The organism is Rhizobium sp. CFBP 8762 (genome assembly GCF_014841565.1).
GTDB lineage: Bacteria > Pseudomonadota > Alphaproteobacteria > Rhizobiales > Rhizobiaceae > CFBP-8762.
In genome coordinates this window covers 803877-1030373 of sequence record NZ_JACYUD010000001.1, presented here as the reverse complement: position 1 = coordinate 1030373, position 226497 = coordinate 803877, and the positions used below count along the sequence as shown (strand labels likewise).

The following is a 226497-nucleotide window of genomic DNA, read 5'->3' as shown; positions in this document are numbered from 1 at the left end:
CTCGTCGTGCCGCCCTCGGACATCAACCGCACCAAGCCGCTGATCCGTCTCATCCTCAATCAGGTCGGCCGCCGGCTGACCGAGGACCTGCAGGCGAAGGGCAACCGCCACCGGCTGCTCCTCATGCTGGACGAGTTTCCAGCCCTCGGTCGTCTCGACTTCTTCGAGAGCGCTCTCGCCTTCATGGCGGGCTACGGCCTCAAGGCCTTTCTCATCACCCAGTCGTTGAACCAGATCGAGAAGGCCTACGGCCCGAACAACTCGATCCTCGATAACTGCCATGTCCGGGTTAGCTTCGCCACCAATGACGAACGGACCGCCAAGCGCGTCTCGGACGCGCTTGGCACTGCGACCGAGATGCGCGCGATGAAGAACTATGCCGGTCATCGCCTGTCGCCATGGCTCGGCCACATGATGGTCTCGCGCTCGGAAACGGCCAGGCAACTGATGACACCCGGCGAGATCATGCAGCTCCCGCCGGCCGACGAGATCGTCATGGTCGCCGGCACCCCGCCGATCCGCGCGAAGAAGGCGCGATACTATGAGGATCGCCGGTTTCAGGAGCGCATTCTGACGCCGCCGACCTTAGTGAAACCGACAACCGCCCGGCCGGATGATTGGAGCACGCTCCCTCTTCCGGCGACGCCAGCGGTCGCGATGGCCACCAGCGGCGCCGAATCGGAGGACGAGGATACGACCGACTCCGAGCGCCGGCACCAGCCGGAGCTGAGCCGCTCGAAACCCGTCGAGCGTAAGACGCCCATCGAAAACGAGTTCGAGATCGATCCCCGTGACGACGCCGATGAGGACGCTACACGCCTCTCGCGCATGAACCGGACCATGCGCCAGGTGGCACGCCAAGCGTCGCTCGATCCCGGCGACGGCATCGAGCTTTAGGAAGCAAAATGACGAAGCCTCGCAAAAAGCAGCGACTGTCGGTGTATCTCGAACCAGACGTCATGAAGGCGCTCGCCGCGCATGCCGCTCGGCGCGACCAATCCCTCTCGCTGATCGCGGAAGCCGGAATTGCCTCCTTCCTGTCACCTGACGCCGCCGAACGGCAGGAAGCCGTCACGACAAAGCGACTTGATCAGCTCGACCGGCGCATTGCCCGCATGGAACGCGACCTTGGCATAGCCGTCGAGACGCTGGCCGTGTTCATCCGGTTCTGGGTGACCACGACGCCGGCGCTGCCCGAGCCCGCCGCTCAGGCCGCGCGGGCCAAGGCCGGCGAGCGCTATGAGGCGTTCGTCAACGCGCTCGGCCGCCGGCTCGCTCAGGGGCCGAAGCTGCGCCAGGAGATTTCCGAGGACATTGAGGCCGTCGATGACCAACGGTGACGCCGCATCGTGATATCGCGGCTCAACCAGCCGCCATTTCCTGTGCTTCCTTCCGCAACACGTCGAAGGCTTCCGCATAACTATCCGCTGCACTCATCCACGCCGGCGGGTTCGATGCGATATGGCGCCAAATCGCGAGATCGTCTGCCGTCCTAATGCCGTGCCGCACATTCTGCAGAAAGTACCTTTCGTAGCCACCGTCCTGTTTCATCCATGCCTCGGCAACAGACTCCGACGCAGGCTGACTGGTCTCGGGATCGGTGGCAGTGGCCAACAACATATCGAGTTCGATCGGCTTCCCGTCCAAATCGTTCGGCCACGGAATATCAAACTCGCCATCGGCGGTGACGACCGACAGCGCTTTACCGCCACTACCTTTGAAGCGCTCGCTCCAATCCGACGCCAGCCGCTCGCGCGCGATGGCATTTCCAAACAAAACACCAACGCTTCCCCACCTAGCAGCAATTGCGCCTGGCTTTGCGGCTGGAGCCTCCGCCTTCCAAAGCGCGCGCGCCTCGTCTACCAAATCATCGATGCCTTCGACGTCGCACTTGCAAGGCACTAGGCGGGCGAAACCTGACGGCTCTTCCTGACGAAACGTCATCGTGAACGTATCGCCGCGTTTTACTGATTTTCGTCCATAATATATCGGGGCCCGGACCAAACCGGACATTTCCATTGCAAGGTGATCACGTCGCCACTCAGCTCGCCCGGCGGTGTCGGCGTCCCAAAACAATGACCCAATGATCAGAACCCCACACTTCATCGACACCCCCGCTACCGTTAGCAATTATTGCATTGAGCGAGCTTCGATGCATACCAAATAAGCTGCGCTCAGATAAGCACGGCGCAGCAAGTATTCCGCTGCACCCGAGCTTCGTCTAGCCACGGCCTCAGGGAACAACTCCGCCGTTTCCCTGTCTTTGTACGCCACAGTACGACGGCCACATGATGGTTGTTGTCAGGCCATGATTTCTGCCTCTTCTACTCATCCCCGATCCAGGGCCGCATGTCGCGGTCCCGCAAGAGAACGGGGACGACGTGGCGGCAACTCACCAGAAATCGGAGGCGATCCTTCGCGGCGCGCGCATGCTGCGCACGGCCCTCGGGCCGGCGATCGCCCGGTTTCTGGAAGACCCCGCGATCGTCGAGGTGATGCTCAACCCCGATGGGCGGCTCTGGGTCGACCGGCTTTCCGAAGGACTTTCCAACACGGGTGAACTGCTGTCGCCGTCAGACGGCGAGCGGATCATCCGCCTCGTCGCCCATCATGTCGGTGCGGAGGTTCATCCCGGCGCCCCGCGCGTCTCGGCCGAGCTGCCCGAGACGGGAGAGCGGTTCGAGGGGCTGTTGCCTCCCGTGGTGTCCGCGCCGGCCTTCGCGATCCGCAAGCCCGCCGTCGCTGTCTTCACGCTCGACGATTACGTCGCCGCCGGGATCATGGCGGCCGATCAGGCCGAGACGCTGCGCCAGGCCGTCGCCGATCGCCGCAACATCCTAGTCGCCGGCGGCACGTCGACCGGCAAGACCACCCTCACCAACGCGCTGCTCGCCGAGGTGTCCAAGACCTCGGACCGCGTCGTCCTGATCGAGGACACGCGCGAGCTGCAATGTGCCGCGCCCAATCTGGTCGCGATGCGGACGAAGGACGGCGTCGCCTCGCTCTCCGATCTGGTTCGCTCTTCGCTTCGCCTGCGCCCCGACCGCATCCCCATTGGAGAGGTGCGCGGCGCCGAGGCCCTCGATCTGTTGAAGGCATGGGGCACCGGCCACCCCGGCGGCGTCGGAACGATCCACGCCGGCACCGCCATCGGCGCCCTGCTTCGCATGGAGCAGCTCATCCAGGAAGCCGTCGTCACCGTCCCGCGCGCGCTGATCGCCGAGACGATCGATCTCGTCGCCGTGCTCTCCGGCCGCGGCGCCTCGCGCCGGCTCGCCGAACTCGCCCGCATCGAGGGTCTCGGCCCCGACGGCGACTACCGCGTCACCCCCGCAAGCCAGCCCCTCACAGGAGACCCGTCATGATCCAGCATGCTTTGCGCATCCGCCGCCATATCGCCACGGCGGTGTCCGTCAGTTTTCTCACGCTGGCGCTCGCGCCGGCCGCCCACGCCTCCGGCTCGTCGATGCCCTGGGAGGCACCCCTGCAATCGATCCTCGAATCGATCGAGGGGCCGGTCGCCAAGATAATCGCTGTGATGATCATCATCATCACCGGCCTGACGCTGGCCTTCGGCGACACCTCGGGCGGCGCGCGTAAGCTGATCCAGATCGTCTTCGGCCTGTCGATCGCCTTCGCCGCGTCCAGCTTCTTCCTGTCCTTCTTCTCGTTCGGCGGCGGGGCGCTCGTCTGATGGCGGATGGCGTCGACCATGGCGGCGAGCTGCCGGGCTTCTCGGTCCCGGTCCATCGGGCGCTGACCGAGCACATCCTGCTCGGCGGCGCGCCGCGCTCGCTCGCCATCCTCAACGGCACGCTGGCGGCCGCGCTCGGTCTCGGCCTTCGCCTGTGGCTGGTCGGTCTGGGCCTTTGGGCTGTCGGGCATTCCGCGGCCGTCTGGGCGGCCAAGCGCGATCCGCAGTTCGTCGACGTCGTACGCAGGCATCTGCGCATCCCTGGCCACCTGTCGGTTTGAGGAGCGACGCCGATGATGAACCTTGCCGAATATCGCAACCGCAATACCCGGCTCGCTGACTTCCTGCCCTGGGTCGCGCTGGTCGGCGAAGGGATCGTGCTCAACAAGGACGGCAGCCTGCAGCGCACCGCACGATTCCGCGGCCCCGACCTCGACAGCGCGGTGCCGGCCGAGCTGGTCGCCGTGGCAGGCCGTCTCAACAACGCCTTCCGTCGCCTGGGCTCCGGCTGGGCGATCTTCGTCGAGGCGCAGCGCCATGGCGCCGCCACCTATCCGGCCAGTATGTTCGCCGACAGCGCCTCCGCCCTGGTCGACGCCGAACGCAAGGCCGACTTCGAGGAAGCCGGCAGCCATTTCGAGTCCAGCTACTTCCTGACCTTCCTCTATCTCCCGCCGGCCGAAGACGCCGCGCGGGCCGAGACCTGGCTCTATGAGGGCCGCGATCATGCCGGCGTCGACGCGCACGAGATCCTACGCGGTTTCGCCGACCGCACCGATCGCATCCTCCAGCTTATCGACGCCTTCATGCCGGAATGCGCCTGGCTCGATGACGGCGAGACGCTGACCTATCTGCACTCGACCGTCTCAACGAAGCGGCATCGCGTCCGCGTCCCCGAGACGCCGATGTATCTCGATGCGCTGCTCGCCGATCAGCCGCTGGCCGGCGGGCTCGAACCCCGGCTCGGCGACGCGCATGTCCGCATCCTCACCATAGTCGGCTTTCCGACCGCGACCACGCCCGGCATCCTCGACGAGCTGAACCGGCTGGCCTTTCCCTATCGCTGGTCGACGCGGGCGGTCCTGCTCGACAAGACTGACGCCACCAAGCTGCTGACCAAGATCCGGCGGCAATGGTTCGCCAAGCGCAAATCGATCGCCGCCATCCTGAAGGAGGTAATGACCAACGAGACCTCCGCCCTCGTGGACACCGATGCGTCCAACAAGGCGGCCGATGCAGACATGGCGTTGCAGGAGCTGGGCGCGGACTACGCCGGCCAGGCCTATGTGACCGCGACGATCACTGTCTGGGACGATGATCCGCGCATCGCCGCCGAGAAGCTGCGGATGGTCGAGAAAGTCATCCAGGGCCGCGACTTCAACGCGATGCCCGAGACGATCAACGCCGTGGACGCTTGGCTCGGCTCGCTGCCCGGCCATGTCTACGCCAATGTCCGCCAGCCCCCGATCAACACACTGAATCTCGCCCACATGATTCCGCTGTCGGCGGTGTGGGCGGGACCGGAACGGGACGAGCACTTCGATGCACCCCCACTGCTTTACGGCAGAACCGAAGGCTCGACCCCGTTCCGGCTTTCCATCCATGTCGGCGACGTCGGCCATACGCTGATCGTCGGCCCCACGGGCGCCGGCAAGTCGGTGCTGCTGGCGCTGATGGCGTTGCAGTTCCGGCGCTATCCGCAAAGCCAAGTCTTCGCCTTCGACTTCGGCGGCTCGATCCGCGCCGCAGCGCTCGCCATGCGCGGCGACTGGCATGATCTCGGCGGTGGCCTCACGGAGGGCGCAGACGACGGCGTGTCGCTTCAGCCGCTCGCGCGCATCGACGATGTCGCCGAGCGCGCCTGGGCCTCCGATTGGCTGGTAGCGATCCTGACGCGCGAGAGCGTGCCCGTCACGCCCGAGGTGAAGGAACATCTCTGGTCGGCGCTGTCTTCTCTGGCCACCGCGCCTACCAGCGAGCGGACGCTAACGGGCTTGTCGGTCCTGCTCCAGTCCAACGACCTGAAACAGGCGCTGCGACCCTATTGCGTCGGCGGCCCTTATGGACGTCTGCTCGACGCAGAGGCCGAGCATCTGGGCGAAGCCCATGTTCAGGTTTTCGAGACCGAAGGGCTGATCGGCACCGGGGCCGCCGCCGCCGTGCTCGCCTATCTCTTCCATCGCATCGAGGATCGCCTAAACGGACGGCCGACGCTGCTGATCGTGGATGAAGGCTGGCTGGCGCTAGACGACGAGGGCTTCGCCGGTCAGCTCCGCGAGTGGCTGAAGACGCTGCGCAAGAAGAACGCGAGCGTCATCTTCGCTACGCAGTCGCTGTCGGACATCGACGGGTCGGCGATCGCGCCGGCCATTATCGAAAGCTGCCAGACCCGCATCCTGCTCCCGAACGAGCGCGCCATCGAGCCGCAGATCACCGCCATCTATCGCCGCTTCGGGCTCAACGATCGCCAGATCGAGATCCTCGCGCGGGCGATGCCCAAGCGCGACTATTACTGCCAGTCCCGGCGCGGCAACCGGCTGTTCGAGCTGGGCCTGTCGGACGTGGCGCTGGCGCTCTGCGCCGCCTCATCGAAGCAGCACCAGGCGCTGATCGCCGAGGTTCACGCCCGCAGCGGCACCGACGGTTTCCTTGCCGAATGGCTTGCCGAGAACCGGCTCGCCTGGGCCGCCGACCTCATCGCCGACCTCACCAATGTCACCCCCCAAACCGATCCGGAGGCATGCTCATGACCCGTTCCGTTCGTTCCCGCTCGCGCGCGCTGCGCATCAGCGCCGCACTCCTCGCCGCGCCGCTCGCGCTGTCGCCAATCTTCGCGCCGCCCGCGGCCGCGCAGTGGATCGTCTACGATCCGACAAACTACGCGCAGAACGTGCTGACGGCCGCGCGCACGCTCCAGCAGGTCAATCAGCAGATCACCCAGCTCCAGAACGAAGCCACCATGCTGATCAACCAGGCGCGCAATCTGGCGAGCCTGCCATATTCCTCGCTCCAGCAGCTTCAGCAGTCGGTGCAGCGCACGCAGCAGCTCCTGCAAGAGGCGCAGGGCATCGCCCTCAACGTCCAGCAAATCGACCGAGCGTTTCAGACCACCTATGGCAACGCGTCGATGTCGGCCACGGATCAGCAACTCGTCGCCGGTGCGCGCGAGCGCTGGCAGAACACTGTCGGCGGGCTGCAGGACGCCATGCGCGTTCAGGCCGGCGTGGTCGGCAACATCGATACCAACCGGACCGAAATGTCGTCACTGGTCGGCCAGAGTCAGGGCGCAACCGGCGCTTTGCAGGCGACGCAGGCCGGCAACCAGCTTCTGGCGCTCCAGGCTCAGCAGCTCGCAGATCTGACCGCCGTCGTTGCCGCCAACGGCCGCGCTCAGAGCCTGTCGGAGGCTGAACGCGCTGCCGCGGCCGAACAGGGGCGCGAGCAGCGCCGCCGGTTTCTGACGCCGGGCACCGGCTACCAGCCCGGCAACGCCCGCATGTTCCCGAACGGCAACTGAGGGTGCTGGCCATGGACGGCAAGATGCTCGCCCGGCTCGGCGCCGTCGTCTTCGTCGCGGTTGCGATCACCGCGACCGCGATCGAGATGAGCCGGAAGGAGGAAGCCCCGGCCGCGTGGCCGTCCGGTCGCGCCACTCAGGCACAAGTGGACCCGCTTCGCGATGAACTGATCCGCTGCCAGTCGCTTGGCGAAGCCGGACCCCGCGATCCGGCCTGCCTGCGCGCATGGGCCGAGAACCGAAACCGCTTCCTGGCGCCTGGCGCCCGGCCGATGGAGCGGCTTCCCGAACCGCCGACGCCGAACGCCGGTTCGCGAGAAATCCCGGACAACCCCATCCGCCGCGAGAACGCGCCCCAACTCGACGAAGCGAGATAGCATCATGGGCGGCACCGGCGTTATCGACCATTTCCTCGAGGTCTTCACCCGCTACATCGACAGCGGATTCGGCTTGCTCAGCGGCGAAGTCGCCTTCATCGCCACCTCGCTCATCGTCATCGACGTGACTCTGGCGGCGCTGTTCTGGAGCTGGGGCGCCGACGACGACATCATGGCGCGGCTGGTAAAGAAGACGCTGTTCGTTGGTGTCTTCGCCTACATCATCGGCAATTGGAACAACCTCGCTCGCATCATCTTCGAGAGCTTCGCCGGCCTCGGCCTGAAGGCCAGCGGCACCGGCTTCACGACCGCCGATCTTCTACGCCCTGGCAAGGTCGCTCAGACCGGGCTCGACGCCGGACGGCCGCTGCTAGACTCGATTTCCAGCCTCATGGGCTATTGGTCGTTCTTCGAGAATTTCATCCAGATCGCCTGCATGTTCCTCGCCTGGGCGCTGGTGCTGCTCGCATTCTTCATCCTCGCCATTCAGCTCTTCGTCACGCTCATCGAATTCAAACTGACGACGCTGGCCGGTTTCGTGCTGATCCCGTTCGGCCTCTTCGGAAAATCCGCCTTCATGGCCGAGCGCGTGCTCGGCAATGTCATCTCCTCCGGCATCAAGGTGCTGGTGCTGGCCGTCATCATCGGCATCGGCTCGACCCTCTTCTCCGAGTTCACGTCCGGCTTCGGTGGCCAGAATCCTTCGATCGATGAAGCCATGGCGATCGTGCTCGCCGCGCTGTCGCTGCTCGGCCTCGGCATCTTCGGCCCCGGTATCGCGAGCGGCATCGTCTCCGGCGGTCCCCAGCTTAGCGCCGGCGCGGCGGTCGGCACGGGCTTGGCCGCAGGCGGCATGGTCGCGCTGGCCGGCCGCGCGGTTGGCGCCGCAGCGTCGGGTGGCGCCGCGCTGGCCGGTGGCGCTGCCGCCACCGCCCGTGGCGGCGCGGCAATGGCTGGCGGTGCATCCACCGCCTACAGCCTCGGCGCTGCCGGTCAGTCCGGCGCCGCAGGCGTTGCATCCGGGCTCGGCGGCGTTGTCCGCGCTGGCGGAAGCGCCGCCGTCTCACCACTGCGCCGCGCCGCCTCGCGCGCCGCCGAAAGCATGCGATCCAGCTTCAACGCAGGCGGCAAGGCCGCCTTCGAGGCGACGGGCGGCACGTCCACCGCGGGCTCGATCGGCGGTGACGCGGCCGGTGACGGCCCCGCTGCCGCCAGCTCCGCGAACGCCGGCGGTCCCCCTGCCTGGGCACAGCGGATGCGCCGCTCGCAGCACATGACCCATGCCGTCCAGGCCACCGCGCACGCCGTCCGCTCCGGCGACGCCCATGGCGGCGGCTCCTCCGTCAATCTTTCCGAAGGCGATCGCTGATGTTCAAACGACCCTCCACCCACTATGGCAAAGCCCCCGAGCCGGAAACGCCCTATCAGCGCGCCGCCCAGGTCTGGGATGAACGCATCGGCGCCTCGCGTGTGCAGGCCAAGAACTGGCGAACGATGGCGTTCGGTTCGCTGATCCTGTCGGCCGGCTTCGCCACTGCACTCGTCGTGCAGTCGGCGCGGGGAACGATCGTGCCATGGGTGGTGCAGGTCGATCGGCTCGGCCAGGCGCAGGCCGTGGCGCCTGCCGAGGCCGACTACCGTCCGACCGATCCCCAGATCGCCTTCCACCTCGCGCGTTTCATCGAGCAGGTCCGGAGCATTCCGGCCGACGCCATCATCGTCCGCCAAAATTGGCTGCGCGCCTACGACTTCACGACCGATCGCGGCGCCATGGCGCTCAATGACTATGCCCGCGCCAACGACCCGTTCACGCGCGTCGGCCGCCAGCAGGTCGCCGTCGACGTCTCCAGCGTGATCCGCGCATCGCCCGACAGCTTCCGCGTCGCCTGGGTCGAGCGCCGCTACGAGAACGGCCAGCTCGCCGAGACCACGCGCTGGACCGCAATCCTGACGATCGTCGTGCAGATCCCCCGAAATGCCGACCGGCTCAGAGCGAACCCGCTCGGTATCTACGTCAACGCCATCAACTGGTCACGGGAGCTTGGGCAATGAAGCCGTCTTTCCGTAAAGCCGGAAATCCGGCTTCACACATCGTCCTATTTCCGTCTCTCCGCAGAGCCGCCATCCCGATGGTCCTGCTGGCGACGACCGCGCTCGCCGGATGCGCCACCACCAATCCGCCGCCCGAAATCTCCTACGACAATGCGGCCCCGGCCGTGCAGACCGTCGATCCGCCTGCGCCCGTCACCGTGGTCGAGCTGCCGCGCCCTCTGCCGCTGCCCGGCCAGTTGCAGCGCGTGGAGCCTTCACGGCGCGCGCCCGAGCCGACAGATCCGACCGCGCGGGTGAACCAGGCCAATGCCGCAGCCCGCATCCAGCCGGTGCGCGACGGCTTCATCAACTCGATGCAGGTTTACCCCTTCACGCAAGGAGCGCTCTATCAGGTCTACACTGCCGTCGGGCAAATCACCGACATCGCGTTGCAGCCCGGCGAGCAGCTCGTCGGCTCCGGACCGGTCGCCGCCGGCGATACGGTTCGCTGGATCATCGGCGACACCGAGAGCGGATCGGGGGCGACACGGCAGATCCATATCCTGGTCAAGCCAACGCGGCCCGACCTGATGACGAACCTCGTCATCAACACCAACCTGCGCACCTACCATATGGAGCTTCGCTCGACCGAGCGGACCTATATGGCCTCGGTGTCCTGGCAGTATCCGCAGGACCAGCTCATCGCGCTGCGCCGCCAGAACCAACAAGCTGAAGCCGCGCAGCCGATCGCATCCGGCGTCGACCTCGCCAACGTCAACTTCCGCTATGCGATCGAAGGCGACCGAGCGCCATGGCGGCCGCTGCGCGCCTTTGATGATGGCCGCCAGGTCTTCATCGAATTCCCGCGCGGCATAGGCCAGGGCGAGATGCCGCCGCTCTTCGTTGTCGGCCCGGAGGGCAATACCTCCGAACTGGTGAACTACCGCGTTCGCGGCCACCACATGATCGTCGACCGGCTCTTCGCGGCGGCCGAGCTGCGCTTCGGCTCCGGCGACCGGCAACGGCGCGTCAGAATCACCCGCACCGATGGGAGGCCGGCCTCGTGAGCGAGAACCCGCCCCGGAATGAGGAAGTGCCGGACGACGATGCGCAGCCGCTGGCCAGCGAGCCCGCCGGTCCAGCGCCGATGCGGCTGCGGGCCGAGCCGCCGCGCGTGACGCGGCTGTCTCGGAAGGTTCTGGCAGGACTCGGCCTGGTCGCCAGCGTCGGTCTCGGCGGAGCCCTGATCTACGCGCTCCAGACCCGCGATAGCGGCCGGCCCAACGAGGAAATTTATTCAACCGAGAACCGCTCGACAGCGGACGGCCTTGCTGGGCTCCCGCGAGATTACAGTGGCGTGCCGCAGCTCGGGCCGCCACTTCCCGGCGATCTCGGCCGACCGATCCTCCGTACCCAGGATCGTGGGCAGCCGATGCCCACCCCCGGCATCGCCACGCCCAATCCCGGTATCAGCGCGGAAGAGCAGCGCCGCCTTCAGGAGATCGAGACCGCGCGGACCAGCCGTCTCTTCTCCGGATCGGAAAGCCGGGGCGCTCCCGCCGCGGCGGAAACTTCCCCAGCACTCCCGCCCGCGCCGGATTTGGCGAGCCTTGGCCTCGCGCCACCGCCGGCCACACCCTCAGCGCAGGACCGCCAGAACGCATTTCTGAACGCGGCGGCCGATCGCAGGACGATCGCGCCCGATCGCGTTGCTGCGCCAGCGTCGCCGAACATCCTCCAGGCAGGCGCGGTGATATCCGCCGCACTGATCACCGGCATCCGGTCGGACCTACCGGGCCAGATCACCGCCCAGGTCACCGAGAACATCTACGACAGCCCGACCGGACGTATCCTTCTCGTGCCGCAAGGCACGCGCGTTATCGGCCAGTACGACAACAACGTACAGTTCGGCCAAAGTCGCGTGTTGCTCGTCTGGAACCGACTGATCTTCCCGAACGGACGCTCGATTATTCTCGAGCGTCAGCCAGGCGCGGACGCGGAAGGGTTTGCCGGTCTACAGGACGGTGTTGATTACCACTGGTGGGATCTCGCCAAGGCGGCAGGCCTTTCGACGCTGCTGAGCGTCGGCGCCGAACTCGCCGTCGACAATGATGATCGCCTGATCCAGGCAATCCGCAATGGCGGGCAAGATACCATCAATGACGCCGGACAAGAAATTGTGCGGCGTCAGCTCAACATCGCGCCGACCCTGACGATCCGGCCGGGCTTCCCCGTGAGGGTGATCGTTACGCGCGACTTAGTCCTCGAACCTTATGGAGAGTGAACGTATGGTAACGCTGAAACTGAGTATCCTTCCGAATGACAAGCCGCTAAAAGTCACGGTCGAACTCCCTGCTGCCGTACACCGCGACTTGGTCGCCTATGCGGAGCTATTAGAGAAGCAATCGGACCAGCGTATTCCGGATCCCAGCAAACTAATTGCGCCGATGGTACAGCGTTTCATGGCGACAGACAGGGGATTTGCGCGGGCCAAACGGACACAACTGGTTTCCACGGCGTAACGCTCGATCCTGCGGGGGATATACAAGCTGCTCTGCCCGAGCAGGCAGGTGCTGTAAGCCTGGATTGGTGTTGGCTGCCTGCCAGCGCCCGGTGGCTCGAAGTACATGGCCTCTCCGGCCACCGGAAGGAATAAGCCGTCTTTGGTTTGCAGGAGGCTCCACCTCTTGAGATGGTGAAATGTGTATGAGCAAGACGACGAGCAAGTTCGCCCGCCCGATATCGGCGAGCGTACCATACGGATGATGTCACGCCAGGGGTGAATTATTTCAAGGATGCTGAAGGGAGCCAGCCGGCTAAGCGATTCCCCTTGGCCCAACTGGTTGGATGCCGCCGCAGTAAACTGTTCAGGTTTGATAATTTTCCGAGAACTGCCGTGCCGCCATCAGCACAGGTATGAGATCGTTCCCTTTAGCCGTGAGACGATATTCCACATGCGGCGGCTGCTCCCCGAGGTCCCTTCTGTCGATAAGGCAGTCTTGCTCGAGTTCTCGGAGGTGTTGCGTCAGCATTTTATGCGAAATCCCGGGAATATCCCGAAGTAATTGCGAACTTCGCATGGCGGTCTTATCGTAAAGGCGAAAAAGGATCGGCAGCTTCCAGCGCCCGCCGATCATGCGCAAGGTCTGGGTTACAAGGGCCACAGCCCCATTGGGGCCAAGGCATTCCGCTTTATCGAGGATTTGGACAGGCACCTTTTGGTGCGTTATTGCGATATCTATTGCGTGCCTCCTACATCCGAACCCAGTGAATATAAGGACGCGGATCATGGATTTACAGTTGGATGGGAGGGTCGCCCTCGTCACCGGCAGCAGCAAAGGCATCGGCGAGGCCGTCGCCAAGGGCTTGGCGCTGGAAGGCGTCATCGTTGTTGTTCATGGCCGTGACAGGACGCAGGCCGAGCGCGTGGAACAGCAGATCATCGCCTCGGGTGGTCGGGCCCATATCGTGACCGGCGACCTGACAGTCGACGAAGCGGTACATGCCTTGGTCACCGATGCACGCGCATTTGCTGGCCGCATTGACATAGTCGTCAACAATGCGGGCGGTTCGGGGGGCGGCGAGGATTGGCGCATCACGTCTCCCGGCTCATGGGCATCGGCATATGACCGAAACGTGCTCGCGGCGGTTCGTGTCACGACCGCACTGCTGCCGCAAATGCGGTCTGCGAAATGGGGCCGCATCATCAACATATCGAGCCTTGCAGGAATGATGCCGCCCGCCGCAAACCCGGCTTATTCAGCTGCGAAGGCCGCGATGATCGCCATGACCGCCTCATTGGCAAAGGCGGTCGCAGCGGAGGGAGTAACCGTCAACACCGTCTCCCCCGGTACGGTCCACAGCGCCAAACTGGACATGAAGTTCCGCGAGACCGCCGCGGAAAGGGGGATAGCTCGCGATGCGCCCTGGGAAGAGGTGGAGCGGGCCGTGCTGCCGCTCTTTGCCCAGGTTCCGGCAGGCCGCGTCGGAACCCTGGAGGAAATCGCGGATGCCATTTGCTTCCTTGCGAGTCCTCGGGCGGCCTACATAACGGGATCAAACATCCGCCTGGATGGCGGAATGCTTCCGACAGCCTAGATCGAGGACAACGCGGCAAGGCATGTACGTGCACTGCGGGCACCATCAGCGGCGCAGACCAGCAGAGCGTCTGTCGTCAACTCGAACTTGCCCTGCACTCGCGATCCGGCCTGGGTTCCCGGTCCGCGTGATCTAACGTGAGACGCTACGCTTGGACTTATGGAGGATTATGATGACGAAGCTGCGCTCGGCGCAATCGCTGACGACAGCCGCTTACGGGCCCAGCAAACCCATTGCGGCTATCCTGCACCCGTCTCATCGGCACCGATTTTGGTTTCGTCCGAACTCGGCGACCGAGGCCTACCGCCAAGAACATGACTGACTGCGTAACCCCGCGGTTGCCGTTATTCGAACCAAGCAGATCCCGCAGTCTCGTTTCGTTGGAGATATTCAGCCACCGCCACTAGGTGGGGCACCGCAGGATTAGCGTTGTCTTGGCGCCATAAGGCGGAAGTTGTTAGCGCCTCAGCCTCTCCCTCCAGAGGTCGGCTAACGACTCCTGCGCTATCTTTAACGAGATACGAGGCACTTGCGATGGTAATTCCGTAGTTCATTCTGACCATGTCAACCAGGCTGGTGTGTGAGACGTCGTGGATTTCGACGCGAGGCCGAATGCATTGTCGGAAGGTTCTGGAGAGCAATAATTCCTGAATGTCAGCACCAGGTCCACGGCGCCCCACGAGAAAGGTCTCATCATCTAACGAAGCCCAGCTAACATTGTTGCACTCAGCCAGTCGATGCTTGACCGGCAAAACCACGGCTATTGGTTCGATCCAGAGTGCTTGCGAATGGCAGGCTGGCAGATCGAGATCGCCCAACACGAAACCGATATCGAGTTTGCCTATGGTCACAGCGTCACGGATCTCACGAAGAGATCCTTCGGTAAAAAAAGCGCTCACGCCCGGATGCTGCTCCTTGAATACCCTCAACACCCGCCGCAGTCGTTCACCCGCTAGCAAGGGAACGATTCCGACACGAACTTCGCTAGAGCCACCTCGGTGGATCACCGAAGCACGCCGAGCAGCAAAATCAAGATGCTCGGCGCCCGGGATAGCATTCTCCAGAAAGGTTGCGCCCGCCCGCGTCAACATAACCCCTGTTCTACGTCGTTCAAACAAGGGAAATCCGAGGCGGTGCTCAAGCAACTGTATTCTTCTGCTTAGCGAAGATTGAGGAAGTCCAAGAGACTCTGCGGCACGCCGAAAGCTACCCAACTGAGAGGCATAGAGAGCGCACCTTAAATAGCGCAAATCTAGTAGCAAATTCGGCATGAAACTCCGCTGCACGCGTTCTGAACCCGCCGGGCAGGCGCAATATGTTGAGCCGGTATGTCAGCGTATACGCTTGAGGCTTCAGCGCTCACCGGCTCAGACCGGCCCGGAAATTAAACAGCCAAGCCAGCACGTCAGCGAGGGCAAGCGCAGCCCCATGCATGCTTGACTAAGCATAGAAACCCATATGGTCGCGGACAAACGAGCGGCTGAAGCTCTGCCCGGACATAACGAGATCTCGGGCGGCCTTGAGCCGCTTTCCCTCATAGCGGCCGAGCGCATCCTTCACGCCCCTCACTAACATGTCACGTTCAAGTGCCTCAGCGAGCGCAAGTGCGTCTTGGGCCGACGCGGCGAAACCTCTGCCGGTCATGGGCGAAGGTACGTGGGCGGCATCGCCAACCAGACATACACGCCCGCGAGCTAGCCTCTCTGGCATATATTCTGCGACCGGCGTACCGATCACCTCGCGCCGTTCAACGCAGTGAAGGATGGCTTCGCGCCAGGGGTCAGGCCAAATCTTCCGCGCTTCAGCGGCCAATCGATCGAATGTCGATCCTGGAACCTTATCCGGCCGCAGTGTGCGCTTGACAATATTGCCTACAAGGCAGCCGGTTCCACGCAGAAGGTCATTTTGTCCCGCGTCGTACCAACCCCAGCCAATCCGCCGCTTTCCAGCGCCGAGGGCGCCGCCCGCTCCAGGTAGATAGTACGCGTTGAGGCAATAGTTTCTTTCGTACAGGATCGCGAGGTTGGATGGCCACGGTCTCGACCTTATCGGATGCTCATCCACAAGGCCGAGCCAGATCAGGTAGCCGGCAAATTTGGCATAGGGACGCTCTGGCGCGACATGACGACGGACGACGCTGGCGTGACCATCGGCGCCCACGACGATGTCGCCGCCGACGACTTGGCCATTCTCCGCTACCACCCATGCGCCCCGTTCATCCTGATCCACGAGCGCCACGCGAACCGGTGATCGAATGCAGATATTGGGATCAGCCTCGGCCGCAGCGCGCAGACCGGCATGGACGTCGCTCCAAGCTTGCGCACCTGACGGAAGAGTATCTGTGCCGACATTCCCATGTCGGCCGATCAGGCGTTCGAGGAGCCCCTCGCTGACCTCCAGGGCGGCGCCCGTGCGCGACTTCCGATCCGAGCGCTCCAGCATCGTCACATGCAGGCCGAGCCTGGACAATGCTAGGGCGCTCATCAGTCCGGCAAGCGAAGCACCTACGACGACAACTGTGGTACGAGCAGTGTCGCGTTTACTGTTTGACTTGGACGATAAAAGATCGTCGCTGGTACCTTGCCTCATCGTGTGGTTGGATTGTTCGATCATGCGCTAGCTCCTCAAACGCTGGCACGAGGCAAACCAAATCAAAATTCGGTCAGCGGCACGGTTTGTGTCGGAGTTCGTTGCGGGCGAAGAAGAAGAGCGAGGACCGCGCCCACGAGAGCCGCACAAGCTGCTGCCGCAATCGCGTAACGAATGCCTAGAATCATCGCCTCGGCCCCGGTTGTGCCAGGATGAACGAAGAACGACGAAACCGCGATCAGCAGCGCCAAGCCAACTGCACCGCCGACTTGGAATGTTGTCGATGCCATAGCCGAGGCAACGCCCTGCTCCTCATCGGCGATATCGGACCCGACCGCTATCCAGATAGGTCCCCATGCAATTCCTTGCCCGAGGCTGCCGATGAGCAAGCCGACGATGAGATCGACATAACCGGCGCCAGGAACAAGCCATGCCGCGATGAGGGCCGTCCCCGCGGCACCAATTACGAATCCCACAATGATCGTCGGCTTCACACCGAGCCTGTTGGTCATGCGCGTGCCGATCTGCGTTCCGGCGGCTTGGACAATGCATGGCAACAGAAACGCGAGCCCGGTCTGCATGGGCGAATAGCCGAATGCATCCTGGAACAGCAGCGTCTCGAAATACGGCAACGCGAAGAAGGTGCCCATGTAGAGCGCCGTCAGCGCCATTCCGACGCACAGGTTGCGACTTTTCAGGAAGCGCAACGGCATCAGTGGGTCGCGACCGCGCGCTTCTATACGCACGAAGGCAAGGAGCGCGAACACCGCCAGGAGTGCCAGAACAGCCGTCGATGGCGTGGCCCAACCGGCCTGGCCGGCATGGACGATCGTGTAGACGAGAAGCGTCGCGCCCACCGTCGCGGTCAGGGCTCCCGGCAGATCAAAACTGCGCTGGGCATGCGAGGGTCGATCGACAGGTATCGCAAGAAGGGCGCCTGCAGCCGTCAGGAGGCAAAGGGGAACATTCACCAGGAAAACTGAGGGCCAGCCGAACAGACTTACAAGCACGCCTCCGATCAGCGACCCGAGTGTCAGGCCGCATGAGCCGAACAAGGCCCATATTCCTAGCGCACGTACGCGTTCCGGCCCCTCTGCAAACAGCACGTTTACAAGCGCTACAGTGGACGGGAAGAGCAGCGCCGCTCCCAATCCCTGGACGGCCCGCGCCAAGACAATCAACGTTGGTGACGTCGCGAGGCCACCCAGCAATGACGCGGCCGCAAAGAGGACAAGCGCGCCGATGAACACGCGCCTGCGCCCGAGAAGATCGGAAGCCCGTCCACCCAGGAGCAGGAAACCTCCGAACACGACCGTGTACCCATGCATGACCCATTGCAGGCCGTTCTCGGAGAAGCCGAGGTCAATTCCGATCTGAGGCAACGCGACATAGACGATGGTGAAGTCAATCGCCATGATCAGATGGGCAAAGGCGATGAGGAAAAGGCCGAAACCACGCCTGCCGAGTACGAGACGATCTTCAACCATGGTGCTTCTCCCCAGCTCCGAGATCGCTGTTCACGAAGTCGAGTACGAGCCGGGCGATCTCCTCTGGTCGTTCCATTGTTGCGAGATGGCCGGTCTCGACCTCCAGATAGCGGGCGTCGGGAATCATATCCACGAGGCCACGTGCATGGGCCGGTGGGACCATCTGATCATGCGTGCATCCGATAACGAATGCGGGTTTTGTGATGCGCTGCGCCTGGTCGCGTACGTCAAGCGACAGGTTCAGCTCCACCTGTCGCGCCATGCCCTCCCAGTTGTTTTTTGCGACGATCTCCTCAACGATTTGAAGCGTTGTGTTTAGGTCCATTCGAGAGAGGAAGTCAGGGCTGAACCCGGTAAGCAAAAGCAGTCGCGCCATTACCCGCCGATCCGTGCGGATCAAATCCCGCCACAGCTCCATCTCAAGCCTGTGCCGAGGATCTGCGCTGTCGGCAAACCCGGCGATCAAAGTTACAGAGCGCACGAGATCGGGATATTCAGCTGTTATGTAGATTGCGATCGCCGCTCCTAGCGAGTAGCCGACGAGGTCGAAGGGAGTTGCGCCGACCCCCTCTGCAGCTGCGACGGTTTGGGCGGCCAGCATCGGAATGGTCAGCGGACTGCCGTCATCCACAGTCTCGCCCGATCCGGAATAGTCCGGACGAATGACCGTGCGGGTCTCGGCCAGACCAGCGACCAGGGACCCCCAGTTGCTCTCGGAATTGCCGCCGGTGCCGTGCACCAACAGCAAACCTGGTCCAGTTCCATCGACCCGAAAGGCCACTTTTGACTGCTCAACTTCGACGAATGACATCTATTGCTCCTGGTCTCCGCGACGTCCTCCAGCTGGCGCGAGACAACGGCCATCGATCTCGATGAACGGCAGCACTCTCAACTGAGGGGTTGGCATCTTGCCGGCGCCACCGTATCTTAAACGAAAGGATGACTACGCTTATATACGTAGGGTCCCTACGTTTATCAAGCGAAATCGGCGGACATGCACCAAGAGCCTCATTCCACTTCGACACGACGGCCACGGGCGGACGGAGAACGCAATCGGGCGCGCCTCATCGCAGCCGCCAAAGCCGCCTTCGCAGAACGCGGCGCAGCCGCCAGTCTGGAGGGAATTGCAAGCGAGGCGAACGTCAGCATCGCCTCGCTCTACCGCCACTTTCCGACCCGAGACGCGCTGATCGAGGCGGTGTATCGGCAGGAGACCGACACGCTCATCGACGCCGCAGCGAAGCTGATGGCAGAGAGGGAGCCCATAACGGCGCTGCGCGAATGGTTGCTCCTGTTCGTAGAATTCCTCGATGCCAAGCATGGAATGTCGGAGGCGCTGAACACTTTGATCGGCGGACCAAATACGCTTTACAGCGGGACACCGGGCCGGCTCGCCCCTCCCATAACGACATTAGTCGACCGTGCGACTGAGACTGGCGGCAATCGGATCGAGGTGGAGCCGATAGACCTGCTGCGCGCCATAGCGGGCGTGGCAAACCATACCGCTAACACCGAGTGGAAGCAGTCCGCGATCCGAATGGTGGATCTGCTGCTCAAGGGGTTGCAAGACAAAGAATACCGACCAGAGACACCTGAAACCTCTGGCGACACGGTCAAGCCATAGGGTCAAACCGCCAATAACGGGCGTTCAGAGGGTGAACTCTATCGTACAATTTGGAGGGATCAGGATCCACTGCTTCGTAGTCTTCATACGCTAGACACTTAGTTGTCGCGTGAGGCGTAGGGCACGGTGTTGATCGATGGGCGTCGTGCGCCAAGGCCAACTTCTATCCCCCCGCTTCTCCAACTGAGGATCACGTTGAGACGTCTCAGCCCTCGGATGCCGAACAGCTTATAAAGTAGCATCTGCACCGCCTCGAGCGTTGCGCCTGACGGCAGCGTGGCGCCCGCGCTCGGCGTCGCCCTTCATGAGCGTCGCCGCGATCTGAAGGCTTGAGACTGCAGTTTTGAGGCTTAGCTAGTCATTCCGCGCGAGAGCCGTCCGAAGGTGCCGCTCCGGAAATCGGCGTAGGCCTGTTTAATCTCGGCTTCGGTATTCATGACGAAGGGGCCTTGCGCGACAACAGGCTCTCCGATCACGTCGCCATGGGCAAAAAGAACAAAGGCATCCTCGTCAACGGTCAGCTCGATGATCTCCCCTTCGTCTTCGAACCGAACCAGGTCGCCCTCGTTCACGCTCTTGTCGGCCACCGTAAGACGTCCCTTGATCACATAGAACAAGACTCGTCGCCTTGCCGGCGTCGGAAGGGACACCAACGCGCGAGCGGTAAGAGACAGGGTCGAGGCGAATACGCCGGTCAGCGAATCCGCCGGACCGGTCTTCCCGCCAAATCGCCCCGAGATCAGGTTTAGCTCGCCGGCATTGTTCGGCAACGGGACAGCGACGATATCGTTCGGCTGAATGTTTTCGAGGCGCGGGGCCGTCATCTTGAGTTGCGACGGCAGGTTGACCCAAAGCTGGAGGACCTCAAGCTCGCCGCCCCGCGACCAGAAATCGTTCGGCGACTTCTCGCTGTGCACCACACCGGATCCCGCCGTCATCCATTGCACACCGCCGGCGTGGGTTATGACCTCCCGCCCTTCAGAGTCCTGATGGATAGAATCGCCTGCCAGCAGGAAAGTGACCGTCTCGAAACCACGATGCGGATGGGGACCGAACTCGGGCATGGAACTGCCCGGGGGGAAAGTCTGCGGTCCATGATGGGCAAGCAACAGGAAGGGGTCAAGCTCATCGGAGACCGAGAAGACAGCTCGCGTGTACAGGTTACCGATGTCCTGCCGGGAGGCGGATCGAACGGATTGAATCCGCCGCTCGATGGTCATCTTTGTGATCCTTGCTTGTTGTCAAGAACGCGGCAACGGACAGCCCTAGACGGCTAACGCCGCGACGGCCTGTTCGGCATTATCGATGGCGGCATCCCGAGCTTCGGGGCCGATCAGCATGCCTTCGGCGATGACGAATTCCGGCGAGACGCCGATGAAGCCGAAGACGACGCGGAGATATGTTTCGAGATGTTCCGCCGGCGCTGACGGCGTACCCACGCCATAGCGATCCCCGCGCGAGACCGCGATAATAATCCTCTTTTCGGGGACGAGACCGACCGGTCCGGTTTCGGAATAGCGAAAGGTTTTACCTGCCACGAGGATCCGGTCGATCCAGGCCTTGAGCTGCGTCGACAGCGTGAAGTTGTACATCGGTGCCCCGATCACCACCACGTCCGCCGCCAGAAACTGATCGAGCACGGCCGTGCTCTCGCCGGGGGCGGGCATGTCCGCCAGTGTGAGATGATCGAGCGGTTCCGCCGCAAGGTCCCGATACCAAACCTCGATGTCCGGATGAGCTTGCCGAAGACGTGAGGTGACGTCGGCAGTCAGTCGGCGACTGACGGAAGACTCACCGGTGATCGCGGAATCAATATGCAGAAGTTTCATTCTGTAACCCACTCTCATTTTGTGTCTGCTATAAAGATGAGCTAGGGAAGAACTGGTCGCAAGGCGGCACATCCGCGTAACCGAAGGCACATCCAAGTGACTGACAACTCAGAGATCCATACCGTCGACGATTGCATGAAGGTCAGCGAGGTGCTGGCGCGGGTCGGAGACAAATGGAGCATTCTGGTCATCGCGGCGCTCGGAGAGCGACCCCACCGCTTCAATGAGCTGAAGCGCGTCATCGTCGGCGTCTCCCAGAGAATGTTGACTCTGACCGTGCGCGGTCTGGAGCGCGACGGATTCATCACCCGGACGGTGACGCCATCCATCCCACCGCGCGTCGACTACGCCCTGACGGAGCTCGGCCAGTCGGTTCTCCTGCCCGCCCGCGCGATGGGAGAATGGGCTTTGGAGAACAGGGCAACCGTGGATGCTGCGAGGCAGGCGTTCGACGCGGCGCTGGCAGGGCAGAATAAGATCTAGGCCAAGAAGCCGGGGCTTTGCCGCGTCAGCCTGAAGTCTCTTGGCCAAGCACGCGGCGCGCCACACCTTCTCACGTCCGCCGCGGGTAGACCGCGGCGGGTTTAGTAGTCGGCATTACGGTCGCGGTCCTTGACTCCGTCGCCGTCGACAAGGCACCCCATGTCGATCAGGGTAGCTCGTACCGCTTCTTCGAGCGGAGTATGAGGTTCCTCGCCAATCGCCGCCACCAGCCGATGGTTGGTCATGCGCACCGGCTGCTTCCACAGATAGCGCATCTCCAGCAGTTCACGCGGGGTAGAGGCAAACAGAGCGGCGATCCTGAGTGCCCACCACGGAAGTCGTTTTACGGGAACTGTAGGATCGCCGAGCATACGCACGATCATATCGGTGATGTGCGTCCCATCCGCGTCCCAATGGCCGTCCATATGGAAGGAGGCAAAACGATCCAGCTCTCCACGCTCGATTAGGCGTACCATTGTCTCGGCGACGTCGGGCAGATAGGCCCATTGATGCCCGATGCCCCGTTTGCCGGGGTTGTGGATCGCCTGAGGGCGCCTGCCCGGCTTGACCAAGCCCTGGCTGAACCAGTTATTGCCGGCGTTCGGCCCAAAATAATCGCCGGCGCGCACGACCAGCGCCGATATCTCGCCCGCCTCCGCCGCGGCGCGCAGCCGCCGCTCCATCTCCACCCGAATCGCGCCCTTGCGGGTCTGAGGGTGCTGCGGCGCGGTCTCGTCGATCGTCGGAAAGGCGTCTTTTCCATAATTGTACACCGTCCCCGGCAACAGGATGCGCCCGCCGCTCGCTCGCGCCGCCACGATCGTGTTGTCGATCATCGGCAGCACAAGATTGTCCCAGTCGCGGTAGCCCGGTGGATTGACGGCATGGACGATCAGTTCAGTCCCGACGGCCGCGCAGGCAACCTGCTCCGCGTTCAGCGCGTCTCCGACCACGGCCTGCACGCCATTTGGCAGCCGGCCGATGCTGTCAGGCCGGGCGAGCGCCCTCACCGTCCATCCCGACACGAGCAGCCGCCGCGCCACCGCGCCACCGATCCCGCCTGTCGCGCCGAGCACCAGAGCAATCCGTTCCATTCCTATTTCCTCGTTGAATGGCGGCATTGTGCCATGGTCACGATCCATCGAAAATTGACTATTTCCGATGGTCCTCTATATGGAAATAGATGAACTCTGAACCGAGCTGGGACCTCTACCGCACCTTTGCTGCCGTGCTCCGCGAGGGGTCGATGTCAGGTGCTGCGCGCGTGCTCGGCCTCACCCAACCTAGCGTCGCGCGCCATGTCGAAGCTCTAGAGCGGGCTGTGGGTGGCGCCCTGTTCGTTCGCTCCCAACGCGGCCTATCACCGACCGATCGTGCCCTCGCGCTACGCCCATACGCGGACGACCTAGTCGCTACCTCGGCCGCGCTGTTTCGCACGGCGTCCGCCGACCCTGGCGAGATCGCGGGGACGGTCAGGGTGACGGCGAGCGAAGTCGTCGCCGTCGAGCACCTGCCCCCCATCCTGACGGCGCTCCGGCAGCGCCACCCGAAGCTAGCGATCGAGCTCATCTCCTCGGACGCAGTTGACGACCTGCTACAACGCCGCGCCGATATCGCCATCCGCATGGTGGAGCCGACGCAGCAGGCGCTGGTAGCCCGCAAGGTGGGCAAGGTGACGCTAGGCCTCCACGCCCACCGCACCTACCTGGAACGGCGCGGCATGCCGTCGTCGATCATGGACCTGCAGACCCATGACATTATTGGCATGGACGCCGACTCGGCGACCTCCCGTGCGGTCTTGCGGGCAATTCCCGGCCTCGGCCGCAACTCTTTTGCGCTTCGGGCGGACAGCACGCTCGCTCAAAGTGCCGCCATACGCGCAGGCCTTGGCATCGGCGTCTGCCAGGTCGGGATCGCCGGCCGTGATCCGGCACTATGCCGGGTGCTGGCAGAGAAGTTCGCGATCGATCTGCCGGTGTGGATTGTGATGCACGAGGACTTGCGTACCAGCAGCCGATGCCGAGCGGTCTTCGACGCTCTTGGAAACGGCTTCACCGAACAGGAAGTCTGACCGCTTTCGACGACGCCCGGGAAATTGGCCTTGTTGTCATCGGCATGCCGGGTGTTGAAACGCATGGCACGATAACCCCCGGCTCTTCATCCAGGTTGTCTTTGCCCATGATACCGCCCCTGGCAGGATCAGGAACTGACATTCGTGCTGACGCGGAACCGGCGCGACCTCGGCTTGTCGCCTGGACTATGCGGACTTCACCGACGCACAAGTATGAAACTCTGATGGTCGGTCACCTGAATGTGCCTGCGGTTACCAGACTGTGCCGTCTTGCGGCAAACCAATCTCTACCGCACTTGCAATACAAGAAAAGAATATAGGCGGGTCACACAATGCGATTTTTCACGTCGACAGTGCCGTCACCGGGCCCCGCCGTCAGCCACAAGCTTGAAGACACCTTTCGTAGTCCCGGACAACGGGGCTGTTCGTCGCTGCACCCCACACCGATCGGTTTTGCCGAGCGCGCGACGTTGCTGCCTCTAGGAAAACGCCAGCCTGCTCAGTTACATGCACATGATGAACACTGAAAAACGCGTGCAGGACCATTTTTGGCGAGCCGGGGGCCCGGTCCCTATCGTGCCGACAGACGAACCTAACGTACGAGGATAAAGGAATCCATATGCTGCAAACTCGCCGCCAGATCGTTTTAGTTACCGGGGCAAGCGGAGGTATGGGAAGAGCCATCGCCCGCCGCTTGGGCGCCACTATGAATCTGATACTGACTGACATCGCATCCGAACCATTGGAGCAACTCTCCGCCGGGTTGACGAATGAAGGATATACCGTACTCGCGACCGAGGCCGGAGATCTTGCCGATGCGGCGCTCCTGTCCCGGCTAACCGACACCGTGAGGGATGGGGAAGGACTAGACGCGCTCGTCCATACCGCCGGGCTGTCGCCGGCACAGGCCGGCTGGCGCAAGATCATCAGCGTCAACAGCCTTGCGACGCAGCGGCTGGTGACTGCTGTCGAGACGGTGATGCGTCCCGGCGCGGCAGCCATCCTCATCGCGTCGATGGCGGGGCATAGCGATCCCGGCATGGCAGGCGCCGACAGACTGCTCGACCAGCCCCTCGATGACGCGGTGCTAAACAGCCTTGAACCCTTCCTGTTTGACGCGGTCAAGAGCGGCGAAGAGGCTGAGGCGATCGCATCGCAGATCGCCTATGTGCTGTCGAAGCGTGCCGTCATCCGGCTGGCCGAGCAGCAGGCCCCCGCGTGGGGCAAGCGTGGCGCCCGGATCGTGTCCGTCTCCCCGGGTCTGATCTACACGCCGATGGGGGTCCGAGAAGCTGAAACCAGCCCCCAGACAAAGGCTCTGCTCGACGCGCAGCCAGTGAGCCGCTGGGGAACCCCGATGGACATCGCTAACGTGGTCGAATTCCTGATTGGGCCGAATGCCAGCTTCATCACTGGCTGCGACCTGCGCGTCGATGGTGGTGGGAGCCTGCTGGCGAAGGCACAGGTATAAGAGGGAAACAGGGCGATCTGTATTGCCCCCACCGCTACATCAACCTAATGAGCGCGTGCCGTGGCGGGTAAATCTCTCTTGCGTGAAATACCCAGCCGAAAGCGAGCACTCTTACGCTAATTGCTAAAAACCAAAAGCACGTTGCGCAAGTTCTAGTTCATTGGCAGCCTGCAATCGCCCCGCCTCGGCAGCAGGTTGCCGTGTAGCCGGATCGAGCGGCCCCGGCGCCATAGCGTTTAGCGAGGTATCATCGGCAGCGATGACCGCGACCTTAGACCCCCGCTCTTCGAGGCGCTTGATATCAAATTGTAATCCTACATTCCTGCTCAACTCTCCGCCGTTGATGCGACCTGTAGGCGCCAGGATAAGCACACTGTCCGAACCTTCCGCCAAGTGCGCGTTCTCTGCCGTACGCCAAAAGCCGCCATCGATAAATTTGCGATCGGCTATCCGCGTGGGGGGCCACACACCGGGAACGGCACAACTTGCCGAAACAGCGTCAACAAGCGAGACGCCGCTGTTCGCATCGAAGACCTGCAAATCGAGCGTCCGCATGTCGGTCGCTGTAATCAACAGCCCCTTCTTCGGCCAAGCGTCATCAACGAGGCCGAGTCGTGCAACGATATCTTGGCGGCGCTGCTCAGTACTGATGGTGTTTGCGTCGTCGGCCAGTTTGCAGACCGCTCGAAGGCGGTCCTCGTCATTGTCCCACGGACGTTGAACAACTTCCATCATGGACTCGAGGCGTCCCGCTGTGGGCGCCCGTTCATAAGGCTGTTTGGACACTTGTGTCTGACGAATGAAAAGGTCGTCGGTTGAAATGCTGCTCGTCATCTGCACGCCCACAACGGACCCGGCCGAGGTTCCCACGAACATACTGGCTGATCGTATGTCCACGCCATGATCGGCAAGCCCCTTCGCGAGGCCCGTCATCCAAGCAATCCCCCAGAGGCCGCCGCCACCACAAACCAACGTCACAGGATATTTCTTGGTCATTCAGCGAGAACCTCATTAAGCGTAGATAGCCTTCGTTTAGCATAGGACGGGGATGGTCGGAAGACACCCATCCTACGGCAGTGACGGCATCATCCCAGACGAGGGTGGCGTCGATCGCCCGGTCGCGCTGCTGTTGGGCCGGCCGCGCCCCCACACGACGCTGTCGATAGGAATACGTTGGGAGCCATCGCGATAACGTAGGCCGTCCTATCTGCCAATCGAGCGTTCGAGGGGTGGCACGCAGATCGGGCCAATCACGTCAGCGGAAGAACCCGCCGACGCCGTACGTCGCGTCATCAGCGACCAGCGCTCGCCCCTGCCACACATGCCAGTCGGCACAGATGCGTATGGCCAGCGATTTGACCAGGGAGCCTGGCAGCGGTTGGCTCGACAACCTCGTCATGCTCAGAACGCGCCGTCGAAAGCGCGCATGGCGCCGGTTACAAACTCTACTCCGGGACCGCCGAGCCGAGCCTGACGCCAACGCGTTGCCAAAGCGACCGTATAAAGGAGTTGGTGCGGGTGGTCGGAATCGAACCGACACTCCTTTCGGAACCGGATTTTGAAGGGAGTCGCGTCTACTGAATGCGTCCCCTCGTAGCGGGCCCCTCGCGTTTCGACCTTGTCCAATAGCGCCTGTTCGCCCCTATGCTGCACCTAGCAGTCAGGAAGAACCCGCCGATGTGTACGCTATAGCCCGAAAACACCGCAAGGCGCTTCGAATGGGCTTCCAGTATCAGCATCTATCATTCTCAATCGCCTCAGCAATGCAGGAGATTGAGCATGGCGAAGATCGAAACTACGCAAATTCGGAGAACAATCCGGCGGCAACAGTTGCGGGAGATGGTGCCGATGGCCGACAGCACTATTTATGAGATGGAGCAACGTGGCGAGTTTCCTCGCCGGTTTGCGCTCTCGCCACGTTGTATTGTGTGGGACCTGGCAGAGGTCGAGGCTTGGCTGATGGCAAGGCGGGCTGCCCCGATTCGACGAGCCCAGCACCCTGACGTCACCAAGCGCAGAACCCGCCCCGTCAAAGGGCGGGATCAAGCTCCATCAGGGGCATAGCTTGCGGCAAAAGCGTGGGGGCATATTTCCGGCCGTCGATCCAGGCATCCACGGTATCCGCCCACTGCTGCATCATGTGCCGGCGCTGCACCTCATACTCGGCCTTGTTATAGACGCCGCGGGATGAACGCCCGTCTTCGTGCGCCAGGCACTTTTCGATCCAGTCGCTGTTAAATCCTAGCTCGTTTAACAGCGTCGAGCCCGTTCGCCGCAAATCATGGACGGTGAAAGGCTCCAGCGGCAGCCCCTCCTTCTTGGCTCGCTCGACGACGGCGTAGGTGATCCGATTGAAGGTCGCGCGAGACATTGGCGCGTCCGCGTCGTACCGGGACGGCAACAGATATCGGGAGTTGCCGGAGCAGGTCTTGAGCGCGATCATGATGTCTAATGTCTGTCGGCACAGGTAGACGTTGTGTGGCTTCGACCGCTTCATGCGCTCCTTCGGAATGGTCCAGACGGCGTTATCGAAATCGATCTCGTCCCAAACTGCATCCTGCAATTCGCTCTTACGGACCATGGTGAGGAGGAAAAGTTTCATGCCAAGGCGGATCGTCGGCAACGTCGCGACATGCTCGAGTTGTCTAAACATGATGCGGATCTCGGTGGGCGAAAGCGCACGGTCCTTTGGCGTAAAGGTGGCGATCGAGGCAGGACCGACGTCATCGGCCGGGTTGGCGACCTTCTCGCCGTGCAGAATGGCATAGCCGTAGATCTGCTTCAGGATATCCCGAACATGGATGGCGGTCGCAGGCGCGCCCCGTTCGACGATCTTGCCGCAGTGAGCGCGCAGGTCGTCGGGTGTGATTTCTGTCAGGAGACGGTTCCGCCAGACAGGCATGAGTTCGCGCTCGAAGATAGAGCGGCGCATCGCTCGCGTGCTGTCGGCCATGGTCGCATTGGTCAGCCACTTCTCGCCGAATTCGCCGAAGCTCTTTGCTTCCTTGATCCGGCGCTTCTCCCGCTGCTTTTCGATGGCAGGGGACCGCCCCTCGGCGATCGCCCGACGGGCGTCGATGCATAGCTCGCGAGCCCTGGCGAGCGATATTCCGTCACGGGCATATCTGCCGAGATAGACAGTCTCCCGCCTGCCGTTCAGCCGATAGTCGAGCCTGAACGAGATGGCACCCGACGGCGCGACGCGCACATACATGCCGTCACGATCGGATACCTTGTAAATTTTGGCTTTTGGTTTCAAGCACTTGAGTGCTGCATCGGTCAACATTTCGGGCCTCCTTGCGGAAAAGTACCGTCACGCGGTTTTTGGAGGCCGATGGCGTCGAAAATGCTTGTATTTCAGCGCATTGGTTCGAAAAAAGTACCGTCATTGGCCTCGTTTGACCTGACGGTACTTTCGTTTTTCTGGTTGATCAATGGGGGGGAGGCCCGTCAGCGAGGCCGCCGAACGCCACCTATGCCCACCGATAGATATCGATAGGCATAGGATGATTTTATTTTTGTTTTCAGTGTGTTAGATCGTATCGCAGCGCAAATTCGGCGGCGTTTGGATGGGCCTAAATCATTCCCACTCAATCGTACCAGGTGGCTTCGAGGTCACATCATAGACCACGCGGTTTATGCCGCGGACTTCGTTGATGATGCGGGTGGCTGTGCGGCCCAGGAAGTCCATGTTGTATGGATAGAAATCTGCCGTCATGCCGTCCACAGAGGTTACAGCGCGAAGTGCGCAAACGAAATCGTAGGTGCGGTAATCGCCCATAACGCCAACAGTCTGCACTGGCAGGAGGACAGCAAAGGCCTGCCAGATCGTGTCGTACAGACCGGCCTTGCGGATCTCATCGAGGTAGATCGCATCTGCTTTGCGCAAAATGTCGAGCTTTTCGCGGGTGACGCCGCCGGGGCACCGAATGGCGAGGCCGGGGCCGGGGAAGGGATGGCGGCCGATAAAGCGGTCAGGCAGGCCGAGCTCCTTACCGAGAACGCGGACTTCATCCTTGAAGAGTTCCCGCAGAGGCTCAACAAGCTGCATATTCATGCGCGCTGGCAGACCGCCCACATTATGGTGTGATTTGATCGTCACCGAAGGACCACCGGTGAAGGACACACTTTCGATCACGTCAGGGTACAAGGTCCCTTGTGCAAGGAATGCAGGAGCACCCTTGCCATCCTCGGCAATCTTCTTGGCTTCGGCATCGAAGACATCAATGAACAGGCGGCCGATTGTCTTGCGCTTGACCTCGGGGTCGCTGACGCCTGCAAGTTCCGTTAGGAACAGGTCGGATGCATCGACGTGGACCAGCGGAATATTGTAGTGATCGCGGAACATGGTGACCACTTCTTCTGCTTCGTTCTGGCGCAGAAGACCATGGTCAACGAAAACACAGGTGAGTTGATCGCCAATGGCTTCGTGAATCAACATTGCCGCAACGGACGAATCCACGCCGCCGGACAGGCCGCAGAGAACCCGGCCAGTGCCAACCTGTTCGCGTATCTTGCGGATCATTTCCGCACGGTAAGCAGCCATCGTCCAGTCGGATTTCAGGCCCACGATACGGTGAACAAAGTTGGAAAGTAGCTTGGCACCATCCGGCGTGTGTACCACTTCAGGATGGAACATGGTGGTGTAGTAGCGGCGCTCCTCATTGACAGCGATCGCAAAGGGCGCGTTTTCGGATGTTGCCGCAACGACAAAGCCCTCAGGCAGTTCCGTTACGCGGTCGCCGTGGCTCATCCAGACAGGATAGGATTTTCCCGTTTCCCAGAAGCCTTCAAACAGCGGGCTGGCGGTTTTGATCTCGATATCCGCACGGCCGAATTCAGCCGCATGACCACCCTCAACCACGCCGCCAAGCTGCGTGCACAGCGTCTGCTGGCCGTAGCAGATGGCGAGAATAGGAACGCCGGACTCAAACACCGACTGCGGCGCGCGCGGGCTTCCTTCATCCGCCACCGAGGCAGGGCCACCGGAGAAGATCACACCCTTTGGCGCCAGACGCTCGAACGCGGTTTGCGCCGAGTTAAAGGGGTGAATTTCGCAATAGACCCCGGCCTCACGAACGCGGCGGGCAATGAGCTGCGTTACCTGGCTGCCGAAATCGATGATGAGGATGCTATCAGGATGTGCTATCTGGGTCATGGCGAGGCATTAGAGAAAATTAAGCGTTCGTGCAACTGTTATTGGTCAAAACCGCCAGTCTGAAGGCGATGATTACAGGGTGATCATGCCGTCCAGCAGGCCTTCTTCCAATTGATCGACCACGGCGGCCATCTTCTCGTCGATCAGGTGAAGGTACTGCGTCCAGTCCGTCACGTGCTGAAGCTCCTCACGACCATCGGAAATTCCGCGCAAGCCCAAAAGCTGGACGTCAAACGTCTGACAGGCCCGCAAGATGGCATAGGTTTCCATCTCCATCATATCTGCGTCAATGTCATCATAGGCCGCGCCAGAAATAATGTTGGCGCCCGTGGACATGGTGGCGGTGGGTATGCCGGGAATACGCAGCGGGAGTTCGAGCACCGCTGGCAACATCAAAAAGGGTGTTACGCCTTTTTCAAAACCGAGCGGAGTAGCATCCATATCGCGATAAGAGATGGACGTTGCCTGATAAATCCCGGTCTGCTCCAAAGTGGCAGACCCTGCGGAACCAAGGGATACGATTAAATCGGGCAACATGCCAATGGCCCGCAAATCACTTAAAACCCGTGTGATGGAGATAGCAGCTTCTACCGGGCCAATTCCAGTAATCAGCGGCTTGAAGCGTTTTTTCAAGTGCGTGCCATATTCCACCTCTGCGGCCATGGCGTATAGCAGCCTGTAATCACCAACGGTTTTCAGCTCGAATGTCATCCGGCGATTTCCTCCCGTCCGCGCACAACCATCATGGTGCCTGTCATGGAGGCAATCAGTTTTGCAGGGCCATCGCTGATGGCATAGGCTCGCCCGTCGGCGACGATGATGGTGGAGCCGGGCTTTGTCACATCACCACGAAACAGGAACCGCTCCCCGCGACCGGGGGACATCAGGTTGACCTTGAATTCGATTGTCAGAATGGAAACATCGGGGTCGATGACCGTGTAGGCCGCATAGCCGCAGGCTGAATCCAGAGCGGCCGATATGACACCTGCATGCAGGATCCCGTGCTGCTGCGTCAGCTTTTCATCGAAGGCGCATTCAATTTCCACTGTGCCATGGGCAACGCGGGTCAGCTCTGCGCCAATCAGGCGCATGGCGCCCTGCTTGGCAAAACTGGTTTGAATACGCTCCCGAAAGTCGGGTGGAGGAATGGTGGTCATGAAAACATTTCGCACAGATACGGATGCCAACAAGGTGACATGCGCCATTGCCCCGAACAAGCACTAATTTAAGAGAAGGATTGACCCATTCAAAAGGCTGGCGAAGGCGACCCATGCGAGGTAGGGCAAAAACAGGGCGGCAGATAGTGCATCCTGCTTTCGGCTGGTTGCGATAAAGCCGACAACACACACCAGCAGCCCGACAATGACAGCAAGGCCGAGCGCGATGTGATGGAATCCGAAGAACGTGGGCGACCACGCGAAATTCAGAACCATCTGGACAAACCAGAAGGTCATGGCCGGTGTGCTGCGATGGTGGATAAAGGTGCGGGCACCAACAAAGCCAATGATGATGTAAAGAATGGTCCAGACCGGCGGAAACAGCCAGTTGGGCGGGTTGAAGGACGGCTTGGTCAGCGCCTGATACCACTCTCCGGGAGGATTGCTGACACCGATATAGAGGCCTATACCCACGACGATGGCGATAAACACACCATAAACAAACAGATTTCTCATACGTTCACCCGGTCCTGTCATTTCTAAATCTGCACAATATGCTGGTCCCATGCAACAGCACTCAGCGTTTTGCCGAGCGTCCCCTCGTTGGATGAGGTGATAAAGCCACGCGGCGCGGCGGAGAGGCCGCAAACCTGCGCAAGCTGCTGGGTCTCTCTCACAGTGCCTGTTGCAATATCGATAATGACGCTGACGCCGCCTTTGGGCGAGGAGGCGGCAACGAGATTTTCCCGCCTGTTAACAGCGATGGCACCGCAATAGTTGGCCATGGCATCGGCGGTGGTCTCCGGGAGGGTTATGAAGGTCAGCGGATCGCCGTGGCCAAATGAGCCGATGAGCGGCGGGCGGTCATTGCGCGGCCCTTCATACTGACAGGCGAACCAGATGCGGCCTTTTGCATCCATATCGACATGGCGGGTGGAAAGCTGGCGCAAATGGTCCGGCATGGCGTGTTTTTCAATCAAAGCGCCACTGTCGGTGTCAACCAGGGTCAGGGATGGCTGCATCTGGCTGAGATTGAGCTTGGTGCGGCCGAAATCCGGATGGGTCTCGATGCCGCCATTGGCGATGACAAGCATTCGCCCGTCATTCAGCAGTGTCATATCATGCGGGCCGATGCCGTAGGTGGGAAACTCACCCTTGCGTGAGAAACCGTCGGTGGCATCGTAGATGCCGATCATGCCGCGATTGGCCGCAAAATCGTTCTCGGTGGCGTAGAGCAGCTTGCCATCGCGTGAAAAACAGCCGTGACCGAAAAAATGTCGCTCCGGCGGGGTCGTGAGCACGATGGGGGCCGCGCTTCTATCGGGCGAAAAGATCATGGCATAGGTGCCGGGCCTGCGGGCAAATGCCACGGCCTGACCCGTCACAGAGCAAACGCTCATGCCATGGCTGCGCGCGGGCAAAGGGGCGGAATTGATCAATTCTCCCGCCTCTGTCACCGTCGCTACGAAAAAGTCACCGGATCGGGACTGATACGCCGTGGCAAACACCGCATCCGCTTTGGCAAGCGCGAAGCGTGCGCCGGACGCAAGGGTCGCTGCCCAGGCGGCACCCGCCATTTTCAAAAAGGCTCTGCGGTCTGTTAGCTCAGGGGAGCGCATCAATCGCCATCCGAAAACGAGAAGCCGGCCCCCAGACCAATCGCCTTGCCGTAATCCTCGTTCAAACGGGTCAGCACATCGCGGGTATTCAGCAGCAGAAAATCGAGCTTCCCGCGCCCATCTTCCGTGGCAAGGACAGATTCTATCGGATCTTTGATGGCAGAGCCCACGCGGATCAGCGAGGTGAAAACGAAATTGATCGAGTCGGCGACGGACTGGCTGTCGGAATCCAGCATGCTGCCCATATCGGCACCATTCCAGAGTTTTTGCAGTCCTTCAAAATTTGCGGTGATAGAAGCAACCGTGTTGTTGGAGCGCCAGTAGATCGCCGATTTCGGCTTTCCCGCATCGGCTTTTTCATCCACCGTTCCATGGTAGAAGGGCTGCATCCGCTGGTCCTTGGTGGCCTCAACGGCATGAACAAGAATGCCCAGTAGTCCCGTCATCGCCTCCTGATGGGTGCGGTAGACGGGATTGTCCGGCCCCGGATGCTTCCACGCATCCTGAACCCCGCCGGGCCGTTCCCATTCTTCCCGTAGCTCGGTGGCAATGGCTTGCAGGTTTTGCGTGATCGCCAGTCCGTAACGGCAGCGATAGCTGTCAGCCTCTTTCAAAAGCGTATCCGAGCCTGTGCCGTAGAGGACAAATTCCAGTGCGGTCAAACCCTGTACTGCAACCGATTTGCCTTGCAGACCGGTGAGCGTCGTGGCGGTTTCGTCGGCCTTTGCCAGCACGGCCTGAACCTGACGCAGGCCGAGACCCTTGCGGTCAGGGAAAAACAGGAAGCGCTCATAGCGATTGCCGTCAATGACGGGGCCAACGCGCACGATCTCGATCATCGACCATTGACGCACCACGGCATTGAAGGCTGTTTCTGTGTCAGCGCGGGTCGCTTGCGACGGTGTTGCACACAAGGCAGCGGTGGCTTGGCCCAGCGTGCTGGTGGCCTTCGCCAGATCACGATAGCCGGGGCGGATGACATCATCCACGGCCTTTTGCAGCACGGCTGGAACAGCCGCTTCGTTCAACGCCAGAGCGGGTGTGGCGAACGCAAGGAGTGCTGGAATGGCAACGGCGAAGCAGACTCTCAAAAGCATCAAAGCGACTCCAGAAATGAGATCAGGGCCTCGCGGTCCTCTTTGGTAAGGTTTGTAAACGTGGTTTTGGCGCGAGTGGCTTCGCCGCCATGCCACAGAATGGCTTCTGTCAGGGAGCGCGCCCGGCCATCATGCAGGTAGAAACCGTTGCCGTTGACGTGTTTGGTCAGACCGATGCCCCAGAGCGGCGGGGTGCGCCATTCCAGCCCTGTCGCCACGCCCACGCTTTGCCCATCTGCCAGTTCAGGCCCCATATCGTGCAGCAGCAGGTCCGTATAGGGCCAGATCAGCTGAAATGACAAAGAAGGGTCACTTGTATCGCGGCGGGTTACAAATTTCGGCGTATGGCAGGTGGTACAGCCGGTCTGGTAAAACACCTGCTTGCCCTGCAACACCGTGCGGCGGCCGCTGTTGCGACGGGCAGGCACGGCCAGATGGCGGGCGTAGAAGGTTACGAGATCCAGCACGGGGTCTGGCGCTTCGGTGGTGCCAAGGCGCGGCTGTACACCATCAGGCGCGGCCAGACAGTCGGCTTGCCTGGGCGTGCAGTCCCCATGGCTGTTGGGCAGCGCGGGTGTGGAAATGCCGATATCATTGGCAAAAGCTTCTGCGTTCTGCTGATGAACCGTCGGGTTCTGCGCCTTCCAGCCAAAACGGCCCAAAACGGTTTGGCCCGTCTGATGATCGCGAACAAGCGCGGCACGACCGCTGATGCCATCTCCATCCCGATCATCCGGGTCGGCGCGTGCCAGAATGTCGGTCTCGTGAATGGCTTCGATCAGACCAAGGCCAATCAATTGCGGCGCCATGCGCGGGGATAGTGTGGTGGCAGCATCAAGCGCACCTTGTGACAGGCCGGTAACACCGTAGGTCGGCACTCGCAGCGAGATAACCTCACCGTCTGCCAGCGTCACGGCCCGCTCCGTATAGCCGATGGTCAGCTTTCCCTCTACTGGCAGTCCCGGCACGGCCATGGCCTGCAATTGGCGACCATACACAGGATCGGGGAGGTTCAGGGCTAGATGGTCGGTGATGGCCTGCTGTTCGACACGTGTCTCAGCCGGTCGGGCTAGGCGGGCAAACAGGGAAAGGCTGCTGCCATCGTCCTCCTGCGGGCGTCCGCGTCCGGCCTTGATGTGGCAGCTTTCACAGGAACGGGCGTTGAACAGAGGACCCAGACCATCGGACGCCTGTGTCGACGAGGGCGCAGATACCCACAGCTTGCCGAACAGTGCACCGCCAAGGACGAAGTTCTGCCGATCCTCAAACGGCACATTGGTGGAGAGGTGACCGAAGGCCTTTGCATCGGCCTTGCCGGTAAAGGTTGCCGCCCCACCGGAAAGTGTCTCGAATGGCTCGATTTTCGAAAAATCCGTTGGCCCTTGTGTAATTGCGAGGACCCGTTCGCGGTCTGCTACTGTCAGATCATCGCGGACCAGCGGCGGCGGGCCTTGGGTTGAGGCGCTCAGGCACACGAGCAGCACAAGGAAAGCAGGTCCGGCAACCGGGATAACCGTTCGCCGGACAGAACGATGTGGCAAGGACGCAGAGCGCCGATCTGATGCCATCAAACCGGTAAGCGCTCTGTCCACCGCGCCCTACTTGAAGACTGCGGAAGGATTGTCCAGACTATCGGACCCTTCCAGTTCAAGCTTGCCAAGGTCAAGCGCTGCAATGACGCGCTCAATTGTCTGGGTCTGCGCGATCAGGCCGTCGATGGCCTTCTGCACAGTGGCATTGCCCTCGGCATTGTTCTCGCCAATCATCTGGTCATAGGCTTCCACCGTTTCGGCGCGTTTTGCCATGGCGTTCATGGCGTCCACTGTGGCGGCAAGCTTTGTCTTCATTTCCGTGTCGAGCGCCGGATCTTTCGCCGCAACCAGCTCGGACAGCGACGGGCCGGTCAGCTTCGTTCCGTCCGCGCGGGTATACTCGCCCGTGTAGGCGGACTGAATGCCGATCGCGTCGTTCAGGTGCGAATTGTGCGTGTTGTCGGAGAAGCAGTCATGCTCTTCTTCCGGGTCGTGCAGCAGCAGGCCAAGCTTCATGCGTTCGCCCGCCAGTTCACCGTAGGAGAGCGACCCCATGCCGGTGAGGATGGCTGAAACGCCCTTGCCCGCATCATCCGTCGCGGCCTTGGCCGCCTCGCCATCCGGTGCCCATTTGTCGACCATGTCCTGCAAATCGGTAACAAGCAGCGTGGACGCGGCTTTTAGATAGGCAGCACGGCGGTCGCAGTTGCCATTGGTGCAGGCCTTGGTATCGTAGTCCGTATAGGGGCGGTTTCCAGCACCGGCTCCCGTGCCGTTCAGATCCTGTCCCCACAGCAAAAACTCAATAGCGTGATAGCCGGTCGCCACATTGGCTTCCACATCGCCAGCCTCATGCAGGGATTCCAGAAGAGCGGGGGTAATCGCGCTGGCATCAATCTCTTCACCACCAAGCTTGACCTTGGGATTGGCAATCACATTGGCCGTAAACAGCGCGTTCTCATCGCTTTCGGCGCCATAGCTTGGATCGACATAGTCAATCAGGCCCTCGTCCAGCGGCCAAGCGTTGACCTTGCCTTCCCACTCATCCACCACTGGATTGCCAAAACGATAGGCCTCCGTCTGCTGGTATGGCACGCGCGCCTTGATCCACGCCTCACGCGCGGCTTTCAGCGTTGCTTCGCTCGGTGTGGCAATCAGTGTGTCGATGGCAGCATCCAGCGCTTTGGCGGTGGTCAGGCTGTCTTCAAACTTGGCGCGGCCAAGCTCTGCATAGTGCTTCACCACAGCCGCCTGATCCGTTGCTGCAAAAGCCGGTTGCAGGGCAAAAACAGAGGTTGCAGTGGCCAGCGCGATCAAAGCGCTGCGAAGGAACGATGTGGTCATGACCTCTCCTGAAACATAAGCCGGGCAAAGTGGCAGCGCTATCGCGTTGCCGCTCCCCGCAGATGAGAAGTCATGGCCCAAATCAAAACTGGTGTCAAAGGGTATAGTTTAGAACGATTTGAAACTGAAATCCGGTTTCGCAGAGCCATGATTCCATGGTTTCAAGCGGACTTTTGCAGAATGCTCAGGAAGAAACCATCCGTATCTGTTCTGGCGGGGGTCAACGTGATGCTTTTGCCATCGTGAGACCAAGGCTTGACGGTTGCTGCGGCAAACTGGCTCTCCCAGCTCTCCACCGCAGACGCTTGTTTGAAATCGGGGTTGGCGGCGAGGAACTGCGCCACCTGCTCCTCGTTTTCCTGCGGCAAAATGGAACAGGTCACGTAGATTAGCACGCCGCCGTCACGCACATAGCGGCTGGCTGCTTCCAGAGCTTCGCGCTGCTGGTGCAGGCGTTCGTCCAGATTTTTCTCGTTCAGCCGCCACTTCGTTTCCGGGCGGCGACGCCACGTGCCGGTGCCGGTGCAAGGCGCGTCCACCAGCACACGGTCAAATTTCCCGGCCAGCGGGGTCAGCGAGTTGATATTGTCGTGCACCTGCACATTGCGGGTGCCGGCCCGTTTCAGCCGTTCGATAATGGGAGCCAGGCGCTTACGGTCGGTATCGAAGGCGTGGACCTGCCCCTTGTTGTTCATGGCGGCGGACATGGCGAGCGTCTTGCCGCCACCTCCAGCGCAATAGTCCAGAATTTGCTCGCCCTCACGCGCGCCCGTCAACTGGGCAACAATCTGCGAGCCTTCGTCCTGAACTTCAAACCAGCCCTTTTCGAAAGACACTTCCGCTGTCACATTGGGAAGGCGTGAAGCGGCCTCTCCGGCAGGCACGCGCATACCGTTGGGCGCAATGTTGGCCGCCACCACATGGGCACGGTCCAGCGCTCTCAACACCTTGTCGCGCGGTGCCTTCAGCGTATTGGCGCGCAGATCAAGCGCCGGACGTCCGGCCAGTGCTTGCGCCTCCGCCAGCCACTGCTCACCAAAACTTTTTTCAAACGATGTCTGCACCCACCGTGGAATATCGCCCTGCACATGCGGCTCGGCGTCATCCAGAGACCGGGTGTTGAAACTGCCAAGGTCCGGCGTCTCCGGCGCAAACCGGTCCCCTTCCAACTCTGCTGCCAAAGCCTCCGGTGTTATGCCCCACTGGCGAAACAACACGGCATGGGCCAGTGCCGAAGGGCTGTCACTGTCCATCAGGTAAGCGTGGGACAGCTTCATGCGCAGCGCGTCGTAGACGATGTTGCCAATGGCAGCCCGGTCGCCCGAGCCGGCGAAACGGTGGCCAAGGCCCCAGTCTTTCAGCGCATCCGCAACAGGGCGCTTGCGGGCCTCGATATCAGCCAATACTTCAATAGCTCCAGCGAGCCGTCCACCCAAACGCATGTCTTACTCCGGTATATTTGACTGCGTGGTAACGGTGTAAGCCATCAAGTGCAACCTGAATCGGCGTTTCGACCCTTTAACGTGTTTCGCATGTCGTCCCACAAACCGCTGCACACTTTTGCGCAACATGCTTTAGCTGATGACCCTGTAACAGATATTTCCGGTGCCCGATTGTACCATGCCGATATGCGAGGCTGCGGCCTTAGACAGGTCGATTACACGGCCTCGAATGAAAGGCCCGCGATCATTGATGCGGACGACAACAGTTTTGCCATTGCGCTTGTTGGTGACTTCCACTTTTGTGCCGAACCCGAGAGACCTGTGGGCGGCTGTCAATTTGGCGGCGTTCATACGCTCGCCCGATGCGGTTTTGGAACCCAGCGCGTACCAGGAGGCACCGCCACATCCTTGAGGAGCTGCTTGCGCAACCGAAGACGATGTAGCTGCTACGGACAGTGTGAATATTGCTGCGCCCGCAACAGTACAGAGTTTCGATACTTTCAATGCTACGACCCTTAACTCAAATTTTCGGAACTAAATCCAGACAGGGGCGTTTAATCGGGGTCAAAAAAGGCGAAAAAGTGCCTCAACCGGACTCTAGCGAGACTCCGGTTGTTCTGTTACGCATGTAGTAAGCGTCTGGCGTTGCTTGGCTCGGCGCGATGCGATTGTGAAAAAATGCTTTAGATTCAATCCGTCAGTAATAGGACACGCGCCGATTGTGCTTGCAAAAGCTTGCACTCGTCCACAGGCTAAAAAAGTTGAATCAAAACAGCTAAAACGCCGGCAATTTTATGCTTAACCAATCGTAAATAACACTTTTAAGTTGAAATGTGGCAGAATAAGGCAGCTTTTAACGCTGCCATGCCCCATTCCGCCAGAGGTTTTCAAGAGATACTCTGTAGTTAGGAAACTGGAAACCGAAGCCCAGCTCGCAAATTCGGCGGTTTCGCACACGCTTGTTCTCGCCATAAAACGAGCGCGCCATGGGGGATAATTCCGCCGTTTCAAAGTCCAGTTCTGGAGGTGGTTCCACGCCCATCAGACGTGCAGCCTCGGTCACGACATCCTGCGGCGGAGCCGGTTCGTCATCGGTAATATTGTAGATGCCTGCGTGGTTTCCTGTTGCCAGAAATGCTGTCGCCGCACCGATATCCTCCACCCGGATCCGGTTAAAAACCTGGCCCGGTTTGACCAGCCTGCGTGCTGTACCTTCCGCCAGATTGCAGAAGGTATTTCGACCCGGACCGTAAATGCCCGATAGCCGCAAAACCGAAACGGGAATACCGCTGGCCTTGCCGTAGTTCACCCAGTTGTTTTCCGCCGTCACGCGCTCGATAGAGCGGGAAGACACAGGCCGGCACGGGCTATCCTCATCCACCCATTCGCCCTGATGGTCACCATAGACGCCGATGGTGGAAAGGTAGCCAATCCATTGCAGGTGCGGAAACAGTGTTTGAAGCGACTCCGCCCCCTTGTGAAACAGCGGATCACCCTCATGCGCGGGGGAAATGGACTGAACCAGATGCGTGGTGTTGCGCATGGCGTTGGTCAGCTCGTCTGAAATCGTGACGCCATCATAAATCAGCGGCGTGATCCCGATGGTGCGCAAGGCTTCCATCTTGTGTTCGCTGCGTGTTGTTCCGACAATTGTGCCGCCCAGCGCGGCCAATGCCTGCCCAATCGCCTTGCCGGAATAACCTGCCCCCAGGATTAAAACCTGCATATGCCCGTCTCCACTTTCAAGCTTGAGCATTTCCAGTCAAAGTGCGCAGCGGTTTGACGTCCGGAAATGCGTAAAAGAAATACTTACGATGAGGCACGCGCCCATTCATCCAGCACGTCGCCATCGTCTTCATCTACGCTGCGCGAACGAACGCTCGCAAATTCCATCTCCGTCATCAACCGCGATAAAGCCCACACGGCCATGGCGCGCACCTGTGGCGCTTGGTCGCCCAAACGCTCCAGACAGAGCGGTATCAACGACCGGTCCGCCGAATTTCCCGCTGCAATCAACAGGTTGCGCATGAACCGATCGCGTCCGATGCGCTTGACCGGCGAGCCGGAAAAGATCGTGCGGAAGGTAGAATCGTCAAGTCCCAATAAAAAGATAAGGTCCGGTTCTCTAAGATCGTCACGCGGTTGCAGCTTCATTTCGGAGGCGGCCTGCGCAAATTTATTCCATGGGCAGGCCGACAGACAGTCGTCGCAGCCATAAATGCGATTGCCGATCAGCGGGCGAAATTCAGGCGCTATCGGTCCCTTGTGCTCAATGGTGAGATACGAAATACACCGGCGCGCATCAATCCGGTAGGGCGCGGGAAACGCATTGGTGGGGCAGGCATCCAGACATGCCCGGCAGGAGCCGCACCGGTCGCGCTCCGGCGCGTCGATCAACAGATCGGCTGTGGTAAACAGGCTGCCCAGAAACAACCATGAGCCAAATTCACGGCTAACGAGATTGGTGTGCTTGCCCTGCCAGCCAAGACCGGCCTGTTCGGCCAGCGGCTTTTCCATCACCGGTGCCGTATCGACAAACACTTTTACGTCTTCGCCAGCACGGGCGGCAAAGCGGGTAGCAACCTCTTTCAGTCTGCCTTTGATAATATCGTGGTAATCGCGATTGCGCGCGTAGACGGAGATATGGCCTTTATCGGGTTTGCCCTGCAGAGTGCGCGGGTCCTCGTCCGGGCCGTAATTCATGCCGAACATCACGACAGAGCGCACATCGCTCCACAGTGCCTCGGGGCTTGCGCGCCGCTCCGCCGTTTCGGCCATCCACTCCATGGTGCCGTGGTGACCATCGGCCAGAAATGTTGTCAGACGCCCACCCGCAAGCGGGATGGAGCCGGGCAGCGTGACCCGGCAGACATCGAAACCCTTGGCGCTGGCCTCGTCTTTCAGAAAGCGCGTCAGCTTCTCGCGGTGGATTGACGCGCGCTCTGCCGCCCGCGACGGCGCTACGGTCGATGAAGATGGCGGGGGCGGGGGGTTAGAAATCGAGGTCCGCATAATGCGATACCGGGGTTACGCCACGCACACGCTCGGCCAGAAGCGGGCGGAAGGAGGGGCGTGATTTGATGCGCTGATACCAGTCCTTGGCCGTGGGCGCCTCTGCCCAGTTGATTTCACCGAGATAATCGAGCACGGAAACCGATGCGGCGGCGGCAAGGTCGGCGTAGGACATGCGCTCACCGGCCAGCCACTGGCGCGACCCCGCCAGCCAGGACAGGTATTTCATATGCTGGCGAATATTGGCGCGGGACGTGCGTAGCACCTTGGAATCCGGCGCACCACCGCCGTGTTCCGGGCGCATCTGAAGCTTGTAGATGCGTTCGCGCACCAGCGGGCGGGTCACATCCTGTTCCATCTTCTGCATGAACCACTCCGTCAGGCGGCGAATTTCCGCGCGCTGAAAGGGGTCTTCCGCCAGCAGGCGGCGGTCGCGCTTCAGCACGCCATTGGTCTCATCCAGATACTCCGAAATCACCGTCGCTCCACAGAGCGCACGCATACTATCGTCAACATAGACGGGTAGTGTGCCCGCAGGGTTGAGCGCTAGAAAGTCCCGCCGCTTTTCCCATGGCTGCTCTTCGGCAAACTCCGTCTGGTAGCCGTATTCGGCCAGAATCAGCCGGACGAAACGCGAAGCGGAGGACATGGGGTGATGGTAGAGTGTCGGCATGGGGTATCGGACTTTGCAAACTCAAGACAGGGAGAGCGGAACGTGGTGCTGGATGTGAAAGACAACGGCTCTAGCCAGCCTCTCGGGTAAAAAGCTATAGAAGTTTGGTTGCTGCAACACAAGCGACTCGCACCATGGCGCGTAACATTGAATTGAAGGACACTGAATGGCTGACCAGTCAATTATCAGCGCGCTTATACTGGGTCTGATCGAGGGGTTGACGGAGTTCATCCCGGTGTCTTCCACCGCGCATGTTCTGCTGGCCGGACATTTTCTGGGCTTTGAATCCCCCGGCAATACCTTTGCCGTGCTCATCCAGCTTGGGGCGATTCTGGCGATTTTGCTGGTCTACTTCAAGCGCCTGCTGGCTATTGCCACCACGCTGCCAACCAGCCCGCGCTCGCGCCACTTTGTGCTCAGCGTTCTACTGGCCTTTCTGCCTGCGGCCCTGATTGGTGCGGTGGCGCACGGCTTCATCAAATCGGTGCTGTTTGAGACGCCAATACTCATCTGTATCGTGCTGATTGTGGGCGGTATCATTCTTTATGTCATCGACCGTCTGCCGCTCACGCCCAAATACACGGATGTGATGGATTACCCGCCGTCGCTGGCGTTCCGGATCGGCCTGTTTCAATGCTTGGCGATGATACCGGGCACATCCCGCTCCGGCGCGACGATTGTCGGCGCTTTGCTGATGGGCACGGACAAACGCTCTGCGGCGGAGTTTTCTTTCTTTCTGGCCATGCCGACAATGCTGGGCGCGTTCACGCTCGATCTCTACAAGAACCGCAACGCGCTGAGTTTCGATGACGTCAGCATGATTGCAATTGGCTTTGTCGCAGCCTTTGTTTCAGGGCTGTTCGTCGTGCGCTCTTTGCTGGATTACGTCTCGCGCCGGGGGTTTGCGGTGTTCGCAGTCTGGCGGATTGTCGTCGGCGTTGCCGGTTTGCTAGGGCTTTGGCTGTTCGGATAACGCGGGCGGCATACATGAAAATGACCGGCAAGCCGGTCATCTTTTATTCTACAGAGGCTGCTGTCAATGCGCTGGTGGCAGCGCAGGGGTCAATGCCGTAGGCAGGGGCACATCCTTCGTGGCTGCCAGCAACAGTGTGCGGCGCGGCAAATGAGCCTGCCAGAATAATCAGTGCGGCACACGCAAAAAACATTGCGATTGACTTGCCCATGGAAGTGCCTCTCAAAAATACGTTGGCGTCTGCGGTTCACGACGCGGGCGGTGTGTATGCCTGCCACCCGCAAACATCAATAAGGATTTTGTTTGAAGAGCACGTAAACGCGTTTGGTTTTTCAACTGCGGCAGAAGTGCAACTTTCATCCCCGCAACAACAACGAAAAAGCCGCAGCAGGGTTCCCGCAGCGGCTTCCGATTTCGTGGATTCAGGCAAATTTGTGTCAGGCTGCCTTGCCGGACCGGGTATATTGGCCCTGCGGGCGGTAGCGCACCAGATAGGTCGGCAGAATCACCTCGGCCATCGTCGGGGTGATTCCCATGCCTTCCAACGTCCGCTTCTCGGCTTCCGCCTGGGGCGAAACGATGGTGTCCTTCTTCAACAATGTCACCTGATCGGATGTCAGGGGCGGCGTGATCAGCGGCACCATCGAGGCAACACTGCCCATCAGTGAAGCAACGCCGAAGGGCAGGGATACCAGCGGCCGCTTCCGGTCAATGGTTTTCAGCATCAGCTCAAGACATTGGCGGAAGGTCATCACTTCCGGCCCACCCAGTTCATAGACGGTGCCGCGTGCAATGCTGCCTTCAACGGACTTTACCACAGCCTCGGCGACATCACCGACATAGACAGGCTGGAACTTTGTATGACCGCCACCGATCAGCGGCAGAGCGGGGGCAAAACGCGACATTTCTGCAAATTTGTTGAAGAAATTGTCTTCCGGTCCAAAAATAATGGACGGGCGCAGGATGATCGCATCCGGCACGATGGAGCGGACCGCATCTTCCGCACGGCCCTTGGTGCGGCCATAGGTACTGTCGGATTGCGCGTCAGCGCCGATGGCAGAAATATGGGTGAGCGTCGCACCGGCGGCGCGGGCTGCTTCAGCAACGGCGCGGGCACCGAACTCCTGCACGGAATCAAATGTATTGCGTCCGCTTTCAAACAGAATGCCGACGCAGTTGACCACATAATCGGCACCCTCGACTGCACGGTCGATGGACTTGCGGAAGCGCAGATTGGCCTGCACGGCAACAATCTGGCCGACATTGCCGAGCGGCTGCAAATGCCCGGCCAGATCCGGGCGACGCACCGCAACGCGCACACGAAAGCCGCGTTGCGCCAGCGCGCGCACGACATGGCGACCGACAAAGCCCGAACCGCCAAACACGGTGACCAGCGGGGGAAGGTTGGACAGGCTCATCGCAGTAAACACTCCCGTAAAACCAGCCGCATCGGAAACACCCGACACCGGCTGCCTGTAAAGATTTCAAAGCAGCAAGCGCGCCAGACCTTATCCGCGCACCGCCAACTGTGCGCTACATAGCGGAATTTACAGCCAAGGTGAAGCAGGGACAGCAACCAACCCTGCGTCTAAACGTCCGTAACACCTATCCTCGGTACAACGGCGCTTATGCCCCTTCAACGATCACCATATCTGCGTCTGCCACCTCCTGGCGGATACGGGCCGCTTCCTGATATTCCGGGCTGTTATAGCAGTCCGTCGCAGCCTGCATGGATGGGAACTCAATGATCACATTGCGCCCCCGCGACGTTCCTTCCAATGGCTCGAATGGGCCACCCCGCGCCAGAAAAACCGCGCCAAAACGCTCAAAAGCAGGCTTTGCCGTGGCGACATAATTCTTATAACGCTCTGCGTCGCGCACATCCACATGGGCTATCCAATAGGCTTTCGGCATCATGATCTCCTTTATCTCTGCCCTGCCTAATCAGCGAGCATTGATGACATAGAGCGCACGGCCTGCAAAAATACCTGCCAGCGCGCCGGCTACGGCTGCAAATAGCAGTCCAAACATAGCGCTTGCGTGCAGTGCAGGCGCGATAGCCCGAGCCATTCCGTTCGCATAGTTCAATGCGAAGATCGCCAGAAGGCAGAAGAGCGTAAACCACTCGCCTGCAAGGATAAGGGTAAAGCCGCGCTTTTCGATCAACCACCGTCTTTGCATTCGCCAGCCCAGCGCAGCACCGATACCGTACAACATCAAGAAGCCGGCCCAGACCAGAGCTTGCGGTGAGAGTTGAAAGAGGCTTCTCACCACGATCAAGCCCGCCAACGGCAGTAGCAGAACAAGCACCATGGAGGTTTCACGGCGTTTGCTGGCGCGAAAGCCCAGCGCCACCAAAATGGCAAGCACTGGCCAAACCCAGATCGGCGCACCGGAGACCATCTGCATCACCTATTCGCTCCATCAATAAGATGGTTCGAATATACAAAAGGACAAGAGCTGAGTCCACAGACGATCGCGTTACTAACCGAGAACGGTTTCCATCTCAGCCAAAATGGCGCGGGCCGCTTCTCTGGGGTCGGCAGCTCTAACGATAGGCCGCGCAACCACCAGGTGGCTGGCACCGGCGGCCAGCGCATCGGCGGGTGTCATCACGCGCTTCTGGTCGCCGTTATCGGAACCGCTCGGCCGAATGCCGGGTGTCACCACCGCCATGTCGCTGCCGACAATGGCGCGCACCGCGGCTGCTTCTTCGGCGGAGCAGACGATGCCACCCATGCCAGCATCGCGTGCCTGTGCGGCTCGTTTCAGTACCAACGTTTGCGGGTCGTCATGATAGCCAGCTTCAAGCAAGTCGGCCTGATCCATGCTGGTCAGCACGGTTACGCCGAGAAGGCATAGGCCGGAACCCTTGGCCGCTGCCACCGCTGCGCGCATGGCCTTGGGATAGGCGTGCAGCGTCAACATTGTCATGCCCATTTTGGCAATATTTTCCACGCCACTGGCCACGGTGTTATCAATATCCAGCAGCTTCATATCGAGAAAGATGCGCTTGCCGCTTCGCGTGAGATCACGCGCCAGTTCCAGCCCGCCGACGAAGGCAAGCTGATGGCCGATCTTGTAGAACGAACCATCATCACCGAGCTTCGCCACAATGTCCTCGGCTTGGACAATAGTCGGTACATCTAGCCCGATAATCAGCTTGTCTTTAGCGCTTGATGTCATGACGGCTCCTTAGATTTGGTTCAGGCTTCCTCGCACAGGCGGTCGGCCCTCGCAACCAACAGAGCGAGATTTCAAGATTCGGGGCGCCGGTAAATCCACAATTGCGCGGGCGGAATATTGCGCACAATAAAGTCCAGATGCTCGATCCGGTAGCTCTCCGGCTTTGCCACCAGTGGAGAGACCGGCGAGTATGTAATCTGCACTACGGGGCGATCGGGTGGAAGGCGGGACAGCAGATCCTCAATGAAGGCAATGCGCTTTTCCATGGGGAAGGCCAAAAGCGGTACAGCGGAAATCACACAGTCAAACTGTTCACCCGCTTTAGCGCCCAGCGTCTTGTCGAGATTGAACGCATCACCATTAATGAAATGAACGCCGGGGTAATCCTTTAAAAGCTGATTGTAGAAATCGGTGGAATATTCGACGGAAACGACATTGGCGGGCGCAATGCCACGGCCAAGGATGGCCTTGGTGATGACGCCTGTACCCGGCCCCAGTTCCAGCACGGGTAGACGAGAGTTAAGGTCGATGACGCTCGCCATGCGTTTGGCGGTGACCGAAGAGGTGGGCAAAACCGCACCCACGGCCTTGGTGTTGTTCATCCAACCTTTGAAAAACCGGATTTCCTCGTCGAATTTCTTGCTCAAATGCGCTTTCAGTCGAAAATTCATGCAGTCCTCCAAAAACCAGAGCATGTGCTGTGAGGTACGAATCACTGTGCCGCTGCACCACTCATCAGTTCAAAGTTATATGCGCCAAAAATAAGCCTGTCTGCGCCATTTGCGACTTTCTATAAAATCCACCTACAAAAAAGCCGTCCTGACTTTCATCGGAACGGCTCACAGATCAACAATCGAAGGTGATGCTAAACGCGCATGGGCATCAGGACATACAGGGCGTCATCGCCCGCCATGTCGCGCACAAGGGTCGGCGAACCCGAATCAGCCAAAAGGAACACGGCTTCCGAGCCGGAGAGCTGCGCAGTGATATCCAGCAGATACTTGGCATTGAAGCCGATTTCCAGCGCATCGCTTTCGTAACCAACGGCCAGCTCTTCGGTCGCGCTGCCGGAATCCGGGTTGTTGACGGTCAGCGTCAACTGGCCGTCGTTCAATGCCAGCTTCACTGCCCGTCCACGCTCGGACGAAATGGTCGAAACGCGATCCACGGCCTTGGCGAAGGATTCGCAGTCGATTTTCAATTCCTTGTCATTGTTGGCCGGAATAACGCGCTGATAATCCGGGAAGGTGCCGTCGATCAGCTTCGAGGTCATGACAATGGAGCCGATGGTAAAGCGGATTTTGGCATCCGACACTTCCACGGTCACGATCAGGTCGGGGTTATCGACCAGCTTCTGCAACTCGCCCACGGTCTTGCGCGGAATGATAATGCCAGGCATACCTTCCGAGCCGGACGGGGCTTCCACATCGGCGCGCGCCAGCCGGTGACCATCGGTCGCCACGGCGCGCAGCTTCAATTGCCCCTTGCTTTCAATCGTGTGGATAAAAATACCGTTGAGGTAGTAGCGGGTTTCCTCGGTCGAAATCGCGAACTGCGTGCGATCGATCAGCATTTTGAGGTCGGTCGCCTTGAGCTTGAACGTATGGGTGAATGTCCCGGCAGTCAGATCGGGAAAGTCGGCCTCTGGCAGGCATTGCAGCGAGAACTTGGAGCGACCGGAGGTCACGGTCATTGTGCCGCCATCGGGGTTGGTGGCCAGCGCCACTTCCGAGCCGTCCGAAAGCTTGCGCACGATATCGTAGAGCAAATGTGCAGGAACCGTTGTTGCGCCTGCCTGTCCCACGGAAGCCGGTGTAGCTTCGGTGATTTCCAGATCGAGGTCGGTTGCCTTCATGGCCAGCGTTTCGCCATCGGCGCGCAGCAGCACGTTGGAGAGAATGGGAATTGTATTGCGTCGTTCCACCACGCGATGAACATGGTTCAACGACTTCAGGAGATTGGATCGCTCAAGAGTAATACGCATGGGACGCTACCGCTTTCAACCAGTGCCCGGCGGCAAACACCGCCCGGCATCGTTTTCGGCCCGAAAAACGGACCGCATAGATATGGACCGGCAAAATGACAGAAAGGACAGGGCAAAATCAAGCGATAACGTATGCACAGCCTGGATAACCCACCGCGTAGATGCCTTGCCCATTGGCGCTGTGTCCATCATAAGACTGGACCAAAGCATTTCCGGTAAAAGCGACAGAGCTTTTACGTCCGGACAATGCGTCAGAATAGACAAAGCCGCATATCGGACAGGAATAAGGTGTTGCATGGACGAGTTTGAAAGCGACGCGATACCCACGGGAACCCGCACCTATCGCCTTCACAACCATCAGGTTGCTGCCAGACCGCTGGAGGTGGCGCTCTATCTGGTTGCCACACCCATCGGTAACCTGTCGGATATTACACTCAGGGCCTTGGAAACACTGGCCGGTGCCGATGTGCTGGCCTGTGAGGATACCCGTGTGACCCGGGTACTCTTGGACCGTTATGGTATCGTCAACCGGCCCTATGCCTATCACGAACACAACGCCAATGAGGTCGGCCCGCGCTTGATTGCGGCACTGGACGCCGGAAAATCCGTGGCACTGGTGTCAGATGCGGGAACGCCTCTGGTGTCGGACCCCGGCTTTCGTCTGGGACAGTTGGCGATTGAGGCAGGGCACCGGGTGGTGCCCATCCCCGGCGCATCGGCGCCGCTTGCGGCGTTGGTTGCCTCCGGTCTGCCCAATGACGCCTTCATGTTTGCCGGTTTTTTGCCGGGTAAGGAAAAAGCCAAGCGCGACCGTTTCAGCGCGCTTGCCGACATTCCTGCGACGCTCATGTTTTTTGAGTCACCGCATCGCATCGCAGCCACGCTGATCACGGCACGCGATACGCTGGGCGAAAACCGCCGGGGCGCCGTCTGCCGTGAACTGACGAAAACATTTGAGGAAATCCGACGTGGCCCTTTGAGTGAGCTTGCCGACTATTTCAATGATGGCCATACAATTAAAGGCGAAATCGTGCTGGTCATCGGTCCGCCGGATGCTCCGGAGCCGCCGGAAGAGGCTGATGTGGATGCGCTTCTGCAGACATTGGCCCAGACGATGCCAACCGCCAAAGCAGCCACGGAGGCCGCCCGCCAGACCGGCCTTGCCCGCAAGGACCTGTATCAGCGTCTGCTGGACCTGAAAGCGCAATGAGGCAAAGCCGAGACCGGCGCAAAGCCTTCCGGCGTGGCCATGTGGCAGAGTATGTGGCCGCCGTGTGGTTGATGTTAAAGGGCTACCGCATTCTGGCTCTGCGCTACAAAACACCACTGGGTGAAATCGACATTATTGCCCGCAAAGGGAACCTCATTGTCTGTGTTGAGGTAAAGGCGCGGAAAAGCTTTGAGCAGGCTGTTTTTGCTGTGTCGCCTTCTGCCCAGAATCGTATTCGTGCGGCGAGCGAACTCTGGCTGTCGCGTCAGTGTGAGGGGGCTCGCCTCTCCCTGCGCTACGACATTATCGCCATCGTACCGCTTCGCCTGCCGCGCCACGTCGCAGGTGCATTCTGATCGGCCTTGCCACCTCTCGCTTGGCACCATACATGGAAAAGGCTTGAGGCGCACGAAGGGTTAAGTCATGACGAAGATTGTAAATGTGGCGGTCCAGATGGACCATGTATCGACCATCAATATTGCAGGTGATTCCACCTTCGCCATGAGCCTTGAGGCACAGTCCCGCGGCTACCGCCTGTTTCACTATACCCCGGAACGCCTGAGCCTGCGCGATGGAAAGGTGATTGCCACCGTTGAGCCGATGAACCTGCGTGATGAGGTGGGCAATCACTTCTCCCTGGGGGAGCCGGAGCGGATCGATTTATCGACCATGGATGTGGTGCTGCTGCGTCAGGATCCACCTTTTGATATGGCCTATATCACCTCCACACATCTGCTGGAGCGCATCCACCCCAAAACGCTGGTGGTCAATGATCCCGCGTGGGTGCGCAATTCGCCGGAAAAGATTTTCGTCACCGAATTCGCCGATCTGATGCCGGAAACGCTGATCACCCGGGACGCAGCCGAGATTCGCCGTTTCCGCGATGAGATGGGCGATATCATTATCAAGCCGCTCTATGGGAATGGCGGCGCAGGCGTGTTCCATTCCGCGCGCGATGACCGCAACCTGTCATCGCTTCTGGAAATGTTCGGCCAGATGTTCCGCGAGCCCTTCATCGCGCAGAAATATCTGCCAGCGGTGCGCGCCGGTGACAAGCGCATCATTCTGGTGGATGGCGAGCCGGTTGGTGCCATCAACCGCGTTCCCGCCGAGCACGACAGCCGCTCCAACATGCATGTCGGCGGACGTGCGGAAGCCACTGAACTCACGGCGCGGGAAAAGGACATCTGCGCCCGCATTGGACCCTCGCTGCGTGAACGCGGCTTTCTGCTGGTCGGTATTGATGTGATTGGCGATTACATGACGGAAATCAACGTCACGTCGCCCACAGGTATTCGTGAAGTCAAAAAATTCGGCGGTGCCGATATTGCAGCCCTTCTGTGGGATGCCATTGAGCGCAAACGCGCTTAAGACATTCCTAATGATTATGCTTGTTTATGAGAGTGTCGTGTTTTAATGCCAGTGCTTAAGGCCGCAACCGGAGCGGGTTGCCACAAGGCGGAGCACGGCATTGGTCGCACGGGTAAGTACAGTCGCATTTCAGGGCATTGAAGGCGTGCCGGTCGACGTTCAGGTGATGGTGGCACCGGGCAAAGTCGGCATTCAAATTGTCGGCCTGCCCGACAAGGCCGTTGCGGAAAGCCGGGAGCGGGTGCAAGCAGCGCTTCACGCCTCCGGGCTGGCCTTGCCGCCCAAGAAAATTACGATCAACCTTGCCCCGGCTGACTTGCCCAAAGAAGGCAGCCACTTCGATTTGCCGATCGCGCTTGGTCTTATGGCAGCGCTGGAGGCAATCCCGGCGCAGGCCCTTGCCAATTACGTGGTGATCGGGGAACTCAATCTCGATGGTACACTCGCTTTTGTTGCTGGCGCTCTTCCCGCCGCCATTGGCGCAAATACGCAAGGCAAAGGCCTGATTTGCCCGGAAGACAGCGGCGCTGAAGCCGCGTGGGCCGGTGCGAATATTGATATTCTGGCCCCTCGCAGCCTAATTGCGCTCGTCAACCATTTTCGTGGTACCCAGATTTTGACACGGCCCGAACCGGCCATGCGTGTTGCGCCCGAAAACATGCCGGATCTCGCTGATATCAAAGGACAGGAAAGTGCCAAACGCGCGCTGGAGGTGGCAGCGGCAGGCGGACACAATTTGCTCATGGTCGGTCCGCCCGGTTCCGGCAAGTCTATGCTGGCCGCGCGACTGCCATCCATTCTGCCGCCGTTGATGCCAGCCGAGCTTTTGGAAGTGTCCATGATCCACTCGATCGCCGGGCAGTTGTCTGGCGGAAAATTGTCGGATCGGCGTCCGTTTCGCACACCCCATCATTCGGCTACCATGGCCGCGTTGACCGGTGGCGGTCTTCGCGCCAAGCCGGGTGAGGCCTCGCTTGCCCATAATGGCGTGCTGTTTCTCGATGAATTCCCGGAGTTCTCGCCGCAGGCTCTGGATGCGCTGCGTCAGCCGTTGGAATCCGGCGAATGTATTATCGCACGCGCCAACCATCGCATTACGTATCCGGCCAATATTCAATTGATCGCTGCCATGAACCCGTGTCGTTGCGGCATGGCGGGGGAGCCGGGACATGTCTGCGCCCGTGGTTTGCGCTGCGTCACCGACTATCAGGCCCGTGTTTCTGGCCCGCTACTGGATCGGATCGACATCCGCATCGATGTGCCTGCGGTCTCCGCCAGTGATCTGATCCGGCCCTCACAGTCTGAAAGCAGCGCTGTGGTCGCCCGCCGGGTTGCCCGCGCCCGCGCTATTCAGCGCATGCGGTTTATGGGTCTCGGGTCTTCCCCAAGCCTCACCAACGCCAAATGCTCGACCAGCCAGATCGAGCAGATTGCAGCACCGGACCGAGAGGGAATGGCATTGTTGCAGGATGCGGCGGATAAAATGCGCTTTTCTGCGCGTGGCTATCACCGTGTTTTGAAAGTTGCGCGCACGCTGGCTGATCTGGATGGCGCGGAGACCGTCGGGCGCATTCATCTGGCAGAAGCGATTTCCTACCGCGTTGCGGGCGAGCGAATGCCCGCGGCGTCGTGACCCTTACAGCGCCGCGCGTCAAACGTGACGCGCAAAGGTCGCTGTAACAACTTAAATTACTGCACAATTCCTCAAGTCGATTCCGACTTAAGGAATTGTGGGGTACGCACTGATGCCACGCAGCGGCAAACGGATGACAATTTCGGCACCATGGGGGGCGTAGTTCGTTTCTGCTGTTCCGCCCAGCGTGCCGCTGATTCGTTTGATCAATGTAGAGCCGAACCCGTTGATGCCGGATGGTGCAGGTGCGGGACCACCTTTTTCTGACCAGTTGATACACACCGTCGGACACCCGTCGATGTCGCGGATGTCCCACAGCACGGAAAGCGTTCCCGCCGGCGCGGACAATGCGCCGTATTTGGCCGCATTGGTTCCCAACTCATGGAAGATCAGGCTGAGAACGACAATGGCTTGTCCAGAAACCGGTATAGCAGCGCCATGGGCAATCAGCCGTCCCGAATCCTGCACGCCGAAAGGGGCCAGGGCTTTGGAGAGAACGGCGGGCAGGGTCGCATCGTCCTTGCCAGCAAGCCCGCGCAGCAGCAGGTTGGAGCGACCCATGGCATCCAGTCGTTCCCGCAGCTTTGCGCCAAGTTCTTCCGGTGTTTTGGCATGGCGCTGCGACATGGAGATCACGGCATTCATGGTGGCGAAGATGTTCTTGATACGATGATCAAGTTCATTCACCATCACGTCCTGATAGTCGACAATCCGCTCCTTGTCCGCCTTGGCCCGTGCCTCTGCCTTGTAGGCCTTAGTCATGAGATGAATAAGGCCAAGGTCCACGAGAATGATGAACACGAAAAAACAGATGGCAATGGTTTTGCCGCTGTTCAACGCAAACGAATGGAACGGTGGAATAAAATAATACCACGCACTCAGGCCGCTCAAGGTTGCAACCAGACCCCCAAGCGGTACGCCGAACAGAAAGCCGGTAATGATGACTGCCGGAAAAAACGTGAGATAGGGAAAGCCCACGGGCAAATAGGGGTCCAGCAGAAACCGCGCGGCAAGAGCAATGGCAAAAATCAGCAGGGCAATGCTGATATGGACCGCCCGCTTTTGCGCCGGTACGGGCTGCTCCGATGCCTGGAAGGCAGGGAGTGCTGTAAACCACTTGGTGGCCAGGGTCATAAAGGACTCGTTAAAGAAATGCGCGCCGATGGTTTCGACGCGCTTTAATAGCACGTGATCGACTCCTACTGTAAATTGAGAGCAACGAAAAGAGTGCAAATCCCACGATTTATACGTGTGAGCAGGCAATCGTAGTTTGGCGTTACAAAACCGTAATTGGTGACCCAAGAATGCTCATAACCCGCCAACCAAAACCGACGGGCAGGTATAAGAAGTTATGCCAGCCCGTCGAAAAGGGCGGTGGACAAATACCGCTCAGCGAAGGACGGAATGATGACCAATATCGTTTTCCCGGCACTGTCTTCGCGCTGCCCCAGTTCTATGGCTGCCGCCAGTGCTGCACCCGAGGAGATGCCCACCGGCACACCTTCCAGACGTGCCACATGGCGGGCAGTTTCAATTGCGGTGTCATTTCCGACGGTAATAACCTCGTCATAAATGCCAGTATCGAGAATCTTGGGCGCGAAGCCCGCGCCAATGCCCTGAATCTTGTGGGGACCGGGGTTGCCGCCCGACAGGACCGGGGAATCTGCCGGTTCCACCGCAATGATTTGCAAATCCGGTTTCAGGCCTTTCAACACCTGACCCACACCCGTAATCGTGCCGCCAGTACCAATGCCGGCCACCAGAAAATCGATTCGGCCTTCCGTGTCGTTCCAGATTTCCTGTGCCGTGGTCTTGCGGTGAATTTCCGGATTGGCAGCATTTTCAAACTGTTGCGGAATAACGGCGTCGGGCAGGGTGGCAGCCAGTTCCTCGGCTTTGGCAATGGCGCCCTTCATGCCCTTTGGCGCTTCCGTCAGCACCAGTTCCGCGCCCAGCAGCGCCAGCATCTTGCGGCGCTCAATGGACATGCTTTCCGGCATGGTCAGAATCAACTTGTATCCCTTGGCTGCTGCTGCAAACGCCAATGCAATACCGGTATTGCCAGAGGTAGGCTCAATCAGCGTCGTTTTGCCGGGCGTGATTTTGCCATCGGCTTCCAGCGCCTCGATCATCGCCACACCAATGCGATCCTTGACCGACGAGATCGGATTGAAAAATTCAAGCTTTGCCAGCAGGGTGCCCTTCACGCCTTTGTCTCTGGCCAGCTTGTCCAGACGGACAATCGGCGTGTTGCCGATGGTTTCGGTAATCGACGAATAGATTCGGCCCCGGCCGGGCTTGGCGGTCTTAGACATACGGGTTTCCTTAGGCACACTAAAGTCTTTGTTCTATCGCATTGTCCTTGCGCTAAAAGCGCATGCGCTTTAGCTGGAAATGCTTCGAATATGCGCCCCACAGTGCATTTTACCACAGCAAATTAAAGCAAATTCATTTCCAAGCCGCTTGGATTGCCGGAAATTCCGTTCAATGCGCCCGCAGTGCAATGGAAATGGCGGTTGCTCCCAGAATGCTTGCCGCAAGCCGATTGAGCAACCGCAGCGTTCTTCCCTGTTTGACGACACCGCGCAAGCGGGAGGCAAGTGCGATATACGGCACGAACACCGCAGTTAAAATCGTCGCTGTCGCGAAGACGAGCAGCGTGTAATCCGCTGGTGTCAGTTGTTCGAGATCCAGAAGCGTAGGAAGCAGGGCCACGTAAAACAAAATGGTCTTGGGGTTGCCGAGTGTCAGCAGAAAGCCGCTGAGAAACGTTGCCCAGATGCGCATCGGCGGCTTAGCTTTGATGGTGTCCGGTGCAATGCCCTGCGACCACAATTTGTAGGCGATCCAAACCAGATACAGCGCACCCAGATATTTGATGATTAGAAAAACGGTGCCAAATGTCTGCGCAATAAAGGCCAGACCCAGAATGGCGGCAGTCAGGTAGAAGATGTCACCCAGAATGATACCAACCATCATCGGCAGCGTCGCAGCAAAACCTGATCCCAATGCGCGTGCCACCAGCGCCGTGATGCCGGGACCGGGTATGGCCGCTGCGATAAACAATGCTCCGCTATAAAGCAAAAGCCCCGCCAGACCCATGTCACCCCTCCTGCGCTCGGTGCAATATTGATGTCCTCTTATAAGCCAGTGGAGCCAAATCCGCCAGCGCCGCGCGCGCTGATGGAAACGCTCGTTTCTTCCAGCAGGCTCACACGATGGACAGGCGCAATCACCATTTGTGCAATCCGCATACCGCGCTCGATCACAAACGGTACATCTCCGTGATTAATGAGCAGCACCTGTACCTCTCCGCGATAATCACTGTCGATGGTGCCCGGCGTGTTGAGGCAGGTGATCCCGAATTTCAGCGCCAGACCGGATCGGGGGCGAACCTGTCCCTCAAACCCCTGCGGTATCTCGAAAATGAAACCCGTCGGAACCAGAGCACGATGTCCCGGCGGCAAGGTCAGCGGCTGATCAGCCGCGACGGCGGCCGTGAGATCGAAGCCGGCGGCACCAGCGGTGCCGTAAGCAGGCAGCGGCAGGTCAGCGCCATGGGGCAGACGGATAAGGGCGATTGAGGACGGTGATAGGGTCATGGTCTCGTCGTTTCCTCAATTGCGCTGCTCGTCAATTGCATCTGTCTCTGCGAACAGTTAGAAGACCGTCCATCAACAGGAATTTCTGATATCATGGCCGAAAGTCTCGCAGAGGCGGTATCCCGCCGTCGCACATTCGCGATTATCGCCCACCCCGATGCGGGTAAAACCACGCTGACTGAAAAGCTGCTGCTGTTTGGCGGCGCCATCCAGCTTGCCGGTGAGGTCAAAGCCAAGAAAGACCGCATCCAGACGCGGTCCGACTGGATGAAGATAGAGCGGGAGCGCGGCATCTCGGTTGTCACCTCCGTCATGACCTTCGAGTATAATGACGTGGTGTTCAACCTTCTGGATACGCCCGGTCACGAAGACTTCGCCGACGATACCTATCGTACACTGACAGCCGTGGATGCCGCTGTGATGGTGATCGATGCCGCCAAGGGTATTGAGCCGCGGACACTGAAACTGTTCGAAGTGTGCCGCCTGCGCGATATTCCCATTATCACTTTCGTCAACAAGATGGACCGCGAAAGCCGCGACATCTTCGAGATTCTGGACGAGGTGGAAGAAAAACTGGCGCTGGACACAGCACCGATCAACTGGCCGATCGGCCGCTCGCGCTCGTTCTGCGGCACGTATAATCTGAAACGCAACGAAGTGCGCGGCTCCGATAAGGAAGACCCTGTCGCAGTCAACGGGCCGCAGGCGGACGCCGCTGCCGGTCGTTTGCCGGAAAATGAACGTTCCGCCTTCATTGACGAGGTAGAACTGGCCCGCGAAGCCTGCCGCCCGTTCAACAAGCAGGCCTTTCTGGAAGGGCATATGACGCCGGTGTTCTTCGGCTCCGCGCTAAAGAATTTCGGCGTGCGGGATCTCATCAATGCTCTTGGGGATGTTGCGCCACCGCCGCGCGCGCAGGTCGCCGACGTGCGTACGGTGCAGGCCACAGACGAAAAAATGACGGCGTTTGTCTTCAAAATTCAGGCCAATATGGACCCCAACCACCGGGACCGCATTGCGTTTGTTCGCGTCTGCTCCGGCACACTGGAGCGCGGCATGAAGGCGCGCCTGTCGCGTACGGGCAAGCAGATGGGCCTCACCGCACCACAGTTCTTTTTTGCATCGCAGCGCCAGCTGGCGGACACGGCCTATGCGGGCGATGTGGTGGGCATTCCCAACCACGGCACCTTGCGCATCGGGGATACGCTGACAGAGGGGGAAAACCTTGTTTTCCACGGGGTGCCAAACTTCGCACCGGAAATTCTGCGCCGTGTTCGGCTGGAAGATGCGATGAAAGCCAAGAAGCTGAAAGAAGCTTTGCAGCAAATGGCCGAGGAAGGCGTGGTGCAACTGTTTTCGCCCGAAGATGGTTCGCCGGCTATCGTTGGTGTCGTGGGCGCGTTGCAGCTCGATGTTCTGAAAGAGCGGCTACAGGCCGAATACGGTCTTCCGGTCTCGTTTGAAATGTCGCGCTTTTCCATCTGCCGCTGGGTCTCATCGGACCAGCCCGGCGAACTCGAAAAGTTCGTGACCGCCAAGCGCGGGGATATTGCCCGCGATCTGGATGGCGATCCGGTGTTTCTGGCGCAGGACGGGTTCTCGCTCAATTACGAATCTGAGCGCTGGAAAGCGATCAAGATGATTGCAATCAAGGAATATCACGTCGCCAAGGCGGCGTGATATTGACATAGTCAGTCAATTATCCGGCGCGTGTGGCAAGTCCTTGATATCAAGGCTCCATGCCAGGGCCGAGCCGCACCATTTCTGCATTTTTGGCGACAGTTGCTGGCGCTGATTGATGGTGCCAACGCGGATGCCAATTCGTGCCGCCGCCTCGCCGGGTCCCGTCGCATACAGCGGCGAACCACAGTCTCCGCAAAACATTTGCAGGCGTATAGCACCCGATGAACCGGTCTTGTGGTAGGCTTTGGGCGTGCCGCGCACAATCGTAAACTGCTCCCGTCCGGTCAGTGCCGTCACGCGATAGGCGGTGCCCGTCAGGGCCTGACAGTCGGTGCAGTGGCAAATGGAGATTATCTCCGGGTCAATGTCGGCCTCATAGGCGATGGCACCGCAATGACACCCTCCGTCAATTCTCATGGTCGTGTCCTCGTTAACGCAATGTTACAGTTTTCATCCAATTATGGTTAATCAAGTGTAACTGATGGCAGACAGGATTTCGCATGTGTCGTTGGGCAGCCTATAAGGGGCAGCCGATCTTTCTGGAGGAACTGGTGTCATCACCAGCTCATTCGCTGATCGAGCAATCGCATTGTGCCACCCGTGCCAAAACGGCAACCAATGGAGATGGTTTCGGCATTGCGTGGTATGGCGAGCGCGAGGAGCCGGGCCGTTACCGCGATATTCTGCCAGCCTGGTCCGATTGTAATCTGAAAAGCATCGCCCGCCAGATTCGCTCACCCCTGTTTCTGGCCCATGTGCGCGCCGCAACCGGCGGCGGCACACGACGGGATAATTGCCATCCCTTTGTTCACGGTCGCTGGTCGTTCATGCACAATGGGCAGATTGCCGGTTTCGAGCATTTGCGCCGTCCGCTTGAAAATATGCTGGATGACGATCTCTACCGAGCGCGCACCGGCACCACAGATTCGGAGCTGATCTTTCTGCTGGCCTGTCAGTTTGGTCTGGATCGCGATCCGCTGGCCGCGATTTCGGAAACGCTGTCCTTCATTGAAAGACTGGCGCTTCATCTCGGTCGCGAAGCCCTGGTCAAGTTCACCGCGGCCTTTTCAAATGGGCAAACGCTGTACGCTGTGCGTTACGCCACAGACTGGAATGCACCGACCCTTTATGCGGCACCGGTAGGCCAAGGCAGCGGTTACTGCCTCGTCTCCGAGCCGTTGAACGATGAAGACAGCACGTGGCTGGAAATCCCCGATGGCTCTGCGGTTATCATCGGAGATAACGGCATCGACGTGAAGCTGTTTTCAACGGACACGGAGCATCCACGCACCATCAGCAAACGCGCTTAGAGCGCCGTTCTGATTGAATCAGAACGGCGCTCTTAACTCTTTATTCTGAAAGCATAATCTTTCTCGATCCTCGCTTCACTCCGGTCGGACTATGCTCTAAGCCCACTCTCCCTTGCGCATAACGGGAATCCGGCTTCCATCCGGTTTGAATCCATCCACATCGACCTTGCCGGAGCCAATCATCCAGTCGATATGAATCAGGCTGGAATTGCCGCCTTGCGCGGTAATTTGCTCTTGGGTCAACTCTGCGCCGCCCACGAAGCATTTGGAATAGCACTGCCCCAGCGCAATGTGGCTGGCGGCATTCTCATCAAACAGGGTGTTGAAAAACAACAGGCCGCTTTTTGAAATCGGTGATGAGTGCGGCACCAGTGCCACTTCGCCCAGACGGCTGGCACCCTCGTCGGTTTCCAGAACGCGTTTCAGCAAGTCCTCGCCCTTGCTGGCTTTGGCTTCGACAATGCGACCCTTTTCAAACCGCACGGAAATATTGTCGATCAACGTTCCCTGATGAGACAAAGGCTTGGTGCTGGTGACCGTTCCATCGACGCGACGGGCATGAGGGGTGGTAAAGACCTCTTCGGTCGGGATATTGGGATTGCAGACAATACCGTTCTTCGCCATGGAGGCGCCCCCGTGCCACTCATGCCCGTCGGCCAGTCCAATGGTGAGGTCGGTTCCGGGGCCAGTAAAGTGGAGGGACTGGAAGGCGTGCGCATTCAACCAGGCGGTGCGCTTGCCCAAAGCTGCATTGTGCTCTTCCCACGCGGCAATCGGGTCATCCTGATCGACACGAGAGGCCGCGAAAATTGCATTGGCAAGCTTCTCGACAGCAACCGCCTCTTCATCGCCGGGAAACATCTGGCGCGCCCAGGCCGGGTTGGGATAGGCAGTGATGTTCCAGTTGATATCGAAATTGGAGATTTTTTCGAGTGCCGGTTTGTAGGCAATGGAGTTGGCGCGATTGGCGCGCGCTACCTTTGCCGGGTCCTGTGCGGCCAGCAGCATGGGGTTGTCTCCGGCAATTGCCAGACGTGCTGCACCGTTGGCATAGGCTTTCGCCATGCCCTCATACAACCAGTCGGCCGCACGGTCGAAGCTCTCCTCTGGCGCATGGTGGTAACGGGCAAGCGTTGCTTCCTCGTCGGCGTAAAATGTGGTCACCAGCCCGGCTCCGGCGCGGTAGGCATGGGCTGTCACCGCCCGCACCAGTGGCAGCGCCACGATGGGCGCGGTGATCACCAGATCCTGCCCCCGTTTCAGCCGCAGGCCAACTTTGACGGCCACCTCCGCCAGACGATCAAGTTTGACGGGATCAACGGGGGTGGAGGAAGAAAGCGTCATGGGGGCCTGCCTGTTGCTGTTGGAGCGGATTTTTTACCATCAACCGGAAAGCAACGCAAAACATCTCCTCTTCGAACTTTAATTGCAATGTTAGGGCTTTCTTTATCGCTTTATGCAACTATTAAGAGAACTATTATGAGATATGTCCGTATATAGTGCATTGGTGTCGAGTAGGGGATGCGCATTGACCGTCAGAAAGGGTGACCTCCACAACCAGAATTGGGATGAAGCCGCACGTCTGGCCGCTCTCAATGCCTATGCCATACTGGATAGCGAGCAGGATGGCCCGTTCAAGAACATAACCACTATTGCTGCCAAACTGTTTTCCGTACCCACTGCATTTATCAGTCTGGTTGATGCCGATACGATACGGTTTCGTGCCGCCCACGGTATGGCACTGGCCGATACGGCGAGGGTTCCGGGCTTTTGCGGATCGGCTGTTCTGCAGGACAAGCCCTGGCTGGTCGTCAATGCCAGCGCCGATCAACGCGCGGCCGCCAATCCCCTGGTGACGGGCGCGCCGGGACTACAATTTTATCTCGGCATTCCGCTGATCACGCCCGAGGGCCACGCCATCGGCGTTCTCGGTGTTGCCGATCTGGTGCCGCGACGGCCAACCCGCAAGCAGATCGAACATCTGAAACACCTTGCCGCCGCCGTCATCGGACAGATGGAACTGCGCATGACCGCCCGCCAGGCCATTGCCGAGGCGACGCGCATGGTGGAAGAGAAGAATGCCGAACTCAGCCAAAGCAGGCTTCTCGCCCGCGAGATCGACCATCGTGTCATGAACAGCCTGCAACTCGTGTCGTCCATGCTGATGCTGCAGAGCCGTTCAGCAGAAAGCGCGGACACAGCGGAACAGCTTGCGGTTGCTTCCGGCCGTATCTCTGCGGTTGCCCGTTCCCACCAGCATATTTATCTCGCCGCCGATGCCGGTGCAGTGCGCGAAAACTGCCAGGCGTATTTACAGCGTCTTTGCCTGACCATTTCAGAGATTCTGCACTTCGCCGAGGGACGGCTGAACGTCGAAGGCGAGGCGCTGGATTTGCCGAGCGACAAGCTGGTGCCCATCGGCCTGATCGTCAACGAGCTGATCACCAATGCGGCCAAGCAGGGCGCAACCAACATCCGGGTCACCATCCAGCTTTCGGGAGAAAACCAGATCATGCTGCGTGTCAGTGACGATGGGCCCGGCTTGCCGACACATTTCAGCCTTGAGAACAGCAAAGGCCTCGGTATGAAGGTTATCAGCTCGCTCGCCCGTCAATTAAACGGCACATTGTCGGCTGAACGCTGCGATTGGTCTGATGGTGCCGCGTTTACGGTCGTCTTCACGGCACCGCAAAACGAGGATTTTACGCCGATCATCGCTTGATGCTCGTCCAGTGTGTTTTGCGCATTGTCATGACGTAAACCGCTGCACACTTTTGCTGTGCATACCCTAGCTGATGAGTGACACCGCTTTTGCGTTCAATGCCCGTTGCGCATCCGTGGGCAGTAGCCGCACTTGAAGGCCGCGCTGCCCGCCATTGATATAGACATAGGGATGGTCCAGGGCGGCAATTTCGATTGCGGTCGGCACGGTCTTTTTTTGGCCGAAGGGGCTGATGCCACCGACATGATAGCCGGTCAGCCGTTCTGCATCGGCAGGCTTCATCATATGAGCGGATTTGGCATTAAATGCACTGGCAAGCTTCTTCATGCTTACCTCGCAATCGGACGGTACGATCACGCAAACCGGTTTGCCATCGGCCTCTGCCATCAAGGTCTTCAAAACACAGGCCGGGTCTTCGCCCAGAGCCTCAGCCGCTTGCAGGCCGATGCGTTCAGCATTGCCGTCATAGGCATAGCTGACGGGGGTAAAGGATACACCCGCGTTGGTCAGCGCAAGAGTCGCGCGCGTGCTTTTTGACATTGCTCAGCTCGGTAATGTTCTATCCGATGTGTGAAAACAGGCTTTCATATTCCGTGGGCTTGAAACCGATCCGGGTCTCACCGTTCGCCTCCAGAACCGGCCGTTTAATCATGGACGGCTGGGCCATCATCAACGCAATGGCCTTTGCTTCATCCAGATCCTGCCGATCGGCTTCCGGTACTTTGCGAAACGTGGTGCCGGCGCGGTTCAGCACAGTTTCCCACCCAGCCGTCGCGCACCAGCGCTTCAAGGTTGCTTCGTCAATGCCAGCGGTCTTGTAATCGTGAAACGCATAGGCGACGCCCTGGCCATCCAGCCAGGCACGCGCCTTTTTCATGGTATCGCAGGCTTTGATCCCATAGATCGTCGCGGTCATGCTTATGGGCATGGGACAAGCCTATTCGTTGATCAGGCGCTTCAGAAGCTCAATTTCGTGCGACAGCTTGCTGTCACCAGAAATCAGCTCTTCGATCTTGCGCACCGCATGCAACACCGTGGTGTGATCGCGACCACCGAATCGGCGACCGATTTCCGGGAAAGAACGCGGCGTCAGTGCCTTGGCCAGATACATGGCGATCTGGCGTGGCTTGACGATGACGCGGGTGCGGCGGTTCGACACCAGTTCCTGACGTGAAACGTTGTAGTGCTTGGCGACAACGCGCTGAATGTCTTCGATTCGCACACGCTTCGGCTCTCCGGCGCTGACCAGATGGCCAAGCAGTTCGTCCACACGCTCCAGGCTCAGGGTCGGCTCGAACGAGCGGCGGAACAGCAACTGGTTGAAAGCGCCTTCCAGTTCACGGCCACTGGCTGTGATGTTGCGGGCAACGTGGCTGAGGATCTCAACCGGAATATCCAGAGAGCCATCTTCCATCTGCGCAACTTCAAGGCGACGCTTGAGAATCTCAAGACGCATCTCGTAATCCGGGCCTTCCATCTCGATGGCAACGCCACCCTGCAGGCGCGAACGCACGCGCGGGTCCAGCGATTCCAGTTCCCAAGGCGCACGGTCGGCTGCAACCACGACCTGCTTGGCCGAATCGAGCAGCATGTTCAACAGGTGGCAGAATTCGTGCTGAATGGACTTGCCCTGCAGGAACTGCATGTCGTCAATGATCAGAAGATCGATATTGCGCAGGGTTTCTTTCAGCGAAAGGGCATCATTGTCGCGGATGGCGGTGGCAAAGCGCCACATGAAATATTCGGCTGTCAGATAGACCACACGCGGTGCGCGCGGGCTCTGGATCGCGGCACTGGCGATGGCTTGCAACAGGTGGGTTTTGCCGAGCCCAACGCTTGAATGAATGAACAGGGGATTGAAGCGCACAGCACCCGCACCGGCTTCCGCAATGGTTTTGGCGGCTGCCATCGCAACGCGGTTGGAAGATCCTTCGACAAAACTATCGAAGGTGTAGCGCGGATCGAGCGGTGAGCCGAACAGGGGACCGGCAACCGGCGCGCGGCCCGGAGAAGACAGCGGCGCCGTCGTTGCCATGGAAATGGACTGGACAGTGTTGCGGCGCGGGCTTGCGTTTGCGGGCGCTTCGATGGCAGGCATGACCGCGTCTTCGCTGACGATCGGGCGGGCACCTCGGGCAGCGGTGCGCACCAGAATTTCCACCTTCAGGATCTCGCCATCCTCTTCCTGAAACAGGGCGGTGATGATGTCGAGATAGCGGTTGTTGATCCAAGATTTCAGGAAGGTTGTCGGCACCGACAGGCGCACGACGCTCTTGGACACCGAATGAAGCTTCAGGCGACCGAACCAGCTTGCAAAAACATCGGGACCAACTTGAGCTTTCAGCCGCGCACTTACCCGTTCAAATAGTGCGTCCTGCTGTGTCACGCCTGTTCCCCCTATTGTTTCTTGTTTCGAAACCGCAGTTCCGTCGTTCGCAAAAGCATCCGCCGCCATTACATTCATTCGCATAGTGCCGCCTTCCAATACCAGTCTCGTGTGGTGTGCCACCACCACGCTTTATCGAACGTGCAGCCTGATCTGAACCAGCACGTCTTTCACGCTTCAGATATGCCCGGTGCTACCTGCCGCAAACCGCAAAACCGCAACGCGGCTCATCGGTCAGTGGTCGTTTTGTCTTTGGCTGGTACAACCCGGTTATCCGCATGGAATCGGTACTCCTGTTACTCTTTACGCAAACGCCGACCGGTCAGGGTCAGCGCCTCTACTCATACACAACTGTGCAGCCATCCTGAATTCAGGCCGCAAGAAGCCTCGTCCAAACAGTTGCCCGTTTGGGTGAAGCCTCACACTCAAATGATGAAACGAGATGGACACACCCCGTTACACAGGTCGATCACAGCGGGTAACCGCTCTGCCGGACAGCTTGAACTGTCACTCACGCCGCCCATCCACAAACGGCGTCGTCAGACGTATCCGTGGTGGGCCGCGCCCTGTGAAATGTATTTAGTCAGGATCAGGGGGTGAGATCAATCGTGATTTTTGGCGACAATCTGAGGCCGGGCGTTGACTCTTAAACTGCGTCCTGCATGGCCCAAGGGGCATTGAAGAAGAATCGCTTATGAATCAATGGCTTTGAAATTTTCAGCAATGAGCAGGGGAGAAAATCGGCCAAAAATAAAAATTCGCTTGACTCTGTTTTCGCCGCAATGTGCTGGCCGCACCGGCACGGGATCATGACCTTCTCGGACAAGTCGTTGTTTTTGATCAAAAATTCCTGTCACGGAATTGTCGTCATATCAGCCCTGAAATGGTCTTAACCGTTAACCATAACGCTGACGTATGCCCAGAATCGGAAAAGCCCGATCAAAGATCGGGCTGGCATATTCCGTCAGTTTTAGCAGGTTAAGCAGAGATTGCTTTAACCCGGCTGGCAAGGCGCGAAATCTTGCGCGACGCTGTGTTGAAGTGCACAACGCCCTTGGAAGCAGCGCGCATCAACTCTGGCTGGCATGCACGCAGGGCTTCCTGCGCGACAGCCTGGTCGCCGGTCAGGATTGCCTCTTCAACCTTACGGATGAAACCACGAACGCGCGAGCGACGGGCTTTGTTAACTTCAGTACGGCGGGCGATTTTACGAGTCGCCTTTTTCGCCGAAGATGTATTGGCCATGGATGCCTCTCCGAAAATTCTGCCACAACTCCCACCATGCCGCGTCTGGTCATCATGACCTGCCGTTCCAAGCACAAGGGGAGAATTACGAAAAGCCGGATTGGCTTTTCAAACCGTGGGCGGCGTATAGCCTGTAAGCGGCCACCAGTCAACGCGCATTTTTACGGCATCGCGCCAAAGTTGACCGCCCAAACGCCTTATGTCTGGCAGGTCGGGCAGTAAAAGGTCGAGCGGCCAGTCTGCACAATGCGTGTAACCGTACCACCGCAGCCTGCACGGCGGCAAGGCTTGCCCTCCTGATCATACACAGAGAAGGTGTGCTGGAAGTAGCCCAGAGACCCATCCGTCTGGATATGGTCGCGCAGCGACGAGCCACCGGCGGCAATGGCATCGGCAATCACATCCCGGATGGACTGGGTGAGAACGGCCAGCGCCGGTTTGGCCTTGCCCTTCGTGTCCACCAACGCGCCGGCTGGTGTGAGCGGCGAGAGTGCTGCCCGCCACAGGGCCTCGCACACATAGATATTGCCAAGGCCCGCAATGTTTTTCTGGTCCAGAAGGGCGGCTTTCAAGGGCTGGCTTTTGCCGGCAAAGCGCGTGGCCAGAATCGTTTCATCCAGCAGGTTGCCGGTCGGCTCCGCGCCCATGCCGCGAAAAAAGGCGTGACCGGAGAGATCAGCGTGGCGGGCAATATCCATGAAGCCGAAGCGGCGCGGGTCATTATAGACCACCCGTCCGCGTCCAGCCGGACTTTGAAGATGAAACACGACATGATCGTGCTTCTCATCCTTGCCGCGCGGCATGTGGAAAATGCCCGGCGTCTCTGCTTCCGCTGCATCCATTTCCACGCGAAACGAGCCGGACATGCCGAGATGGGCGATGATATCGTCACCATTCTCCAGCTCGATCAGCAGATATTTGGCTCGGCGCGACAACGCGACGATCCGTTGACCGGTGATTCTATCCACGAAATCCGGCGGGAAGGGAAAGCGCAGGTCTGCCCGGCGCAGTTCCGCCTTGGTCAGCACAGCGCCTTCCATGGCTGGTGCCAGCCCCCGGCGTACGGTTTCCACTTCCGGCAATTCCGGCATATCGGTCACTCCAGCTTATTCGTTAGAATTGCCAAAACGGCTTTCGCCTTTTTAAAGGGTTTGGCGTATAACCCGCGACAACCTGCGGCATTGAAGAGGTAGGTATTGGTCTCCATATCCGCTATAGCCAAGCGTATATGAGCGTTTAAACGGAGTGTCAAAATGACTGGGCAGCGCATTTCAGCCGATGGTGGTATGGAAACATCCTATGGCTTTCGCCAGGTCAACGAAGGTGAGAAACAAACCCTCGTCAATGACGTCTTCCACAAGGTGGCCAAGCGCTACGATATCATGAACGATGTCATGTCGATGGGGATGCACCGGGTCTGGAAGGACTCCATGATTGCCGCGCTCAACCCGCGCAAATCCAGCGATTATCGCGTGCTTGATGTGGCCGGTGGCACCGGTGATATTGCGTTTCGTATCGTTGAGGCTTCTGATCGCCAAGCCCACGCAACGGTGCTGGATATCAATGGCTCCATGCTCGCGGTGGGTGCCGAGCGCGCGGGTAAAAAGGGTCTTTCGGACAACCTCACCTTTGTCGAGGCCAATGCCGAAGACCTGCCGTTTGAGAACAATTCATTTGATGCCTACACGATAGCTTTCGGCATTCGCAATGTGCCGCGTATCGATGTGGCGCTGAGTGAGGCGTACCGCGTGTTGAAGCGCGGCGGGCGTCTGCTGGTGCTGGAGTTTTCCGAGGTCGATCTGCCGTTGCTCGATACGGTCTACGATACGTGGTCGTTCAACGCGATTCCCAAATTCGGCCAGATGATCACCGGCGATGCGGAGCCCTACCAGTATCTGGTGGAATCGATCCGCAAATTCCCCAATCAGAAAGACTTTGCCGCGATGATCACCAAGGCCGGGTTCTCCCGCGTGCAGTTCACCAACTATACCGGCGGTATTGCGGCGTTGCACTCCGGCTGGAAACTCTAGGCGTATGAGCACATTTGGCGCATATGCGCGATTGATCCGCATTGGCTGGGTGCTGGCGCGAGAAGGTGTTATAACCGCGCTGCCATCCGAAAATCTCCCCGCACTCGCGCGGCTGGGCCAATCGGCTGCCGGGTTGCTGGCCAAGCCCCGCGCCAAAAAGCAGGAGAGAAGCGACCGGCTGGCCCGCGCCGTTGGTCGTCTCGGCCCGTCCTACGTCAAGATCGGCCAGTTTCTGGCGACCCGGCCCGATGTGGTGGGTGCCGATTTTGCTGCCGATCTGGCGTTTCTGCAAGACAGCATGGCAACCTTCCCGATGGCGGATGCGGTGGCGACCATTGAGGGTGCCCTTGGCCGCCCGGTCGGTGAACTCTATACCCGGCTTGACCCGCCGATTGCGGCAGCATCCATGGCGCAGGTTCATCCGGCGTTCGTGCTGCGCGATGGCCGCGAGGAAAAGGTGGCCGTCAAGGTCATTCGCCCCGGCGTGCGCCAGCGTTTCGCCAATGATCTGGAAGCCATGTATGCCGTCTCGCATTTGCAGGAGCGTTTTGTGCCCCATTCCCGGCGTCTGCGCCCGGTCGAGGTCACGCGCACGCTGGAGCAGACCACCAAGGTGGAGATGGATTTGCGGCTGGAAGCTGCAGCCCTGTCGGAACTCGGTGAAAATACCGCCGACGATCCCGGCTTCCGTGTGCCCAAGGTCGATTGGGAACGCACGGGCCGCGATGTCGTGACGATGGAATGGATCGACGGCGTGAAGATGTCGGATGTCGAGGGGCTGAAACGCGCCGGACACGATCTGAACAGGCTTGCCGATACACTGATCCAGTCTTTTCTGCGCCATACGCTGCGCGATGGATTTTTCCATGCCGATATGCATCAGGGCAATCTGTTTGTGGACCCGACCGGCGTTATCGTCGCGGTCGATCTTGGCATCGCTGGGCGGTTGGGCCCGAAGGAGCGGCGGTTTCTGGCGGAAATTCTCTACGGCTTTATCACCCGCGATTATCGCCGTGTGGCGGATGTGCATTTTGAAGCGGGCTATGTGCCGGGGCATCATAATGTCGCGAGCTTTGCGCAGGCGATCCGCGCCATCGGCGAGCCGATCCACGGCCAGCCCGCCGAAACCATCTCCATGGCCAAACTGCTGACACTTCTGTTTGAAGTGACGGAACTGTTCGATATGGAAACCCGCACCGAACTGGTGATGCTGCAAAAAACCATGGTGGTGGTGGAAGGCGTTGCCCGCTCGCTCAACCCGCGTTTTAACATGTGGAAAGCCTCCGAGCCGGTGGTCGGACAATGGATTGCCGACAATCTCGGGCCCAAGCGCATCATCACCGATCTCAAGGCCAGCCTCCACGCCGCCGTGCGGCTCGCCGAAGCTGCCCCCGAAATTGCCGCCAAGACCGAAGCCTTTTCGCGCGAGGTCACCCTCATGGCGGAGCACGGCTTGCGGTTCGATCCGCTGACGGCGCAGGCTATCGGCAAGGCCGAGGCGCGCCACACACGCTCGGGCCGTGTAGCCTTGTGGGTGATTGCGGGTCTGTTGGCCTATATTGCTTACCTGATATCGTGACCTGCCATGGACTATACCGTTCACACGCTGGTTGACGCGCCTCACTATAAGTCTGTTATCGCAGAGCGCGTCTGGCAAGCTTGGTGGCGGGACGATGGCTACCGGCTTGACGAGGTTGCAGACCTGGTTGAGGGCACTGCGACCAACGATCCATTTCCTTTGACCTTGGTCGCTGTGAATGAAAGCGGTACCTACCTTGGCAGCGTCAGCGGTATTGAATCGGATTTCGAGTTGCGACCACAATATACGCCCTGGCTTGCGGCGCTTTGGGTTGAGCCGCAACACCGGCGCATCGGTGTTGCGCGAACGTTGATTTCGGACTTGCTTCGCCGGCTGTTTGCCCTCGGTCATGATCAGGTTTATCTGTATGCAAAACCGGATATTTCCGACTACTATATGCGGCAAGGCTGGAAAATGCTGGAGCGAGACGTGGACGGAATGGACGTCCTTATCTTTTCGAGAGAAAGCCGGGTAGAGCGCTGATGACACTGGCTGGCAAACGCATCGTGTTGATCATCGCTGGCGGTATCGCCGCCTATAAAAGCCTTGATCTGATCCGCCGGTTGCGGGAGCGCGGCGCAGCCGTGCGGCCGATCATGACGGAAGGCGCGCAGGCGTTCATCACGCCGTTGGCGGTGGGCGCTCTGGCGGCGGATCATGTTTATACGGACCTGTTCTCTCGTGAGGACGAACAGGATGTCGGCCATATCCGACTGGCGCGCGACTGTGATCTCATCGTAGTGGCTCCTGCCACTGCCGATCTGATGGCAAAAATGGCACATGGCCTTGCCAATGATCTGGCCTCGACCGTGCTGCTTGCCACCCATCGCCCGGTTCTGATCGCCCCTGCCATGAACCCCGCCATGTGGGCGCATTCGGCAACACAGCGCAACACCCAGACACTGAAAGCCGATGGCATTCATTTTATCGGTCCGGAAAAAGGCGAAATGGCGGAAAGCGGCGAGGCAGGGCTGGGCCGGATGGCCGAGCCTCTGGCCATCGTCGCGGCAGCCGAAGCGCTGCTTGCGCCGCAGTACACGCCACTCGCCGGGCGAACGGCTATTGTCACCTCCGGCCCGACCCATGAGCCGATTGATCCGGTTCGCTACATCGCCAACCGCTCGTCCGGCAAGCAGGGCCACGCGATTGCGGCAGCACTGGCAAAGCTTGGAGCCTCCGTCACGCTGGTGTCCGGCCCGGTTTCCATACCTGATCCAGCCGGTGTGACGACGATTCACGTCGAGCGCGCTCAGGAGATGCATGATGCCGTCATGGCTCATCTGCCTGCCGACATCGCCGTTATGGTGGCCGCTGTGGCCGACTGGCGTGTGCAAGGTGATTCGCAGCAGAAACTGAAGAAGACCGCAGACGCAACGCCGCCCACCTTCATTCTTTCGGAAAATCCGGATATTTTGAACACTGTCGGCCATCACGCCCAACGCCCGCGCCTTGTCATCGGCTTTGCGGCGGAAACCCAGAATGTTGAGGCCAACGGTCTTGCCAAGCTCCAGCGCAAGGGTGCCGATTACATTCTAGCCAATGACGTATCACCCGCCACAGGCATCATGGGCGGAGATCGAAACAGTATCTTGCTGATTGGCCACGACGGTACACAAAGATGGCCGGAAATGACAAAGACCGAAGTGTCCGAGCAATTGGCGGAGCGGATTGCAGGCTGGCTGCCCGCCCGTTGAACTCAGAGCGCGGTCTGTCTCGGCGATAAAGACATGGATAATCTGGAACTGACCTTGCCAACAGAGGATCTATTTCGCCCGTTGGCTTTGGAGGCATAAAGCGCGCTGTCCGCCGCCTCTATGATATGTTTGGCTGTCACCGTGTTGAGCACTCCGCGCGCAGCACCGATACTGACGGTGACAACGCGGTGGGTTGAGCTTGCCATATGCGGTATAGCTTCTTCCATAATGGCCAAACGTATCCGTTCAGCGGTCAGAAGCAGCGCATGGTCGTCATTTGTGTCCAGCAAAACAATAAATTCTTCACCGCCATAGCGGTACGCCCGATCCTGTCCCGCCCGTAGGGTTCGCCTTAGCACCGCACTAACGGCAATAAGACACTGATCTCCGGCCTGATGGCCGAATTTATCATTGAATTGTTTGAAATGGTCGATATCGAGAACCAGAACGCCCAAATCATACGACTGGCTCACATCGCTCGCTGCAAGAGTCTCAAGTCGCAACAATTCCTCATCCAGAGACCTTCGATTGTTTAATCCGGTCAATGCGTCCAGCAGGCTGACGGTTTTCAATTCAGCGTTTTTCAGTGCCTGCAATCGTGAGAACAGAAAATTCAGCCGAGTCTCGCGTTCCAGCATGTAGCTGCCATACAAAAGAAAAGCGCTGGCAATCATATAAACAAAACAATAGGTGGCGTCCCGAAACATCATGTCCCGATAGGTGCCGGAAAACGTGAACAGGAATCCTGCAAAGAGAAAAATGGAACCGTAAACGGCACATCGAAACCGCACACGAACCACCATGGCTGCAAAAATCAAAAGCACGATAAATGTACTTCGATAAGCGTCGCTTGCATTGGTGTCGCTGATAGCAATGACCGCAGCTATAATCAGGGATGCGACGGCCATGGACGCGACAAACATGAGATCGACAATCCACTGGATTGTTTTTCGGTAAACCATGATTGCTGCAATAATGAGACAGGGAGTGATTGTTGTCAGGCGGAGCTTCAGCGCTACCCAGAAGACCGCCGGATCCATATAGTAGTCAGTCAGCAGAAAAATGTTGAAAATGACGCTGCCGGTCAGAATCAACAGCGCCTGTTTGCGCGCGTTCCGGTCACTGGAGTCTTTTTCAAACGACCGCTCAATATCAGCGGGGAATGTCAATCGCCAGCGATTGGAGGCCAGCAAGTCTTCTATGATGCCGATATTGGTAAGGATATCGCCACGCTCTAATCCGTGTGCAGGCATCTATGATTCCAGAATACTATTTTAGTATCTTATAACACTCTCGCAATTGGAGTGTATAGAGGGTCGTGTCCCAAAAGCATCAACATCCTCGGCTTTTGTTTCATGCTCTCGCTTTGGAGCATTTCCAGTCAAAGTGCGCAGCGGTTTTACCTCCGGATATACGTAAAAGCAGAGAGGCTCTAGAAAAGAGAGCCTTGTTTTTTCAAGACATCCGCGCGACCTGTGCCCTTCGCACCCCGTTTTTTGGCAGATGTTACCGCTGCCGGTTGGGCGGTTAGCGTATCGCTGGTCAGCGCACCGACCTGACCGTCCGCAAACTCAATAATCACAAGCGTTGCTGCTATCAACTCCGCCGCCGCTTTCACCGGATGACCATCCGCATCGCGCACCAAGGCATAGCCCCGGCTCAACACATTTTTGTAGGATAGAGAATCGAGCATCCGTCCATGGCTGAGGTATGATGCCTTCTTAGCCCGGACGTCGTTCAGAATTGCGCTATCGGTACGACGGCCAAGCCCGGCAACCCGGTCCTGCGCGCGGTGCACCTGTCCGCTCAATCGTGCCGGTAAGGCCCGCAAAGCCGCATCGGCCCCGGTGATGGCATGACGATGGCGGGCCAGCATTCGCTCCACGGCCCGCTCACGCCGCAGGGCATTTTCGGTCAGCTTCTGGCGGCGGTCCGTCAGCCGGTTTACCAGCATATCCGGGCGCAGGCGGCCTGCCATCTGCTCCAGCGTGCGCCGCTTGTTCACGGTGTTCATCTGCAATCCGCGGGCAAGACCCGTGGCAACGTCATCAAACCGGCGGCGGGGCAGGGCCAAAAGCTGGTCCAGCGATGGCAACGCCCGGGCAAGGGCACGCACCTCCTGGGCATGGTCACTCATGCGCCGGTTGACCGCTGCCTTCAGCCGCGCCGTGAGCGCTGACAGTTGTGCTTCGAGATCGGCCTTCACCGGCACTGCCATTTCAGCCGCCCCGGTTGGCGTCGGCGCGCGGCGGTCTGCCGCGTAGTCAATTAACGTCCAATCGGTCTCATGGCCGACAGCCGAAATCAGGGGAATGACAGAGCCCGCTGCCGCCCGCACCACGGCTTCATCGTTGAAGCACCAAAGGTCTTCCAGACTGCCGCCACCCCGTGCCACGATTAGAACATCCGGTCGCGGCAAAGGGCCATCGTGTGTGAGGCTATTGAAACCGGTGATCGCCGCGGCCACCTCATTGCCCGCGCCATCACCTTGCACCCGCACGGGCCAGACGATGACATGGACGGGAAACCGGTCCGATATCCGGTGCAGAATATCGCGAATAACGGCGCCGGTCGGTGATGTCACCACGCCAATCACGCTTGGCATGAAGGGCAACGCTTTCTTCACGCTCTGTTCAAACAGACCTTCGGCGGCAAACTTGCGCTTGCGCTCTTCCAGCAGCGCCATCAGCGCCCCGGCTCCCGCTGGCTCCAGTGATTCGATGACGATCTGATATTTTGAAGAGCCGGGGAATGTGGTGATCTTGCCGGTGGCGATTACTTCCATCCCTTCCTCGGGACGGAATTTTAACCGCGCCATCGTGGTTTTCCAGATCACCGCTTCAATGCGTGCGCGGTCGTCTTTCAGGGAGAAATAGGCATGGCCGGAGGAGTGGGGACCGCGATAGCCCGAAATTTCGCCGCGCACCCGCACCTGATCGAACGCCTGCTCAACCGTGCGCTTGATGGAACCGGAAAGCTCCGAAACGGAATATTCAACGAGATTGCTGGCGGTATCAGTATCAAAAAGGCTCATAATGCTATTTTGCCTGACAGACCGAGGTTTGAACAGGGCAGCTTTGCCCTGTTCAAACTGAATTGCTCAAACCGGATTTCAGTTGCCGACCGAACCGACCAGCACTTCTGCGCCGTTTTCGATGGAAACCCACTTACCCGTGTTGAACGAGGCCTGACGCTTGAGGTAGCGATAAGGTGTGTCCGTCCAAGGCTTTACGGCATCTTCGAGATTGTCCAGAATAAAGTCACCGGCGGAGGTGCGCAGCGTCAGCACCGCATGGCCTTCACCATCGGGCTTGCGCACCACAGTTACCAGCAGGTCGGCAGGCGAAAAGCCGCGCTCCATTAGCTTTTTACGTTTCAGCAGCACGAAGTCCTCGCAGTCACCAGCCGTTACCGGATAGGCCCAGACCTCATCCTTGCCGTAGAGCTCCAGATCGGTGACCGGCTTGATGGTTAGGTTCACGGCGGTATTGATATCGCGGATCACCTGCCATCCGGCATCCGTCACATGGGGCGGGGCAGCGGGGCGTGTGCGGATGTTGCATTCGCTCTTGTAGGTGCGGCAAAATTCATAGTGGCCAATGGGCTGCGAGGTAACAGCACCAACCTTCATAAAGCTTTGCGTGCGCATTTCTGCGGGAACAGCGATAGGGGCTGAGAGAAACAACGCCAGCAGCGCTGCGGTAAGCCCGGAAATCCACGCGTATTGCACCATTGCACGTCCCTCAGACGAAACTCGAGGGAGTGTTTGTTCCCGCCCTCAATCGTTAACAAAGAGTTAAGATTGTTGTGAGCGTTAAGTCAACGTTCAGAATTGCGTCATGCGCAAAGATGGTTAATTTCCGTTCATCATTTTGGCGTACTGATACCGGCATTCGGCGCATGTGCGCAAACGGCGGCAATGGCCTCCTTCATCTTCTCGATATCTTGCGGGCGGGACAGCCTGTGATCACCATCGCGGATAAGCGTCATCACCACATCGTCACAGACCAGATGCTCCATCAGCGTAATGGCGTGCATATAGGGCACATCGGGGTCTTCCATCCCTTGCAGGATATGCACGGGGCAGTCGGTTTCTATCATGCCGGTCAGCACCAGATTTTGCCGTCCGTCATCCAGCAGCGCTTTGGTAAACACATTGGCATCCGGGCCATAGGGGGTTGGCTCTTCAAAGTAACCGCGTTCGTTCAGGGATAGCTGCTGTGCTTCCGTCAGTTGTGGTTCAATCAATGCCGCAGTAAAATCGGGTGCAGGCGCAATCAGCACCAATCCGGCAATGCGATGGCCTTCGCCCCGGCGGCGCAGTTCCTCAACCAGCCGCAGCGCAATCCAGCCACCCATGGAGGAGCCCACCAGCACCATGCGGGGGCCACCGGCATGGGCGATGACGGCCAGCGCATCTTCCAGCCAGAGCGAAATGGTGCCATCGGTAAACCGTCCACTGGATGCGCCATGGCCGGAATAATCAAAGCGCAGGCACGCGGCCCCTGTGGCAGCGGCATGGGCTTCTAGTTCCACGGCCTTGGTGCCGGTCATATCGGAGCGGTAGCCACCGAGCCAAACGAGTTGCGGCAGGCTGTTGCCGTCCTGAGCGTCCAGAATACGCAGCGCAAGCGTTCGGGCGAACGCGCCCTCGCCAAGGGTCAGGGTGTCGGTGCGCTGGGCAGGCATGGGTAAACTCCTTGAGACTTGCAATTTGCCGAGAACGGATAGGACAAAACGTTACGGCCATGGTGATTTTTGTGTGGCGCTATGCTATATACATTTCCGTAGCAGTCCTAACCTGCCGCGTGTTGCGCTTTTTGCGGGACTGACTTACAGCACATATCTGAAATTATTCGAGGAGAATACGACCATTCGCAGACCGTTCAAAGCGGACGCCCCCACAAAAGACGGGCCGCGCGCCAACAAGGAAATCCGGATTCCCCGGGTTCAGCTCATTGATGCCGAGGGCAATAACCAAGGTATCGTCCCCACCGATCAGGCAATGGCAATGGCTGAAGAGGCCGGTCTCGATCTGGTGGAAATCTCGCCGAATGCAGAGCCGCCGGTCTGTAAAATCCTCGATCTGGGCAAGTTGAAATACTCCTCCCAGAAGAAGGCAGCCGAAGCGCGCAAGAAGCAGAAGATTGTCGAAGTCAAAGAAATTAAAATGCGTCCCAACATCGACACCCATGATTATGAGGTGAAGATGAAGGCCATGAATCGTTTCTTCGACGAAGGCGACAAGGTGAAGGTGACGCTGAAATTCCGCGGTCGTGAAATGGCGCACCAGGAGCTTGGCATGAAATTGCTGCTTCAGGTAAAGGAAGACACAACCACCATCGCCAAGGTCGAAGCTGAGCCAAAGCTCGAAGGCCGTCAAATGATGATGGTTCTGGCACCGAAGTAACTTTTCAAATCGGTGGCGAGCGCGGCTGCGGCCGCGCACCCACACAGAGAACATCTCCGATAAAAGCGGCCTCTCTTTTGCGACTGGACACTCAGTCAGAGCAACCGCTTGGCGCCAATGGTGCCCTCACCAATCCTCCATATCATGACCGATGAAACGACAGGCTTTCGGCTCTGTCTCATGCAAACGGCTGCTTGATCAACGCCTGCAATCTGCTTATGCCTGATTGTTACCCAAGCTTGTTCAGAGATCCGCGCCCATGACCTTTTCGATTCGCAATGCCACTAGCCTTGATCTGGACGCTATCACTGCCATTTACGCCGAATCGGTCCTGAACGGCGTTGCGACTTATGAAATCGATCCGCCCTCGGTGGCGGAAATGACGGGCCGCTTCGAATCGATCACCAATTTGGGATACCCCTACCTTGTTGCTATTGATGACGACGGCGTTGTTCTTGGTTACGCCTACGCATCTGCATTCCGCACACGGTCGGCCTACCGGTTCATGGTGGAGGATTCCATTTATCTGGCGCCGCAGTCACGCGGCCAGGGCGTGGGCAAAGCCTTGCTGCAGGAACTGGTTTTTCGATGTGCGAGCCTTGGGTTCCGGCAAATGGTTGCCGTTATCGGTGGCGCGCATCCGGCCTCTATTGGCGTGCATCGCTCGGCGGGCTTTGAAGATGGTGGCGTTATGAAAGCCTCAGGGCTGAAACATGGCCGCTGGCTGGATACCACCATCATGCAACTGGCCTTGGGGGAGGGTGCGCAGTCGCTTCCGCAGGAAGGCGTGTACCCGGAAACGCTCTATAAAAGTTGACAGGCGTTCCTGCGCCAGCTTTTGTTTTGAGGCATGGTCCAGACGTAGAAGGAATTGCGCTTAGCGGGAAATCAGCGGTCTACCAGCTTCAGCGCCTTGTCAAAGACTTTGAGCACTTGCGCAAGCTCGTGCCCCCGCTTCAAGATGGTGCCGTGCACATTGACCACGCTATAGGCCCCCTGTTTGGCTGCAAGCTTCGGATTTTTCTCAATCTGAAACAGCGGTGCTTCACCGGAGCGCTTGAAAACGGAAAACACGGCTTTCTCTACACCGTGATCAATGGCGTAATCTTTCCATTCGCCATCGCCCACCATGCGGCCATAAATGCGCAGAATAAGATCCAGTTCGCGGCGATGAAACGTAACAGGAAGCGCGTCCCGGGATTTTCGGTAGGTTTGCAGATCAACGATACCATCGGTCGTTGTTGCGCTGGCGTGTGTCCGTAAATCCGGTTGATCACTCATCGTTCATCAGCCTCTTCTGTTACAGATATATGTCAGTGTGCCTGACACCCATCGAAATGCAAGAGAGCTTATTTGGTTCTTCCGGAACGAAATTGCGAGGCTTGTACGCCAGCGTCAGTAATAGAAATCCATCACAGCACGAACGCCGCCGACGGCAGCAACAACAATCAACACCGCACCGGCCACATTGCTCCGGAACCGTTCCGGCACCTTTATCATTGCAAACAGCACTTCAATCACCAGCCAAGTCGCGCCCATTGCGATCAAAAACGAAGACGAAGGGCTGACCAGTTCCAGAAATTGCGAAAACAGGGCGATGAAGAACAGGAGATCCAGCAAATTGGCCTTAATAGCCCCTGCCACTCCGGTCCCGTCCACGTTCTGGCGTATGGCGCTGATATTGCCTTTCAGCATGGTTACGCCGAGATAGCCGAGGTAATAGGCACCGGCAAACAGCACGTAATTGATGACGATGGGCCGGATGGTCAGAAGCTTGACGAAGAGCAGGGCAGCGATCACCATGAGCAGCGTTGCAATGATCGGCGCGGTCTTTCGGTTGTTCGGATGATGGCGATGCGCGGCCATGACCACAGCCACTGCGGCGACAACGAACAAAAGCATATACACAGCATTCATGGTCAACTATCCGCTAGAGCATTTCCAGGACAAGTGGAATCACTTGTCCGCCCGGACAATGCGACAAACAAGAGGATAGAGCACTTCCGGCGAACACGTGTTCGCTGGAAGTGCTCTATCGGAACTTCAATGGCTCTCTATAACCGTCAAGAGGTTTAGAGAAAACTGAAAAATCCTGACGGGAAACGGCCAGATTGACGCAGTTACTGTTATGGTTGGGGTGCCATGATCACCGTTGCGCCGAGAATGGCGGCGGGCACATTTCCGTTTTTCACCCGTTGCAGCAGCACCGCAGCGCCGTCGTTCTTCTGGCTTTTCAGCACCGTGGCGGGAATCACGTAGCGCTTGGTCATGCCGTCCCACATGCCGACGGTCTGGATGGTGCTGACCGCGTGCCAGTAGTCCACCGTCTGGCCGGTGTTCTCACCCTTTTCCAACGCTACCGTTTGCTGGCGGGTGAAATAGACCACCACAACATTGGCCTTGCCCGTCTGTCCGGGGACACCGCCGACATCAATAGTAATTTCCTCGCCATTCACCGCTGCGTGCACCGGCGTGGTCAGCCCCTTGGCGGTGCTTTGCAGCTGCTTCAGCCGTGTATTGATGCCGTTCAAATCAGCGCCATTGGTATGCTCGCGGCCATTCAAAATAGCCTGCGGCGTATAGACCCCGTGGCGTCCCAGCATTTTGGCATAGGCATATTGGCGGCTGGTGTTTTCCTTGGAGCCCAGCGTATCCACCCACCCCAGATAGTTCCAGTAGTCCACATGGTAGGCCAGCGCCACCACATCGCCCTGTTGCGCCAGCTTGGCAAACGCCGCATCGGCGGGGGGACAGGATACACAGCCTTGACTGGTGAACAGTTCCACGACGCCCCTTGGAGCAGCCATATCACTTGCCTGTGCGCCGGACACCATCCACGCCGACATGACACAACACAGAACTGACAGGCATGAATGCATACGGGTGGATTCCATGAGGAGGACTGTCAGTGTTCTAGCGTTCATCTTGCTTCAACGGAAAGTCAATTTGCAGTGAGCACGCAAAAACGCCGGGAGCAGATTGCCCCCGGCGTTTTGATATTGGAAAGAAATTACGCAGCGAGATCGCGCAGAACCGTCTGCAAAATACCGCCATTGTTGACGTAGGTCACTTCGTCCAGCGTATCGATCCGGCAGATCAGCGGCACGTTTTTCACCGTGCCATCGGCATAGGTGATGACAGCGGTGCGCTTTTCACGCGGCTGCACGTTTTCCAGATCCTCGATGGTGACGACTTCGTCACCCTTGAGATCCAGCGTGTGCCATGTGGTGCCATCTTCGAACACGAACGGAATAACGCCCATGCCCACGAGGTTGGAGCGGTGGATACGCTCGAACGACTGTGCGATAACGGCTTTTACACCGAGGAGATTGGTGCCCTTGGCTGCCCAGTCACGCGATGAGCCGTTGCCGTATTCCACACCGGCGAAGATGACGAGCGGAACGCCCTCGGCCTTGTACTGCATGGCCGCATCGTAGATCGACATCTCTTCCTTGGATGGATAGTGGATGGTGTAGCCACCTTCCTTGCCGTTCGGTCCGAGCATGTGGTTGCGAATACGGATGTTGGCGAACGTGCCGCGCATCATCACTTCATGGTTGCCGCGCCGTGTGCCGTACTGGTTGAAGTCGGCCACGCCAACGCCGTGGTCCATCAAATAGCTACCGGCAGGCGATGCCGCCTTGATGGAGCCCGCAGGCGAAATATGGTCGGTGGTGATCTTGTCACCAAACAGGCCCAGCACCCGCGCACCCCGAATGTTGGAAATGCCCGCACCGGATTTGCCCATGCCCACGAAGTAGGGCGGGTTCTGCACATAGGTCGAGTTGTCGTCCCATGCGTAAGTCTGGCCCGCTGGCACCTGCACGGCCTGCCAGTTTTCATCACCCTTGAACACATCGGCGTATTTGGCCGAATACAGCTCACGCGTCACGAATTTCAGAATGAACTCCTGAATCTCGTGCGAGGTCGGCCAGATGTCCCGCAGGTAAACCGGGTTGCCATCCTGATCGTTGCCGATCGGGTCAACCGTCAGGTCCTTCTGCACCGTACCGGCCAGCGCGTAGGCCACGACCAGCGGCGGAGAGGCCAGATAGTTCGCCTGAACGTCCGGTGAAATACGGCCTTCAAAGTTGCGGTTGCCGGACAGAACGCCCGATACGATCAGGCCCTTCTCGTTGATGGTCTTGGAGATGGGCGCTGGCAGCGGACCGGAGTTGCCGATGCAGGTGGTGCAGCCGAAACCGACGAGGTTGAAGCCGATCTTGTCCAGATAGACCTGCAAACCGGCCTTTTCCAGATATTCACCAACCACCTGGCTTCCCGGTGCCAGCGACGTCTTCACCCATGGTTTGCTGGTCAGGCCCTTTGCGACCGCATTGCGGGCCAGAAGACCGGCAGCAATCAGCACGGATGGGTTGGACGTGTTGGTGCACGACGTGATGGCGGCAATCGCCACATCGCCATGGCCGAGATCGAAATCCGTGCCTTCGACGGCATACCGGTCATGCAACTGGCCGGGCTTGCGATAGTCGCCTTCCAGCGATGACGTAAAGCCCGACGAGATGAGTTCCAGCGGAATGCGGCCTTCCGGGCGCTTCGGGCCAGCCATGGCGGGCACAACTTCGCCGAGGTCCAGTTCCAGTGTGTCGGTAAAGATCAGGTTTTCGCCGTCTCCTTCGCGCCACATGCCCTGGGCCTTGGAATAGGCTTCCACCAGTGCAATGCGGTCCTCTTCGCGGCCGGACATGGTGAGGTAGTTAATGGTTTCGCCATCGACCGGGAAAAAGCCGCAGGTCGCGCCATATTCCGGGCCCATATTGCCGATGGTGGCGCGGTCGGCCAGCGTCATATTGTCCAGACCGGGGCCGTAAAACTCGACAAACTTCGACACGACGCCTTTCTTGCGCAGCATCTGCACGACCATCAGCACGAGGTCGGTTGCGGTCACGCCTTCCTTCAGGCGGCCCGTCAGCTTGAAGCCAATGACTTCCGGCAGCAGCATGGAAACCGGCTGGCCCAGCATGGCAGCTTCCGCCTCAATGCCGCCCACGCCCCAGCCCAGAACGCCAAGGCCGTTGATCATGGTGGTGTGGCTGTCGGTGCCCACGCAGGTATCGGGGTAGGCGATGGTTTCGCCGTCTTCATCCTTGGTCCATACGGTCTGGCCCAGATATTCCAGATTGACCTGATGACAGATTCCGGTGCCGGGCGGCACAACGCGAAAGTTTTTGAACGCCTGCTGGCCCCATTTCAGGAAGCGGTAGCGCTCGCCATTGCGCTCATATTCCAGCTCCACATTGCGGGCGAAAGCGCTTGGCGTGCCGAATTCGTCAACGATCACGGAGTGGTCTATCACCAGATCGACGGGAACGAGCGGATTGATCTTCTCCGGGTCGCCACCCAGCGCCACCATGGCATCGCGCATGGCGGCCAGATCGACCACGGCGGGAACGCCGGTAAAGTCCTGCATCAGCACCCGGGCGGGGCGATAGGCAATTTCAGCCTCGGCTTTACCCTTGTTGGTCAACCAGGCTGCAATGGCCAGAATGTCCTGCTTCTTGACAGAGCGGTCATCTTCGTTGCGCAGCAGGTTTTCCAACAGCACCTTCATGGAATAGGGCAGGTTGGAAACACCGGCAAGGCCGTTCTGCTCAGCCTTGATCAGGCTGTAGTAAACGTATTCCTTACCGTTCACTTCAAGGGTTGAACGACAATTGAAACTGTCAATCGACTTGGACACTGGATTACCCCGTTCCGTCTGATCGCCAAAATTTGACGTGCGAACGCCCGTAGCGCGTTGAGCGCGAATGGGATGCGGGTACGGCCATTTCCGCTGTCCGCACGCGGAAAGTTTTTCCGAGTTCGGCGCTTGGATGATCTTCACGCCGACCGCTGGCGTGTTGATGTGCATATAGATAATTTCTTTCAAACGTGCCAGACCAATCTGACTGAAAATCAAGAATTTTTAGCCTTTGCGATGATGACATGAGGAAAACGCGAACAGATGCGGCTGCAAGCGGAACGGTTAAGCGCCCGGCGCGGCGAGGATCTGATTTTTAACGATATTTCTTTCACGCTTGAAAGCGGCGAGGCGCTGGTGGTGACAGGTCGCAACGGTGCGGGAAAATCTACGCTCCTGCGCGCGCTGGCAGGTCTGCTGCCGCTGGAAAGCGGGCAGGTTTGGCTCACGGAAACGCGTGATGAACCGCGCAGCTTTGCCAGTGCCTGTCATTATCTCGGCCATCGCAATGCGATGAAGCGGGAACTGACCTTGCTTGAAAATCTCATCTTCTGGCAGCGCTTCATGGCGGCTGATTCGGCCGACCTGCGATCGAGCGCGGCGCAAGCGTCGGAGCGTGTGGGTCTCAGCGATATTCTGCATCTGCCATTCGGCACCCTTAGTCAGGGCCAACAGCGCCGTGCCGCCATGGCCAAGCTGCTTCTGGTCCACCGGCCCGTCTGGCTGCTGGATGAGCCGACAGCCGCTTTGGATACCAGCGCTGAAACCATGTTTGCCGATTTGATGAACGACCACACACAGGAGGGCGGCATTCTGATTGCGGCCACCCATCAAGCGCTGGGGATTGCCAACGCGACCCAACTCGTCATGACCGGCTTTTCGGGCGTAGAGGATGCAGCATGATCGCCCTGTTTGTGCGGGACGTGAAGCTGGCTGTGCGGGGCGGTGGCGGCGCACTCATCGGCGTTCTGTTTTTCATGACGGTCGTGGCCGTCATTCCCTTCGGCGTCGGTCCGGACCTCAACCTGTTATCGCGCATCGGACCGGCAATCCTGTGGATCGGCGCGCTTCTGGCTTCTCTCTTGGGGCTCGACCGCCTGTTTCAGGCCGAACGCGATGATGGAGCGCTGGACCTGATGCTGATGCAGGAGACGCCGCTGACACTGATCGTTCTCGTGAAATGTCTGGCGCACTGGGTCGCAACCGGCCTGCCACTGGTGCTGGCGGCGCCTTTTCTGGGGTTGTTCATGAACATGGAGGCCCGTGCCATTGGCGCAACGCTGTTGACCCTTCTGGTCGGCACACCCGCCATCACCTTCATTGGTGCCGTAGGTGCGGCTGTGGCCGTGGCTTTGCCACGGGGCGGGCTGCTGGTCTCCATTCTGGTGTTGCCGCTGGCAATTCCTGTGCTGATTTTCGGGGTCAGCGCTGTCACGGCGGCGGTGGAGGACCCGGCACCGTTTCTGCCGCCCTTTTTGATCCTCACAGCCATCACCCTGTTTTTTGCCGTCATCGGTCCTGTTTCTGCCGCTTTGGCACTGAAACATGGAGCCGACTGACTTGACGCGGATCAATTGCAGCGCGGGTTCAACCGCGCTAGAAACCATATCATGAGCGATAACAGCCTGAGCATTCGTAAAGTCAGCGATCTGGCAAACCCGACACGGTTTCTGGCCTTGGCCAAGGCTGTTCTGCCGTGGATGGCCGGGCTGACTGTCCTTGCCTTCGCCATCGGCCTGTATTTCAGCTTCTCCAGCGCGGGCGATTATCAGCAGGGCGAGACGGTGCGCATCATGTATGTGCATGTGCCAGCCGCTTGGCTGGCGATGATGTGCTATTGTGTCATGGCGGCGTCCGCGCTTGGAACGCTGGTCTGGCGGCATCCGCTGGCGGACGTGTCGGCCAAGGCGGCAGCGCCGCTCGGCGCGGCCTTTACCTTCCTCGCCCTTGTGACCGGCTCTCTCTGGGGCAAGCCCATGTGGGGCACGTGGTGGGTCTGGGATGCAAGGCTGACCTCCTTTTTCGTGCTGTTCCTGATGTATCTCGGCCTGATTGCATTCAGCCGCGCCATGGATGACCCGAGCCGCGCTGCCCGGGTTTCGGCGGTTCTGATTCTGGTTGGCTTCGTCAATATTCCTATCATCAAATTTTCCGTGGAATGGTGGAACACGCTGCACCAGCCAGCCAGTGTTATACGCATGGGCGGCTCAGCGATTGACGGTGAATTTCTAACGCCCCTTCTGGTGATGGCTGCGGCTTTCAGCCTGCTGTTTTTCACGCTGCACATCATGGCCATGCGCAACGAAATCTGGCGGCGTCGCGTTAGCGCCATGCGGCGCAAGGCAGCCCGCAGTGCCGCTAGCGTTTATCAGGGAAAACTGGGAACCGTTTTTCCTGAAAAGACAAACGAAACAAAAGACCCTAAGGGCGCGGGGAGCATAGTATGACCCACACGACCTATGTTTTGCTCTGTTATCTCAGCGCTGCCGTGACCGTCGCAGCGTTGATTGTCTGGGTCGTGATTGATGGCATCAACCGGCGACAAGAGTTGAAGACGCTGGAGGCTGCGGGCATCCGCCGCGCGTCTCGACAACAGGACCCGACATGAGCGGGGAATCGCCAGAAAAAGGTGCGGGCCTTCGCGTTGCTTTGGCCCTTTTGCCGCTCATTCTGTTTCTAGGCCTGGCGGGTGTGTTCGGCAGCCAGCTTCTGGCGGATAAGGACAGCAGCATTATTCCCTCCGCTTTGATCGGGGAGCGCGCACCCGCGCTCGCTTTGCAGCCGCTTGAAGGGTCCGGTGTGCCGACACTGGACAAGGCAGCCTTTGCGGGCAAGCTGACCCTCGTCAATGTCTGGGCCTCGTGGTGCGTTCCCTGCCGCCACGAGCATCCGCTGATCCTGCGGTTGTCGAAAGACACCCGCCTCAATGTAGTCGGGCTGAACTATAAGGATAAACCGGAGAACGCCCTGCGGTTTCTGGGCGAACTCGGCAATCCCTTTGCAGCCATTGGCGTAGACCCCAACGGCAAGGCCGCCATCGACTGGGGTGTCTATGGCATTCCGGAATCCTACCTTGTCAGCGCCGATGGCACGATTCTCTATAAGAAGGTCGGGCCGTTCGATGACAAAGCCGTGCGCGAGGAACTTATGCCTGCTATCGAAAAGGCCCTTACGCCCCAGCCTGCCAGGTCTTGATTGCCTCGACAGGCGACACCAGCATCAGCACGTTCAGCGTCAGATTATCGCGGATCACGATGCCGACGATCAGTTCCATGGCGAGTGCGAGGCCTACTGTGACCAGCACCGGCAGACGCCACGCCAGCAGGAAACCGACCGTCATGAATACCGTATCCATCACCGAGTTCAGAATACTGTCACCGTAGTAGTTCAGTGACATGGTGTTGGCGCGGTAGTGCTCGATAATCATGGGGGTGTTTTCCAGAATTTCCCACGAAATTTCGATGAACAACGCCAGAAATAGTCGTGCGGCCAGCGGCTTGCGCCGCAAGACGAGATGCGCCAGCCCGTAGAACAGAAAGCCGTGAATGATGTGCGACGGCGTGTACCAGTCGCTCAGGTGCTGGGAGTTGCCGCTGGAATTGACCACGCCCTCCCACAGCTTCACCGTGCCACAGGTGCAGATCGGCACGCGGCCCATAGCAAATAAAACCACAGCTTGCACGACAATGATCGCCAGACATGCGACAATCCAAGGGTTGATGGTGCGCTGCGGCGCGACAGGAAATGCAGATGTCATGGCTTGGTTTCTGGTACGGAATGCTTGAGGATGAGCGGCATCTGCGACAGGGTGAAGGCGATGGTGATGGGCATAGTGCCCCAGACCTTGAACGCCACCCAGAAATCCGTCGAGAACGCACGCCAGACAACCTCGTTCAGAACCGCCAGAAACAGGAAGAACACGCCCCAGCGAACCGTCAGCTTGCGCCAGCCTTCTGCATCGAGTTGAAAGGCCGAGTTGAAGACGTAGCCCAGCAGCGATTTACCGAAATACAACCCGCCGAGCAGGATGACGCCGAACAGCGTGTTGACGATTGTCGGCTTCATTTTGATGAAGGTATCATTTTGCAGATAGAGCGTCAGCGCACCGAACACAAAAACGACGATGCCTGAAATGAGCGGCATGATCGGCAGCTTGTGCGTCAGCACCCATGACACGGCAAGCGCTACTGCGGTCGCAATCATGAACAGGCCGGTGGCGATGAAGATCGGCTTGCCGAGGTCTGCCAGAAAGGGAAAGCGCGTCGCCAGCCATTCGCCGCGCGAATTGGCGAAGAAGAAGACCAGAAGCGGCCCAAGTTCCAGGGCCATCTTGAGAAGCGGGCCGATTTCTTTGCGGGGCTGGCGGCCCTCGAAAATGGACATATGATAGTCTCCGGTTCGTCGCTGTATGTGACTGCGGTGTGCTCTAATGCTGGCTTTGCGGCAATCCTGAGATGGCTTGCGCAAATTCTTCCGCCTCAAAAGGTTCAAGATCGTCGATGCCCTCGCCAACGCCAATGAAATAGACCGGCAATTTGTGCTTGGCGGCAATGGCCACCAGAATGCCGCCGCGCGCGGTGCCGTCCAGCTTGGTCATGATCAGGCCGTTGACACCCGCCACATTGCGGAAAATCTCCACCTGTTGCAGGGCGTTCTGGCCGGTGGTGGCGTCCAGCGTCTGCAGAACGGTGTGGGGGGCATCGGGATCAAGCTTGGTCAGCACACGCACGATTTTTTCCAGCTCCGCCATCAATTCGGTCTTGTTTTGCAGGCGACCGGCCGTGTCGATGATCAGCACGTCGCTCTGCTTCAGTCGCGCCTGTTCAAAAGCCTCGTAGGCCAGCCCCGCCGCATCGGCACCAAGCTTGGAAGACACGATGTCGGAGCCGGTGCGGTCCGCCCAGATTTTGAGCTGCTCGATCGCGGCCGCGCGAAACGTATCGCCCGCCGCCAGCATCACTTTCAGCCCTGCGCCGGACAGTTTTGCAGCCAGCTTGCCGATGGTGGTGGTTTTGCCCGTGCCGTTGACGCCGACAACCAGAATGACATGAGGCTTGTGCGTGAGGTCCAGCGCCAGCGGCTTTGCCACAGGCGTCAGCACTTTGACGATCTCGCGTGCCATGATGCGGTTGACCTCTTCACCGGTCACATCCTTGCCGTAGCGCTCGGACGCCAGCGTATCGGTGATGCGCAGGGCCGTCTCCACGCCGAGATCGGCCTGCAACAGCAGATCTTCCAGATCTTCCAGCGTCTGGTCGTCCAGCTTGCGCTTGGTAAACAGGCTGGCAATCTGCCCGGTCAACTGTGAGGAGGTGCGCGACAGGCCTTGGCGCAGCCGCTGATACCAACTAAGGCGCGGGCCATCCGGCGCAGGCTCTTCCCCCACAACGGGGGCGGCGGTCACAAAGCCTTGCGGCAAGGTGGGGAGCGTGGCTGGGGCCGGTTCTGCCACAAGCGGTTCTGGTAGGAGCGGCTCTAGCAGGCTGGGCACAGGCTCAATATCGGGAAGCGGAAGCGGTTCAACTTCATCATCAAACAGAAGTTCGGTCGGCTCGATAAAGTTGACAGGTGTCAACTCACCCGAAATCCCCGCATTTTCCCGCTCTGCTTCCGGCTCAGGCGGCAGGTCCACAGGCATTGGCTCGCTGGAAACGGGCTCCTGTGTCTGCGCCGGTCCTTCAACACTCTGAACGTCCTCAATGACCTCTTCATTTCCGAAGGTAATGACCTCCTCATTTCCGACGGTAATGACCTCGTCCTTGCCGAAGGAGAATACTTTTTTGATAAAGCCAAGGGCCATTGGTCAATCCGGTCTATCAGGCCGCAGCCGTCTGTTGATGCTGAAAGGTCAGGTGCCTGCCATTGTGGCCGGTGATGACGACGGAAACAAGGTCGCGGGGGCGCAAGCCCGTTGCATCCACCAGCGTGAAGTTTTCCGTATGCGCCAGTCCGTTGTTTTCGACAAGCAGGGTCACGGACTTTCCCACCATGGACGTGAGGTGCGCCCGATGCAGCGTGTCACCACGCGCGCGCAAATGGGCGGCCCGCTCCTTGATCAGCGCGCGGTCCAGCTGCGGCATACGGGCGGCGGGCGTTCCCTGCCGGGGACTGTAGGGAAAAACGTGCAAATGCGCGATGCCGCACGCTTCCGCCAGCGTTGCAGCGTTCTCGAACATCTCCTCCGTCTCCGTCGGGAAACCGGCAATCATATCCGCGCCGAAGCTGATATCAGGCCGCAAGCGACGCACATCCTGACAGAAGGCCAGCGCATCGGCGCGCGAATGGCGGCGCTTCATGCGTTTGAGAATCATGTCGTCGCCATGTTGCAGCGACAAATGCAGGTGCGGCATGAAGCGCGGCTCATCGGCAATCAGGTTCAAAAGGTGTCTGTCCGCCTCGATACTGTCGATGGAGGATAGCCGCAGACGGGCAATGTCCGGCACCTGTTTCAACAGCGTCTTTGCCAGCAGGCCAAGCGTGGGCTGGCCGGGCAGGTCCGCGCCGTAGCTGGTGGCATCCACCCCTGTCAGCACGATTTCGCAGTAACCGCTTTCCGTCAGCTTTCGCGCCTGCTCCACCACCGCGCCCATGGGCACGGAGCGGGAATTGCCGCGACCAAAGGGAATAATGCAAAAGGTACAGCGATGGTCGCAGCCATTTTGCACCTGAATGAAGGCGCGCACATGCCCGTCAATCAGCTTCACCATCTGCGGCGCGGTTTGCCTCACGCTCATAATGTCGTTGACGCGCAGCTTTTCTTCCGCCGAAACGCCGAAATCCGGCAGCTTGCGATAGGAAGCGCTTTTCAGCTTTTCCTCATTGCCCAGCACCGCATCAACCTCGGTCATATCGGCAAAGGTGTGCTTTTCCGTCTGCGCTGCGCAGCCGGTGACGATGATGCGGGCGTGGGGATTGTCGCGCCGTGCACGGCGGATGGCCTGGCGCGCCTGTCGCACCGCCTCGCTGGTCACTGCACAGGTGTTGACGAGAATGGCGTTGTTCAGCCCCGCCTTTTCAGCTTCTGCCCGCATAACCTCGGATTCGTAGGTATTGAGGCGACAGCCGAAGGTTATGACTTCGACACCGCTCAAAACGCCAGCGCCTCGGTGTCACGCGCGAAAATGCCGGTTGCCGGATCGACCGTGCCGGAAAACTCCCATTCTGCCGGTCCGGTCATGATGACGTGATCATCCTCGCGCCACAGAATGTGAATGCGTCCGCCGGGCAGGTTCAGCCAGACATCGCGGCCTGTGCGCCCGGTGCGGGCCGCACTGACTGCGGTGGCACAGGCGGCAGAACCGCAGGCAAGCGTCAGCCCCGCGCCGCGCTCCCATGTGAGCATATCGATCTCGGTGGGCGAAAGCACCCGCGCCAGCGTGATATTGGCGCGCTCGGGAAACATGGGGTGGTTTTCCAGAAGCGGACCGAAGCGCCTGATATCGTAGGTATCGATGGGCTGATCCACCCAGAAAATCGCATGCGGATTGCCCATGGAAGCGACCGAGGGAGAATGCAGCACCGGCGCATCGATAGGGCCGATTTGCAGCTCGATGGAGCGCGTATCGGCAAATTCTTCCGACAGCGGTATCTTGTCCCAGGCAAATTCCGGCCTGCCCATGTCCACCGAAATCGTGCCATCCTCATGCTCATCCGCGTTCAGAATGCCCGCCACGGTGTGAAACACGAAGTGCTTGCGGCCACTCTCCGCCGAGAGCGCCTGCACCACGCAACGCGTGCCGTTGCCACAGGCCTGCGATTTGGTGCCATCGGAGTTGAGAATATCAATGAACGCGTCCGTGCCCTCGGCCTTCGGATCATGGATCGCCATGATCTGGTCGAACGCGGTTGCCGGATCGGCATTCAGCGCAATGGCCGCCTGCGGTGTCACCCGGTCTGTGCGCCCACGCATATCCACCACCAGGATTATGTTTCCCAGTCCGTTCATACGGGCAAAAGGTACAGTCTGTTGCATGGTCAGTACTCATTATTTTGCCCGTATATGAAGGAATTTCCCGGCGATTGCTAGATTATCCCAATGGAATATCGAATACCTCGCCGGGGTGCATGGCGCGAAAGCGCGTTGGCTCGATGCTGCGCTTGGTCAGCGCGGCGGTCAGCGCCGTTGGCGGGTCTTCCCGCCCTTCGTCTGTCAATTGAAACGCGCCCCAATGGTGGCCAAGCGCATAGGCTGCATTGCACAACAGCATGCCTTCCACCGCTTCCTCCGGGTTCTGATGCTGGCTTTTCATAAACCAGCGCGGCTCATAGGCGCCAATCGGCAAGGTGGCGAGACGAAAACCGCCATAGGCTTCAGCCGCCGCGCGGTAATTGATACCATCGTGAAAACCGGTATCGCCGATATGGTAGAGATTGCCCGAGGGTGTGGTGATAACGAAGGCGCACCACAGCGCCATGCGCCGGTCGTTCATGCCGCGTGCCGACCAGTGGTGGCACGGCGTGGCATAGACCGCCATACCTTCGGAAATATTAATGCCGTCGCCCCAGTCCAGCACGGCCATGCGTGCGCCCGGCGCCGCATCCTCGACAATCGTATCGTTGCCCAGCGGCATCACCAGCAGGGGGTGATGGCGGAGATTCAGCGCCTTCAGCGTGTCGAGGTCCAGATGATCGTAGTGATTGTGCGTGATCAGCACCACATCAATCGGCGGCAAGGCAGAAAACGCGATGCCCGGCAGGCTGGTGCGCTTCGGCCCGATGAAGGAGAACGGGCTCACACGGTTGGACCACACCGGGTCCGTCAATATATTGATACCGGCGGTCTGGATCAGCAAAGAGGCATGGCCGACCATGGTCACACGCAGGGCGTCGCCCTCAATCTTGCTGTCCGGCACGGCGGGCGGAAATTTATTCTCGTAATGTTTGTCCCACTTGATACGGCCCTTGCTGAATTGCCAGCGCAGGAGATCACCAAAGCCACCTGGCTCAATGCCATTGGGATTGAAGAACCGCGTCCCATCGAAATGGTCGGTCGGCCGACCCGTATAATAAGGATTGCTCACTGCACGAATCTCCACTTTGACGCGAATATAAGCACCATTCCTTGCGCAATGCTTGACTTTTTGAGCGTGTTCCTGTTTATCCCGCGCATCTGCCGCTAAAGTTTCAACACTTGCAGCCGCCGACCGGGGCAGTTCTTTGAACCAGATCCCGGAGGTCAACATCCGACAGCGCGTTGCGCCCTCGGGTGCTTTATGGCTTTGCGTCTTGCATTCTGGCGCGGCGATACCGACGTTTTCGCACACACAGCGTTTGCGAAACACAAAGGACGTGAGTTTGATGTTTGAAAACCTCCAGGATCGCCTTGGTTCCATTCTGAATGGATTGACGGGCCGTGGCGCGCTCTCGGAAGCCGATGTATCAGCAGCGCTGCGCGAAGTGCGCCGCGCGCTGCTGGAGGCCGACGTGGCATTGGATGTCGTGCGCGGCTTTATCGAGCGCGTGCGTGAAAAGGCAGTCGGCGCGGAAATTCTCAAAGCCATCAAGCCCGGCCAGATGGTCGTCAAGATCGTTCATGACGAGCTGGTCGAAATGCTCGGCTCGGAAGGCGTGGGCATTGATTTGAATGCGCCCGCCCCGGTCGTCATCATGATGGTGGGCTTGCAGGGCTCAGGCAAGACGACGACAACCGGCAAGATCGCCAACCGTCTTTCCACCCGCGACAAGAAAAAAGTGCTGATGGCGTCGCTGGATACACGCCGCCCCGCCGCGCAGGAGCAGTTGCGCCAACTGGGTGCGCAGACCAGCATTGACACGCTGGCGATCATCCCCGGCCAATCGCCCACCGATATCGCCAGCCGCGCGGTTCAGGCGGCTCGTTTGGGCGGCCATGATGTCGTGATTCTTGATACGGCCGGTCGTACACATATCGACGAGCCGTTGATGATCGAGATGGCGGAGATCAAGCGTCGCGCCAATCCTCATGAAATTCTGCTGGTGGCCGATGCGCTGACCGGTCAGGACGCTGTCAATCTTGCACGCAACTTCGATGAGCGCGTCGGCATTACCGGCCTTGTGCTGACCCGCATGGACGGCGATGGCCGTGGCGGTGCCGCGCTATCCATGCGCGCCGTCACCGGCAAGCCGATCAAGCTGATTGGTGTTGGCGAAAAGATGAGCGAGCTGGAGGAATTTCACCCCCGGCGCGTGGCGGACCGCATTCTGGGCATGGGCGATATCGTCAGCCTGGTGGAGCGCGCTGCCGAAAACATCGATGCGGAAAAAGCCGCTGCCATGGCCGCCAAGATGCGGACTGGCAAATTCGACCTGAACGATCTGGCCGACCAGTTGCGCCAGATGCAGAAGATGGGCGGTATGGGCGGTATTATGGGCATGATGCCCGGCATGGGCAAGCTCAAGGACAAGGTGGCTGCATCGGGTCTGGATGAAAGCGTATTCAACCGTCAGCTTGCCATTATCGGCTCCATGACCAAGGCCGAGCGCGCCAATCCTGATATGCTGAAACATTCGCGCAAGAAGCGCATCGCGGCCGGTTCGGGTACGGATGCCGCTGATATCAACAAGCTTTTGAAAATGCACCGCCAGATGGCCGACATGATGAAAATGATGGGCGGCAAGGGCAAGGGCGGCATGATGAAGCAGATGATGGGTGGTATGGCAGCCAAGATGGGACTTGGCGGCGGTATGGGTGGTTTGGGCGGTATGGGCGGTATGCCCGATCTGTCCAAGATGGACCCCAAGCAGCTCGAAGCACTTCAAAAGCAGGCGGAAGCCGCAGGCCTGACAAAAGGCTTGGGGGGCCTTGGCGGAATGGGCGGTCTTGGCGGCGGTTTGCCGGGCCTCGGTGGCCCCAAACTACCGGGTATGGGCAGTCTTCCCGGTCTACCGAAGAAAAAGTGAGCCAGTTATGACGGATCAGGTCAAAGAACAGTTATCAAAATACCGCCAGTCCATCGACAATATCGATGCGGCGCTGGTGCATATGCTGGCGGAGCGTTTTGCCTGTACGCAGGCGGTTGGCATTTTGAAGGCCACCCATGAATTGCCGCCTGCCGATCCGGCACGCGAGGAATACCAGATCGACCGCCTTCGCCGTCTGGCGAAGGATGCCAATCTGGACCCGGATTTCGCGGAGAAGTTTCTCAACTTCATCATCCGCGAGGTTATCCGACATCACGAAGCAATTGCCGCTGATCTCAGCGGTGCAAACGAAAAATCCGCCTGAGGCGGACATTCATCTATCAGGAGAAATAAAATGGCATTGAAAATTCGTCTTGCACGCGGTGGTTCCAAAAAGCGTCCTTACTACCAGGTCGTCGTTGCCGACGCGCGTAGCCCACGCGATGGCCGCTTTCTGGAAAAGGTTGGTTCCTGGAACCCGATGCTTGCCAAGGGCGACGAAAAGCGCGTTGAACTGAACGGCGAGCGCCTTCAGTACTGGGTTTCCAACGGCGCCATCCCGACAGACCGTGTTCTGCGCTTCATGGCAGAAGCCGGCCTTGCCGAGCGCGCCACCCGCGCCAACCCAACCAAGGGCCAGCCTGGCAAAAAGGCACAGGAACGCGCCGCCGAAGCCGCCCAGAAGGCCGCTGACGCAGCCGCTGCTGCCGCTGAATAAGCAATCAGTCAAAGCAATAAAAAGCGGCGGGCAACTGCCGCTTTTTTGTTTCAGGGCTGCTCGATTTTAGCCAATACGTCTGACAGCATCGCAAGCAACGCGTCGCGGGCGCGAAAGCCGGGCGAGACCTCCTGTTTTGCTGCATCCTGTATCTGGTGGACAAACACAATCGTGCGCTTTCCCTTGGTCGCCCAGCCGACGAACCAGCCATAGGGGCGGTCTTCTGCCAGCGAGCCATCGGCATTGCGGGGTGCCGCAGCACCGGTTTTGCCATGCACCTCCCAGCCGCTGATTGACGAATCGAGTTTGGTGATTTTGCTGGTCATGTCATAGGCGTGATCCGAGACCGCCAACTCTCGTTTGACGATGTGGGTCAGAAACGCCATCTGCTCCATCGGCGAAATCTGGAGCGAGGAACTGAGCCATGCGCGCTTCAGTCCGTTGTTTTTACCCTTATCGCCGGATGCATCAGCATTGCCGTAGTTAAAGGCTTTCAGGTAGGCGGCAAACTTATCTGCGCCGATGCGCGGGGTAATCTCCTGCGAATACCAGACAACCGATTCCTTCATCCAGTAGGCGGGATCGGTGGTATGCTTCCAGCTTGGCCGCCAGGCAGAGTAGCCTTCCTTGAATGGCAGAGCGGGACTGTGCTCGTCCTTCAGAACGCCGCTGTCAAACCCCATCAGGCTGATGGCTATTTTAAAGGTGGAAGCAGGCGTGATGCGCTGTTCGCAGCCCGCACCTTCGTGTTTCAGCAGAGTGCCGGTTGCAGCATCCGCGATGGCGAGGCACTGGGTTTGTGCTGTTGCCAGACTTGGCAAGGCAGCCATGAAAACAAGGCTAAGCAGGGATAGGGAAACGTGTTTTACAGCGAACAAATCCGGGTCTCCTTAAGGTTGACCGCAAAGAGCCAGCCTATCGTGGCATAAAGTTGGCTGCCAGCACAGTTTCCAACAGAGCTGTTTTCCGTTATGGCAGGGCCAGATTGGTTAAGGCAGGCGGTTGCGACGATGGTAAAACTGGAAAATCCGGTTCTGGTGGGCACAATTGGTGCAGCACAGGGCCTGCGGGGTGAGGTGCGGGTTAAAACCTATACCGGCGATCCCCTGGCCTTCGGCGCCTATGGTCATTTGCATACCAGAGATGGCCGTATCTTTGAGGTTCTGGATATCCGGGAAGCAAAAACCGTTGCCATCGTGCGCTTTCGCGGCGTGAACGACCGGAACGCGGCTGAAGCACTGAACGGAACGGAACTGTTCATCGAGCGCGACAGCCTGCCCGACGATGAACTGGACGATGACGAGTTTTTCTATGCTGATCTGGAAGGGCTGGAAGCCGTGGATGTAAACGGCCTGAGTTTCGGCACTGTCAGCGGCGTCTATGATTTTGGCGCGGGCGATCTTCTGGAACTGCGCGGGCCCGCCAAGCGCCCTGTGCTGATTCCCTTTACGGAATGGTCGGTGCTGGAAATTGATCTTAACGGCGGTAAGCTGGTCATCGATCCGCTGGCGGCGGGCCTTGTCGACAGTGACGAAGACAAGCCCGGCAATCCGTTTCTGCCAGACGGCAAATAACCTATGACGTTTCGTGCAACCATCCTAACGCTGTATCCGGAGATGTTTCCAGGGCATCTGGGCCATTCGTTGGCAGGCCGCGCGCTGGAGCGGGGGCAGTGGGCACTGGATGCGGTGCAGATCCGCGATTTTACCACCGACCGTCACCGCACCGTGGACGACACACCGGCTGGTGGTGGGGCCGGAATGGTTCTGAAACCGGATGTGCTGGCCCGCGCAATCGACAGTGTTAGCGGTGATGGAACGGTCCCCCGGCTGTTGATGAGCCCGAGAGGCAAGCCGCTGACGCAGACACGGGTGCGCGAACTGGCCGCAGGGCCGGGCGCAATCATCGTCTGCGGGCGGTTTGAGGGCGTTGACCAGAGGATAATCGATTCGCGTGACCTCGAAGAGGTGTCGATTGGTGACTACATTCTGTCGGGTGGTGAGCCTGCGGCGCTGACGCTGCTGGATGCGGTCGTGCGTATCCTGCCCGGCGTCATGGGCAATGCGCTGTCTGGCGTGCATGAAAGCTTTGAGGGCGGGCTGCTGGAGCATCCGCACTACACCCGCCCACAGGAGTTTGAAGGTGTGGAGATACCTGCTGTGCTCTCGTCCGGGCATCACGGCGAGATTCAGCGCTGGCGCGAGGAGGAAGCCCGCAAATTGACGGCCCTTCGGCGTCCTGATCTTTTGACAAAAGACTGAAACCGGTATATGAGCGCCCCCAACCGGCCATGTCCGGTTAAAAACCAAATTAAAGAATGGCGAATTCCGCTCCCGCCCCACAAGGCGTAAGGCACCGAGGTTGAACCAAAGGCCGAACCGTTGAGCGCTCTGGCTGTTTCAGAAGAACGTAAAGAAGGTTTAGACCGATGAACATTATTCAGCAGCTGGAAGCCGAACAGGCCGAAAAGATTGCCGCAAAGCGCACCCTTCCTGACTTTTCCGCCGGTGACACCGTTCGTGTCAACGTGCGCGTGACAGAAGGCACCCGTACCCGCGTACAGGCTTACGAAGGCGTTTGCATTGCCCGTTCCGGCGGCGGCATCAACGAGAGCTTCACGGTTCGCAAGATTTCCTACGGCGAAGGCGTTGAGCGCGTATTCCCCGTTTACTCGCCGCTGGTTGAAGGCGTTGAAGTCGTTCGCCGCGGTAAGGTCCGTCGCGCCAAGCTGTACTACCTGCGCGATCGTCGCGGCAAGTCGGCGCGTATCATTGAAAACACCAACACACGCGCCCGCAAGCTGAACGACGCCGAGCGTCAGGCAGTTGTGCAGGAACGCGCCCGTCTGGAAGCCGAAAAGGTAGCCGCAGCCCAGGCACTGGCCGCCGAAAAGGCAGCAGCCGAAGCCGCAGCAGCGCAGGAAGCCGCAGCAGCAGAAGCAGCGACCGCTTCCGAATAAGCAGACGCTGCATCAAAGATTTGGAAAAAGCCGCCGGCATTGTTCGGCGGCTTTTTTTGTGATTACTCACCAGCCTGTTGTTGAGGTGGTGGAAGCAGGGGACGCTATGGTCGAGAAGACGCCTTCAACGTGGACATCCTCGAAATTTGCGCCGCTGGGTGCCGTCGGGGTTGCAATGCTGTCGATCACCATTGGCGCGTCCATCGCCAAACAGCTGTTCCCCGTCATTGGACCTGCCGGTACAACGACGCTGCGGCTGGCGCTGGCTGCGCTGATTCTGGTGTTCGTTTTTCGGCTCTGGAAATTCAATTTCAGGACGAGTGCCTTGATATCGGCCATCCCCTACGGAATGTCGTTGGGGCTGATGAATCTGCTGTTTTACATGGCCATCCAGCGGATTCCGCTGGGCGTTGCGCTGGCAATCGAATTCACCGGCCCGCTCACCGTTGCGCTTGCGTATTCGCGCCGTCGCTCAGACCTCTTCTGGGTTGCGCTGACACTTCTCGGCCTGTCGTTCCTTTTACCCCTGCATCAGGATTACAGTACCATTGACCTGCGGGGTGTTGGCTATGCGTTTGCGGCCGGAATCTGTTGGGGCATCTACATCGTTTCCGGGAAGCGGGCAGGCTCGGTACTGGGGGCGCAAGCGCCCGCTTTGGGCATGATTCTTGCGGCAGTGGTGGTATTGCCGTTTGGTTTGGTGGAGGCGGGCACGGTGCTCCTGAGGTTTGATGTGCTGACGCTGGCATTGCTGGTCGCGGTGCTGTCGAGCGCTATTCCGTACTCGCTGGAAATGTTCGCCTTGCAACGCCTTCCGGCCAAAAGCTTCGGGGTGCTTACAAGCGGCGAACCTGCCATGGGTGCCATCGTGGGAATGGTGGTGCTGGGGGAAGTTTTGTCCCTTACGGAAATGGCTGGCATAGCAGCCATTGTTATTGCTTCCGTCGGCGTCATACAGTCAGCGCGATGAGGTCAACAATACTGCTGGGCAAAGGCAACCAAGATGCATGCTGATTTCTCTTTTGAGCCTGCTTACGCACCCCGTCGTTTCACGACCCATGCGCATTGGGCGTTAGCATCGTCGCGTTTTAAGGTTCATCTCATCAGCGCGGATTGCAGCGTGCCGCCTCTGGCGGGCAGAGATGACATTGTTGCCGCCGCACAACTTTATTGTACGTCGCTGACATCGGCTATGGAGGCAGAGGGGCAGCATTTTGGGCTGGGATTTGCTGTGCTGCACGAGGGTGAAGCAAAAGCCAATTACTGGCTGTTGTTCAACTGGTGGATTGCAGGTGGCATCCAGTGTCAGTTGCTATCGCGCGCCATGGGAGAGGAACCAACCCGCTTTGCGCAGGTGACAAGGCCGTATTCGGCGTGTGTGTGGGAAAGCGTAAGCATTGCCCACGAGCGAGATGCGTGGGTGCGGACTGTCCTGAACGGGCAGATGAATGCTGAAGCGTATCTCAACGACAGACTGGCGGACGGACTCTATTAAAATCCTGAATGTGGCCCGAACGTTTCTGGGATTAAAGCCGCTTGCGTTGCAGCAGGATTTTGTGACAATGGGCATCCTCAATTCTTCGGAGCCTCACCGATGCTGTCTCGTCGTTTTTTCGTGTCCGTCCTTGCCGCCCTTATGCTGACACCGGCCGTATCCTATGCGCAGTCTCTGCCTGATCTCGGTGGGCGCACCGTGGTGGTGGTGACGGAAAACGCCTACCCGCCGCTCCAGTTCGTGGACCCCAAGAGTGGCAAAGCCATCGGCTGGGAATACGATGCAATGAACGAAATCGCCAAGCGCCTCAATTTCAAGGTGGAATACCAGACATCCAGCTGGGACGCGATGATCGAGGCCGTCGCGGGCGGTCAGTACAATATTGGCATGACAGGCATTACCATCAAGGAAGAGCGCAAGCAGAAGGTGGATTTCTCCGATCCCTATATGCGCTCTGAACTGTTCATGCTGGTGCGCAGTGACGAGACGCGCTTTACCGATGCAAAGAGCTTCGCCGCGTTGCCCGATGCACTTGCGGCGGCACAGCCGGGTACGACGCCGTTCTACACCACCGTGTATGAGGTGCTGGACGGCAATGAGCAGAACCCGCGCATCAAGCTGTTTGAAACCTTTGGCGCAACGGTGCAGGCATTAAAGACCGGTGATGTCGATATGGTGCTGACGGATGGCACGGCAGGCAAGGGCTACGTGGATGCTTCCAATGGATCGCTGAAACTGGTTGGCAATGCGCTCGGTACGGAAGATTTCGGCTTCATCTTTGCCAAGGGGTCCGATCTGGTCGCGCCCGTTAACGCTGCAATCAAGGCGCTGAAAGAGGACGGTACACTGGACCGCCTCAACAAGACGTGGTTCGTGGATTACAAGCTCGGCGGTTGATTGCAGTCCATGCGCGACGCAAAAGTCAGGGACCGGCGTAATGGCCCCCAGGATTTTCCATGGTGGCTGGTGGCGCTGGGGGGCATTGGCCTCGCGCTTGCCGTGCTGATCGGCACAAACAGCCAGTATTCCGAAATCTTTCAGATCATTTTGAAAGGGCTGGGCGTCACAATCGGGGTAACGCTGGCAGCCTTTTCGCTTGCCACGCTTTTGGGGCTCGGCGTGGCGCTGATGGGCTTTTCGCGCTTTCTGGTTCTGCGCCAGCTTGCCCGTTTTTATATCGAGGCTCTGCGCGGCATACCCATGCTGGTGCTGTTGTTTTACATCGCCTTTGTCGGTGCGCCAGCGCTGGTTATGCTGGTGAATATCGCTCTCACGCCGCTGATCAAAGCCGGGTATGCCGAGCCGTTGATGGTGCGCGATATCTCGCTCTTGTGGCGCGCCGTTATGGCGCTTGCCATCGGCTACTCGGCGTTTTTGGCAGAAGTGTTTCGCGCAGGTATTGAATCGGTGGACCGAGGGCAGATCGAGGCGGCCGAGGCCTTGGGGCTGACCCGGGCACAGCGCTTCCGGCTGGTGGTTTCACCGCAGGCCGCGCGTGTGATCCTGCCGCCTTTCGGCAATGATTTCGTGGCGATGGTCAAGGATTCCTCGCTCGTGTCCGTGCTGGGCGTGGCCGATATCACGCAGATGGGCAAGGTTTACGCCTCCGGCTCCTTCCTGTTTTTCGAGACCTATTCCATCGTCGCCTATGTCTATCTGGTGCTGACCATCACCGTGTCGCTGGCGCTGCGCCGGTTTGAGCGGCATATGAGCCGCGTTCCCGTTGCGAAACGCTGAAAATCTTGGTATAGAGCAGGCATGGAATCCAAGTTCAGTTGCAACGAGCAGAGAATTTTCGTGCTGCAAGACCATAAGCGTCTTCCGGCCCGCTTCTTTGCATGCGTGCAGGGCGCGCTTAGCAGCCGACTACCGTAGGCACGGTTTGGGCCTTCGCCCGCTTTTTCTGGTTGCTGTAATTTACCGACATAATGGATTGAAGCCATGAGCGCACCGCGCACCCTTTACGATAAGATCTGGGACGATCACGTTGTCAGCACGCAGGATGACGGAACCTGTCTGCTCTATATCGACCGCCATCTCGTCCATGAAGTGACGAGCCCGCAGGCGTTCGAGGGATTGCGTATGGCGGGCCGGAAGGTGCGCGCACCGCACAAGACGCTTGCCGTGGTGGACCACAATGTGCCGACCTCGCCAGACCGGGCTCTGGGCATCAAGAACGAGGAAAGCCGCATTCAGGTGGAAGCGCTGGCGCGCAATGCTGCGGATTTCGGCGTGGAATATTACTCGCAGACCGATAAGCGCCAAGGCATCGTGCATATTGTCGGGCCGGAGCAGGGCTTTACCCTGCCGGGCATGACGATTGTGTGCGGCGACAGCCATACCTCCACCCATGGAGCCTTCGGCGCACTGGCGCACGGCATTGGTACCTCCGAGGTGGAGCATGTGCTGGCAACGCAGACGCTGATTCAGAAAAAAGCCAAGAACATGCTGGTGCGTGTCGATGGCAAGCTGCCAGCGGGCGTTACCGCCAAGGATATCATTCTGGCGATCATTGGCGAAATCGGTACGGCGGGCGGCACGGGACACGTCATTGAATTTGCGGGCGAAGCCATTCGCTCGCTGTCAATGGAAGGCCGCATGACGGTCTGCAACATGACCATTGAGGGCGGGGCCCGCGCGGGCCTGATTGCGCCGGACGAAACGACCTTCAACTACATCAAGGGCAAGCCCCGCGCGCCGACCGGTGACAATCTGGACAAGGCTATTGCCTACTGGAAAACGCTGCATACGGACGAGGGTGCCTATTACGACCGCGTGGTGGTGCTGAACGCCGAGGAACTGCCACCCATCGTTTCCTGGGGGTCGTCACCGGAGGATGTGGTATCGGTGCAGGGGGTTGTGCCAAACCCGGACGAGATTGAGGACGAAAACAAGCGCCTCTCCAAGTGGCGGGCGCTGGACTATATGGGCCTGAAGCCCGGCACGAAAATGACCGATATCGCCATTGACCGTGTGTTCATCGGTTCCTGCACCAATGGCCGTATCGAGGATTTGCGCGCGGTTGCCAAAGTGGTGGAGGGGCGCACCGTAGCGCCGACCGTATCGGCCATGATCGTGCCCGGTTCCGGCCTTGTGAAATTGCAGGCGGAGGCTGAAGGACTGGATCTCATCTTCAAGGCAGCAGGCTTTGACTGGCGTGAGCCCGGCTGCTCCATGTGCCTGGCGATGAATGATGACCGTCTGGCCCCCGGCGAGCGCTGCGCCTCGACCTCGAACCGCAATTTCGAAGGACGTCAGGGCCTGAAAAGCCGCACCCATCTGGTGTCGCCCGCTATGGCGGCGGCGGCGGCGGTGGCAGGGCATTTCGTGGATATCCGCGAATGGGACTATGCCCCGAAGATGGATGCCTAAAGAGCTGGGCTTTCTATCGCCTGCGCTATTTGCCCGTCATCCCTGTGCTCGGTCCACAGGGATCCATCTAGCCCAAGTCATTGGGCTAAAAAAGCTATTCGCCGCGCAGACGCGCGTCGGCTGGATTCCTGTGACCAGCACAGGAATGAGGGATGAGGGTCAGGGGACGCCTTACCCAACAACCCGCACAATCGTGCCCGTTTCCATCAAGGGCAGCAGGCGGCGCATGGTCTGGGGGCTGACGGCGATGCAGCCCTCCGTCGGCTCGTAATGCCCACGAATCAGGTGGAAGAAAATCGCCGAGCCGCCATTGCGCTTTCGGCTGGTGATGTTCCAGTTCATAACAAGACAGACATTGTAGAGACCATCGTCGCGCATCATTTTTTCGTGGCTGGCAGCGAAAGGTGCACGGACAAGCCGGTTGTAACTGGCATGGCCGGGAGCATCGCACCACAGCATATCGCTTCGCGTCGATATCAGAGGCAACCGCGTTGCGGGCGGGGTGGAGCGCGTAAAGCCGCTGATGAGCCGCATCATGCTGAGCGGCGTTGCGCCATCCCCCTCGCGCTTACGGCTGCTGATGCCACTGCGGCCAAGCGCTGCGGGAAAAACCAGTGGGCCGATGGAAACAAGGCCCCGTCTGCGATCGCCCGGAGCGGCTCGTACGGTTATGATTTTTGGCTTTCTCACCTGTTTTTCGCGTTTCTGTCGCATTGCGTGTTCCGATTTCCATCTTGTCGCTTTATGGGCTAAAACGCAGTTTGATGACAATGCGCATTTCAGGAGCCAAAGTATGATACGCACCATTCTGCTGGTCGATGACGATGATGATCTGCGCGAAACCTTGATCGAGCAACTCTCGCTCTACAATGAGTTTACCATTCTGCAGGAAGCAACGGCCACCAAGGGCATGCAGACGGCGTTGGCCGAGCAAATCAACCTCATGATCATGGATGTCGGCCTGCCGGATATGGATGGGCGCGAAGCGGTCAAGCTGCTGCGCAGACAAGGCTTTAAGCCGCCGATCATTCTGTTGACGGGCCATGATACCGATTCGGATACGATTCTGGGTCTGGAAGCCGGTGCCAATGACTACGTTACCAAGCCTTTTCGGTTTGCGGTGCTTTTGGCGCGCATCCGCGCACAGCTTCGCCAGCACGAAAGCAGCGAAGACGCGACGTTCATCGTCGGTCCCTATACCTTCAAGCCCAGCCAGAAATTGCTGACATTGGAAAACGGCGACAAAATCCGCCTGACAGAGAAGGAAGCGGCCATTATCCGCTATCTCTACCGGGCCGAGCAAAAGGTGGTGACGCGCGATGTGCTGCTGGAAGAGGTCTGGGGCTACAACTCCGGAGTGACCACCCATACGCTGGAAACGCATGTCTATCGCCTGCGGCAAAAGATCGAGCGCGACCCGTCCAATGCCGAAATTCTGGTAACGGAAAACGGCGGCTACAAACTCGTACCGTGAGAGAAACCCTGTGTCGCTGAATGATGATATCGCGCTTCTGTCCACCGTACCTTTGTTCAATGAAATCAGTGATGACAAGCTACGGCTGATTGCCTTTGGTGCCGAGCGCCGGAGCCTGTCTGCGGGACAGGAGCTGTTTCGCGAAGGAACCATGGCCGATTGCGCCTATGTGGTGGCGGGCGGTGAACTGACACTGACGGCCAAGGGCCGCGACGGCAAGCCGCGCCTTGTGGATACAGTCGGGCGCGGCACGCTGCTATCTGAACTGGCGCTGATCTCAGCCGTGGAGCGAAAATTTACCGCCAAAGCGGAAACCGGCAGCGAGGTCATGCGCATCAATCGGCAGCTCTTTCACCGCATGCTGGAAGAATATCCCGAAATCGGCGCGCTGATGGAAACGCGGCTGACGCAGAATTTCCAGAGCATGGTGGCGCGGCTGGAAGCGTTGCAGGGCAAGTTTGCCTAAGCCTTAGGCGAGCGGTTTGCCAGCGCCACTCCGGCACTGATCGTCAAAATGCCAAGGATTGCGGGCAGCGCCAGCGTTTCGCTGAGCAGCGGCACGGCCATGATCGCCGCCAGCACCGGTGCCAGTGCGCCGATTGTGGTACAGCGTTGAGCGCCGAGGCACTGCGTTGCCAGCGCATAGACCACTGTGGATACGATGCCGACACCCACTCCCTGCACGGCTGCAAAATACAGAATGTCCTGCACATTGGCGTTGGCAAGGTTGCTGGAAAGCATTCCCGTTATCATCAGAACACCGATAACGGGTACGGATGGGAGAGTAACCAGCATGGCGCAGCCCACGGGATCGACCCCCACGCGCCGCAGGCCAATGGAGTAGATGGCCCAGCAGAGGCTTGCGGTCAGCAGCAGCATGATTCCGCTGATCTGGGACAGATCCACCGAACCTTGGGCTGCAACCAGCGCAATGACTCCGGCAATGATAACCAGCAGCCCGAAGCCCCGCGCGCGGCTGATGCCCTGACGCAGGAAGGCGCGCGATAACAGTGCCACGAACAGCGGTGCCGTGCCCGCAATCAACGCGCTGACATAGGCTGCCGAAGACAGGCGTGCGCCTGCCGATGCCAGCAGAAAGAACGGCAGGCCTGCCCCGGCTGTGACCATCAATCCATCCTGCAGGCGCAACGTGCGAAGTGCAGCCCATCGCGATGGCAACAGGGGCAGCAACAGCAACGCGGGAACGAGAAAGCGAATAAGCGCAACATCGGCAGAGGTCAGACCGGACTGGTGAATGGCGCGCATGGATACGGCAAACCCCGCCCAAATCGTCACCACTAGCGCAATGGCTAAATATCCGAGCAGCCGCTTGGATGAGACCGCTGTGATGGGGAGGGCTGTGTTTGAGCTGATGATAGACATGTCTGGTTTGCACCTGTTGTCGAATATACGACAAGATTAGCGCAATATGACTGGCAGTTTCGTGCGAAGTCCGCTAGCGATCAAATGATTATTAGCAGAAAATGCCAAGGATTTCCCATGGATGATAAAGACCGTCAAATTCTGTCTGCGCTCCAGAAAGACGGGCGTTTGTCAAATCAGGACCTGTCGGAAAAGGTCAACCTGTCGCCATCGCCCTGTCTTCGCCGATTGAGGATGCTGGAAGAGAGCAATATCATTCGCGGCTATACCGCCATTGTCGATGAGGAAGCCTACGGCCTGCCTGTGACTGCTTTTGTACGGGTACGGCTGGAGCGACACGGACGGGAGCAGGTGGCTGCGTTCGAAGATGCAATCAAGGGCGTGGATGCCATTCTGGATTGCTACGTGATGACCGGTAGTGCCGATTACCTGCTGAGAGTGCTGGTCGCAAGCCTGCGCGATTATGAGCATTTCGTACGCGAGCAACTCCACCCAATTCCGGGGATTGCGTCAATCGACACCAGCTTTGCTTATGGAATGGTGAAGCGCTCTACCGTTTACCCGGCACTGCCGCGCGAAACCCTTTAGAGATCGAAATACGCAATCACCGGAACGTGGTCGGAGGGGCGTTCCCAGCTTCTGGCTTCGCGCAGGATCTCCACGCGGCTCAAATGGGTGGCAAGGTCGGCGGAGGACCAGATGTGGTCCAGGCGGCGGCCCCGGTCGGCAACGGTCCAGTCCTTGGCGCGGTAGCTCCACCAGGTAAAGAGTTTTTCAGGCGCTGGCATATGCTGGCGCATCAGGTCCACCCAGGCGCCATTGGTCATGACGGAGGTCAGACCTTCGGTCTCGATGGGCGTGTGGCTGACTATTTTCAGCAGTTGTTTGTGCGACCAGACATCGTGCTCCAGCGGCGCAATGTTGAGATCGCCCACCAGAATGGCGGAAATTCCGGCTTCCGCTTCGGCATGCAGCAGCTTCATTTCCTCAACGAAATCAAGCTTATGGCCGAATTTTGCGTTAATAGTGCGGTCCGGCTCGTCGCCACCGGCGGGAACGTAAAAATTGTGCAGCCGCACTGTCTTGCCCCCACGCTCGAATAGGATCGACAGATGGCGCGCGTCGCCAACGCCGCAATAATCGCGCCTGTCCGGCAGATCAATGGGAATGCGGGAAATGGTGGCCACGCCATGGTAGCCCTTCTGCCCGTGCATGGCGATGTGTTCGTAGCCAAGCGCCTTCAGAGGCTTGGATGGAAACTGGTCGTTCTGACACTTGGTTTCCTGCAGGCAGAGGATGTCCGGCTGCCACGTTTTCAAGAAGTGCTCAACCAGCGGCATTCTGAGACGCACGGAGTTAATGTTCCAGGTGGCAACCGAGAAGGTCATGAAAATCCCTTGGCGTAAAACGGTCAATCATGCTGCCATAACAGAGAACAAAGCCGCGGACAGGGTTGCCGGCGGCTTCTCCACAAGCTGTCATACATAATCAGCGGTTTTTGTTGCCGCGCACTTCGTCATAAGGAATGGCGAAGATGCCATCGTTCAGCGCCACGCCTGCGCGCACATTGAAAATCATCACGGATGTATCCTTGCCCTGCGCATCGCGAATGGTCCACTGGCGCAAATCATAAGTCTTCGGATCGAACATCATGGTGATGGTGGAGTCGCCGAAAATGGTCTTGTCGCCAAGAACAATAGTCGTGAGGTCAGGCTCTTCCTTTACATCGCGCACCATTTTGGCGGAGAGATCGATGGTGTCGCCCAGAAGCAGGTTGAGTGGCGTCTTGCTCAGCGGGTACAGATCCCAGGTTTTCAACTGTCTGTTGCCGATGACGACGGAGCGCCCATCGGAAATGACACGCATGGGGGACGGGGCATCGTAATTGAAGCGGATCTTGCCGGGGCGGGAGATGAAGAACTTGCCACCCGTCTGCTGGCCGGACGGGCTGAACTGCATGAATTCGCCCGACATGGTTTTCACACTGGCGAAATGATTGGCGATGCGCTGGGCAGCACTTCCGGCCTGTGCCATAGCAGGCGCTGGCAACATGCCGGCCAAGCCCACCACGACACACGCGGCAAGCCCACCCACCAACAGGGACCGGCGGGTCAGCGCGCCGGGAGCAAAGGTGGGAACTGCGGGCTTGTCAAGTTTCGTCATGAATGTCTCCAGAAGCATGTCCGATCAAAAGCAACGACGCTTTCAATCTGCCGAATGCGCATATCAGGTTCAGGCCCCAGATGTGGATACCAAGTGCGGCATCGTCAAGGCGTTTGAGCACACTGTATGGTCAAAGGCCGGTTATCTCGTCTTCGGTTGGCACCAGAATTTCGCGTTTTCCGGCGTGGTTGGCAGGGCTGATGATACCCTCCTGCTCCATGCGTTCGATTAACGAGGCCGCGCGGTTATAGCCAATGCCCAGACGGCGCTGGATGTAGGAGGTGGATGCCTTGCCATCACGCAGCACCACGGCAACAGCCTGATCGTAAGGGTCGTCCGAGTCGGCCAGATTGCCGCTGCCGACCGGTCCGCCGCCATCGGCCTCATCCTCATCTTCCTCGGTAATGGCATCGAGGTATTGCGGGGAGCCTTGTGTCTTGAGGTAGGCCACGACCTCTTCCACCTCGGAATCGGAGACGAAAGGACCGTGCACGCGCTGAATGCGGCCGCCACCGGCCATATAGAGCATGTCGCCCATGCCCAGCAGTTGTTCGGCACCCTGCTCGCCCAGAATGGTGCGGCTGTCGATCTTGGAGGTCACCTGAAACGAAATGCGGGTGGGGAAGTTGGCCTTGATGGTGCCGGTGATCACATCCACGGACGGGCGCTGCGTCGCCATGATGACATGGATGCCAGCGGCACGCGCCATCTGTGCCAAGCGCTGTACCGCACCTTCAATATCCTTGCCCGCCACCATCATCAGGTCGGCCATTTCATCGATCACGACAACAATATAGGGCAGCGCTTTGAGGTCGAACTCTTCCGTTTCATACACGGCCTCGCCGGTCTGGCGGTCAAAGCCCGTCTGCACCGTACGTGAAATCGCTTCGCCCTTGGCCAGTGCCTGCTCCACGCGGCTGTTGAAGCCATCAATGTTGCGCACGCCAATCTTGGACATTTTTTTGTAGCGCTCTTCCATCTCCCGCACGGTCCATTTCAGCGCTACCACGGCCTTTTTCGGATCGGTCACAACAGGCGAAAGCAGATGCGGAATACCGTCATAGACGGAAAGTTCCAGCATTTTCGGGTCGATCATGATCAGGCGGCACTGGTCCGGCGTCATGCGGTACAGGATCGACAGGATCATGGTGTTGATGGCAACGGATTTACCCGAGCCTGTGGTGCCTGCTACCAGAAGGTGCGGCATCTTGGCGATGTCTGTGATCACCGGTTCGCCACCAATGGTCTTGCCGAGCGCCATGGCAAGACGCGCCTTGCTGGATTCGAAATCACGCGAGCCGATGAGTTCACGCAGGTACACGGTCTCACGGCGCTGGTTGGGCAGCTCAATGCCGATGGCGTTGCGGCCCGGCACGACCGCCACGCGGGCGGCAATGGCGCTCATGGAGCGCGCAATATCATCGGCCAGACCGATCACACGCGAAGATTTGATGCCAGGAGCCGGTTCCAGCTCATAGAGGGTGACGACCGGCCCGGGACGGACGTGAATGATTTCACCCTTCACACCAAAATCTTCCAGAACGCCTTCGAGAAGACGGGCGTTCTGCTCCAGCGCATCGGCGGACAGCGTTGCATCGCGTTGCACATTTTTCGGCTCTGCCAGAAACTGCAGCGGTGGCAGGGTAAACGTGCCGTTGGACTGGGGAGGCCGTGGGGTGGCGACTTTGGCGGCAGCCTTGCGCGGTGCCAGATAGGGTGCCTCATCATCCACAATCACGCCGCGCGGCGGTGCGATATCGAACGGGGCGTCGTCATTCTCATCGTCATTGGTATCGTCATCGAACCCCATCGGCGGGGCCGCGACGACGCGGCGTTCCGAGCGATCCAGCGACGGCTCGACGCGCTGACCGGGTTGAACACTGGTCTTGCCCTTGGCGCGGACCGGCTCGTTCAGGGTGCCGAATTCGTCATTGTTGAAATCATAGGGCTCATCGTAATCGCGCTGGGCAGCCTTTCGCCCCGTCAAGCCGAAAATACGGCGGATACGGGCCTGGCCGGTAAACCACACATGGGTCAGCGCGCCGAAGGCCAGCGTCAATGGTCCCTCGCGCTCGTCCTGGCCGTCTTGGATGCTGATGGCTTTGGATGGCGTCTGTGACACGTCCTGCTCGTCCGGTTCCGGCGCATCGCTGACGCCGATGAGACCGGCGCTGTAGACCAGCAACCAGAGTGCGGGCACGGCAAACACCACCGCCAGAATGGTGGCGAACGTGCCGGTGGGGTAGGTGCCGATAAACAGAGCCGGAAAGCGCAGGATCATATCGCCGAATACGCCGCCGAGCCCGCTTGGCAGCGGCCATGTGACGGGCGGGGCGATACAGCTGAGCGTTGCTGACGCCAGAACCGAACCGCCAAACCACGCCGCCAAACGCCGCGGAATGCGATCAAACCGCTTGGCGCGGATCAGCACACGCGCCCAGGCAAGGGCAGGCAGCAGCGCCATGACGCTGGCAAGGCCAAAGAACTGCATGAATAGATCGGCAAACGCCGCACCGCCCGTGCCCAGAATGTTCGTCGGTTCCGCACCGGTGGCAAAGGAGAAGCTGGGATCGGCAACATTCCAGGTGGAGAGCGCAGCCACAGCCAGCCCCAAAAGCGCCAATAGCGCAAACCCGGCGAGCGCGGCAACCTGCCGCCATACGAAGGTGGTCAGCACGAACCGTTCGGATTGGCTGTCAAACACTGCTGGATTGCTTCTGCTCATCTTGCCTGCTTGCCCGTTCTGGTATCACGTCCGGGCAGTGCCCGAACGGAGTGTGCCTGCCGCGCACACGCGGTTACCCCTTGAAGAGCGGCCAGAGTAGAACCCGACAGTTAATGTGACATTAACCATGGGTGGTTGTGCTGCGAAAACCCAACTCTACCAACAAAAAAGCCCGGATCTGAGACAGATCCGGGCAAGTTGGCACGCTCTTTGAGTTGTTTTTAGCTGTGGTAGGCCGCTTCACCATGCGAGGAGAGGTCAAGGCCTTCCCGCTCGGCTTCAACAGGCACACGCAGGCCGACGATGGCATCTACAATCTTGTAGAGGATGAAGGACACCACGCCGCACCAGACAATGGTGATGAGAACGGCAGTGGCCTGTGTGACCAGCTGACCGGCAATCGAGAAGTCCGCACCGCCTGTGCCGCCCAGCGATGGGGCTGTGAAGATGCCGGTGCCGAGAGCACCGATGATGCCACCAACGCCGTGAATGCCGAACACGTCTGCCGTGTCGTCATAGCCGAACTTGTTTTTGACTGTTGCGACGAAGAAGTAGCAGATCGGCGAAACGATGAGACCGAGAACGATAGCGCCCATCGGCCCAACCGAACCGGCAGCAGGGGTGATGGCAACGAGGCCAGCAACCATGCCGGAAACGCCGCCGAGCATGGAAGCCTTGCCGCGTGCAAAGTTTTCAACCAGCGACCACGAAACGATAGCAGCAGCAGTGGCAACGAAGGTGTTGATGGTGCCGAGCAGCGCGCCGCCACCAACTTCGAGGTTGGAACCGGCGTTAAAGCCGAACCAGCCCACCCACAGCATGGCAGCGCCGACCATGGTCAGTGTCATGGAATGGGGTGCCATCATGTCCTTGCCGAAGCCTGTACGCTGGCCGATGACGATGGCACCGACGAGGCCTGCAATGCCGGCGTTGATATGCACAACCGTGCCGCCAGCAAAATCAAGCGCGCCCATCTTGAAAATGTAGCCGTTTGCATCCCAGACCATGTGTGCAACGGGGAAGTAAACGAATGTTGCCCAGAGAATCGTGAACAGGATAACGGCGGAAAAGCGAATACGCTCGGCAAAAGCACCGATGATCAGCGCCGGTGTAATGCAGGCAAATGTCATCTGGAAGCAGATGAAGATGTATTCGGGAATGACAACGCCCTCGCTGAAGGTGGCAGACGTGCTGTCAACGGTAACGCCACTAAGGAAAAGCTTGCCGAAGCCCCCGAAGAACGCGCTGGTGGACCCGCCGAATGCGAAGGAATAGCCGTAGGTTACCCATACCAGCATCATCACAGCCGCAATCATGGTGGTCTGCATCAGTACGGACAGCATGTTCTTGGCGCGCACAAGGCCACCATAGAACAGGGCCAGACCCGGAACGACCATGAAGAGAACGAGGATGGTGGCGATATACATAAAGGCCGTATCGGCCTTTTCGGGCAAAGGCGCGGCTGCGGCAACTTCTGCCGCCGGTGCGACGGCCTCCTGCGCAAACGCGACCAGCGGTGCAAGTGTCGCGACCGTCGCTGCGCCCACACCGGCCAGAAGAGTTGAAATCTTGAATGAAGACATGGACTTGGTGCTCCCCTGAACAGTCACTTACAGCGCTTCGCTATTGGTTTCGCCGGTGCGGATACGCACGGCATGATCGATCGAATAAACGAAAATCTTGCCGTCGCCGATCTGGCCGGTCTTGGCGGCGGATGCGATGGCTTCAACGGCCCTGTCGGCAATTTCGGACGCGACCGCGATCTCGATCTTGAGTTTTGGCAGAAAGCTGACGGCGTATTCCGTGCCACGGTAGATTTCCGTGTGCCCCTTCTGGCGGCCGTAACCTTTGACTTCCGTGACCGTCAGGCCCTGAATGCCGACAGCGGTCAGCGCTTCGCGCACCTCATCGAGTTTGAACGGCTTGATAATGGCCATCACAATTTTCATCTGGCTTCCCCATTCGTTTCCGGCTGCCCCAGGCGCAAAAAAGACGCGGGGCCTGCTATTACCATTCAAGGGCCGTGCCAGATTCGAAGGCATGTTATAAGTAATTGAAATATATGAAAGAAATAGAAAAGCAGCGCAGAGATTAGGCTGCGCTGCCGAAATGAACGATTGCGGTTGATTAAAAAGTAATCATTATTGAAAAATTGGCGCTGATTTAGGCGTTTGCCTTTTTCCGAATCAAACCTTCCTGCGCAACTGACGCAATCAACTGCCCTTGCCGGTTGAACAGGCTGCCGCGGTTCATGCCCCGGCTACCTGAGGCGCTTGGGCTATCCTGCGTGTACAGCAGCCAGTCATCGAAGGAAAAAGGCCGATGAAACCACATGGCATGGTCGATACTGGCGACTTGCAGGCTAGGATCGAAAATTGACGTGCCGTGGGCGTGGAGCGAGGTGTCCAGCAGTGTCATGTCGGACAGGTAAGCCAGCACAACGGCCTGCATATGGCGATCATTCGGGACAGGGCCGGTGGCACGCACCCACACATCCTGTACGGGCTCCAGCGCATCGCGGGCAAAGTAGCGTTTCAGCAGAACGGGGCGAATCTCAATCGGGCGTGGTTGCTGCCAGTAGCGTCTTATGCCTGCCGGCGCATGTTTCAAAACCGAGTCGCGAATCTCCTGCTCGCCCGGCAGTGTATCGGGCATCGGTACATCGGGCATTTCGATCTGATGCTCGAAGCCGTCTTCGTCGAACTGGAATGAGGCCGAGAGGGCAAAGATGGCCTGACCATGCTGACTGGCCACCACGCGCCGTGTGGCAAAGCTGCGGCCATCGCGCATCCGTTCTGCTTCATAGTCGATGGGAACGGAGGGGTCGCCGGGGCGCATGAAGTAGGCGTGAAGCGAATGCACATGGCGGTCGGCCTCAACGGTCCGGCATGCCGCCATCAGCGCCTGCGCGATGACTTGCCCGCCGAACACACGCTGCCAGCCCACTTGCGGACTGACGCCCTGAAAGCGATCCTCACCGGTTTGTGTCAGGTCCAGCGTGGCCAGCAGGCCTTCCATGGCGCTAGGTGTTTCAGTTGGTGCTTCGGGCGGGCGCGACATTTGGGCCATTCTCCAGAGGTATGAAATCAGGTCAGCATGCTCTATATACAACGGCATAGGCTGGGATCACAGGAGAATGCAATGATCGATGTACTGATTGCTGGCGGCGGCTATGTCGGCCTGTCGCTCGCCGTATCGATCCGCAAGGCAGCGCCGCATCTGGCGGTCACCGTCATCGACGGTGCGCCGGAAGGCGTTTGGCAACGCGACGAGCGGGCATCCGCCATCGCCGCTGCCGCCTCCAACATGCTGGATGTGCTGGGCGTGTGGGACGAGATTGCCCCGCAGGCCGAGCCCATCCGCCGCATGGTGATTACCGACTCGAAAACCGCCGATCCGGTGCGGCCTGTCTTTCTGACATTCGATGGTGTGACCGATGACGGCACGCCCTTTGCCCATATGGTGCCCAATGTTGCCATGGTCGGCGCGCTGCGCAAGGCGTGCGACACCCTCGGCATCGAGATTCGCCAGTCAACCATGGCGCAATCCTTCAAGACGGGCGACCATAGTGTTGTTGTCACGCTGCAAAACGGCGAGACACTCGAAGCTCGCCTGCTGGTGGCCTGCGATGGCGTCAAATCACGGCTGCGCGATGCAGCTGGTATCAAGACCGTGAGCTGGAATTACGGTCAGTCCGGCATCGTCACCACGGTTGAGCATGAGCGCCCGCATGATGGCACGGCGGAGGAGCATTTCCTGCCCGCTGGTCCGTTTGCTGTGTTGCCGCTGGCCAACAACCGTTCGTCACTGGTGTGGACCGAGCGTACGGAAGATGCCAACCGATTGATCGAGAGCGATGATCTGATTTTTGAGGATGAGCTGGAGCGCCGGTTCGGCCACAAGCTGGGCGCGCTGAAGGTGGTCGGCAAGAAGCAGGCGTTCCCGTTGGGGCTGACGCTTGCCCGCCAGTTCGTGGCCCCGCGTTTTGCGCTGGCTGGCGACGCTGCCCATGGCATTCACCCGATTTCCGGACAGGGTCTGAACCTTGGGTTCAAGGACGTCGCAGCTTTGGCCGAAACGGTGGTGGAGGCCGACCGGCTGGGACTGGATATCGGCTCACTGACGATTCTGGAGCGTTACCAGACCTGGCGGCGGTTCGATACGTTCCGCATGGGGGTAACGACCGACGTGCTGAACCGGCTGTTTTCCAACGATTCAACACCGATTCGTGTTGCCCGCGATATCGGGCTTGGTCTGGTGGAACGAATGCCATCGCTGAAATCGTTCTTCATCGGACAGGCTTCGGGAACGACAGGACAGCGCAATCCGCGTTTGCTCGCGGGGCAGCCAATCTAAAGCGACGGCCTTTGACTCTCCGAATGCGACAAAACAAGAGGTTTAGACCTCAAGCTTGCGCGCTTCTGAAATCAACATGATCGGAATCCCGTCCCGGATCGGGTAGGCCAAACTTGCCTTTTTGGAAATCAGCTCATTGGCTTGCGAGTCATAATTCAGCGTGGTTTTCGTCAGCGGGCAAACGAGCAGTTCCAGAAGCTTCGGGTCAACCTTGCTGGTATTTACATCCATGACGCACCTATTGCAGAACGCTGTCGAAATCGCCGGATGAGCGCGCCAGTACCATTTCGGTAATGGCAATCAGCGTTTCTGCCCGGGTTTTCAAATCCGGTGCTTCCAGCAAGGCCTGCTTTTCAGCCGGGCTGAAGGGCGACATCATCGACATGGAGTTGACGAGCGTCGTGTTGTTGGCTCTCTCCACGCTGTCCCAGTCCGCTTCCAGCTTGTTGGCCTTCAGATATGCCTTGAAAGCGCTGAGAAGGGCAGGGCGGTTGACCTGGCTGTCATCCTCGCTGGTGGTCAGATCGGCGGCGAAGGGCGCGATCTTGAACTGGCGGTAGACCTTGTTGCTCGAAGCCTCTTCAAACAAACGAAACCGGCAAATGCCGGTTAGTGATATGACATAGCGCCCATCACCGGTCTCGGCAAACGATGTCAGCCGACCGAGGCCACCAATCGGGCTCAAAGGCGCTTGCGGCGCAACCGGGCTTTCCTCCTGTGTCATGGCGGTGAGCGCAGGCTGGATAATACCAATCAGGCGTTTTCCAGCCAGGGCATCATCCACCATAGACAGATAGCGTGGCTCGAATATGTTAAGGGGTAATTGTGCGCCGGGAAGCAGCAGGCCGCCGGTCAATGGAAACACCGGTACAATCTCAGGAACGTCCTCCGGTTTCAGATATCGTGCGTTTCCCACCTGCATGGCATTTTTCCCGTTCGTCTCAATGCGTGTTACGACACGCTTTAAATGGGGCGCGGCGGCATGAATCTCAACCGCTACCCCATGATATATTAAGAAAACAGAATGGACGATAGCTTGCGCCGCGCGGCCAACGTGGCCGGGTCCGTGGGCCCCCACACATCAAAAAACGCCAGAAGCTGGCGACGCGCGCCATCGTCATCGAAGGTCCGGTCGCGTTTCATGACAGTCAGCAGATGGTCGGCGGCAACGCCGCGCTCCCCCTCGACATTTCTGATTTTGGCAAGGTTGATACGGGCTGCATGGTCATCGGGATTGGCCACAAGGATCTGCTCCAGTGCCTGCGGATCTCCCAGCTTGCGGGCTTCCTCGATCTGATCGAGTTTTTTCACAGCCGCCTGAACGGCACTGTCGCCCGCAAGGGCTTCAGGCAATTCGGCAAGCAGCGTCCGGGCTTGCGCCAGCTGGCCGGTGGAAATCAGGCAATTGGCCATGCCCGCCAGCGCGGCTGCGCTTTCCGGGTCGGCCTGGAGCACCGCGTCATAGAGCTGGCCGGCACTGTGAACATCCCCATCGGCGAACAGTTGGGCCGCTTCGGCAAGCACGGATTCGATCTCCGCTTTCGCATCGTCGGTCGCAGGACCGGCAACGCGCTCGATAAACTCGCGGATCTGACTTTCCGGGATCGCACCCATAAATCCATCGGCAGGGCGGCCGTTGACGAACGCGACCACCGCCGGAATCGACTGGATGCCCATCTGGCCGGGAATGGCGGGATGCTCGTCAATGTTCAGCTTGACCAGTTTGACCCGGCAATTGCTCTCGCCAACCACCTTTTCAATGATTGGCTGAAGCTGTTTGCACGGTCCGCACCACGGTGCCCAGAAATCCACCAGAACAGGCTGGTTGCGAGATTCTTCGATCACATCCCGGGCAAAGGTTGCGGTGGTGGTATCCTTGATAGCGCCTGTGGCTGCTGCTGGCTTCTGACCAGTGCCGAGGTTGGCCGCGCCACTGAGCTGGTAACTGTGCGCGCTTGCATATGGATTGCCGGTGCCGCTCATCATTCCCCCTACAGGAAGGGCAATTGCCCTTCATCCTATCTAAGTTCGCTATTAGATCGTATTTCAGGACGATACTTTCAAGACAAGTGGCGTATGTCCCGTCGCTTCCAGAAACCGGATGAGGTCGCTGGCGGCAATCGATGTTGTCGCGTCATTGGAAAGGGGATGCGCGTTGATAACCTCTTCGCGCATCAGGTCCTCGTCCAGAACAATGGTAACGGCCTTATCCGTATCGTTAATGGCTCCAAACGCTGTCACGGCACCGGGAATAACACCGAGATACTCCATCAACTTTTCCGGCTTCCCGAAGGAAACCTTGCTGGCGGCCCCGATAACGGTGTGCACGGTTTTGAGGTCCACGACGGCATGTTCCTCCACCGTCAGCAGAAAGAAATTGTCCTTCTTGTCTTTGACGAACAGGTTCTTGGTGTGACCGCCGGGAATTTCATCGCGCAGCGAAACCGATTCCGCCACGGTGAAAACCGGGGGGTGATGCTTGGTCGTGTGCTTGATTCCAAGATCATCGAGAAAAGCGAACAAATCAGCGGCTGTTTTGACGGATTTTTCCAAGGCGATTCGTCCTTTGATCAGGCAAGGCTATGGTTCTGTTGATAAAGTCCCTGGTGTTTGGACGCAAGCGCGAACCTGGTTTCAAGCATTTGCAGGGCTTTGCAGAGGGTGGTTCAAAAAAAATCAGGCGGACGCATTTTCCCTGTTGCAATTCTGAAATGGCTGGGGCATACACCGCCCGTCGCCGCAGGAAACTTAGACAGTAAACTGCAAGCGACGCCACGGTCACCAGTTACCCCGGACCTGTGGATTTGAGCGGGTGTAGCTCAGGGGTAGAGCACAACCTTGCCAAGGTTGGGGTCGAGCGTTCGAATCGCTTCACCCGCTCCAGTTTTTCTGGATTAAATTTCCTTTGCCACTGCTGTGATGTAAAACCGGGTTCAACCGGTCATTGTCAGATTTCGGGTGCAGGGCTGCTAAAGCCCGTCCCGCCCGCGAAAACGCCGCTGATAGCCCGCGTCATACAACGCACTTTCGCGGAAATCCTCGCTCTCAAGACCCTTGCCCACGAAAATCAGTGCCGTGCGCTCAATCGGATCAGCGGCAACTTTGGCAGCAATGGTGGATAATGTGCCGCGCACGATGCGCTCGTCCGCCCAGGATGCTTTCACCACGATGGCCACCGGGCAATCCGGTCCGTAAAGCGGGGTCAGTTCGTCCACCACCCGGGTGAGCGCGTGGATGGCGAGGTGGATGGCAAGCGTTGCACCCGTGGCGCCGAAATTGGCCAACGTTTCCCCATCCGGCATCGGCGAGGCGCGGCCCGAAACACGGGTGAGCACGAGGCTCTGGGCGACGGCGGGAATGGTCAGTTCGCGGCCGAGGGCTGCTGCCGCAGCGGCAAAGGAGGGAACACCGGGGGTGAGCGTGTAGGCGATGCCGAGGGCATCCAGACGCCGCATCTGCTCGGCCACAGCACTCCACACGGACAGATCGCCCGAATGAAGGCGGGCAATGTCGTGACCGGCGGCCTCGGCTGCGATGTATTCCGCCTCGATGTCATCCAGCGACAAGGGTGCAGTATCCACGATACGCGCATCGGGCGGGCAATAGGTCAATAATTCTGGCGAGACGATGGAGCCTGCATACAGGCACACGGGGCAGCGGGCGATAAGATCACGACCGCGCACGGTGATAAGGTCGGCGGCACCGGGGCCCGCGCCGATGAAATGAACGGTCATGCCGTCTCTCCCTCTGTATCTTTTTTTGGATAGGCCCCTTTTGTCCAAGCCCATTGGGTTACAGGCATGGCCGGTCGCCAGCCGGTGAGGTGCCCCACGGGGCTGGCGCGGGAAATATCCAGCCGGGTCAGGCTACCGCCATGGCGCGCCTGCGCGGCCAGAAGCACGGCTTCCATTTCCAGTGTTACGGCGTTGGCAACCAGCCGTCCGCCGGGCTTTAATGCCGCCATTGTGGCCTCCAGCACACCCTCGCCACTGCCGCCACCACCGATAAAAATAGCGTCGGGCGCGTCAAGGCCTGCAAGTGCCTGCGGTGCTTTCCCTTCCACAACGCTCAAAGCCGGAACGCCACAGGTTTGTGCGTTGCGGCGTATGCGCTCCACGCGCTCGGGTACCGGTTCAATGGCGATTGCGCGGAGCGATGGATGCGCCAGCATCCACTCTATGCTGATGGAACCGGACCCGCCGCCGATATCCCACAGCAACTGCCCGCGACGCGGCGACAGGGCCGACAGGGTTACCGCGCGAATTTCCCGCTTGGTGATCTGGCCATCATTCTCAAACAGCGCATCATCCAGCCCGAAGCCGAGCGGCAGAATGCGGGCATCAATGCGGGCGTCGCTGTGCGCCTTGACGTCGATAGCCACCACGTTCAGCGGGTTCACGGTTGGCAGCGCAAAGCGGTCAGCCTGATGGTGGCTGATACGCTCCTGGTTGCCTCCCAAAGCTTCCAGCACAGTGAAAGCCGAACTGCCAAACCCGGCCTCGGTTAAAAGCGCCGCGAGGTCTGCGGGGCCGGTCTCATCAGAGGTCAGCGCAAGGATGCGGCAACCCGGATGCAGCAAAGGGCGGATCAGATCGATGGGTCTGCCGTGCAGCGAAACGGTTTCCACATCCTGCAAGGGCCAGCCAAGGCGGGCTGCTGCCAGTGAAAAGGCCGAGGGGGCTGGAAACACAGTCATTTCGTTAGCCGAAACCAGCCGCGATAGCGTTGCACCAACGCCGTAGAGAAAGGGATCGCCGGATGCCAGCACCACGATCGGCGTGCCCCGGCGTGACATGATATCGTCAATGGACTGCGAAAATGGACTAAGCCAGACATGGCGTGTGCCGGAGATCAGGGTATCGGCCAGCTCTAGATGGCGTTTGCCACCATAAACGACAGCGGCGCGGCCAAGTGTGGCCTTGGCGGCATCGCCCAGACCCGCTAGACCATCCTCGCCAATGCCAATGATCGACAACCACGGGGCAACAACAGGTTCAGCCATGCGCAGCCACCATTTGCTGATATTGGGCGGCACGACCGAGGCCCGGCTGCTGGCGCAAAAGCTGGCGGCGCGGTTTGGGGTCACTGTCACGCTGTCGCTGGCCGGGCGAACGGAGCAGCCCTTGTATCAAGCCGTTCCGGTCCGCAGCGGCGGGTTTGGTGGTGCGGAGGGTCTGGCGCACTGGTTGCGGGAAAAGGGTGTCGATCTCTTGATAGATGCTACCCATCCCTTTGCCAGCCGCATTTCGGCCAATGCGCAAAGCGCAGCAATGGCTACGGGCATAGGCTTGATTACATTGCGCCGTCCGCAATGGGTGCAGCAGCCGGGTGATCGCTGGCACGAGGTGGACAGCGTTGCTGCTGCAGTGCCCCTGCTCGGAGAAAAACGCACCCGCGTCTTTCTCGCTATCGGGCGGCAGGAAGCGCATATGTTCGAGGCTGCACCGCAGCATGATTATCTGGTGCGCAGTGTCGATCCGGTGGTGCCGCCTTTGGCGCTGCCGCACGTGCGCACCGTGCTGGCACGCGGTCCCTTTGCGCTTGAGGATGAAATCGCGCTTTTGCAACAGCATCATATCGATTGCATCGTCGCCAAGAACAGCGGCGGAAGCGCGACCTATGGAAAGATCGAGGCCGCGCGGCAACTGGGCATTGAGGTCATTATGGTGGCGCGCAAGGGTATCACAGGCGGCAAGGTTGCCGGAACGGTGGACGAAGCGCTGGCGATGATTGATCACGCCTTTTCTCCGTAAAAGCGCGGACTGTAGACAAGATCAGGCAAGCCCGGACGGACAACCGTGCGTGTCTCAGCCGTGCCGATGATGACGCAGGTCGCCATGTCGGCGCGGTTGGCATCGGCGGCACCAAGGGGCATGGTGTCGATGCGCTCATCCGGCCGTCCGGCGGCGCGGCCGAAAATCACGGGCACGGTTGCTGGCAAAAGTGCGCGCAGCACATCAAATGCTTTTCCAAGCTGCCAGGGGCGCGCTTTGCTGATCGGGTTGTACAGCGCAATGACGAGACCGGCGGACGCGACAGCTTTCAGCCGTGCCTCGATCACATCCCAGGGCTTAAGATTATCAGACAGCGAGATGGCGCAAAAATCATGGCCCAGCGGCGCACCGATGCGCGCGGCCACGGCCAGCATGGCGGTAACACCGGGGGTTATCTGCAAATCGATGCTGCGCCATTCGTCCGGCCCATGGTCGATAGCCTCGCAAATGGCAGCGGCCATGGCAAAGACGCCCGGGTCTCCGCCGGACACGACACAAACATGTTGACCGCTGGCAGCGCGGGTCAGCGCGGCCTTGGCGCGGTGCAGCTCTTCCCGGTTGTCGGAGGCAATCCGCTTCTGGTGGGGTGCCAGAGAGAGCCGGTCGAGATAGGGACCGTAGCCGAAAAACTCCGTTGCGCTGGCCGCAGCGTTCAGCGCTTCCGGCGTCATCTGGTGTGCGCCGCCGGGGCCGGTACCAATCACGGATAAAGTGCCGATAATTGATAAAGTGCCGCTCATTGCGCGGCCTCATCCAGCCCCTGCAAACGCTCCGTCCAGCCGGGAACCAGCACAAGCGAAAAATAGGGCGAGGCATTGTCCAGCTTGTGGGTCAGCGCCGACATGGAGGCATTGGCCATGGTGCCACGTTCCACGTAGACGGCACCCTCCAGCTTGCCGCAAGCGGCCAAGGCGCGTCGAATTTTACCAAGGTGGCGGCCAACCTTCATGATCACGGCGGCATCGGCCTCCGCCACGCGCCGCGTCAGTTCCTCCTCCGGCATGGTGCCGGGCAGAACCGACAGCACATCGTCCCCCTGCACCAGCGGCAGACCGGCGGCGGACCAACAGCCCGACATGGCCGTGATGCCGGGCACGACCTCGGTGTCAAACAGGGCGGACAGCCGCACATGCAGGTGCATGTAGGAGCCGTAAAACAGCGGGTCCCCCTCGCTCAACACCGCAACGGTGCGCCCAGCGGTCAGATGTGCGGCGACATCGCGCGCGGAGCGGTCATAAAAGGCGGTGATCTGGCTGCGGTAGTCGTCGTGGTCCTTGTCGATTTCCGTGGTCACGGGATAGTAAAGCGGAAGTTCGACAATGCCGGGTTTTAACAGGCCATCGACAATGGTGCGGCCATTGCCGCGCCGTCCAAGCTTGGCGAAATAGGCCACCACATCCGCCTCATCCAGCGCACGCACCGCTTTGAGCGTCAACAGTTCCGGGTCGCCAGGGCCAGTGCCGACACCGATCAGGCGTCCGTGTCTGGTGCTGCTCATAGGGGCACTGCTCATAGGCCGGGCCTCGCTAGCGCGTTGATGGCCGCTGCGGTCATGGCACTGCCCCCCATCCGGCCACGCACGATGGCATAGGGAATGCCGTGGGCGTCGGCTGCCAGCGCATCCTTGGACTCAGCCGCTCCGACAAAGCCCACAGGCATGCCGATGATGGCGGCAGGGCGGGGTGCGCCATTACGCAGCATGTCCAGAAGAAAGAACAGGGCTGTGGGCGCATTGCCGATGGCAACAACTGCGCCTGCCATATGCTCCACCCACAGTTTCAGTGCCGCGGCAGAGCGGGTATTGCCGATCTCTGCGGCCAAGGTCACAGTGCGCGGATCGCGCAGGGTACAGATCACGGCATTGTTGGCGGGCAGTCTGGCATGGGTTACGCCCCGTGCCACCATTTCCGCATCACACAGAATAGGCGCGCCGTGTTGCAAGGCGTTTCGTGCGCCTGCAGCAAACCCGGGCGAAAACTCAAAATACTGTGCTGCGTCCACCACGCCGCAGGCGTGAATCATCCGCACGGCAATATCGGCCTCAGCCTCGTCAAAGCGCGCCAAATCCGCTTCTGCGCGGATGATCGCGAAGGAGCGCTCATAAATCGCGTTTCCATCGCGGATATAATCATAGTCGGACATGTCGGCACTTCCAGAAGCGGGATTGCTGCGCATACGATTGCAGGCGTGTGAAAGCAATGGGTTTCGTCAAGACTGCCATCGGGACCGTCATCGAGCGGCAAACCGCGCCAGATGCTGCCGCGCTGTTTCATGCGCCGGTTTTGCCCGCATGGCGGATGAAAAAGACTGCACATCAAACCGGGCCTCTGCGGCATGTGCGGCACCATCCAGCACATAGCCGATGCCACCGGCAACGGGCGCGAGCGTCAGCCCTGCGGGAGCGGGGTGGGCGCAGCCCTTGGCGCAGCCGGAAATATGCACATCCACCGAACCATCGAACAGGCCCGGCACTGTCGCGATAAGACTGGCGGCCACGTCTTTGGTATCAATGCCTGCCGACGCGCAAGCCGGTGCACCGGCGCAGGCGGAAATAAAATTGCCGGGTGCATCGGCTTGCGTAATGAAGCCCAGCGCGTGGGCTTGGGCTTGCAGGGCAGCCAGCCGGTCGGCCTCCACACCGGTCAGCAATAGAGCATGGCCGGGGGCCAGGCGCACATCGGCAATATCAGCGTTTCCAGCGGCAACCATCAGCCGCATCAGCGTGGAGGCCGATACCTGACCGAAGGCAAGCGCAACGCCCAAAACCGTCTGGCCCGTATCGAAGGAATGAACACCCGACGGAGCAATGTCCGGCTGATCGGGCCCATCCCCGGGCATATCGCCCGGCAGATGGATCGACTCTGGAGCGATATCCCGCCCCCTTGTTTTCGGGCCACGCTCATGGAGGCTGCGAAGGATGGTCAGAACAGAAGCCACGGCATTTTCAGCGCTGACCACATCAATTCCACGCGCCGTTTTGGCGGTGCCGCCAACGGCCACGCGCCAAAGCGGCGGTGATCCGGACACGGCATCCAGCCGAATATCGGCAGAGGCAGCTCCCAGATGCAGCCGACCGCCGCCGTTGAGGGTGATGGCCAGTTTTGGAGCCAGCCGGTAGGCGGCATGGGTAATGGCTGTGCGCAGAGCCTCGGCCAGCGGTCGGGGGTCAAGAATTTCCGTTGGGTCCAGCCCCGCCAATGGTGGTATCTCGATGGCGGGTGCGCCTGCGGGATCAATCTTCAGCGCGTTGACGTCTTCTGCCAGCAGGCAGGCGCTTGTCTCCGTCAGCCCGCGAATTTGCAGGTTTCCACGGGCCGTAATTTCCAGAATGCCGTTGCCGTGGCGCTGTCCGAGGTCAGCCAGCGCGGACAGCGTATCGGGTGGCAACCCCAATGCCGCCGGTTTCAGCCGTACCAACAGGCCATCACCCGTCTGCATGGGGGCAGACAGGGACGGGCAGGCGCCGCGCGCGTGCGCGTTACCCAATATATTGGCGGGGGAATCGGCAACACCATTCATGCCGCTTTATACGTCAAAATCCTTGGCAGTGCGAATCAGATAGGTATCCATAATCCACCCATTGGCGGCGCGGGCCTCTGCGCGGGCTTTGGTGATCGTGTCCGCCACCTCTGCCAGATTGCCCGCCACTGTAATTTCCTGAGCGCTGCCCAGATAGGCCCCCCAGTAGATCGTGGCATCATGCTCATGCAGCCGGTTAAATGCCTGCTCGCCATCCAGCATGACCACGGCGGATGCGCCGTTGCTAAAATCCTCTGTGCTGGCAGCGCGTCCGGTGGTGATGTGAACCGGTTTTCCAATGAGATTGAGGGGAATACGGTGACTGGCGCACAGCGCCTGAATGCTGGTGATGCCGGGAATAACGTCATAATCAAACGCCACCTGACCCATGTCCTTCACCCGCTCCAGAATGCGAATGGTGCTGTCGTAGAGGCTTGGATCACCCCAGACCAGAAAGGCGGCTGTTTGCGTCTCCGTGAGGGTGGCGATCAGGTCAGCATAGGTTTGCGCAATGGCGGCATGCCATGCATTCACAGTCTCGGTGTAGTCCGCATCGCTGCGCCGCACAGGCACCGCAAATTCTTGTGTGTGTACGTCTCTCGTCAGAAAGCGCGTGCAAATGTCACGCCGCGCCTGCGCCAAGGCTGCCTTTTCCGCACCCTTGGTGGGTATGAACAGCACGTCGGCACTGTTCAGCGCGGTGATTGCCTGCACGGTCATATGTTCGGGATTGCCCGCTCCAATGCCGATGACACGCACATGTCGCATGAAACTCACTCTCGTTGTTGTCCTCGCATACGCATTTCCGCGCAAAAAGTCGATTCGGAACCAATCCTGGCCGCTCGGGTTATGGGAGTCTTATCGCGTCCAGTGAAGGCAGACTGCTTTCACGTCCGGATAATGCGACATTAAGAGTACATCTGATCAGGAGAGATGACATGGCGACCAAGACATTGAACGACCTGTTCTACGAAACGCTCAAGGACATTTATTATGCCGAGCGCAAAATTGTAAAAGCCCTGCCGAAAATGCAGCGGGCTGCACAATCGCCAGAGTTGAAAGCCGCTTTCGAGAAGCACAAGGAAGAAACCGAAGGGCAGATCGAGCGTCTTCAGCAGTGTTTTGAACTGTTCGGCAAGCGTGCCGTTGGAAAAACCTGTGCTGCCATTGAAGGCATTCTGGAGGAAGGCGAGGAAATCATGGATGATTTCAAAGATTCGCCAGCGCTCGATGCCGGTCTGCTGGCTGCTGCACAGGCCGTGGAACATTACGAAATTACCCGTTACGGCACATTGAAGACCTGGGCGACGGAACTTGGCCACGACGACATTGCCAAGTTGCTGGAAGAAACGCTCAGCGAAGAATCAGCCACCGACGAGGCGCTGTCGCAGCTCGCAGAATCGGCCGTTAACGCCGCTGCGCAGCAAGCTGCATAATCGTTTCGCCGTTTGCCTGAAAACCGACCCTGCAAATCCCTATGGTTTGCGGGGTTTTTTCTTGAAAAAGACCCATATATAAAATACTCCTTCAAATAAGAATATTTGGAGGAATATGGACATGGTGCAAACATCGCCTGTGGCAGGGCCTTTGGAGGGGCTGCTGGTACTGGATATGAGCCAGTTTTTATCTGGCCCCTATGCATCCCTGCGGCTGATGGATCTCGGTGCGCGGGTTATCAAGATAGAGCGACCGGATGGTGGCGACCTTTCCCGGCGGCTGTATCTCAGCGATACCGAAATCGGCGGTGATTCCACGATTTTTCACGCGATCAATCGCGGCAAGGAAAGCCTTTCGATCGATATGAAGAACCCTGCTGATATGGCAGCGTTGAAAACACTGATCGCCAAGGCCGATGTGGTCATCCAGAATTTTCGCCCCGGTGTCATCCAGCGGCTCGGGTTGGATTACGAAGCGGTCAAGGCCATCAATCGACAAGTCGTTTACGCCGGTATCAGCGGCTACGGCGAGGAGGGACCATGGGTTAAACGCCCGGGACAGGACCTGCTTGCCCAGGCTCGTGCGGGTTTGATGTGGCTGAACGGTGATGAGCATCAGGGCCCGGTGCCGTTCGGGCTGGCCGTGGGCGACATGCTGGCCGGTGCTGCAGTTGTGCAGGGCATTCTGGCGGCTTTGGTCCGGCGCGGCATTTCCGGTGAAGGCAGCCATGTGGAAACCAGCCTTCTGGAATCGCTGGTGGATTTCCAGTTTGAAGTCCTGACCACGTATTTGAACGATGGGCGGCGTTTGCCCAAGCGCTCGGACTTTCGCAGCGCCCACGCTTATCTGTCCGCGCCTTACGGCGTGTATGCGACCAGCGACAGCTATCTGGCGATTGCCATGACGCCGATTTCCAAACTGGCTGGTCTGCTGGAACTTGAAGAGCTGACGGACTATGCAACGCGTCCGGCCTCTTGGTTCACCAGCCGGGATGATATTAAGCGCATCATCGCCGAACGGATCTCGACACAAACCACCGCGCACTGGCTGTCGGTGCTGGAACCGGCCGATATTTGGTGTTCGGCTGTGCTGAACTGGGATCAACTCTTATCCAGCGAAGGATTTGAGGTGCTCGACATGCTGCAAACGGTCACGCGTGACGACGCTGTGTCCATCACCACAACGCGCTCCCCTCTGCGCATCAACGGTGTTCGTCCGCTCAGCCAGCGTGCCGCACCGCGCATCGGCGAACACAGCGCTGCCATCCGTAAGGAATTCGGTCTATGATCACATTGAAAGGCATGACGTGGAGCCATCCGCGTGGCTACGATCCGCTGGTCGCGTGCTCGGCGCGCTGGCAGGCGGAAACCGGCATTACTGTCGAGTGGGACAAACGCTCTCTGCAGGACTTTGAAAGTTTCCCCGTGGAGGAACTGGCGCGGGCCTACGACCTGATCGTGATCGACCATCCGCATGTGGGGCAGATCACCAAGGAAGGTTGCCTGCATCCGCTGGATGGCGCAGGTCGGGAGACTGAACTGGACGCGCTTGCGGCAGGCAGTGTCGGTCAGTCCTTTCCCAGCTACTTTTACCAGGGGCATCAATGGGCCTTCCCCATCGATGCTGCAACACAGGTGCAGGCAACCCGTCCAGACCGCCTGGTGACCGCCCCCCGGACGTGGGATGAGATCAAGGCACTTGCGCAGGCAGGCAGGATACTCCTGCCGCTGCGTCCGCCCCACTCGCTGATGAGCTTTTTCACGCTGGCTGGCAACATCGGCGTTGCCTGCAACAATCAGCCAGAGGGCGATCTCATAAGCGTTGAGGACGGTACGCGCGTCTACACTCTGCTTGCCGATGTAGCCCGACTGGTTGATCCGGCCTGTTACGACATGGACCCGATTGCCGCGTTTGAAGTGCTGGCGGAAGGCGACAACGCTTACGCCTGTGTTCCGCTGGCTTACGGGTACATCAACTATGCCCAGCCCGGCTTTCGCAAGAATGTCCTTGCCTTCAGCGATATCCCGGCTGCGGGAAGCTTGAGGTCCATCGGATCTGCCCTTGGCGGAACAGGCATTGCAGTGTCTGCCTTTGGCACCAACGTGGCAGAGGCAGTCAAATTCGCCTATTGGATAGCAAGCGGTGAGGTGCAAAAAGGCTTGTATGGCCATTCCAACGGGCAGGCAGGCCATGCGCAAGCGTGGGAAGATGACACGCTCAACGCCGCATCCGGCGATTTCTACCGCGCCACACGTGCCACGCTGGAATCGGCATGGCTCCGCCCGCGGCACGATGGCTATATGGACTTTCAACAGGCGGCATCGGACCGCTTGAACGCAGGTCTGAAGGGAAACGAGGACGCGCAAGGCGTCATACGTGACCTGAATAGCCTGTATCATGAAAGCTTTGCTGGCTAACGCATTTCCAGCAAAAGTCCGTAGCGGTTTTGCGCAGGACAATGCGTGAAACAAACCTTCTGTGCGGACAGCGTCAAAGGCCCCAGATCCGTCTGGCATTGGCGCTGTAAACCTTCTCGCGCTCCTGCGCACTGCATCCGGCAAACAGGGCGTGGGTGGCGGCAACCCATGTGGACAGGCCGCCGCCGAGTGTGCAGACCGGCCAGTCGCTGCCCCAGACAAGACGATCGAAGCCGAAGGTCTGGGCAACGTGCTCCACATAGGGGCGCAGCGTCTCCACGTCCCAGCTTGCCGCATCGGCATAGGCCACGATGCCGGAAATTTTCGCCATGACATTGGGGCGAGTGGCCATCTCGGTTATCTGCTGACGCCACACAGTCGCCTCACCGGACGCAATGGCGGGCACGCCACAGTGGTCGAGAATGAATGTGGTGTCCGGGGCCAGATCGACCAGCTTTGCGGCCTTCTCCAATTGACGGGGCACAACGCAGAGATCGAACGTCAGCCGGCTTCCATTCAGGCGGCGCATATTGCTGTGCACGGTCTGGTTATCCAGAAGCGCGTCCGGCATGACATGCAGGACACGGCGAAATCCCTTGATGAACGGATTACCTTCCTGCCGCTCCAGATAGCTGGGGAAACTGTCATCCTCAGGCCGACAGGCGGCAATCGCTCCCCGAATCAGACTGCCGGGCTCACCCGCCAGCGACTGAATCATCCGGGATTCGGCCTCCATCTGCGAGGGGGCCACGTCCACTTCCATGTGCAGCGTCGCCTCGATGCCCACGCGTCTGGCCTGCAGGGCGTAGTCGGCGTAGAGAAAATCAGCATTCAGTACTGTTTCACCCGCCAGCCACGGATAGCGAAGGTGTTTACGGTCGATCAGATGCAGGTGCGTATCGATGAACATGGGTCTCCTCCCCAAGAAATTAAGTCTATGAAATCAGACCAGATTGGAGCCGGCAAGCTTTGACAGGGCTTCGGCGGTTTCCACCACGAGCAGAGCAGCCTGCTCCATGGCGGGCGCATCCGGCCGGTTGACGAGGCTGATGAAAGGGCAGGTCAAGGCCGCAATGGCGCGCCCGTCCGGTCCCAGAATCGGGGCTGACAGGTTCTGCACACCCGCCGTCTGTGCACTCATCATCACCTCATAGCCGCGTGCGCGGATTTGGTCGAGGCGTGACAGGAGTTCCGGCGGCGCATCGCCTTCGCCCGCGATACGGCGATTCTCGGCAATCATCATGTTGCGCTCCTGCTCGGAGCGGAAAGCCAGCAGCACATGGCCGGAACCGGTGTTGAACAGGCTGATATGGGAGCCGACGCGGATGGAAATGCCCCAGTAATCCGGTGCCTCCTGCTGCGCGATGACCACCACCGAGCCACGGTCAAACACGCAGAGCTGGTTGGCCTGTTTGGTCGCCTGAGCCAGATCTCGCATCAGCGGCGTAGCATAGGAGGCCAGCCTGCGGGTGGGCGCATGCAACTGCGCCAGACCAAACAGTTTCAGCGTCAGCGAGTAGCGGTCCCCGTCCAGACGCGTCACATAGCCACGCCGCACCAGCCGGTCCAGCATCCGGTAAAATTCGTTGGGGGTGCGGCCCAGTTGCTTGGCAATTTCGGCCTGTGTCAGCCCGCCATCGATACCGGCCAGAAGCTCCAGTATATCCAGCCCCTTGTCCAGCGCCGGTGCGCGATAGCGATCGTCTTCCTCGTTCAAGCCTGTACTCTCCTTCACGCCGATGCGTTGACTCAATATTCAGCGCGACCTTTTGGAGGCCGGGCGCTCTAACAACCAATTTTCATATACGAAAATATCCTTCAGAGCGAAAGCGTGATGCTTGACACCCAGGGCTTATGGTGTTTGTATATGAATGAAGCTCTCATATGTGAGGGTTGATGTAAAGCGGATGCTTCGGGAGAGTGTTCGATCAAGTCTTGGGAAACTCGAGACCAACGGGAGGAAAATCATGTTGAGATTGCTTTCCAGCGTTGCCGCTGGCGTCATTGTGGTGGCGCTGTCGCCGCTATCTGTTTTTGCTGCCGAACTGCCCGGCAAGTTCGAGGGCGTCACCATCGATGCCAAGCTGATCGGCGGGCAGCAGTATGAAAAGCTCTATGAGCGTATTCCCGAATGGGAAAAATTGACGGGTGCAAAGGTCAATATCCTGTCCAAGAAGAATCACTTCGAACTGGACAAGGAAATCAAGTCGGACATCGCATCCGGTGGCACGAAATGGTGCGTTGGCTCCAACCATTCGTCGTTCGCGCCGCAATATCCGGATATTTACACCGATCTGAAACCGCTTATCCCTGAGACGGAACTGGCTGCGTTCGTGCCGTCGGTCATCAAGGCCTCCACGCTGGATGGTAAGCTGGTGATGCTGCCGCGTGCGCAATTCGACGTATCGGCGCTCTACTACCAGAAGAGCCTCTATACGGACGAGGCCAAGAAGGCCGCGTTCAAGGAAAAATATGGGTACGACCTGACGCCGCCCGATACCTGGGCGCAGGTGACGGATCAGGCAGAATTCTTTGCGGCGCCTCCCAATTTTTACGGCACCCAGTTTGCCGGCAAGGAAGAGGCCATCAACGGTCGCTTCTATGAAATGCTGGTGGCCGAGGGTGGCGAGTATATCGATGCCGAGGGCAAGCCTGCGTTCAATTCCGAGGCCGGTGTGCGCGCGCTCGACTGGTTCGTAAAGCTCTACAAGGACAAGGCCGTACCGGCGGGCACCACAAACTATCTGTGGGATGATCTGGGCCAAGGCTTTGCGTCGGGTTCCGTCGCACTCAATCTCGACTGGCCGGGCTGGGCAACCTTCTTTAACGATCCGAAATCGTCCAAGGTTGCTGGCAATGTCGGCGTCAAGGTTCAGCCTGCCGGTTCCAGTGGCAAGCGCACGGGCTGGTCCGGTCATCATGGGTTCTCAGTGACGCAAGCCTGCGCCAACAAGGAGGCCGCTGCCTCGCTGGTCTGGTTCCTGACGAACGAAGACAGCCAGAAGCTGGAATCGGAAGCCGGTCCGCTGCCGACCCGCAGCGCGGTGTGGGAATACAACATCAATGCCGCCAAGGGCGACGCCTACAAGACCGAAGTGCTGAACGCCTTCCAGGAAGCTGCCAAAAACGCGTTCCCTGTGCCGCCATTGGCAGAGTGGATCGAGATTTCCAACAGCGTTTACCCGGAACTTCAGGCTGCCATTCTGGGAGACAAGACATCCAAGGAAGCGCTGGACGAAGCGGCTGAAAAGGCCACGACCGTACTTCAGGACTCCGGCAAACTGTAAGCCGCGAAACATCATGACGGGCGGTGACAAGCCGCCCGTTGCATTTTCAAGTTTCAGGGCATGAGATGAAGAATTTTAAACTGTCAGCACCGACCTTGCTTCTTCTTCCGGCAATCGTGGTGCTTGCCGCAGTCATCGTACTGCCGCTTCTGTTTTCCTTTTATTCAAGCTTTACGCCCTTTCGCCTGACAAAGCCGGATACGCTGTGGCTGTTCGTAGGCTTTCGCAACTACATCACAGCACTGACCAGCGTTGATTTCTGGATTGCGTTCGGGCGCACCGTCCTGCTGTTGACCATTGCGCTCAATGCCGAAATGCTGCTGGGACTTGGCCTTGCCATGCTCGTCAACAAGGCAACCATGGGCCAGCGTGTGCTGCGTACGCTGATGCTGTTTCCCATGATGTTTTCGCCGGTGCTGGTGGGTTTCCAGTTCAAGTTCATGTTCAATGACAATGTCGGCTTCGTCAACAATGCCCTGCAATCCCTGGGCATTACCGACCGCGCCATTCCGTGGTTGATCGATGGCAATCTGGCGCTTTTTTCCATCATTGTCGCGGAGATCTGGTCGTCCACATCGGTCTTTGCCATTCTTATTCTGGCCGGCCTGCTGGCCATGCCGAAAGACCCGGTGGAAGCCGCCCATGTGGATGGTTGCACCCCGTGGCAGACGTTTCGCTATGTGACATGGCCCTATCTCATGCCGTTTGCCTATATCGCCATGACTATCCGGTCGCTGGACGTGGCCCGCGCCTATGATATCGTGAAGATCATGACCGATGGCGGACCGGCCAAGCGCACGGAGCTGTTGTGGACCCTGATTGGCCGCACCGCCTACAGCGATGCGCGCATGGGGCTGGCCAACGCCATGGCCTATATCGCCATTCTTCTCTCCATTCTCTTCACCGTCTATTTCTTCCGAAAATTGGCGGCAGCACGGCAACAAATCGGCGCGGAGTGGTAATCATGAGCAGTGTCACCTCTCACCGTCTTCGCCGCCGCCTGCTGAAAGTCGGCCATGTCATCGGTCTGTTCATCGCCATGGCCATCATTTGCCTGCCCGGGTTCTGGATCGTGCTGTCCTCGCTCAGGCCAACGGTGGAAATCATGGCCAAGCCTCCGGTCTGGGTGCCGGAGAGCCTGTCTCTGGATGCCTACCGCGCCATGTTCTCCGGTGTAGGGCAGGGCGGCATTCCGGTCTGGGATTATTTCCGCAATTCATTGATCATCTCGATCACCTCCACAGTGATCGCGCTGATGATCGGCATGTCCGGCGGGTATGCGTTTGCACGCTATCGCTTCAAGGGCAAATCGGCCATCTTTTTGGGCTTCATGCTGACCCGCGCGGTGCCCGGCATTGCCCTGTCGCTGCCGCTGTTTATGATCTATGCGCGCACCGGCATTATCGACACGCATTTCTCCATGATTCTCACCTATGTGGCGCTCAACGTGCCGTTTACGATCTGGCTGATTGACGGTTTCTTCCGGCAGGTGCCGAAGGACCTGGCGGAAGCGGCGCAGATCGATGGTTGCACCCGCTGGCAGGCGTTCTGGCAGGTGGAGTTTCCGCTGGCGGGCCCAGGTATTGCGTCGGCTGGCATTTTTGCCTTTCTCACCTCGTGGAACGAGTATGCGCTGGCTTCGCAGATTACGCGCTCGGTCAACTCCAAGACACTGCCGGTCGGGCTTCTCGATTACACCGCCGAATTCACCATCGACTGGCGCGGCATGTGCGCGCTGGCCGTGGTGATGATCGTTCCGGCGCTCACACTCACCTTCATCATTCAAAAGCACCTCGTTTCCGGTCTCACCTTCGGCGCGGTGAAAGGGTAATTCGCATGGCTCCCGTTACATTGAGAAAACTCGTCAAGCGGTACGGTGCGCTGGAAGTGGTGCATGGTATTGATCTTGAGGTGAAGGACCGCGAGTTCATCGCGCTTGTTGGTCCCTCCGGCTGCGGAAAATCCACCACGCTGCGCATGATTGCCGGTTTGGAGGACATCAGCGGCGGCGAGATTGAAATCGGCGACCGGGTGGTGAACGACCTGCCGCCGCGCGCGCGCAACATTTCCATGGTGTTTCAATCCTACGCCCTTTACCCGCATATGACGGTTGCGGAAAACATGGGCTTCTCGCTGAAGATTGCAGGCCAGAGCGCCGACGAAATCCGCAAACGGGTGGTTGAGGCCGCAGCCATTCTGGACCTTGGCCCCCTGTTGGAGCGCCGTCCGTCGCAACTGTCGGGCGGGCAGCGCCAGCGCGTAGCGATGGGTCGCGCGATCGTGCGCAACCCGGATGTGTTTCTGTTCGATGAGCCACTGTCCAATCTGGATGCCAAGCTTCGCACGCAGGTGCGCACCGAAATCAAGCGCCTGCACGCCAAGGTTAAATCCACCATGATCTATGTGACGCATGATCAGGTGGAGGCCATGACGCTGTCTGACCGTATCGTCATCATGCGGGATGGTTACATCGAGCAGATCGGCACGCCGGAGGAAGTGTTCCAGCGTCCTGCAAGCAAGTTCGTTGCCGGCTTTATCGGCTCGCCGCCCATGAATCTGGAGGATGCTGTGGTGGACAATGGCCGCCTGATGTTTGCTGGCGGGCAAAGTCTGCCCGTACCACCACGGTTTCTGGAAAAAGTGACCACGGGGCAGAAGGTTACGTTCGGTATTCGCCCGGATGATGTCTATCCGACTGGTCACGGACTGCACTCCGGCGATGCCTCGGCGGTTCACGCCATGGCGCTTCCGGTCGTGATTACCGAGCCGCTCGGCAATGAAACGCTGGTGTTCATCACCTTCACGGGTCGCGACTGGGTATCGCGCATGCTGAACCCGCGTCCGCTCAAAACCGGGGAAACGGTTGAGATGAGCTTTGACCTGTCGCAGGCCCATCTGTTCGATGCGGCCACCGGCGTCAGTCTGAGGTAGGCCTATGCAGAGGATGGGCCAGAGAATGGGCCGAAGAATGGGAATGTTGATCGGTGTAAAGCCGGAGACGATTGCGCAGTACAAGGCGCTGCACGCTGCCGTGTGGCCCGAGGTGCTGGCCCTGATCTCCGCCTGCAACATTCGCAACTACACGATTTTTCTACGTGAGCCGGAAAATCTGTTGTTCGGCACGTGGGAGTATCACGGCACCGATTTTCAGGCTGACATGGCAAAAATGGCGGCAGACCAGAAAAATCAGGAATGGTGGTCAGTGTGCATGCCCTGTCAAACACCGCTCGACAGCCGCGCAGATGGGGAATGGTGGGCGATGATGGAAGAGGTGTTTCACCATGACTGATGCCCTGTTTGACCCCGCTGCCTTGCGCCAGCATTGGGAAAAGCCTGCCGCGCCGCGCCCCATCGTCGTCTTTGGCGCAGGCAGCATTGTCGGTGACGCGCATTTCCCGGCCTACCAAAAAGCCGGATTTCCCGTCGCCGGTCTGTATGATCCTGATCATGCGAAAGCTAAAAAGCTGGCACAGACGTGGGGTGTGCGGGCCTTTGCATCGGTAGAAGAGGCTGTGGCCGTTGAGGGTGCGATCTTCGATCTGGCCACGCCGCCATCGCGCCATGCGGGCGTGCTAGAGCAACTGCCGGACGGGGCATTCGCGCTGATCCAGAAGCCGATGGGCAGCAATCTCGGCGAGGCAACGGACATCCTTGATCTCTGCCGGGCCCGCTCTCTGCACACGGCGGTCAACTTCCAGCTTCGCTTTGCACCCATGATGCTGGCGTTGAAGGATGCCGTCGATCAGGGATGGCTGGGCGAGGTCGTTGACTTTGATGCGTGGCTGGCACTGGATACGCCGTGGTCGCTCTGGCCGTTTCTGAACGGGTTGCCGCGCATCGAAATTGCCATGCACTCCATTCATTATCTGGACTTTATTCGTGATCTTCTGGGCAACCCGCTTGGCGTCCATGCCAAGACGCTGGGCCACCCCGCCCATAGCATGGCGCAAACCCGCACCTCCGCCATTCTGGACTATGGGGAAACGGTGCGCTGCGCGCTGTCGGTCAACCACGATCACCGTTTCGGGCGGAAATATCAGGCCTGCGAATTCCGCATTTGCGGCACCGAGGGGGCTGCCTATCTCAAGCTGGGTGTGAATCTGGATTACCCGCGCGGCGAGCCGGATATTCTGGAAATTTTCCCCAAGGGCGGCAGCGATTGGGTACCGGTGCCGCTGACCGGCGCATGGTTCCCGGATGCCTTCGCATCGCGCATGGCCAATGTGCAGCGCTTTGCCAGCGGTGAGGACCGCGTGCTGGTCAGTTCCGTGGAAGACGCATGGCACACCATGGCGCTGGTAGAGGCAGCCTATGCCTCATCGGCTGCGCCTGCCACACCACTCGCACACAAGTGAGGATATTCATTTGGCAGAACAAACCATCTATTTCGAAGATTACAGAACGGGCGATGTGCGGCTGACGACCGGGCGCACCATCACGGAAACGGATTTTGTCGTTCACGCCGGGCACACCGGCGATTTTTTCCCGCACCATATGGATGCGGAATTTGCAAAGACGACGCCGTTCGGCCAGCGTGTGGCCCATGGCACGATGGTGTTTTCCATCGGCGTGGGATTGACGGCTGGCCTTATCAATCCGGTTGCGTTTTCCTATGGGTATGACCGGCTGCGCTTCGTCAAACCTGTGTTTATCGGCGATACGATCCGCACGCGCATTACCATCGGTGACAAGCAGGACGACCCCAAACGTGCCAATTGTGGCCGCGTGGTGGAGCGCTGTGAAGTGCTGAACCAGCGAGACGAAGTGGTGCTGGCCGCCGACCATATTCTGATTGTTGAGCGCAACCCAGAGGGTAACACATGACCGATCTTTCCGGCAAAACAGTTCTGATCACCGCTGCGGGCCAAGGCATTGGCCGGGCAAGCGCTTTGGCATTCGCCGCCGCAGGCGCAACAGTGTACGCAACCGACATCAATGCCGATGCGCTGGCCGAACTGGTGCATGAGCGGATCTCTACGCACACACTGAACGTCCTAGACGATGCGGCCGTAGCCGCTGTCGTATCCGACATCGGCCATGTGGATGTGCTCTTCAATTGTGCGGGGATCGTTCATCCCGGCTCGATCCTGGACATGAAGGACGAGGACCTCGATTTTGCTTTCAATCTCAACGTCCGCGCCATGGTGCGCACCATCCGTGCCGTTCTGCCGGGGATGCTGGAAAAGGGCAATGGATCCATCATCAACATGGCCTCGGTTGCGGGCAGCGTTAAGGGCGTGCCCAACCGCTTTGCCTATGGGGTAACCAAGGCTGCCGTTGTCGGCCTCACCAAGGCGGTTGCTGCCGATTATGTGGCGCAGGGCATTCGTTGCAACGCCATCTGCCCCGGCACGGTGGAAAGCCCCTCACTGGAAGGACGTATGCGCGCTCAAGGCGACTATGAAACAGCGCGCGCCGCGTTCATCGCCCGCCAGCCCATGGGCCGTCTCGGCACGCCGGAGGAGATTGCCGATCTCGCCGTGTATCTTGCCGGTGCCACCTACACGTCGGGTCAAGCCTACGCCATCGACGGCGGCTGGACCATTTGAAGTTTCAAATTGCACTGAATTCCTGCCAACGAGGCTGTCATGACCCGCATTACCGATCTCCGCGTCTTCGATCTTCGCTTTCCCACCTCGCTCAGCCTTGATGGCTCCGATGCGATGAATCCGGACCCGGATTATTCGGCGGCCTACGTCATTCTGGACACCGATGCCGGTCTGTCCGGCCATGGATTAACCTTCACCATCGGGCGCGGCAACGACATTTGCTGCATGGCCATCCATGCCATGCGTCATCTGGTGGTGGGCGAGGAACTGGAATCGATCCTCGATAATCCCGGCCGGTTCTGGCGGCACCTGACGAGTGATAGCCAGCTGCGCTGGATCGGCCCGGAAAAAGGCGCCATTCATCTGGCGACTGGTGCCGTGGTCAACGCCGTCTGGGACCTGTTGGCCAAGCAGGCGGGTAAGCCCGTCTGGCAACTGGTGGCCGATATGACGCCGGAGCAGATCGCCGATATCGTCGACTATCGCTACATGACCGACGTGCTCACCCGCGACGAGGCCATCGCCATTCTCAAACGGGCAGAGCCGGGTAAGGCAGAGCGCGTGGCAACCCTGAACCGCGAAGGCTATGCCTGCTACACCACCTCTGCCGGTTGGCTTGGCTATGGCGATGAAAAGCTGCGGCGTTTGTGTCAGGAAGCCATCGATGAGGGCTTCAACCACGTGAAAATGAAAGTGGGCCGTGATCTGGAAGACGACATTCGTCGCCTGACCATCGCCCGCGAGGTCATCGGCCCGGATCGCTATCTGATGATCGACGCCAATCAGGTCTGGGAGGTGAATCAGGCCATTGAATGGGTCAACAAGCTGGCCTTCGCCAAGCCCTTTTTCATCGAGGAGCCGACAAGCCCCGATGATATTGCGGGCCATCGCAAGATTCGCGAAGCAATTGGAACGGTCAAGGTTGCCACCGGGGAAATGTGCCAGAACCGCATCATGTTCAAGCAGTTCATTGCCGAAGGTGCCATTGATATCGTGCAGATCGACAGTTGCCGCATGGGCGGGCTGAACGAGGTACTGGCCGTGTTGCTGGTGGCGGCCAAGTACAATCTGCCGGTCTGGCCCCATGCGGGCGGCGTGGGTCTGTGCGAATATGTGCAGCACCTGTCGATGATCGACTATATCGCCGTGTCCGGCACCAAGGACGGCCGCGTGATCGAATATGTCGATCATCTGCACGAGCATTTTCTGGAGCCCTGCATCATTCGCGACGCCGCCTATATGCCACCGCAGGCCCCCGGATTTTCCATCGAGATGAAGCCGGAATCGATTGCGCAATACACTTTTCAGGCGCAATAAACCTGATAAAAGAGCCTACCACAGTGGGGATCGTCCATGAAAAATGCGCTGACTATTCATGATTTGAAAGATGTGGCGCGCCGTCGCGTGCCGAAAATGTTTTTCGATTATGCTGATTCCGGTGCGTGGACCGAAGGCACATACCGGGCCAATGAGGCGGATTTTTCCAGAATCAAGCTGCGCCAGCGCGTGCTGGTGGATATGACCGATCGGTCGTTGGCAACGACCATGATCGGCCAGCCGGTATCCATGCCAGTCGCCCTCTCCCCGACAGGCCTGACAGGGATGCAACATGCCGATGGAGAAATGCTGGCAGCGCAGGCGGCGGAAGAAGCAGGCGTTCCCTTCACGCTGTCCACCATGAGCATTTGCTCGATTGAGGACGTGGCGTCGGTGACGAAAAAGCCGTTCTGGTTTCAGCTCTATGTGATGAAAGACCGCGATTTTGTCTTCAATCTCATTGACAGGGCCAAGGCCGCCAAATGCTCGGCGTTGGTGCTGACGCTCGACTTGCAGATTCTGGGACAGCGCCACAAGGATCTGCGCAACGGCCTGTCCGCGCCACCGAAGTTTACGCCCAAGCACATCTGGCAGATGGCGACCCGGCCGCAATGGTGCCTGGACATGCTGCAAACCAAGCGCCGCTCCTTCGGCAATATCGTCGGCCATGCCAAGGGCGTGTCCGACCTGTCGTCTCTATCATCCTGGACGGCGGAGCAATTCGACCCCAAACTGTCATGGGAGGATGTGGCGTGGATCAAGGAGCGCTGGGGCGGGCCCTTGATTCTGAAAGGCATTCTGGATCCTGAGGATGCGAAAATGGCAGCGGAGACCGGCGCGGATGCCATTATCGTTTCCAACCATGGTGGCCGCCAGCTGGATGGCGCCATGTCCTCCATCGCCATGCTGCCGCGTATCGTGGATGCGGTGGGAGATCGCATAGAAGTGCATTTCGACGGGGGCATTCGCTCCGGTCAGGACGTGCTAAAAGCAGTGTGCCTCGGTGCCAAGGGCACCTATATCGGTCGTCCGTTCCTGTACGGTCTGGGCGCGGGCGGCAAGGCAGGCGTGACCAAGGTGCTGGATATCATTCGCCGCGAAATGGACGTGACGCTGGCGCTGTGCGGCAAGCGTACCATCAGCGAGGCAGGACCGGATTTGCTGGTGGACAAGCCCAACGAAATTTTTTGAGCAAGATTCGATCTTTCTGAAGTTGACGAATGATCCAAGGCACTTAGTTTCCCAGTACACAGCTAGATTTTGCGCGAGGGGATAATGTCATGGCTTCCAAGAGATTTTTAAGTGCAGCACTTGCGGCCACGCTGTTTGCGGGCACTGCATGGGCAGACGTCGTGGTTTCCTCCAAGATCGACACCGAAGGTGGCGTTCTCGGCAATATCATTCTGTCCGTGCTGAATGCCAATGGCATTGCAACGAAGGACCGCATCCAGTTGGGGGCCACACCCATCGTGCGACAGGCGATTACCGCCGGCGAAATTGATATCTACCCGGAATATACTGGCAATGCGGCTTTCTTCTTTGAAAAAGCTGAAGATCCCGCGTGGAAGAATGCCGAGCAGGCTTATGAGCAGGCCAAGAAGCTTGATTATGATGCCAACAAGATCGTCTGGCTGACGCCATCGCCAGCCAACAACACCTGGGCCATTGCGTTACGCAAGGATGTGGCGGACAAGAACAAGCTCTCGACCCTGACCGAGTTTGGCAAATATGTCGCCGATGGCGGCGAGGCCAAGCTGGCGGCATCATCCGAATTCGTCAACTCTGCGGCGGCACTGCCTGCGTTCCAGACTACCTATGCCTTTACGCTGAAACCGGATCAGCTTATCACCCTTTCGGGCGGTGATACGGCAGCGACGATTGCAGCGGCTGCAAACCAGACCAACGGCGCAAACGCGGCGATGGTCTATGGCACCGATGGCGGGATTGCACCCTCCGGCCTCGTGGTGCTGACCGATGACAAGGGCGTGCAGCCTGTCTACCAGCCAGCGCCGATCATCCGTGAAGCGGTGTTGAAGGATAATCCGAAGATCGCCGAACTTCTGAAGCCCGTCTTCGAGAAGCTTGATCTGGTAACCTTGCAGGATCTGAATGGCCGGGTTCAGGTGGGTGGCGAAGCTGCCAAGGCCGTTGCTGATGATTTCCTGAAAAAGAATGGCTTCCTGAAATAGGTTTATGCCAGCGGGCAGGGGAGTGCGGGTGGATAAGCTCGGCGTCGTGATAACGGCGCTGGCAGCTTATGCGCTGTTGATCTCTCCGTTCGCAACGTTCCGGGCCAATCGTATCGTGCCCGGTGATCCCGTGGGCCTTCTCAATGCTGTCGCTACTCCGGTGAATGGGCTGGTATTGGCATTGCTGATCGCAATCGCTCTTCTGGCGCTGGTGAAAACCAGCGTTATTGCGCGTCTGGTGGCCAGTGTTGTCGCAATCGTCGCGCTCTGTCTTGCCATTGGTCTGGCGGCTCAGCATTTAACGCCAGAAGGAAACAGCTATGCGCGGGTTGCGCCAGCCTCCGGGTTCTGGCTGCTTCTGTTTGCCTTCGCGCTGATGGCGACAGACGCGCTGACCCGGCTGCAACCGCCGCCCGGCGTTCGCATACTGGCGCTGCTTGTGACCGCACTTGGCATAGCGGCACTGCTGAAATCCGGCAGTTGGGATGGTCTTTCCATTCTGAAAGAATATTCCACACGCGCTGCCAGCTTCTGGCGGGAGGTGGGGACGCATGTTACGCTGGCGCTCGGTTCACTGGCTGCCGCGACGGTCATCGGCCTTCCCTTGGGGCTGCTCTGTCATCGCATTCGCCCGCTACGCGCTGCGGTTCTCAACAGCCTCAACATAATTCAAACCATTCCGTCGATTGCGCTGTTTGGCCTGTTGATTGCGCCGCTCGGATGGATTGCAACCCATGTTCCCGGCGCGTCAGCAGTGGGAATTGCAGGCATTGGCGCGGCACCGGCCTTTGTTGCCCTGTTTCTGTACTCGCTGCTGCCGGTTGTTGCCAATACGGTAACAGGGCTCGCGGGTGTGCCACAGGCGGCGGTGGATGCCGCGCGCGGCGTAGGCATGACGCTGTGGCAACGGCTGACGAAAATCGAACTGCCACTGGCGTTTCCGGTCATCCTGACCGGCATCCGCATTGTGCTGGTGCAAAATATCGGGCTTGCCACCATTGCCGCTCTCATTGGTGGCGGCGGGCTTGGCGTGTTCGTGTTTCAGGGCGTGGGGCAAACGGCCATGGATCTGGTGCTACTGGGGGCCGTGCCGACAGTTGCCATGGCCTTTGCGGCGGCGGTGCTACTGGATGCCATCATAGACAAGGTGAGGATGCAGGCATGATCGAGATCGACACCCTCTGCAAATCCTACGACGGCGTTGAGGTGGTGCGCGATGTTACGCTGACCATCCAGCCGCGCACCATCACCGTGATCGTCGGCACCTCCGGTTCTGGCAAAACCACGCTTTTGCGCATGATCAACCGGCTGGTAGAGCCCACCTCCGGCACAATCAAGCTGGACGGCGAGGACAACCGGTCCTTGCCCGGCTATGAACTGCGCCGCCGTATCGGCTACGCCATTCAGGGCCACGGCTTGTTTCCCCATCGCACGGTAGGGCAGAATATCGCGACGGTGCCATCTCTTCTTGGCTGGAGCAAAGCCCGGATCACGGCCCGTGTCAATGAATTGCTGACTCTGTTTCAACTGGACCCCGCAGCGTTCGCTCCGCGTTTTCCGCATGAACTGTCTGGCGGGCAGCAGCAACGTGTCGGCGTGGCGCGGGCGCTGGCTGCCGAACCCAATGTGCTGCTGATGGACGAGCCGTTTGGCGCACTCGATCCGATCATTCGCGCCAAGGCGCAGGATGATCTGAAGGCAATCCAGAAGCATTTCGGCACCACCATTCTGCTCGTCACCCATGATATGGAAGAGGCGATCCGGCTGGCGGACATGATTGCAGTCATGGACAAGGGCTGCGTGGTTCAGTTCGCGCCGCCGTCCGAGATTTTGACAAAGCCCGCCACGGATTTTGTCGCCACTTTGATTGGCACCAGCGACCGGCCTTTCCGCCTGATGTCGCTGGCGAAAGTCGGTGATGCGGTGGAGCCGGGAAGCGCCAATGGGTTAGCCATTGCCGCCTCCATGAACCAGCGCGACGCCTTGGCTGAACTGCTCTGGTCCGGCAGGCAGGCTTTGCCGGTTACGGCTGCGGACGGGCGTGTTCTGGGACGCATCACGCTGGAAGGGTTAACGGCCCGAGCGGGACATAGCTCAGGGCACCCGGCATGAAACTGTGGTGGTCGTTAGGGCTGCGCATTATCGTCTTCGGTCTGCTGCTTGCCTTCCTTTTGCAGCCCTATTGGTTTGCACCGCTGCTCAAACCACTGACCCAGAACAACGCACCGGCAATCTACAATCAGGGCAGCCTGCTGTCGCTCACGCTTTCGCACCTCCAGATTGTGCTGATCGCCACGGTCGCGGCAACTGTTCTTGGCGTTACACTCGCCATTCTGGTCACGCGGAAATTCGGCGCGGAGTTCTTAGCCCTGTCACGCAGTCTGGTGAATATCGGTCAGACGTTCCCGCCGGTCGCAGTGCTGGCGCTCGCCGTGCCTGCCGTTGGCTTTGGCGAAAAACCAACGCTGATTGCGCTGTTTCTTTACGGCCTGCTGCCAATCTTCGAGAATACGCTGACAGGGCTGACGACACTGCAACCGTCCGTCATTGAGGCAGCACGGGGCGCAGGCATGACCGGCTGGCAGCGTTTGTTGAAGGTGGAACTGCCCTTGGCGTTTCCGGTCATCCTCGGCGGTATCCGGCTGTCCATGGTCATCAGCCTCGCCACGGCTACCATCGGCTCCACGGTAGCGGCAAAAACGCTGGGCGAGGTGATCATTGCCGGGCTTTTGTCCAACAATCTGGCGTTTGTGCTGCAAGGCGGCTTGATCGTCGCCGTGCTGGCCGTGCTGATTTACGACAGCCTATCAGCTTTGGAGCGGTTGATGGCCCGGCGCATGGGTGCCTAGAGCATTTCCAGTAAAAGCGGAATCGCTTTTACGTCTGGACAATGCGTCAAAACTCTAGCTCTGAGATAACCGTACCGGAACCGACTTTGCCGCAGGCACCTTGCTTTTGCGCGCGTGCTGGGCAAGCGGAATCAGGCCGTTGCATTCCGGATAATAAGCACCCACGCAGCCGCGCGGAATGTTGTAGGGAATGATTTGCAGCCCGGAAAAGGTGCGTTCGATATTATCCTCCGTCACCGCAGTCAGCGTTACGTTGCGATCATGGTCGAGGTTGAAGCGCGCAATATCTTCCTCGTTCATGAAGATAACCATGCGGGTGCCCTCAACACCGCGAAAGCGATCATTGTAGCCGTAAATCGTCGTGTTGAACTGGTCATTGCTGCGCATGGTGATCAGGCGCACCACGCTCGGGTCACGGCCCGTATCAAAGCTGGCATTGATCTCATCGAACGTCTTGAAATGCGCCTTGCCGCTCTCCGTCTCCCACTTGCGCTCGCGCGCGGGAACGGGGCGCAGAAAGCCGCCGGGCATATCCTTGCGCCGGTTATAGTCGCCAAATTGCTCCGGATAAGTTTTCTCGATTGCTTCGCGCACGGTCGCATAATCGGCCACCCACTCGTCCCAGTTCAGATGGGGATTGGGGGGAAGCGTTGCCTTGGCAATTTCGGCCACGATCTTCATCTCCGAGAGAAGATGATGGCTGGCTGGACGGCGGCGACCCCGGGAGCGGTGAATTTTTGTCGTTGTGTCTTCGATCGTTACGGTCTGCGGGCCGCTGGCTTGCCGGTCGATTTCCAGCCGTCCGAGACAGGGCAGCACATAGGTATCTCCACCGGTGATCAGATGGCTGCGGTTGAGTTTCGTAGCGATATGAACAGTAAGAGACAGTTCTTTCCACGCCTCCTCGACCCGGGGACTATCCGGCACAGCACGCAAAAAGTTGCCACCCAGACTAATAAAAGCATGGATACGACCAGCCAGAATGGCCTCGCAGCTCTCCACCGTATTCAGGCCCTTTTCCCGTGGTGGTACGAAGCCATATTGTTCGGCCAGCTTGTCGAGTGGCACAAGTTTCGGGTCGTCAGCTATTCCTACGGTGCGCTGGCCCTGTACGTTGGAGTGGCCGCGCACGGGACAGATGCCCGCGCCGGGCTTGCCGATATTGCCGCGCAGCAGGGCCAGGTTCACCAGCATCTGCACGTTCTCGACCCCGAACTTATGCTGGGTCAACCCCATGCCATAGACGAGAATAACCTTCTTGCAGGCCGCGTAGGTGCGGGCCGCCGTTTCCAGATCGGCGCGCTCCAGCCCGCTTTCGCGCTCCAGTTCGTCCCACGAGGCATGGCGGACAGCATCTGCAAATTCGTCAAAACCATCGGTGTGCTCGGCAATGAAGGCGTGGTCCAGAAGCGGTTCTCCACCTGCCACCTTCGCACGGTCGTCTTCTTCCACCAAATATTTGCACATGGCTTTCATGGCGGCGATATCGCCCCCGGCCCGCACCTGCAAATATTGCGATTCCAACCGGGTTTCTGCACCCGTCAGCATTTCCACGGGGCTTTGTGGGTTTGTAAAGCGCTCAAGACCCCGCTCGCGCAGGGGATTGAACACGACGATCGGCGCGCCACGCTTGGCCGCTTCCTGCAATTCGTGCAGCATACGCGGGCTGTTGGAGCCCGGATTCTGCCCGAAGAAGAACAGACAGTCCGTTTCCTTGAAGTCCTCGAACTTGACCGTGCCGACCGCCGAGCCAATGCTTTCTTTCAAGCCAATGGATGTGCTTTCGTGGCACATGTTGGAACTATCGGGCAGGTTGTTGTTGCCATACATCCGGGCAAAGAGCGCATAGGCATAGGAAGTTTCCAGCGAGGCGCGACCGGAGGCGTAGAAGATCGCCGTTTTGGGATCATACTGCCGAATACGGGCCAGTTGCAGACCAATGGCACGAAACGCCTCTTCCCAGGCAACCGGTACATGTTTGTCGGTTGCGGAATCGTAGCGTAGCGGATGGGTCAGGCGACCATGGTTTTCGAGATCGAAGTCCGTCCAGGACTTAAGGTCGGTCACCGTGTGATCGCGGAAGAAATCCGGAGTGGTGCGCTTCGGAGTCAGTTCCCAGAAGGTTGCTTTCGCGCCGTTCTCGCAAAACTCCGCCACCTTCGGCTTGGAGGGCTTGACCCAGGCGCAGCTGACGCAGGAAAACCCCTTGGGTTTGTTCTGGCGTAACAAAACGCCCGGTCCACTGAGGATAACGCCTTGCTGAAACAACGCCCGACTGACGGATTTCAGCGACCCCCAGCCACCGGCTGGTCCATCGTAATGCGTGATCTTGACGGGACGCGTTTGCAGGCTTGTCATGAGAGCGATCCTTCGAAGTGTGAATGCGGTTAAGCATACAGGCGAAGGATTGTTCCCCATTTTTAAGGCGAGACTTTATTTCGGGTGTGTTGGGGCAAAATGCGCCACCAGTGCGTGGCGATCTCCGGGGTATGTCAGCCGGACATGGGTAACATAGTCTCCGCCACTCCATGTGCGCCGCTCCACCACCAGACAAGCAGTGCCAATGGATAAATCCAGCGCCGCCGCTACTGCACGATCAGCGGAAACGGACCGGATGGTATGCTCGGCAGCACTCCAGGGCACCTGATCCAGCAGCCAGGGCCCTGGCGCAATATCGGTAAAATCAGCCGTGGCAGCGTCGGGCACAGCGGTCAGGTTGATCAACCGTTCCTCAAAGCAAAAAGGCAGGGCCCCAGCAAAGTGACGGCTGGCAATATCCAGAATCTGGCTATCGGCTGGTACATCCAGCCGCTTGCGATCGGCAGGCGTTGCCCTGTGGCTTTTTCGTGCCAGCAGTTCATAGGCATAAGGCACGCCCAGAGACTGTACCTCCTGCCGGATATCGCGAATTTCCAGCACCGCCGATTGGGCGTGAGGCTGGGTTACGTAGCTGCCGGACTTGCGCCGCCGCTCGATCAGCCCCGTTTTGGCAAGCTGCGTCAGCGCCTTGTTCACCGTCATACGGGAGCAGCCATAGTGCGCGGCCAGATCAACTTCAAAGGGAATGCGGTGCCCCGGTGGCCAGTGTCCCGAAAGAATCTGGCCCTCTATATCTGCAAGGATACGGGCGTGAAGCGATGGCTCGGCTGTGGCTTTGATCATGATGTTGGTGTAAAACCCGTTAAACCTAATGGCAATGGGCTCAACCGACGAGATCACGCATGGTGCGCGCGAAGCGCTCGGAGATCGCCTTACGGGCGTGGTGGCGTCCACCCTCCACCTGTTTTACGCCGTCCACCCACACGCAATCGGGTGCCGCCCCCTTGGCAAACAGCCAGCTATCCAGAATGCGGTCGCCGTCCAGCGGTATGTCGTCACGCGGTTTCAGCGACAGAAAGCTGGCAGGCTTGTCTATGCTTAAGCCGGTTTCCACGGCCAGACTCTGGCCACCGCCGCTCATCGCACGCTCAAGCAACATGCGTCCGGTCGAGCCGCCAGCTTGAGCAATCACATTGCGGGCGCGGTGCAGCAAGCGCTGCGAATACTCAAGCTGTCGCAATTCGTCATCAATGCCGATCAGGATGTTGGAATCCGAACCGATGCCGAAAGCGCCGCCCGCTTCTAAGAACCGTTCCGCGGGGAAGGTGCCGTCGCCGAGATTGGCTTCGGTAATGGGGCATAGGCCTGCAACAGCTTTCGCCCTTGCAACACCATCGGTTTCCGTGAGTGTCATATGGGTCGCGTGAATCAGGCACCATGTGTGGTCAATGGCGGTGTTGTTTAAAAGCCATTCCACAGGCCGTGCACCGGACCACGCAACGCAGTCCTCCACCTCTTTCACCTGCTCGGCCACATGAATGTGGAACGGGTTGCCATTGGCCATGGCATGCAGGGCTTCCAGTTGCGGTGGCGTGACAGCGCGGAGTGAATGCGGCGCGATGCCGACATTCACACCGGGGCGCGTTGCCGCGATGGCGTCACACCGATCCATCAGGCGGGAAAAACTGTCGAGCGTATTGATAAAGCGTCGCTGGTCCGTGCCGGGTGCCGCGCCCCCAAAGGTGGAATGTGCGTAGAATACCGGCAGCAGCGTCAGGCCAATTCCGGTTTCCTGTGCCGCCGCATCGATGGACACTGCCATTTCGGCAATATCGGCATAAGCGTGGCCGTCATGGTCATGGTGCAGATAATGGAATTCTCCAACGCGGGAAAAGCCGCTTTCCAGCATCTCCATATAGAGTTGGGCAGCAACGGCATGAACCTGATCCGGCGTCATAGACAGGGCAAAACGATACATGGTCGTGCGCCAGCTCCAGAAGCTGTCGGCGGTTGCGCCGCGCACCTCCGCCAGCCCCGCCATGCCACGCTGAAAAGCATGGCTGTGCACGTTGGGCATGGCAGGCACAAGCGTGTCGTGCCGTTCGTCGCCGGGTTCGGCTGCGCAATCCGGCTGCATCGTTGCGATGCGTCCATTGGCGATTGTCAGGCGCACATTGCTGCGCCAGCCGTCTGGCGTCAGTGCCTGCTTTGCGTGGATGCCGTTCATGTCCGTGCTTTTCAAGATGGCCTCTCCAAAAAATGCGCTCTGATAAAAACTGACTTGCCAGATCTTTTGTTATGTATATACATATTAGCAGAATTCGATTGCGAAGCAACGGGCAGGCGGGGAAAATTACCATGGACAGCGTATTGCAGCCGATGGGGGAGCAGAGAGGGGACCGCATCCGCATTTATACCAATGTGCGCCTTGCCACGATGGCCGCAGGCATGCTGGGCCTCGGCATTGTGGAGGACGGTGCGGTGGCTGTTGAGCACGGCCGTATTGCCTATGCTGGTCCGGCGTCCGATCTGCCGCAGGCGCTGATCGCTAAAGCCGAAACTGTAGATTGTGAAGGGCGCTGGATGACACCGGGCCTGATTGATTGCCACACCCATATTGTTCATGCGGGCAACCGCGCCCACGAGTTTGAACTGCGCCTGTCCGGCGCCACCTATGAGGAAATCGCACTGGCTGGCGGGGGCATCGTCTCGTCCGTGTCATCGCTGCGCGCTGCCAGCGAAGATGCGTTGCTCGCCCAAAGCCTGCCGCGTCTCGATGCGCTGATGGCCGAAGGCGTCACGACAGTCGAGGTGAAATCCGGCTACGGACTGGATGTGGACAACGAAATCAAGTCGCTTCGCGCTGCCCGCCGTTTGGCGGAGACACGCAAGGTAACGGTATCCACCACTTTTCTGGGCGCGCATGCACTGCCACCGGAAGCAACAAGCAAATCCGCCTATATTGATTATGTCATTCAGGCCATGTTGCCAGCCATCGCCGCGCAAGGTCTGGCCGATGCGGTGGACGGCTTCTGCGAAGGCATAGCCTTTTCCACCGATGAGATGCGGCGGGTGTTTGAAGCGGCAAAGAGCCACGGTTTGCCCGTTAAACTTCACGCAGACCAGTTGTCCAATCTCCATGGCGCAGCACTTGCAGCAGAGTTTGGTGCCCTGTCGGCGGACCATTTGGAATATACCGATGGGGACGGTGCCCGCGCCATGGCGGCATCCGGCACCGTGGCGGTTGTTCTGCCCGGCGCCTATTATTTCATTCGCGAGACGAAGAAGCCGCCAATCGACCTTTTTCGGGAGGCAGGTGTTGCCATGGCCGTGGCCACTGATTGCAACCCCGGCACATCCCCGCTGACCTCGCTGCTGCTAACGATGAACATGGGGGCCACGCTGTTTGGTATGACGGTGGAGGAGTGCCTGATCGGTGTCACCCGCAACGCCGCAACGGCGCTGGGTTTGCAGGCTGAAACCGGTACGCTGGAGGCTGGCAAATGGGCTGATCTGGCCCTCTGGAACATCGAACGCCCCGCAGAACTTGTCTATCGCATGGGCTTCAACCCCCTTCACCTGCGCATCTGGCACGGCCTATAACTTTTGAGGAGACCCCATCATGACCATAACGCTCTCCCCCGGCTCCGTTCCCCTCTCCACGCTGGAGACCATCTACTGGACTGGCGTAGCCTCCAAACTGGATACGGCATTTTATCCCGGCATCGAAAAAGCTGCCGCCCGTATCGCCGAAATTGCCAATGGCGATGCGCCGGTCTACGGCATCAATACCGGGTTCGGCAAGCTTGCCTCCATTCGTATTGCCGCCGATGATGTCGCGACCTTGCAGCGCAATCTCATCCTGTCGCACTGCTGTGGCGTGGGTGCGCCGCTGCCGGATAATATCGTGCGGCTGATCATGGCGCTCAAGCTGATTTCGCTAGGGCGTGGGGCGTCCGGCGTACGGCTGGACCTGATCACGCTGCTGGAGGGCATGCTGGATAAAGGCGTAACGCCGCTTATCCCCGAAAAGGGTTCGGTCGGTGCTTCCGGTGACTTGGCTCCGTTGGCCCATATGGCTGCCGTCATGATGGGCGAAGGCGAGGCGTTCTATGAAGGCCAGCAAATGAGTGGGCGCGACGCTTTGGCAAAAGCGGGCCTTGCGCCAGTTGTACTGGCAGCAAAGGAAGGGCTGGCGCTGATCAATGGCACGCAGGCCTCCACCGCACTGGCGCTGGCAGGTCTGTTTCGCGCCCACCGTGCCGCGCAGGCAGCGTTGATTACCGGTGCGCTGTCCACGGATGCGGCGATGGGCTCGTCCGCTCCGTTCCATCCCGATATTCACACGCTGCGCGGCCATAAGGGACAGATCGACACCGCCACCGCCTTACGCGCCCTGCTTGCCGGTTCTGTCATCCGCGAAAGCCATATCGACGGCGATGAGCGCGTGCAGGACCCCTATTGCATTCGCTGCCAGCCGCAGGTGGATGGTGCTTGCCTTGATCTGCTGCGTTCTGTTGGCCGTACACTGGAAATCGAAGCCAATGCGGTGACCGATAATCCACTCGTGCTTTCGGATAACACCGTGGTTTCCGGCGGCAATTTCCACGCCGAGCCGGTGGCCTTTGCCGCCGACCAGACGGCGATTGCGATTTGTGAAATCGGCGCGATTGCACAGCGCCGCATCGCGCTGCTGGTGGACCCGGCGCTTAGCTATGGCCTGCCCGCCTTTCTGGCAAAGAAACCTGGTCTCAACTCTGGCCTGATGATTGCCGAAGTGACATCTGCCGCGCTGATGAGCGAGAACAAGCAGATGTCTCACCCGGCTTCAGTGGACTCCACGCCAACATCGGCCAATCAGGAAGACCATGTGTCCATGGCCTGCCACGGCGCGCGCCGCCTGTTGCAGATGACAGACAACCTGTTTGCCATCATCGGCATTGAAGCGCTGACGGCGGCCCAAGGTGTCGATTTCCGTGCCCCGCTTGCCACCAGCCCGGAACTGCAAAAGGCAATGTCTGCGCTACGCGCTGTCGTGCCTTCGCTGGAAGAGGATCGTTATATGGCGCCTGATCTGAAGTCGGCTACCGATCTCGTTGCCAGTGGCGCGCTGAATGCCTCCGTATCCGCTGGCATTCTGCCCGCACTGGAGGCTTGATATGGCTGTTTACGAGGTCCATCAAGGATCGTCTCCGATCATTCTGGCCTTTCCCCATACGGGGACGGACGTACCTGACGACATTGCAGCCCGTTTGAACGACACGGGCCAAATTCTGGCCGATACGGACTGGCACATCCATCACCTCTATGATGGTCTGCTGGACGGTGCCACCACGGTTTGTGCCACGTTCCACCGCTACTGCATCGATGCGAACCGTGATCCCGAGGGAACAAGCCTCTATCCCGGACAAAACACGACAGGCCTCATTCCCACCACCGATTTTGATGGGTTGCCGATCTGGCGTGACGGTTTTGAGCCCACCGAGGAGGATGTGACGGATCGCCTCGCCCGTTTTCACACGCCGTATCATACTGCGTTGCAAGGGGAGATCGACCGGGTGAAGGCGCTGCATGGCGTGGCGATCCTTTATGATTGCCACTCAATCCGCGCGCATATTCCCTTTCTGTTTGACGGAAAACTTCCAGACTTCAATATCGGCACAGACAATGGCTGGACTTGCGACCCTGCCATTGAACAGGCCGTTGTTGATGTGGCGTCACATGCTGACGGCTACACCTTTGTCCTGAATGGACGCTTCAAAGGTGGCTGGACCACGCGTTACTACGGCAAGCCTCAAGCGGGCGTTCACGCCATTCAGATGGAGCTTGCCCAATGCACCCATTTGGCCACCGAGGCACCGCCCTTTGCGTACGATCCAGGCAAGGCCGAGCCTTTGCGTGCGCATTTAAAAACCATTCTGACCCGTATTGAAGCAATAGCACTTTCACTGAAGGACACACACAAATGAGCAATCCGCGTCACAATATCAGAGAAATTCGCGCAAGCCGCGGCACGGAGCTTTCCGCCAAATCCTGGCTGACGGAAGCACCGCTGCGCATGTTGATGAACAATCTGGACCCGGACGTCGCCGAAAACCCCAATGAACTGGTGGTCTACGGCGGTATCGGCCGCGCTGCCCGCACCTGGGACGATTTCGACCGGATCGTTGCGACACTCAAGGATCTGAACGAGGATGAAACCTTGATGGTGCAGTCCGGCAAGCCCGTGGGCGTGTTCCGCACCCACAAGGATGCGCCGCGCGTGCTGATCGCCAACTCCAATCTGGTTCCGCACTGGGCCACATGGGACCATTTTAATGAGCTGGATAGACGAGGTCTTGCCATGTATGGGCAGATGACCGCCGGTTCATGGATTTACATCGGCACACAAGGCATCGTGCAGGGTACCTATGAGACCTTTATGGAAGCCGGTCGCCAGCACTATGATGGCAATCTGAAGGGCAAATGGATTCTGACCGGCGGCCTTGGCGGCATGGGCGGAGCGCAGCCTCTGGCCGCCGTCATGGCGGGCGCGTGCTGCCTGGCCATCGAGTGCAACCCGGACAGTATCGATTTCCGCCTGCGTACCCGCTATGTCGATGCAAAGGCTGAAACGCTGGACGAAGCGCTGGCGATGATTGACGGCTGGACCAAGGCGGGCGAGGCCAAGTCCGTCGCACTGCTCGGTAACGCTGCCGAAATCCTGCCCGAAATGGTCAAGCGCGGCATCCGCCCGGATATCGTGACCGATCAGACCTCGGCCCATGACCCGATCAACGGCTACCTGCCCAAGGGCTGGACCATGGCGGAGTGGAAGGCAAAGCGTGAGACGGACCCAAAGGCCGTAGAGGTCGCTTCGCGCGCCTCCATGCGCGACCATGTGGAAGCCATGATTGCCTTCTGGAACGCTGGCGTACCCACGCTCGACTACGGCAACAACATTCGTCAGGTTGCGCTGGAAGAAGGTCTGGAGAATGCCTTCGCATTCCCCGGCTTCGTCCCGGCCTACATCCGCCCGCTGTTTTGCCGTGGCATTGGCCCGTTCCGCTGGGCGGCGCTGTCGGGTGATCCGGAAGATATCTACAAGACCGATGCGAAGGTGAAGGAACTGACGCCCGGCAACACCCATCTGCACAACTGGCTGGATATGGCGCGCGAGCGTATTGCGTTTCAGGGTCTGCCAGCGCGCATTTGCTGGGTGGGGCTGGGTGACCGCCATCGTCTTGGCCTTGCCTTCAACGAAATGGTTCGCAATGGCGAACTAAAAGCACCGCTGGTGATTGGACGCGACCATCTGGACTCCGGCTCCGTCGCCTCACCCAACCGCGAGACGGAAGCGATGAAGGACGGCTCGGATGCCGTGTCCGACTGGCCGCTGTTGAACGCGCTGCTCAACACCGCTTCGGGTGCCACCTGGGTATCTCTGCACCATGGCGGCGGGGTTGGCATGGGCTTCAGCCAGCATTCCGGCATGGTGGTTTGCTGCGATGGGACCGAGGATGCCGACCGCCGCATTGAGCGTGTGTTGTGGAACGACCCGGCAACCGGCGTGATGCGCCACGCGGATGCCGGCTACGACATCGCTCTCGACTGCGCAAAGGAAAAGGGCCTTCGTTTGCCGGGTATTCTCGGGAACTAGAGCATAATCCGACCGGAGCGAAGCGAGGATCGATAAGATTATGCTTCGAATTAAAGACTTAGAGCGCCGTTCTGATATGATCAGAACGACAAGCGCTCTAAACCCAGCGGGCGGGCATTCGTTCGTTCGACGTGTCCGCCCCCGAACCAGAAAGTTGACCATGCAGATTTTGCGCGCGCAGGATTACCGCCGTATGCCGTGGAAAAACGGCGCCGGTGAAACCACCGAAATCGCCGTTTTTCCTGCCGGGGCGGATATATCAGCGTTTGACTGGCGCATCAGCATGGCAACAGTGTCCGAGGATGGGCTGTTTTCCATTTTTCCGGGCATCGACCGCACCTTGAGCATTCTGGACGGCGAAGGCATGGCGCTGGACATTGACGGCAAGCACAAGGCGATGCTGACCCGAGACAGTGCCCCTCTCGCCTTTGCCGCTGACATGCCGGTGGAGGCCCGGTTGACGGCTGGGCCGATACTGGACCTCAATGTTATGACCCGCAGGGGACGCTTTTCCCATACGGTGGAGCGCCACGATATTGATGCTGATTTGCAGATCACGCCCCGGCAGGAGACTTGCATCGTTCTGCCGCTCGGCCCCGCAACGGCTGTTTATCACGGCAAGCAATACGCGTTGTCAGCACGCGACAGCATTGTTCTGAACGATGCCGCAACTTTGAGGGTAGCTGAGCAGACCGGTGTGTTTCTTATTCGGATAAAACAATAGCGTTTCTGGTGGCTGCATCGGCAATCAACCGCGTATGTTCAGTGCGCAGGTGAGGTTGCATAAGGGCTCTCAGCCCAAGGCCGCGCAACTCGTCAATAAACGCGCTCACATCCGCGTCGTCAGGCGCTCTTCCAACGCGCATTGCAATGGATGCGCAGAGGTTCTGGGCATGAGCTTTGAGGATGGCTTGAAGCTCCGGGTCATCGCCCACCTCCAGAATGATCGACAGGAGAAAGCGCATCCGCTCAGGATCAAAAAAGAGCGACGCCAAAGATTCTGCAACTGTCATGCCGGTGGTGCTAGCACCCTGTTGAGCGCGCTGATGCGACGCTTCGAGCAGGGCGATATACAGGTCCGCCTTGCGAGGAAAATAATATGTAAGATGGGATTGGCGGATGCCGGAAAGCTTCGAAAGCCTCGGCTGCGTCAATGCCTTGATTCCATTACTCTCGATTATGTCGAGGGCGGTATCGAGTATCAGCTGGCGCTTGTTTGGCTGTGGTGCTGTCATGTCAGGCTCTCACGGTGACCTCTTGAATATGTATATTTATCGCGTTCTCAGATAAAAACGGCAGCACCTCCTCAAGAGACATGATTTCATCAAGGTGGTGAACACCTGATGGTATCGGCCTGTTTGAAGCGGCATTAACGACAAAGGCTGCGACAAGCGCAGTTATCTCCGCCTCTTTCCGACCCTCCATCGTCGCCCGCACGGTTGTCGGCTGGCCTTGCCGCACGCCTTCAACCTCGACGGATAGTGCGGTGCGGTCCGAACCAAAGCGCAAATATGGCATGAGTTTGCGCACCCATCGGCTGAACGGCCGTGACCTCTGCAAAACGGGGATCAGCGCAAAGATCGCGCGCGCCATCATGGCTGGCACAAGGCTGAGATAGGTCGCTGTATCCGGTATATTCTGCCTGCGCCGGATGACATGCTGATCGGCAAAATCAAACGGTATCATCGGAAAGGCCGTTGGAGGATGTCCGAAGGCGAACATGTTGATGGAATGGGGCAAAGGGGGAGACGACAGCAGATTCTGGAACGTCCAGTCAATGGCCGCACGTCCATGGTCATCGCCAAGCCCCAGCATAATGCCGATCCGAACTCGGTTTGCCTGATCCAGTCTGTCAGTGCAAGCCTTGACCAGCAGATTGGTCAGGCCGGGAGCTAGACCGACAGACAGGATTGCCCGGCCTTCATGCGCACGCGCTGTGTGCTGCAATGCCTCTATCTGTTGAAACAAGGCATCGCTTGCGGTGATATCTACATAGGTTTTACCGCTTTTCAGCACTTGGGCCGCAAATGACGCGTCTTTCTGGTCCATGCAGACAATGACGATGTCGGCGTCGTTCAACACATCATCCCAGTTTTGGCTGTTTTCCAAGTCCAAGAGGGTAGCTTTGCAGTGAAGATGTGCGGCAAGACGCTGTGCCTTATCGAGGCTGCGTCCCGCAATAGTAACGGTGCCTGTTTGGAATTCAATCAGCCGCCTGGCCAACCGGTTACCGACATGGCCGTAGCCTCCGACAATCAAAATTCGTTTTGCAACGCTCGTCACTAAGTAAGCCTCATAAGTTGGTAACCAACCAACATATATAAGACTATCCTGTAAAGCGCAACAGCCTTAACGCGGAATAGAGTTTTAAGCCTTGCTTATCAGGCCAGATCGGCCACAACGGCATCTAAAATCAACATCCCCTGCGGCGTGCAGCGAAGACGGGAGTTTCCAAGGCGCTCGATAAAGCCGAGGCTGATGAGGAAATCTTCCTTGTCCGGGTCCGGGTCTCGTCCTGAAAGCATCTGCCAGCGCGCAAGGTCCACGCCTTCTTTCAAACGAAGGCCCATGAGCAGCAGCTCGTCGGCCTGTTCGCCGATGTTGAGCGTGTCCTGAACGGTCATGCCATGGCCGCGTGTTTCCACAAGGCGAAGCCATTCTTCCGGCTTGCGTTCAGTCTCCGTTGCCAGCTTGGCGCGCCCATTGCTGAGACGTCCATGCGCGCCGGGACCAATGCCAGCGTAATCGCCGTAGCGCCAATAAGTGAGATTATGACGGCTTTCCGCGCCGGGGCGCGCATGGTTGGAAACCTCGTAGGCGGGCATGCCTTCGCGCGCGGTAATCTCCTGCGTCGCTTCGTAGAGATCGGCGGACGCCTCGCCATCCGGTACAATCAGCTTGCCCATCTTGTGCAGATTGTAAAAGGTCGTGCCTTCCTCAATGGTCAACTGATAGAGCGACAGGTGATCGACCGCGTAGGAGATCGCCTGTTGCAGTTCCAGATCCCATTCGGCCACCGTCTGGTTCGGGCGTGCATAAATCAGGTCGAACGACATGCGCGGAAAAATTTCACGCGCCAGACGGATCGCTTTCAATGCGTCTTCGACATTGTGCAGGCGACCGAGAAATTTCAGGTCGCGGTCGTTCAGCGCCTGTACGCCGAGCGACACACGGTTGACACCGGCTGCACGGTAGCCGCGAAAACGGGTGGCTTCCACGCTGGAGGGGTTGGCCTCCATGGTAATTTCGATGCCATCGGGCATATGCCAGTTGCGCGCAATGCCATCCAGCACGGCAGCCACGGTTTCCGGGTCCATCAGCGAAGGCGTGCCGCCGCCTAAAAACACGCTCGTCACGGTGCGCGGGCCGGACAGCCGCCGTGCAGTTTCCATCTCTTTCAGAAACGCAGCGACATAGCGGTTCTGGTCCACAGGTTCGCGGCGAACATGGCTGTTGAAGTCACAATACGGACACTTGGCCGCGCAAAACGGCCAATGCACATACACCCCGAAACCGGGGTCGCCATTATCGGGCAAGAGAATGGGTGAGACCGAAGCCATGAACGTCATCAGGCCCCAAGACAGGTTTCGGCAAACAGCTTGAAGGCGCGGGCGCGGTGAGACAGGGCTTGCGCATCCCCCGGCTTCCAGCCGTGCTTTTCCTCGGCGCTCATTTCGCCAAATGTTGCGTCATACCCCAGTGGCTGGAAAATTGGATCATAACCAAACCCCTGTGTGCCGCGCGGTGGCCAGACGATATGCCCTTCCACTTCGCCGCGAAACAGCTCCGTATGTCCATCGGGGAAGGCAAGGCAGAGCACGCTGACGAAGCGGGCCGTGCGTTGCACGGGTTCGGTTGCGCCCTTGTCCGCCAGTGCTTTTTCCACCTTCGCCATGGCCATGTCGAAATCCCGGCTGCCATCGAAGGTTTCTGCCCAATTGGCCGTGTAAACGCCCGGTGCGCCATCCAGCGCGTCGATGCAAATGCCGGAATCATCCGAAAGTGCTGGCAACCCGGAGGCCTGCGCCGAGGCAAGCGCCTTGATCGTCGCATTCTCTTCGAAGGTCGTGCCGGTTTCATCCGGCTCGATAAAGTCGAGATCGGCAGCCGATTGGGCGGTAAAGCCCAAAGGTCCGATCAAATCCCGGATTTCGCGAATCTTGCCGGCATTGTGACTGGCAACGACAATCGTTTTTGTGTCCAGCGTCCGCATCACGCAATCGCCTGTTTCTGCATCGCCACAAGGTCGGCAATGCCCGTCTTGGCAAGGCCGAGAAGCGTGGCAAATTCCGCTTCCGAAAAAGGCGCGCCTTCGGCAGTGCCCTGAATTTCGACAATGCCGCCGGCACCGGTCATGACGAAATTGGCATCGGTTTCGGCAGACGAATCCTCAAGGTAATCCAGATCGATTACCGGCTGGTTGGCGAAAATGCCGCAGGAGATCGCAGCGACATGGTCTTTCAAAACCTTCTCCACCTTGACCATATTGCGGTTTTCCATCCACTTCAGGCAATCGTGCAGGGCAACCCATGCGCCGGTAATGGCGGCGGTGCGGGTGCCACCGTCTGCCTGCAGCACATCACAATCGATGGAAATCTGACGTTCGCCGAGGGCAGGCAGGTCAACAATGGCGCGCAGCGAGCGACCAATCAGCCGCTGAATTTCCTGCGTGCGACCGCTCTGTTTGCCGCTGGCGGCCTCGCGCTTCATACGCTCGCCGGTCGCGCGCGGCAGCATGCCGTATTCGGCTGTAACCCAGCCTTTTCCACCGTTGCGCAGCCAGCCCGGTACGCGCTCTTCAAGGCTCGCAGTGCACAGCACATGCGTATCACCAAAACGGACCAGACAGGAGCCTTCCGCATGCTTGGAAAAATTGCGCTCGAATGAAACCTTGCGCATTTGGTCTGTCTGTCTGCCGGATGGCCGCATAGGAATGCTCCCCACTGTCGTCTCTTCATGAAATTGAAGCCCTTCTACTGCATTCCCGCTCAAATCAAAATCGCTTTATGGATAATTCTGCGCTGCAGCGGAGGTGGACGTTTTCCCCTTTTGCAGAAGCACGCAAAGCACTATATTTAAGGGGATAGAAGCAATGCAGGGATCAGCGTAAACATGGTGCTCGGACATTCCGTTATTGCGGAAACGGCTGCTGCTCTCGATGAGCGCTCTGGTGAGATTTTCCGGCGTATCGTGGAAAGCTATCTGGAAAGCGGCGAACCGCTGGGCTCGCGCAGCCTGTCGCGGCTGTTGCCCATGTCGCTATCACCCGCTTCGGTGCGCAATGTCATGAGCGATCTCGAAGGGTTGGGCCTGATCTACTCGCCGCATATCAGTGCCGGGCGTTTGCCCACACAGCTTGGCCTGCGGTTCTTTGTGGATGCTTTCATGCAGGTGGGCGACTTGTCGCAGGAAGACCGAGCCTCCATCGACCGGCATGTGCGCCGCTCGGAACGGGCAGAGCCGCTGGAAACCCTGATGGCCGATGCCAGCCAGATGCTATCTGGCATGTCGCGCGGCGCGGGGCTGGTGATCACGGCAAAGAACGATCCGATCCTCAAACATGTCGAGTTCATTCGCGTGGCCCCCACCAAGGCGCTGGCCGTGCTCGTGGGTGATCATGATCAGGTGGAAAACCGGATCATCGAGCTTCCAGCCGGCGTGACGAGTTCGCAACTGACGGAAGCGGCCAATTTCTTGAATGCGCATTTGGCGGGCCAGACACTGGCCGAAGTGCGCGGGCAACTGGAAACGCTGAAAGAGAATGTACGCCGGGAACTGGATACCCTTTCGCAGGACCTTGTGGAGCGCGGTCTGGCGATCTGGTCCGGTGCAACGGACGATGACAAGCCGACGCGGCTGATCGTGCGCGGACGCGCCAATCTTCTGGAAGGCATGGCGGGTGGTGAAGACCTCGACCGGTTGCGGATGCTGTTCGACGATCTGGAAAAGAAAGACAGCCTGATCGAGATTCTCGAACTGGCGGAAACCGGTTCCGGCGTGCGCATATTCATCGGCTCGGAAAACAAGCTGTTTTCGCTGTCCGGTTCGTCCTTGATCGTTGCGCCCTACAAGGATGGCGATGACAAGATCGTCGGTGCGGTTGGTGTGATCGGACCGACGCGACTCAACTACTCCCGAATCGTGCCCATGGTGGATTATACAGCGCAACTTATGTCGCGCCTGTCGCGATCTTAAGAGGATAGAGCCCGCATTTTGCTCTCACATCGCCTGATAGGGCCCTCTCAGCCCTTGATTTTCAAGCGCTAAACCTCGACATAGGCGTTTCAATCGGATTGCTAATTGCGGAGACCGTCATGACCGACGAAACGAAAAACAACGGACCTGACGCAGCTGTTGCGGAAGACATTTTGAACACGGAGGAGACCGTTACACCGGAGGAGGCTGACATTCAGCCAGACCCGACGGAAGAGCTTCGGGCTGAAAACGCAGACCTTCGGGATCGTTTCATCCGTCTGGCTGCCGACATGGACAATCTGCGCCGCCGCACCGAGCGGGAAGTCAAAGATGCCAAGTCCTACGCTGTTGCCGGTTTTGCGCGCGATATGCTGGCCGTTGCTGACAACCTGCGTCGCGCGCTGGATGCCATTCCGGCAGAGGCACGCGAGAACGGCGATACCGGTTTTGCGGCCCTGATCGAAGGTGTGGAACTGACGGAGCGCTCCATGCTCTCCACATTGGAGCGCCACGGCGTGCGCAAACTGGAGCCGGAAGGTGAAAAGTTCGATCCGAACTTCCATCAGGCAATGTTTGAAGTGCCGAATACGGACATTGCCAATGGCACGGTTGTGCAGGTGGTCCAAGCTGGCTTCACGATCGGTGAGCGCGTGCTACGTCCTGCCATGGTTGGCGTGTCCAAGGGTGGCCCCAAGGCCGCGGCCAGCGAAACCGCTGCCCCTGCTGTTTGATTTCTGCTGTGTGAATCAAAAAGGCGTGTCGGAAGACGCGCCTTTTTTGTTGATTCGCCAGCTCTCGGCCGTTAGAGCGCTGTTCGATTTGATTGAATCAAATCGGCGCTCTAAGTCTGTATTTGGGAAGCATAACCTTTTCGATCCTCGCTCCGCTCCGGTCGGATTATGCTCTAAGCCGCGTTGGCATGATCCTCGTTGAGGAACGCAAACAATGCTGTTTCGGAGTTGGTTGCGCGCAGCTTTGCCACCATATCCTGATCACGCAGGACGCGGGCAATGCGTGAGAGTGCTTTCAAATGGTCTGCACCTGCCCCTTCGGGGGCCAGCAGCATGAAGACCAGATCGACCGGCTGGTCGTCCAGCGCCTCGAAATCCACAGGCGTTTCCAGCCGTGCAAAGATGCCGATAATGGATGTCAGATTGGTCAGCTTGCCGTGGGGAATGGCAATGCCATTGCCGACGCCGGTCGAGCCCAGACGCTCGCGCTGCAGGATCACGTCGAAGATTTCACGCTCGGGAAGTCCGGTGAGCTTGGAGGCTTTTGCCGCCAGTTCCTGAAGCAACTGCTTCTTGGAGTTGGCTTTCATCGCCGGAAGTATTGCATTCTGCTGCAGCAAGCCTGCCAATGCCATTCTCTTATCCTCGTTCGCCGGACGGAAACGCGGGGAGGGTGCGCGCCGGTTGCCCGGCACGCCCCTTGACCCATGTGTCCTGTCAGCCTTTGATATTGGCTGCGTCGATCCAGCCAATATTGCCGTCGTTTCGTCGGTAGACGATATTGAGTTTCTCAGAGCCAACACTGCGGAACATCAACACAGGCTCGTCGGTCATATCCAGCGCCATAACGGCGCTTGCAACGGACATGGTCTGGAGCTGCTTTGTGGTTTCCGCAACGATGGTCGGTGCAAAGTCTTCCGGAACTTCATCCTCTTCGTCCGGTACGCTGTCCATAACGGTGTAGGCAACTTCAGCCGATGGGCCCTGGCCTATGCCGTTGTAGTGATCCTTGAGTTTCCGCTTGTATCGGCGCAGACGCTTTTCAATACGCTCGGCCGCAGCGTCAAAAGCTGCCTGCGGCTCGTTGGCTTCTCCTGTCGCCTGTAAAACCACACCCGTATCGATGTGAAGCTTGCAATCCGCGCTGAAGCGCGACCCCGCTTTCTCCACAACGACCTGACTGGAATAGCCTCCGTCGTAATACTTCGTCACAGCGGCTTCAATCTGCTCTTCAATGCGCAGACGGAAGGAATCGCCGATGTCCATATGTTTACCGGATACACGCACACTCATGGAGTTTTCCTCTCTCGTTGTGATTTGCGTTTCCAGTCTATGCCAACCGTTCCTGCTATCCAAGCGCATCACACGCAAAAGTCGATTGCGTCTGTCCACTGGCTCGCAAATGGGTGATGAATTGAACCGGTATTAATTTCCCTTGCCGATTGGGGGCGGCATTTACCGCAGGCACGTCTTCAAGTCAATTAGGGTTACCAAACGCTTAAATTTAAGATTTTTCGCATATAAAGCGTACTGTTTTAAGCTTAAGCCACGCTTGCTTTTGCCATCGCACGTTTCTCGCGGCGTCTCTGGACGGAAGAGGCGATATTCATGGCCTCGCGATATTTGGCCACTGTGCGACGCGCCAGATCGATTCCCTCGGATTTCAAGTGATCGACAATGTCGTCGTCCGATAGCACTGCCTCCGCTCGTTCCTGCGCGATCAGACTGCGGATCCGGTGGCGAACCGATTCGGCAGAATGGCTTTCTCCACCTCCGGCCGACCCAATCGAAACGGTGAAAAAATATTTCAGTTCAAACAGCCCGCGCGGGGTCATGATGTATTTGTTGGAGGTCACCCGGCTGACCGTCGACTCATGCATTTTGATGGCATCGGCGATGGTCTTGAGGTTAAGAGGACGCAGGTGAGCAACGCCCTTTGTCAAAAACGCATCCTGCTGGCGCACGATTTCACTGGCTACTTTCATGATGGTACGCGCGCGCTGATCGAGACTGCGGGTCAGCCAGTTGGCCGTTTGCAGGCAGTCGTTCAAAAACGAATAATCCTCGCTGTTGCGCGGTGTATGGCGCGAAATGCGGGCAAAGTACGCTTGATTGACCAGCACACGAGGTAGGGCATCCGGGTTCAGCTCCACCAGCCAGCTGCCGTCCGGGGCGGCGCGCACCACCACATCGGGCGTAATGGCTTCGCTCGGGGAGGGCTGAAAGGCGCTGCCGGGCTTTGGGTCCAGTTGCTGGATTTCGCGCAGCATGTCCAGAAGGTCTTCCTCATCCACGCCGCAGATTTTTTTCAGCGACGCAAAGTCCCGCCGTGCCAGAAGGTCGAGATGGTTGACCAGTTTTTCCATGGCCGGATCCAACCGGTTTCTGGCTTTCAATTGGATAGCCAGACATTCGCTCAGCGAGCGGGCAAAGATGCCGGATGGGTCCAACTGCTGCAGCTTGGTTAGAACGTTCGCCACGTCTTTGGTAGGCACGCCTATCTGCGCCGCGAAAGCGGGGAGATCAAGCGCGATATATCCGGTGTCATCGAGCAGATCGAGCAAACGCTGACCGATGATCCGCTCGATATCGCCCTTGAGAATGAACGGGATCTGGCTGTCGACGAAGGCGCGCAAGGAGACCGGTGCGGCGACAAAATCGTTGATGTCATAGTCATCGCCAGCACCAGCACCCCGGTGGCTGTCCGGCAGCGATTTCCACTGCTCCAACAGATCCGGCGAACCGGCCGCCACAGGTTTATCATCATCCGGGAAAACGTTCTCGTAGTCGCCGTCCAGTGCGGTGCTCGCATCGCTCAACATGCCGGATGTGGATGCTTCGAAGGTGTCTCGCAGACCGGATGGTTCATCTGCGTCCGCTCCCCGTTGATCGAGCGAGGGCTCTAAATCCCAGGGATCGTCATGGACAGATGTGAGCTCCAGAAGGGGATTCTTCTCCACCTCCAGTTCGATGAACTGGTTCAGCTCAAAGGACGTCATCTGCAACAGCTGGATGGATTGCATCAGCTGGGGGGTCATGACCAGCGATTGGCTTTGACGCAGATGAAGACTGGCGGACAGTGCCATGGCGAACGCAAAACCCCTGGGTTAGAGCCAGCCGGTACGGCCCCCCGATGCCCGGCACGACCGGCTTCACCCAAGATTAAATTGAGTGATATGCCGATTGGCCCGAAAATTGCTTAGTATTGGGTTTTGGTCAAGAGCCTATTCAATATGAAAGGCTTTTTTACAACTTTCGTCAAACTGTGCGGCTATTTGACCGCGTGATGACGAGAATTCCTCGTTTTTATCAAAAACTGAAATTATCGCCAAGATAGAGGCGACGAACATCTTCGTTGTTCACGATTTCGTTGGGACGACCGTGCGCCAGCACCGAGCCAGCGTGAATGATATACGCACGGTCGATCAATCCCAGCGTCTCGCGGACGTTGTGGTCCGTAATGAGGACGCCGATGCCGCGCGATGTCAGATGGCGCACCAGTGCCTGAATATCCGATACCGAAATCGGGTCCACACCGGCAAAGGGTTCATCCAGCAGCATGAATGTCGGATCGGTCGCCAGCGCGCGGGCGATCTCAAGTCGGCGACGCTCACCGCCTGACAGCGATATGGCAGCGGCGGTGCGCAGATGCGAAATCGAGAACTCTGCCAGCAATTCGTCCAGCTTGCTTTCGCGCCGGTCGCGGTTTTTATCGTGCAGCTCCAGAACGGCCCGGATGTTGTCTTCGACGCTCAAGCCGCGAAAGATCGAGGCTTCCTGCGGAAGATAGCCGACGCCGAGCCGTGCGCGCCGATACATCGGCATGGATGTCACATCGTTGCCGTTGATTTCGATGGAGCCTTTGTCGACCGGCACCAGCCCGGTAATCATGTAGAAGCAGGTGGTTTTACCCGCACCGTTCGGCCCCAGCAGACCGACCGCTTCACCCCGGCGCACCACCAGTGAAACGCCATCCACCACGCGGCGACCGCGGTAAGCCTTGGACAGCTCACGTGCAATCAACGTACCTTCATAGCGGGCTTTATCAACCGGCGCGTTTGCAGGTGCCGTGGCTGATTGACCTGATGCTGCCGACTGTGGCGCAGTCACCTGCGCTTTGTTCGTCAAGGGTGGGCTTTGCACTGTGTGGTACCGTTAATTCTGTTTGGCGGGTGCAGGGCGAGACTTGGGGTCGAGCTGGATCATCACGCGCCGACCGCAGCTTTGCAGTTGCGCTTCACCGGTCAGCATCTGCACGTCCAACTGGCAGCCGACAAACACGTTTTTGCCCTGCGTTAACACGACCTTTTCGCCTTTGAGCACAAGGGTCTGTTTCTGCATGTTGAAGGTTCCGGTATCGGCGGTCGCCTCCTGCTCTTCCGAGCGGAGGTAGACTTTCTCGCTTACATCGATCTTTTCGATATCCGTACTGCCGCCAACGGCTGCGCCGTCTTTTGCCGTATACAGCACAATCATATTGCCGGCCTGCAAGGTCGTTGTTCCCTGCACCACCTTGACATTGCCGGTGAAGATCGCCTTGCGCTCCTGATCCTTGATTTCCAGCTTGTCGCTTTCGATCTGGATGGGCTGATCATTGGAGAGCTGTACGCCCTGCATTCGGCTGGTGGTTGCCTGTGCGGAGGCAGGCGTGCCGTTGGCCGCTGTCAGGCAGCCAAGCAAAGCGAGCGTTGCGGCGGACTTCAGAAATTTGCCGCCAAGGACTGGCATCGACTGCATGAGCTGCATGGTTCTCACTCGGTTTTGCGGATGGCGGCGGGAGAGACGTTAACCCTGACCGCGCCTTCGAAGACAATGTTACGTCCCTTATCCGTCATTCTCAGCGACTGTGCAACAATGGATGCATCGCCAGTCGTAATCTTGACGGGGGTTTTCGAGGACATTTCACCCGCAGGTACATCCAGATAGGCAGACTGAAACGTGGCCTTCAGCCCGTTGCTTAAATCCAGCGTAAACGGCTTGTCCAGTTGCAACTGGTTCTTGGCGCGGTTGTAAATGCCACTTTGCGCGGTCACAAGTGCCGTTACATCGTCCTTGACCGGCATTTTGGCAATGATCTGTTCCAGCGTTATCATGTCCGGGGAGGCCACATCCTGAAGGGCACGATTGGCCTTCATGGAGTAACTGATACCTTGGTCGTTGCGCCCGGAAATCGCCGGATTGCTCATGACGATCTTGCCATTTTCGATCGTGGTATTCTCGATCTCCAGCTCTTCCGGCAGATAAGTCCGGATGAACGACACGGCAATGAAGGCCGCGCCGATCAGGATCGCTATGAGTGGCAACAGAATTTTCAGGCGGCGCACGCGGAAGGAGTGTCCGGTCGCACGTTCATAGGCGTCGGGCATCAAATCCGCATTTGGCCCGGATCGCAGGCTGTTTGTGGCGGTCTTAAGCATGCATACGCCTCAAGGTCATTCCGTCGTTACATACAAAGATGTTTGTAAGTGTCATATGGCGGCTTTTGCCTGGTTTCACAATGGAAATCAAAAAAGATTATAAGCGGTTTTCTTTAGTGAGCGGTAAGATATAAAGATTTTGAAAGCTTGTCACACATTTTGGGTGTGATTGCGCGCTGACTATGGCGAAACAGGGGATATTTATGGATCAGTCTGCATTGGCCGATCGTCGGCAGTTGCGCCGCAAGCTCGGGTTCTGGCGTATCGCGACCATTCTGGCGCTGGTGCTGGCCGCTGGCGCAGTGTTTGTTTTTACGCGAGCATTGGGCGGATCAAAACCATCGGCGGCTCTTCCGCATGTTGCCCGTGTGGAAATCAGCGGGCTGATTCAGGATGACCGTGAACTGGTGGAGCGTCTGGATGAAATTGCCAAATCCGATTCGGCCAAGGCTCTGGTGGTCAGCATTTCCTCGCCCGGTGGGACCACCTATGGCGGCGAGGTCATTTACAAGGCCCTGCGCAAGGTGGCGGCGGTCAAGCCTGTGGTTTCGGACGTGCGCACTCTGGCCGCATCCGCTGGCTACATGATTGCGCTGGGTGGCGATACGATTGTTGCGGGAGAGACATCGATTACCGGGTCGATCGGCGTCATTTTCCAGTATCCGCAGGTCAAGCCGCTGCTGGACAAGATCGGCGTGTCTTTGGAAGAGATCAAATCATCGCCGCTCAAAGCCGAGCCGTCGCCGTTTCACCCGGCAACGGAGGAATCCAAAGCGGTCATTCGCGACATGATCAATGACAGCTACGGATGGTTTGTTGATCTGGTGGCCGAGCGACGCAAGCTTTCGCGTGACGATGTGTTGAAGGTATCGGACGGGCGTATCTACACCGGGCGTCAGGCTGTTAGCGCCAAGCTGGTGGATACGCTGGGCGATATGGATGACATTCGCACCTATCTTGAAACCAGGAAGATCGACAGGGCGCTGCCGCTGGTGGAATGGAAAAAGCCGGAAACCTACTCGTTCTTCGGAATGTCCTCGGCCATGCCGTGGCTTTTGAAAATGCTGGGTCTTGCCGGAGTCACACCCGGTGGGCAACTCGAAAACATGGGTGCTGACAAGTTGTTTCTTGACGGTCTGGTTTCCGTTTGGCAGGTTGGTGCCCGCTAGAATTCCGCCTACGCCTTTAAAATAGTTCACTATTATCAGGCGTGGGCTGGTTTTTTCGGCTGAGGAGGATAGTTTCGTTTCAGGGTGTATGACCAACCGGCAATGCGCGCCATGTGAGGGAAAGCAACAGTGATAAAGTCAGAATTGGTGCAGATCGTTGCGGCTCGCAATCCGCATCTTTATCACCGTGATGTGGAAAACATCGTGAATGCTGTGCTGGACGAAATTACCGATGCGCTCGCGGCAGGAAATCGGGTGGAGCTGAGAGGCTTCGGCGCATTTTCGGTCAAAAATCGCCCTTCACGATCCGGCAGAAACCCTCGTACAGGCGACTCGGTTTTCGTTGAAGAAAAGTGGGTTCCGTTTTTTAAGACCGGCAAGGAACTGCGCGAACGCCTGAATCCCGGCAGCGGCGACGACGAAGAAGATTGAGAAGAGGGAACGCCACCATGCAAACGTTCAAGAAACTGATCAACCTCGTGGTTCTCCTGCCCATTGGTATCGTGCTGATCATGTTGGCAGTGGCCAATCGCAAATCGGTAACGCTGGCGCTGAACCCCTTCAATCCCGAGGATACCGTTCTTTCCGCATCGGGACCGTTTTTTCTGTTTCTGTTTCTCAGCCTGATTCTGGGCATGGTCATCGGCGCGCTGGCGACCTGGGTCGGGCAGGGCAAGTACCGCAACCGCGCCCGCAAGGAAGCACACGAAGCGGTGAAATGGCATGAGGAAGCGGCAAAGCACAAAGCAAGGCACGAGACCGCGTCGCGTGGTCTGGTGCCGGTTTCCTCTCAGTAATCAGCCAGACGCGGTTTTCGCCGCTGCCGCCGCACTGAAATCTGCAAAAAACTTGGCGGCAATCCGGTGCGCCGTGGACCCCATCAGCTTGGCGCCCAACTGCGCCAGTCGCCCGCCGAGCGTAGCGGTGATATCGTAGTGCAGAATGGTTTCATTCCCGTCTTCCGTCAGCGTCACATCCGCACTCCCGCCGGCAACCCCGGCAAGCCCGCCCGTGCCGTTTCCGGAAATGGTGTAGCTGACAGGCGGGTTCACATTGGTAAGGTGAATTTCGCCACGAAAGCGAATGGGAAGCGGGCCGACGCGCAGCTTTACCAGAGCTGCGAGATCACTTGGTGATGTCCATTCCAGAGATTCGCAACCGGGAATGCAGTGCTGCAAGACAGCCGGATCGTTCAGCGCAGCCCAGACACTGTCACGCGGTGCGGCAATGCGCTCTTCGCCCTTCAAGTCAATCATTCACACACACCTCACGCTTGCTTCATCTCGGCTCGAAACCGCTTTGCCAGATAGCGGTAGCGGTGATATGCAGCCCGTTCAAACGGAAAAGACGGATATACCGACGTGAGAGATAAAGACCGCCGGCCAAAAGGCAAATCGGCATCAGCAGGCCCAGCGCATAATAGCGCGCGCAACGGCGTGCGCAACCAGCCTGCCAGCCCACAGAAACGTCCGGCGCACACGAAGGCAAAGCCCGAACGTCCCGTATCTCCGGCGAAGATTGCAACACCCGCGCCGACACCGCGACGCGAGGAAGAGCGCCTGTCGGTGCGGGCCGAAGTTGCGGCAATGCCGCAGCGGGTGCTGACACCGCGCGATGGTCAAAAGCCAGCCGAGCGGGTTCCCGTTATTCTGGAAACCTCGATTGCCAACGGATACCATCTGATTGACAGCGGCGATGGTCTGAAACTGGAGCAATACGGCCTTTACCGTATCGTGCGCCCGGAAGCGCAGGCTTTGTGGCCAAGGACGCTGGGCGTTGATATCTGGGACAAAGCAGATGCGATTTTCACCGGCGATACGGAAGAAGATGGCATGGGCCGTTGGCGCTTTCCCGGAAAACCGGTTGGCGAAGCGCTGGGTGAAACATGGCCGATGCGCTTGCTGGACGCCGATTTCCTCGGACGTTTCACAGCGTTCCGTCATGTCGGCGTGTTTCCCGAGCAATTGGCCCATTGGCGCTGGATGCGCGAGCAGATTGAAGCTTCTGAAAGACCGTTGAAGGTGCTGAACCTGTTTGGCTACACCGGCGTCGCGTCGCTGATTGCCGCGCGAGCAGGCGCGGAGGTGACGCATGTCGATGCGTCCAAAAAGGCCATTGGCTGGGCGCGGGAGAACCAGATTTTTGCCCGGGGCGAAAGCCTCCCCATCCGCTGGATCTGCGAAGATGCGATGAAGTTCATCCAGCGGGAAGAGCGTCGCGGCAACCACTACGATATTATTTTGACGGACCCACCGCGATTTGGCCGGGGACCGAATGGCGAAGTGTGGCAGTTGTTCGATCACATCGCTGCGATGCTGGATATCTGCCGTGAAATCCTGTCACCGGAGGCAAAAGGGCTGGTGCTGACGGCCTATTCCATCCGCGCGAGCTTCTACTCCATGCACGAACTGATGCGCGATACCATGCGCGGGCGCGGCGGCGTGGTGGAATCCGGCGAACTCATCATCCGCGAAGCCGGGCTTGACGGTCGTGAGCATGGCCGTGCCCTTTCAACGTCCCTGTTCAGCCGATGGATGCCACAATGAGCGACGAAAAAAATCTGAGTGGCCCCCATCGTGTCGGCCTGGTCAAGGAGGTCACCAGCCTTGCCAATCCCATCATCAAGGACATCAAGGCGCTCTCGCAAAAGAAGACCCGTGATGAGACCAACACCTTCATGGCCGAAGGATTGAAGCTGGTCATCGATGCGCTGGAACTCGGCTGGACCATTCGCACGCTGGTGTACGCCAAGGCGGCCAAAGGCAAGCCCGCCGTGGAGCAGGTCGCGTTGCGCACCTTTGCGACCGGCGGACTGGTGGTGGAGGTCAGCGAGAAGGTGCTGTCGTCCATCACCCGTCGTGATAATCCACAGATGGTGGTCGGCATTTTCGAGCAGCAATTCACAAGGCTTGCCGATATTCAGCCGAAAGCCACTGAGACCTATGTGGCGTTGGACCGGGTGCGTGACCCCGGCAATCTCGGCACGATCATTCGCACCGCCGACGCAGCGGGGGCCTCCGGTGTCATTCTTATTGGCGACAGCACCGATCCGTTTTCACTGGAAACCATCCGGGCCACCATGGGCTCGGTGTTTGCCATGCCCGTTGCCCGTGCCAGCGTCGAGGAGTTTTTGCGATGGAAAAAAGGCGCTGATGTGCAGGTGGTTGCCACGCATCTGGCGGGCTCGGTGGACTATCGCACCATTGATTACCGCAGAAAGCCCGTGGTGCTGATGATGGGCAATGAGCAATCCGGTCTGCCGGAGGATCTGGCCACTGAGGCCGATGCGCTGGCGCGTATTCCGCAACAAGGCCGCGCCGACTCGCTTAATCTGGCGATTGCCACCGGCGTGATGCTGTTTGAAGCGCGCCGCCACCTTCTCGATCTGGGCTGATCCTTATGGCAAGCGATACCACAATCAAGCGCGATACGATTTTTTCCAGACCACTGCCGATCGCCATTTTCATCGTGGCGGCGTTGCTGGTCGACCAACTCATCAAATTTTTTGTCGAGCGTGATCTACCCTTTGAGCAGGGGGTTCCTGTTGTGCCGATGCTGGCGCTGTTCCGCACCCACAATTACGGTGTGGCATTTTCCATGCTCTCGGGCATGGAGGGCTGGTTTATTGTCACCATGCGTCTGATCGTTGTGGCCTTTGTGCTGTGGTTGTGGCGAAAAACGCCGAAAACCAGATTTTTCGCCCATTTCGGCTTTGCCATGATCATCGCGGGTGCGCTTGGCAATCTCATCGACCGCCTGCTGTTTGGTTATGTCATCGACTATATTCTTTTCTACACGGAAACATGGTCATTCGCGGTCTTTAATATGGCTGATGTCTTTATTAGTGTCGGTGCCGCCAGCGTAATCCTTGACGAGTTTATTCTTATGAAAGAAAGTAGGAATATAAAAAACTCGGATGGATAGCGACTGGTTATGCGCTGTCCTTGTTTGAAGGTGCAGGCATGGTTGAGACAACGCAGACATGGACACACGCAGTCCCGACAACGCAAGGGAATTCGGATGATCTTCTGATTCTGGTCGAATCAAATTTTGCAGAGCACAGCGCTGTTCCTGATGAGCGTTTTGATGAAGCGGACGAACAGCAGGACAGTGCATTTCCCGCTGCCATGATAGGCATGGCATTGATCGTAGCTGCCGGTGCCATGGGCGCTAGCTTGGCTGTAGAAATCGCGCTTGCGTCTGCCGGAGCGGTGATGGTTGTTTTGGCGTTGTCCCGGTGGCTTTTCACAAGGGTTGCGCAAAGACGGGCTGCGGTGTCGCGACCCGACAGACAATAAGGAAAGAGCGCCATTGTGCTGGCGCCATCCCGGTTCTGATGTCATGTTGCCGTCGCAGATCTTTGTTACCTCTCGCGACAGAAGCAAGCGAACGGGGATGAATCGCTATGACTATCGACCTTCTGAATGCGCCCCTTCATGTGGAGCCGACCGTACTGCGCACACCCGCGCGTGCCGCAGCGGCGTCCGATGTGCTGGGTCGCATAGGCACACTGGAAACGCGCATCGCCCGCAGCCATTCAGAGGTCGATGCAGCGCAAGCCCTGCGCTACAAAGTCTTTGTCGAGGAAATGAATGCGCAAATCCCTTCGGAAGCCAACCGGCGCAAGCGTGATATCGACGCTTGGGACGCGGTTTGCGACCATCTTCTGGTGCTGGATACCAGCATCGAAGGGGATGCGGAAGAGCAGGTTGTCGGCACCTACAGGCTGCTGCGTCAGGATGTGGCCCGCATGTCCGGCGGCTTCTATTCGGCAAGCGAGTTCGATGTGGATGCACTGGTGGCGCGCCACCCGGACAAGCGGTTTATGGAGCTGGGCCGTTCCTGCGTTCTGCCCAAATACCGGACCAAGCGCACGGTGGAACTGCTATGGCAGGGAAACTGGGCCTATGCCTTGAAGCACAACATCGATGCCATGTTTGGCTGCGGCTCGTTCCACGGCGCCATTCCGGCGGAACATGCTCTGGCACTCTCCTTCCTGCACCACAGCGTGCGCGTGGCAGACGAGTGGGACGTATCGGCGCGTCCGGAACTGTTCAGAACCATGGATATGATGCCGATCGAGGCAATCAATCCGAAAAAGGCGCTGGCCGCGCTGCCGCCGCTGATCAAGGGCTATATGCGGCTGGGTGCCATGGTTGGAAATGGTGCTGTGGTGGACCACGCATTCGGAACGACCGATGTGTTGATCGTTTTACCGATCAGCAATATTTCCGAGCGTTATCTGAACTATTACGGCGCCGATGCCGGTCGCTTCAACAGTTAAAGTATCATGTAGCTGTGGGCGGGGCGGGCTTTTGCCCGCTTTGCTGTTGTGTGCGTGACCGCACACATCCTAAACTGCTGTTTTGGAGAAGGACCTCGTCTTTCCCGCCTTTTGAATGACAGTATGGTCCGAGATCGTCTGGATTATGCTTCAAGGAACAGCGCCGCCCGTGACCACCCCTATGCCAGCCCCAGATGCCACTGCCCGTTTGTCCTCGCCGGAAAGCCGCGCCTCCGCGACGCCGATGATGGAGCAATACATCGAGATCAAGGCGAACAATCCCGATTACCTGCTGTTTTATCGCATGGGAGATTTCTATGAGTTATTCTTCGACGATGCGGTAGAGGCATCGCGCGCGCTGGGAATAACGCTGACCAAGCGCGGGCAGCATATGGGCGAAGACATCGCCATGTGCGGCGTTCCCATTCATGCTTCGGATGATTATCTGGAAAAGCTGATAGCCCTTGGTTACCGGGTTGCCGTGTGCGAGCAGATGGAAGACCCGGCGGAAGCGCGCAAGCGCGGCTCCAAATCGGTCGTTCAACGGGGGGTCGTGCGGCTGGTGACAGCCGGTACGCTGACGGAAGAGCGGCTTTTGTCGCCATCGCAATCCAATTACCTGATGGCGATGGCACGCATTCGCGGCGGGGCGGAACCAACCATCGGCCTGGCCTGGATCGACATTTCCACCGGCGTCTTCCGGCTGGCGGAAACCAACGAGCAGCGGCTGCTGGCGGATATTCTGCGCATTGAGCCGCGTGAGCTGATTCTGGCTGATACGCTGTTTCACGATGCCGAACTGCGCCCTGTGTTTGATGTGCTCGGAAAAGTCGCCGTGCCCCAGCCAGCCGTGCTGTTTGATAGCGCCACGGCTGAAAATCGCATTGGCCGCTATTACGGCGTTTCAACTCTGGATGGCTTCGGCAGTTTTTCCCGCGCTGAAATTGCCGCTGCCGCCGCTGCCGTTTCCTACGTCGAAAAAACGCAGATTGCAGAGCGCCCGGCGCTTGGTTTGCCGGAGCGGGAAAGCTCGGCCTCGACGGTGTTTATCGATCCCGCCACCCGCGCCAATCTGGAACTGGTGCGCACGCTCTCGGGCGACAGAAACGGGTCTTTGCTGAAAGCGCTGGACCGTACCGTGACGGGTGGTGGTGCGCGGCTTTTGGGCGAACGGCTGACCTCCCCTCTCACGGACTCGAGCGCCATCAATCAGCGGCTGGACTCAGTTGCCACGCTGGTCGCGCAGCCTTCCTTTTGCAGCGATCTGCGTGACTCCTTAAAGATGGTGCCGGACATGCCGCGCGCCTTGTCGCGCTTGGCGCTGGGCCGTGGGGGCCCGCGTGATCTCGGTTCTATTCTGAAAGGGCTGGAGGCGGCCTTTCAGGTCAATGAACTGTTAAAGGCTGCGGAGTTGTCGCCGGAACTGCACGAGGCTCTCGTCGATATTCAGGCGCTGCCGGATACGCTGGGTTTGCAGCTTTCCACCATGCTGGCCGAGGAATTGCCGCTGTTGAAACGCGAAGGCGGTTTTCTGCGGGAGGGTGCGGTGGCGGAGCTGGACGAGGTGCGCGCGTTGCGCGACCAGTCGCGCCGCGTGATCGCCGGGCTGCAACTTCAGTATTGTGAAGAAACCGGCATCAAATCGCTCAAAATCAAGCACAACAACATGCTTGGCTATTTCATTGAAGTGACCGCGGGCAATGCCGGTCCGATGACCGAGACGGATGAAGCGCGGGGCCGCTTCATCCACCGCCAGACCATGGCAAATGCCATGCGGTTCACCACAACGGAGCTGGCGGATCTGGAAACCAAGATCGCCAATGCCGCCGGTCGTGCACTGACGCTGGAACTGGAAGCATTCGACCATCTGACGTCTGCTGTCGTCAGCCATGCAGAAGCGATCAAGGCGGCAGCCCGGGCGCTTGCCACTGTGGATGTCGCAGCCAGTCTCGCAACGCTTGCTGAAGAGCAGGGTTATTGCCGCCCGGTGGTGGACGACAGCCGCCAGTTTGCCATTGTCGGCGGGCGTCATCCGGTGGTGGAGCAAGCCCTGCGTCGTCAGGGCGCAAACCCCTTTGTAGCCAACAACTGCGATCTCTCACCCACCAATGGTGCGAAGGACGGCGCGATCTGGCTGCTGACCGGACCCAATATGGGTGGTAAATCAACCTTTCTGCGCCAGAACGCGCTGATTGCGCTGATGGCGCAGATGGGTGCATTCGTGCCTGCAACGAGCGCCCATATCGGCATCGTGGACCGGCTGTTTTCCCGCGTTGGCGCATCGGACGATCTGGCCCGTGGCCGCTCCACATTCATGGTGGAAATGGTGGAAACCGCTGCCATTCTCAATCAGGCAACGGAACGGTCATTGGTCATTCTGGATGAGATCGGGCGTGGCACCGCCACGTTCGACGGTCTGTCCATCGCCTGGGCGGCGGTCGAGCATCTGCATGAGGCCAACCGCTGCCGGGGCCTGTTCGCCACACATTTCCATGAGTTGACGGTGCTGTCGGAAAAGCTTGGCCGCTTGTCCAACGCCACCATGCGCGTGAAGGAGTGGGATGGCGACGTGATCTTTCTGCACGAGGTGGGACCGGGTGCAGCGGACCGCTCCTACGGCATTCAGGTGGCACGACTGGCTGGCCTTCCGGCCTCCGTTGTTGCCCGTGCGCGCGATGTGCTGGCCAAGCTTGAAGATGCCGACCGCAAGAACCCCGCCAGCCAGCTGATCGACGACCTGCCCCTGTTTCAGGTCGCCGTGCGCCGCGAGGAGCGCGCCCGAGAAACGGCCCCTTCCAAGGTGGAAGACGCTCTTCGCCAACTGAACCCGGACGATATGACGCCGCGCGAAGCCATGGATGCGCTGTATGCGTTGAAGAAGCAGTTGAGTTAGCGCTCTAAAAGCGTCTTGGTCAGAAATAGGCCGATGCGGTGCCTGATCTGCCGGTGGAGAACAGCGCGGGGGATTTGGCCACCGTCGTCGCAGACCGGATCTTCATTGTCTGCTTTCAGCAACGCGGCACCGTTGGGGTTGCAGAGACCGAGGAAGGTGAAGTGAACAGCGTTGGCAATCTCAGCAAATTCTGCGTTGGGTATCGCGTCGGCAAGGGCATTGGCGCGAAGGGTTGGAGGAACGTCTTTGCCGACGCCAAGATTGAGAAACAGCCCCGGCGCTGAAATGGTTTTCAGACTATCGCTTTTGTAAGCGGGTGCAAAACCGGGATCGATGGCGACGAAGGCAGATATACGTGGGTCGCGGCTGTCTTTCTCATACTGTTCGCGGTTGACGGTTTTTAGGTCTACGCCACCCCGCTTGAGCCATTCGCAATCTGAATCAGGATCTGTCATGGTCACGCAATAGGCCTGATAGTCGTCGAGTGACATACGTGCGGTTGCCATGAGCAAAACACTGTTTCCGCCAAGGGAAAAGCCCATGGCTGCAATGCGCTGCCTGTCTATCATCTCAGACCATTGGGGATCAGCCAGCAGGGTGTCGAGAGTAGCGGAGAGATCGGCGGGACGCTCCCAGATTTTGATGCAGGAGGCAATGACCAAATCCGTAGACGTGCAACCGGCATGGTTGGGCGCGGCAACGATGAAGCCGTTCTGCGCAAGAAACCTCGATATCCAACCGAGCCCCGCCGCATTTCCACCAGCACCGTGCGACAGAAGCACCAAAGGCAGTTTTCCTGTCGCGGGTGTCGCGTTTCGGCGTGCGGGAACGCCTTGCCACACAGCGTTGGCGCCTAGCTGATAGACCTCTCCATCGGCCAGCGCGGGATAGGTTATCAGCACATTTTCCGGCGCTGAACGGTGCGCAGGTTTGATCGTTATTCACCGCGTGCCCGCCTCGTAGGCGGTGGCCGGGTTGGACATGGCAAGGGTTAGGAGAAGGCCGGCTAGTTTTAGGAAGAGCAGTTTTATGAATGTCAGGATGGTGGGGCTTACTCGCATTGGGTTGAGTTCGGCCCCAACACACACTATCCCTGCCATCCGGCGACCTTGATCGCGATCGAGGTCTTTGGACATGTTCGACCACTTGTTTTGACGCATCGCCCGGACGTAAAGTCGTTGTCGCTTGTGCTGAAATTGCTTATGGACCCCGAATGTTTACAGTGCCCCTGCCGTTCGTCGTCATGCCGTTGTTCGTGTTTGCGCTGTACCGCGCCGTGCGTCACGCGGATGTGCCGGGGTCGAAATGGTCATTCTTCGCGTTTCTGTGCCTCTGCCTGTTGCAGGGGCTGATTGTCGGCCTGCGCTTCGGCTATGGCGTGGATGCGTTGATGCCGCTGCAGCCGGTGACGGCCTCGGCCATGCCGCCGCTGGCGTTTCTGGGGTTTCGCACACTGGTGGAGGCCCGCATTGCAAAAGCCTGGGTCCACGCGCTGCCCGTCGTCGCCGTGCTGTTGGCCGTGCTGGCTGCCAGAATGCTGGTCGATCCACTGTTGTTCTGCATTTTTATCGGTTACGGCATCTTGCTGCTGCGGCTGGTGACAGGGCCGGGGTTTGCACGGGCGGGGTTGAACACGCTGCCGCTGGCGCTGCGGGCTGCACAATTGACGGGTCTCTTGCTGATCTTTTTCGGCCTGACCGATGGTGCGCTGGTTCTGTATGTCACAGTCAACGGTAACGCCGATGTTCCCGTGGCGGTCGGGCTGATCAATCTCGGTGTTATCGCCATTCTGCTCGTATTTTTCGCCGTTCCCGCCCGTCTGCCGGTCGCGGTGGAGACAACCGTTGCAGACCCACGGGATGACGAGATTGTGCAATCGCTGCTCACCGCGCTGGACACGAACGACATTTACCGCCGTGAAGATTTGAGCCTTGCGCGGCTGGCAAAAGCCGTTCGGTTGCCTGCGCGCGATGTATCAGCAGCCATCAACCGGGCAACTGGCCTGAACGTCTCGCAGTTCGTGAACAACCGCCGCATTGCCGAAGCCTGCCGTCTGTTGACGGAAACCAGGGCACCGGTTACGCAAATCATGTTTGACTGCGGCTTTTCCACCAAGTCCAATTTCAACCGCGAATTTCGCCGCGTGACCGGCGTCAGTCCTTCGCAGTGGCGGGCCGAAAAGCGGGCAACGGAAGCCAAGACGCCCGCTGTCATTCCGGATGCAACCGGTCCAGAGCATTTTATTTAACTCAGCGTCAGACAGAAAACCGCTTCGCACTTTCCCTTGAACTGCTTTATAGCACTTGCCTTGGTGGCATCCGGCACTTGGGCTTTAAAATGACCGACGACGATTTTGTACTGTCCGACATTCTCGATTTTGACGCACTGAACCTCCAATTGCAGGCCATTGCAGCGCAAGAGCGCGATACCGATCTGCGTCGGCAGGCGCTGTTGGCGGCTCTCAAGCAGACCAATGCTCAAGGCCGCGAAACGGCTCGCGCGCTGCTCACTCAGGATGGCGGCGGCATTGCCTGTGCGCGGCGTATTTCGCACGTGCAGGATGGATTGATCACCGCGCTCTACGAATTCACGCTGGCGCATATTGTTAATGCTGCCCACTCCGGTGCTACCGAGCGCATCGCCGTTACCGCCGTTGGCGGCTATGGCCGGGGAACGCTGGCACCGGGATCGGATATCGATCTTCTGTTTTTGCTGCCCACCCGTCAGGCAAGCTGGAACACTGCGCTGATCGAATTCATGCTGTATGTGCTGTGGGACATGGGCTTTAAGGTTGGCCACGCCACCCGCACCATCGATGAGTGCATTCGCCTTTCCCGCGATGACATGACCATTCGCACCGCCATTCTGGAAAGCCGTTTTATCTGCGGGGCGGAGCCGCTGGCGAATGATCTGGCAACCCGGTTCGACAAGGAAATCGTGCGCAATACCGGGCCGGAGTTCATTGCCGCCAAACTGGCCGAGCGTGATGCGCGGCACCGCAAGGCGGGCGATACGCGCTATCTGGTGGAGCCCAATGTCAAGGAAAGCAAGGGCGGCCTGCGCGATATCCATACGCTGTTCTGGATTGCCAAGTATTTCTACCGCGTCAAGAACTCAGCCGATCTGGTGCGCGTGGGCGTGTTGTCGCGCAAGGAATATACGCTGTTTCAGAAGTCCGATGATTTTCTGTGGGCCGTGCGCTGCCACATGCACTTCTTGACCGGAAAGGCGGAAGAGCGGCTGTCGTTTGACATTCAGCGCGAGATTGCTGAAGCACTCGGTTATCACGATCATCCGGGCCTGTCGGCGGTCGAGCGTTTCATGAAGCACTATTTTCTCGTGGCGAAGAATGTGGGTGACCTCACCCGCATTTTCTGCGCGGCACTCGAAGACCAGCAGGCGAAGGACGCGCCTGGGCTATCGGCGGTGTTTAGCCGCTTCACCCACCGCACGCGCAAGATTGCCGGTTCGTTGGATTTCGTCGAGGATCGTGGCCGCATCATGCTGGCCGCGCCCGATGTATTTGCGCAAGACCCGGTCAATATCATCCGCCTGTTTCATGTGGCTGACATCAACGGGCTGGAATTTCACCCGGATGCCCTGAAACATGTCACCCGATCACTCAAGCTGATAACCCCCGCCTTGCGTGAGAATGACGAGGCCAACCGGCTGTTCCTGTCCGTTCTGACCTCACGGCGCGATCCCGAACTGATACTGCGGCGCATGAACGAGGCCGGTGTGCTGGGCCGGTTCATCCCCGAATTCGGCCGGATCGTGTCGATGATGCAGTTCAACATGTACCACCATTATACGGTGGACGAGCATCTGTTGCGCACGGTCAAAATGCTATCGCGTGTGGATCAAGGCAAGGAAGATGATGCCCATCCGCTGGCGGTGCAGCTCATGCCGTCCATCGAGGAGCGCGAGGCACTCTATGTGGCCGTGCTGCTGCATGACATTGCCAAGGGCAGGCCGGAGGATCACTCGGTGGCAGGCGCACGGGTGGCTCGCAAGCTTTGCCCGCGTCTGGGTCTTAACGCCAAGCAGACGGAACTGGTGAGTTGGCTCATTCAGGAGCATCTTACCATGTCCATGGTGGCCCAGACTCGCGACCTGAATGACCGGCAGACAATTCGCGATTTCGCCGAGCGCGTTCAGTCGCTCGACCGGCTGAAATTGCTGCTGATACTGACTATCTGCGATATCCGCGCCGTGGGCCCCGGCGTGTGGAATGGCTGGAAGGGCCAGCTTCTGCGCACGCTCTATTATGAAACGGAATTGTTGATTTCCGGTGGATTTTCCGAATCCCCGCGCAAGGAGCGGGCGGCACAGGCGCGTGCCCGTCTGCATGCGGAGCTTCCCGGCTGGAGCGAGGCGGAGCGCGACGCCTACGTCAAACTGCATTATCAGCCCTATCTGCTGTCTGTTTCCATTGAGGATCAGGTCCGCCATGCCGCTTTCGTGCGTGAGGCGGACAGGGCAGGCAAAACACTGGCGACCATGGTGCGCACGCACTCTTTCCACGCGATTACCGAAATTACGGTGCTCTCGCCCGACCATCCCCGCCTGTTGACGGTGATTGCCGGTGCCTGCGCTGCCGCCGGTGCCAACATCGTGGATGCGCAGATTTTTACGACCGCCGATGGGCGGGCGCTGGATACGATTTTGGTCAACCGTGAATTTGCGGTGGATGATGATGAAACGCGCCGTGCTGCCACCATCGGCCGGATGATCGAGGATGTGCTGTCCGGCACCAAGCGCCTGCCCGAGGTGATTGCGACCCGCATGCGGGGTCGGCGCAGACACCGCACCTTTACCGTGACGCCGACGGTGACGATCAGCAACACGCTGTCCAACAAATTCACGGTTATCGAAATCGAGTGTCTGGACCGCACCGGTCTGCTGTCAGAAGTTACGGCGGTGCTGTCCGATCTGTCGCTCGACATTGCATCGGCCCATATCACCACGTTTGGAGAGAAGGTGATCGATACGTTCTACGTCACCGATCTGGTCGGCCATCAGGTGGTCAACGAAAACCGTCAGGCCAATATCGTGGCGCGGCTGAAAGCTGTGATGGCTGATGAGGCGGACGAGGCGCGGGACCGGATGCCGCCGGGCATGATTGCGCCTCCAGCATCGGCCATCAAGAAAATCAGGGCGGAACCATGAGCCTTATCAAGAAGTTCGCGACGGTTGGCGGCGCGACGCTCGGCAGTCGCCTGTTCGGTTTTGTGCGTGAAACCTTCATGGCCGCAGCCTTGGGTACGGGCCCCGTGGCCGATGCCTTCAATGCTGCCTTCCGCTTCCCAAACACCTTCCGCCGCCTGTTTGCCGAAGGCGCCTTCAATGCTGCATTCGTGCCGCTGTTTGCCAAGGAAATCGAGGCCAATGGCATGGAGGGCGCAAAACGCTTTTCTGAAGAAGTGTTCGGCGTCCTGTTTACGGTGCTGATGGCTCTGACCATTGCCATGGAACTGTCCATGCCGCTCTTGGTGCGCACCGTCATTGCACCGGGCTTTGTCAGCGATCCGCAGAAGTTCGGCGTCACCGTAGCGCTTGCCACCATCATGTTTCCTTACCTGGCCTGCATGTCGCTGGCGGCGATGATGGCGGGCATGTTGAACTCGCTGCACCGCTATTTCGCAGCCGCCATTGCGCCGGTGTTTCTGAATGTCATCCTCATCGGCGTGCTGGCCTATGCGTGGATGACCGGAGGAGACGCCATAACGGTCGGCTTCTATCTGGCATGGGGCGTTATGGCGGCAGGCTTCGTTCAGCTTGCCATCGTCTGGGTTGCCGTGCGCAATGCAGGTATCAAGATTGGCTTCCGGCGTCCCCGCCTCACGCAGAATGTGCGCCGCCTGCTGTTCCTTGCCCTGCCGGCGGCCATTACCGGTGGCATCACGCAGATCAACCTCTTGATCAATACGGCTATCGCATCCGGGCAGGAGGGAGCCTTGTCGTCGCTGGTCTATGCGGACCGCATCTATCAGTTGCCGCTGGGTGTCGTCGGCATTGCGGTTGCCACCGTATTGCTGCCGGAACTGGCGCGGGCGCTTCGCTCCGGCAACATGGCGCAGGCATCCAATCTGCAGAATCGGTCGGTTGAGTTCACGCTGTTTCTGACGCTCCCCGCCGCCGCCGCGCTGCTGGTCATGGCAGAGCCGATTGTGCGGATGCTGTTTGAGCGCGGCCAGTTCTCTGCCGAGGCAACGGTGCGCGTGTCCCATATTCTGGCGATCTACGGGCTGGGCTTGCCCGCTTTCGTGCTGATCAAAGCCTTCATTCCCGGATTTTTTGCCCGCGAAGATACCAGAACCCCCATGTTGTTTGCGGGGCTTTCGGTGGTGGTCAATGTCAGTATGGCCATGACGCTGTTTCCGCGTCTGGGTGCTAGCGGCATCGCCATTGCGGAAATCACGGCGGGTTGGGTCAATGCCATTCTGCTTTTTGCCACGCTCGTCTGGCGTGGTCATTGGGGGCGCGACATCGCGCTTTTGACGCGAATTCCCCGGCTGGTTCTCTCGGCGGGGGTTATGGCGCTGGCGATCTGGTTTTCCATGCGCTGGCTGGCTTCGTTGCTGGCATCCTCCTCTCCGGCGTGGGTGAGTGCGCCGACGCTGGTGGGCCTCGTGACCGTTGCTATGATCGTGTACTTCGGCACAGCCTTTCTCACCGGCGGGGCCAGCATGGCGATGATCCGGCGCAGCGTGAAACGCGGGTCTTGATCGAGACCCCGCTCCCGTGCATAAGCGCGTTCGAACGCGTCGACGAGGAACATAGACGATGAATGAATTCAAGCCGCTTGTCTTCTCAGGCGTTCAGCCGACGGGCAATCTGCATCTCGGCAACTACCTCGGTGCCATCCGCAAATTTGTGGCCCTGCAGGACACCAATGATTGTATCTATTGCGTGGTTGATCTTCATTCCATCACCGCGCAACTGGTGCATGAGGACCTGCGCGGGCAAATCCGCTCCATCGCGGCGGCCTTCATCGCGTCGGGTGTGGACCCGCAAAAGCACATCGTCTTCAACCAGTCGGCGGTGCCGCAGCACGCGGAACTGGCATGGATATTCAATTGCGTCGCGCGCATCGGGTGGATGAACCGCATGACGCAGTTCAAGGACAAGGCCGGCAAGGACCGCGAAAACGCCTCGCTGGGGCTTTTGGCCTATCCAAGCCTGATGGCTGCCGACATTCTGGTGTACCGCGCAACCCATGTGCCTGTGGGCGATGACCAGAAGCAGCATCTGGAACTGGCCCGCGATATCGCGCAGAAATTCAACATCGATTTTCAGGAGAAAATCCGCGCAACGGGACAGGGCGTGGATATGGTGGTCGGTGAAGAGCCGATCCACGGTTACTTCCCGCTGGTAGAGCCATTGATCGACGGTCCCGCGCCGCGTGTCATGAGTCTGCGTGACGGCACCAAGAAAATGTCGAAGTCCGATGCTTCGGACCTGTCGCGCATCAACCTGATGGACGACGCGGAAACCATTGCCCGCAAGATCCGCAAGGCCAAGACCGACCCCGACGCGCTGCCAAGCGAAACGGAAGGCCTGAAAGGCAGACCGGAAGCCGATAACCTTGTTGGCATTTACGCGGCCTTGGCAGGCAGCAGCAAGGCCGATGTCTTGCGCGAGTTCGGCGGCGTTCAGTTCTCCGTATTCAAGCCAGCCTTGATCGAACTGGCCGTCAATGTGCTGTCACCCATTACCGGCGAAATGCGCCGCCTGATGGAAGATACAACGCATATTGATGGGATTTTGCGCCAAGGCGGTGAGCGGGCACGCGACCGGGCGACAAAGACCATGAAGGAAGTGCGCGACATCATCGGCTTTCTGCAATAAGCTTAGCCACGATATAACTGCCTGATTCAACGATCCAGAGGTAAAGGCTCAGAATGGTTTCACCACGCCTCTCACGACTGGAAGGCCACCGCCGCAAGTTCATGGCGGTCATTGATGATACGCCCGAATGCGGCCGCGCCGTGCACTACGCCGGACGCCGCGCCAAAAATACCAATGGCGGCATCGTGCTTCTGTACGTTATCGCCGATGGTGATTTTCAGCATTGGCTGGGTGTGGAAGAAATCATGCGGGCGGAAGCGCGCGAGGAGGCCGAAAATACCTTGGCAAAGGTGGCGCAGACCGTGCGGGAAACCATTGGCATAGAGCCGGAAATCGTGATCCGCGAGGGCAATGCGACCGAGCAGATCCACGCGCTGATCGACGAGGACCGTGATATCTCGATTCTCGTGCTTGCGGCAGGTTCTGCCAAGGATGGACCGGGCCCGCTGGTATCGTCCATCGCGGGTAAGGCGGCAGCGTTTCCCATTCCGGTAACCGTGGTGCCTGATCTTTTGACGGACGAGGAAATTGACGCGCTCAGTTAAAGTTGATCGTTACGCCCAAGCTTTATCTTGAAGCCGTCATGGAAACGGACTATCTTTATAACAGTTCTAAATTCATTGATGCAGTTTCCCCGGTAGCAGGGATGGCTGTTGCCCGGTCGATCTGTCCCGGCTGATTGGAGAAAAAATGTTCATCCAGACTGAATCGACGCCAAACCCATCAACGCTCAAGTTCTTGCCCGGCAAAATCGTGCTGGAAAACGATACGGCTGAGTTTCGCAATGCAGCGGAAGCCAGCGCGCAGTCGCCGCTCGCGGCCCGCCTGTTTTCCGTCCCCGGCGTCTCCGGTGTCTTCTTTGGTTACGATTTCATCACCGTTACCAAGTCGGATTATGAGTGGCAGCACCTGAAGCCTGCCATTCTCGGCTCCATTATGGAGCACTTCATGTCCGGGCAGCCGGTGATGGCATCGGCTTCCACGACGGAAGCGGACGATCTCGAAGGTGAATTTTTCGAGCCCGGCGATGAGACCATCGTTGCGACCATCAAGGAACTGCTGGAAACGCGCGTTCGTCCAGCCGTTGCACAGGACGGTGGCGATATCACCTTCAAGGGCTTCCGTGATGGCACCGTGTTTCTCAACATGAAGGGCGCTTGCTCGGGTTGCCCTTCCTCCACCGCAACATTGAAGCATGGCGTCCAGAACCTGCTTCGCCACTTCATTCCCGAAGTGCAGGAAGTGGAAGCGATGTGATTCTGCTCGGCCTTGATACCGCAGGCACAAACTGCACGGCGGCTGTCTATGACAGTGCGCGCGGTGAACTGCTAGGCCGCGCCTCTGCCGATATTGGACGCGGGCACGCGGAGCAATTGATGGGGTTCATCGAGCAGGCGCTTGCGCAAAGCGGCAAAACGCTGGAAGCCGTTGAGCGCATCGCGGTGACGATTGGACCTGGCTCCTTTACCGGCATTCGGGTTGGCGTCGCGACAGCGCGGGGACTTGGCCTGGCGCTCGGCATTCCCGCAGTTGGGGTTTCCACCTTGCATGTTCTGGCAGCGCATGGTCTGGCAGCGCAAGGGCAGCCGGATGGTACAGCTGTTCTTGCTGCGATGGATGCCAAGCGCGATGAGCTCTATTGTCAGCTATTCGATGCGTCGGGTGCCAGCATGGGGGAACCGGTCGCCATCGGTCTGGAAGACGCTAAAGCGCGCTTTTCGGACTTTGAAGGGCGTATCGTTGGTTCCGGCGCAGCCCTGTTGCGCCCCGGGACCGTGGGTATGAACGATTTCGACATTGCCACCGTCGCCCGTCTCGGCGCGTTGGCAGACGCAAATATCGATAAGCCCAAGCCCCTGTATCTGCGCGGGCCGGATGCCAAGCCGCAGGTAGGCTTCGCTATCGCGCATCAGTAATGTTCGGCTTTTACACGTCTCCCATGATTTTTGATGTTTTTCCCATGGTCACCAGTGATTGCCCGGCGGTTGCCGGGCTTCACAAAACGCGTTTTCCGCACCCTTGGGACAGTGGCGCGTTTCACGGCCTTCTGGTGCAAAAGGGCGTGGTCGGCTTCGTGGCGCGACCCGCGACCGGGATCAAGGCCATTGGCGGCTTCGTGCTTGCCCGTGGCGCCGCGGATGAAGCCGAAATTCTGACGCTGGCCGTTGATAGCCGCATGGCGCGCCACGGGCTCGGATGGCGGTTGATGCGCGCTGCCATGCAGAAACTGGCACAGGAGGGCATGCACGCCCTGTTTCTGGAGGTCGATGCAGGCAATCCGGCTGCCATTGGTCTCTATCGCAAGCTGGGCTTTGAGACGGTGGGGGAGCGCAAGGCCTACTACAAGGATGCGGTGGGCGGACGGTCTACCGCGCTTGTCATGAAGGCCGATCTTCGTTAGAGGATGGCATTTGCCGGTTTCGGCCCCTGGACGCGGAACGCATGACCGAATTCGAAAAATCGCTGGAGGATCTCTGCGCAGAGCGCGGCATGCGGATGACCGAGCAGCGTCGCGTGATCGCCCGGGTGCTGGAATCATCCATCGATCATCCAGACGTGGAAGAACTCTACCGCCGGTCGGCCAGCGTCGATTCCAAGATTTCGCTGTCCACTGTCTACCGCACCGTCAAGTTGTTTGAGGATGCCGGTATCATCGCACGGCACGATTTTCGCGATGGCCGCTCGCGTTATGAAACCCTGCCCGACGAACACCACGACCACCTGATCGATCTGAAGACAGGGACGGTGATCGAGTTTCACTCTCCGGAAATCGAAGCCCTGCAGGAGCGCATTGCGCGTGAGCTCGGCTTCCGTCTGGTGGAGCATCGGCTGGAGCTTTACGGTATTCCCCTGACCAAAGATGATGGATGACATCTCCGTCTCCCGCTCCGGTTTTGTAACGCGGCTGCGCGTTGGTCTGGTGCTCGTCGGCATCGTTGCGATCACGCTCGTGCTGCTGCCACTGCAAGTGCTGTTCATCAAACTCCGGTTGAAATTCGCCCGCTCCCTGCCGCGGCTGTGGCACCGCGCCGTTTGCACCATGATGGGCCTCCGCGTACGCGTTCACGGCGTTCCCTCTGCGCAGAGGCCGCTCATGCTGGCATCCAACCATGTATCGTGGAGCGATATCCTGGTTCTGGGGTCGGTTCTGGATGTTACGTTCGTTGCCAAATCCGAGGTGCGCGATTGGCCGGTCTTCGGCGCTCTTGCCCGTTTGCAGAGAACGATCTTCGTAGAGCGGGAGATGAAGCGCAAGGTTGGTGAGCAAAGCGATGAAATCGGCAATCGTATGAAGGCCGGTGAAATCGTTGTGCTGTTTCCCGAAGGCACGACATCGGACGGCAACCGTCTTCTGGATATAAAAACCTCGCTGTTCGGCGCGGCGGCCTCCGCCGTGCGTGAAGACCCACAAAACCCCGTGCATATCCAACCCGTCGCCATCGCCTATACCGGCGTTCACGGCATGGCAATGGGCCGCTACCACCGGCCCATTGCCGCATGGCCCGGTGATATCACGCTGCTGCCACACCTCATGGGTGTGTTGCGGGAAGGGGCGCTGGAGGTGGATGTGGTCTTTGGCGATCCCGTCGCTTATGCCGCCGACAGCAACCGCAAGCTCGTCAGCCGTGAGGTGGAAAGCCGGTTGCGCACCATTCTCATTCGCGCGCTTCGTGGCCGGTTGTGAGTGCTTTTAAAACACTTCAATTTATAGACTATATCAGATAAACAAGCGCTATGACCGAACATATGACGCGCATGCCCGCAGGCGAACTGATTTCCGAGCGACCGAACACCCGCAAGGTTTTTGTCAAAACCTACGGCTGTCAGATGAACGTGTACGATTCCGACCGTATGACGGACGCGCTCGCAAAAGACGGCTACGTCGCCACCGATGTGCTGGAAGATGCCGATCTCGTTCTGCTGAACACCTGTCATATCCGCGAAAAAGCGGCGGAAAAAGTCTACTCCGCTCTGGGTCGCCTCCGCGATTTGAAAAAGCAGCATGCCGCAGAGGGGCGCGAGATGATGATCGGCGTTGCCGGTTGTGTCGCTCAGGCCGAGGGTGCCGAGATTCTTCGCCGCGCCCCGGCTGTCGATCTGGTCATCGGCCCACAGACCTATCACCGTCTGCCGGAAGCGCTAAGGCGCGCCAAAAACGGCGAACGCGTGGTGGAAACCGATTACGCCATCGAGGATAAATTCGAGCATCTGCCTGCACCGGACAAGGCCAAAACCCGCGCGCGCGGCGTTACCGCCTTTTTGACCGTGCAGGAGGGGTGCGACAAGTTCTGCACCTTCTGCGTTGTGCCATATACGCGCGGTGCCGAGGTATCGCGCCCCGTTTCGCAGATCCTGCGCGAGGCCGAAAAGCTGGCGGATGCCGGTGTGCGCGAAATTACGCTGCTTGGCCAGAACGTTAACGCCTGGCACGGCGAAGGACCGGACGGTCGGACATGGGGACTGGGTGAGTTGCTGCACTGTCTTGCCAAAATTCCGGGCGTTGCACGGTTGCGCTACACCACCAGCCATCCACGCGATATGGATGACAGCTTGATTGCGGCGCATCGCGATTTACCCGCGTTGATGCCCTATCTGCATTTGCCGATTCAGTCCGGCTCGGATCGTATCCTGAAAGCCATGAACCGCCGCCATACGGCAGCGCAGTACATTGCGTTGATCGAGCGGATCAAGGCAGTGAAACCTGATCTCGCCTTGTCGGGTGACTTTATCGTCGGCTTCCCCGGCGAGACCGATCAGGATTTCGAGGACACGCTACGTCTGGTGGAAACGGTCGGGTATGCGCAGGCATTTTCGTTCAAATACTCCACGCGGCCCGGCACGCCCGGCGCGGATTTGACCGATCAGGTGCCCGAAGACGTAAAGACCGCGCGGCTGGAACGGCTGCAAGCTTTGCTTGTGCGCCAGCAGCGGGCGTTTGCGGAACAATGTGTGGGTAAAACGATTGATCTGCTGCTGGAAAAGCCCGGTCGTATGCCGGGGCAGCTTGTGGGACGATCGCCATGGTTGCAGCCTGTGAATATTGATGCAAAGACTTCGCAAATCGGTGACATTATTTCGGTACGAATCACCGCAGCCGGCAACAACAGTCTGTTTGCCGAAGCCATCAACGTCGAGACCTTAGGGAGCCTGCCCGCTTGAACGAACACGAACTGATCTCATCGCCCGCGCGTCCGTCCACACCTGCTGCGACAGACGCCAATCACTTCGTGCTGACATTCGACAACAACAGGTTTGCCAGCGAACTGTTTGGCCAGTTCGACCAGAATTTGAAGCTTATCGAACAGCGCCTGCATGTGGATATGCGTCCGCGTGGCAATGCCGTGGCCATTTCCGGTGAAACACTGGCCACCAATCAGGCCCGCCGCGCGCTGGATTACCTCTACGGCAAATTGCAGAATGGCGGCAGCATCGAAACCTCCGATGTGGAAGGTGCAATCCGCATGGCCGTTGCGGCTGATGATCAGTTGAGCCTGCCCACGATGGAACGCAAGGCCAAGCTGACGATGGCGCAGATTTCCACACGCAAGAAAACCATTGCCGCCCGTACGCCGACGCAGGATGTGTACATCCGCGCGCTGGAACGCTCCGAACTCGTGTTCGGCGTCGGCCCCGCCGGAACCGGCAAGACCTATCTCGCTGTCGCCTACGCCGCCCAGCTTCTGGAGCGCGGCGCGGTGGATCGCATCATTCTGTCGCGCCCTGCCGTGGAGGCGGGCGAACGTCTGGGCTTCCTGCCCGGCGATATGAAGGAAAAGGTCGATCCGTATCTGCGGCCACTCTACGATGCGCTCTATGATATGATGCCGGGTGACAAGGTGGAGCGCGCCATTACGGCGGGCGTCATCGAAATTGCCCCGCTTGCCTTCATGCGTGGGCGCACGCTCGGCAATGCCGTGGTGATTCTCGACGAAGCGCAGAACACGACCACCATGCAAATGAAAATGTTTTTGACGCGTCTGGGTGAAAACGGCCGCATGATCGTAACCGGCGACCCAAGCCAGGTGGACTTGCCGCGCGGGGTCAAATCCGGGCTGGTGGATGCCTTGCAGGTTCTGCACGATGTGGAAGGCGTCTCGGTCGTGCGCTTCAAGGATGTGGACGTTGTGCGCCACCCGATGGTGGCGCGCATCGTGCGCGCCTACGAAGCGCAGACTGCCGTGCCGGACGAGAGCCTGAATGTCGGACGCTGAAACACCGATCACGCTTGAAATACAGATCAGCATAGAAAACGGCTCGTGGCCGGATATGCAAACGTTGCTGGTCCGTGCTGACGAGGTGCTGAGTGAAGCGGCCGTCTTTCTGGCAGGGGAGACGGGGCAACCGTTCCCGGACGATGGCGTGGAGGTGTCCCTGCTGTTTACCGATGATGCGTCGATCCGCAAGATCAACGCGCAGTGGCGCAGCCAGGACAAGCCCACAAACGTTCTGTCCTTTCCCGCTTTTCCTGTGGAGCCGGGGGATATGCCGGGGCCCATGCTGGGCGATATCATACTCGCGCATGAAACCCTAGTGCGCGAAGCAGCCGAGTTGAGCAAAAGTTTTGACGATCATTGCACCCATCTTCTGGTGCATGGTTTCCTGCATCTGTTGGGCTATGACCATATGGATGATGAGGAAGCCGACGAAATGGAAGGGTTGGAGACTCGCATTCTCGCCCGTCTTGGCCTATCTGATCCATACGGGGAAAATGACGTTGCGCCTTAATTCATTCGGACCGACGCCCTATATGGCGTCCAACGGATGCGTGCCCGATCAAACAGTTTGGAACAATGACCGACTTAAGAGCACAGCCCCTAGCGGCTGATACAGACGACGCAGAGCCCCCCAGTAACGAGGAGGGCGGCAGTAGTCCCCCCGCGCAGAAGCCCGAGAGCAGCGCAAAACCGAATTCCTTCTGGGCGCGGGCCGCGCGCATCTGGCGCAATTCCAGCGGGTCCAGCATGCGTGAGGCGCTCGCCGATGCGCTGTCCACCGACTCCGATAATGATACGGCCTTTTCGCCCGGAGAGCGGGCGATGCTCAACAATATTCTTCGCTTCCGTGAGGTTCGCGTCGAAGACGTGATGGTGCCCCGGGCCGATATCGAAGCCGTCGACCTGACGGTGACCATTGGCGAACTGATGATTCTGTTCGAGGAATCCGGCCGCTCTCGCATGCCGATCTACAGCGAAAGTCTGGATGATCCGCGTGGCATGGTCCATATCCGCGATCTTCTCGGCTATGTTACCAAGCAGGCGTACAACACGCATATGGCTGGCATGGCGGCCGCGAACGTGCCCAGCGACGATGAAACCTCCGACAAACCGGCCCGTCAACCAAAACCTGTCTTCGATATGACGCGTGTCGATCTGGACAAGACAGTCGAGGAAGCCGGCATCATTCGCCCGGTTCTGTTCGTGCCACCCTCCATGCTGGCATCGGACCTGATGCAGCGTATGCAGGCAAGCCGCACGCAGATGGCGCTGGTCATCGATGAATATGGCGGCACGGACGGTCTCGCATCGCTGGAAGATATTGTCGAAATGGTCGTTGGCGATATCGAAGACGAGCATGACGATGAGGAAGTGATGTTTGCCCGCACGTCCGATGATGTGTTCGTGGCCGACGCCCGCGTGGAACTGGAAGAGATCGCCGAAGCCATCGGCCCGGATTTCGATATCAAGGACCGGATTGAGGATGTGGATACCCTCGGCGGTCTGATCTTTGCGTCCCTCGGGCGCATTCCGGCGCGCGGCGAGGTCGTTCAGGCGCTGCCCGGTTTCGAGTTTCATGTGCTGGAGGCCGATCCGCGGCGGGTGCGGCGGGTGCGCATTGTGCGCAAGCGAACGGCACCCCGCAGGCGACCGCTCAAACTGGACGGCGATCAAGCCAGCGGAGCCACGCAGGACGCTGATGCAGTGAGAAAAGACGAAACATCGTAATTTCGCGCGCATTCCTTTCCTGCTAACGGTCTATAAGCTTATTCGAATTATAGAGAGTGTACCGTTGGCGCTTCGCGCTGATGCGAAGAATGGAGGCTCTATGGAAAGACTGGCGGGCGGCATCATGATGATGTCTGGCTGGCGGCGGGCGCTGCTGGCGTTTTGCGCAGGCCTGTTCGGTGTGCTGGCACTCCAGCCGATTGGCTTCTTTGCTGCCATGTTCGTGTCCTTCTCTCTTCTCGTCTGGCTTCTCGATGGAGCGACGGGGCAGGCGCACCACGGTTATCTGCGTCGGCAGTTTCCTGCTTTTCGGGTCGGCTGGTGGTTTGGTTTCGGCTATTTCCTCGGCGGGCTCTGGTGGCTGGGCAATGCGCTGCTGGTGGAGGCCGAACAATTTGCCTGGGCGCTGCCGTTAGCGGTGCTCGGGCTTCCGGCGGCGCTGGGCCTGTTCTACGGTTTTGCGACCATGCTGGCGCGCATGCTCTGGTCCGATAGCTGGGGACGAATTGCTGCCTTGGCCATCGCATTTGCGGTCATGGAGTGGCTCCGCAGCTTTGTTTTCACCGGTTTTCCTTGGAACGCCATCGGCCAGACCGCAATGCCAGTTCCGCTGATGATGCAGTCCGTTGCGCCTCTGGGAATTTACAGCATCACATTGCTGTCTGTGTTCGTTTATGCCGCTCCGGCTTTGATAGGCACACGGCGCGGCGCGGGTATTGGCCTTGTTCTCGCAAGCGTAATGCTGGCGGCGCATGTCGGCTACGGCGCGTTCATTCTCTATCAGGTTCCGCAAGCGAAAGCCGACCAGACCGGCAAAATCGTGCGGCTGGTCCAGCCCGTGATCGCGCAGACCATGAAAATGGACGATGCAGCGGCGAGAACAATTTTCGAAGAGCATTTGAGCTTGACCGCCGCACCACCAAAGCCGGGAGATCGGCGGCCCGATATGATCGTCTGGCCGGAAACGTCGGTTCCGTTTCTTCTGACCGATAATCCTGAGGGTCTGGCGCGCATTGCCGACGTATTGCAGGACGGGCAGATCTTGCTGGCTGGCGCGGTGCGTGCCGAACCGGCACAAGGCGGCGGTGAAGCGCGGTACTATAATTCCATCTATGCCATTGACGATCAGGGCCAGATTATAGCGGCAGCGGACAAGGTGCATCTGGTGCCGTTTGGGGAGTATATGCCGTTCGCGTCGCTTCTTGCATCATGGGGCGTTGACCCAGTAGCGATGCCGGGTGGATTTTCCGCAGCACTGGAGCACACGCTGCTGCCGCTTCCGGGTGGTGCGACGTTTTACCCGCTGATCTGTTACGAAGCGATTTTCCCCTACGAAATCGATCCTCAAATCACGCAGGCCACCGCACTTTTGAATGTGACAAACGACGCGTGGTATGGCGACTCACCCGGCCCGTACCAGCATTTCCATCAGGCACAGATTCGCGCGGTAGAGACCGGCGTGCCGTTGATACGCGCCGCAAACAGTGGAATTTCCGTGGTTGTTGATGCGCAAGGGCGCGTCTCCGCCGGGCTCGATTTCAACGTGAAGGGCTTCATCGATACGCCGCTTCCGGAAAAACCAAAGCAGATTCAGAGCATTGCAACCCAGAATGCCATCTTCGCCGTCATGGCTGCTTTCATGCTGGTGGTGGCCCTGTTTACCCGCAGAGGTTTTATTTTCATGAAGAATTGACCGAAAACCCCTAAAATTGCATAGTAGTTTCTGTCTGCTATATTACCCTATTCTAAATTCGTTTTTTGTCCCCATGACGGTGTTCGACATGTGGAATTCGCTTTTAGATGTGCTGGTATTCAGGCAGCAGTAATTTCGCTTGTTAGGACAATGTCATGATTGAAAATAAAAAGAAGCCAAACCCGATTGATATCCATGTTGGAAGTCGGATTCGTCTTCGCCGGACCATGCTGGGCATGAGTCAGGAAAAACTGGGTGAAAGCCTCGGGATCACGTTTCAGCAGATTCAGAAATATGAAAAGGGAACCAACCGCGTTGGTGCAAGCCGTCTGCAGAATATTTCTGGCATTCTCAATGTGCCTGTGTCCTTTTTCTTCGAAGACGCGCCGGGTGAGAACAACGGCAACCAGCCAGGCATGGCCGAGGCCTCCAGTTCCAACTATGTTGTTGACTTTCTGTCCTCCTCAGAAGGCCTTCAACTCAATCGCGCTTTCGTCAAGATTTCAGATCCAAAGGTACGCCGCAAGGTCGTGGATCTCGTCAAGGCTCTGTCCGCAGACGCGGAAGTGGAATAACGCTTGATTGAGCGTTGTTGGGAACAAAGCGGCGTAAGGCCGCTTTTTTCTTGTCCTCGCTGCAGGAGATATAAACATATATTTATGTCCTTTTGTCCCTCTTGAGTTTTGCGTATGAACTGGCTAACAAACAAGAGCTGTTTTCATTGAGGGGAATGCCCGCATGCGCCAGAACTATCTGTTTACCAGCGAGTCCGTATCCGAAGGTCACCCGGACAAAGTGTGCGATCGGATTTCCGACGAGATTGTGGATCTCGTCTACCGAGAAGCGGCCAAAACTGGCGTTGACGTCTGGAAAGTGCGCATTGCCTGCGAGACTCTGGCTACCACCAACCGCGTGGTGATTGCCGGTGAAGTGCGTTTGCCGCCCAGCCTGATGAAAAAAGACCGCAACGGAAACGACGTTATCAATCCGGCCAAATTCAAAACCGCAGCACGCCGCGCCATTCGCGATATCGGCTATGAGCAGGATGGTTTTCACTGGAAGACCGCGCGCATTGATGTGCTGCTTCACTCGCAGTCCGCCGATATAGCCCAAGGCGTGGACAACGCCGCAGATCGGCAGGGCGATGAGGGCGCTGGCGACCAAGGCATCATGTTTGGCTATGCCTGCCGGGAAACCGCGGAGCTCATGCCCGCACCGCTCTATTACTCCCACCGTATACTCAATCTTCTGGCCACGGCGCGCAAAGCGGGCGAGGGTGATTTGGGCAGGCTTGGACCTGACGCCAAGAGCCAAGTGACCGTGCGCTACGTGGACGGTAAGCCGGAGGAAGTGGTGTCCATCGTTCTGTCCACGCAGCATCTGGATGAAAGCTGGAATTCCGCCAAGGTGCGCAGCGTCGTCGAGCCGGTGATTCGTGATGCCCTGTCGGACATTAAAATCGCCGAGGATTGCAACTGGTACATCAACCCGACCGGCAAATTCGTGATTGGCGGACCGGATGGGGATGCAGGGCTGACTGGCCGCAAGATCATTGTGGACACCTATGGTGGTGCAGCGCCCCACGGTGGCGGCGCGTTCTCGGGCAAGGATACGACAAAGGTTGACCGGTCAGCTGCTTACGCGGCACGCTACCTCGCAAAGAACGTCGTTGCCGCAGGCTTGGCCGACCGTTGCACGATCCAGATCGCCTACGCCATCGGCGTGGCCCAGCCGCTCTCGATCTATGTTGACCTTCATGGAACAGGCAAGGTAACTGAGGATAAGGTTGAGGCCGCCATTCGCGCGACTATGGACCTCTCACCCTCCGGTATTCGCCGCCATCTGGACCTCAATAAGCCGATTTATGCCAAGACATCCGCCTATGGCCACTTTGGCCGCAAGGCCGGTCGTGACGGCTCCTTCTCGTGGGAAAAGCTCGATCTCGTCAAGGCACTGAAAGAGGCAGTCGCTGCCGCATGACGGACGAACCACGCCGCACCCGGGCGACAGAAGCCTTCTATGGCCGCCGCAAGGGAAAGCCGTTGAGAGATGCGCAGATTGTGCATCTGGACAAGGTTTTGCCTGCGCTGAAGCTTGATTTGACGGAAACAGCCCCTTCGGATGTGAAAACGCTGTTTCCCGAAACGGTCGAGCGCGTCCGGTTGGAGATCGGGTTCGGTGGCGGGGAGCATTTGATTCACCGCGCGGTGGAAAACCCGTCAACAGGCTTTATCGGCGTGGAGCCGTTCGTCAACTCCATGGCGAAGCTGATTGCGCAAATTGAAGCGCGGGGTGCGCGCAACATCCGTCTCTATGATGACGATGCTACGCAGGTTCTGGATTGGCTGCCGGATGCCTGTCTCGACCAGATCGATTTGCTGTACCCCGACCCGTGGCACAAGCGTAAGCATTGGAAACGGCGCTTCGTATCCGAGGTCAATCTCGACCGTTTTGCCCGAGTCCTGAAACCGGGCGGCGTCTTTTGCTTTGCATCCGACATAGACAGCTATATCAACTGGACGCTTGTCCACTGTCATGCGCATGCTGCCTTCGAATGGACAGCGAGAAATGCCGCTGATTGGCTGACGCCGTATCCAACCTGGCCCGGCACCCGGTATGAAGCGAAGGCAAAGCGGGAAGGCCGCGAATCGGCCTATCTCACGTTTCGCCGTATTGAGCCGTCAGTGTAGGCTGACAGTCCGCAACTCGTCTTCGGCAGCCTTGTAAAACGTGCTGGAGCGGTTGTCGGTGAGCAGGATGGGCGTGCCATCTGCGCCAAACAGAGCCCAAAGATCCAGACCGGGGTCCATGCGAGGTGCTTCCGGAAAGCACCGTGACACATCATCCGCGCGCATTTTGCGGATGTAGCCCACCTCGCCAGCACCCAGATGCTCCAACTCATGGCGTGACAAGTTGGCGTTTGCGTCTTTCAGTCCCATGGGTCAGCCTCCGTAAATGGGCTGATCAGCACGCGACCAGCCAAACTCTACTCTGGGACGGAAATGTTAATTTTCTTTACCATACGGGCCGGTTCGGGACGCACCAGGCTGACAGCCAGAAGGCCGTTCTTCAATTCGGCGCCCAGCACATGCATTCCATCGGCCAGCACGAACATGCGCTGAAACTGGCGCGCTGCAATACCGCGGTACAGGTATTCCCGATCTCCCAGATCGATTTGGCGACCCCGGATCACCAACTGGTTTTCCTCCACAGTCACGTCCAGTTCGTCCTCGGAAAAACCTGCGACCGCAAGCGTAATCAACAGCCGTTCCGGGTCGCCACTGGTGGCGTCGGAGCGAACGCGTTCAATATTGTAGGGAGGGTATCCGTCATTGCCCTTGGCGATGCGCTCAAGGGTCTTTTCCATGGTGTCAAAGCCCAGAAGGAGGGGGCTGGCAAACGGCGTCATACGGGTCATACGGTTCAGTCCTTGCGAGAAGCGACCTTGTCTTTGTTCGCGGGACCCGCAAGCGGCATCCCGGCAATTTATATGGCGGCTGGAGGGCGGCTCTGCAAGATGTTTGGAGATCAGATATTTGGACATTAGATGTTTGGACAGGGGCCGTCGCAAAACCTATGATAAGACGAAGTTTTCAAGCCAAACCAGAGGCGGCCCATGAACGAGCTTAGAAAGAGCGAACGTAGAAAAATCATCATCGATACTGACCCGGGGCAGGACGATGCTGCTGCGATCATGATGGCATTCGGCAGCCCTGATGAACTGGATATTCTGGGCCTCACGGTTGTTGCGGGCAACGTTCCCTTGGCCATGACAGAGCGCAATGCCCGGCTGCTGGCTGAACTTTGCGGGCGTCCCGACATTGCCATTTATGCCGGAGCTGATGCGCCGCTGAAGCGTCCGCTGGTAACGGCGGAGCATGTGCACGGCAAAACCGGTCTGGATGGCCCGGATTGGCCGGAGCCACAAATGCAGCTTGCCCCCGGCCATGCGGTGGATTTCATTGTTGAGACGCTCAAGCGCGAGGCGCCCGGCACGGTTACGCTTTGCACGCTTGGCCCGTTGACCAATATTGCGCTGGCTTTCCAAAAGGCGCCCGAAATTGTGCCGCTAATCCGCGAAATCGTCATGATGGGCGGGGGCTTTTTCGAGGGTGGCAATATTACGCCGACAGCGGAGTTCAATGTATTCGTGGATCCGGAGGCCGCTGACATCGTGTTCCGTGCCGGTGCTCCGATCGTCATGATGCCGCTGGATGTGACGCACAAGGTTTTGACGCATAAGGCGCGTGTCGAGAAGCTGCGGGCGCTCGGTACAAAGCCTGCGCAGGCCATGGTGGCCATGCTGCAATTCTTCGAGCGTTTTGATGCGGAGAAGTATGGCTCGGATGGCGCACCGCTTCACGATCCAACCGTGATTGCCTATCTGCTCCGCCCGGACCTGTTTAAAGGCCGCCGATGCAATGTCGAAGTCGAAGTGACATCGCCGCTGACGGTGGGCATGACAGTGGTGGACTGGTGGCAGGTAACGGACCGTAAGCACAACGCGCTTGTGATGCGCGATATCGATGACGATGGCTTTTTTGCGCTTCTAACGGAGCGGATTGGACGATTGCAGTAAAGCGGTTCGGTCGTATCCCCGTGCAGACAATCCCTGGTGTTCAGCACAGGGATTGTCTGCACGAATCTAGCTTAGATCTCAGAGCTTCGCAGCAACCTCATTTGCTGTCGGAATGGCCGGTTGTGCGCCGGGTTTCAGGCAAGCGAGTGATCCGGCGACGGCGGCGCGGCGAAGCGCTGCCTCGAAGTCCAGACCTTCATTCAGGCTGGCGGCGAAATAGCCGCAGAAGGTATCGCCAGCACCGACCGTATTGACTGGTTCGATGGTCAATCCCCGGGCGCGATACATCGCGCCAGCTTTGATAGCCACCACGCCATCGCCCCCCAGCGTCACGATCAGCGTCTGGCCGGTCTCGTCATGCAGCGTTTTCATGGCCGCTTCACGCGCCTCCGCAGTCAAATTGTGCGCGCCAGCGAGAAGCTCGAATTCGGTTTCATTGGCAATAACGATATCGGCCATTCGGCCAAGGCGTTCGGCATCATCTGTCAGCGGTGCAATATTGATGATGGAGGTGAGGCCCTTGGCTTTTGCAGCGACCAGAGCGGCCTCGACTGAAGCCGCGGGGATTTCCAGTTGCAGCATCAGTATATCGTCCGCGGTGAGCGCCGCGACGGTCTCGTGCGCATCAGTTGCCGTGACCCGGCCATTGGCGCTTTCTACCACCACGATGACATTCTCGCCATCACCACCCACCAGAATATGCGCTGTGCCGGTCGGCTCTTCCACGGTTTTGACGGCGGTTAAATCCGTCCCGGCTTCTTTCAAAAGCGCCAACGCATCGGCTGCAAAATGGTCATTGCCAACAGCGCCCACCATGCGCACCTCAGCACCGGCGCGCTTTGCCGCCAGCGCCTGATTGGCGCCCTTGCCGCCTGCGGCGGTGGAAAAGCCGGTTCCGGCCACCGTTTCACCGGGCTTCGGCAGACGGGCGGTTGTTGCAATAAGGTCCATGTTGATGGAGCCGAACACTGTAATCATGGAGGTGGCCTTGTTGTTTCATTTTTCGCGACACTGCCCGATTCAGTCCGCTGTCGTCAACGCTCTGATAGACGCAATGGGCGCGTTACTCGTCGTCGACCACCCGAAGCTTCAACTGACCGCTTCGCTCCGGTGGGGTTAACGCGCTCGGCGTCTCGAACTCCATGGCCTCGATGCGGCTCCCGCGTTTTGCCATCTTTTCACTGGAGGTGAGGATCTGTTCCACATCCTTTTGCGCGGAGGAAAAATGCCCCTGTAATTTTCGCACACGATCGTCCAGCCGGGTCAGGTCCTCCATCAGCCGGATAACCTCTCCCTGAATGAGGTGGGCCTGCTCGCGCATCCGCTGATCACGCAGAATGGACTGAATGACCTGAATGGACAGCATCAGCAGTGATGGCGAAACAATGACCACGCGCGCGCGGTTGGCACTCTGCACGATGCTCTCAAAACGCTCGTGAATATCCGCAAAAATGGATTCCGACGGTACGAACAGAAAAGCGGTTTCCTGCGTCTCGCCGGGAATCAGATATTTCGTTGCGATGTCCTTGATATGCACATCCAGATCGCGGCGAAAGCGCATGGCGGCCTGCTTGGCTGCTTCGGCATCGCGTGCGGCGCGAATCGCATTCCAGGCTTCCAGCGGGAATTTGGCATCGACCACAAGAGCGGGCTGGCCGTTCGGCATCCTGATCGTGCAATCCGGCCTTGACCCATTGGAAAGTGTGGTCTGAAAAGCATAGGCATGCATGGGCAGAGCATCGGCGATGATGGTTTCCATGCGCGACTGGCCGAAAGCGCCGCGTGTCTGCTTGTTGGACAGAATGGCTTGCAGGCCCACCACGTCTTTCGCCAGAGTCTGAATGTTGTTCTGTGCGGTGTCGATGACAGCCAGCCGTTCCTGCAATCGGCGTAGATTATCGTGGGTGGTCTTGGTCTGCTCGGTCAGTGTCGTGCCAATTCGGTGGGTCATGCCATCGATACGCTGGTTGATCGACTGGTTGAGTTCCGCTTGCCGGGTGCTGAACACATCAGCCATCGCAGCAATGCGACCCTGCATCTCGGCCTGCGCATGCAAGAGCGCGTCCATCTGCTCGCCCGCATGGTCTGTGGCCCGCGTTCGCCCACGCAGCAGCAGGATCACCAGCAGAAGGACGCAGACACCGCACATGACAGGCAGCGCGTAGGGGCTTTGGGTCAAGTTATAGAGAGTTTGGCTAAGGTGATCAGTTTCCATGGGCGGGGACATTAGCAGAAACCCATACAAAATCCAGATCATAAAGAGAACAAATATGGGCGTCATAAAAATGTTCAACACCGGAATTCCATCGCGGCCAAAGATCGGTTATCAGAGCGCCATGACGATAAAACCGCTGATAATCCTTCCTGATCCGTTGCTGCGCGAGGTGTCGCGCCCTGTGGAAACCGTCGATTCCGAGATTTTGCGTCTGGCGGACGATATGCTGGAAACAATGTATGATGCGCCGGGCATCGGGCTGGCGGCTATTCAGGTGGGTGTGCCGCGCCGGATGCTGGTCATTGATCTGGCAAAGGAAGGCGAGGCACCGCAGCCACAGGTGTTCATGAACCCGGAAGTGCTGACATCGTCGGATGAGCGCTCGGTCTATGAAGAGGGCTGCCTGTCCATTCCCGATTATTTTGCCGAGGTCGAGCGTCCGGCTTCCATCACTGTCCAATATCTGGGCCGTGACGGCAAGCAGCAGATTGTCGAGGCCGATGGGCTGCTCGCCACCTGCCTGCAACATGAAATCGACCATTTGAACGGCGTCTTGTTCATCGATTATGTTTCGCGGTTGAAGCGCGAAATGGTGGTCAAAAAATTCACGAAGCTTGCCAAGGGGAAATCCTCAGCCAAGCTTTAGAGCATATTCCGACCGGCGCGAAGCGAGGATCGAAAAGAATATGCTTTGAATAAAGATGTTAGAGCGCTGATTCGATCGAGTGAGATCGGAGAATGCTCTAAGGAGGCTGACGATATGCCATTGCGCATTATTTTCATGGGAACGCCGGAATTTTCAGTACCCACGCTGGCAGCCCTTGCTGAGGCTGGGCATCATATTGTCGCGGTCTACACCCAGCCGCCGCGTCCGGGTGGGCGGCGTGGGCTGGATGTGCAGAAATCCCCCGTCCATCGGTCCGCCGAACTGCTGGGCATTCCGGTCTTAACTCCGGTCAACTTCAAGGCAGAAGACGATAGGCAGCGCTTTCATGAGTTTGAGGCAGATGTGGCTGTGGTCGTGGCCTATGGTCTGCTTCTGCCGGAAGCCATCCTGACCGGCACGACGCTCGGCTGCTACAACGGCCATGCCTCGCTTCTGCCGCGCTGGCGCGGTGCTGCCCCCATTCAGCGCGCGATCATGGCCGGTGATACCAAAACCGGTATGATGGTGATGAAGATGGACAAGGGGCTGGACACCGGCCCTGTTGCCCTGACAGCCGAAGTGCCGATTGCGCCGACAACTACTGCAGGCGAACTGCATGACAGCCTGATGCTGACGGGCGCAAAGCTGATGCGCGAAGCCATGGGTAAGCTGGAAGCCAACGACCTGCCGCTAACGCCGCAGCCCAGCGAGGGCGTGGTCTATGCGGCCAAAATCGACAAGGGGGAAACCCGCATCGATTTTTCCGGGAATGCGGTGACGGTTCACAACCATATTCGCGGGCTATCGCCTTTTCCCGGTGCGTGGACGGAAATCACGCTCGGCGGCAAACCGGAGCGCATCAAGGTGTTGGCGTCAACCGTAGCGGATGGCGCCGGCGATGCAGGAACGGTGATTGCCGAGCCGCTGATCGTTGCCTGTGGTTCGGGTGCGGTACAACTGACCCGCTTGCAGAAAGCGGGCGGCAAACCGTTGGCCGCTGTGGATTTTCTGCACGGAATACCGCTGCCCGTTGGCGCGAGGCTTGGGTGAATGCCGCGCTTTCGCTTTACCGTCGAATATGATGGCTCCAATTATGTTGGTTGGCAACGGCAGGACAATGGCGCGTCGGTTCAAGGCTCCATCGAGCAGGCCATTCTCGGTCTGACCGGGGAGGGGGCGTCTGTGCGCGGTGCGGGCCGCACGGATTCCGGCGTCCATGCGCGGGGACAGGTGGCCCATGCGGATCTCACGCGCGGCTGGAAGCCCGATACGCTCAGAAACGCACTGAATGCGCATTTGATGCAGGCCGGAAACCGTATTGCCATACTGGATGTAACGGCGGTGGACGAGACGTTCGACGCGCGCTTCTCGGCGCTTCGCCGGCATTATCTCTATCGAATTCTGTGCCGTCGCGCGCCGCTGGCGCTGGAAGCCAAGCGTGCCTGGTGGGTTGCCAAGCCTTTGGATCACGAGGCTATGCATGCCGCCGCACAGATGCTGGTTGGGCGTCATGATTTCACGACATTTCGCTCCACTCATTGTCAGGCCAACAGTCCGGTACGCACGCTGGAACGGCTGGATGTGACGCGGATCGGTGATGTCATCGAAATGCGGGCAACCGCCCAAAGCTTCCTGCACAACCAGATCCGATCCTTTGCAGGCACGATCAAGCTGGTGGGCGATGGCAAGTGGAGTGCCGACGATGTGCGTGCTGCACTGGAGGCAAGGGACCGCAAAGCATGCGGACCCGTTGCCCCGCCCGATGGGCTTTACTTCATGCAGGTGGATTACCCAACACACGAACAGACAGCGCATTTCGATTAAGCGGCATCGCTTTACGCCCGGACAACACGCGTACCTGCAGCATTATGATAGTTGGGCTTCCGTTAACGAGACAGCAGCGCCGTGTTCCGTGGGCTCTTGCCGTAGACTGTATTTGGCTGACTGGTTGATCTGTGCTGACAGCATTTCCCAGTTTTGGCAGCCAAATTGGCGGGCAACGATATCAAGGCAATTGGCGTAGGACAACGAAAAGACATCCCGTTCTGCCAGTTCGGCTCGGAGTGTTTTCGCCATATTTTGTGCATCAAGAAGCGTTTTCACAATCTAATCCTTTTCAGGACAGGTGACTACAGCTCATATTGTGAGCAGGGGCGACGGCAGGCTCTGAAATGATGCTGCGGAACACAGTCCAACAGCATGTTTTGCCTGTTACCTCAATTGCAATGTCGGCATATAAAAGCGCCAAGCTTTTAGAATTACCCTCAGTTAAGGGGTCAGATAGCCTCAATCAATCGTCAATGTCAATATTAGAATAAAAGATAATACCAGGGGATCCGTTGTCGAAGACGTTCAGTTAACGGGAACGCATTTTACGCCACTGGTCTCATCCCGTGATTTGGAAAGATCAATGAGGGTGGCAGCATCACTCTCAGCCCACCAGATATATCTATCGCCTGCATACTTGGCGGCAGACGCTGCTATTACATTGGCAGCGACGACGTAGCGATCGGCAAGCGTCAAGCCTACCAGCGATATGTCTCCAGCGTTCCAATACTCTGCGGTCACCTTCTGATGGCCACACTGATATTGGGTGACAGTGCGTTCTACGGTTTGCCCGGCTGGAAGCGGAATAACGATCTGATTTTTGACAGCGGCCGGTTCGTTTGCAGAGGCTGTTGAATAGCCGGACACAGCCATAGCAGTAGAAATCAGCTTGATTAGAAATGACATCGCCGTTCCTCTGTTCCGCAAAACGCTGCTAAGTAGCAATACATACTAAATGAGGCGTTACTTATAATCAAGGACTTCCAGTGTCTGCTGCCGTTTGCGGACTTGCAACGAGGCCGAACAACGCGTCGAGCTTTCCTTCGATCAGTATCGGCGTCAGCAGGAAGATAACGGTCAGGGTCGTTGCCAGCAGAACCTGATTGCCCGTGACAGTGCGCAAAAGCCGAAAGAGTGCCATGATGGCAGTAAACAGCAACATCATGGCCAACAGCGCGATGACGCCACCGGCGGGAAACAAAAGTTGCAATGCCATGGGCACTGCCAGTGCATAGCTGAGCGGCACTGACAGCCAGTTCGATGTGATGACAATTGGCACCACAAGCCGTGCAAAGCCGAGTGGACCCGCGAGCAAGGCAATCAGAACAAGGGGAAACACCCACGATATGACTTCGACGACAAAGAGCCGCAGAAAATAGCTTGGGCCGGTTTGCGTGCCCGGTGGCATATTGCCGAGAAAATCGAGCCGCCATGCCGCCCACGCGATGGCCAGAGCAGGCAGGGTCCAGACGATCGCCCAGAACGAGCGCCGCAAGCCGTGCTTGCTGAAATCGAAATGCGAAAAACCCTCTGGCTTGCCCTGTATCAGCAGCCAAAGGCCGGCCAGCAAATGCTGAACCTCCTCAATGCGCGGCATGGGCGAACCAGTGCTGAATGAAAGTTTCGTAGATTGTTGTCAGTGTCTCAAGATCAGCGACGGCGACGCGCTCGTCGACCATATGCATGGTTTGGCCGACAAGACCAAATTCCACAACCGGGCAGTAGTTCTTGATGAACCGCGCATCCGACGTGCCGCCGGTGGTGGAAAGTTTCGGCGTATGGCCGGTCACCTCGGCTACCGCTTGCCTCAGTGTTGCAATCAGCGGTTCATCCCGCGTCAGGAAAACTTCGGACGGGCGTTCGCTCCACGTGATGTCATAGGACACGGGTTTACGGTCCGGACGCAGCCGCCCGTTGGCTGCTGCCTCGTCCAGACGCCGGATAATCTCGGCCCGCAAGGTCTCGGCGTCCCACGTGTCATTGAAACGGATATTAAAGCGGGCAGACGCCTTGGCCGGAATAACGTTGACCGCGCTGTTTGCAACATCGACCGTGGTGACTTCCAGATTTGAGGGTTGGAAATCCGTTGTGCCGCTATCGAAAGGCGGATCCATCAGCGCTTGTGTTAATTGCAGAATGCCCCGTACGGGATTGTCGGCCAGATGCGGATAGGCGGCGTGGCCCTGTACGCCATGGACGGTGATGGTGCCGGACAACGAACCACGACGACCAATCTTGATCATGTCGCCCAACCGGTCCGGGTTGGTCGGCTCGCCCACAAGGCAGGCGTCCCAGCGCTCGCCCTTTTGGGCGGCCCAATCCAGCAGCTTGACGGTGCCGTTGATGGCCGGGCCTTCCTCATCACCCGTGATCAGGAAGGAAACAGACCCCTTAGGGGGGCCATGTTTCTCGATTGTCCGCGCCATGGCCGATACGAAACAGGCAATGCCGCCTTTCATATCCACCGCGCCGCGTCCGAACATCTCGCCGTCAGCGATATCGGCAGAAAAAGGACCGTGCGACCATGCGCTTTCATCGCCAACTGGCACCACATCCGTATGCCCGGCAAACATCAGGTGCGGCCCATCCGTGCCGATGCGGGCATAGAGATTTTCGATGTCAGGCGTGCCCTCGTCGCGCATCACAACGCGCTCGACCGTGAAGCCGAGCGGCGTCAGCATGGACTCAAGGGCCGCAAGCGCGCCGCCCTCGGCAGGCGTAACCGATGGGCAGCGGATCAGGGCAGCCAGCGTGTCTACGGGATTGGTCGTGGTCATTCTGGCTGCCTTATATTTTAATCGCGCAACAATTCGTTGATACCGGTCTTGGACCGTGTCTTTTCATCAACGCGCTTGACGATAACGGCGCAGTACAGGCTCGGTGCCGGCTGGCCGTTTGGCATCGTGTTGGCCGATGGCAGAGAGCCGGCGACGACGACCGAGTAGGGCGGGACTTCGCCATAGGTGATTTCGCCGGTGGCGCGGTCAACGATCTTGGTGGACTTGCCGATAAACACACCCATGCCGAGAACCGCACCCTCACGCACGATGCAGCCTTCGACGACCTCCGAACGAGCGCCGATAAAGCAATTGTCTTCAATAATGGTTGGGCCAGCCTGCATTGGCTCCAGCACGCCGCCAATGCCAACACCGCCGGACAGGTGAACGTTTTTGCCGATCTGTGCGCAGGAGCCAACCGTGGCCCATGTATCGACCATCGTGCCTTCGCCGACATAGGCACCGAGATTGACGAAGGATGGCATCAAAATCGCGTTCGGTGCGATGAAGGCGGAGCGGCGCACGACGGCATTCGGCACAGCACGGAAACCGGCTTTTTCGAAATCGGCCTCTGCCCAGCCATCGAACTTGGAGGGCACTTTGTCCCACCAGACCGACGCGCCGGGACCACCCTTGACGATCTCCATGGCATTGAGTCGGAACGACAAAAGCACGGCCTTTTTCAGCCACTGGTTGACAGTCCAGTTGCCATCGGCCTGGCGTTCGGCCACGCGTGCCTGTCCGCCGTCCAGAAGGGTCAGCGCGGTTTCCACGGCATCACGCACCTCGCCATTGGTGGCGGTGTTGATGGTGTCGCGGGCCTCAAAAGCAGCGTCGATCGTGGTGGCGAGGGCGGCTAAATCCTGGGTTGTCATAGGGCATCCTTCAAAGTCGGGCATCTATCGCAGATCACTTCCACCGTGTAGAGCATGGACCGCAAAAATTGAAGTCTGTTTTAGCCAAATTGATTCGGCAAGTGGCTGAAATCAAGGAGATGATATGGCACGCATGAAGAAAGCCCATCTGCGACGCAAGGATGGTGTCTGGGACCCCTTGGCCGATAGCGGCCACGACAAACGCCGCGCCGAAGGCGTGCCGAAAACGCCGCAAACCCTGTCTCCCGCCTATCGCCTCGCCTATGCCGATGACGATTTTCTCTGCCGCGAGGAATTGCGCCCGGTCCGGCTGCAACTGGAACTGATGAAGACGGAAATGATGCTGTCCGAGCGGGGCATCAAATCCACTATCGTCATGTTTGGCGGAGCGCGCATTCCGGCCCCCGGGCAGGACGCATGGGCGGCGAAAAACGAAACCCAGCGCGAAAACCTGACCGCCGCCTCCGTCTACTACGATGAAGCGCGCAAGTTTGCGCAGCTTTGCTCCCAGCATGCTGAAAGCCATGATTACAAGGAGTATGTCGTGGTTACCGGTGGTGGTCCGGGCGTTATGGAAGCGGGCAACCGGGGTGCCGCCGATGTGGGCGCGCCCTCCATCGCGTTGAATATCGTGCTGCCGCACGAGCAGGCTCCCAATGAGTATGTAACGCCGGAACTGAGCTTCAACTTCCACTATTTCGCCATTCGCAAGATGCATTTTCTGCTGCGCGCCAAGGCCGTCACGGTTTTCCCCGGCGGATTTGGTACGCTGGACGAACTGTTTGAAACCGTTACGCTGATGCAGACGGGACGTATGGCTCTCGTGCCGCTGATTCTGTTCGGCGAAAAGTTCTGGCGCAAGATCATCGACTTTGAAGCGCTGGCGGAATTCGGCACCATCTCGCCTGCAGATGTGGACCTGCTGCACTTTGTCGAAACGGCTGAGGAGGCATGGAACGTCATCTCCACCTTCTACAAGAAGGTCGATGCCGAGCATGTGGCGATGGTGGAAACGCCCAGAGGTTAAGCGAGAACTGCTTTGAGAAAGCCGGTGAGATCGTCGGTCACATAATCAATGTGATCGTCTGTCTCTCCGGTTGTCTCCCAGGCTTCGACCACCGCTTCCTCCAGATTACGGGGAACGAGCAACACGGTCTTCATGCCGAAATCACGCGGCACCAACAGATTGCGCGGCAAATCTTCAAACATGGCGGCGCGGGTCGTATCGATCTTGTGCAGGGCGCGGAAGGCCTCATAGGGCTTGGCTGCGGGCTTGGGCAGGTATTCAGCCGCAACGATATCGAAGATATCATCAAAATGATCGAGGATGCCCAGTGCGCGAGCCGTCATCTCGGCATGTTTCACGCTGCCATTGGTAAAAATGAATTTGCGCCCAGGCAGCGCCTTGATGGCGTCACCCAGATCGGGGTCAGGGGGCAGCACGGTGTAATCGATTGCGTGGGCCTGCTCTAGAAACGCATCGGGATTGATGCCATGGTTCAGCATCAGGCCTTGCAGCGTCGTTCCGTGGTCGCGGTAATACTGTTTTTGCAGCAGCCGGGCTTCGGCTGGCTCCAGTTGCAGCAGGGTGGCTACAAAGGCAGTCATGTTCTTGTCGATCTGCGAAAACAGGTCGACATGGTGCGGATACAGCGTGTTATCGAGGTCGAAGACCCACTCGGTGACATGGCTGAAATCTGCTTTTGCAGTGGAATATGCGGAATGATCGAGCGCTGTTTTCATGGCGACCTTATGCCACGCGCGCAGCCAGAAAGAAATTGAATTATCCGGACTCTGGCGGCGCTTTTGCCCCTGTGATACTGCGCCGGACATGGAAATCTGGATATTTATCACGATCATTGCAGCGTTTCTGCAAAACATCCGCTCGGTCATGCAGAAGCATCTCAAGGGCGTGATGGGAACGACAGGTGCGACCTTTGTTCGCTTCGGCTTTGGCGTGCCGTTCGCTCTTCTGCATATCTTTATCCTTGTCTTGGGTTTCGGGGCGACCTTGCCGGTGCCGGGCGCACACTTCTTCGGCTGGGCGGGCATAGGCGCGCTCACACAGGTGGCGGGTACATTTCTGCTGGTGCATCTGTTCTCATTCCGCAATTTTGCGGTCGGCACGGCCTATTCGCGCACGGAACCGGCGCAGGCGGCGCTCTTCGGGCTGGTCTTCTTCGGGGAACGTGCCAGCGGCGGCACGCTGCTTGCCATCGCGCTGTCGGTGCTGGGTGTCATGGTCATTTCTGTCGCCCGGCTTCGTGTTACGCTGGCAACCCTTGTCACATCTGTCTTTACGCGCACGGCGTTGGTCGGCATTCTCTCCGGAATGGCGTTCGGAATTTCCACCGTTTCCTATCGGTCAGCGTCGCTGTCGCTTGCGCCCAGCCTGCCAGAGCCGAACTATATCGTGCAGGCGAGCTATACCCTCGTCTACATCATTGCCGTTCAAACCCTATCCATGCTGGCATGGATGCTGTGGAAGGAGCGCGGCGAGTTTGCCCGCATTGCTCAAGCGTGGAAACCGTCGCTGGTCGTTGGCTTCATGGGGGCGACAGCATCGTTCTGCTGGTTAATGGCGGTCAGTCTGCAGCAGGCGTCTGTGGTCAAAGCGCTGGGGCAGGTGGAAATGCTGCTGGCGTTCGGCTCGGCGGTCTTCATCTTTCGCGAAACGATCAACCGGTTGGAAATCGCCGGATGCGTGCTGATCGTCGCAGGTGTGCTGATCCTGCTTTTGGCCTGATTGCGACACATTCGTCGTACCTGATAAATACGCTTGATCTCTGCGTGCAAGCGGTGTTTATGCTACAACCACCATACACAGGATTGCCGTGACCTTTGTGGAGTGTTTCGGGTGTTTGTAGATTATCAGGATATCTGGCCGTTACCGGAACCGTGGGAGCCAAAGCCCCGCAAGCAGCGGCTGACCAAACGTGGTGAGAAGGTGATGCTGTCGATCATCTCCTTCAATCTGGTCATGATGTTTTTCGGGCCGCTGGCGGGCGTCACGGTGTTTCACGCTATCCTGTCCATGTTTGGAAACTGATGCGTAAGACATGGACGACACACGCGTATGGCAACGCGTGTGTCGTGGCCGTCCTTGTCTGCGCATTTCTGGACGTAAAACCGCTGCGCAATTTTACTGGAATTGCTCTAACCTTTTGTTTTGACGCATTGTCCAGACGTAAAAGCGTTTCCGCTTTTACTGGAAATGCTTTAGGGAACGATCAGAGTTCCGGCACCATGTTCCGTAAAGATTTCCAGAAGCACGGCATGGGCAGTTTTGCCGTTGAGGATAACCACGCCCTGCACACCTGAATTGATGGCGTCAATGCAGGTCTCCACCTTCGGAATCATGCCGCCGGAAATGGTGCCGTCCTTGATCAAGGCTTTTGCCTGCGCCACGGACAGTTCCTTGATCAGTTCGCCGCTCTTGTCCAGAACACCGGGAACGTCGGTCAGAAACAGCAGCCGTGTCGCATTCACCGAGCCAGCAATGGCGCCTGCGAACGTATCGGCATTGATATTGTAGGTGTTGCCATCGCGGCCCGGCGCAACCGGAGCGATAACGGGGATCATTTCTGAGCGGGCAAGCAGGTCCAGCAGCGTGTGATCGACTTCGGTAACTTCACCCACAAATCCCAGATCGAGCACACGCTCGATGTTACTATCAGGATCAATGATGGTCTTCTTGGCTTTCTGTGCGAACACCATGTTGCCATCCTTACCGCACAGGCCAATAGCCCACTCGCCGGTCTGGTTGATAAGGGCGACGATTTCCTTGTTGATGGAGCCAGCCAGAACCATTTCCACGATCTCGACCGTTTTCTGGTCGGTAACACGCAGACCGCCTTCGAATTTTGACTCAATCCCCATTTTCGTGAGCATCGCACCAATCTGCGGACCGCCGCCATGGACGACGATGGGGTTGACACCGGACTGTTTCAAAAGCGCAATATCGGCGGCAAATGCCTTGCCGAGCTCGGGGTTGCCCATGGCATGTCCGCCATATTTCACCACGATGGTCTTGTTTTCATAGCGCTGCATGAAAGGCAGGGCTTGGGCCAGAAGACGCGCTTGTGTTTCGCTTTCCGATGCAGTCATGCTGATTATCCTGTTCAAGGCGTGCGGGTCGGATATCTCTAAAGTTAATTAACGAAGATTTGAAGACGTGTGTGGCGAGGATCGGGTATCTATTTTTTCAAAAACGGGCGCAAGCCCATGCTATTCTTAAGCTTCCCAAGGGGCGGATTGCGCTCTATCTTTGAGCGTAGGGATGCAAAGCGGGATTTTTAATGACCAATGACGATATCGCCAGTCTGATAGGCCGGGTTTCGCTTCGTGATCGCAGCGCGTTTTCCGCGCTGTATACCAATACGAGCGCGAAACTTTATGGCATCTGTGTCCGTATCTTGAAAGACAGAGGCGAGGCGGAAGAAGCGCTTCAGGAAGTCTATATCAAGGTTTGGCGTAGAGCAGAGCGGTATGTCGAGGGACAGACCAGCGCTATGGCATGGTTGGCGGCGATTGCACGCAATCACGCAATCGACGTCATTCGCGCCCGAAAGCCTGCCTCATCCGATATTGATGCGGCATTTGATATTGCCGATCCAGCCCCCGGGCCGGAGCGGTCGGCGTTGATGCAGGGCGAAGGCCGTCGTATTGACGCCTGTATGGAGCAGTTGGAGGCTGAGCGTGCATCTGCCGTGCGCAAGGCCTATGTGGACGGGGAGAGCTATCAGGATCTCGCCGAACTTTACGGGGTGCCGCTGAATACAATGCGAACATGGCTGCGGCGCAGCCTGCTGAAATTAAGAGAGTGCATGGACAATGATGACTCCGAGTAGCGAAAGTGGCGACTATAAGCGCGATGAAGTGATCGCGGGCGAATACGTGCTTGGCGTCCTCGCGCTTGAGGATCGTCGCAAGGTCGAAGCGCGCATGGCCATCGATACCAATTTTGCTGCCATCGTCCATCGCTGGGAGGATAATCTCTCCGGCTTCAACGATGCGTATGAGGATATTGCGCCACCGACGCGCGTGTTTCCTGCCATTGAACAGCGCATCTACCCGCCTACAGCCGCTGAGTCGCTGGACGTGGCGGCCAGTGGGGGTTTCTGGAACTCGTTGCTGTTCTGGCGCAGTCTTGCGTTCGCATCCGTGCTGGTTGCGGTGGGGGCCGGGTTTGTCGGCAGCGGCCTGCTAACGCCGCGCCCCTCCGGCAAGCCAATTGTCGCGGAACTGACGTCGAAGGAAAACGCCATCAGCCTGTTGGCGCGCTACGATAATCGCACCGGACGTTTGAAAGTCACGCCGATTGCGGCCCGTCAGCAAGAGCCGAAATCGCTTGAGCTATGGCTGATAGAAGGCGACGAAGCACCGCAGTCGCTGGGTCTGCTTCCGCAAGGCGGGGAAGGCGAAATTCGCGTCAGTCCGGATATGCAGGCGAAGTTCTCCGCCGGTGCCGTGCTGGCGGTCAGTCTTGAGCCGTTTGGCGGTGCACCCAATGGCGTGGCAACGGGACCAATCGTGGTCTCCGGTACGGCCCGGGGCTTTTAAACTTTTACCCAAACGTCTCCTTAAAAAACGCGCTTCAAGCGCGTTTTTTTATGAAATGCTTTTGATTTCAATATTTTAAATAAAACAAGAATTTTTCTGAAACTCTTTTTCCAAAGCCTTCGTTGCTTATTACATCCCCAAAGGCGGGACGGAATTCAGTGCTTGGGAGGACCCGGGCTTCGGGTTCGAGGACAGTAACACAAAGGATATTCAAATGTTTAAATCAACAGTACGTACGCTCATGATTGCAACTATTATCGCTGGCGGCGCAGTGAGCGGCGCGTATGCCAAAAATCCGATGGTCGGCGGTGCAGCCATGTATGCCGACAAGAACATTGTTGAAAACGCCATGAATTCAAAGGATCACACGACTTTGGTCGCTGCGGTCAAGGCTGCCGGTCTGGTGGAAACCCTGCAGGGCAAGGGCCCGTTCACAGTGTTCGCGCCAACCAATGAGGCGTTTGCCGCACTGCCAGCCGGTACGGTTGATACACTCCTGAAGCCTGAAAACAAGGCAAAGCTGACCAAGGTCTTGACCTGCCATGTGGTGGCTGCAGACGCGATGTCGTCGGCTATCGGCAAGATGATCAAGGACGATGGCGGCGAGCATGACGTGAAAACCGTTGGCGGTTGCGTTCTGAAAGCCAAGATGATGGGCAAAAAGATTACGCTGACCGACGAAAACGGTGGCGTTGCGCATGTAACGATTGCTGACGTGAAGCAGTCGAACGGCGTTATCCACGTTATCGACAAGGTTCTTCTGCCAAAGATGTAATGTTTGACGAACGTCAAAAGCCGCGCGCTTCCAACGGAGCGCGCGGCTTTTTTGTGCTTACAGAGTGCCGGGTTCCGGTGTCGGGACGGCTGTTCCGGCACTTCCGTTCAAGGCCTCCTGCAGCCGCTTTTCCTGATCGGGTGACAGCGACGTGCGGATAACGCGCGCACGGACATCGCTGAATTCGGCCAGAACCTTTTCCGGCTGCGCCTTGCGCACCAGCACGAACAGAGCGGAAGAACCGGAGGGAATGGTTTCGCTCAAGGATTTGATGAACTCATCATCGATACCGTAATCGGCCATGGAGCCGGACAACGCCCCGGTACCTGCACCAATCGCGCCGCCGATGGCAAAGCCTGCCAAGGGGTTCAGAAACAGCAGCCCGGCCAGTCCGCCCCAGAGCGAGCCGGAAATGAGCCCGGACATGGCCCCCACTGTCGGGAGGTTCACGCTTTGCTTGAGGTGCACCTTGCCGGTGTCATCACGCACCACAACGACCGCATCCTCCAGATCGATAAGGTATTCCTTGCCGAGTTGACGCAGGCGCAGCAGGATTCGATCTGCTTCTTCCTTATCGTCAAAGCCAACAACAACCAGATCAGACATACAATCACTCCTTCAAGTGTTTATAGGTCCGATCAACATAGTGCTGCGTTGAGGCTTCGACAGTCTACTGATGAATGGCCAGGTCGATTGCTGCGCGAACCTCATCAATGCCTCCGCCTTTTTCCGACGATGTTGCAATCAGTTCGGGGAATGCAGCCGGGCGCTTTTTGATCTTCTCCAAGGTCTCCGCCATCAGCTTGGGTACGGCTGGTTCCTTGATCTTGTCCGTCTTGGTAAGGATGAGCTGGTAGGAGACTGCGGCCTTGTCTAGCAGGTCCAGAACGTCGTCGTCGTTCTTTTTGATGCCATGGCGGGCATCGATCAGCACATAGACGCGCTTCAACGTTGCGCGTCCGCGCAGATAATCGAACACCAGCTTGGTCCACGCATCGACATGCTCTTTGGGAGCCTGCGCGTAGCCATAACCGGGCATGTCCACAAGGGCCATGGGGGGCATGTCACCGGGTTCACCGGAATAGCCTTCGGGCACGAAATAGTTCAACTCCTGTGTGCGGCCCGGCGTGTTGGATGTACGCGCCAGTCCTTTCTGGCCAACCAGTGCGTTGATCAGGGATGACTTGCCGACATTGGAGCGGCCAGCAAAGGCCACTTCCGGCGGGCCTTCGGGCGGGAGAAACTTCATGGAGGGAACGCCGCGAATGAAAATCCACGGCCGCCCGAACAAGGGTTTTTCTTTATCGTTGCTGTTGGCGGTCATGGCTCTGGCCCTTCATCGTCTTTGGTCACGGCTTCCCGGTTTTACCCGGGAATGTCAAGCCTGCAAAAAAGCCCCGGATTGTCATCCGAGGCTTGTTGGTTCGCTGGAGCAGTTCCAGCAAAAGCGGAAACGCTTTTACGTCAGGACGATGCGTCAAACAAAACGCTTTAGCGAATGGTTGGTTACTCAGCCGGTTTTGGCTTTCGTGAGAACAAACCCTTCATATTGTCAAACAATTCAATCTTCACGCCATTGCGCTTCATGATCACGGCCTGTTGCGCAACCGAGAGAGTGTTGTTCCACGCCCAATAGATCACCAGACCGGCCGGGAACGTGGCCAGCATGAAAGTGAACACTACGGGCATCCAGGTGAACAGCATGGCCTGTGTCGGGTCCGGCGGCGTCGGGTTCATGCGCATCTGCAGGAACATGGTAATGCCCATAATGATAGGCCAGACGCCGATCATCAGGAAGTGCGGCACGTCATAGGGCAGCAGGCCAAACAGGTTGAACAGCGACGTCGGATCCGGCGCGGACAGGTCGCGAATCCAGCCGAAGAACGGTGCATGACGCATTTCAATTGTGACATAGATCACCTTGTAAAGCGCAAAGAACACCGGAATCTGCAACAGGATCGGCCAGCAGCCCGCAAGCGGGTTGATCTTTTCTTCCTTGTAGAGCTGCATCATTGCCTGTTGCAGCCCCATCTTGTCGTCGCCGTACTTTTCCTTCATCTCAGCCATTTTCGGCTGAACCTTCTTCATGTTTGCCATCGACTTGTACTGCTTGTTGGCAAGCGGGAAGAACAGGAGTTTGACGACGATGGTGGTCAGCAGAATAGCAATGCCGAAGTTGCCGAAGAAGCGGAAGAAGTAGTCCATCAGCTTGAACATCGGCTTGGTGAAGAAGTAGAACCAGCCCCAGTCGATCATCAGGTCGAACTTTGGAATGGAATAAGAGGTTTCATAGGACTCGATCAGCGGAACCACCTTGGCACCGGCGAAGACAAGGTTCTTGACCTCGGTTGACTGACCGGCAGCAACGGTGACAGCATCGTTCTTGTAGTCGGCCTGATAGCGCGGGCGACCATCGGTAAAATGTGCAAAACGGGTGTCGTAAGCGGTCGCCTGTGGCGGCACCAGCGCAGCAGCCCAGTATTTGTCGGTAATGCCGAGCCAGCCGCTTGTGGCCTTGCCAGGCGAAATCGTGGCCTTGTCTTCGGCTTCCTTGTACTTCACCTCGTGCAGGCCGGTTTCGCCCAAAACGCCGATAAAGCCTTCATGCAGAACGTAGGCACTTGGCGTCGTCGGCTTGGTAAAGCGGGTGACGCGACCATAGGAGGCGAGGCTGACCGGAGCAGCGCTGCCATTGCGAACGGAATCGGTAACCGTAAACATGAAGTGGTCATCAATGGAGATAGTACGCTCGAACACCACGCCCTTCTCATTGGTGAATGACAGGGTAACGGGCGTGGTCGGCGTCAGCGTGGTGCCAGCGCTCTGCGTCCAGACAGTCTGCGGGCCGGGGACCGCACCCGAGGTGTCGTTACCGACATAACCGAGTTCGGCAAAATAACCCTGCTCGGTTTCAGCGGGGCTGAAAAGGGTGATGACAGGGCTCTGGGGATCCACCGTCTCGCGGTATTCCTTCAGCTTCAGATCATCGAAGCGAGCGCCGGTGAGGTTGATCGAGCCGCTGACGGCCGGTGTGTCGATGGCAATGCGGGCGGATTGCGCCACGGCCAGATCGCGCGTTTCGGCAGCACCGGGCACGGCAGCACTGCCGCCGGGGGAAACATTGACAGTGCCAGCGGAATCGCCAGCCGCATTCTTGACCGTTTCAGCCTGCTGCGCCTGCCGGGCTTCCTGCGCAATGCGATCGGCTTCAATCTTCGGGTTGACGTACAAAAACTGCCAGGCAATGAGAATCAGCACGGACAGGGCAATCGCCACGAAATAATTGCGGTTGTTTTGCATCATTCTTTCCTGGAGTCGGTCGCAGAGGACCGCTTCTGTTTTTGGGTATTTCGAATGCGGTCGCAGAGGCGCTTTTTTAGCTGCTCGAAAGGAGCGGTCATCAGGTCACGTCTGGCGACAATCACATAGTCATGTCCGGCTTCCATTGCAAACCCCGCAGAGGTGCGTACCGCCTCGCGCATACGGCGGCGCATACGGTTGCGTTCAACGGCGTTGCCATGTTTTTTGGTAACGGTAAAGCCGACACGGGCCTGCGTATCAGGCTCTCCGCGGTCCAGTACTTCCAGAAGGAACAAAGGCCCCTTCCGCTTCTCGCCATTTCTGACGGCGAGGAACTGCGGCCGGTTTTTAAGCCGCCCGACAGTTGTTTTCGTCTGTTTCAACGTCATTCGCCCGCCATCTCGTTTCGGGCAAGCCCGGCATTAAGCCGAAAGACGCTTGCGGCCACGGGCGCGACGGGCAGTCAAGACCTTGCGGCCGCCCTTGGTGGCGAGACGTGCACGGAAACCGTGACGGCGCTTGCGGACAAGCTTGGATGGTTGGTAGGTACGCTTCGTCATTTATTTTAATACCGCGGTGTGCGGCCCTTCTTGGATTTGCACGAATGCAAGGAGCGTTACGACCTCGCCCAGGTGACACTTGAAAAACCAAGCAAACAGCCATAGGCGGACGTGCGCGGCTTATAAGAGAAAACCGCCGCAAAAGTCAATTCCACTCGGTAACATCGCCGATATCCGTCGATACAGCCACTGTTCATGTACACCGCCTTGGCGCTATAATGGCTGATCGCAGGTGAATCTCCGGGCATCGAACGGAAAGTGTCCAGTTGTCAGGCAAAGGACGTCCAATGGACGAGGCGGGCTCAGGCGTTACAAAAACAAGATCGGTTCTTACGCCCGGTTTTTTCGCCAGCATCTCCGGCAAGCTGCTGCTGTTGACCATCGCATTTGTGATGTTGGCCGAAATCCTGATTTTCGTTCCATCAGTCGCCAACATGCGGCTGCGCTGGTTGCAGGACCGGCTTTCGGCCGCCGCCGCTGCTGGCGTCATCATAGATGGCATGCAGGATGTGGAACTGCCGCAGGCGTTGCAGAACGATACCCTGATGGCAACCGGAACCAAGGCTATCGTGCTCAGACGCGAGGGCACATCCAGAATGATAGCGGTGCAGGATTTACCGATGGAGGTGGATGGACAATACGATATGGCCACGGTCTCGCCATTCGGTGCCATTCGCGATGCGCTCGATACGCTGGTGTTTGGCGGAAACCGCGTGATCCGGGTTTACGGCCCAGTGGCCGAAACCAGCATGGTTATCGAACTGGTGATGGAGGATGCAGCGCTTCGTCGCGCCATGCTTCAGTTCGCGCGCACCGTGTTCGTGCTGTCTCTGCTGATTTCGCTGATCACGGGAGGTCTTATTTTTCTGGCCATCAACCGTATCATGATCCGGCCTATCCGCCGTTTGACCGACAGCATCGAATCGTTTTCACAGGATCCATCCGATCCGGTGCGTATTCTGTCTCCGCAAAAAGGGCATGATGAGCTGGCGGTGGCGGGCTGGCATTTGTCGGCCATGCAGGAGCAGTTGCAGCGCACGTTGAAGCAGCAGAAGAATCTCGCCGATCTCGGCCTTGCGGTCTCCAAGATCAATCATGACATGCGCAATATCCTGTCATCGGCGCAGCTGATGTCGGACCGTTTGGCCGACGTGCAGGATCCCGCCGTCAAACGCTTTGCACCCAAACTGCTGCGCACCATCGACCGCGCCGTCGGCTATACCAATGAGGTTCTGTCCTACGGTCGCGCCAGTGAAGCGGAACCTCATCGCCGGTTCGTGCAGCTATCTCCCTTGGTCGACGATGTGGTCGACATGCTCTCCATTGACCCGCAAGGCAACATTGAAGTGACCGTGCGGGTGCCGAACGACCTGCTGGTCGACGCTGATAGCGAGCAATTGTTTCGGGTGGTGGATAATCTCTGTCGCAATGCAGTGCAGGCGCTGCTGGCTGACGCTGGCGAGCATGTGGCCCGGCGGCTGACAATCACAGCGCTGCGAACCGGCAGCGTGGTGTCGATCTGTGTTGACGATACCGGGCCTGGCATGCCGCAGAAGGCGCGGGAGAATCTGTTTACAGCATTTCGGGGTGGCGTGCGCTCCGGGGGTACAGGATTGGGCCTCGCAATAGCGCGTGAGTTGATTCTGGCGCATGGCGGAACGATTGCTCTGGTGGAAAAAGCATCACCCGGCACATTATTTCGCATTGAGCTTCCTGACCGACCGGTGCCGCTGAATGCCTTTAGAAACCGGAGTTCTCAGTAGGTTTCGGATAGTCTCTCAGCACGCCAGAGAACAGCCATCGTCATGAAACTGAAATTTTTTCCACTGATGGCTCTTGCATTCCCCCCCGGGACGTTTTAGAGGATCGCCACGCACACGGTTTCACCGGTGCAGACGCACCCGTAGCTCAGCTGGATAGAGCACCAGACTACGAATCTGGGGGTCAGGAGTTCGAATCTCTTCGGGTGCGCCACTTTCCTTTCCAGACACGAGAACTGTACCATTCGCCACTGACGGGAACCATTGTGTCTGTCCGGCGTTCGACAGTCTCAATTGTGTTTAGGAGAGCGGACATGTCTTTGGACAATAAAATCGGTGAGCCCATCCCATTGGGTGTTATTTCCAACGAACCGAATGACGTCGAAGAAATCGTGGTAGCCGCGCGTTTGTACGACGCCGCTGACGAGGCCGCCGAAAATGACAATCCGCGTAAGGAACTTGCGGCCCTCAAGGCTGATCTTGCGCAGATCAAAGCGTCCGTGAGCCAGATCGGCCACTCCACGAAGGATATCGCCGTTGGCAGCGCTGAAAAAGCTGTTGCCGATACGCGCTCCGTTCTGCGCCGCAACCCCAAAACCAGTCTGCTGACCGCCGCCGCGCTCGGCTTCGTCGTGGGTGCATTGATGTCGCGATAAGGAATGTCGCGGCCCTCTCCTGCGTGTGTTGCGGGCCGCGAAAACGGATGTTTATTCGAAATAACTGTTATTTTCGGAATATATTTATTGCATTCGCGTCTCAGAACGCCAATCGGTAGCTCACGATTCCACCAGTGGCCGCATAGACTGTCGCTGAAAACGGATAAAGCATGAGCCAGATATCACAGATCGATTATGAAACTGCGCCGCAAGATGTGCGCGAGGCGCATGATGAAGAACTGCGGCTGCGGGGCCGCATGACCAACATGAAGCGGGTGTTGCTGCATTCGCCGAAGGCGCACGGAATCTACGCAGAGTGGTTTACGCTGTATGATTTGCTGACGCCGATCATTTCAAGTCGAGCCTTGTGGATATTTTCCATGGCAATCTCATCGGTGGCAAATTCCAGAACGGCGGTTACGTTTTTTCGCAGAGCACTGACTGGTGCAGGACTGGATCCCGATGCGCTGAATCTCTCTGGCGAAAAGGATGTGCTGGTCCAGTTCGGTCAGGCAATTGTTTCGGAGTCAACTGCAGTGCCTCAGGCACTCTGGGATGCGCTTAAGGCGCGGTACGATGAGCCAACGCTCGTCAACCTCGTGGCCTTTGCAGGCATCATGCTGGCGACAGCCGTTTTCATCAACACCGTCGGTATCGAAATGGATGGGGAACTGGCGCCGTTTGCCTGAACCCGTTTGCCTGAACCCGTTTGCCTGAACCGATGGGTCCGACATGTCTTCCAAGGAGTTTTTCATGAAAAAATTGTCGCTGAAATCGGCGCTTCTGGGTGCCGTCTTCACCACGGCCACCTTGTTTTCTCTGGCGGCACAGGCCGAAACCCCGCCAAATGTGCTGGTGGTCGCCCAGTCGATTGACGATGCCGTCAGCTTCGATCCGGCTGAAGGGTTCGAGTTGACAACTGTCCAGTCGTTCAACAGCCTGTACCAGCGCCTGGTTCAGCCGGGCCGCGAGGATGCTACGAAGATTGAGCCAGCGCTCGCCGCATCCTGGGAGCCAGGCAGTGATGGCAAAAGCCTGACACTGACGCTTGCCTATGCCAAATTTGCCTCCGGCAATCCGGTGCGCCCCGAGGATGTCATTTTTTCGTTCACCCGGGCGGTGAAGCTGAACAAAACCCCGGCCTTCATTCTCAACGAGCTTGGCTGGACTGACAAGACGGTCGATAGCGCAATCACCAAGGTCGATGACACCCACGTCAAGCTGACCTGGACAGCCGATGTTGGTCCAGCCTTCGCCTTGGCAATCTTGACCGCACCGATTGCGTCGATTGTGGATGAGAAGACCGTAGCCGAGCATGTCGCCAATGATGACTTTGGCAATGGCTGGCTGAAATCCAATTCCGCTGGCAGCGGCGTGTTCAAGATTGCCACCTACACGCCGCACGAAGCGCTGGTGCTGGAAGCCAACACCAATGCCAAGGAGCAGCCGAAGCTTGAAAGCGTCATCATCCGCAACGTGCCGGATGCCGGTGCCCGCCGTCTGCTGATCGAGCAAGGCGATGCCGATATTGCCCGTGGTCTGGGGGCAGACCAGATTGATGCGCTGAAGCAGAAAAGCGGCGTAAAAGTGCTGGCGGTCCCGTCAGCCCGGTCGGACTATCTGCTGATCAACTCCAAGGCCAATGAGACGCTTGGTAATCCCGCCTTCTGGGAAGCCGCGCGTTATCTGGTGGATTATGATGGTATTGCCAACAATCTGCTGCGGGGCCAGAGTCAGGTGCATCAGGCGTTCCTGCCCGCCGGTTTCCCCGGTGCCGTCACGGACAATCCGTTCAAGCTGGACGTGGAGAAAGCCAAGACAATTCTGGCCGATGCCGGCATCAAGACGCCGGTGACTGTTCAGTTCCCGGTGTTCAACGACCAGCCCTATCTGTCGATTGCCCAGTCCCTGCAATCCACCTTTGCGCAGGCCGGTATCAATCTGGAAATCCAGCCGGGCGTTGCCAGCGACATCTACACCAAAGCGCGTGAGGGCAAATACGAGTTTACGCTGCGCTACTGGCTGCCGGATTATTTCGATGCGCACTCCAACGCCAGCGCATTTGCCGTCAACAAGGACAACTCCGCCAACACTGTGGCAAGGCAGGCCGGATGGGTGATCCCCGAAATCACCACCGAAACGCTGGCAGCAGTCAAGGAGCAGGATGCGACGAAACGCGCGGTGCTATACAAGGCATTGCAGGAAAAGTTGCAGAAAAGCTCCCCATACGTTTTCATCCTTCAAGGAAGCGATCAGGTTGTGCTAAGCGACAAGGTGAAAAACTATGCGCAGGGCCTGAATGCCGATCAGGTCTATTACGACCGGGTGGAAAAGTAATTTGGGCCAAGCGATCCCATCGCAGCCAGATGATCAAAATTCCCGTCAGCCGAGAGGCTGGCGGGATTTGCCGTATTTGTGGACGCTGGTCAGATGGCTCTGGTCCTTCGCCATCACGTTGCTTGGGCTCAGTATCATCACCTTTGCCATGACCCGGCTGTCGCCGATCGATCCGGCCTTGCAGCTTGTGGGCGACCACGCCAGCCAGTCCACCTATGCGCAGGCGCGTGAAACGCTGGGGCTGGATGAACCGCTGCCTGTGCAGTTCGTGAACTATCTGCGCACCGCGCTTTCCGGCAATCTCGGCCAGTCCATTTCTACCGGCCAGCCGGTCGCGCGCGATATTGCCCGCACCTTTCCGGCCACGCTGGAACTGGCGACGGTGGCGATCGTTCTCGGCAGCGTTTTCGGCCTTTCTCTCGGTATCATCGGTGCCATGCGTCCTGGTAGTGTGCTGGATGGCGTTGTGCGGTTGGTTTCGCTTGTAGGATACTCCGTGCCAATCTTCTGGCTTGGCCTGTTGATGCTGCTGCTGTTTTACGCAAAGCTGCATTGGGCACCGGGGCCGGGACGGCTGGATGTGGTGTTTCAGTACACCGTGCCATCGGTCACCGGTTTTGCCTTGGTCGATACGTGGTTGTCCGGCAAGGTGGGCGCGTTTCGCAGCGCTCTGTCACATCTGGCATTACCAGCACTCGTGCTGGCGTTTTACGCCATGGCGGGCATCTCCCGGCTGACACGAGCCTCTATTCTGGCCGAGTTGGGGCAGGAATATGTGCTGACCGCGCGGGCGAAAGGGGCGGGGCTCGTGCGTGTTGTCTTCAAGCATGTTCTGCCCAACGTTACCGGTACCTTGCTGACAGTCATTGCTTTGTCCTATGCCAGTCTGCTGGAAGGGGCGGTGTTGACCGAGACCGTTTTTGCGTGGCCCGGCATCGGGCGCTATCTGACGACCGCCATGTTTGCAGGCGATATGCCCGCCATTCTCGGTGGTACATTGGTGGTGGGTGCGTGTTTCGTGGCGCTGAATGCGTTTACGGATTTCGCGGTCAATCGGCTGGAAAGTGCACAGCGATGAGCCTGGCCTTTGCCCCACCTGCCAACCGAACCCGGCTGCTGCGCCAGTTTCTCCGTTCGCCATCGGCCGTAATCGGCGGTGCCGTCATTCTGCTGATCCTGGTTTTGGCTGTCTTTGCGCCGATCATGGCGCCCTACGATCCGATCGTGCAAAACACGGCCATCCGCTTGGCCGCGCCGGATGCGGCGCACTGGCTCGGCACGGATGCGTTCGGACGCGATATTCTGTCGCGCCTTATCTATGGAACGCGCCCAACGCTGTTGCTGGTGCTGTTTGTGGTGGTGCTGATGGCCCCTATCGGCATCGCAGTCGGTGTGCTCGCCGGTTATTTTGGCGGTATGACGGAGCGGGTCTTGATGCGGCTGACGGATATCGTCATGTCGTTTCCGCGTTTGCTGCTGGCCTTCGCCTTTGTCGCTATTCTGGGGCCCGGATTGATCAACGGTGCCTTGGCGCTGGCGTTAACGTCTTGGCCCGCCTATGCGCGGCAGGCACGGGTGGAAACCACAGCGTTGCGTCGCAGTGATTATCTCGCAGCGTCCGAAATGGTTGGCATTGGTCGTTTGCGCCTGTTGTTCGGCCATGTGCTGCCGCTGGTCATGCCATCGGCAATTATCCGGTTGGCGCTTGATCTTGGTGGCATCATTCTGGCAGCGGCAGGTCTGGGATTTCTCGGTCTTGGCGTGCGTCCGCCCACGGCGGAGTGGGGCTCCATGGTGGCGGAGGGCACGCAGGTTATTTTTGATCAATGGTGGGTGGCCGCAGCACCCGGCTTTGCCATTCTGATCACCAGTCTCGGTTTCAACCTGTTGGCCGATGGGCTGCGGGACATACTGGACCCGCGCCATGATTGATACGTCTACGCCGCTGCTGCAGGTTGAAAACCTGACCATATCGTTTCCCTCCGATGCCGGACCGGTGCCGGTCGTTAAAGAATCCAGCTTTTCGTTGGGGCAGGAAATCGTCGCGTTGGTTGGCGAATCCGGTTCCGGCAAATCCATGACAGGGCGCGCTATCATGGGCTTGCTGCCGCGTCGCGCTATGGTGACGGCAGATCGGTTGACCTTTGAGGGTGGGGATTTGACAGGCCTTGGCGAAAAGGACTGGAATCGACTGCGCGGTAGCGGCATGGCTCTGGTGTTGCAGGACCCCAAATACTCCCTGAACCCGGCCCTGCGTGTCGGGTATCAGGTAGAAGAGGCGCTGAAACTGCACACGCACCTGTCGGCCCGGGAGCGCAAGGCGCGTGCGCTGGAGATGATGCATCAGGTTGGGCTGGTGGACCCGGAGCGTGTGTATGGCAGCACTCCCCGGCAGTTGTCCGGTGGCATGGGGCAGCGGGTCATGATCGCCGCGATGCTGATCAACCGCCCCAAACTGCTGATTGCGGATGAACCGACATCAGCGCTCGATCATGATCTTCAAGTGCAGATACTGGAGCTTCTGCGCCGTCTGGCGCGGGATATGGGCATGTCTGTGCTGTTGATCAGCCATGATTTGCGGCAGGTTTCTCAGTTTGCCGACCGCGTGCTGGTCATGCGGCACGGGCACATCGTGGACCGCCTGCCCGCTGCGCAACTGGCGGAGGCGACGCATCCTTACACGCGCAATCTATGGGCGGCACGGCCCTCTGCTGCCACCTTCGGCACGCATCTGCCTGTCATTGATGATGCAATGGACGAACAGCCATGACGGCCCTGACGGTTGACGACCTCAGCGTAACGTTCGTCTCGGATGCCAAGCGTTTCGCCGCTGTTCGGGGCGTGTCGTTTTCCGTCGCGCAAGGCGAAACCTTCGGGCTCATTGGCCCTTCCGGCTGCGGCAAGAGCACGGTTTTGCGTGCCATTGCCGGGTTGAATACGGATTGGACCGGCCACATCACCGTGAATGGGCAGGCGCTGGAGCCGGGACGCAAGATCACGGGCGATCTGCGCCGCGACATCCAGATGGTGTTTCAGGACCCGTATTCGTCACTGCATCCGCGCCACCGTATTGGCCGCATTCTGGGCGAACCGCTGAAGGTTCGGGGCGTTGCCGATGGTGAGGACAAGGTGCGCCAAGCGCTGGATCAGGTCGGGCTGGTGCCGGATATGGTCGGGCGCTACCCGCATCAACTGTCCGGTGGCCAGCGGCAACGGGTCGCCATTGCGCGGGCGCTGCTGCTCGAACCAAAACTGTTGCTGTTGGACGAGCCGACTTCCGCACTCGATGTGTCGGTGCAGGCGGAAATCCTGAATCTGCTGAATGATTTAAAGGCCGCCCACAGCATGACCTTCATTCTGGTAAGCCATGATCCGGGTGTGGTGGCGCATATGTGTGACCGTGCAGGCGTCATACAAGCGGGTCGCATCGCAACCCTTCTGGATCGCGATGCTCTTTCTCAATTGGGTTAAAGCAGTTTCGTCACGAATTCCGGATTGCCGCGAATGGTGTTGCTGACGGTGCAGATATCGTTTTCGGCGGCTTCAGCAATCTTGGCTTTCATCTCGTCATCAAAATCTCCATCGATTTCGATGGAAATGTTGAAACGGATGATTCGGGACGGTTCGTCTGCTGCCTTCTCGCCAGCAACGGAGGCGCGCACTTCGTTCAATTCCTTCAGAACGCCAAACTTGCTGGCGGCAATGCGCGCGCTCAAAACCAGACAGGACGACAGCGAAGCGTAAAGCAGATCCACCGGATTGAACCCTGCTTCCGACACGCCCGTGGCGATTTTCAGCGTTCCGCCCGTATCCGAGGTTATATCGGGAAAGCCGGTGCGGCCCAGCACGGCGCGTGCGCCCATTGGGCGGGTTTTCATCTTTGGATCTGCCATTTCTTTCACTCCGCGTCTGTCTCACCCCGGCGTATGGGGCGCTGCAACGAGCTCTGCCTTGCGTTTTGCTGTTTCCAGCCCAAGGCTGATAAAGCGGCGGGCATGGTCGGCAAGCTCGACATTGTCGGTCCACAAATTGCGCCATATGGCGGTCTTTAAGGACAGGTCCTCATCCACAATTGCGGTGGAGAACGATTCAAATGTCACATAGTCATCATAGCCGATGGCAACAAGGGCATCGAAGATGGCGGCGAAGTTGATGTTGCCGGTGCCGAGAAAACCGCGATGGCTTTCGCCAATATGAATGTAGCCGATCTTGTCGGCGGCATGGCGGATGGCAAGGCCGACATCGGCCTCCTCGATGTTCATATGGAACGTATCGAGATGCAGCAGCACGTTGGACGCACCGGTGTCGGCAATAAAGGCCAGCCCCTGCGCTGCGGTGTTGAGCATGTTGCTCTCGAACCGGTTGACGATCTCGAGGTTCAGCGTGACATCGGAACCCTTGGCACGCTCGGCGACTTTCGTCAGGGTAGAGACGCTCGTGTCCCAGGCCTTTCGGGTTGGCCCCTTTTCCTGCTTGCCGTGGGAAGAATTCAAAATGCCCGCAAGCTTTGTGCCGCCGAGATCGCGCACCAGTTTTACGGCGTTGTCGAGAATTGCTTCGCCGTTCTTGACGATCGACGCGTCTTCGGAGGAAATATCACCCTCCTGCGGCAACCCCATGCTGACCGACACGGACAGGTTCAGGCTGGCAATGCGCTTGGCAAGCCAGTCGACATCCACCTGTTTGGGGTCGAGATAGGAAAACTCAATGAGGTTATAGCCCAGATCATGGGTTTTTTGAAGGGCGCGCTCCAGCTCGTCTCTGGACGAGCCCGCGCTCCATACGAAGGAATGAATACCAAGTTTAGACATGGGCCTCCCGCTTTCTTGAAAGATCAAACAAAAAACCCCGGCTTTTGAGGGCCGGGGCGATACTGGTGGCAGCAATTAGCGTGCTGCGGTCCAGCCCTTGTAATCCTTGACATTCTCATTGGTGATGAGCTGCGGATCGAGAAGGACGGTCGGCTCAGCGGGCTTTTCGCCATTCAGTGCCTTTACGCCCAGTTCCAGCGCCTGGCCGGACATGGTGTAGGGGTCCTGCGAGGCGGATGCCTTGATCATGGACTTGCCGGTGGACAGTGCCTGTTCGATATCAGGAGCGCCATCAACCGAGGTGATGAAGAACTCGCTGCGGCCAAGCTGCTTGGACGCCAGTTCAGCACCGATGGCGGTCGGATCGTTGATCGCGAACACGGCATCAACCTTGTCGAAGCGGGTCAGCAGACCCTGCATGACTGACAGGCCACCTTCACGCGAGCCCTGTGCGTTCTGGTCAGACGACAGGACCTTGATGTCCGGGCTCTTCGCCAGCACGTCCTGGCAACCCTTCACGCGGTCGATGATCGAGGAAACCTGAGGTCCGTTCAGGATCAGAACGTTGCCTTTGCCCTTGAGCTGGTCAACGATGTACTGGCAGGCTTCTTCACCGGCCTTCACATTGTTGGTCATCACAGTGACGTCCGAGCCTGGTGCCGATACGTCGAAGGATGCAACGATGATGCCAGCGGCCTGAGCCTTTTTCACAGCCGGTGCAATGGCGCTTGCGTCCACGGCGTTCAGCATGATGATATCAACGCCTGCAGCAATAAAGCTGTCGATCTGCGATACCTGCTTGTTAAGGTCATAGTCAGCCGAAACAGCTGTGACCTGAACATTGGGGTTGATAGCTTTGGCGCGGTCTTCGATGCCCTTGACGGTGGCAACGAAGAAGGGGTTGCCCAGAAGTGCGACGGATACGCCGATGCGTTCCAGATCCTTGGCAGCCGCTGGCACGACCATAACGGCAGCCAACGCTGTTCCCATCAAAAACTTGGTGAATTTCGACATGACTTTCCTCCTGAAGCGAGTGCTGTCCTCGTGACGGCACCCTGTTATCCGGTAAACCGGTTCCGATACGATTATCACGTGCGGCTTGCGCCTTTGAGACGGTAACGGTCGAGACCAACCGCAGCGATGATAACCAAACCCTTGATGATGTACTGCCAGATGTCCGACACGCCGACCAGAATCAGGCCGTTGGACAGCACAGCGATGATGAGAGCGCCAATCAGCGTACCCCAGATGGAGCCGACGCCGCCGACAAAACTGGTTCCGCCGAGAATAACGGCAGCGATGGCGTCAAGCTCATAGGCCTGGCCGAGTTGCAGGCCGTTGGCCGCATAGAGGCGGGCCGCCGACATGACACCACCGACACCGGCAAGCATTCCTGACATGCCATAGACGAACAACAGCACCATTGGCACCTTGATGCCGGTCAGGCGTGCCGCTTCCGGGTTTCCGCCCACGGCGTAAATCCATGTGCCAAGCACGGTGCGGCGCAGAATGAACCACGAAACGATGACGGTGATGAGCGCGATGATCGCCAGCCACGGAACGCCCAGAACAGTGCCATTGCCGATGAATTCGAAGGGCAGGCTGGGGTTGAACACAGTGGTATCGCCACCGGCGAGACGCGCGATGCCGCGCACCGCCGTGAGTGACCCAAGGGTTACAATAAACGGCGGTAGCTTGAGAAACGCGATCAAACTGCCATTGGCGATGCCGCAGGCGAGGCCAACGGCGATGCCTGCCGGTATGCCCAGCATACCCTGATCGGGCACCAGCGAAACGATAACGGCCACCATGGCGGCTGTGGCAAGAATGGAGCCGACCGACAAATCGATACCGCCGGTCAGGATGACGAAGGTCATGCCAGCAGCCAGAACGATGTTGATGGACGCCTGCTGCATGACGATGGACAGGTTGTTGACGGTCATGAAACGGCCGCTCAACACTTCAAAGCCAATGGCAAGAATGATGAGAACAGGCAACATGCCGAGCGCCGTCAGAGTGGCTCTAAGCTGTAGCTTTTCCCTGTCTGTTTTGACTGCTGGCGTCGCGCTCATGAGTGTATCCCGTTGTTTGATGTGTTTTTCTGGGTATTTGCATCGGCCACCGGGCCGGTGGAGAAGGCCATGATGGCTTCCTGCGTCACGGGGCTATCCGCACTGCCGACCACTTCGCCTGCAATGCGGCCTTCGCGCATGACAAGCACACGGTCAGCAATGCCGATTACCTCCGGCAGATCGCTGGAGATCACCAGAATGGCAATGCCGCTCTGGGCCAACTGGTCAATCAACTTGTAGATTTCCGATTTCGCCCCCACATCCACGCCGCGCGTCGGCTCATCCAGAATGATAACGCGCGGTTTGGTTTCGAGAAGGCGGGCAAGCAAAGCTTTTTGCTGGTTTCCGCCTGACAGCGCACCGACGTTGATCGATGCACTCTTGGTGCGAATGCCCAGATCGCTGATGGCCTTGGCGGCACGGCGTTTGGCAGCCGGGAAGTTCAGGAGCGATCCTCCCGTTGCATCGCGGCCAATGACGCTGACATTGATGTTTTCGCTGATCGACATGTCCAGAAACAGGCCGAGACCTTTGCGGTCCTCGGTGAGGTAGGCAATGCCTGCATCGATGGCATCCCGCGGGCCGCTGATGTTGAGCGGCTTGCCGAGCAGGGAAACCGTGCCGGTCAGCTTCTTGTCCGCGCCGAAAATCAGTCGGGCAAATTCTGTGCGACCGGAACCCACAAGACCCGCAAGGGCCAGCACTTCACCCTCGTGAACCGTTAGC

237 protein-coding genes, 2 tRNA genes and 1 pseudogene (2 of these 240 running past the window's edge) are annotated in these 226497 nt (G+C 58.7%); 125 read left to right on the top strand and 115 right to left on the bottom strand.

Annotation, left to right across the window (positions count from 1 at the left end; translation table 11 throughout):
* A protein-coding gene (locus IFT84_RS04960) for a conjugal transfer protein TraG (RefSeq protein ID WP_192117483.1) crosses the window boundary here: on the top strand, positions 1-897 show its 3' end. Its footprint begins 1089 nt before the window's first position; the window shows 897 of its 1986 coding nt (coding positions 1090-1986); its start codon lies off the left edge, out of view; it ends in the stop codon at positions 895-897.
* Between the two features lie 8 nt (positions 898-905).
* Positions 906-1340, top strand: a complete 435-nt coding sequence (locus IFT84_RS04955; protein WP_192117482.1) for a CopG family transcriptional regulator — start codon at positions 906-908, stop codon at positions 1338-1340.
* A gap of 22 nt (positions 1341-1362) precedes the next feature.
* On the opposite strand, the gene IFT84_RS04950 is transcribed toward IFT84_RS04955, so the two are convergent.
* Positions 1363-2106, bottom strand: a complete 744-nt coding sequence (locus tag IFT84_RS04950; protein WP_206757389.1) for a hypothetical protein — start codon at positions 2104-2106, stop codon at positions 1363-1365.
* 275 nt (positions 2107-2381) lie between these two features.
* Here IFT84_RS04950 and trbB point away from each other — a divergent pair, with 275 nt between their 5' ends.
* The 11 genes from trbB to IFT84_RS04895 are packed head-to-tail and all read left to right on the top strand — an operon-like array spanning position 2382 to position 12141.
* On the top strand, positions 2382-3365 hold the full coding sequence (gene trbB / locus IFT84_RS04945) for a P-type conjugative transfer ATPase TrbB (protein WP_192117480.1): 984 nt from the start codon (positions 2382-2384) through the stop codon (positions 3363-3365).
* Positions 3362-3694 (top strand): TrbC/VirB2 family protein, encoded by a 333-nt coding sequence (locus tag IFT84_RS04940; RefSeq protein WP_192117479.1) that lies wholly within the window; start codon positions 3362-3364, stop codon positions 3692-3694. The genes trbB and IFT84_RS04940 overlap by 4 nt, the downstream gene beginning before the upstream one ends.
* Positions 3694-3975 carry a VirB3 family type IV secretion system protein gene (locus IFT84_RS04935; protein WP_192117478.1) on the top strand — a complete coding sequence of 94 codons (282 nt, stop codon included), beginning with the start codon at positions 3694-3696 and terminating at the stop codon, positions 3973-3975. Before IFT84_RS04940 ends, IFT84_RS04935 begins: the two co-directional genes overlap by 1 nt.
* A 12-nt stretch (positions 3976-3987) precedes the next feature.
* Positions 3988-6444 carry a conjugal transfer protein TrbE gene (trbE, locus tag IFT84_RS04930; RefSeq protein WP_192117477.1) on the top strand — a complete coding sequence of 819 codons (2457 nt, stop codon included), beginning with the start codon at positions 3988-3990 and terminating at the stop codon, positions 6442-6444.
* Positions 6441-7211 (top strand): P-type conjugative transfer protein TrbJ, encoded by a 771-nt coding sequence (gene trbJ / locus IFT84_RS04925; RefSeq protein WP_192117476.1) that lies wholly within the window; start codon positions 6441-6443, stop codon positions 7209-7211. Before trbE ends, trbJ begins: the two co-directional genes overlap by 4 nt.
* 11 nt (positions 7212-7222) lie before the next feature.
* Positions 7223-7588, top strand: coding sequence for a putative entry exclusion protein TrbK-alt (gene trbK-alt, locus IFT84_RS04920; protein WP_192117475.1), 366 nt, complete (start codon positions 7223-7225; stop codon positions 7586-7588).
* Positions 7589-7592: 4 nt separating this feature from the next.
* Entirely contained in the window at positions 7593-8957 is a 1365-nt protein-coding gene (gene trbL / locus IFT84_RS04915) for a P-type conjugative transfer protein TrbL (protein WP_192117474.1), read from the top strand.
* On the top strand, positions 8957-9640 hold the full coding sequence (trbF, locus tag IFT84_RS04910; RefSeq protein WP_192117473.1) for a conjugal transfer protein TrbF: 684 nt from the start codon (positions 8957-8959) through the stop codon (positions 9638-9640). The genes trbL and trbF overlap by 1 nt, the downstream gene beginning before the upstream one ends.
* Positions 9637-10686: a P-type conjugative transfer protein TrbG gene (trbG, locus tag IFT84_RS04905; RefSeq protein WP_192117472.1), complete on the top strand. Its 1050-nt coding sequence runs from the start codon at positions 9637-9639 to the stop codon at positions 10684-10686. The genes trbF and trbG overlap by 4 nt, the downstream gene beginning before the upstream one ends.
* Positions 10683-11903, top strand: coding sequence for a TrbI/VirB10 family protein (locus tag IFT84_RS04900; RefSeq protein WP_192117471.1), 1221 nt, complete (start codon positions 10683-10685; stop codon positions 11901-11903). Before trbG ends, IFT84_RS04900 begins: the two co-directional genes overlap by 4 nt.
* A 4-nt stretch (positions 11904-11907) precedes the next feature.
* The gene (locus tag IFT84_RS04895) at positions 11908-12141 is read left to right on the top strand and encodes a DUF2274 domain-containing protein (RefSeq protein ID WP_192117470.1); all 234 of its coding nucleotides are present in this window, start codon (positions 11908-11910) and stop codon (positions 12139-12141) included.
* A 345-nt stretch (positions 12142-12486) separates the two neighbouring features.
* On the opposite strand, the gene IFT84_RS21680 is transcribed toward IFT84_RS04895, so the two are convergent.
* Complete coding sequence (locus tag IFT84_RS21680) at positions 12487-12756, bottom strand: winged helix-turn-helix transcriptional regulator (protein WP_342212827.1); 270 nt, start codon at positions 12754-12756, stop codon at positions 12487-12489.
* A gap of 151 nt (positions 12757-12907) precedes the next feature.
* Between IFT84_RS21680 and IFT84_RS04885 the strand changes: the two genes are divergently transcribed.
* On the top strand, positions 12908-13717 hold the full coding sequence (locus IFT84_RS04885; RefSeq protein WP_192117468.1) for an SDR family NAD(P)-dependent oxidoreductase: 810 nt from the start codon (positions 12908-12910) through the stop codon (positions 13715-13717).
* Between the two features lie 344 nt (positions 13718-14061).
* Here IFT84_RS04885 and IFT84_RS04880 read toward each other — a convergent pair whose 3' ends face one another.
* The 4 genes from IFT84_RS04880 to IFT84_RS04865 all read right to left on the bottom strand — a co-directional run bounded on the left by IFT84_RS04880 (position 14062) and on the right by IFT84_RS04865 (position 18604).
* Positions 14062-14988, bottom strand: a complete 927-nt coding sequence (locus tag IFT84_RS04880; protein ID WP_192117467.1) for a LysR family transcriptional regulator — start codon at positions 14986-14988, stop codon at positions 14062-14064.
* Positions 14989-15157: 169 nt separating this feature from the next.
* Complete coding sequence (locus tag IFT84_RS04875; protein WP_192117611.1) at positions 15158-16306, bottom strand: FAD-dependent monooxygenase; 1149 nt, start codon at positions 16304-16306, stop codon at positions 15158-15160.
* A 62-nt stretch (positions 16307-16368) separates the two neighbouring features.
* Entirely contained in the window at positions 16369-17793 is a 1425-nt protein-coding gene (locus IFT84_RS04870) for an MFS transporter (RefSeq protein WP_192117466.1), read from the bottom strand.
* On the bottom strand, positions 17786-18604 hold the full coding sequence (locus tag IFT84_RS04865; RefSeq protein ID WP_192117465.1) for an alpha/beta fold hydrolase: 819 nt from the start codon (positions 18602-18604) through the stop codon (positions 17786-17788). The genes IFT84_RS04870 and IFT84_RS04865 overlap by 8 nt, the downstream gene beginning before the upstream one ends.
* 183 nt (positions 18605-18787) lie before the next feature.
* On the opposite strand from IFT84_RS04865, the gene IFT84_RS04860 reads away from it, so the two are divergent.
* Positions 18788-19417 (top strand): TetR/AcrR family transcriptional regulator, encoded by a 630-nt coding sequence (locus IFT84_RS04860; protein ID WP_192117464.1) that lies wholly within the window; start codon positions 18788-18790, stop codon positions 19415-19417.
* 350 nt (positions 19418-19767) lie between these two features.
* Here the strand turns inward: IFT84_RS04860 and IFT84_RS04855 are convergent, their stop codons facing one another.
* Both IFT84_RS04855 and IFT84_RS04850 read right to left on the bottom strand, forming a co-directional pair.
* Positions 19768-20637, bottom strand: a complete 870-nt coding sequence (locus tag IFT84_RS04855) for a pirin family protein (RefSeq protein ID WP_192117463.1) — start codon at positions 20635-20637, stop codon at positions 19768-19770.
* Positions 20638-20682: 45 nt separating this feature from the next.
* Positions 20683-21246 carry an FMN-dependent NADH-azoreductase gene (locus IFT84_RS04850; protein ID WP_192117462.1) on the bottom strand — a complete coding sequence of 188 codons (564 nt, stop codon included), beginning with the start codon at positions 21244-21246 and terminating at the stop codon, positions 20683-20685.
* A gap of 135 nt (positions 21247-21381) precedes the next feature.
* On the opposite strand from IFT84_RS04850, the gene IFT84_RS04845 reads away from it, so the two are divergent.
* Positions 21382-21729: a winged helix-turn-helix transcriptional regulator gene (locus tag IFT84_RS04845; protein ID WP_192117461.1), complete on the top strand. Its 348-nt coding sequence runs from the start codon at positions 21382-21384 to the stop codon at positions 21727-21729.
* A 101-nt stretch (positions 21730-21830) separates the two neighbouring features.
* Here IFT84_RS04845 and IFT84_RS04840 read toward each other — a convergent pair whose 3' ends face one another.
* Positions 21831-22823: an NAD-dependent epimerase/dehydratase family protein gene (locus IFT84_RS04840; RefSeq protein WP_192117460.1), complete on the bottom strand. Its 993-nt coding sequence runs from the start codon at positions 22821-22823 to the stop codon at positions 21831-21833.
* A gap of 89 nt (positions 22824-22912) precedes the next feature.
* On the opposite strand from IFT84_RS04840, the gene IFT84_RS04835 reads away from it, so the two are divergent.
* Positions 22913-23800 (top strand): LysR family transcriptional regulator, encoded by an 888-nt coding sequence (locus IFT84_RS04835; RefSeq protein WP_192117459.1) that lies wholly within the window; start codon positions 22913-22915, stop codon positions 23798-23800.
* A 619-nt stretch (positions 23801-24419) separates the two neighbouring features.
* On the top strand, positions 24420-25271 hold the full coding sequence (locus tag IFT84_RS04830) for an SDR family oxidoreductase (RefSeq protein ID WP_192117458.1): 852 nt from the start codon (positions 24420-24422) through the stop codon (positions 25269-25271).
* A 123-nt stretch (positions 25272-25394) separates the two neighbouring features.
* Here IFT84_RS04830 and IFT84_RS04825 read toward each other — a convergent pair whose 3' ends face one another.
* Complete coding sequence (locus tag IFT84_RS04825; protein WP_192117457.1) at positions 25395-26267, bottom strand: patatin-like phospholipase family protein; 873 nt, start codon at positions 26265-26267, stop codon at positions 25395-25397.
* Between the two features lie 783 nt (positions 26268-27050).
* Here IFT84_RS04825 and IFT84_RS04820 point away from each other — a divergent pair.
* Positions 27051-27335 carry a helix-turn-helix transcriptional regulator gene (locus tag IFT84_RS04820; RefSeq protein WP_156536320.1) on the top strand — a complete coding sequence of 95 codons (285 nt, stop codon included), beginning with the start codon at positions 27051-27053 and terminating at the stop codon, positions 27333-27335.
* On the opposite strand, the gene IFT84_RS04815 is transcribed toward IFT84_RS04820, so the two are convergent.
* From IFT84_RS04815 to IFT84_RS04750, 14 genes are all read right to left on the bottom strand, one after another.
* Complete coding sequence (locus tag IFT84_RS04815; RefSeq protein ID WP_192117456.1) at positions 27301-28557, bottom strand: tyrosine-type recombinase/integrase; 1257 nt, start codon at positions 28555-28557, stop codon at positions 27301-27303. The genes IFT84_RS04820 and IFT84_RS04815 overlap by 35 nt on opposite strands.
* Before the next feature lie 294 nt (positions 28558-28851).
* A complete protein-coding gene (gene guaA / locus IFT84_RS04810; RefSeq protein WP_192117455.1) occupies positions 28852-30429 on the bottom strand; it encodes a glutamine-hydrolyzing GMP synthase in 1578 nt (525 codons plus the stop codon).
* A 72-nt stretch (positions 30430-30501) separates the two neighbouring features.
* Entirely contained in the window at positions 30502-31140 is a 639-nt protein-coding gene (locus IFT84_RS04805; protein WP_192117454.1) for a 5'-methylthioadenosine/S-adenosylhomocysteine nucleosidase, read from the bottom strand.
* Positions 31137-31586: a PaaI family thioesterase gene (locus tag IFT84_RS04800; protein ID WP_192117453.1), complete on the bottom strand. Its 450-nt coding sequence runs from the start codon at positions 31584-31586 to the stop codon at positions 31137-31139. Before IFT84_RS04800 ends, IFT84_RS04805 begins: the two co-directional genes overlap by 4 nt.
* 63 nt (positions 31587-31649) lie before the next feature.
* Positions 31650-32102 (bottom strand): TspO/MBR family protein, encoded by a 453-nt coding sequence (locus tag IFT84_RS04795; RefSeq protein ID WP_192117452.1) that lies wholly within the window; start codon positions 32100-32102, stop codon positions 31650-31652.
* Between the two features lie 23 nt (positions 32103-32125).
* Positions 32126-33205, bottom strand: coding sequence for a DUF1513 domain-containing protein (locus IFT84_RS04790; protein WP_192117451.1), 1080 nt, complete (start codon positions 33203-33205; stop codon positions 32126-32128).
* Complete coding sequence (locus IFT84_RS04785; RefSeq protein ID WP_192117610.1) at positions 33205-34296, bottom strand: imelysin family protein; 1092 nt, start codon at positions 34294-34296, stop codon at positions 33205-33207. The genes IFT84_RS04790 and IFT84_RS04785 overlap by 1 nt, the downstream gene beginning before the upstream one ends.
* Before the next feature lie 5 nt (positions 34297-34301).
* Positions 34302-35870, bottom strand: coding sequence for a di-heme oxidoredictase family protein (locus IFT84_RS04780; RefSeq protein WP_192117450.1), 1569 nt, complete (start codon positions 35868-35870; stop codon positions 34302-34304).
* Positions 35871-35900: 30 nt separating this feature from the next.
* Positions 35901-37178 (bottom strand): imelysin family protein, encoded by a 1278-nt coding sequence (locus tag IFT84_RS04775; RefSeq protein WP_192117449.1) that lies wholly within the window; start codon positions 37176-37178, stop codon positions 35901-35903.
* Between the two features lie 161 nt (positions 37179-37339).
* Entirely contained in the window at positions 37340-38620 is a 1281-nt protein-coding gene (locus IFT84_RS04770; RefSeq protein WP_192117448.1) for an RsmB/NOP family class I SAM-dependent RNA methyltransferase, read from the bottom strand.
* Between the two features lie 132 nt (positions 38621-38752).
* Positions 38753-39124 carry a septal ring lytic transglycosylase RlpA family protein gene (locus IFT84_RS04765; RefSeq protein ID WP_192117447.1) on the bottom strand — a complete coding sequence of 124 codons (372 nt, stop codon included), beginning with the start codon at positions 39122-39124 and terminating at the stop codon, positions 38753-38755.
* Between the two features lie 349 nt (positions 39125-39473).
* Positions 39474-40346: an SDR family oxidoreductase gene (locus IFT84_RS04760; protein WP_192117446.1), complete on the bottom strand. Its 873-nt coding sequence runs from the start codon at positions 40344-40346 to the stop codon at positions 39474-39476.
* Between the two features lie 83 nt (positions 40347-40429).
* Positions 40430-41632 carry a tRNA epoxyqueuosine(34) reductase QueG gene (gene queG / locus IFT84_RS04755; protein ID WP_192117445.1) on the bottom strand — a complete coding sequence of 401 codons (1203 nt, stop codon included), beginning with the start codon at positions 41630-41632 and terminating at the stop codon, positions 40430-40432.
* Entirely contained in the window at positions 41613-42305 is a 693-nt protein-coding gene (locus IFT84_RS04750; protein ID WP_192117444.1) for a glutathione S-transferase family protein, read from the bottom strand. The genes queG and IFT84_RS04750 overlap by 20 nt, the downstream gene beginning before the upstream one ends.
* 166 nt (positions 42306-42471) lie before the next feature.
* Between IFT84_RS04750 and IFT84_RS04745 the strand changes: the two genes are divergently transcribed.
* Entirely contained in the window at positions 42472-43278 is an 807-nt protein-coding gene (locus IFT84_RS04745) for an undecaprenyl-diphosphate phosphatase (RefSeq protein ID WP_192117443.1), read from the top strand.
* A gap of 43 nt (positions 43279-43321) precedes the next feature.
* On the opposite strand, the gene IFT84_RS04740 is transcribed toward IFT84_RS04745, so the two are convergent.
* The 7 genes from IFT84_RS04740 to dnaN form a co-directional block, all read right to left on the bottom strand.
* Positions 43322-43489 carry a hypothetical protein gene (locus IFT84_RS04740; protein ID WP_192117442.1) on the bottom strand — a complete coding sequence of 56 codons (168 nt, stop codon included), beginning with the start codon at positions 43487-43489 and terminating at the stop codon, positions 43322-43324.
* Positions 43490-43715: 226 nt separating this feature from the next.
* Complete coding sequence (locus tag IFT84_RS04735; protein ID WP_192117441.1) at positions 43716-44696, bottom strand: complex I NDUFA9 subunit family protein; 981 nt, start codon at positions 44694-44696, stop codon at positions 43716-43718.
* 208 nt (positions 44697-44904) lie between these two features.
* Positions 44905-45192 (bottom strand): DUF1330 domain-containing protein, encoded by a 288-nt coding sequence (locus tag IFT84_RS04730; RefSeq protein ID WP_192117440.1) that lies wholly within the window; start codon positions 45190-45192, stop codon positions 44905-44907.
* 30 nt (positions 45193-45222) lie between these two features.
* Positions 45223-45690, bottom strand: a complete 468-nt coding sequence (locus IFT84_RS04725) for a hypothetical protein (protein ID WP_192117439.1) — start codon at positions 45688-45690, stop codon at positions 45223-45225.
* A 72-nt stretch (positions 45691-45762) separates the two neighbouring features.
* Complete coding sequence (gene pyrF, locus IFT84_RS04720; protein ID WP_192117438.1) at positions 45763-46464, bottom strand: orotidine-5'-phosphate decarboxylase; 702 nt, start codon at positions 46462-46464, stop codon at positions 45763-45765.
* 71 nt (positions 46465-46535) lie between these two features.
* On the bottom strand, positions 46536-47135 hold the full coding sequence (gene pmtA, locus IFT84_RS04715) for a phospholipid N-methyltransferase PmtA (RefSeq protein WP_192117437.1): 600 nt from the start codon (positions 47133-47135) through the stop codon (positions 46536-46538).
* Between the two features lie 194 nt (positions 47136-47329).
* Complete coding sequence (gene dnaN / locus IFT84_RS04710) at positions 47330-48448, bottom strand: DNA polymerase III subunit beta (RefSeq protein WP_192117436.1); 1119 nt, start codon at positions 48446-48448, stop codon at positions 47330-47332.
* A 295-nt stretch (positions 48449-48743) separates the two neighbouring features.
* Between dnaN and rsmI the strand changes: the two genes are divergently transcribed.
* The 4 genes from rsmI to IFT84_RS04690 all read left to right on the top strand — a co-directional run bounded on the left by rsmI (position 48744) and on the right by IFT84_RS04690 (position 52662).
* Positions 48744-49658, top strand: coding sequence for a 16S rRNA (cytidine(1402)-2'-O)-methyltransferase (gene rsmI, locus IFT84_RS04705; protein WP_192117435.1), 915 nt, complete (start codon positions 48744-48746; stop codon positions 49656-49658).
* Positions 49655-50014 carry a YraN family protein gene (locus IFT84_RS04700; protein ID WP_192117434.1) on the top strand — a complete coding sequence of 120 codons (360 nt, stop codon included), beginning with the start codon at positions 49655-49657 and terminating at the stop codon, positions 50012-50014. Before rsmI ends, IFT84_RS04700 begins: the two co-directional genes overlap by 4 nt.
* 67 nt (positions 50015-50081) lie before the next feature.
* On the top strand, positions 50082-51029 hold the full coding sequence (gshB, locus tag IFT84_RS04695; RefSeq protein ID WP_192117433.1) for a glutathione synthase: 948 nt from the start codon (positions 50082-50084) through the stop codon (positions 51027-51029).
* 100 nt (positions 51030-51129) lie between these two features.
* Positions 51130-52662, top strand: coding sequence for a YifB family Mg chelatase-like AAA ATPase (locus tag IFT84_RS04690; RefSeq protein WP_192117432.1), 1533 nt, complete (start codon positions 51130-51132; stop codon positions 52660-52662).
* An 87-nt stretch (positions 52663-52749) separates the two neighbouring features.
* Here the strand turns inward: IFT84_RS04690 and IFT84_RS04685 are convergent, their stop codons facing one another.
* From IFT84_RS04685 to dut, 4 genes are all read right to left on the bottom strand, one after another.
* On the bottom strand, positions 52750-53796 hold the full coding sequence (locus IFT84_RS04685) for a sensor histidine kinase (RefSeq protein ID WP_206757388.1): 1047 nt from the start codon (positions 53794-53796) through the stop codon (positions 52750-52752).
* Between the two features lie 215 nt (positions 53797-54011).
* Positions 54012-54977 carry a cysteine synthase A gene (gene cysK / locus IFT84_RS04680; RefSeq protein WP_192117430.1) on the bottom strand — a complete coding sequence of 322 codons (966 nt, stop codon included), beginning with the start codon at positions 54975-54977 and terminating at the stop codon, positions 54012-54014.
* A 169-nt stretch (positions 54978-55146) separates the two neighbouring features.
* Entirely contained in the window at positions 55147-55764 is a 618-nt protein-coding gene (locus IFT84_RS04675; protein WP_192117429.1) for a LysE family translocator, read from the bottom strand.
* Positions 55765-55802: 38 nt separating this feature from the next.
* Positions 55803-56264, bottom strand: coding sequence for a dUTP diphosphatase (gene dut / locus IFT84_RS04670; RefSeq protein ID WP_192117428.1), 462 nt, complete (start codon positions 56262-56264; stop codon positions 55803-55805).
* A gap of 93 nt (positions 56265-56357) precedes the next feature.
* On the opposite strand from dut, the gene IFT84_RS04665 reads away from it, so the two are divergent.
* Positions 56358-57944 (top strand): peptide chain release factor 3, encoded by a 1587-nt coding sequence (locus IFT84_RS04665; protein ID WP_192117427.1) that lies wholly within the window; start codon positions 56358-56360, stop codon positions 57942-57944.
* A gap of 15 nt (positions 57945-57959) precedes the next feature.
* Here the strand turns inward: IFT84_RS04665 and IFT84_RS04660 are convergent, their stop codons facing one another.
* A complete protein-coding gene (locus IFT84_RS04660) occupies positions 57960-58364 on the bottom strand; it encodes a GFA family protein (RefSeq protein ID WP_192117426.1) in 405 nt (134 codons plus the stop codon).
* An 83-nt stretch (positions 58365-58447) separates the two neighbouring features.
* Here IFT84_RS04660 and IFT84_RS04655 point away from each other — a divergent pair, with 83 nt between their 5' ends.
* Positions 58448-59257: a class II glutamine amidotransferase gene (locus tag IFT84_RS04655; protein ID WP_192117425.1), complete on the top strand. Its 810-nt coding sequence runs from the start codon at positions 58448-58450 to the stop codon at positions 59255-59257.
* A gap of 96 nt (positions 59258-59353) precedes the next feature.
* Here the strand turns inward: IFT84_RS04655 and IFT84_RS04650 are convergent, their stop codons facing one another.
* Entirely contained in the window at positions 59354-60601 is a 1248-nt protein-coding gene (locus IFT84_RS04650) for an aminopeptidase (protein WP_192117424.1), read from the bottom strand.
* Positions 60602-60785: 184 nt separating this feature from the next.
* On the opposite strand from IFT84_RS04650, the gene IFT84_RS04645 reads away from it, so the two are divergent.
* Positions 60786-61979, top strand: a complete 1194-nt coding sequence (locus tag IFT84_RS04645; protein ID WP_192117423.1) for a sensor histidine kinase — start codon at positions 60786-60788, stop codon at positions 61977-61979.
* A 66-nt stretch (positions 61980-62045) separates the two neighbouring features.
* Here IFT84_RS04645 and ybaK read toward each other — a convergent pair whose 3' ends face one another.
* The 5 genes from ybaK to mutM all read right to left on the bottom strand — a co-directional run bounded on the left by ybaK (position 62046) and on the right by mutM (position 66701).
* Entirely contained in the window at positions 62046-62519 is a 474-nt protein-coding gene (ybaK, locus tag IFT84_RS04640; RefSeq protein WP_192117422.1) for a Cys-tRNA(Pro) deacylase, read from the bottom strand.
* A gap of 19 nt (positions 62520-62538) precedes the next feature.
* Complete coding sequence (locus IFT84_RS04635) at positions 62539-62895, bottom strand: ArsC family reductase (RefSeq protein ID WP_192117609.1); 357 nt, start codon at positions 62893-62895, stop codon at positions 62539-62541.
* 21 nt (positions 62896-62916) lie between these two features.
* Positions 62917-64365, bottom strand: a complete 1449-nt coding sequence (dnaA, locus tag IFT84_RS04630) for a chromosomal replication initiator protein DnaA (protein ID WP_446737565.1) — start codon at positions 64363-64365, stop codon at positions 62917-62919.
* A gap of 978 nt (positions 64366-65343) precedes the next feature.
* Entirely contained in the window at positions 65344-65610 is a 267-nt protein-coding gene (gene rpsT, locus IFT84_RS04620) for a 30S ribosomal protein S20 (RefSeq protein ID WP_192117420.1), read from the bottom strand.
* Between the two features lie 197 nt (positions 65611-65807).
* Positions 65808-66701: a bifunctional DNA-formamidopyrimidine glycosylase/DNA-(apurinic or apyrimidinic site) lyase gene (mutM, locus tag IFT84_RS04615; protein ID WP_192117419.1), complete on the bottom strand. Its 894-nt coding sequence runs from the start codon at positions 66699-66701 to the stop codon at positions 65808-65810.
* A 162-nt stretch (positions 66702-66863) separates the two neighbouring features.
* On the opposite strand from mutM, the gene ubiE reads away from it, so the two are divergent.
* From ubiE to coaBC, 4 genes are read left to right on the top strand one after another with little or no spacing between them, the layout of a single operon-like run.
* Positions 66864-67640 (top strand): bifunctional demethylmenaquinone methyltransferase/2-methoxy-6-polyprenyl-1,4-benzoquinol methylase UbiE, encoded by a 777-nt coding sequence (gene ubiE / locus IFT84_RS04610; RefSeq protein WP_192117418.1) that lies wholly within the window; start codon positions 66864-66866, stop codon positions 67638-67640.
* A 4-nt stretch (positions 67641-67644) separates the two neighbouring features.
* Positions 67645-69219: a 2-polyprenylphenol 6-hydroxylase gene (gene ubiB, locus IFT84_RS04605; RefSeq protein ID WP_192117417.1), complete on the top strand. Its 1575-nt coding sequence runs from the start codon at positions 67645-67647 to the stop codon at positions 69217-69219.
* A 6-nt stretch (positions 69220-69225) separates the two neighbouring features.
* The gene (locus IFT84_RS04600; RefSeq protein ID WP_192117416.1) at positions 69226-69702 is read left to right on the top strand and encodes a GNAT family N-acetyltransferase; all 477 of its coding nucleotides are present in this window, start codon (positions 69226-69228) and stop codon (positions 69700-69702) included.
* Complete coding sequence (gene coaBC / locus IFT84_RS04595; RefSeq protein ID WP_192117415.1) at positions 69702-70913, top strand: bifunctional phosphopantothenoylcysteine decarboxylase/phosphopantothenate--cysteine ligase CoaBC; 1212 nt, start codon at positions 69702-69704, stop codon at positions 70911-70913. Before IFT84_RS04600 ends, coaBC begins: the two co-directional genes overlap by 1 nt.
* A 2-nt stretch (positions 70914-70915) precedes the next feature.
* Here the strand turns inward: coaBC and IFT84_RS04590 are convergent, their stop codons facing one another.
* The 4 genes from IFT84_RS04590 to IFT84_RS04575 all read right to left on the bottom strand — a co-directional run bounded on the left by IFT84_RS04590 (position 70916) and on the right by IFT84_RS04575 (position 75602).
* A complete protein-coding gene (locus IFT84_RS04590) occupies positions 70916-72007 on the bottom strand; it encodes a GGDEF domain-containing protein (RefSeq protein WP_192117414.1) in 1092 nt (363 codons plus the stop codon).
* Positions 72008-72345: 338 nt separating this feature from the next.
* Complete coding sequence (xseA, locus tag IFT84_RS04585; RefSeq protein ID WP_192117607.1) at positions 72346-73950, bottom strand: exodeoxyribonuclease VII large subunit; 1605 nt, start codon at positions 73948-73950, stop codon at positions 72346-72348.
* Positions 73951-74025: 75 nt separating this feature from the next.
* On the bottom strand, positions 74026-74646 hold the full coding sequence (locus IFT84_RS04580) for a transglutaminase-like cysteine peptidase (RefSeq protein WP_192117413.1): 621 nt from the start codon (positions 74644-74646) through the stop codon (positions 74026-74028).
* 134 nt (positions 74647-74780) lie between these two features.
* Positions 74781-75602 carry an alpha/beta hydrolase gene (locus IFT84_RS04575; RefSeq protein WP_192117412.1) on the bottom strand — a complete coding sequence of 274 codons (822 nt, stop codon included), beginning with the start codon at positions 75600-75602 and terminating at the stop codon, positions 74781-74783.
* 184 nt (positions 75603-75786) lie between these two features.
* On the opposite strand from IFT84_RS04575, the gene infC reads away from it, so the two are divergent.
* The gene (infC, locus tag IFT84_RS04570; protein ID WP_342212831.1) at positions 75787-76323 is read left to right on the top strand and encodes a translation initiation factor IF-3; all 537 of its coding nucleotides are present in this window, start codon (positions 75787-75789) and stop codon (positions 76321-76323) included.
* Between the two features lie 259 nt (positions 76324-76582).
* A complete protein-coding gene (locus IFT84_RS04565) occupies positions 76583-77140 on the top strand; it encodes a GNAT family N-acetyltransferase (protein WP_192117410.1) in 558 nt (185 codons plus the stop codon).
* Positions 77141-77211: 71 nt separating this feature from the next.
* Here IFT84_RS04565 and IFT84_RS04560 read toward each other — a convergent pair whose 3' ends face one another.
* From IFT84_RS04560 to acnA, 4 genes are all read right to left on the bottom strand, one after another.
* The gene (locus tag IFT84_RS04560; RefSeq protein WP_192117409.1) at positions 77212-77604 is read right to left on the bottom strand and encodes a DUF2794 domain-containing protein; all 393 of its coding nucleotides are present in this window, start codon (positions 77602-77604) and stop codon (positions 77212-77214) included.
* 114 nt (positions 77605-77718) lie between these two features.
* Positions 77719-78240: a hypothetical protein gene (locus IFT84_RS04555; RefSeq protein WP_192117408.1), complete on the bottom strand. Its 522-nt coding sequence runs from the start codon at positions 78238-78240 to the stop codon at positions 77719-77721.
* Between the two features lie 209 nt (positions 78241-78449).
* On the bottom strand, positions 78450-79169 hold the full coding sequence (locus tag IFT84_RS04550) for a DUF1223 domain-containing protein (protein WP_244651101.1): 720 nt from the start codon (positions 79167-79169) through the stop codon (positions 78450-78452).
* Between the two features lie 164 nt (positions 79170-79333).
* On the bottom strand, positions 79334-82024 hold the full coding sequence (gene acnA, locus IFT84_RS04545) for an aconitate hydratase AcnA (RefSeq protein ID WP_192117605.1): 2691 nt from the start codon (positions 82022-82024) through the stop codon (positions 79334-79336).
* Between the two features lie 264 nt (positions 82025-82288).
* Between acnA and ccmA the strand changes: the two genes are divergently transcribed.
* The 5 genes and pseudogenes from ccmA (at position 82289) to IFT84_RS04520 (ending at position 85219) form a co-directional block, all read left to right on the top strand.
* Positions 82289-82927 carry a heme ABC exporter ATP-binding protein CcmA gene (gene ccmA / locus IFT84_RS04540; protein WP_192117407.1) on the top strand — a complete coding sequence of 213 codons (639 nt, stop codon included), beginning with the start codon at positions 82289-82291 and terminating at the stop codon, positions 82925-82927.
* A complete protein-coding gene (gene ccmB / locus IFT84_RS04535) occupies positions 82924-83583 on the top strand; it encodes a heme exporter protein CcmB (RefSeq protein ID WP_192117406.1) in 660 nt (219 codons plus the stop codon). The genes ccmA and ccmB overlap by 4 nt, the downstream gene beginning before the upstream one ends.
* Before the next feature lie 51 nt (positions 83584-83634).
* Positions 83635-84381, top strand: a pseudogene (locus tag IFT84_RS04530) (heme ABC transporter permease); the annotation flags it as partial.
* Positions 84382-84467: 86 nt separating this feature from the next.
* Entirely contained in the window at positions 84468-84632 is a 165-nt protein-coding gene (ccmD, locus tag IFT84_RS04525) for a heme exporter protein CcmD (protein WP_192117404.1), read from the top strand.
* Complete coding sequence (locus tag IFT84_RS04520) at positions 84629-85219, top strand: DsbE family thiol:disulfide interchange protein (RefSeq protein WP_192117403.1); 591 nt, start codon at positions 84629-84631, stop codon at positions 85217-85219. Before ccmD ends, IFT84_RS04520 begins: the two co-directional genes overlap by 4 nt.
* Here IFT84_RS04520 and IFT84_RS04515 read toward each other — a convergent pair.
* Genes IFT84_RS04515 through IFT84_RS04490 form a run of 6 tightly spaced genes read right to left on the bottom strand, consistent with a single transcriptional unit; the run spans position 85194 to position 91053 of the window.
* Positions 85194-85781, bottom strand: a complete 588-nt coding sequence (locus tag IFT84_RS04515) for a DUF2585 domain-containing protein (RefSeq protein WP_192117402.1) — start codon at positions 85779-85781, stop codon at positions 85194-85196. The genes IFT84_RS04520 and IFT84_RS04515 overlap by 26 nt on opposite strands.
* Positions 85778-86407 carry a septation protein A gene (locus tag IFT84_RS04510; RefSeq protein ID WP_192117401.1) on the bottom strand — a complete coding sequence of 210 codons (630 nt, stop codon included), beginning with the start codon at positions 86405-86407 and terminating at the stop codon, positions 85778-85780. Before IFT84_RS04510 ends, IFT84_RS04515 begins: the two co-directional genes overlap by 4 nt.
* Positions 86408-86450: 43 nt before the next feature.
* A complete protein-coding gene (gene ftsY, locus IFT84_RS04505; protein WP_192117400.1) occupies positions 86451-87824 on the bottom strand; it encodes a signal recognition particle-docking protein FtsY in 1374 nt (457 codons plus the stop codon).
* Between the two features lie 16 nt (positions 87825-87840).
* Complete coding sequence (mtaB, locus tag IFT84_RS04500; protein WP_192117399.1) at positions 87841-89115, bottom strand: tRNA (N(6)-L-threonylcarbamoyladenosine(37)-C(2))-methylthiotransferase MtaB; 1275 nt, start codon at positions 89113-89115, stop codon at positions 87841-87843.
* Entirely contained in the window at positions 89112-89996 is an 885-nt protein-coding gene (gene dapF / locus IFT84_RS04495; protein WP_192117398.1) for a diaminopimelate epimerase, read from the bottom strand. The genes mtaB and dapF overlap by 4 nt, the downstream gene beginning before the upstream one ends.
* Positions 89997-90051: 55 nt before the next feature.
* Entirely contained in the window at positions 90052-91053 is a 1002-nt protein-coding gene (locus IFT84_RS04490) for an MBL fold metallo-hydrolase (protein ID WP_342212830.1), read from the bottom strand.
* A gap of 268 nt (positions 91054-91321) precedes the next feature.
* On the opposite strand from IFT84_RS04490, the gene ffh reads away from it, so the two are divergent.
* Genes ffh through rpsP form a run of 3 tightly spaced genes read left to right on the top strand, consistent with a single transcriptional unit; the run spans position 91322 to position 93620 of the window.
* A complete protein-coding gene (gene ffh, locus IFT84_RS04485) occupies positions 91322-92902 on the top strand; it encodes a signal recognition particle protein (protein WP_192117396.1) in 1581 nt (526 codons plus the stop codon).
* A 7-nt stretch (positions 92903-92909) separates the two neighbouring features.
* Positions 92910-93227, top strand: a complete 318-nt coding sequence (locus IFT84_RS04480; protein WP_192117395.1) for a chorismate mutase — start codon at positions 92910-92912, stop codon at positions 93225-93227.
* Between the two features lie 30 nt (positions 93228-93257).
* On the top strand, positions 93258-93620 hold the full coding sequence (rpsP, locus tag IFT84_RS04475) for a 30S ribosomal protein S16 (protein ID WP_192117394.1): 363 nt from the start codon (positions 93258-93260) through the stop codon (positions 93618-93620).
* Positions 93621-93670: 50 nt separating this feature from the next.
* Here the strand turns inward: rpsP and blaOXA are convergent, their stop codons facing one another.
* Entirely contained in the window at positions 93671-94450 is a 780-nt protein-coding gene (gene blaOXA, locus IFT84_RS04470; protein WP_192117604.1) for a class D beta-lactamase, read from the bottom strand.
* A 180-nt stretch (positions 94451-94630) separates the two neighbouring features.
* Between blaOXA and rimM the strand changes: the two genes are divergently transcribed.
* The 8 genes from rimM (at position 94631) to leuC (ending at position 101446) form a co-directional block, all read left to right on the top strand.
* Positions 94631-95194 carry a ribosome maturation factor RimM gene (gene rimM, locus IFT84_RS04465; RefSeq protein WP_192117393.1) on the top strand — a complete coding sequence of 188 codons (564 nt, stop codon included), beginning with the start codon at positions 94631-94633 and terminating at the stop codon, positions 95192-95194.
* A 3-nt stretch (positions 95195-95197) separates the two neighbouring features.
* A complete protein-coding gene (gene trmD, locus IFT84_RS04460; RefSeq protein WP_192117392.1) occupies positions 95198-95881 on the top strand; it encodes a tRNA (guanosine(37)-N1)-methyltransferase TrmD in 684 nt (227 codons plus the stop codon).
* Positions 95882-96048: 167 nt separating this feature from the next.
* A complete protein-coding gene (gene rplS, locus IFT84_RS04455) occupies positions 96049-96579 on the top strand; it encodes a 50S ribosomal protein L19 (protein WP_192117391.1) in 531 nt (176 codons plus the stop codon).
* Positions 96580-96637: 58 nt separating this feature from the next.
* Positions 96638-97549 carry an EamA family transporter gene (locus tag IFT84_RS04450; protein ID WP_342212826.1) on the top strand — a complete coding sequence of 304 codons (912 nt, stop codon included), beginning with the start codon at positions 96638-96640 and terminating at the stop codon, positions 97547-97549.
* 33 nt (positions 97550-97582) lie between these two features.
* Positions 97583-98074, top strand: a complete 492-nt coding sequence (locus IFT84_RS04445) for a hypothetical protein (protein WP_192117389.1) — start codon at positions 97583-97585, stop codon at positions 98072-98074.
* A 99-nt stretch (positions 98075-98173) separates the two neighbouring features.
* The gene (locus IFT84_RS04440) at positions 98174-98971 is read left to right on the top strand and encodes a transporter substrate-binding domain-containing protein (protein ID WP_192117388.1); all 798 of its coding nucleotides are present in this window, start codon (positions 98174-98176) and stop codon (positions 98969-98971) included.
* 9 nt (positions 98972-98980) lie between these two features.
* The gene (locus IFT84_RS04435; RefSeq protein ID WP_192117387.1) at positions 98981-99811 is read left to right on the top strand and encodes an amino acid ABC transporter permease; all 831 of its coding nucleotides are present in this window, start codon (positions 98981-98983) and stop codon (positions 99809-99811) included.
* A 204-nt stretch (positions 99812-100015) separates the two neighbouring features.
* Entirely contained in the window at positions 100016-101446 is a 1431-nt protein-coding gene (leuC, locus tag IFT84_RS04430) for a 3-isopropylmalate dehydratase large subunit (RefSeq protein ID WP_192117386.1), read from the top strand.
* A 171-nt stretch (positions 101447-101617) separates the two neighbouring features.
* Here the strand turns inward: leuC and IFT84_RS04425 are convergent, their stop codons facing one another.
* Positions 101618-102160 (bottom strand): L,D-transpeptidase family protein, encoded by a 543-nt coding sequence (locus IFT84_RS04425; RefSeq protein WP_192117385.1) that lies wholly within the window; start codon positions 102158-102160, stop codon positions 101618-101620.
* A gap of 79 nt (positions 102161-102239) precedes the next feature.
* Between IFT84_RS04425 and IFT84_RS04420 the strand changes: the two genes are divergently transcribed.
* Positions 102240-102920 (top strand): response regulator transcription factor, encoded by a 681-nt coding sequence (locus IFT84_RS04420; RefSeq protein ID WP_192117384.1) that lies wholly within the window; start codon positions 102240-102242, stop codon positions 102918-102920.
* Between the two features lie 10 nt (positions 102921-102930).
* On the top strand, positions 102931-103386 hold the full coding sequence (locus tag IFT84_RS04415; protein WP_192117383.1) for a cyclic nucleotide-binding domain-containing protein: 456 nt from the start codon (positions 102931-102933) through the stop codon (positions 103384-103386).
* Here the strand turns inward: IFT84_RS04415 and IFT84_RS04410 are convergent.
* Positions 103383-104303, bottom strand: a complete 921-nt coding sequence (locus IFT84_RS04410) for a DMT family transporter (protein WP_197975427.1) — start codon at positions 104301-104303, stop codon at positions 103383-103385. The genes IFT84_RS04415 and IFT84_RS04410 overlap by 4 nt on opposite strands.
* 117 nt (positions 104304-104420) lie before the next feature.
* Here IFT84_RS04410 and IFT84_RS04405 point away from each other — a divergent pair, with 117 nt between their 5' ends.
* Positions 104421-104891: an Lrp/AsnC family transcriptional regulator gene (locus tag IFT84_RS04405; RefSeq protein ID WP_192117382.1), complete on the top strand. Its 471-nt coding sequence runs from the start codon at positions 104421-104423 to the stop codon at positions 104889-104891.
* On the opposite strand, the gene IFT84_RS04400 is transcribed toward IFT84_RS04405, so the two are convergent.
* From IFT84_RS04400 to tesB, 6 genes are all read right to left on the bottom strand, one after another.
* A complete protein-coding gene (locus IFT84_RS04400; RefSeq protein WP_192117381.1) occupies positions 104888-105691 on the bottom strand; it encodes an exodeoxyribonuclease III in 804 nt (267 codons plus the stop codon). The genes IFT84_RS04405 and IFT84_RS04400 overlap by 4 nt on opposite strands.
* A 100-nt stretch (positions 105692-105791) precedes the next feature.
* On the bottom strand, positions 105792-106466 hold the full coding sequence (locus tag IFT84_RS04395) for an outer membrane lipoprotein carrier protein LolA (RefSeq protein WP_192117380.1): 675 nt from the start codon (positions 106464-106466) through the stop codon (positions 105792-105794).
* A 130-nt stretch (positions 106467-106596) separates the two neighbouring features.
* Positions 106597-109191, bottom strand: a complete 2595-nt coding sequence (locus tag IFT84_RS04390; RefSeq protein WP_192117379.1) for an FtsK/SpoIIIE family DNA translocase — start codon at positions 109189-109191, stop codon at positions 106597-106599.
* Positions 109192-109412: 221 nt separating this feature from the next.
* Positions 109413-110774 carry an ammonium transporter gene (locus IFT84_RS04385; RefSeq protein WP_192117378.1) on the bottom strand — a complete coding sequence of 454 codons (1362 nt, stop codon included), beginning with the start codon at positions 110772-110774 and terminating at the stop codon, positions 109413-109415.
* Positions 110775-110801: 27 nt separating this feature from the next.
* Positions 110802-111140, bottom strand: coding sequence for a P-II family nitrogen regulator (locus tag IFT84_RS04380; protein WP_192117377.1), 339 nt, complete (start codon positions 111138-111140; stop codon positions 110802-110804).
* A 214-nt stretch (positions 111141-111354) separates the two neighbouring features.
* Positions 111355-112251 (bottom strand): acyl-CoA thioesterase II, encoded by an 897-nt coding sequence (gene tesB, locus IFT84_RS04375; protein ID WP_192117376.1) that lies wholly within the window; start codon positions 112249-112251, stop codon positions 111355-111357.
* An 81-nt stretch (positions 112252-112332) separates the two neighbouring features.
* On the opposite strand from tesB, the gene IFT84_RS04370 reads away from it, so the two are divergent.
* Positions 112333-113547 carry a ubiquinone biosynthesis hydroxylase gene (locus IFT84_RS04370; RefSeq protein WP_192117375.1) on the top strand — a complete coding sequence of 405 codons (1215 nt, stop codon included), beginning with the start codon at positions 112333-112335 and terminating at the stop codon, positions 113545-113547.
* Between the two features lie 42 nt (positions 113548-113589).
* Here IFT84_RS04370 and IFT84_RS04365 read toward each other — a convergent pair whose 3' ends face one another.
* From IFT84_RS04365 to IFT84_RS04350, 4 genes are all read right to left on the bottom strand, one after another.
* On the bottom strand, positions 113590-113778 hold the full coding sequence (locus IFT84_RS04365; protein WP_192117374.1) for a Trm112 family protein: 189 nt from the start codon (positions 113776-113778) through the stop codon (positions 113590-113592).
* 7 nt (positions 113779-113785) lie between these two features.
* Positions 113786-114469: an LON peptidase substrate-binding domain-containing protein gene (locus IFT84_RS04360; RefSeq protein ID WP_192117373.1), complete on the bottom strand. Its 684-nt coding sequence runs from the start codon at positions 114467-114469 to the stop codon at positions 113786-113788.
* 89 nt (positions 114470-114558) lie between these two features.
* Positions 114559-115530: a thioredoxin gene (gene trxA, locus IFT84_RS04355; protein ID WP_192117372.1), complete on the bottom strand. Its 972-nt coding sequence runs from the start codon at positions 115528-115530 to the stop codon at positions 114559-114561.
* A 63-nt stretch (positions 115531-115593) separates the two neighbouring features.
* Positions 115594-116100: a prolyl-tRNA synthetase associated domain-containing protein gene (locus IFT84_RS04350; RefSeq protein ID WP_192117371.1), complete on the bottom strand. Its 507-nt coding sequence runs from the start codon at positions 116098-116100 to the stop codon at positions 115594-115596.
* A gap of 255 nt (positions 116101-116355) precedes the next feature.
* On the opposite strand from IFT84_RS04350, the gene IFT84_RS04345 reads away from it, so the two are divergent.
* Positions 116356-116430 (top strand) — tRNA-Gly (locus tag IFT84_RS04345).
* Positions 116431-116516: 86 nt separating this feature from the next.
* On the opposite strand, the gene cobM is transcribed toward IFT84_RS04345, so the two are convergent.
* Both cobM and cbiE read right to left on the bottom strand, forming a co-directional pair.
* Entirely contained in the window at positions 116517-117281 is a 765-nt protein-coding gene (gene cobM, locus IFT84_RS04340) for a precorrin-4 C(11)-methyltransferase (protein WP_192117370.1), read from the bottom strand.
* Complete coding sequence (cbiE, locus tag IFT84_RS04335) at positions 117278-118549, bottom strand: precorrin-6y C5,15-methyltransferase (decarboxylating) subunit CbiE (RefSeq protein ID WP_192117369.1); 1272 nt, start codon at positions 118547-118549, stop codon at positions 117278-117280. The genes cobM and cbiE overlap by 4 nt, the downstream gene beginning before the upstream one ends.
* Here cbiE and IFT84_RS04330 point away from each other — a divergent pair.
* Positions 118548-119300 carry a cobalt-precorrin-6A reductase gene (locus IFT84_RS04330; protein ID WP_192117368.1) on the top strand — a complete coding sequence of 251 codons (753 nt, stop codon included), beginning with the start codon at positions 118548-118550 and terminating at the stop codon, positions 119298-119300. The genes cbiE and IFT84_RS04330 overlap by 2 nt on opposite strands.
* Here the strand turns inward: IFT84_RS04330 and IFT84_RS04325 are convergent.
* The 5 genes from IFT84_RS04325 to cobF form a co-directional block, all read right to left on the bottom strand.
* Entirely contained in the window at positions 119282-120061 is a 780-nt protein-coding gene (locus IFT84_RS04325; RefSeq protein WP_197975426.1) for a precorrin-3B C(17)-methyltransferase, read from the bottom strand. The two genes, IFT84_RS04330 and IFT84_RS04325, sit on opposite strands and share 19 nt — an antisense overlap.
* Positions 120058-120819 carry a precorrin-2 C(20)-methyltransferase gene (locus IFT84_RS04320; protein WP_192117367.1) on the bottom strand — a complete coding sequence of 254 codons (762 nt, stop codon included), beginning with the start codon at positions 120817-120819 and terminating at the stop codon, positions 120058-120060. The genes IFT84_RS04325 and IFT84_RS04320 overlap by 4 nt, the downstream gene beginning before the upstream one ends.
* 11 nt (positions 120820-120830) lie before the next feature.
* Entirely contained in the window at positions 120831-121463 is a 633-nt protein-coding gene (locus IFT84_RS04315; protein ID WP_192117366.1) for a precorrin-8X methylmutase, read from the bottom strand.
* 87 nt (positions 121464-121550) lie between these two features.
* A complete protein-coding gene (cobG, locus tag IFT84_RS04310) occupies positions 121551-122840 on the bottom strand; it encodes a precorrin-3B synthase (protein WP_192117365.1) in 1290 nt (429 codons plus the stop codon).
* Positions 122841-122846: 6 nt separating this feature from the next.
* Complete coding sequence (cobF, locus tag IFT84_RS04305; protein WP_192117364.1) at positions 122847-123608, bottom strand: precorrin-6A synthase (deacetylating); 762 nt, start codon at positions 123606-123608, stop codon at positions 122847-122849.
* A gap of 170 nt (positions 123609-123778) precedes the next feature.
* Here cobF and IFT84_RS04300 point away from each other — a divergent pair, with 170 nt between their 5' ends.
* The 3 genes from IFT84_RS04300 (at position 123779) to IFT84_RS04290 (ending at position 126694) form a co-directional block, all read left to right on the top strand.
* Positions 123779-124276 (top strand): YciE/YciF ferroxidase family protein, encoded by a 498-nt coding sequence (locus tag IFT84_RS04300; protein WP_192117363.1) that lies wholly within the window; start codon positions 123779-123781, stop codon positions 124274-124276.
* A 121-nt stretch (positions 124277-124397) separates the two neighbouring features.
* Positions 124398-125564, top strand: coding sequence for a CaiB/BaiF CoA transferase family protein (locus IFT84_RS04295; RefSeq protein WP_446737564.1), 1167 nt, complete (start codon positions 124398-124400; stop codon positions 125562-125564).
* Complete coding sequence (locus IFT84_RS04290; protein ID WP_192117361.1) at positions 125561-126694, top strand: extracellular solute-binding protein; 1134 nt, start codon at positions 125561-125563, stop codon at positions 126692-126694. Before IFT84_RS04295 ends, IFT84_RS04290 begins: the two co-directional genes overlap by 4 nt.
* 73 nt (positions 126695-126767) lie before the next feature.
* Here IFT84_RS04290 and IFT84_RS04285 read toward each other — a convergent pair whose 3' ends face one another.
* Both IFT84_RS04285 and IFT84_RS04280 read right to left on the bottom strand, forming a co-directional pair.
* Positions 126768-127604: an amidohydrolase family protein gene (locus IFT84_RS04285; protein ID WP_192117360.1), complete on the bottom strand. Its 837-nt coding sequence runs from the start codon at positions 127602-127604 to the stop codon at positions 126768-126770.
* A gap of 33 nt (positions 127605-127637) precedes the next feature.
* Positions 127638-128411: an IclR family transcriptional regulator gene (locus IFT84_RS04280; protein ID WP_192117359.1), complete on the bottom strand. Its 774-nt coding sequence runs from the start codon at positions 128409-128411 to the stop codon at positions 127638-127640.
* 250 nt (positions 128412-128661) lie between these two features.
* On the opposite strand from IFT84_RS04280, the gene IFT84_RS04275 reads away from it, so the two are divergent.
* From IFT84_RS04275 to IFT84_RS04210, 14 genes are all read left to right on the top strand, one after another.
* Positions 128662-129981: an ABC transporter substrate-binding protein gene (locus IFT84_RS04275; protein WP_192117358.1), complete on the top strand. Its 1320-nt coding sequence runs from the start codon at positions 128662-128664 to the stop codon at positions 129979-129981.
* A gap of 65 nt (positions 129982-130046) precedes the next feature.
* The gene (locus IFT84_RS04270; RefSeq protein WP_192117357.1) at positions 130047-130943 is read left to right on the top strand and encodes a carbohydrate ABC transporter permease; all 897 of its coding nucleotides are present in this window, start codon (positions 130047-130049) and stop codon (positions 130941-130943) included.
* A 2-nt stretch (positions 130944-130945) separates the two neighbouring features.
* On the top strand, positions 130946-131812 hold the full coding sequence (locus IFT84_RS04265; RefSeq protein ID WP_192117356.1) for a carbohydrate ABC transporter permease: 867 nt from the start codon (positions 130946-130948) through the stop codon (positions 131810-131812).
* Positions 131813-131817: 5 nt separating this feature from the next.
* Positions 131818-132912, top strand: coding sequence for an ABC transporter ATP-binding protein (locus tag IFT84_RS04260; protein ID WP_192117355.1), 1095 nt, complete (start codon positions 131818-131820; stop codon positions 132910-132912).
* 25 nt (positions 132913-132937) lie between these two features.
* Positions 132938-133270, top strand: coding sequence for an L-rhamnose mutarotase (locus IFT84_RS04255; protein WP_446737563.1), 333 nt, complete (start codon positions 132938-132940; stop codon positions 133268-133270).
* Positions 133263-134336 carry a Gfo/Idh/MocA family protein gene (locus tag IFT84_RS04250; RefSeq protein ID WP_192117354.1) on the top strand — a complete coding sequence of 358 codons (1074 nt, stop codon included), beginning with the start codon at positions 133263-133265 and terminating at the stop codon, positions 134334-134336. The genes IFT84_RS04255 and IFT84_RS04250 overlap by 8 nt, the downstream gene beginning before the upstream one ends.
* A 10-nt stretch (positions 134337-134346) precedes the next feature.
* Positions 134347-134805: a MaoC/PaaZ C-terminal domain-containing protein gene (locus IFT84_RS04245; protein WP_192117353.1), complete on the top strand. Its 459-nt coding sequence runs from the start codon at positions 134347-134349 to the stop codon at positions 134803-134805.
* The gene (locus IFT84_RS04240) at positions 134802-135530 is read left to right on the top strand and encodes an SDR family oxidoreductase (RefSeq protein WP_192117352.1); all 729 of its coding nucleotides are present in this window, start codon (positions 134802-134804) and stop codon (positions 135528-135530) included. The genes IFT84_RS04245 and IFT84_RS04240 overlap by 4 nt, the downstream gene beginning before the upstream one ends.
* A 39-nt stretch (positions 135531-135569) precedes the next feature.
* Positions 135570-136847 carry an L-fuconate dehydratase gene (locus tag IFT84_RS04235; RefSeq protein ID WP_192117351.1) on the top strand — a complete coding sequence of 426 codons (1278 nt, stop codon included), beginning with the start codon at positions 135570-135572 and terminating at the stop codon, positions 136845-136847.
* 36 nt (positions 136848-136883) lie between these two features.
* The gene (locus IFT84_RS04230; RefSeq protein ID WP_192117350.1) at positions 136884-138038 is read left to right on the top strand and encodes an alpha-hydroxy acid oxidase; all 1155 of its coding nucleotides are present in this window, start codon (positions 136884-136886) and stop codon (positions 138036-138038) included.
* An 89-nt stretch (positions 138039-138127) separates the two neighbouring features.
* Positions 138128-139036: a glycine betaine ABC transporter substrate-binding protein OsmF gene (gene osmF / locus IFT84_RS04225; protein ID WP_192117349.1), complete on the top strand. Its 909-nt coding sequence runs from the start codon at positions 138128-138130 to the stop codon at positions 139034-139036.
* A gap of 4 nt (positions 139037-139040) precedes the next feature.
* A complete protein-coding gene (locus IFT84_RS04220; RefSeq protein WP_192117348.1) occupies positions 139041-140201 on the top strand; it encodes an ABC transporter permease in 1161 nt (386 codons plus the stop codon).
* A complete protein-coding gene (locus IFT84_RS04215) occupies positions 140198-141148 on the top strand; it encodes an ABC transporter ATP-binding protein (RefSeq protein ID WP_192117347.1) in 951 nt (316 codons plus the stop codon). The genes IFT84_RS04220 and IFT84_RS04215 overlap by 4 nt, the downstream gene beginning before the upstream one ends.
* On the top strand, positions 141145-141885 hold the full coding sequence (locus IFT84_RS04210) for an ABC transporter permease (protein WP_192117346.1): 741 nt from the start codon (positions 141145-141147) through the stop codon (positions 141883-141885). Before IFT84_RS04215 ends, IFT84_RS04210 begins: the two co-directional genes overlap by 4 nt.
* A gap of 54 nt (positions 141886-141939) precedes the next feature.
* Here the strand turns inward: IFT84_RS04210 and IFT84_RS04205 are convergent, their stop codons facing one another.
* From IFT84_RS04205 to IFT84_RS04195, 3 genes are all read right to left on the bottom strand, one after another.
* Complete coding sequence (locus IFT84_RS04205; protein WP_192117345.1) at positions 141940-144243, bottom strand: FdhF/YdeP family oxidoreductase; 2304 nt, start codon at positions 144241-144243, stop codon at positions 141940-141942.
* 75 nt (positions 144244-144318) lie between these two features.
* The gene (gene hutC, locus IFT84_RS04200) at positions 144319-145044 is read right to left on the bottom strand and encodes a histidine utilization repressor (protein WP_192117600.1); all 726 of its coding nucleotides are present in this window, start codon (positions 145042-145044) and stop codon (positions 144319-144321) included.
* Between the two features lie 43 nt (positions 145045-145087).
* Positions 145088-146431, bottom strand: a complete 1344-nt coding sequence (locus tag IFT84_RS04195) for a formimidoylglutamate deiminase (RefSeq protein ID WP_192117599.1) — start codon at positions 146429-146431, stop codon at positions 145088-145090.
* A 131-nt stretch (positions 146432-146562) separates the two neighbouring features.
* Between IFT84_RS04195 and hutI the strand changes: the two genes are divergently transcribed.
* The 5 genes from hutI to IFT84_RS04170 all read left to right on the top strand — a co-directional run bounded on the left by hutI (position 146563) and on the right by IFT84_RS04170 (position 152567).
* Positions 146563-147807, top strand: coding sequence for an imidazolonepropionase (gene hutI / locus IFT84_RS04190; RefSeq protein WP_244651066.1), 1245 nt, complete (start codon positions 146563-146565; stop codon positions 147805-147807).
* A 19-nt stretch (positions 147808-147826) separates the two neighbouring features.
* A complete protein-coding gene (hutH, locus tag IFT84_RS04185) occupies positions 147827-149362 on the top strand; it encodes a histidine ammonia-lyase (RefSeq protein WP_192117344.1) in 1536 nt (511 codons plus the stop codon).
* 1 nt (position 149363) lies between these two features.
* Positions 149364-150173, top strand: a complete 810-nt coding sequence (gene hutG / locus IFT84_RS04180) for an N-formylglutamate deformylase (protein WP_192117343.1) — start codon at positions 149364-149366, stop codon at positions 150171-150173.
* Positions 150170-151843, top strand: a complete 1674-nt coding sequence (gene hutU, locus IFT84_RS04175; RefSeq protein ID WP_192117342.1) for a urocanate hydratase — start codon at positions 150170-150172, stop codon at positions 151841-151843. Before hutG ends, hutU begins: the two co-directional genes overlap by 4 nt.
* Before the next feature lie 160 nt (positions 151844-152003).
* Positions 152004-152567, top strand: a complete 564-nt coding sequence (locus IFT84_RS04170; protein ID WP_192117341.1) for a HutD/Ves family protein — start codon at positions 152004-152006, stop codon at positions 152565-152567.
* Here the strand turns inward: IFT84_RS04170 and IFT84_RS04165 are convergent.
* The 5 genes from IFT84_RS04165 to rph all read right to left on the bottom strand — a co-directional run bounded on the left by IFT84_RS04165 (position 152548) and on the right by rph (position 156772).
* Positions 152548-153078: a TetR family transcriptional regulator gene (locus IFT84_RS04165; protein ID WP_192117340.1), complete on the bottom strand. Its 531-nt coding sequence runs from the start codon at positions 153076-153078 to the stop codon at positions 152548-152550. The genes IFT84_RS04170 and IFT84_RS04165 overlap by 20 nt on opposite strands.
* Position 153079: 1 nt before the next feature.
* Positions 153080-154126, bottom strand: a complete 1047-nt coding sequence (locus IFT84_RS04160) for a saccharopine dehydrogenase NADP-binding domain-containing protein (protein WP_192117339.1) — start codon at positions 154124-154126, stop codon at positions 153080-153082.
* Positions 154127-154224: 98 nt separating this feature from the next.
* The gene (gene hemW / locus IFT84_RS04155) at positions 154225-155403 is read right to left on the bottom strand and encodes a radical SAM family heme chaperone HemW (RefSeq protein WP_192117597.1); all 1179 of its coding nucleotides are present in this window, start codon (positions 155401-155403) and stop codon (positions 154225-154227) included.
* Between the two features lie 8 nt (positions 155404-155411).
* Positions 155412-156056: an RdgB/HAM1 family non-canonical purine NTP pyrophosphatase gene (gene rdgB / locus IFT84_RS04150; RefSeq protein ID WP_192117338.1), complete on the bottom strand. Its 645-nt coding sequence runs from the start codon at positions 156054-156056 to the stop codon at positions 155412-155414.
* A complete protein-coding gene (gene rph / locus IFT84_RS04145) occupies positions 156056-156772 on the bottom strand; it encodes a ribonuclease PH (RefSeq protein WP_192117337.1) in 717 nt (238 codons plus the stop codon). The genes rdgB and rph overlap by 1 nt, the downstream gene beginning before the upstream one ends.
* A 183-nt stretch (positions 156773-156955) precedes the next feature.
* On the opposite strand from rph, the gene hrcA reads away from it, so the two are divergent.
* A complete protein-coding gene (hrcA, locus tag IFT84_RS04140; protein ID WP_192117336.1) occupies positions 156956-158038 on the top strand; it encodes a heat-inducible transcriptional repressor HrcA in 1083 nt (360 codons plus the stop codon).
* A 119-nt stretch (positions 158039-158157) separates the two neighbouring features.
* Complete coding sequence (gene grpE, locus IFT84_RS04135; RefSeq protein WP_192117335.1) at positions 158158-158769, top strand: nucleotide exchange factor GrpE; 612 nt, start codon at positions 158158-158160, stop codon at positions 158767-158769.
* 173 nt (positions 158770-158942) lie between these two features.
* Here the strand turns inward: grpE and ptsN are convergent, their stop codons facing one another.
* The 6 genes from ptsN to lptC all read right to left on the bottom strand — a co-directional run bounded on the left by ptsN (position 158943) and on the right by lptC (position 164186).
* Positions 158943-159404 (bottom strand): PTS IIA-like nitrogen regulatory protein PtsN, encoded by a 462-nt coding sequence (ptsN, locus tag IFT84_RS04130; protein WP_192117334.1) that lies wholly within the window; start codon positions 159402-159404, stop codon positions 158943-158945.
* A gap of 82 nt (positions 159405-159486) precedes the next feature.
* Positions 159487-160062 (bottom strand): ribosome hibernation-promoting factor, HPF/YfiA family, encoded by a 576-nt coding sequence (gene hpf, locus IFT84_RS04125; protein ID WP_192117333.1) that lies wholly within the window; start codon positions 160060-160062, stop codon positions 159487-159489.
* Between the two features lie 248 nt (positions 160063-160310).
* Entirely contained in the window at positions 160311-161855 is a 1545-nt protein-coding gene (rpoN, locus tag IFT84_RS04120; RefSeq protein ID WP_192117332.1) for an RNA polymerase factor sigma-54, read from the bottom strand.
* Between the two features lie 223 nt (positions 161856-162078).
* On the bottom strand, positions 162079-162879 hold the full coding sequence (gene lptB, locus IFT84_RS04115; protein ID WP_192117596.1) for an LPS export ABC transporter ATP-binding protein: 801 nt from the start codon (positions 162877-162879) through the stop codon (positions 162079-162081).
* Positions 162880-162924: 45 nt separating this feature from the next.
* A complete protein-coding gene (locus IFT84_RS04110) occupies positions 162925-163497 on the bottom strand; it encodes an LptA/OstA family protein (protein WP_192117595.1) in 573 nt (190 codons plus the stop codon).
* Positions 163498-163520: 23 nt separating this feature from the next.
* On the bottom strand, positions 163521-164186 hold the full coding sequence (gene lptC / locus IFT84_RS04105; RefSeq protein ID WP_192117331.1) for an LPS export ABC transporter periplasmic protein LptC: 666 nt from the start codon (positions 164184-164186) through the stop codon (positions 163521-163523).
* 203 nt (positions 164187-164389) lie between these two features.
* On the opposite strand from lptC, the gene sppA reads away from it, so the two are divergent.
* The 3 genes from sppA to IFT84_RS04090 all read left to right on the top strand — a co-directional run bounded on the left by sppA (position 164390) and on the right by IFT84_RS04090 (position 166152).
* On the top strand, positions 164390-165355 hold the full coding sequence (sppA, locus tag IFT84_RS04100) for a signal peptide peptidase SppA (RefSeq protein WP_192117330.1): 966 nt from the start codon (positions 164390-164392) through the stop codon (positions 165353-165355).
* A gap of 129 nt (positions 165356-165484) precedes the next feature.
* Entirely contained in the window at positions 165485-165787 is a 303-nt protein-coding gene (locus IFT84_RS04095; RefSeq protein WP_192117329.1) for an integration host factor subunit beta, read from the top strand.
* Between the two features lie 17 nt (positions 165788-165804).
* On the top strand, positions 165805-166152 hold the full coding sequence (locus IFT84_RS04090; protein ID WP_192117328.1) for a DUF1049 domain-containing protein: 348 nt from the start codon (positions 165805-165807) through the stop codon (positions 166150-166152).
* Here the strand turns inward: IFT84_RS04090 and IFT84_RS04085 are convergent, their stop codons facing one another.
* A complete protein-coding gene (locus IFT84_RS04085; RefSeq protein ID WP_192117594.1) occupies positions 166153-166608 on the bottom strand; it encodes an SRPBCC domain-containing protein in 456 nt (151 codons plus the stop codon).
* Between the two features lie 108 nt (positions 166609-166716).
* Here IFT84_RS04085 and IFT84_RS04080 point away from each other — a divergent pair, with 108 nt between their 5' ends.
* From IFT84_RS04080 to mutS, 6 genes are all read left to right on the top strand, one after another.
* Complete coding sequence (locus IFT84_RS04080) at positions 166717-167901, top strand: class I SAM-dependent methyltransferase (protein WP_192117327.1); 1185 nt, start codon at positions 166717-166719, stop codon at positions 167899-167901.
* Complete coding sequence (locus tag IFT84_RS04075) at positions 167898-168749, top strand: TrmH family RNA methyltransferase (RefSeq protein ID WP_192117326.1); 852 nt, start codon at positions 167898-167900, stop codon at positions 168747-168749. Before IFT84_RS04080 ends, IFT84_RS04075 begins: the two co-directional genes overlap by 4 nt.
* Before the next feature lie 5 nt (positions 168750-168754).
* Positions 168755-169279 (top strand): signal peptidase II, encoded by a 525-nt coding sequence (gene lspA / locus IFT84_RS04070; protein WP_192117325.1) that lies wholly within the window; start codon positions 168755-168757, stop codon positions 169277-169279.
* Positions 169280-169317: 38 nt separating this feature from the next.
* Entirely contained in the window at positions 169318-169653 is a 336-nt protein-coding gene (locus IFT84_RS04065) for a hypothetical protein (protein ID WP_192117324.1), read from the top strand.
* A gap of 107 nt (positions 169654-169760) precedes the next feature.
* The gene (locus tag IFT84_RS04060; protein WP_192117323.1) at positions 169761-170639 is read left to right on the top strand and encodes a GNAT family N-acetyltransferase; all 879 of its coding nucleotides are present in this window, start codon (positions 169761-169763) and stop codon (positions 170637-170639) included.
* Positions 170640-170820: 181 nt separating this feature from the next.
* Positions 170821-173532, top strand: a complete 2712-nt coding sequence (gene mutS, locus IFT84_RS04055; protein ID WP_192117593.1) for a DNA mismatch repair protein MutS — start codon at positions 170821-170823, stop codon at positions 173530-173532.
* Here mutS and IFT84_RS04050 read toward each other — a convergent pair.
* Positions 173529-174434, bottom strand: a complete 906-nt coding sequence (locus tag IFT84_RS04050; protein WP_192117322.1) for an alpha/beta hydrolase family protein — start codon at positions 174432-174434, stop codon at positions 173529-173531. The genes mutS and IFT84_RS04050 overlap by 4 nt on opposite strands.
* A gap of 311 nt (positions 174435-174745) precedes the next feature.
* Here IFT84_RS04050 and IFT84_RS04045 point away from each other — a divergent pair, with 311 nt between their 5' ends.
* The 18 genes from IFT84_RS04045 to trmB all read left to right on the top strand — a co-directional run bounded on the left by IFT84_RS04045 (position 174746) and on the right by trmB (position 193709).
* On the top strand, positions 174746-175780 hold the full coding sequence (locus IFT84_RS04045) for a helix-turn-helix domain-containing protein (RefSeq protein WP_192117321.1): 1035 nt from the start codon (positions 174746-174748) through the stop codon (positions 175778-175780).
* 89 nt (positions 175781-175869) lie between these two features.
* Positions 175870-178701: a [protein-PII] uridylyltransferase gene (locus IFT84_RS04040; RefSeq protein WP_192117320.1), complete on the top strand. Its 2832-nt coding sequence runs from the start codon at positions 175870-175872 to the stop codon at positions 178699-178701.
* Positions 178698-180260, top strand: coding sequence for a murein biosynthesis integral membrane protein MurJ (murJ, locus tag IFT84_RS04035; RefSeq protein WP_192117319.1), 1563 nt, complete (start codon positions 178698-178700; stop codon positions 180258-180260). Before IFT84_RS04040 ends, murJ begins: the two co-directional genes overlap by 4 nt.
* A gap of 58 nt (positions 180261-180318) precedes the next feature.
* Positions 180319-181383 (top strand): tryptophan--tRNA ligase, encoded by a 1065-nt coding sequence (gene trpS / locus IFT84_RS04030; protein WP_192117318.1) that lies wholly within the window; start codon positions 180319-180321, stop codon positions 181381-181383.
* A gap of 53 nt (positions 181384-181436) precedes the next feature.
* Positions 181437-181928 (top strand): universal stress protein, encoded by a 492-nt coding sequence (locus tag IFT84_RS04025; protein WP_192117317.1) that lies wholly within the window; start codon positions 181437-181439, stop codon positions 181926-181928.
* Between the two features lie 145 nt (positions 181929-182073).
* The gene (locus tag IFT84_RS04020) at positions 182074-182640 is read left to right on the top strand and encodes a NifU family protein (RefSeq protein ID WP_192117316.1); all 567 of its coding nucleotides are present in this window, start codon (positions 182074-182076) and stop codon (positions 182638-182640) included.
* A complete protein-coding gene (gene tsaB / locus IFT84_RS04015; protein WP_192117315.1) occupies positions 182637-183299 on the top strand; it encodes a tRNA (adenosine(37)-N6)-threonylcarbamoyltransferase complex dimerization subunit type 1 TsaB in 663 nt (220 codons plus the stop codon). The genes IFT84_RS04020 and tsaB overlap by 4 nt, the downstream gene beginning before the upstream one ends.
* Positions 183300-183322: 23 nt before the next feature.
* Positions 183323-183784, top strand: a complete 462-nt coding sequence (locus tag IFT84_RS04010; RefSeq protein WP_244651064.1) for a GNAT family N-acetyltransferase — start codon at positions 183323-183325, stop codon at positions 183782-183784.
* 41 nt (positions 183785-183825) lie between these two features.
* On the top strand, positions 183826-184254 hold the full coding sequence (locus IFT84_RS04005) for a Fur family transcriptional regulator (protein WP_192117313.1): 429 nt from the start codon (positions 183826-183828) through the stop codon (positions 184252-184254).
* Positions 184244-185068: a lysophospholipid acyltransferase family protein gene (locus tag IFT84_RS04000; protein WP_244651063.1), complete on the top strand. Its 825-nt coding sequence runs from the start codon at positions 184244-184246 to the stop codon at positions 185066-185068. The genes IFT84_RS04005 and IFT84_RS04000 overlap by 11 nt, the downstream gene beginning before the upstream one ends.
* 50 nt (positions 185069-185118) lie before the next feature.
* Positions 185119-186543, top strand: a complete 1425-nt coding sequence (miaB, locus tag IFT84_RS03995) for a tRNA (N6-isopentenyl adenosine(37)-C2)-methylthiotransferase MiaB (RefSeq protein ID WP_446737562.1) — start codon at positions 185119-185121, stop codon at positions 186541-186543.
* Positions 186540-187595, top strand: a complete 1056-nt coding sequence (locus IFT84_RS03990) for a PhoH family protein (RefSeq protein WP_192117311.1) — start codon at positions 186540-186542, stop codon at positions 187593-187595. Before miaB ends, IFT84_RS03990 begins: the two co-directional genes overlap by 4 nt.
* Positions 187582-188109 carry an rRNA maturation RNase YbeY gene (gene ybeY, locus IFT84_RS03985; protein ID WP_192117310.1) on the top strand — a complete coding sequence of 176 codons (528 nt, stop codon included), beginning with the start codon at positions 187582-187584 and terminating at the stop codon, positions 188107-188109. The genes IFT84_RS03990 and ybeY overlap by 14 nt, the downstream gene beginning before the upstream one ends.
* A 65-nt stretch (positions 188110-188174) precedes the next feature.
* Positions 188175-189326, top strand: coding sequence for a hemolysin family protein (locus IFT84_RS03980; protein WP_192117309.1), 1152 nt, complete (start codon positions 188175-188177; stop codon positions 189324-189326).
* Positions 189327-189426: 100 nt separating this feature from the next.
* Positions 189427-191019 (top strand): apolipoprotein N-acyltransferase, encoded by a 1593-nt coding sequence (lnt, locus tag IFT84_RS03975; protein WP_192117308.1) that lies wholly within the window; start codon positions 189427-189429, stop codon positions 191017-191019.
* Between the two features lie 155 nt (positions 191020-191174).
* On the top strand, positions 191175-191594 hold the full coding sequence (locus IFT84_RS03970) for a helix-turn-helix domain-containing protein (RefSeq protein WP_192117307.1): 420 nt from the start codon (positions 191175-191177) through the stop codon (positions 191592-191594).
* Positions 191595-191757: 163 nt separating this feature from the next.
* Positions 191758-192999, top strand: coding sequence for a methionine adenosyltransferase (metK, locus tag IFT84_RS03965; RefSeq protein WP_192117306.1), 1242 nt, complete (start codon positions 191758-191760; stop codon positions 192997-192999).
* Complete coding sequence (gene trmB / locus IFT84_RS03960; RefSeq protein WP_192117305.1) at positions 192996-193709, top strand: tRNA (guanosine(46)-N7)-methyltransferase TrmB; 714 nt, start codon at positions 192996-192998, stop codon at positions 193707-193709. Before metK ends, trmB begins: the two co-directional genes overlap by 4 nt.
* Here trmB and IFT84_RS03955 read toward each other — a convergent pair.
* A complete protein-coding gene (locus IFT84_RS03955) occupies positions 193701-193958 on the bottom strand; it encodes a BQ00720 family protein (RefSeq protein WP_192117304.1) in 258 nt (85 codons plus the stop codon). The genes trmB and IFT84_RS03955 overlap by 9 nt on opposite strands.
* Before the next feature lie 47 nt (positions 193959-194005).
* Positions 194006-194437, bottom strand: a complete 432-nt coding sequence (locus IFT84_RS03950) for an Hsp20 family protein (RefSeq protein ID WP_192117303.1) — start codon at positions 194435-194437, stop codon at positions 194006-194008.
* Positions 194438-194635: 198 nt separating this feature from the next.
* On the opposite strand from IFT84_RS03950, the gene IFT84_RS03945 reads away from it, so the two are divergent.
* Entirely contained in the window at positions 194636-195598 is a 963-nt protein-coding gene (locus tag IFT84_RS03945) for a nucleoside hydrolase (RefSeq protein ID WP_192117302.1), read from the top strand.
* 78 nt (positions 195599-195676) lie between these two features.
* Here the strand turns inward: IFT84_RS03945 and IFT84_RS03940 are convergent, their stop codons facing one another.
* Entirely contained in the window at positions 195677-196576 is a 900-nt protein-coding gene (locus IFT84_RS03940; RefSeq protein ID WP_192117301.1) for a ribokinase, read from the bottom strand.
* A gap of 85 nt (positions 196577-196661) precedes the next feature.
* Positions 196662-197813: a DNA recombination protein RmuC gene (locus IFT84_RS03935; RefSeq protein ID WP_192117300.1), complete on the bottom strand. Its 1152-nt coding sequence runs from the start codon at positions 197811-197813 to the stop codon at positions 196662-196664.
* 121 nt (positions 197814-197934) lie between these two features.
* On the opposite strand from IFT84_RS03935, the gene def reads away from it, so the two are divergent.
* The 3 genes from def (at position 197935) to truA (ending at position 200283) form a co-directional block, all read left to right on the top strand.
* Positions 197935-198459: a peptide deformylase gene (gene def / locus IFT84_RS03930; RefSeq protein ID WP_192117591.1), complete on the top strand. Its 525-nt coding sequence runs from the start codon at positions 197935-197937 to the stop codon at positions 198457-198459.
* A 114-nt stretch (positions 198460-198573) separates the two neighbouring features.
* Positions 198574-199509 (top strand): methionyl-tRNA formyltransferase, encoded by a 936-nt coding sequence (gene fmt / locus IFT84_RS03925; RefSeq protein ID WP_192117299.1) that lies wholly within the window; start codon positions 198574-198576, stop codon positions 199507-199509.
* Positions 199510-200283: a tRNA pseudouridine(38-40) synthase TruA gene (gene truA / locus IFT84_RS03920; protein ID WP_192117298.1), complete on the top strand. Its 774-nt coding sequence runs from the start codon at positions 199510-199512 to the stop codon at positions 200281-200283.
* Positions 200284-200325: 42 nt separating this feature from the next.
* Here the strand turns inward: truA and IFT84_RS03915 are convergent, their stop codons facing one another.
* The 5 genes from IFT84_RS03915 to dapD all read right to left on the bottom strand — a co-directional run bounded on the left by IFT84_RS03915 (position 200326) and on the right by dapD (position 203938).
* Positions 200326-200562: a glyoxalase superfamily protein gene (locus IFT84_RS03915; RefSeq protein ID WP_192117297.1), complete on the bottom strand. Its 237-nt coding sequence runs from the start codon at positions 200560-200562 to the stop codon at positions 200326-200328.
* Between the two features lie 249 nt (positions 200563-200811).
* Positions 200812-201192 carry an MliC family protein gene (locus tag IFT84_RS03910; RefSeq protein ID WP_192117296.1) on the bottom strand — a complete coding sequence of 127 codons (381 nt, stop codon included), beginning with the start codon at positions 201190-201192 and terminating at the stop codon, positions 200812-200814.
* Positions 201193-201259: 67 nt separating this feature from the next.
* The gene (locus IFT84_RS03905) at positions 201260-201883 is read right to left on the bottom strand and encodes a hypothetical protein (RefSeq protein ID WP_192117295.1); all 624 of its coding nucleotides are present in this window, start codon (positions 201881-201883) and stop codon (positions 201260-201262) included.
* A complete protein-coding gene (dapE, locus tag IFT84_RS03900) occupies positions 201870-203063 on the bottom strand; it encodes a succinyl-diaminopimelate desuccinylase (protein WP_192117294.1) in 1194 nt (397 codons plus the stop codon). The genes IFT84_RS03905 and dapE overlap by 14 nt, the downstream gene beginning before the upstream one ends.
* A 17-nt stretch (positions 203064-203080) precedes the next feature.
* Positions 203081-203938, bottom strand: coding sequence for a 2,3,4,5-tetrahydropyridine-2,6-dicarboxylate N-succinyltransferase (dapD, locus tag IFT84_RS03895; RefSeq protein WP_192117293.1), 858 nt, complete (start codon positions 203936-203938; stop codon positions 203081-203083).
* 124 nt (positions 203939-204062) lie between these two features.
* On the opposite strand from dapD, the gene IFT84_RS03890 reads away from it, so the two are divergent.
* Positions 204063-204965 carry an LOG family protein gene (locus tag IFT84_RS03890; RefSeq protein WP_192117292.1) on the top strand — a complete coding sequence of 301 codons (903 nt, stop codon included), beginning with the start codon at positions 204063-204065 and terminating at the stop codon, positions 204963-204965.
* Here the strand turns inward: IFT84_RS03890 and IFT84_RS03885 are convergent.
* A complete protein-coding gene (locus IFT84_RS03885; RefSeq protein WP_192117590.1) occupies positions 204962-205681 on the bottom strand; it encodes a pyrimidine 5'-nucleotidase in 720 nt (239 codons plus the stop codon). The two genes, IFT84_RS03890 and IFT84_RS03885, sit on opposite strands and share 4 nt — an antisense overlap.
* 88 nt (positions 205682-205769) lie before the next feature.
* Between IFT84_RS03885 and IFT84_RS03880 the strand changes: the two genes are divergently transcribed.
* Both IFT84_RS03880 and IFT84_RS03875 read left to right on the top strand, forming a co-directional pair.
* Positions 205770-206684 (top strand): DMT family transporter, encoded by a 915-nt coding sequence (locus IFT84_RS03880; RefSeq protein ID WP_192117291.1) that lies wholly within the window; start codon positions 205770-205772, stop codon positions 206682-206684.
* Positions 206685-206795: 111 nt separating this feature from the next.
* Positions 206796-206987 (top strand): hypothetical protein, encoded by a 192-nt coding sequence (locus IFT84_RS03875; protein ID WP_192117290.1) that lies wholly within the window; start codon positions 206796-206798, stop codon positions 206985-206987.
* Positions 206988-207157: 170 nt separating this feature from the next.
* Here IFT84_RS03875 and argB read toward each other — a convergent pair whose 3' ends face one another.
* Entirely contained in the window at positions 207158-208045 is an 888-nt protein-coding gene (gene argB / locus IFT84_RS03870; RefSeq protein ID WP_192117289.1) for an acetylglutamate kinase, read from the bottom strand.
* Positions 208046-208236: 191 nt separating this feature from the next.
* On the opposite strand from argB, the gene IFT84_RS03865 reads away from it, so the two are divergent.
* The 3 genes from IFT84_RS03865 (at position 208237) to IFT84_RS03855 (ending at position 210275) form a co-directional block, all read left to right on the top strand.
* Positions 208237-208788, top strand: coding sequence for a sigma-70 family RNA polymerase sigma factor (locus IFT84_RS03865; protein ID WP_192117288.1), 552 nt, complete (start codon positions 208237-208239; stop codon positions 208786-208788).
* A complete protein-coding gene (locus IFT84_RS03860; RefSeq protein ID WP_192117287.1) occupies positions 208772-209500 on the top strand; it encodes an anti-sigma factor in 729 nt (242 codons plus the stop codon). Before IFT84_RS03865 ends, IFT84_RS03860 begins: the two co-directional genes overlap by 17 nt.
* A gap of 214 nt (positions 209501-209714) precedes the next feature.
* Positions 209715-210275: a fasciclin domain-containing protein gene (locus tag IFT84_RS03855; RefSeq protein ID WP_192117286.1), complete on the top strand. Its 561-nt coding sequence runs from the start codon at positions 209715-209717 to the stop codon at positions 210273-210275.
* Positions 210276-210332: 57 nt separating this feature from the next.
* Here the strand turns inward: IFT84_RS03855 and IFT84_RS03850 are convergent, their stop codons facing one another.
* The 5 genes from IFT84_RS03850 to rpmH all read right to left on the bottom strand — a co-directional run bounded on the left by IFT84_RS03850 (position 210333) and on the right by rpmH (position 214135).
* The gene (locus IFT84_RS03850; RefSeq protein WP_192117285.1) at positions 210333-210881 is read right to left on the bottom strand and encodes a DUF1269 domain-containing protein; all 549 of its coding nucleotides are present in this window, start codon (positions 210879-210881) and stop codon (positions 210333-210335) included.
* A 64-nt stretch (positions 210882-210945) separates the two neighbouring features.
* Positions 210946-211599: a ribosome biogenesis GTP-binding protein YihA/YsxC gene (yihA, locus tag IFT84_RS03845; RefSeq protein ID WP_192117284.1), complete on the bottom strand. Its 654-nt coding sequence runs from the start codon at positions 211597-211599 to the stop codon at positions 210946-210948.
* A 182-nt stretch (positions 211600-211781) separates the two neighbouring features.
* Entirely contained in the window at positions 211782-213575 is a 1794-nt protein-coding gene (gene yidC, locus IFT84_RS03840; RefSeq protein ID WP_192117283.1) for a membrane protein insertase YidC, read from the bottom strand.
* Positions 213575-213964 carry a ribonuclease P protein component gene (gene rnpA / locus IFT84_RS03835; RefSeq protein ID WP_192117282.1) on the bottom strand — a complete coding sequence of 130 codons (390 nt, stop codon included), beginning with the start codon at positions 213962-213964 and terminating at the stop codon, positions 213575-213577. The genes yidC and rnpA overlap by 1 nt, the downstream gene beginning before the upstream one ends.
* Before the next feature lie 33 nt (positions 213965-213997).
* Positions 213998-214135, bottom strand: a complete 138-nt coding sequence (gene rpmH, locus IFT84_RS03830; protein WP_192117281.1) for a 50S ribosomal protein L34 — start codon at positions 214133-214135, stop codon at positions 213998-214000.
* A 287-nt stretch (positions 214136-214422) separates the two neighbouring features.
* Between rpmH and IFT84_RS03825 the strand changes: the two genes are divergently transcribed.
* The 9 genes from IFT84_RS03825 (at position 214423) to IFT84_RS03785 (ending at position 222359) form a co-directional block, all read left to right on the top strand.
* Positions 214423-215898, top strand: coding sequence for a sensor histidine kinase (locus tag IFT84_RS03825; RefSeq protein WP_192117280.1), 1476 nt, complete (start codon positions 214423-214425; stop codon positions 215896-215898).
* 134 nt (positions 215899-216032) lie between these two features.
* Positions 216033-216109: transfer RNA gene (locus IFT84_RS03820), tRNA-Arg, on the top strand.
* A 100-nt stretch (positions 216110-216209) separates the two neighbouring features.
* On the top strand, positions 216210-216551 hold the full coding sequence (locus IFT84_RS03815; protein WP_192117279.1) for a hypothetical protein: 342 nt from the start codon (positions 216210-216212) through the stop codon (positions 216549-216551).
* Positions 216552-216721: 170 nt separating this feature from the next.
* Positions 216722-217240: a hypothetical protein gene (locus IFT84_RS03810; protein ID WP_192117278.1), complete on the top strand. Its 519-nt coding sequence runs from the start codon at positions 216722-216724 to the stop codon at positions 217238-217240.
* Between the two features lie 64 nt (positions 217241-217304).
* Complete coding sequence (locus tag IFT84_RS03805; RefSeq protein WP_192117277.1) at positions 217305-218888, top strand: ABC transporter substrate-binding protein; 1584 nt, start codon at positions 217305-217307, stop codon at positions 218886-218888.
* A 1-nt stretch (position 218889) separates the two neighbouring features.
* Positions 218890-219966 (top strand): ABC transporter permease, encoded by a 1077-nt coding sequence (locus IFT84_RS03800; protein WP_244651062.1) that lies wholly within the window; start codon positions 218890-218892, stop codon positions 219964-219966.
* On the top strand, positions 219963-220820 hold the full coding sequence (locus IFT84_RS03795) for an ABC transporter permease (RefSeq protein WP_192117275.1): 858 nt from the start codon (positions 219963-219965) through the stop codon (positions 220818-220820). Before IFT84_RS03800 ends, IFT84_RS03795 begins: the two co-directional genes overlap by 4 nt.
* Positions 220813-221658: an ABC transporter ATP-binding protein gene (locus IFT84_RS03790; RefSeq protein WP_192117274.1), complete on the top strand. Its 846-nt coding sequence runs from the start codon at positions 220813-220815 to the stop codon at positions 221656-221658. The genes IFT84_RS03795 and IFT84_RS03790 overlap by 8 nt, the downstream gene beginning before the upstream one ends.
* Complete coding sequence (locus tag IFT84_RS03785; protein ID WP_192117273.1) at positions 221655-222359, top strand: ABC transporter ATP-binding protein; 705 nt, start codon at positions 221655-221657, stop codon at positions 222357-222359. Before IFT84_RS03790 ends, IFT84_RS03785 begins: the two co-directional genes overlap by 4 nt.
* On the opposite strand, the gene IFT84_RS03780 is transcribed toward IFT84_RS03785, so the two are convergent.
* From IFT84_RS03780 to IFT84_RS03760, 5 genes are all read right to left on the bottom strand, one after another.
* Positions 222356-222781 (bottom strand): OsmC family protein, encoded by a 426-nt coding sequence (locus IFT84_RS03780; protein WP_192117272.1) that lies wholly within the window; start codon positions 222779-222781, stop codon positions 222356-222358. The two genes, IFT84_RS03785 and IFT84_RS03780, sit on opposite strands and share 4 nt — an antisense overlap.
* Before the next feature lie 21 nt (positions 222782-222802).
* Positions 222803-223699 carry a sugar phosphate isomerase/epimerase family protein gene (locus IFT84_RS03775; protein WP_192117271.1) on the bottom strand — a complete coding sequence of 299 codons (897 nt, stop codon included), beginning with the start codon at positions 223697-223699 and terminating at the stop codon, positions 222803-222805.
* 75 nt (positions 223700-223774) lie between these two features.
* Positions 223775-224713, bottom strand: coding sequence for an ABC transporter substrate-binding protein (locus IFT84_RS03770; RefSeq protein ID WP_192117270.1), 939 nt, complete (start codon positions 224711-224713; stop codon positions 223775-223777).
* A gap of 74 nt (positions 224714-224787) precedes the next feature.
* Positions 224788-225771, bottom strand: a complete 984-nt coding sequence (locus tag IFT84_RS03765) for an ABC transporter permease subunit (protein ID WP_192117269.1) — start codon at positions 225769-225771, stop codon at positions 224788-224790.
* Positions 225768-226497, bottom strand: partial view of a sugar ABC transporter ATP-binding protein gene (locus IFT84_RS03760; RefSeq protein WP_192117268.1) — the final stretch only. Its footprint extends 863 nt past the window's final position; only the last 730 of its 1593 coding nucleotides appear in the window; its start codon lies beyond the right edge, outside the window; it ends in the stop codon at positions 225768-225770. The genes IFT84_RS03765 and IFT84_RS03760 overlap by 4 nt, the downstream gene beginning before the upstream one ends.

Excerpts from the sequence above, each read along its gene's own strand:
- rplS (WP_192117391.1), top strand. The coding sequence starts at position 96,049 with ATGAACATTATTCAGCAGCTGGAAGCCGAACAGGCCGAAAAGATTGCC.
- IFT84_RS04775 (WP_192117449.1), bottom strand. The coding sequence starts at position 37,178 with ATGACCACATCGTTCCTTCGCAGCGCTTTGATCGCGCTGGCCACTGCA.
- IFT84_RS03775 (WP_192117271.1), bottom strand. The coding sequence starts at position 223,699 with ATGTCTAAACTTGGTATTCATTCCTTCGTATGGAGCGCGGGCTCGTCC.
- yidC (WP_192117283.1), bottom strand. The coding sequence starts at position 213,575 with ATGCAAAACAACCGCAATTATTTCGTGGCGATTGCCCTGTCCGTGCTG.
- IFT84_RS03785 (WP_192117273.1), top strand. The coding sequence starts at position 221,655 with ATGACGGCCCTGACGGTTGACGACCTCAGCGTAACGTTCGTCTCGGAT.
- IFT84_RS04370 (WP_192117375.1), top strand. The coding sequence starts at position 112,333 with ATGATCGATGTACTGATTGCTGGCGGCGGCTATGTCGGCCTGTCGCTC.
- IFT84_RS04735 (WP_192117441.1), bottom strand. The coding sequence starts at position 44,696 with ATGAGCCTGTCCAACCTTCCCCCGCTGGTCACCGTGTTTGGCGGTTCG.
- hemW (WP_192117597.1), bottom strand. The coding sequence starts at position 155,403 with ATGGCTTCGGTCTCACCCATTCTCTTGCCCGATAATGGCGACCCCGGT.
- rph (WP_192117337.1), bottom strand. The coding sequence starts at position 156,772 with ATGCGGCCATCCGGCAGACAGACAGACCAAATGCGCAAGGTTTCATTC.
- ccmB (WP_192117406.1), top strand. The coding sequence starts at position 82,924 with ATGATCGCCCTGTTTGTGCGGGACGTGAAGCTGGCTGTGCGGGGCGGT.
- coaBC (WP_192117415.1), top strand. The coding sequence starts at position 69,702 with ATGACACTGGCTGGCAAACGCATCGTGTTGATCATCGCTGGCGGTATC.
- IFT84_RS03935 (WP_192117300.1), bottom strand. The coding sequence starts at position 197,813 with ATGGAAACTGATCACCTTAGCCAAACTCTCTATAACTTGACCCAAAGC.
- yihA (WP_192117284.1), bottom strand. The coding sequence starts at position 211,599 with ATGACCGCCAACAGCAACGATAAAGAAAAACCCTTGTTCGGGCGGCCG.
- IFT84_RS04285 (WP_192117360.1), bottom strand. The coding sequence starts at position 127,604 with ATGTTCATCGATACGCACCTGCATCTGATCGACCGTAAACACCTTCGC.
- IFT84_RS03950 (WP_192117303.1), bottom strand. The coding sequence starts at position 194,437 with ATGACCCGTATGACGCCGTTTGCCAGCCCCCTCCTTCTGGGCTTTGAC.
- IFT84_RS04845 (WP_192117461.1), top strand. The coding sequence starts at position 21,382 with ATGAAGGTCAGCGAGGTGCTGGCGCGGGTCGGAGACAAATGGAGCATT.
- ccmD (WP_192117404.1), top strand. The coding sequence starts at position 84,468 with ATGACCCACACGACCTATGTTTTGCTCTGTTATCTCAGCGCTGCCGTG.
- blaOXA (WP_192117604.1), bottom strand. The coding sequence starts at position 94,450 with ATGGCTGCCTTGCCAAGTCTGGCAACAGCACAAACCCAGTGCCTCGCC.
- IFT84_RS04940 (WP_192117479.1), top strand. The coding sequence starts at position 3,362 with ATGATCCAGCATGCTTTGCGCATCCGCCGCCATATCGCCACGGCGGTG.
- IFT84_RS04515 (WP_192117402.1), bottom strand. The coding sequence starts at position 85,781 with ATGACATCTGCATTTCCTGTCGCGCCGCAGCGCACCATCAACCCTTGG.
- IFT84_RS04405 (WP_192117382.1), top strand. The coding sequence starts at position 104,421 with ATGGATGATAAAGACCGTCAAATTCTGTCTGCGCTCCAGAAAGACGGG.
- mutS (WP_192117593.1), top strand. The coding sequence starts at position 170,821 with ATGCCAGCCCCAGATGCCACTGCCCGTTTGTCCTCGCCGGAAAGCCGC.
- IFT84_RS04865 (WP_192117465.1), bottom strand. The coding sequence starts at position 18,604 with ATGTCATTCGTCGAAGTTGAGCAGTCAAAAGTGGCCTTTCGGGTCGAT.
- trbE (WP_192117477.1), top strand. The coding sequence starts at position 3,988 with ATGATGAACCTTGCCGAATATCGCAACCGCAATACCCGGCTCGCTGAC.
- IFT84_RS04110 (WP_192117595.1), bottom strand. The coding sequence starts at position 163,497 with ATGCCAGTCCTTGGCGGCAAATTTCTGAAGTCCGCCGCAACGCTCGCT.
- IFT84_RS04875 (WP_192117611.1), bottom strand. The coding sequence starts at position 16,306 with ATGAGGCAAGGTACCAGCGACGATCTTTTATCGTCCAAGTCAAACAGT.
- IFT84_RS03790 (WP_192117274.1), top strand. The coding sequence starts at position 220,813 with ATGATTGATACGTCTACGCCGCTGCTGCAGGTTGAAAACCTGACCATA.
- ftsY (WP_192117400.1), bottom strand. The coding sequence starts at position 87,824 with ATGGCCCTTGGCTTTATCAAAAAAGTATTCTCCTTCGGCAAGGACGAG.
- metK (WP_192117306.1), top strand. The coding sequence starts at position 191,758 with ATGCGCCAGAACTATCTGTTTACCAGCGAGTCCGTATCCGAAGGTCAC.
- IFT84_RS04750 (WP_192117444.1), bottom strand. The coding sequence starts at position 42,305 with ATGCCGACACTCTACCATCACCCCATGTCCTCCGCTTCGCGTTTCGTC.
- rsmI (WP_192117435.1), top strand. The coding sequence starts at position 48,744 with ATGGACGAGTTTGAAAGCGACGCGATACCCACGGGAACCCGCACCTAT.
- IFT84_RS04240 (WP_192117352.1), top strand. The coding sequence starts at position 134,802 with ATGACCGATCTTTCCGGCAAAACAGTTCTGATCACCGCTGCGGGCCAA.
- IFT84_RS04025 (WP_192117317.1), top strand. The coding sequence starts at position 181,437 with ATGGTTTCACCACGCCTCTCACGACTGGAAGGCCACCGCCGCAAGTTC.
- IFT84_RS04260 (WP_192117355.1), top strand. The coding sequence starts at position 131,818 with ATGGCTCCCGTTACATTGAGAAAACTCGTCAAGCGGTACGGTGCGCTG.
- queG (WP_192117445.1), bottom strand. The coding sequence starts at position 41,632 with ATGCGGACCTCGATTTCTAACCCCCCGCCCCCGCCATCTTCATCGACC.
- IFT84_RS03765 (WP_192117269.1), bottom strand. The coding sequence starts at position 225,771 with ATGAGCGCGACGCCAGCAGTCAAAACAGACAGGGAAAAGCTACAGCTT.
- IFT84_RS03780 (WP_192117272.1), bottom strand. The coding sequence starts at position 222,781 with ATGGCAGATCCAAAGATGAAAACCCGCCCAATGGGCGCACGCGCCGTG.
- IFT84_RS03885 (WP_192117590.1), bottom strand. The coding sequence starts at position 205,681 with ATGAAAACAGCGCTCGATCATTCCGCATATTCCACTGCAAAAGCAGAT.
- IFT84_RS04395 (WP_192117380.1), bottom strand. The coding sequence starts at position 106,466 with ATGACGAAACTTGACAAGCCCGCAGTTCCCACCTTTGCTCCCGGCGCG.
- trbG (WP_192117472.1), top strand. The coding sequence starts at position 9,637 with ATGAAGCCGTCTTTCCGTAAAGCCGGAAATCCGGCTTCACACATCGTC.
- IFT84_RS04390 (WP_192117379.1), bottom strand. The coding sequence starts at position 109,191 with ATGAGCAGAAGCAATCCAGCAGTGTTTGACAGCCAATCCGAACGGTTC.
- IFT84_RS04005 (WP_192117313.1), top strand. The coding sequence starts at position 183,826 with ATGACCGAATTCGAAAAATCGCTGGAGGATCTCTGCGCAGAGCGCGGC.
- trbJ (WP_192117476.1), top strand. The coding sequence starts at position 6,441 with ATGACCCGTTCCGTTCGTTCCCGCTCGCGCGCGCTGCGCATCAGCGCC.
- trpS (WP_192117318.1), top strand. The coding sequence starts at position 180,319 with ATGAATGAATTCAAGCCGCTTGTCTTCTCAGGCGTTCAGCCGACGGGC.
- IFT84_RS03850 (WP_192117285.1), bottom strand. The coding sequence starts at position 210,881 with ATGTCTGATCTGGTTGTTGTTGGCTTTGACGATAAGGAAGAAGCAGAT.
- IFT84_RS03970 (WP_192117307.1), top strand. The coding sequence starts at position 191,175 with ATGATTGAAAATAAAAAGAAGCCAAACCCGATTGATATCCATGTTGGA.
- IFT84_RS04510 (WP_192117401.1), bottom strand. The coding sequence starts at position 86,407 with ATGTCCATTTTCGAGGGCCGCCAGCCCCGCAAAGAAATCGGCCCGCTT.
- IFT84_RS04400 (WP_192117381.1), bottom strand. The coding sequence starts at position 105,691 with ATGACCTTCTCGGTTGCCACCTGGAACATTAACTCCGTGCGTCTCAGA.
- IFT84_RS04550 (WP_244651101.1), bottom strand. The coding sequence starts at position 79,169 with ATGTCGGCGTGGATGGTGTCCGGCGCACAGGCAAGTGATATGGCTGCT.
- IFT84_RS04265 (WP_192117356.1), top strand. The coding sequence starts at position 130,946 with ATGAGCAGTGTCACCTCTCACCGTCTTCGCCGCCGCCTGCTGAAAGTC.
- IFT84_RS04235 (WP_192117351.1), top strand. The coding sequence starts at position 135,570 with ATGACCCGCATTACCGATCTCCGCGTCTTCGATCTTCGCTTTCCCACC.
- IFT84_RS04835 (WP_192117459.1), top strand. The coding sequence starts at position 22,913 with ATGAACTCTGAACCGAGCTGGGACCTCTACCGCACCTTTGCTGCCGTG.
- IFT84_RS04675 (WP_192117429.1), bottom strand. The coding sequence starts at position 55,764 with ATGGGTCTGGCGGGGCTTTTGCTTTATAGCGGAGCATTGTTTATCGCA.
- IFT84_RS04435 (WP_192117387.1), top strand. The coding sequence starts at position 98,981 with ATGCGCGACGCAAAAGTCAGGGACCGGCGTAATGGCCCCCAGGATTTT.
- IFT84_RS04885 (WP_192117468.1), top strand. The coding sequence starts at position 12,908 with ATGGATTTACAGTTGGATGGGAGGGTCGCCCTCGTCACCGGCAGCAGC.
- hutU (WP_192117342.1), top strand. The coding sequence starts at position 150,170 with ATGAGCAATCCGCGTCACAATATCAGAGAAATTCGCGCAAGCCGCGGC.
- IFT84_RS03980 (WP_192117309.1), top strand. The coding sequence starts at position 188,175 with ATGACCGACTTAAGAGCACAGCCCCTAGCGGCTGATACAGACGACGCA.
- IFT84_RS04010 (WP_244651064.1), top strand. The coding sequence starts at position 183,323 with ATGATTTTTGATGTTTTTCCCATGGTCACCAGTGATTGCCCGGCGGTT.
- IFT84_RS04600 (WP_192117416.1), top strand. The coding sequence starts at position 69,226 with ATGGACTATACCGTTCACACGCTGGTTGACGCGCCTCACTATAAGTCT.
- IFT84_RS04560 (WP_192117409.1), bottom strand. The coding sequence starts at position 77,604 with ATGAGTGATCAACCGGATTTACGGACACACGCCAGCGCAACAACGACC.
- cbiE (WP_192117369.1), bottom strand. The coding sequence starts at position 118,549 with ATGGCTGAACCTGTTGTTGCCCCGTGGTTGTCGATCATTGGCATTGGC.
- IFT84_RS03940 (WP_192117301.1), bottom strand. The coding sequence starts at position 196,576 with ATGATTACAGTGTTCGGCTCCATCAACATGGACCTTATTGCAACAACC.
- IFT84_RS04300 (WP_192117363.1), top strand. The coding sequence starts at position 123,779 with ATGGCGACCAAGACATTGAACGACCTGTTCTACGAAACGCTCAAGGAC.
- IFT84_RS04275 (WP_192117358.1), top strand. The coding sequence starts at position 128,662 with ATGTTGAGATTGCTTTCCAGCGTTGCCGCTGGCGTCATTGTGGTGGCG.
- IFT84_RS04880 (WP_192117467.1), bottom strand. The coding sequence starts at position 14,988 with ATGCCGAATTTGCTACTAGATTTGCGCTATTTAAGGTGCGCTCTCTAT.
- IFT84_RS04955 (WP_192117482.1), top strand. The coding sequence starts at position 906 with ATGACGAAGCCTCGCAAAAAGCAGCGACTGTCGGTGTATCTCGAACCA.
- IFT84_RS04215 (WP_192117347.1), top strand. The coding sequence starts at position 140,198 with ATGATCGAGATCGACACCCTCTGCAAATCCTACGACGGCGTTGAGGTG.
- IFT84_RS04270 (WP_192117357.1), top strand. The coding sequence starts at position 130,047 with ATGAAGAATTTTAAACTGTCAGCACCGACCTTGCTTCTTCTTCCGGCA.
- cysK (WP_192117430.1), bottom strand. The coding sequence starts at position 54,977 with ATGTCTAAGACCGCCAAGCCCGGCCGGGGCCGAATCTATTCGTCGATT.
- IFT84_RS04330 (WP_192117368.1), top strand. The coding sequence starts at position 118,548 with ATGCGCAGCCACCATTTGCTGATATTGGGCGGCACGACCGAGGCCCGG.
- dapD (WP_192117293.1), bottom strand. The coding sequence starts at position 203,938 with ATGACAACCCAGGATTTAGCCGCCCTCGCCACCACGATCGACGCTGCT.
- IFT84_RS04825 (WP_192117457.1), bottom strand. The coding sequence starts at position 26,267 with ATGACCAAGAAATATCCTGTGACGTTGGTTTGTGGTGGCGGCGGCCTC.
- IFT84_RS04805 (WP_192117454.1), bottom strand. The coding sequence starts at position 31,140 with ATGACATTCGAGCTGAAAACCGTTGGTGATTACAGGCTGCTATACGCC.
- IFT84_RS04840 (WP_192117460.1), bottom strand. The coding sequence starts at position 22,823 with ATGGAACGGATTGCTCTGGTGCTCGGCGCGACAGGCGGGATCGGTGGC.
- lnt (WP_192117308.1), top strand. The coding sequence starts at position 189,427 with ATGGAAAGACTGGCGGGCGGCATCATGATGATGTCTGGCTGGCGGCGG.
- IFT84_RS04360 (WP_192117373.1), bottom strand. The coding sequence starts at position 114,469 with ATGCAGGTGGGAAACGCACGATATCTGAAACCGGAGGACGTTCCTGAG.
- IFT84_RS04020 (WP_192117316.1), top strand. The coding sequence starts at position 182,074 with ATGTTCATCCAGACTGAATCGACGCCAAACCCATCAACGCTCAAGTTC.
- trbK-alt (WP_192117475.1), top strand. The coding sequence starts at position 7,223 with ATGGACGGCAAGATGCTCGCCCGGCTCGGCGCCGTCGTCTTCGTCGCG.
- rimM (WP_192117393.1), top strand. The coding sequence starts at position 94,631 with ATGGTAAAACTGGAAAATCCGGTTCTGGTGGGCACAATTGGTGCAGCA.
- IFT84_RS03770 (WP_192117270.1), bottom strand. The coding sequence starts at position 224,713 with ATGTCGAAATTCACCAAGTTTTTGATGGGAACAGCGTTGGCTGCCGTT.
- IFT84_RS04650 (WP_192117424.1), bottom strand. The coding sequence starts at position 60,601 with ATGACGCTTTCTTCCTCCACCCCCGTTGATCCCGTCAAACTTGATCGT.
- hutG (WP_192117343.1), top strand. The coding sequence starts at position 149,364 with ATGGCTGTTTACGAGGTCCATCAAGGATCGTCTCCGATCATTCTGGCC.
- IFT84_RS04230 (WP_192117350.1), top strand. The coding sequence starts at position 136,884 with ATGAAAAATGCGCTGACTATTCATGATTTGAAAGATGTGGCGCGCCGT.
- IFT84_RS04040 (WP_192117320.1), top strand. The coding sequence starts at position 175,870 with ATGACCGACGACGATTTTGTACTGTCCGACATTCTCGATTTTGACGCA.
- cobG (WP_192117365.1), bottom strand. The coding sequence starts at position 122,840 with ATGAATGGTGTTGCCGATTCCCCCGCCAATATATTGGGTAACGCGCAC.
- IFT84_RS04685 (WP_206757388.1), bottom strand. The coding sequence starts at position 53,796 with ATGACCCTGGCCACCAAGTGGTTTACAGCACTCCCTGCCTTCCAGGCA.
- osmF (WP_192117349.1), top strand. The coding sequence starts at position 138,128 with ATGGCTTCCAAGAGATTTTTAAGTGCAGCACTTGCGGCCACGCTGTTT.
- mutM (WP_192117419.1), bottom strand. The coding sequence starts at position 66,701 with ATGCCGGAATTGCCGGAAGTGGAAACCGTACGCCGGGGGCTGGCACCA.
- IFT84_RS04830 (WP_192117458.1), top strand. The coding sequence starts at position 24,420 with ATGCTGCAAACTCGCCGCCAGATCGTTTTAGTTACCGGGGCAAGCGGA.
- IFT84_RS04420 (WP_192117384.1), top strand. The coding sequence starts at position 102,240 with ATGATACGCACCATTCTGCTGGTCGATGACGATGATGATCTGCGCGAA.
- IFT84_RS04795 (WP_192117452.1), bottom strand. The coding sequence starts at position 32,102 with ATGAGAAATCTGTTTGTTTATGGTGTGTTTATCGCCATCGTCGTGGGT.
- rpsP (WP_192117394.1), top strand. The coding sequence starts at position 93,258 with ATGGCATTGAAAATTCGTCTTGCACGCGGTGGTTCCAAAAAGCGTCCT.
- IFT84_RS03805 (WP_192117277.1), top strand. The coding sequence starts at position 217,305 with ATGAAAAAATTGTCGCTGAAATCGGCGCTTCTGGGTGCCGTCTTCACC.
- IFT84_RS04565 (WP_192117410.1), top strand. The coding sequence starts at position 76,583 with ATGACCTTTTCGATTCGCAATGCCACTAGCCTTGATCTGGACGCTATC.
- IFT84_RS04000 (WP_244651063.1), top strand. The coding sequence starts at position 184,244 with ATGATGGATGACATCTCCGTCTCCCGCTCCGGTTTTGTAACGCGGCTG.
- IFT84_RS04520 (WP_192117403.1), top strand. The coding sequence starts at position 84,629 with ATGAGCGGGGAATCGCCAGAAAAAGGTGCGGGCCTTCGCGTTGCTTTG.
- IFT84_RS03955 (WP_192117304.1), bottom strand. The coding sequence starts at position 193,958 with ATGGGACTGAAAGACGCAAACGCCAACTTGTCACGCCATGAGTTGGAG.
- ccmA (WP_192117407.1), top strand. The coding sequence starts at position 82,289 with ATGCGGCTGCAAGCGGAACGGTTAAGCGCCCGGCGCGGCGAGGATCTG.
- IFT84_RS04745 (WP_192117443.1), top strand. The coding sequence starts at position 42,472 with ATGGCTGACCAGTCAATTATCAGCGCGCTTATACTGGGTCTGATCGAG.
- truA (WP_192117298.1), top strand. The coding sequence starts at position 199,510 with ATGCCGCGCTTTCGCTTTACCGTCGAATATGATGGCTCCAATTATGTT.
- IFT84_RS03880 (WP_192117291.1), top strand. The coding sequence starts at position 205,770 with ATGGAAATCTGGATATTTATCACGATCATTGCAGCGTTTCTGCAAAAC.
- IFT84_RS04315 (WP_192117366.1), bottom strand. The coding sequence starts at position 121,463 with ATGTCCGACTATGATTATATCCGCGATGGAAACGCGATTTATGAGCGC.
- IFT84_RS04250 (WP_192117354.1), top strand. The coding sequence starts at position 133,263 with ATGACTGATGCCCTGTTTGACCCCGCTGCCTTGCGCCAGCATTGGGAA.
- IFT84_RS03860 (WP_192117287.1), top strand. The coding sequence starts at position 208,772 with ATGATGACTCCGAGTAGCGAAAGTGGCGACTATAAGCGCGATGAAGTG.
- IFT84_RS04780 (WP_192117450.1), bottom strand. The coding sequence starts at position 35,870 with ATGGCATCAGATCGGCGCTCTGCGTCCTTGCCACATCGTTCTGTCCGG.
- IFT84_RS04555 (WP_192117408.1), bottom strand. The coding sequence starts at position 78,240 with ATGAATGCTGTGTATATGCTTTTGTTCGTTGTCGCCGCAGTGGCTGTG.
- IFT84_RS04445 (WP_192117389.1), top strand. The coding sequence starts at position 97,583 with ATGCATGCTGATTTCTCTTTTGAGCCTGCTTACGCACCCCGTCGTTTC.
- IFT84_RS04440 (WP_192117388.1), top strand. The coding sequence starts at position 98,174 with ATGCTGTCTCGTCGTTTTTTCGTGTCCGTCCTTGCCGCCCTTATGCTG.
- IFT84_RS04815 (WP_192117456.1), bottom strand. The coding sequence starts at position 28,557 with ATGTTGACCGATGCAGCACTCAAGTGCTTGAAACCAAAAGCCAAAATT.
- hutI (WP_244651066.1), top strand. The coding sequence starts at position 146,563 with ATGGACAGCGTATTGCAGCCGATGGGGGAGCAGAGAGGGGACCGCATC.
- murJ (WP_192117319.1), top strand. The coding sequence starts at position 178,698 with ATGAGCCTTATCAAGAAGTTCGCGACGGTTGGCGGCGCGACGCTCGGC.
- ubiB (WP_192117417.1), top strand. The coding sequence starts at position 67,645 with ATGAGCACATTTGGCGCATATGCGCGATTGATCCGCATTGGCTGGGTG.
- miaB (WP_446737562.1), top strand. The coding sequence starts at position 185,119 with ATGACCGAACATATGACGCGCATGCCCGCAGGCGAACTGATTTCCGAG.
- IFT84_RS04165 (WP_192117340.1), bottom strand. The coding sequence starts at position 153,078 with ATGACAGCACCACAGCCAAACAAGCGCCAGCTGATACTCGATACCGCC.
- pyrF (WP_192117438.1), bottom strand. The coding sequence starts at position 46,464 with ATGACATCAAGCGCTAAAGACAAGCTGATTATCGGGCTAGATGTACCG.
- IFT84_RS04295 (WP_446737564.1), top strand. The coding sequence starts at position 124,398 with ATGGTGCAAACATCGCCTGTGGCAGGGCCTTTGGAGGGGCTGCTGGTA.
- trbF (WP_192117473.1), top strand. The coding sequence starts at position 8,957 with ATGTTCAAACGACCCTCCACCCACTATGGCAAAGCCCCCGAGCCGGAA.
- trbL (WP_192117474.1), top strand. The coding sequence starts at position 7,593 with ATGGGCGGCACCGGCGTTATCGACCATTTCCTCGAGGTCTTCACCCGC.
- IFT84_RS04480 (WP_192117395.1), top strand. The coding sequence starts at position 92,910 with ATGACGGATCAGGTCAAAGAACAGTTATCAAAATACCGCCAGTCCATC.
- rpmH (WP_192117281.1), bottom strand. The coding sequence starts at position 214,135 with ATGACGAAGCGTACCTACCAACCATCCAAGCTTGTCCGCAAGCGCCGT.
- fmt (WP_192117299.1), top strand. The coding sequence starts at position 198,574 with ATGCCATTGCGCATTATTTTCATGGGAACGCCGGAATTTTCAGTACCC.
- IFT84_RS04740 (WP_192117442.1), bottom strand. The coding sequence starts at position 43,489 with ATGGGCAAGTCAATCGCAATGTTTTTTGCGTGTGCCGCACTGATTATT.
- IFT84_RS03815 (WP_192117279.1), top strand. The coding sequence starts at position 216,210 with ATGTCTTTGGACAATAAAATCGGTGAGCCCATCCCATTGGGTGTTATT.
- hpf (WP_192117333.1), bottom strand. The coding sequence starts at position 160,062 with ATGAGTGTGCGTGTATCCGGTAAACATATGGACATCGGCGATTCCTTC.
- IFT84_RS04045 (WP_192117321.1), top strand. The coding sequence starts at position 174,746 with ATGTTTACAGTGCCCCTGCCGTTCGTCGTCATGCCGTTGTTCGTGTTT.
- dut (WP_192117428.1), bottom strand. The coding sequence starts at position 56,264 with ATGACCCTATCACCGTCCTCAATCGCCCTTATCCGTCTGCCCCATGGC.
- IFT84_RS04800 (WP_192117453.1), bottom strand. The coding sequence starts at position 31,586 with ATGACCACCATTCCTCCACCCGACTTTCGGGAGCGTATTCAAACCAGT.
- ptsN (WP_192117334.1), bottom strand. The coding sequence starts at position 159,404 with ATGGCATTGGCAGGCTTGCTGCAGCAGAATGCAATACTTCCGGCGATG.
- lptC (WP_192117331.1), bottom strand. The coding sequence starts at position 164,186 with ATGCTTAAGACCGCCACAAACAGCCTGCGATCCGGGCCAAATGCGGAT.
- IFT84_RS03855 (WP_192117286.1), top strand. The coding sequence starts at position 209,715 with ATGTTTAAATCAACAGTACGTACGCTCATGATTGCAACTATTATCGCT.
- IFT84_RS04065 (WP_192117324.1), top strand. The coding sequence starts at position 169,318 with ATGGTTGAGACAACGCAGACATGGACACACGCAGTCCCGACAACGCAA.
- guaA (WP_192117455.1), bottom strand. The coding sequence starts at position 30,429 with ATGACCCAGATAGCACATCCTGATAGCATCCTCATCATCGATTTCGGC.
- IFT84_RS04770 (WP_192117448.1), bottom strand. The coding sequence starts at position 38,620 with ATGCGTTTGGGTGGACGGCTCGCTGGAGCTATTGAAGTATTGGCTGAT.
- IFT84_RS04320 (WP_192117367.1), bottom strand. The coding sequence starts at position 120,819 with ATGAGCAGCACCAGACACGGACGCCTGATCGGTGTCGGCACTGGCCCT.
- def (WP_192117591.1), top strand. The coding sequence starts at position 197,935 with ATGACGATAAAACCGCTGATAATCCTTCCTGATCCGTTGCTGCGCGAG.
- IFT84_RS04730 (WP_192117440.1), bottom strand. The coding sequence starts at position 45,192 with ATGCCGAAAGCCTATTGGATAGCCCATGTGGATGTGCGCGACGCAGAG.
- IFT84_RS04090 (WP_192117328.1), top strand. The coding sequence starts at position 165,805 with ATGCAAACGTTCAAGAAACTGATCAACCTCGTGGTTCTCCTGCCCATT.
- IFT84_RS03825 (WP_192117280.1), top strand. The coding sequence starts at position 214,423 with ATGGACGAGGCGGGCTCAGGCGTTACAAAAACAAGATCGGTTCTTACG.
- IFT84_RS04660 (WP_192117426.1), bottom strand. The coding sequence starts at position 58,364 with ATGAGAATTGACGGAGGGTGTCATTGCGGTGCCATCGCCTATGAGGCC.
- IFT84_RS04385 (WP_192117378.1), bottom strand. The coding sequence starts at position 110,774 with ATGTCTTCATTCAAGATTTCAACTCTTCTGGCCGGTGTGGGCGCAGCG.
- tesB (WP_192117376.1), bottom strand. The coding sequence starts at position 112,251 with ATGTCGCGCCCGCCCGAAGCACCAACTGAAACACCTAGCGCCATGGAA.
- cobM (WP_192117370.1), bottom strand. The coding sequence starts at position 117,281 with ATGACCGTTCATTTCATCGGCGCGGGCCCCGGTGCCGCCGACCTTATC.
- IFT84_RS04860 (WP_192117464.1), top strand. The coding sequence starts at position 18,788 with ATGCACCAAGAGCCTCATTCCACTTCGACACGACGGCCACGGGCGGAC.
- IFT84_RS04855 (WP_192117463.1), bottom strand. The coding sequence starts at position 20,637 with ATGACCATCGAGCGGCGGATTCAATCCGTTCGATCCGCCTCCCGGCAG.
- grpE (WP_192117335.1), top strand. The coding sequence starts at position 158,158 with ATGACCGACGAAACGAAAAACAACGGACCTGACGCAGCTGTTGCGGAA.
- ybeY (WP_192117310.1), top strand. The coding sequence starts at position 187,582 with ATGTCGGACGCTGAAACACCGATCACGCTTGAAATACAGATCAGCATA.
- IFT84_RS04665 (WP_192117427.1), top strand. The coding sequence starts at position 56,358 with ATGGCCGAAAGTCTCGCAGAGGCGGTATCCCGCCGTCGCACATTCGCG.
- IFT84_RS04410 (WP_197975427.1), bottom strand. The coding sequence starts at position 104,303 with ATGTCTATCATCAGCTCAAACACAGCCCTCCCCATCACAGCGGTCTCA.
- ubiE (WP_192117418.1), top strand. The coding sequence starts at position 66,864 with ATGACTGGGCAGCGCATTTCAGCCGATGGTGGTATGGAAACATCCTAT.
- rdgB (WP_192117338.1), bottom strand. The coding sequence starts at position 156,056 with ATGCGGACGCTGGACACAAAAACGATTGTCGTTGCCAGTCACAATGCC.
- argB (WP_192117289.1), bottom strand. The coding sequence starts at position 208,045 with ATGACTGCATCGGAAAGCGAAACACAAGCGCGTCTTCTGGCCCAAGCC.
- IFT84_RS04950 (WP_206757389.1), bottom strand. The coding sequence starts at position 2,106 with ATGAAGTGTGGGGTTCTGATCATTGGGTCATTGTTTTGGGACGCCGAC.
- IFT84_RS04210 (WP_192117346.1), top strand. The coding sequence starts at position 141,145 with ATGAAACTGTGGTGGTCGTTAGGGCTGCGCATTATCGTCTTCGGTCTG.
- IFT84_RS04895 (WP_192117470.1), top strand. The coding sequence starts at position 11,908 with ATGGTAACGCTGAAACTGAGTATCCTTCCGAATGACAAGCCGCTAAAA.
- IFT84_RS04425 (WP_192117385.1), bottom strand. The coding sequence starts at position 102,160 with ATGCGACAGAAACGCGAAAAACAGGTGAGAAAGCCAAAAATCATAACC.
- IFT84_RS04075 (WP_192117326.1), top strand. The coding sequence starts at position 167,898 with ATGAGCGACGAAAAAAATCTGAGTGGCCCCCATCGTGTCGGCCTGGTC.
- dnaN (WP_192117436.1), bottom strand. The coding sequence starts at position 48,448 with ATGCGTATTACTCTTGAGCGATCCAATCTCCTGAAGTCGTTGAACCAT.
- lspA (WP_192117325.1), top strand. The coding sequence starts at position 168,755 with ATGGCAAGCGATACCACAATCAAGCGCGATACGATTTTTTCCAGACCA.
- hutH (WP_192117344.1), top strand. The coding sequence starts at position 147,827 with ATGACCATAACGCTCTCCCCCGGCTCCGTTCCCCTCTCCACGCTGGAG.
- IFT84_RS03945 (WP_192117302.1), top strand. The coding sequence starts at position 194,636 with ATGAACGAGCTTAGAAAGAGCGAACGTAGAAAAATCATCATCGATACT.
- IFT84_RS04290 (WP_192117361.1), top strand. The coding sequence starts at position 125,561 with ATGATCACATTGAAAGGCATGACGTGGAGCCATCCGCGTGGCTACGAT.
- IFT84_RS03890 (WP_192117292.1), top strand. The coding sequence starts at position 204,063 with ATGGCACGCATGAAGAAAGCCCATCTGCGACGCAAGGATGGTGTCTGG.
- IFT84_RS04205 (WP_192117345.1), bottom strand. The coding sequence starts at position 144,243 with ATGACAAGCCTGCAAACGCGTCCCGTCAAGATCACGCATTACGATGGA.
- IFT84_RS03910 (WP_192117296.1), bottom strand. The coding sequence starts at position 201,192 with ATGTCATTTCTAATCAAGCTGATTTCTACTGCTATGGCTGTGTCCGGC.
- trmB (WP_192117305.1), top strand. The coding sequence starts at position 192,996 with ATGACGGACGAACCACGCCGCACCCGGGCGACAGAAGCCTTCTATGGC.
- IFT84_RS03795 (WP_192117275.1), top strand. The coding sequence starts at position 219,963 with ATGAGCCTGGCCTTTGCCCCACCTGCCAACCGAACCCGGCTGCTGCGC.
- IFT84_RS04700 (WP_192117434.1), top strand. The coding sequence starts at position 49,655 with ATGAGGCAAAGCCGAGACCGGCGCAAAGCCTTCCGGCGTGGCCATGTG.
- IFT84_RS04655 (WP_192117425.1), top strand. The coding sequence starts at position 58,448 with ATGTGTCGTTGGGCAGCCTATAAGGGGCAGCCGATCTTTCTGGAGGAA.
- IFT84_RS04220 (WP_192117348.1), top strand. The coding sequence starts at position 139,041 with ATGCCAGCGGGCAGGGGAGTGCGGGTGGATAAGCTCGGCGTCGTGATA.
- IFT84_RS04635 (WP_192117609.1), bottom strand. The coding sequence starts at position 62,895 with ATGACCGCGACGATCTATGGGATCAAAGCCTGCGATACCATGAAAAAG.
- sppA (WP_192117330.1), top strand. The coding sequence starts at position 164,390 with ATGGATCAGTCTGCATTGGCCGATCGTCGGCAGTTGCGCCGCAAGCTC.
- rpsT (WP_192117420.1), bottom strand. The coding sequence starts at position 65,610 with ATGGCCAATACATCTTCGGCGAAAAAGGCGACTCGTAAAATCGCCCGC.
- leuC (WP_192117386.1), top strand. The coding sequence starts at position 100,016 with ATGAGCGCACCGCGCACCCTTTACGATAAGATCTGGGACGATCACGTT.
- trmD (WP_192117392.1), top strand. The coding sequence starts at position 95,198 with ATGACGTTTCGTGCAACCATCCTAACGCTGTATCCGGAGATGTTTCCA.
- ybaK (WP_192117422.1), bottom strand. The coding sequence starts at position 62,519 with ATGTCAAAAAGCACGCGCGCGACTCTTGCGCTGACCAACGCGGGTGTA.
- IFT84_RS04170 (WP_192117341.1), top strand. The coding sequence starts at position 152,004 with ATGCAGATTTTGCGCGCGCAGGATTACCGCCGTATGCCGTGGAAAAAC.
- IFT84_RS04580 (WP_192117413.1), bottom strand. The coding sequence starts at position 74,646 with ATGGTGCAATACGCGTGGATTTCCGGGCTTACCGCAGCGCTGCTGGCG.
- trxA (WP_192117372.1), bottom strand. The coding sequence starts at position 115,530 with ATGAGCGGCACCGGCAATCCATATGCAAGCGCGCACAGTTACCAGCTC.
- ffh (WP_192117396.1), top strand. The coding sequence starts at position 91,322 with ATGTTTGAAAACCTCCAGGATCGCCTTGGTTCCATTCTGAATGGATTG.
- IFT84_RS03905 (WP_192117295.1), bottom strand. The coding sequence starts at position 201,883 with ATGCCGCGCATTGAGGAGGTTCAGCATTTGCTGGCCGGCCTTTGGCTG.
- rpoN (WP_192117332.1), bottom strand. The coding sequence starts at position 161,855 with ATGGCACTGTCCGCCAGTCTTCATCTGCGTCAAAGCCAATCGCTGGTC.
- IFT84_RS04575 (WP_192117412.1), bottom strand. The coding sequence starts at position 75,602 with ATGCCTGCCCAGCGCACCGACACCCTGACCCTTGGCGAGGGCGCGTTC.
- IFT84_RS04850 (WP_192117462.1), bottom strand. The coding sequence starts at position 21,246 with ATGAAACTTCTGCATATTGATTCCGCGATCACCGGTGAGTCTTCCGTC.
- IFT84_RS04380 (WP_192117377.1), bottom strand. The coding sequence starts at position 111,140 with ATGAAAATTGTGATGGCCATTATCAAGCCGTTCAAACTCGATGAGGTG.
- IFT84_RS04820 (WP_156536320.1), top strand. The coding sequence starts at position 27,051 with ATGGCGAAGATCGAAACTACGCAAATTCGGAGAACAATCCGGCGGCAA.
- hrcA (WP_192117336.1), top strand. The coding sequence starts at position 156,956 with ATGGTGCTCGGACATTCCGTTATTGCGGAAACGGCTGCTGCTCTCGAT.
- dapE (WP_192117294.1), bottom strand. The coding sequence starts at position 203,063 with ATGACCACGACCAATCCCGTAGACACGCTGGCTGCCCTGATCCGCTGC.
- IFT84_RS04325 (WP_197975426.1), bottom strand. The coding sequence starts at position 120,061 with ATGAGCGGCACTTTATCAATTATCGGCACTTTATCCGTGATTGGTACC.
- IFT84_RS04365 (WP_192117374.1), bottom strand. The coding sequence starts at position 113,778 with ATGGATGTAAATACCAGCAAGGTTGACCCGAAGCTTCTGGAACTGCTC.
- rnpA (WP_192117282.1), bottom strand. The coding sequence starts at position 213,964 with ATGACGTTGAAACAGACGAAAACAACTGTCGGGCGGCTTAAAAACCGG.
- IFT84_RS04790 (WP_192117451.1), bottom strand. The coding sequence starts at position 33,205 with ATGCGCTCCCCTGAGCTAACAGACCGCAGAGCCTTTTTGAAAATGGCG.
- IFT84_RS04870 (WP_192117466.1), bottom strand. The coding sequence starts at position 17,793 with ATGGTTGAAGATCGTCTCGTACTCGGCAGGCGTGGTTTCGGCCTTTTC.
- IFT84_RS04935 (WP_192117478.1), top strand. The coding sequence starts at position 3,694 with ATGGCGGATGGCGTCGACCATGGCGGCGAGCTGCCGGGCTTCTCGGTC.
- gshB (WP_192117433.1), top strand. The coding sequence starts at position 50,082 with ATGACGAAGATTGTAAATGTGGCGGTCCAGATGGACCATGTATCGACC.
- dapF (WP_192117398.1), bottom strand. The coding sequence starts at position 89,996 with ATGCAACAGACTGTACCTTTTGCCCGTATGAACGGACTGGGAAACATA.
- pmtA (WP_192117437.1), bottom strand. The coding sequence starts at position 47,135 with ATGAATTTTCGACTGAAAGCGCATTTGAGCAAGAAATTCGACGAGGAA.
- cobF (WP_192117364.1), bottom strand. The coding sequence starts at position 123,608 with ATGCGACATGTGCGTGTCATCGGCATTGGAGCGGGCAATCCCGAACAT.
- IFT84_RS04255 (WP_446737563.1), top strand. The coding sequence starts at position 132,938 with ATGGGCCGAAGAATGGGAATGTTGATCGGTGTAAAGCCGGAGACGATT.
- IFT84_RS21680 (WP_342212827.1), bottom strand. The coding sequence starts at position 12,756 with ATGATCGGCGGGCGCTGGAAGCTGCCGATCCTTTTTCGCCTTTACGAT.
- IFT84_RS04760 (WP_192117446.1), bottom strand. The coding sequence starts at position 40,346 with ATGCAGGTTTTAATCCTGGGGGCAGGTTATTCCGGCAAGGCGATTGGG.
- IFT84_RS03810 (WP_192117278.1), top strand. The coding sequence starts at position 216,722 with ATGAGCCAGATATCACAGATCGATTATGAAACTGCGCCGCAAGATGTG.
- IFT84_RS04060 (WP_192117323.1), top strand. The coding sequence starts at position 169,761 with ATGACTATCGACCTTCTGAATGCGCCCCTTCATGTGGAGCCGACCGTA.
- IFT84_RS03865 (WP_192117288.1), top strand. The coding sequence starts at position 208,237 with ATGACCAATGACGATATCGCCAGTCTGATAGGCCGGGTTTCGCTTCGT.
- IFT84_RS04195 (WP_192117599.1), bottom strand. The coding sequence starts at position 146,431 with ATGAACGGCATCCACGCAAAGCAGGCACTGACGCCAGACGGCTGGCGC.